General features: G+C 69.9%; 198 protein-coding genes, 34 pseudogenes and 1 riboswitch (2 of these 233 only partly in view). Of the genes and pseudogenes, 99 read left to right on the top strand and 133 right to left on the bottom strand.

Going from position 1 to position 225,509, the window contains the following annotated elements; all coding sequences use genetic code 11:
- The 3 genes and pseudogenes from AC4OXY_RS45505 to AC4OXY_RS45495 form a co-directional block, all read left to right on the top strand.
- Positions 1-903, top strand: the 3' portion of a protein-coding gene (locus AC4OXY_RS45505) for a CocE/NonD family hydrolase (protein WP_491992703.1). 723 nt of this gene lie to the left of the window's left edge; only the last 903 of its 1,626 coding nucleotides appear in the window; the start codon falls outside the window, past its left edge; it ends in the stop codon at positions 901-903.
- Positions 904-968: 65 nt separating this feature from the next.
- Positions 969-1,823 carry a helix-turn-helix transcriptional regulator gene (locus AC4OXY_RS45500; RefSeq protein ID WP_491992702.1) on the top strand — a complete coding sequence of 285 codons (855 nt, stop codon included), beginning with the start codon at positions 969-971 and terminating at the stop codon, positions 1,821-1,823.
- A 413-nt stretch (positions 1,824-2,236) separates the two neighbouring features.
- Positions 2,237-3,470: pseudogene (locus AC4OXY_RS45495) on the top strand (IS701 family transposase).
- 177 nt (positions 3,471-3,647) lie between these two features.
- On the opposite strand, the gene AC4OXY_RS45490 reads toward AC4OXY_RS45495, so the two are convergent.
- From AC4OXY_RS45490 to AC4OXY_RS45475, 4 genes are all read right to left on the bottom strand, one after another.
- Positions 3,648-5,471, bottom strand: a complete 1,824-nt coding sequence (locus AC4OXY_RS45490; protein WP_491992701.1) for a glycoside hydrolase family 15 protein — start codon at positions 5,469-5,471, stop codon at positions 3,648-3,650.
- A gap of 264 nt (positions 5,472-5,735) precedes the next feature.
- Positions 5,736-6,413 (bottom strand): class I SAM-dependent methyltransferase, encoded by a 678-nt coding sequence (locus AC4OXY_RS45485; RefSeq protein WP_491992700.1) that lies wholly within the window; start codon positions 6,411-6,413, stop codon positions 5,736-5,738.
- Positions 6,410-6,913, bottom strand: coding sequence for a hypothetical protein (locus tag AC4OXY_RS45480; protein ID WP_491994743.1), 504 nt, complete (start codon positions 6,911-6,913; stop codon positions 6,410-6,412). The genes AC4OXY_RS45485 and AC4OXY_RS45480 overlap by 4 nt, the downstream gene beginning before the upstream one ends.
- 2 nt (positions 6,914-6,915) lie before the next feature.
- The gene (locus tag AC4OXY_RS45475; RefSeq protein ID WP_491992699.1) at positions 6,916-8,199 is read right to left on the bottom strand and encodes a molybdopterin-dependent oxidoreductase; all 1,284 of its coding nucleotides are present in this window, start codon (positions 8,197-8,199) and stop codon (positions 6,916-6,918) included.
- A 526-nt stretch (positions 8,200-8,725) separates the two neighbouring features.
- Between AC4OXY_RS45475 and AC4OXY_RS45470 the strand changes: the two genes are divergently transcribed.
- The 3 genes from AC4OXY_RS45470 to AC4OXY_RS45460 all read left to right on the top strand — a co-directional run bounded on the left by AC4OXY_RS45470 (position 8,726) and on the right by AC4OXY_RS45460 (position 10,652).
- On the top strand, positions 8,726-8,947 hold the full coding sequence (locus AC4OXY_RS45470; protein ID WP_362823940.1) for a hypothetical protein: 222 nt from the start codon (positions 8,726-8,728) through the stop codon (positions 8,945-8,947).
- A 185-nt stretch (positions 8,948-9,132) separates the two neighbouring features.
- Positions 9,133-9,675, top strand: a complete 543-nt coding sequence (locus AC4OXY_RS45465; protein WP_491992698.1) for a hypothetical protein — start codon at positions 9,133-9,135, stop codon at positions 9,673-9,675.
- A 740-nt stretch (positions 9,676-10,415) separates the two neighbouring features.
- Positions 10,416-10,652 carry a hypothetical protein gene (locus tag AC4OXY_RS45460; RefSeq protein ID WP_491992697.1) on the top strand — a complete coding sequence of 79 codons (237 nt, stop codon included), beginning with the start codon at positions 10,416-10,418 and terminating at the stop codon, positions 10,650-10,652.
- Positions 10,653-11,036: 384 nt separating this feature from the next.
- Here AC4OXY_RS45460 and AC4OXY_RS45455 read toward each other — a convergent pair whose 3' ends face one another.
- The 4 genes and pseudogenes from AC4OXY_RS45455 to AC4OXY_RS45440 form a co-directional block, all read right to left on the bottom strand.
- A complete protein-coding gene (locus AC4OXY_RS45455) occupies positions 11,037-12,224 on the bottom strand; it encodes a GH25 family lysozyme (RefSeq protein WP_491992696.1) in 1,188 nt (395 codons plus the stop codon).
- A gap of 9 nt (positions 12,225-12,233) precedes the next feature.
- On the bottom strand, positions 12,234-12,425 hold the full coding sequence (locus AC4OXY_RS45450) for a hypothetical protein (RefSeq protein WP_491992695.1): 192 nt from the start codon (positions 12,423-12,425) through the stop codon (positions 12,234-12,236).
- A gap of 130 nt (positions 12,426-12,555) precedes the next feature.
- Positions 12,556-12,930 (bottom strand): phospholipase D-like domain-containing protein, encoded by a 375-nt coding sequence (locus AC4OXY_RS45445; protein WP_491992694.1) that lies wholly within the window; start codon positions 12,928-12,930, stop codon positions 12,556-12,558.
- A 308-nt stretch (positions 12,931-13,238) separates the two neighbouring features.
- Positions 13,239-14,327, bottom strand: a pseudogene (locus tag AC4OXY_RS45440) (FAD-dependent monooxygenase); the annotation flags it as partial.
- A gap of 329 nt (positions 14,328-14,656) precedes the next feature.
- Between AC4OXY_RS45440 and AC4OXY_RS45435 the strand changes: the two are divergent.
- Positions 14,657-15,238, top strand: a pseudogene (locus AC4OXY_RS45435) (helix-turn-helix domain-containing protein); the annotation flags it as partial.
- A 138-nt stretch (positions 15,239-15,376) separates the two neighbouring features.
- Here AC4OXY_RS45435 and AC4OXY_RS45430 read toward each other — a convergent pair.
- Positions 15,377-16,156: an SDR family NAD(P)-dependent oxidoreductase gene (locus AC4OXY_RS45430; protein WP_491992693.1), complete on the bottom strand. Its 780-nt coding sequence runs from the start codon at positions 16,154-16,156 to the stop codon at positions 15,377-15,379.
- Between the two features lie 516 nt (positions 16,157-16,672).
- A complete protein-coding gene (locus AC4OXY_RS45425) occupies positions 16,673-17,293 on the bottom strand; it encodes a TetR/AcrR family transcriptional regulator (RefSeq protein WP_491992692.1) in 621 nt (206 codons plus the stop codon).
- 80 nt (positions 17,294-17,373) lie between these two features.
- Here AC4OXY_RS45425 and AC4OXY_RS45420 point away from each other — a divergent pair, with 80 nt between their 5' ends.
- From AC4OXY_RS45420 to AC4OXY_RS45400, 5 genes and pseudogenes are all read left to right on the top strand, one after another.
- A complete protein-coding gene (locus tag AC4OXY_RS45420) occupies positions 17,374-18,327 on the top strand; it encodes an MBL fold metallo-hydrolase (RefSeq protein ID WP_491992691.1) in 954 nt (317 codons plus the stop codon).
- Positions 18,324-18,896, top strand: a complete 573-nt coding sequence (locus AC4OXY_RS45415) for a carboxymuconolactone decarboxylase family protein (RefSeq protein WP_491992690.1) — start codon at positions 18,324-18,326, stop codon at positions 18,894-18,896. The genes AC4OXY_RS45420 and AC4OXY_RS45415 overlap by 4 nt, the downstream gene beginning before the upstream one ends.
- A 131-nt stretch (positions 18,897-19,027) precedes the next feature.
- Positions 19,028-19,426 (top strand): annotated as a pseudogene (locus AC4OXY_RS45410) (transposase); the annotation flags it as partial.
- Positions 19,366-19,815 (top strand): annotated as a pseudogene (locus AC4OXY_RS45405) (transposase); the annotation flags it as partial. The pseudogenes AC4OXY_RS45410 and AC4OXY_RS45405, both read left to right, overlap by 61 nt.
- 8 nt (positions 19,816-19,823) lie before the next feature.
- Positions 19,824-20,039, top strand: coding sequence for an integrase core domain-containing protein (locus AC4OXY_RS45400; RefSeq protein WP_491992689.1), 216 nt, complete (start codon positions 19,824-19,826; stop codon positions 20,037-20,039).
- Between the two features lie 114 nt (positions 20,040-20,153).
- Here AC4OXY_RS45400 and AC4OXY_RS45395 read toward each other — a convergent pair whose 3' ends face one another.
- The 3 genes and pseudogenes from AC4OXY_RS45395 to AC4OXY_RS45385 form a co-directional block, all read right to left on the bottom strand.
- Entirely contained in the window at positions 20,154-20,381 is a 228-nt protein-coding gene (locus tag AC4OXY_RS45395) for a hypothetical protein (protein ID WP_491992688.1), read from the bottom strand.
- 416 nt (positions 20,382-20,797) lie between these two features.
- Complete coding sequence (locus AC4OXY_RS45390; protein ID WP_491992687.1) at positions 20,798-21,238, bottom strand: hypothetical protein; 441 nt, start codon at positions 21,236-21,238, stop codon at positions 20,798-20,800.
- A gap of 381 nt (positions 21,239-21,619) precedes the next feature.
- Positions 21,620-22,703, bottom strand: a pseudogene (locus AC4OXY_RS45385) (IS630 family transposase).
- A 795-nt stretch (positions 22,704-23,498) separates the two neighbouring features.
- On the opposite strand from AC4OXY_RS45385, the gene AC4OXY_RS45380 reads away from it, so the two are divergent.
- Entirely contained in the window at positions 23,499-23,972 is a 474-nt protein-coding gene (locus AC4OXY_RS45380; protein WP_491992686.1) for a hypothetical protein, read from the top strand.
- 185 nt (positions 23,973-24,157) lie between these two features.
- Here the strand turns inward: AC4OXY_RS45380 and AC4OXY_RS45375 are convergent, their stop codons facing one another.
- Positions 24,158-24,592 (bottom strand): hypothetical protein, encoded by a 435-nt coding sequence (locus AC4OXY_RS45375; protein ID WP_491992685.1) that lies wholly within the window; start codon positions 24,590-24,592, stop codon positions 24,158-24,160.
- 39 nt (positions 24,593-24,631) lie between these two features.
- Here AC4OXY_RS45375 and AC4OXY_RS45370 point away from each other — a divergent pair, with 39 nt between their 5' ends.
- From AC4OXY_RS45370 to AC4OXY_RS45355, 4 genes are all read left to right on the top strand, one after another.
- Complete coding sequence (locus AC4OXY_RS45370) at positions 24,632-24,805, top strand: DUF8636 domain-containing protein (RefSeq protein ID WP_491992684.1); 174 nt, start codon at positions 24,632-24,634, stop codon at positions 24,803-24,805.
- 976 nt (positions 24,806-25,781) lie between these two features.
- Positions 25,782-26,186, top strand: a complete 405-nt coding sequence (locus AC4OXY_RS45365) for an effector-associated constant component EACC1 (protein ID WP_491992683.1) — start codon at positions 25,782-25,784, stop codon at positions 26,184-26,186.
- On the top strand, positions 26,179-30,702 hold the full coding sequence (locus AC4OXY_RS45360) for a caspase, EACC1-associated type (RefSeq protein ID WP_491992682.1): 4,524 nt from the start codon (positions 26,179-26,181) through the stop codon (positions 30,700-30,702). The genes AC4OXY_RS45365 and AC4OXY_RS45360 overlap by 8 nt, the downstream gene beginning before the upstream one ends.
- 687 nt (positions 30,703-31,389) lie before the next feature.
- Positions 31,390-31,869: a hypothetical protein gene (locus tag AC4OXY_RS45355; protein WP_491992681.1), complete on the top strand. Its 480-nt coding sequence runs from the start codon at positions 31,390-31,392 to the stop codon at positions 31,867-31,869.
- Positions 31,870-31,918: 49 nt separating this feature from the next.
- Here AC4OXY_RS45355 and AC4OXY_RS45350 read toward each other — a convergent pair whose 3' ends face one another.
- The 3 genes from AC4OXY_RS45350 to AC4OXY_RS45340 form a co-directional block, all read right to left on the bottom strand.
- On the bottom strand, positions 31,919-32,419 hold the full coding sequence (locus AC4OXY_RS45350; RefSeq protein WP_491992680.1) for a hypothetical protein: 501 nt from the start codon (positions 32,417-32,419) through the stop codon (positions 31,919-31,921).
- Positions 32,420-32,766: 347 nt separating this feature from the next.
- A complete protein-coding gene (locus tag AC4OXY_RS45345; protein ID WP_491992679.1) occupies positions 32,767-33,837 on the bottom strand; it encodes an AAA family ATPase in 1,071 nt (356 codons plus the stop codon).
- Complete coding sequence (locus tag AC4OXY_RS45340) at positions 33,831-34,667, bottom strand: Mu transposase C-terminal domain-containing protein (RefSeq protein ID WP_491992678.1); 837 nt, start codon at positions 34,665-34,667, stop codon at positions 33,831-33,833. Before AC4OXY_RS45340 ends, AC4OXY_RS45345 begins: the two co-directional genes overlap by 7 nt.
- A gap of 131 nt (positions 34,668-34,798) precedes the next feature.
- Between AC4OXY_RS45340 and AC4OXY_RS45335 the strand changes: the two genes are divergently transcribed.
- Complete coding sequence (locus AC4OXY_RS45335; RefSeq protein WP_491992677.1) at positions 34,799-35,149, top strand: hypothetical protein; 351 nt, start codon at positions 34,799-34,801, stop codon at positions 35,147-35,149.
- 774 nt (positions 35,150-35,923) lie between these two features.
- On the opposite strand, the gene AC4OXY_RS45330 is transcribed toward AC4OXY_RS45335, so the two are convergent.
- On the bottom strand, positions 35,924-36,622 hold the full coding sequence (locus AC4OXY_RS45330) for a TnsA-like heteromeric transposase endonuclease subunit (protein ID WP_491994742.1): 699 nt from the start codon (positions 36,620-36,622) through the stop codon (positions 35,924-35,926).
- Positions 36,623-36,945: 323 nt separating this feature from the next.
- Complete coding sequence (locus tag AC4OXY_RS45325; RefSeq protein WP_491992676.1) at positions 36,946-39,522, bottom strand: DUF6185 family protein; 2,577 nt, start codon at positions 39,520-39,522, stop codon at positions 36,946-36,948.
- 175 nt (positions 39,523-39,697) lie between these two features.
- Between AC4OXY_RS45325 and AC4OXY_RS45320 the strand changes: the two genes are divergently transcribed.
- The 4 genes and pseudogenes from AC4OXY_RS45320 to AC4OXY_RS45305 all read left to right on the top strand — a co-directional run bounded on the left by AC4OXY_RS45320 (position 39,698) and on the right by AC4OXY_RS45305 (position 43,090).
- Positions 39,698-40,096, top strand: coding sequence for a hypothetical protein (locus AC4OXY_RS45320; protein ID WP_491992675.1), 399 nt, complete (start codon positions 39,698-39,700; stop codon positions 40,094-40,096).
- A gap of 98 nt (positions 40,097-40,194) precedes the next feature.
- Positions 40,195-40,412, top strand: a pseudogene (locus tag AC4OXY_RS45315) (transposase); the annotation flags it as partial.
- 110 nt (positions 40,413-40,522) lie between these two features.
- Positions 40,523-41,299, top strand: coding sequence for a GlxA family transcriptional regulator (locus tag AC4OXY_RS45310; protein ID WP_491992674.1), 777 nt, complete (start codon positions 40,523-40,525; stop codon positions 41,297-41,299).
- 831 nt (positions 41,300-42,130) lie between these two features.
- The gene (locus AC4OXY_RS45305) at positions 42,131-43,090 is read left to right on the top strand and encodes an NAD-dependent epimerase/dehydratase family protein (protein ID WP_491992673.1); all 960 of its coding nucleotides are present in this window, start codon (positions 42,131-42,133) and stop codon (positions 43,088-43,090) included.
- A 31-nt stretch (positions 43,091-43,121) separates the two neighbouring features.
- Here AC4OXY_RS45305 and AC4OXY_RS45300 read toward each other — a convergent pair whose 3' ends face one another.
- Genes AC4OXY_RS45300 through AC4OXY_RS45285 form a run of 4 tightly spaced genes read right to left on the bottom strand, consistent with a single transcriptional unit; the run spans position 43,122 to position 48,542 of the window.
- Positions 43,122-43,775: a class I SAM-dependent methyltransferase gene (locus AC4OXY_RS45300; protein ID WP_491992672.1), complete on the bottom strand. Its 654-nt coding sequence runs from the start codon at positions 43,773-43,775 to the stop codon at positions 43,122-43,124.
- Entirely contained in the window at positions 43,772-45,475 is a 1,704-nt protein-coding gene (locus tag AC4OXY_RS45295; RefSeq protein ID WP_491992671.1) for a hypothetical protein, read from the bottom strand. The genes AC4OXY_RS45300 and AC4OXY_RS45295 overlap by 4 nt, the downstream gene beginning before the upstream one ends.
- A complete protein-coding gene (locus AC4OXY_RS45290) occupies positions 45,472-46,437 on the bottom strand; it encodes a hypothetical protein (protein ID WP_491992670.1) in 966 nt (321 codons plus the stop codon). Before AC4OXY_RS45290 ends, AC4OXY_RS45295 begins: the two co-directional genes overlap by 4 nt.
- 17 nt (positions 46,438-46,454) lie before the next feature.
- On the bottom strand, positions 46,455-48,542 hold the full coding sequence (locus tag AC4OXY_RS45285; protein WP_491992669.1) for a glycosyltransferase: 2,088 nt from the start codon (positions 48,540-48,542) through the stop codon (positions 46,455-46,457).
- Positions 48,543-49,059: 517 nt separating this feature from the next.
- Between AC4OXY_RS45285 and AC4OXY_RS45280 the strand changes: the two genes are divergently transcribed.
- The 5 genes and pseudogenes from AC4OXY_RS45280 to AC4OXY_RS45260 form a co-directional block, all read left to right on the top strand.
- On the top strand, positions 49,060-50,352 hold the full coding sequence (locus AC4OXY_RS45280) for a UDP-glucose dehydrogenase family protein (RefSeq protein ID WP_491992668.1): 1,293 nt from the start codon (positions 49,060-49,062) through the stop codon (positions 50,350-50,352).
- A gap of 131 nt (positions 50,353-50,483) precedes the next feature.
- Positions 50,484-50,877, top strand: a pseudogene (locus tag AC4OXY_RS45275) (transposase family protein); the annotation flags it as partial.
- Between the two features lie 756 nt (positions 50,878-51,633).
- Positions 51,634-54,660: an NACHT domain-containing protein gene (locus AC4OXY_RS45270; protein ID WP_491992667.1), complete on the top strand. Its 3,027-nt coding sequence runs from the start codon at positions 51,634-51,636 to the stop codon at positions 54,658-54,660.
- 646 nt (positions 54,661-55,306) lie between these two features.
- Positions 55,307-56,035, top strand: coding sequence for a hypothetical protein (locus AC4OXY_RS45265; RefSeq protein WP_491992666.1), 729 nt, complete (start codon positions 55,307-55,309; stop codon positions 56,033-56,035).
- Between the two features lie 455 nt (positions 56,036-56,490).
- A pseudogene (locus AC4OXY_RS45260) lies at positions 56,491-57,051 on the top strand (site-specific integrase); the annotation flags it as partial.
- A gap of 153 nt (positions 57,052-57,204) precedes the next feature.
- Here AC4OXY_RS45260 and AC4OXY_RS45255 read toward each other — a convergent pair.
- Positions 57,205-57,648 (bottom strand): SUKH-3 domain-containing protein, encoded by a 444-nt coding sequence (locus AC4OXY_RS45255; protein ID WP_352357987.1) that lies wholly within the window; start codon positions 57,646-57,648, stop codon positions 57,205-57,207.
- On the bottom strand, positions 57,648-62,477 hold the full coding sequence (locus AC4OXY_RS45250) for a ricin-type beta-trefoil lectin domain protein (RefSeq protein ID WP_491992665.1): 4,830 nt from the start codon (positions 62,475-62,477) through the stop codon (positions 57,648-57,650). The genes AC4OXY_RS45255 and AC4OXY_RS45250 overlap by 1 nt, the downstream gene beginning before the upstream one ends.
- On the opposite strand from AC4OXY_RS45250, the gene AC4OXY_RS45245 reads away from it, so the two are divergent.
- Positions 62,449-62,847, top strand: a complete 399-nt coding sequence (locus AC4OXY_RS45245) for an avidin/streptavidin family protein (RefSeq protein WP_491992664.1) — start codon at positions 62,449-62,451, stop codon at positions 62,845-62,847. The two genes, AC4OXY_RS45250 and AC4OXY_RS45245, sit on opposite strands and share 29 nt — an antisense overlap.
- A 445-nt stretch (positions 62,848-63,292) precedes the next feature.
- On the opposite strand, the gene AC4OXY_RS45240 is transcribed toward AC4OXY_RS45245, so the two are convergent.
- Positions 63,293-63,838, bottom strand: coding sequence for an AAA family ATPase (locus tag AC4OXY_RS45240; RefSeq protein ID WP_491992663.1), 546 nt, complete (start codon positions 63,836-63,838; stop codon positions 63,293-63,295).
- Positions 63,839-63,941: 103 nt separating this feature from the next.
- Between AC4OXY_RS45240 and AC4OXY_RS45235 the strand changes: the two genes are divergently transcribed.
- Positions 63,942-64,751, top strand: coding sequence for a transposase family protein (locus tag AC4OXY_RS45235; protein ID WP_491994741.1), 810 nt, complete (start codon positions 63,942-63,944; stop codon positions 64,749-64,751).
- A gap of 18 nt (positions 64,752-64,769) precedes the next feature.
- On the opposite strand, the pseudogene AC4OXY_RS45230 reads toward AC4OXY_RS45235, so the two are convergent.
- The 9 genes and pseudogenes from AC4OXY_RS45230 to AC4OXY_RS45190 form a co-directional block, all read right to left on the bottom strand.
- A pseudogene (locus AC4OXY_RS45230) lies at positions 64,770-65,615 on the bottom strand (transposase family protein); the annotation flags it as partial.
- A gap of 298 nt (positions 65,616-65,913) precedes the next feature.
- On the bottom strand, positions 65,914-66,729 hold the full coding sequence (locus AC4OXY_RS45225; protein ID WP_491992662.1) for a DUF427 domain-containing protein: 816 nt from the start codon (positions 66,727-66,729) through the stop codon (positions 65,914-65,916).
- Positions 66,730-66,751: 22 nt separating this feature from the next.
- The gene (locus AC4OXY_RS45220; RefSeq protein WP_491992661.1) at positions 66,752-67,765 is read right to left on the bottom strand and encodes a 2-oxoglutarate and iron-dependent oxygenase domain-containing protein; all 1,014 of its coding nucleotides are present in this window, start codon (positions 67,763-67,765) and stop codon (positions 66,752-66,754) included.
- 20 nt (positions 67,766-67,785) lie between these two features.
- Positions 67,786-68,652, bottom strand: coding sequence for an alpha/beta fold hydrolase (locus AC4OXY_RS45215; RefSeq protein ID WP_491992660.1), 867 nt, complete (start codon positions 68,650-68,652; stop codon positions 67,786-67,788).
- Positions 68,653-68,684: 32 nt separating this feature from the next.
- A complete protein-coding gene (locus AC4OXY_RS45210; protein WP_491992659.1) occupies positions 68,685-70,667 on the bottom strand; it encodes a dipeptide ABC transporter ATP-binding protein in 1,983 nt (660 codons plus the stop codon).
- The gene (locus tag AC4OXY_RS45205; RefSeq protein ID WP_491992658.1) at positions 70,664-71,461 is read right to left on the bottom strand and encodes an ABC transporter permease; all 798 of its coding nucleotides are present in this window, start codon (positions 71,459-71,461) and stop codon (positions 70,664-70,666) included. The genes AC4OXY_RS45210 and AC4OXY_RS45205 overlap by 4 nt, the downstream gene beginning before the upstream one ends.
- Before the next feature lie 44 nt (positions 71,462-71,505).
- Positions 71,506-72,462 (bottom strand): ABC transporter permease, encoded by a 957-nt coding sequence (locus AC4OXY_RS45200; RefSeq protein WP_491992657.1) that lies wholly within the window; start codon positions 72,460-72,462, stop codon positions 71,506-71,508.
- A gap of 3 nt (positions 72,463-72,465) precedes the next feature.
- Entirely contained in the window at positions 72,466-74,100 is a 1,635-nt protein-coding gene (locus AC4OXY_RS45195; protein ID WP_491992656.1) for an ABC transporter substrate-binding protein, read from the bottom strand.
- Between the two features lie 164 nt (positions 74,101-74,264).
- Positions 74,265-74,345, bottom strand: coding sequence for a putative leader peptide (locus AC4OXY_RS45190; protein WP_361696469.1), 81 nt, complete (start codon positions 74,343-74,345; stop codon positions 74,265-74,267).
- 204 nt (positions 74,346-74,549) lie between these two features.
- On the opposite strand from AC4OXY_RS45190, the gene AC4OXY_RS45185 reads away from it, so the two are divergent.
- From AC4OXY_RS45185 to AC4OXY_RS45155, 7 genes and pseudogenes are all read left to right on the top strand, one after another.
- Positions 74,550-75,323 (top strand): winged helix-turn-helix domain-containing protein, encoded by a 774-nt coding sequence (locus tag AC4OXY_RS45185; RefSeq protein ID WP_491992655.1) that lies wholly within the window; start codon positions 74,550-74,552, stop codon positions 75,321-75,323.
- A gap of 793 nt (positions 75,324-76,116) precedes the next feature.
- Positions 76,117-76,863, top strand: a pseudogene (locus AC4OXY_RS45180) (zinc-binding dehydrogenase); the annotation flags it as partial.
- Positions 76,864-77,025: 162 nt separating this feature from the next.
- Positions 77,026-77,568, top strand: coding sequence for a TetR/AcrR family transcriptional regulator (locus AC4OXY_RS45175; protein WP_055703595.1), 543 nt, complete (start codon positions 77,026-77,028; stop codon positions 77,566-77,568).
- Positions 77,569-77,626: 58 nt separating this feature from the next.
- Positions 77,627-78,124: a DUF6463 family protein gene (locus tag AC4OXY_RS45170; protein WP_491992654.1), complete on the top strand. Its 498-nt coding sequence runs from the start codon at positions 77,627-77,629 to the stop codon at positions 78,122-78,124.
- A gap of 124 nt (positions 78,125-78,248) precedes the next feature.
- Positions 78,249-79,676: pseudogene (locus AC4OXY_RS45165) on the top strand (IS1182 family transposase).
- 189 nt (positions 79,677-79,865) lie between these two features.
- Positions 79,866-80,105 (top strand): hypothetical protein, encoded by a 240-nt coding sequence (locus AC4OXY_RS45160; RefSeq protein ID WP_491992653.1) that lies wholly within the window; start codon positions 79,866-79,868, stop codon positions 80,103-80,105.
- A 22-nt stretch (positions 80,106-80,127) separates the two neighbouring features.
- Entirely contained in the window at positions 80,128-80,496 is a 369-nt protein-coding gene (locus AC4OXY_RS45155) for a MerR family transcriptional regulator (RefSeq protein WP_491992652.1), read from the top strand.
- Between the two features lie 40 nt (positions 80,497-80,536).
- Here AC4OXY_RS45155 and AC4OXY_RS45150 read toward each other — a convergent pair whose 3' ends face one another.
- The 6 genes and pseudogenes from AC4OXY_RS45150 to AC4OXY_RS45125 all read right to left on the bottom strand — a co-directional run bounded on the left by AC4OXY_RS45150 (position 80,537) and on the right by AC4OXY_RS45125 (position 87,171).
- Positions 80,537-81,181: a ribonuclease FAU-1 family protein gene (locus tag AC4OXY_RS45150; RefSeq protein ID WP_491992651.1), complete on the bottom strand. Its 645-nt coding sequence runs from the start codon at positions 81,179-81,181 to the stop codon at positions 80,537-80,539.
- A gap of 125 nt (positions 81,182-81,306) precedes the next feature.
- Entirely contained in the window at positions 81,307-82,548 is a 1,242-nt protein-coding gene (locus tag AC4OXY_RS45145) for a vanadium-dependent haloperoxidase (RefSeq protein ID WP_491992650.1), read from the bottom strand.
- A gap of 67 nt (positions 82,549-82,615) precedes the next feature.
- Positions 82,616-84,085, bottom strand: a complete 1,470-nt coding sequence (locus tag AC4OXY_RS45140) for an MFS transporter (protein ID WP_491992649.1) — start codon at positions 84,083-84,085, stop codon at positions 82,616-82,618.
- The gene (locus AC4OXY_RS45135) at positions 84,086-85,012 is read right to left on the bottom strand and encodes an NtaA/DmoA family FMN-dependent monooxygenase (protein WP_491994740.1); all 927 of its coding nucleotides are present in this window, start codon (positions 85,010-85,012) and stop codon (positions 84,086-84,088) included.
- Positions 85,013-85,057: 45 nt separating this feature from the next.
- Positions 85,058-86,149: pseudogene (locus AC4OXY_RS45130) on the bottom strand (O-acetylhomoserine aminocarboxypropyltransferase/cysteine synthase family protein); the annotation flags it as partial.
- Complete coding sequence (locus AC4OXY_RS45125) at positions 86,146-87,171, bottom strand: isopenicillin N synthase family dioxygenase (RefSeq protein ID WP_491992648.1); 1,026 nt, start codon at positions 87,169-87,171, stop codon at positions 86,146-86,148. The gene AC4OXY_RS45125 and the pseudogene AC4OXY_RS45130, both read right to left, overlap by 4 nt.
- A 538-nt stretch (positions 87,172-87,709) precedes the next feature.
- Here AC4OXY_RS45125 and AC4OXY_RS45120 point away from each other — a divergent pair.
- Positions 87,710-89,071: a bifunctional o-acetylhomoserine/o-acetylserine sulfhydrylase gene (locus AC4OXY_RS45120; RefSeq protein WP_491992647.1), complete on the top strand. Its 1,362-nt coding sequence runs from the start codon at positions 87,710-87,712 to the stop codon at positions 89,069-89,071.
- Complete coding sequence (gene metX / locus AC4OXY_RS45115) at positions 89,068-90,213, top strand: homoserine O-acetyltransferase MetX (protein WP_491994739.1); 1,146 nt, start codon at positions 89,068-89,070, stop codon at positions 90,211-90,213. Before AC4OXY_RS45120 ends, metX begins: the two co-directional genes overlap by 4 nt.
- Before the next feature lie 33 nt (positions 90,214-90,246).
- On the opposite strand, the gene AC4OXY_RS45110 is transcribed toward metX, so the two are convergent.
- Positions 90,247-91,140 carry a sulfurtransferase gene (locus tag AC4OXY_RS45110; protein WP_491992646.1) on the bottom strand — a complete coding sequence of 298 codons (894 nt, stop codon included), beginning with the start codon at positions 91,138-91,140 and terminating at the stop codon, positions 90,247-90,249.
- 374 nt (positions 91,141-91,514) lie between these two features.
- Here AC4OXY_RS45110 and AC4OXY_RS45105 point away from each other — a divergent pair, with 374 nt between their 5' ends.
- Together AC4OXY_RS45105 and AC4OXY_RS45100 are read left to right on the top strand one after the other, a co-directional pair.
- Complete coding sequence (locus AC4OXY_RS45105) at positions 91,515-92,435, top strand: ABC transporter substrate-binding protein (protein ID WP_491992645.1); 921 nt, start codon at positions 91,515-91,517, stop codon at positions 92,433-92,435.
- A 108-nt stretch (positions 92,436-92,543) separates the two neighbouring features.
- Positions 92,544-92,753 (top strand): annotated as a pseudogene (locus AC4OXY_RS45100) (ABC transporter substrate-binding protein); the annotation flags it as partial.
- Positions 92,754-93,165: 412 nt separating this feature from the next.
- Here the strand turns inward: AC4OXY_RS45100 and AC4OXY_RS45095 are convergent.
- The 23 genes and pseudogenes from AC4OXY_RS45095 to AC4OXY_RS44985 all read right to left on the bottom strand — a co-directional run.
- A pseudogene (locus tag AC4OXY_RS45095) lies at positions 93,166-93,968 on the bottom strand (acyl-CoA dehydrogenase family protein); the annotation flags it as partial.
- Positions 93,965-94,522, bottom strand: a pseudogene (gene ssuE / locus AC4OXY_RS45090) (NADPH-dependent FMN reductase). The pseudogenes AC4OXY_RS45095 and ssuE, both read right to left, overlap by 4 nt.
- A gap of 42 nt (positions 94,523-94,564) precedes the next feature.
- Positions 94,565-94,771, bottom strand: a pseudogene (locus AC4OXY_RS45085) (dimethylsulfone monooxygenase SfnG); the annotation flags it as partial.
- 28 nt (positions 94,772-94,799) lie between these two features.
- Positions 94,800-95,948 carry an LLM class flavin-dependent oxidoreductase gene (locus tag AC4OXY_RS45080; RefSeq protein ID WP_491992644.1) on the bottom strand — a complete coding sequence of 383 codons (1,149 nt, stop codon included), beginning with the start codon at positions 95,946-95,948 and terminating at the stop codon, positions 94,800-94,802.
- Positions 95,941-97,032, bottom strand: coding sequence for an LLM class flavin-dependent oxidoreductase (locus tag AC4OXY_RS45075; protein ID WP_491992643.1), 1,092 nt, complete (start codon positions 97,030-97,032; stop codon positions 95,941-95,943). The genes AC4OXY_RS45080 and AC4OXY_RS45075 overlap by 8 nt, the downstream gene beginning before the upstream one ends.
- The gene (locus AC4OXY_RS45070; RefSeq protein ID WP_491992642.1) at positions 97,029-98,441 is read right to left on the bottom strand and encodes an NtaA/DmoA family FMN-dependent monooxygenase; all 1,413 of its coding nucleotides are present in this window, start codon (positions 98,439-98,441) and stop codon (positions 97,029-97,031) included. Before AC4OXY_RS45070 ends, AC4OXY_RS45075 begins: the two co-directional genes overlap by 4 nt.
- 20 nt (positions 98,442-98,461) lie before the next feature.
- Positions 98,462-99,679 carry an LLM class flavin-dependent oxidoreductase gene (locus AC4OXY_RS45065; RefSeq protein WP_491992641.1) on the bottom strand — a complete coding sequence of 406 codons (1,218 nt, stop codon included), beginning with the start codon at positions 99,677-99,679 and terminating at the stop codon, positions 98,462-98,464.
- 76 nt (positions 99,680-99,755) lie between these two features.
- Positions 99,756-99,863: a putative leader peptide gene (locus AC4OXY_RS45060; RefSeq protein ID WP_491992640.1), complete on the bottom strand. Its 108-nt coding sequence runs from the start codon at positions 99,861-99,863 to the stop codon at positions 99,756-99,758.
- A 26-nt stretch (positions 99,864-99,889) separates the two neighbouring features.
- Positions 99,890-100,615: a GNAT family N-acetyltransferase gene (locus tag AC4OXY_RS45055; protein WP_491992639.1), complete on the bottom strand. Its 726-nt coding sequence runs from the start codon at positions 100,613-100,615 to the stop codon at positions 99,890-99,892.
- Between the two features lie 86 nt (positions 100,616-100,701).
- Positions 100,702-101,730, bottom strand: coding sequence for an ABC transporter substrate-binding protein (locus tag AC4OXY_RS45050; protein ID WP_491992638.1), 1,029 nt, complete (start codon positions 101,728-101,730; stop codon positions 100,702-100,704).
- Positions 101,731-101,794: 64 nt separating this feature from the next.
- The gene (locus AC4OXY_RS45045; RefSeq protein ID WP_491992637.1) at positions 101,795-102,592 is read right to left on the bottom strand and encodes an amino acid ABC transporter ATP-binding protein; all 798 of its coding nucleotides are present in this window, start codon (positions 102,590-102,592) and stop codon (positions 101,795-101,797) included.
- Positions 102,589-103,569 carry an amino acid ABC transporter permease gene (locus AC4OXY_RS45040; RefSeq protein ID WP_491992636.1) on the bottom strand — a complete coding sequence of 327 codons (981 nt, stop codon included), beginning with the start codon at positions 103,567-103,569 and terminating at the stop codon, positions 102,589-102,591. Before AC4OXY_RS45040 ends, AC4OXY_RS45045 begins: the two co-directional genes overlap by 4 nt.
- Positions 103,570-103,716: 147 nt before the next feature.
- The gene (locus AC4OXY_RS45035; protein ID WP_491992635.1) at positions 103,717-103,866 is read right to left on the bottom strand and encodes a hypothetical protein; all 150 of its coding nucleotides are present in this window, start codon (positions 103,864-103,866) and stop codon (positions 103,717-103,719) included.
- Between the two features lie 29 nt (positions 103,867-103,895).
- Positions 103,896-104,004: riboswitch (SAM riboswitch) on the bottom strand.
- A gap of 257 nt (positions 104,005-104,261) precedes the next feature.
- A complete protein-coding gene (locus AC4OXY_RS45030) occupies positions 104,262-104,459 on the bottom strand; it encodes a hypothetical protein (protein WP_491992634.1) in 198 nt (65 codons plus the stop codon).
- Positions 104,460-104,591: 132 nt separating this feature from the next.
- The gene (locus AC4OXY_RS45025; RefSeq protein WP_491992633.1) at positions 104,592-105,401 is read right to left on the bottom strand and encodes an ABC transporter permease; all 810 of its coding nucleotides are present in this window, start codon (positions 105,399-105,401) and stop codon (positions 104,592-104,594) included.
- A complete protein-coding gene (locus AC4OXY_RS45020; RefSeq protein ID WP_491992632.1) occupies positions 105,398-105,577 on the bottom strand; it encodes a hypothetical protein in 180 nt (59 codons plus the stop codon). The genes AC4OXY_RS45025 and AC4OXY_RS45020 overlap by 4 nt, the downstream gene beginning before the upstream one ends.
- Positions 105,568-105,984 carry an ATP-binding cassette domain-containing protein gene (locus AC4OXY_RS45015; protein ID WP_491992631.1) on the bottom strand — a complete coding sequence of 139 codons (417 nt, stop codon included), beginning with the start codon at positions 105,982-105,984 and terminating at the stop codon, positions 105,568-105,570. Before AC4OXY_RS45015 ends, AC4OXY_RS45020 begins: the two co-directional genes overlap by 10 nt.
- A gap of 8 nt (positions 105,985-105,992) precedes the next feature.
- Positions 105,993-106,181, bottom strand: a complete 189-nt coding sequence (locus tag AC4OXY_RS45010) for a hypothetical protein (RefSeq protein WP_491992630.1) — start codon at positions 106,179-106,181, stop codon at positions 105,993-105,995.
- The gene (locus AC4OXY_RS45005; RefSeq protein ID WP_491992629.1) at positions 106,174-107,502 is read right to left on the bottom strand and encodes an LLM class flavin-dependent oxidoreductase; all 1,329 of its coding nucleotides are present in this window, start codon (positions 107,500-107,502) and stop codon (positions 106,174-106,176) included. Before AC4OXY_RS45005 ends, AC4OXY_RS45010 begins: the two co-directional genes overlap by 8 nt.
- Positions 107,499-108,557 carry an aliphatic sulfonate ABC transporter substrate-binding protein gene (locus AC4OXY_RS45000; protein ID WP_491992628.1) on the bottom strand — a complete coding sequence of 353 codons (1,059 nt, stop codon included), beginning with the start codon at positions 108,555-108,557 and terminating at the stop codon, positions 107,499-107,501. The genes AC4OXY_RS45005 and AC4OXY_RS45000 overlap by 4 nt, the downstream gene beginning before the upstream one ends.
- A 45-nt stretch (positions 108,558-108,602) precedes the next feature.
- Positions 108,603-109,334 (bottom strand): ABC transporter ATP-binding protein, encoded by a 732-nt coding sequence (locus AC4OXY_RS44995; RefSeq protein WP_491992627.1) that lies wholly within the window; start codon positions 109,332-109,334, stop codon positions 108,603-108,605.
- On the bottom strand, positions 109,331-110,224 hold the full coding sequence (locus AC4OXY_RS44990; protein ID WP_491992626.1) for an ABC transporter permease: 894 nt from the start codon (positions 110,222-110,224) through the stop codon (positions 109,331-109,333). Before AC4OXY_RS44990 ends, AC4OXY_RS44995 begins: the two co-directional genes overlap by 4 nt.
- The gene (locus tag AC4OXY_RS44985) at positions 110,221-111,117 is read right to left on the bottom strand and encodes a TauD/TfdA dioxygenase family protein (RefSeq protein WP_491992625.1); all 897 of its coding nucleotides are present in this window, start codon (positions 111,115-111,117) and stop codon (positions 110,221-110,223) included. The genes AC4OXY_RS44990 and AC4OXY_RS44985 overlap by 4 nt, the downstream gene beginning before the upstream one ends.
- An 881-nt stretch (positions 111,118-111,998) precedes the next feature.
- On the opposite strand from AC4OXY_RS44985, the gene AC4OXY_RS44980 reads away from it, so the two are divergent.
- The 5 genes and pseudogenes from AC4OXY_RS44980 to AC4OXY_RS44960 all read left to right on the top strand — a co-directional run bounded on the left by AC4OXY_RS44980 (position 111,999) and on the right by AC4OXY_RS44960 (position 116,678).
- Positions 111,999-113,105 (top strand): LLM class flavin-dependent oxidoreductase, encoded by a 1,107-nt coding sequence (locus AC4OXY_RS44980; protein ID WP_491992624.1) that lies wholly within the window; start codon positions 111,999-112,001, stop codon positions 113,103-113,105.
- Positions 113,102-114,502 carry an NtaA/DmoA family FMN-dependent monooxygenase gene (locus tag AC4OXY_RS44975; protein WP_491992623.1) on the top strand — a complete coding sequence of 467 codons (1,401 nt, stop codon included), beginning with the start codon at positions 113,102-113,104 and terminating at the stop codon, positions 114,500-114,502. Before AC4OXY_RS44980 ends, AC4OXY_RS44975 begins: the two co-directional genes overlap by 4 nt.
- Before the next feature lie 104 nt (positions 114,503-114,606).
- A pseudogene (locus tag AC4OXY_RS44970) lies at positions 114,607-115,538 on the top strand (TIGR03564 family F420-dependent LLM class oxidoreductase).
- Positions 115,539-115,599: 61 nt separating this feature from the next.
- Positions 115,600-116,319: a DUF1684 domain-containing protein gene (locus AC4OXY_RS44965; protein WP_491992622.1), complete on the top strand. Its 720-nt coding sequence runs from the start codon at positions 115,600-115,602 to the stop codon at positions 116,317-116,319.
- Positions 116,244-116,678: a LysR substrate-binding domain-containing protein gene (locus AC4OXY_RS44960; protein ID WP_491992621.1), complete on the top strand. Its 435-nt coding sequence runs from the start codon at positions 116,244-116,246 to the stop codon at positions 116,676-116,678. The genes AC4OXY_RS44965 and AC4OXY_RS44960 overlap by 76 nt, the downstream gene beginning before the upstream one ends.
- Before the next feature lie 36 nt (positions 116,679-116,714).
- Here AC4OXY_RS44960 and AC4OXY_RS44955 read toward each other — a convergent pair.
- Positions 116,715-116,945, bottom strand: a pseudogene (locus AC4OXY_RS44955) (transposase); the annotation flags it as partial.
- 172 nt (positions 116,946-117,117) lie between these two features.
- On the opposite strand from AC4OXY_RS44955, the gene AC4OXY_RS44950 reads away from it, so the two are divergent.
- Positions 117,118-117,405: a hypothetical protein gene (locus AC4OXY_RS44950; protein ID WP_491992620.1), complete on the top strand. Its 288-nt coding sequence runs from the start codon at positions 117,118-117,120 to the stop codon at positions 117,403-117,405.
- A 15-nt stretch (positions 117,406-117,420) separates the two neighbouring features.
- On the opposite strand, the gene AC4OXY_RS44945 is transcribed toward AC4OXY_RS44950, so the two are convergent.
- Complete coding sequence (locus AC4OXY_RS44945; protein WP_491992619.1) at positions 117,421-117,828, bottom strand: hypothetical protein; 408 nt, start codon at positions 117,826-117,828, stop codon at positions 117,421-117,423.
- Between AC4OXY_RS44945 and AC4OXY_RS44940 the strand changes: the two are divergent.
- The 3 genes and pseudogenes from AC4OXY_RS44940 to zapE form a co-directional block, all read left to right on the top strand.
- A pseudogene (locus AC4OXY_RS44940) lies at positions 117,815-117,925 on the top strand (IS21-like element helper ATPase IstB); the annotation flags it as partial. The gene AC4OXY_RS44945 and the pseudogene AC4OXY_RS44940 overlap by 14 nt on opposite strands.
- Positions 117,926-118,012: 87 nt before the next feature.
- On the top strand, positions 118,013-118,597 hold the full coding sequence (locus AC4OXY_RS44935; protein ID WP_491992618.1) for an SMI1/KNR4 family protein: 585 nt from the start codon (positions 118,013-118,015) through the stop codon (positions 118,595-118,597).
- Between the two features lie 241 nt (positions 118,598-118,838).
- Positions 118,839-119,357: pseudogene (gene zapE / locus AC4OXY_RS44930) on the top strand (AFG1/ZapE family ATPase); the annotation flags it as partial.
- A 78-nt stretch (positions 119,358-119,435) separates the two neighbouring features.
- Here the strand turns inward: zapE and AC4OXY_RS44925 are convergent.
- Complete coding sequence (locus AC4OXY_RS44925; protein ID WP_491992617.1) at positions 119,436-119,885, bottom strand: DUF6882 domain-containing protein; 450 nt, start codon at positions 119,883-119,885, stop codon at positions 119,436-119,438.
- Positions 119,886-119,999: 114 nt separating this feature from the next.
- Between AC4OXY_RS44925 and AC4OXY_RS44920 the strand changes: the two are divergent.
- Both AC4OXY_RS44920 and AC4OXY_RS44915 read left to right on the top strand, forming a co-directional pair.
- Positions 120,000-120,359, top strand: a pseudogene (locus tag AC4OXY_RS44920) (transposase family protein); the annotation flags it as partial.
- Positions 120,356-120,778 (top strand): hypothetical protein, encoded by a 423-nt coding sequence (locus AC4OXY_RS44915; RefSeq protein ID WP_491992616.1) that lies wholly within the window; start codon positions 120,356-120,358, stop codon positions 120,776-120,778. The pseudogene AC4OXY_RS44920 and the gene AC4OXY_RS44915, both read left to right, overlap by 4 nt.
- A gap of 331 nt (positions 120,779-121,109) precedes the next feature.
- On the opposite strand, the gene AC4OXY_RS44910 is transcribed toward AC4OXY_RS44915, so the two are convergent.
- Complete coding sequence (locus tag AC4OXY_RS44910; protein WP_491992615.1) at positions 121,110-121,742, bottom strand: TetR/AcrR family transcriptional regulator; 633 nt, start codon at positions 121,740-121,742, stop codon at positions 121,110-121,112.
- Positions 121,743-121,828: 86 nt separating this feature from the next.
- Here AC4OXY_RS44910 and AC4OXY_RS44905 point away from each other — a divergent pair, with 86 nt between their 5' ends.
- The 4 genes and pseudogenes from AC4OXY_RS44905 (at position 121,829) to AC4OXY_RS44890 (ending at position 125,017) form a co-directional block, all read left to right on the top strand.
- Entirely contained in the window at positions 121,829-122,545 is a 717-nt protein-coding gene (locus tag AC4OXY_RS44905; RefSeq protein WP_491992614.1) for an SDR family NAD(P)-dependent oxidoreductase, read from the top strand.
- A 62-nt stretch (positions 122,546-122,607) separates the two neighbouring features.
- On the top strand, positions 122,608-123,459 hold the full coding sequence (locus AC4OXY_RS44900) for an NmrA family NAD(P)-binding protein (RefSeq protein ID WP_491992613.1): 852 nt from the start codon (positions 122,608-122,610) through the stop codon (positions 123,457-123,459).
- A gap of 42 nt (positions 123,460-123,501) precedes the next feature.
- Positions 123,502-124,358 (top strand): annotated as a pseudogene (locus AC4OXY_RS44895) (SDR family NAD(P)-dependent oxidoreductase).
- Positions 124,359-124,552: 194 nt separating this feature from the next.
- Entirely contained in the window at positions 124,553-125,017 is a 465-nt protein-coding gene (locus AC4OXY_RS44890) for a hypothetical protein (protein ID WP_491992612.1), read from the top strand.
- 194 nt (positions 125,018-125,211) lie between these two features.
- On the opposite strand, the gene AC4OXY_RS44885 is transcribed toward AC4OXY_RS44890, so the two are convergent.
- The 4 genes from AC4OXY_RS44885 to AC4OXY_RS44870 form a co-directional block, all read right to left on the bottom strand.
- Complete coding sequence (locus AC4OXY_RS44885) at positions 125,212-125,607, bottom strand: hypothetical protein (RefSeq protein ID WP_491992611.1); 396 nt, start codon at positions 125,605-125,607, stop codon at positions 125,212-125,214.
- A 38-nt stretch (positions 125,608-125,645) separates the two neighbouring features.
- Entirely contained in the window at positions 125,646-125,948 is a 303-nt protein-coding gene (locus AC4OXY_RS44880; protein WP_491994738.1) for a hypothetical protein, read from the bottom strand.
- Between the two features lie 559 nt (positions 125,949-126,507).
- The gene (locus AC4OXY_RS44875) at positions 126,508-127,329 is read right to left on the bottom strand and encodes a M48 family metallopeptidase (RefSeq protein WP_491992610.1); all 822 of its coding nucleotides are present in this window, start codon (positions 127,327-127,329) and stop codon (positions 126,508-126,510) included.
- Positions 127,330-127,568: 239 nt separating this feature from the next.
- A complete protein-coding gene (locus tag AC4OXY_RS44870; RefSeq protein ID WP_491992609.1) occupies positions 127,569-128,213 on the bottom strand; it encodes a hypothetical protein in 645 nt (214 codons plus the stop codon).
- 237 nt (positions 128,214-128,450) lie between these two features.
- On the opposite strand from AC4OXY_RS44870, the gene AC4OXY_RS44865 reads away from it, so the two are divergent.
- Positions 128,451-129,125 carry a DUF2461 family protein gene (locus AC4OXY_RS44865; protein WP_491992608.1) on the top strand — a complete coding sequence of 225 codons (675 nt, stop codon included), beginning with the start codon at positions 128,451-128,453 and terminating at the stop codon, positions 129,123-129,125.
- A gap of 240 nt (positions 129,126-129,365) precedes the next feature.
- On the opposite strand, the gene AC4OXY_RS44860 is transcribed toward AC4OXY_RS44865, so the two are convergent.
- Both AC4OXY_RS44860 and AC4OXY_RS44855 read right to left on the bottom strand, forming a co-directional pair.
- The gene (locus AC4OXY_RS44860; RefSeq protein WP_356036246.1) at positions 129,366-129,782 is read right to left on the bottom strand and encodes a YeeE/YedE thiosulfate transporter family protein; all 417 of its coding nucleotides are present in this window, start codon (positions 129,780-129,782) and stop codon (positions 129,366-129,368) included.
- The gene (locus AC4OXY_RS44855; protein ID WP_491992607.1) at positions 129,782-130,438 is read right to left on the bottom strand and encodes a YeeE/YedE family protein; all 657 of its coding nucleotides are present in this window, start codon (positions 130,436-130,438) and stop codon (positions 129,782-129,784) included. Before AC4OXY_RS44855 ends, AC4OXY_RS44860 begins: the two co-directional genes overlap by 1 nt.
- Before the next feature lie 956 nt (positions 130,439-131,394).
- On the opposite strand from AC4OXY_RS44855, the gene AC4OXY_RS44850 reads away from it, so the two are divergent.
- The 5 genes and pseudogenes from AC4OXY_RS44850 (at position 131,395) to AC4OXY_RS44830 (ending at position 134,957) form a co-directional block, all read left to right on the top strand.
- Positions 131,395-131,679 carry a DUF8730 family Cys-rich protein gene (locus AC4OXY_RS44850; protein ID WP_491992606.1) on the top strand — a complete coding sequence of 95 codons (285 nt, stop codon included), beginning with the start codon at positions 131,395-131,397 and terminating at the stop codon, positions 131,677-131,679.
- A gap of 1,066 nt (positions 131,680-132,745) precedes the next feature.
- Positions 132,746-133,876 (top strand): 3-methyl-L-tyrosine peroxygenase-related protein, encoded by a 1,131-nt coding sequence (locus tag AC4OXY_RS44845; protein WP_491992605.1) that lies wholly within the window; start codon positions 132,746-132,748, stop codon positions 133,874-133,876.
- 40 nt (positions 133,877-133,916) lie between these two features.
- Positions 133,917-134,099, top strand: a complete 183-nt coding sequence (locus tag AC4OXY_RS44840) for a hypothetical protein (protein ID WP_491992604.1) — start codon at positions 133,917-133,919, stop codon at positions 134,097-134,099.
- Between the two features lie 65 nt (positions 134,100-134,164).
- Positions 134,165-134,690, top strand: a pseudogene (locus AC4OXY_RS44835) (response regulator); the annotation flags it as partial.
- Positions 134,691-134,756: 66 nt separating this feature from the next.
- Positions 134,757-134,957 (top strand): SCO3870 family protein, encoded by a 201-nt coding sequence (locus AC4OXY_RS44830; protein ID WP_491994737.1) that lies wholly within the window; start codon positions 134,757-134,759, stop codon positions 134,955-134,957.
- 693 nt (positions 134,958-135,650) lie between these two features.
- Here AC4OXY_RS44830 and AC4OXY_RS44825 read toward each other — a convergent pair.
- From AC4OXY_RS44825 to AC4OXY_RS44770, 12 genes and pseudogenes are all read right to left on the bottom strand, one after another.
- On the bottom strand, positions 135,651-136,805 hold the full coding sequence (locus AC4OXY_RS44825) for an alpha/beta hydrolase family protein (protein WP_491994736.1): 1,155 nt from the start codon (positions 136,803-136,805) through the stop codon (positions 135,651-135,653).
- A 127-nt stretch (positions 136,806-136,932) separates the two neighbouring features.
- A complete protein-coding gene (locus tag AC4OXY_RS44820; RefSeq protein WP_356036260.1) occupies positions 136,933-137,139 on the bottom strand; it encodes a DUF6191 domain-containing protein in 207 nt (68 codons plus the stop codon).
- Between the two features lie 182 nt (positions 137,140-137,321).
- A complete protein-coding gene (locus AC4OXY_RS44815) occupies positions 137,322-139,574 on the bottom strand; it encodes an ABC transporter permease (protein WP_491992603.1) in 2,253 nt (750 codons plus the stop codon).
- On the bottom strand, positions 139,571-140,257 hold the full coding sequence (locus AC4OXY_RS44810) for an ABC transporter ATP-binding protein (protein WP_356036265.1): 687 nt from the start codon (positions 140,255-140,257) through the stop codon (positions 139,571-139,573). The genes AC4OXY_RS44815 and AC4OXY_RS44810 overlap by 4 nt, the downstream gene beginning before the upstream one ends.
- A complete protein-coding gene (locus tag AC4OXY_RS44805; RefSeq protein WP_356036268.1) occupies positions 140,254-140,778 on the bottom strand; it encodes a PadR family transcriptional regulator in 525 nt (174 codons plus the stop codon). Before AC4OXY_RS44805 ends, AC4OXY_RS44810 begins: the two co-directional genes overlap by 4 nt.
- 198 nt (positions 140,779-140,976) lie before the next feature.
- Positions 140,977-141,117: pseudogene (locus AC4OXY_RS44800) on the bottom strand (NF041680 family putative transposase); the annotation flags it as partial.
- Positions 141,118-141,262: 145 nt separating this feature from the next.
- Positions 141,263-142,045: a phosphotransferase enzyme family protein gene (locus AC4OXY_RS44795; RefSeq protein ID WP_491992602.1), complete on the bottom strand. Its 783-nt coding sequence runs from the start codon at positions 142,043-142,045 to the stop codon at positions 141,263-141,265.
- 93 nt (positions 142,046-142,138) lie between these two features.
- Positions 142,139-142,291 (bottom strand): annotated as a pseudogene (locus AC4OXY_RS44790) (IS110 family transposase); the annotation flags it as partial.
- Positions 142,292-142,771: 480 nt separating this feature from the next.
- Positions 142,772-143,023: pseudogene (locus AC4OXY_RS44785) on the bottom strand (aldo/keto reductase); the annotation flags it as partial.
- A gap of 77 nt (positions 143,024-143,100) precedes the next feature.
- Positions 143,101-143,427, bottom strand: a complete 327-nt coding sequence (locus AC4OXY_RS44780) for a carboxymuconolactone decarboxylase family protein (protein ID WP_491992601.1) — start codon at positions 143,425-143,427, stop codon at positions 143,101-143,103.
- Positions 143,424-144,401, bottom strand: coding sequence for an aldo/keto reductase (locus tag AC4OXY_RS44775; RefSeq protein WP_491992600.1), 978 nt, complete (start codon positions 144,399-144,401; stop codon positions 143,424-143,426). The genes AC4OXY_RS44780 and AC4OXY_RS44775 overlap by 4 nt, the downstream gene beginning before the upstream one ends.
- Before the next feature lie 152 nt (positions 144,402-144,553).
- Positions 144,554-145,288, bottom strand: coding sequence for an SDR family oxidoreductase (locus AC4OXY_RS44770; protein WP_491992599.1), 735 nt, complete (start codon positions 145,286-145,288; stop codon positions 144,554-144,556).
- 192 nt (positions 145,289-145,480) lie between these two features.
- Here AC4OXY_RS44770 and AC4OXY_RS44765 point away from each other — a divergent pair, with 192 nt between their 5' ends.
- On the top strand, positions 145,481-146,371 hold the full coding sequence (locus tag AC4OXY_RS44765) for a helix-turn-helix transcriptional regulator (protein ID WP_491992598.1): 891 nt from the start codon (positions 145,481-145,483) through the stop codon (positions 146,369-146,371).
- Between the two features lie 74 nt (positions 146,372-146,445).
- Here AC4OXY_RS44765 and AC4OXY_RS44760 read toward each other — a convergent pair.
- Positions 146,446-147,433, bottom strand: a pseudogene (locus AC4OXY_RS44760) (site-specific integrase).
- A 386-nt stretch (positions 147,434-147,819) separates the two neighbouring features.
- Here AC4OXY_RS44760 and AC4OXY_RS44755 point away from each other — a divergent pair.
- The 3 genes from AC4OXY_RS44755 to AC4OXY_RS44745 all read left to right on the top strand — a co-directional run bounded on the left by AC4OXY_RS44755 (position 147,820) and on the right by AC4OXY_RS44745 (position 150,219).
- Positions 147,820-148,584 (top strand): enoyl-CoA hydratase/isomerase family protein, encoded by a 765-nt coding sequence (locus AC4OXY_RS44755; RefSeq protein ID WP_491992597.1) that lies wholly within the window; start codon positions 147,820-147,822, stop codon positions 148,582-148,584.
- A 10-nt stretch (positions 148,585-148,594) separates the two neighbouring features.
- The gene (locus tag AC4OXY_RS44750) at positions 148,595-149,404 is read left to right on the top strand and encodes a maleylpyruvate isomerase family mycothiol-dependent enzyme (protein WP_491992596.1); all 810 of its coding nucleotides are present in this window, start codon (positions 148,595-148,597) and stop codon (positions 149,402-149,404) included.
- Positions 149,405-149,511: 107 nt separating this feature from the next.
- Positions 149,512-150,219 carry an SDR family oxidoreductase gene (locus AC4OXY_RS44745; protein ID WP_356039915.1) on the top strand — a complete coding sequence of 236 codons (708 nt, stop codon included), beginning with the start codon at positions 149,512-149,514 and terminating at the stop codon, positions 150,217-150,219.
- A 65-nt stretch (positions 150,220-150,284) separates the two neighbouring features.
- On the opposite strand, the gene AC4OXY_RS44740 is transcribed toward AC4OXY_RS44745, so the two are convergent.
- Positions 150,285-151,049 carry an SDR family NAD(P)-dependent oxidoreductase gene (locus tag AC4OXY_RS44740; RefSeq protein ID WP_356039913.1) on the bottom strand — a complete coding sequence of 255 codons (765 nt, stop codon included), beginning with the start codon at positions 151,047-151,049 and terminating at the stop codon, positions 150,285-150,287.
- Positions 151,050-151,497: 448 nt separating this feature from the next.
- Between AC4OXY_RS44740 and AC4OXY_RS44735 the strand changes: the two genes are divergently transcribed.
- The gene (locus AC4OXY_RS44735; protein WP_356039910.1) at positions 151,498-152,253 is read left to right on the top strand and encodes an SDR family NAD(P)-dependent oxidoreductase; all 756 of its coding nucleotides are present in this window, start codon (positions 151,498-151,500) and stop codon (positions 152,251-152,253) included.
- Between the two features lie 38 nt (positions 152,254-152,291).
- Here the strand turns inward: AC4OXY_RS44735 and AC4OXY_RS44730 are convergent, their stop codons facing one another.
- Both AC4OXY_RS44730 and AC4OXY_RS44725 read right to left on the bottom strand, forming a co-directional pair.
- Positions 152,292-153,191: a LysR family transcriptional regulator gene (locus AC4OXY_RS44730; protein ID WP_356039907.1), complete on the bottom strand. Its 900-nt coding sequence runs from the start codon at positions 153,189-153,191 to the stop codon at positions 152,292-152,294.
- Positions 153,192-153,426: 235 nt separating this feature from the next.
- Positions 153,427-154,176, bottom strand: coding sequence for an SDR family NAD(P)-dependent oxidoreductase (locus tag AC4OXY_RS44725; RefSeq protein WP_491992595.1), 750 nt, complete (start codon positions 154,174-154,176; stop codon positions 153,427-153,429).
- Between the two features lie 748 nt (positions 154,177-154,924).
- Between AC4OXY_RS44725 and AC4OXY_RS44720 the strand changes: the two genes are divergently transcribed.
- On the top strand, positions 154,925-155,194 hold the full coding sequence (locus tag AC4OXY_RS44720; RefSeq protein WP_491992594.1) for a hypothetical protein: 270 nt from the start codon (positions 154,925-154,927) through the stop codon (positions 155,192-155,194).
- Positions 155,195-155,498: 304 nt separating this feature from the next.
- Here the strand turns inward: AC4OXY_RS44720 and AC4OXY_RS44715 are convergent.
- Both AC4OXY_RS44715 and AC4OXY_RS44710 read right to left on the bottom strand, forming a co-directional pair.
- A pseudogene (locus tag AC4OXY_RS44715) lies at positions 155,499-155,674 on the bottom strand (helix-turn-helix domain-containing protein); the annotation flags it as partial.
- 5 nt (positions 155,675-155,679) lie between these two features.
- A complete protein-coding gene (locus AC4OXY_RS44710; protein WP_356039898.1) occupies positions 155,680-156,207 on the bottom strand; it encodes a Rossmann-fold NAD(P)-binding domain-containing protein in 528 nt (175 codons plus the stop codon).
- Between the two features lie 165 nt (positions 156,208-156,372).
- Here AC4OXY_RS44710 and AC4OXY_RS44705 point away from each other — a divergent pair, with 165 nt between their 5' ends.
- On the top strand, positions 156,373-156,870 hold the full coding sequence (locus tag AC4OXY_RS44705; protein ID WP_491992593.1) for a DinB family protein: 498 nt from the start codon (positions 156,373-156,375) through the stop codon (positions 156,868-156,870).
- Positions 156,871-157,206: 336 nt separating this feature from the next.
- Here AC4OXY_RS44705 and AC4OXY_RS44700 read toward each other — a convergent pair.
- From AC4OXY_RS44700 to pdxR, 10 genes and pseudogenes are all read right to left on the bottom strand, one after another.
- Positions 157,207-157,620: pseudogene (locus AC4OXY_RS44700) on the bottom strand (transposase); the annotation flags it as partial.
- On the bottom strand, positions 157,569-158,189 hold the full coding sequence (locus AC4OXY_RS44695; RefSeq protein ID WP_491992592.1) for an SGNH/GDSL hydrolase family protein: 621 nt from the start codon (positions 158,187-158,189) through the stop codon (positions 157,569-157,571). The pseudogene AC4OXY_RS44700 and the gene AC4OXY_RS44695, both read right to left, overlap by 52 nt.
- Positions 158,190-158,490: 301 nt before the next feature.
- Positions 158,491-158,622 (bottom strand): annotated as a pseudogene (locus AC4OXY_RS44690) (Tn3 family transposase); the annotation flags it as partial.
- Positions 158,623-158,973: 351 nt separating this feature from the next.
- Positions 158,974-159,195: a hypothetical protein gene (locus AC4OXY_RS44685; protein ID WP_356040605.1), complete on the bottom strand. Its 222-nt coding sequence runs from the start codon at positions 159,193-159,195 to the stop codon at positions 158,974-158,976.
- A gap of 70 nt (positions 159,196-159,265) precedes the next feature.
- Complete coding sequence (locus tag AC4OXY_RS44680; RefSeq protein ID WP_491992591.1) at positions 159,266-159,619, bottom strand: hypothetical protein; 354 nt, start codon at positions 159,617-159,619, stop codon at positions 159,266-159,268.
- A gap of 77 nt (positions 159,620-159,696) precedes the next feature.
- On the bottom strand, positions 159,697-161,241 hold the full coding sequence (locus AC4OXY_RS44675; protein ID WP_491992590.1) for an FMN-binding glutamate synthase family protein: 1,545 nt from the start codon (positions 161,239-161,241) through the stop codon (positions 159,697-159,699).
- A 128-nt stretch (positions 161,242-161,369) separates the two neighbouring features.
- Positions 161,370-162,899, bottom strand: a complete 1,530-nt coding sequence (locus AC4OXY_RS44670) for an FAD-dependent monooxygenase (protein ID WP_491992589.1) — start codon at positions 162,897-162,899, stop codon at positions 161,370-161,372.
- Between the two features lies 1 nt (position 162,900).
- Positions 162,901-164,037, bottom strand: a complete 1,137-nt coding sequence (locus AC4OXY_RS44665) for a glycosyltransferase (protein ID WP_491992588.1) — start codon at positions 164,035-164,037, stop codon at positions 162,901-162,903.
- Between the two features lie 282 nt (positions 164,038-164,319).
- The gene (locus tag AC4OXY_RS44660; protein WP_362818005.1) at positions 164,320-165,876 is read right to left on the bottom strand and encodes an FAD-dependent monooxygenase; all 1,557 of its coding nucleotides are present in this window, start codon (positions 165,874-165,876) and stop codon (positions 164,320-164,322) included.
- Positions 165,877-166,397: 521 nt separating this feature from the next.
- On the bottom strand, positions 166,398-168,011 hold the full coding sequence (pdxR, locus tag AC4OXY_RS44655; protein WP_491992587.1) for a MocR-like pyridoxine biosynthesis transcription factor PdxR: 1,614 nt from the start codon (positions 168,009-168,011) through the stop codon (positions 166,398-166,400).
- Positions 168,012-168,032: 21 nt separating this feature from the next.
- On the opposite strand from pdxR, the gene AC4OXY_RS44650 reads away from it, so the two are divergent.
- On the top strand, positions 168,033-169,001 hold the full coding sequence (locus AC4OXY_RS44650; RefSeq protein ID WP_402065464.1) for a DMT family transporter: 969 nt from the start codon (positions 168,033-168,035) through the stop codon (positions 168,999-169,001).
- 391 nt (positions 169,002-169,392) lie between these two features.
- On the opposite strand, the gene AC4OXY_RS44645 is transcribed toward AC4OXY_RS44650, so the two are convergent.
- From AC4OXY_RS44645 to AC4OXY_RS44615, 7 genes are all read right to left on the bottom strand, one after another.
- The gene (locus AC4OXY_RS44645) at positions 169,393-169,563 is read right to left on the bottom strand and encodes a hypothetical protein (protein ID WP_356031619.1); all 171 of its coding nucleotides are present in this window, start codon (positions 169,561-169,563) and stop codon (positions 169,393-169,395) included.
- Between the two features lie 114 nt (positions 169,564-169,677).
- A complete protein-coding gene (locus AC4OXY_RS44640) occupies positions 169,678-170,022 on the bottom strand; it encodes a hypothetical protein (protein WP_491992586.1) in 345 nt (114 codons plus the stop codon).
- Positions 170,023-170,362: 340 nt separating this feature from the next.
- Positions 170,363-171,646 carry a phosphatase PAP2 family protein gene (locus tag AC4OXY_RS44635; RefSeq protein ID WP_491992585.1) on the bottom strand — a complete coding sequence of 428 codons (1,284 nt, stop codon included), beginning with the start codon at positions 171,644-171,646 and terminating at the stop codon, positions 170,363-170,365.
- 186 nt (positions 171,647-171,832) lie between these two features.
- On the bottom strand, positions 171,833-171,955 hold the full coding sequence (locus AC4OXY_RS44630) for a hypothetical protein (protein ID WP_491994735.1): 123 nt from the start codon (positions 171,953-171,955) through the stop codon (positions 171,833-171,835).
- A 48-nt stretch (positions 171,956-172,003) separates the two neighbouring features.
- Positions 172,004-172,192, bottom strand: a complete 189-nt coding sequence (locus tag AC4OXY_RS44625) for an FAD-dependent monooxygenase (RefSeq protein ID WP_491992584.1) — start codon at positions 172,190-172,192, stop codon at positions 172,004-172,006.
- A gap of 70 nt (positions 172,193-172,262) precedes the next feature.
- Complete coding sequence (locus AC4OXY_RS44620) at positions 172,263-172,604, bottom strand: acyl-CoA-like ligand-binding transcription factor (protein ID WP_491992583.1); 342 nt, start codon at positions 172,602-172,604, stop codon at positions 172,263-172,265.
- On the bottom strand, positions 172,520-172,777 hold the full coding sequence (locus AC4OXY_RS44615; RefSeq protein WP_376291985.1) for a TetR/AcrR family transcriptional regulator: 258 nt from the start codon (positions 172,775-172,777) through the stop codon (positions 172,520-172,522). The genes AC4OXY_RS44620 and AC4OXY_RS44615 overlap by 85 nt, the downstream gene beginning before the upstream one ends.
- A gap of 294 nt (positions 172,778-173,071) precedes the next feature.
- Between AC4OXY_RS44615 and AC4OXY_RS44610 the strand changes: the two genes are divergently transcribed.
- From AC4OXY_RS44610 to AC4OXY_RS44590, 5 genes are all read left to right on the top strand, one after another.
- Positions 173,072-173,863: a VOC family protein gene (locus AC4OXY_RS44610; protein WP_356031586.1), complete on the top strand. Its 792-nt coding sequence runs from the start codon at positions 173,072-173,074 to the stop codon at positions 173,861-173,863.
- Between the two features lie 185 nt (positions 173,864-174,048).
- Positions 174,049-176,589, top strand: a complete 2,541-nt coding sequence (locus tag AC4OXY_RS44605; RefSeq protein ID WP_491992582.1) for a helicase associated domain-containing protein — start codon at positions 174,049-174,051, stop codon at positions 176,587-176,589.
- Between the two features lie 196 nt (positions 176,590-176,785).
- Positions 176,786-178,522, top strand: coding sequence for an aa3-type cytochrome oxidase subunit I (gene ctaD / locus AC4OXY_RS44600; protein ID WP_491994734.1), 1,737 nt, complete (start codon positions 176,786-176,788; stop codon positions 178,520-178,522).
- 3 nt (positions 178,523-178,525) lie between these two features.
- Entirely contained in the window at positions 178,526-178,954 is a 429-nt protein-coding gene (locus AC4OXY_RS44595; protein WP_376291979.1) for a hypothetical protein, read from the top strand.
- 32 nt (positions 178,955-178,986) lie between these two features.
- Positions 178,987-179,577 (top strand): YdeI/OmpD-associated family protein, encoded by a 591-nt coding sequence (locus tag AC4OXY_RS44590; protein WP_376291977.1) that lies wholly within the window; start codon positions 178,987-178,989, stop codon positions 179,575-179,577.
- A 35-nt stretch (positions 179,578-179,612) separates the two neighbouring features.
- Here AC4OXY_RS44590 and AC4OXY_RS44585 read toward each other — a convergent pair whose 3' ends face one another.
- On the bottom strand, positions 179,613-180,779 hold the full coding sequence (locus tag AC4OXY_RS44585) for an FAD-dependent oxidoreductase (protein WP_356031578.1): 1,167 nt from the start codon (positions 180,777-180,779) through the stop codon (positions 179,613-179,615).
- A 1-nt stretch (position 180,780) separates the two neighbouring features.
- The gene (locus AC4OXY_RS44580; protein ID WP_376291974.1) at positions 180,781-181,251 is read right to left on the bottom strand and encodes a hypothetical protein; all 471 of its coding nucleotides are present in this window, start codon (positions 181,249-181,251) and stop codon (positions 180,781-180,783) included.
- Between the two features lie 73 nt (positions 181,252-181,324).
- On the opposite strand from AC4OXY_RS44580, the gene AC4OXY_RS44575 reads away from it, so the two are divergent.
- The gene (locus AC4OXY_RS44575) at positions 181,325-181,918 is read left to right on the top strand and encodes a PadR family transcriptional regulator (RefSeq protein WP_356031575.1); all 594 of its coding nucleotides are present in this window, start codon (positions 181,325-181,327) and stop codon (positions 181,916-181,918) included.
- A gap of 256 nt (positions 181,919-182,174) precedes the next feature.
- Positions 182,175-184,025 (top strand): gamma-glutamyltransferase, encoded by a 1,851-nt coding sequence (ggt, locus tag AC4OXY_RS44570; RefSeq protein ID WP_491992581.1) that lies wholly within the window; start codon positions 182,175-182,177, stop codon positions 184,023-184,025.
- 55 nt (positions 184,026-184,080) lie between these two features.
- On the opposite strand, the gene AC4OXY_RS44565 is transcribed toward ggt, so the two are convergent.
- The gene (locus AC4OXY_RS44565; protein WP_491992580.1) at positions 184,081-185,187 is read right to left on the bottom strand and encodes an NAD(P)-dependent alcohol dehydrogenase; all 1,107 of its coding nucleotides are present in this window, start codon (positions 185,185-185,187) and stop codon (positions 184,081-184,083) included.
- 25 nt (positions 185,188-185,212) lie between these two features.
- Complete coding sequence (locus AC4OXY_RS44560) at positions 185,213-186,670, bottom strand: aldehyde dehydrogenase family protein (RefSeq protein WP_491992579.1); 1,458 nt, start codon at positions 186,668-186,670, stop codon at positions 185,213-185,215.
- 220 nt (positions 186,671-186,890) lie between these two features.
- Between AC4OXY_RS44560 and grpE the strand changes: the two genes are divergently transcribed.
- Positions 186,891-187,442, top strand: coding sequence for a nucleotide exchange factor GrpE (gene grpE / locus AC4OXY_RS44555; RefSeq protein ID WP_356031569.1), 552 nt, complete (start codon positions 186,891-186,893; stop codon positions 187,440-187,442).
- Positions 187,443-187,951: 509 nt separating this feature from the next.
- Here the strand turns inward: grpE and AC4OXY_RS44550 are convergent.
- Positions 187,952-188,908, bottom strand: a complete 957-nt coding sequence (locus AC4OXY_RS44550; RefSeq protein WP_491992578.1) for a DUF998 domain-containing protein — start codon at positions 188,906-188,908, stop codon at positions 187,952-187,954.
- A 339-nt stretch (positions 188,909-189,247) separates the two neighbouring features.
- On the opposite strand from AC4OXY_RS44550, the gene AC4OXY_RS44545 reads away from it, so the two are divergent.
- Entirely contained in the window at positions 189,248-189,769 is a 522-nt protein-coding gene (locus AC4OXY_RS44545) for a GNAT family N-acetyltransferase (RefSeq protein WP_376291957.1), read from the top strand.
- Between the two features lie 516 nt (positions 189,770-190,285).
- Here the strand turns inward: AC4OXY_RS44545 and AC4OXY_RS44540 are convergent.
- Positions 190,286-190,528, bottom strand: coding sequence for a Smr/MutS family protein (locus AC4OXY_RS44540; RefSeq protein WP_356031563.1), 243 nt, complete (start codon positions 190,526-190,528; stop codon positions 190,286-190,288).
- A gap of 152 nt (positions 190,529-190,680) precedes the next feature.
- Complete coding sequence (locus tag AC4OXY_RS44535) at positions 190,681-190,827, bottom strand: hypothetical protein (RefSeq protein ID WP_362817975.1); 147 nt, start codon at positions 190,825-190,827, stop codon at positions 190,681-190,683.
- A gap of 474 nt (positions 190,828-191,301) precedes the next feature.
- Between AC4OXY_RS44535 and AC4OXY_RS44530 the strand changes: the two genes are divergently transcribed.
- Positions 191,302-191,499 (top strand): hypothetical protein, encoded by a 198-nt coding sequence (locus AC4OXY_RS44530; protein WP_356031559.1) that lies wholly within the window; start codon positions 191,302-191,304, stop codon positions 191,497-191,499.
- A gap of 38 nt (positions 191,500-191,537) precedes the next feature.
- On the opposite strand, the gene AC4OXY_RS44525 is transcribed toward AC4OXY_RS44530, so the two are convergent.
- Together AC4OXY_RS44525 and AC4OXY_RS44520 are read right to left on the bottom strand one after the other, a co-directional pair.
- The gene (locus AC4OXY_RS44525) at positions 191,538-191,957 is read right to left on the bottom strand and encodes a hypothetical protein (protein ID WP_491992577.1); all 420 of its coding nucleotides are present in this window, start codon (positions 191,955-191,957) and stop codon (positions 191,538-191,540) included.
- An 89-nt stretch (positions 191,958-192,046) separates the two neighbouring features.
- Positions 192,047-192,352 (bottom strand): protein kinase domain-containing protein, encoded by a 306-nt coding sequence (locus AC4OXY_RS44520; protein WP_491992576.1) that lies wholly within the window; start codon positions 192,350-192,352, stop codon positions 192,047-192,049.
- Positions 192,353-192,434: 82 nt separating this feature from the next.
- On the opposite strand from AC4OXY_RS44520, the pseudogene AC4OXY_RS44515 reads away from it, so the two are divergent.
- Positions 192,435-193,158: pseudogene (locus AC4OXY_RS44515) on the top strand (alpha-L-rhamnosidase-related protein); the annotation flags it as partial.
- Between the two features lie 277 nt (positions 193,159-193,435).
- Positions 193,436-194,710 (top strand): alpha/beta hydrolase family protein, encoded by a 1,275-nt coding sequence (locus AC4OXY_RS44510; RefSeq protein WP_376291949.1) that lies wholly within the window; start codon positions 193,436-193,438, stop codon positions 194,708-194,710.
- 11 nt (positions 194,711-194,721) lie between these two features.
- Here AC4OXY_RS44510 and AC4OXY_RS44505 read toward each other — a convergent pair whose 3' ends face one another.
- Positions 194,722-196,332 carry a purple acid phosphatase family protein gene (locus AC4OXY_RS44505; RefSeq protein WP_491992575.1) on the bottom strand — a complete coding sequence of 537 codons (1,611 nt, stop codon included), beginning with the start codon at positions 196,330-196,332 and terminating at the stop codon, positions 194,722-194,724.
- 631 nt (positions 196,333-196,963) lie between these two features.
- Here AC4OXY_RS44505 and AC4OXY_RS44500 point away from each other — a divergent pair.
- On the top strand, positions 196,964-198,724 hold the full coding sequence (locus AC4OXY_RS44500; RefSeq protein ID WP_491992574.1) for an ABC transporter ATP-binding protein: 1,761 nt from the start codon (positions 196,964-196,966) through the stop codon (positions 198,722-198,724).
- Positions 198,725-198,803: 79 nt separating this feature from the next.
- Here the strand turns inward: AC4OXY_RS44500 and AC4OXY_RS44495 are convergent, their stop codons facing one another.
- Positions 198,804-199,469, bottom strand: coding sequence for a nitroreductase (locus tag AC4OXY_RS44495; RefSeq protein ID WP_376292023.1), 666 nt, complete (start codon positions 199,467-199,469; stop codon positions 198,804-198,806).
- 296 nt (positions 199,470-199,765) lie between these two features.
- Here AC4OXY_RS44495 and AC4OXY_RS44490 point away from each other — a divergent pair, with 296 nt between their 5' ends.
- Positions 199,766-201,190, top strand: a complete 1,425-nt coding sequence (locus AC4OXY_RS44490; protein ID WP_491992573.1) for an alkaline phosphatase family protein — start codon at positions 199,766-199,768, stop codon at positions 201,188-201,190.
- Positions 201,191-201,246: 56 nt separating this feature from the next.
- Here AC4OXY_RS44490 and AC4OXY_RS44485 read toward each other — a convergent pair whose 3' ends face one another.
- Positions 201,247-201,867 (bottom strand): dihydrofolate reductase family protein, encoded by a 621-nt coding sequence (locus tag AC4OXY_RS44485; protein WP_491992572.1) that lies wholly within the window; start codon positions 201,865-201,867, stop codon positions 201,247-201,249.
- A 76-nt stretch (positions 201,868-201,943) separates the two neighbouring features.
- The gene (locus AC4OXY_RS44480) at positions 201,944-202,657 is read right to left on the bottom strand and encodes an SDR family NAD(P)-dependent oxidoreductase (RefSeq protein WP_491992571.1); all 714 of its coding nucleotides are present in this window, start codon (positions 202,655-202,657) and stop codon (positions 201,944-201,946) included.
- Positions 202,658-202,731: 74 nt separating this feature from the next.
- Here AC4OXY_RS44480 and AC4OXY_RS44475 point away from each other — a divergent pair, with 74 nt between their 5' ends.
- Positions 202,732-203,562, top strand: a complete 831-nt coding sequence (locus tag AC4OXY_RS44475; protein WP_376291938.1) for a helix-turn-helix transcriptional regulator — start codon at positions 202,732-202,734, stop codon at positions 203,560-203,562.
- Between the two features lie 72 nt (positions 203,563-203,634).
- Here AC4OXY_RS44475 and AC4OXY_RS44470 read toward each other — a convergent pair whose 3' ends face one another.
- Together AC4OXY_RS44470 and AC4OXY_RS44465 are read right to left on the bottom strand one after the other, a co-directional pair.
- Positions 203,635-203,907, bottom strand: a complete 273-nt coding sequence (locus AC4OXY_RS44470) for a hypothetical protein (RefSeq protein ID WP_356031536.1) — start codon at positions 203,905-203,907, stop codon at positions 203,635-203,637.
- 186 nt (positions 203,908-204,093) lie between these two features.
- Positions 204,094-204,621 (bottom strand): NUDIX hydrolase, encoded by a 528-nt coding sequence (locus AC4OXY_RS44465; RefSeq protein WP_356031534.1) that lies wholly within the window; start codon positions 204,619-204,621, stop codon positions 204,094-204,096.
- Between the two features lie 96 nt (positions 204,622-204,717).
- Between AC4OXY_RS44465 and AC4OXY_RS44460 the strand changes: the two are divergent.
- Positions 204,718-204,993 (top strand): annotated as a pseudogene (locus AC4OXY_RS44460) (barstar family protein); the annotation flags it as partial.
- 25 nt (positions 204,994-205,018) lie between these two features.
- Here the strand turns inward: AC4OXY_RS44460 and AC4OXY_RS44455 are convergent.
- Positions 205,019-206,077, bottom strand: coding sequence for an alpha/beta hydrolase (locus tag AC4OXY_RS44455; RefSeq protein ID WP_491992570.1), 1,059 nt, complete (start codon positions 206,075-206,077; stop codon positions 205,019-205,021).
- Positions 206,078-206,411: 334 nt separating this feature from the next.
- Between AC4OXY_RS44455 and AC4OXY_RS44450 the strand changes: the two genes are divergently transcribed.
- From AC4OXY_RS44450 to AC4OXY_RS44435, 4 genes are all read left to right on the top strand, one after another.
- Complete coding sequence (locus AC4OXY_RS44450; protein ID WP_402065763.1) at positions 206,412-207,404, top strand: SpoIIE family protein phosphatase; 993 nt, start codon at positions 206,412-206,414, stop codon at positions 207,402-207,404.
- Entirely contained in the window at positions 207,401-207,523 is a 123-nt protein-coding gene (locus AC4OXY_RS44445; protein ID WP_376291931.1) for a hypothetical protein, read from the top strand. The genes AC4OXY_RS44450 and AC4OXY_RS44445 overlap by 4 nt, the downstream gene beginning before the upstream one ends.
- Before the next feature lie 209 nt (positions 207,524-207,732).
- Positions 207,733-208,500 (top strand): type I methionyl aminopeptidase, encoded by a 768-nt coding sequence (map, locus tag AC4OXY_RS44440; RefSeq protein WP_356031530.1) that lies wholly within the window; start codon positions 207,733-207,735, stop codon positions 208,498-208,500.
- 158 nt (positions 208,501-208,658) lie between these two features.
- The gene (locus tag AC4OXY_RS44435; RefSeq protein WP_356031528.1) at positions 208,659-208,901 is read left to right on the top strand and encodes a hypothetical protein; all 243 of its coding nucleotides are present in this window, start codon (positions 208,659-208,661) and stop codon (positions 208,899-208,901) included.
- Positions 208,902-209,178: 277 nt separating this feature from the next.
- On the opposite strand, the gene AC4OXY_RS44430 is transcribed toward AC4OXY_RS44435, so the two are convergent.
- From AC4OXY_RS44430 to AC4OXY_RS44420, 3 genes and pseudogenes are all read right to left on the bottom strand, one after another.
- Positions 209,179-209,637, bottom strand: coding sequence for a DoxX family protein (locus tag AC4OXY_RS44430; protein WP_376291929.1), 459 nt, complete (start codon positions 209,635-209,637; stop codon positions 209,179-209,181).
- Between the two features lie 164 nt (positions 209,638-209,801).
- On the bottom strand, positions 209,802-210,881 hold the full coding sequence (locus AC4OXY_RS44425; RefSeq protein WP_356031523.1) for a MerR family transcriptional regulator: 1,080 nt from the start codon (positions 210,879-210,881) through the stop codon (positions 209,802-209,804).
- Positions 210,882-211,022: 141 nt separating this feature from the next.
- Positions 211,023-211,873: pseudogene (locus AC4OXY_RS44420) on the bottom strand (LysR family transcriptional regulator).
- Between the two features lie 82 nt (positions 211,874-211,955).
- Here AC4OXY_RS44420 and AC4OXY_RS44415 point away from each other — a divergent pair.
- A complete protein-coding gene (locus tag AC4OXY_RS44415) occupies positions 211,956-212,972 on the top strand; it encodes an MBL fold metallo-hydrolase (RefSeq protein WP_491992569.1) in 1,017 nt (338 codons plus the stop codon).
- 398 nt (positions 212,973-213,370) lie between these two features.
- Positions 213,371-214,522: an FAD-dependent oxidoreductase gene (locus AC4OXY_RS44410; RefSeq protein ID WP_491992568.1), complete on the top strand. Its 1,152-nt coding sequence runs from the start codon at positions 213,371-213,373 to the stop codon at positions 214,520-214,522.
- Between the two features lie 66 nt (positions 214,523-214,588).
- Here the strand turns inward: AC4OXY_RS44410 and AC4OXY_RS44405 are convergent, their stop codons facing one another.
- Positions 214,589-215,065, bottom strand: a complete 477-nt coding sequence (locus AC4OXY_RS44405; protein ID WP_491992567.1) for a MarR family winged helix-turn-helix transcriptional regulator — start codon at positions 215,063-215,065, stop codon at positions 214,589-214,591.
- Between the two features lie 61 nt (positions 215,066-215,126).
- On the opposite strand from AC4OXY_RS44405, the gene AC4OXY_RS44400 reads away from it, so the two are divergent.
- The 5 genes from AC4OXY_RS44400 to AC4OXY_RS44380 all read left to right on the top strand — a co-directional run bounded on the left by AC4OXY_RS44400 (position 215,127) and on the right by AC4OXY_RS44380 (position 220,774).
- A complete protein-coding gene (locus tag AC4OXY_RS44400; protein WP_491992566.1) occupies positions 215,127-216,029 on the top strand; it encodes an alpha/beta hydrolase in 903 nt (300 codons plus the stop codon).
- Positions 216,030-216,080: 51 nt separating this feature from the next.
- Positions 216,081-216,557: an alpha/beta fold hydrolase gene (locus AC4OXY_RS44395; protein WP_491992565.1), complete on the top strand. Its 477-nt coding sequence runs from the start codon at positions 216,081-216,083 to the stop codon at positions 216,555-216,557.
- A gap of 339 nt (positions 216,558-216,896) precedes the next feature.
- On the top strand, positions 216,897-217,058 hold the full coding sequence (locus tag AC4OXY_RS44390; protein WP_491992564.1) for a hypothetical protein: 162 nt from the start codon (positions 216,897-216,899) through the stop codon (positions 217,056-217,058).
- Positions 217,059-217,542: 484 nt separating this feature from the next.
- Positions 217,543-219,309, top strand: coding sequence for an ABC transporter permease (locus AC4OXY_RS44385; protein ID WP_362817933.1), 1,767 nt, complete (start codon positions 217,543-217,545; stop codon positions 219,307-219,309).
- A gap of 34 nt (positions 219,310-219,343) precedes the next feature.
- Positions 219,344-220,774, top strand: coding sequence for an ABC transporter ATP-binding protein (locus AC4OXY_RS44380; RefSeq protein WP_491992563.1), 1,431 nt, complete (start codon positions 219,344-219,346; stop codon positions 220,772-220,774).
- Between the two features lie 52 nt (positions 220,775-220,826).
- Here the strand turns inward: AC4OXY_RS44380 and AC4OXY_RS44375 are convergent, their stop codons facing one another.
- The gene (locus AC4OXY_RS44375) at positions 220,827-221,240 is read right to left on the bottom strand and encodes an ArsR/SmtB family transcription factor (protein WP_356031497.1); all 414 of its coding nucleotides are present in this window, start codon (positions 221,238-221,240) and stop codon (positions 220,827-220,829) included.
- Positions 221,241-221,505: 265 nt separating this feature from the next.
- Here AC4OXY_RS44375 and AC4OXY_RS44370 point away from each other — a divergent pair, with 265 nt between their 5' ends.
- Both AC4OXY_RS44370 and AC4OXY_RS44365 read left to right on the top strand, forming a co-directional pair.
- A complete protein-coding gene (locus AC4OXY_RS44370) occupies positions 221,506-222,234 on the top strand; it encodes an MgtC/SapB family protein (protein ID WP_491992562.1) in 729 nt (242 codons plus the stop codon).
- The gene (locus tag AC4OXY_RS44365; RefSeq protein ID WP_356031492.1) at positions 222,231-222,509 is read left to right on the top strand and encodes a hypothetical protein; all 279 of its coding nucleotides are present in this window, start codon (positions 222,231-222,233) and stop codon (positions 222,507-222,509) included. Before AC4OXY_RS44370 ends, AC4OXY_RS44365 begins: the two co-directional genes overlap by 4 nt.
- 50 nt (positions 222,510-222,559) lie before the next feature.
- On the opposite strand, the gene AC4OXY_RS44360 is transcribed toward AC4OXY_RS44365, so the two are convergent.
- A complete protein-coding gene (locus AC4OXY_RS44360; protein ID WP_491992561.1) occupies positions 222,560-224,674 on the bottom strand; it encodes a glycosyltransferase in 2,115 nt (704 codons plus the stop codon).
- Positions 224,675-224,693: 19 nt separating this feature from the next.
- The gene (locus AC4OXY_RS44355) at positions 224,694-224,837 is read right to left on the bottom strand and encodes a hypothetical protein (protein ID WP_356031487.1); all 144 of its coding nucleotides are present in this window, start codon (positions 224,835-224,837) and stop codon (positions 224,694-224,696) included.
- A gap of 225 nt (positions 224,838-225,062) precedes the next feature.
- Here AC4OXY_RS44355 and AC4OXY_RS44350 point away from each other — a divergent pair, with 225 nt between their 5' ends.
- Positions 225,063-225,509 carry the 5' portion of a response regulator gene (locus AC4OXY_RS44350; protein WP_356031604.1) on the top strand. Its footprint extends 234 nt past the window's final position, so only the first 447 of its 681 coding nucleotides appear in the window; it begins with the start codon at positions 225,063-225,065; its stop codon lies off the right edge, out of view.

Below are 225,509 nucleotides of genomic sequence, written 5' to 3'. Positions count from 1 at the left end.
AACTTCTACGGTTTCGAGCGCGTACGGGGGCCCAAGAAGCTGCTGGTCACGCATCCTGGCAGCTTCGCCGCCGCGCAGAGGTACTACTTCGACGAGGACTTCCACCGCACCGAGTTGCTGCCCTGGTACGACCATCACCTCAAGGGCGCCGACAACGGTGTGATGGAAAAGCCCGACGTCCGCTTCTACGTCAACGGCGCGGACGCCTACCAGTCGGCGCCCTCCTGGCCGCCACCGGACGTGCGCACCAGTACCTTCTACCTCGCCGAGGAGCACAGCGGCGCCGTCGTCTCCCTCAACGACGGAACGCTCAGCGAGGCCAAGCCGGTGGCGGACGAGGCGTCCACCTCCTGGTGCTACCCGGATCCCGAGTGGATGGCCGGCGTCACCGTCTTCGACAGACACGGCGTCCCCGACCACGTCGCGCGGGTCAACACCTTCACCACCGCTCCCATGGACAAGGACCGCGAGTTCACCGGCCATGCCACGCTGACGCTGCACGCCTCCTCGGACCAGACCGACATGGACGTCTTCGTCAAGCTCTCCCTCGTCTCCGGTGACTCCGGCGCGGGGCTGCCGATCAAGGTCAGCCAGGGCTGGCTGCGTGCCTCCCACCGCGCCGAGGACCCCGAACTCACCAGTGACATGCGTCCGTTCCACCTGCACAACGGCGAGGATCCGCTGGAGCCCGGCAAGGTCTATGAACTCCACGTCGAACTGCTGCCCCTGTCGTTCCTGGCCTGCGAGGGCGACCGCATCCGCCTGGAGATCACGAACCAGGACTCGCTGATCACCGACGCGCCCATGACCCACTTCTACGGCCAGAAGGCCGGTACCGACACCTATCACCACGACCGGCTGCGCCCCTCGGCGCTGCATCTGCACGAGCGCCCGCGCCCCTGATGGTTTTGCCCAGATGTGGGAAAGGAGGACTGCTGCCGGCGGGGCACCTGAACGATGATGACCGCATGGCCATGACCAACAACTTCGGCATCGCCCTGCGAGGCTGGCGGGAGCGCTTTTCGCCCTTGGCGGGCGGGCTGGAATCAGACGCCGACCGGCGCATTCCCGGTCTGCGCCGCGAGGAACTCGCCCGCCTGGCCGGCCTGTCGGTCGACTACGTGGTGCGGCTCGAACAGGGCCGCGCCCGCAACCCCTCCGCCCAGGTCGTCACCGCCCTGGCCAGAGCCCTGCACCTGGGCACCTCCGAGCGTGACCACCTGTTCCGCTGCGCCCATCTCGCGCCGCCATCCAACGGCGACGTCTCACTGCACGTGCCGTCGAGCGTCCACCGGCTCATCCGGCAAATGGGCGGCGCGCCGGTCGCGGTCTACGCCGCCGACTGGACGCTTGTCAGCTGGAACCGGATGTGGACCGCCGCCATCGGTGACCCCCGTACCTACAGCTGGAACCAGGGAAATCTCGTCGCCGGCATGTTCCGCTCCAGCGACGGTCACCGAGTCGATTCCATCGCCGCCTGGCCAGTACGGTCCTGGGCCGGCGACGAGGACGAGGAGGAGGCCCTCGTCGCCGATCTGCGGGTCACGGCAGCGGCGTACCCCGACGACGCCCGCCTCGCCTCCCTCGTCGACCGGCTGCTCCGCACCAGCCCCCGCTTCGCCCACCTGTGGTCCAACGGCACCGCCGGCCTCCACACCGGCGACCGCAAGACAATCGAACATCCCAAGGTGGGCGACCTGACCCTCGACCTCGACGTCCTCATGGTCCCCGGCTCAGATCTCCGTATCGTCGCCTACACGGCCGTCGCCGAAACCGACGACGCCGAGAAGCTGGACGCTCTACGCGCGGACTCTCACCAGTAGTTCATCGAACTCGTCGGTAGGTGGGGATGAAGACAGGTCCACCCGTCGCAGGACGGTGGCGGGGCAACTGCCCTTCGGGCTGGGGCGGAGGATGACCGCTCGTCGCCGGTCCGCCGTCACACCAGGCGACACCCACCCCAACGGCCCCATGAGGCCAGGCCTGATGCTCGATCAGATGCCAACCCCTGCACAAACTCCCAAGTGCGAAGCGCGGATCTCCGCGCACAACGACGCATCGTTGGTACGTCATCGTCGACTAGTACTCCAGCCGTAGTTCGGTATCTGGGCTGGTCAGCGGCCTGCTGGCGTGGAGTGTAGCGGGGCGCCAGGCGGGCGGGACGGACTTCCCCATCGCGCCCCACGAACGAGTGCCCTGCCGCATGCCCGTGTGCTGGTGCGAGCAGTCCCTCGACATGCACAACGATGCGCCGGTGAGTGTGTGGGATCGGGAACTCGAAGAACTCTTCCTGCAGACCGGGAGCCGCTTCACTCGGATCGAACCCCGCAGGCGGATGCGGGACTACGTACCTGGCCTGCTCGCTCCGGTCAGCCGCAAGAACGGGTGGCAGCTCGCCGAGTGGGCCGGCCACGCCACCCCGGACGGACTGCAGTAGCTGCTCTCCCGTAGCCGCTGGGACGCCGACAGTGTCCGCGACGACCTGCAGCAGTACGTGGCCGACCAACTCGGCTGTGACGACGGCGTGTTGATCATCGACGACACCGGCTTCATCAAGAAGGGGACACCTCCGCCGGAGTACAGCGCCAATACTCCGGCACCGCCGGACGCACCGAAAATTGCCAAATCGGCGTGTTCGCCGCCTACGCCACCAGCCGGGGACACGCCCTCGTCGACCGTGACCTCTATCTGCCCAGGTCCTGGACCGACGACAGCGACCGCTGCCAGGCCGCCCACATCCCCGACGACCGTACCTTCGCCACCAAGAACGCCCTCGCCCGTGACATGATCCGCCGGGCCCATGCCTCCCTGCTGCGCTTCCGCTGGGTCGCCGCGGACGCCGCCTACGGCCAGGACAGCCGCTTCCGCCGGTTCCTCGAAGACGACCTGAAGCTCCACTACGTCGCGGCCGTCCCCAAGTCCCAGCAGGTCCACGGCCCGCGCATTGAGGACCGTATCCGCCGTGAGGCCCCGCCGGAGGCATGGCAGCGCTTGTCCGCCGGCCCCGGAGCCAAAGGCGAACGCTGCTACGACTGGGCCGGCGCCCTCCTGCCCGTCGTCGAGGAACGCGACGGCGACAAGCCCACCCGCAGGCGGTGGATGCTGGCCCGCCGCAGCATCACCGACCCCGAGGACATCGCCTACCTCCTGGCCAGCGCTCCGCTGGACGCCACCCTCGCCGACCTGGCCCGGATTGCCGGATGCCGCTGGAAGATCGAAGAATGCTTCCAGTCCGCGAAGAACGAGTGCGGCCTCGACGAGTACGAGGTCCGCCGTTACACCGGCTGGTACCGGCACATCACCCTCGCCATGCTCGCCCACACGTTCCTTGCCGCCATCGCCGCCCAGGAACGCGAAAGGGGGCCCCGGCGACGACACGCCCGATCTCGTGGACCTCACACCGGCCGAGATCCGCCGTCTCCTGGCAGCTGAACCCCCGCGCCGCCGCGCACACCACAACCACACGCTGACCTGGTCACGGTGGAGACGGCGGCACCAGGCACGCGCCCGCCAGAGCCACTACGAACGGCGCGGCTACCTATTCGCCGGGGCGCGATGGGGAAGTCCGTCCCGCCCGCCTGGCGCCCCGCTACACTCCACGCCACCAGGCCGCTGACCAGCCCAGATACCGAACTACGGCTGGAGTATTAGGCGTGCATTTCTTGACGCTCGGCATCGCGGATGGCACGAGCGGCGTTGATGAGACCGATGTGGCTGAAGGCTTGGGGGAAGTTGCCGAGGGCCTCTGCTGTGGTTGAGTCGGTCTCCTCGGCCAGCAGGCCGAGGTCGTTGGCGTGTGCGAGGGCGGTTTGGAAGGCGTGTCGTGCACGGGCGGTGTGGCCGGTGAGAGCGAGGGCTTGGGCAAGCCAGAAGGTACACAGCAGGAAGGTTCCTTCTTCCTCTTGTAGTTCGTCGGTGAGGTAGCGGCGGACCAAGCCGTTGTGGTCGGTCAGGTGTGTGGCGATGGCCAGCACGGTGGACTGGATGCGGGGGTCGTGTGGTGGCAGGAAGCCGACGATGGGCAGCATCAGTGCGGAGGCGTCGAGGTCGTCAGTGTCGAAGGCCTGGGTGAAGGCGCCCAGGTCGGGGTTCCAACCGCGCTGTTCGATGGCCTGGCGGATCTGGTCGCGCTCGTGCTGCCAGTGGGGCAGGCGTTCGTCGGCCTGGAGCGCAGGGGCCAGGCTGATGGCGCGGTCCAGGGCGACCCAGCACATCAGTTTCGAGTGGAGGAAGTGCCTGCTGGGTCCGCGTCTTTCCCAGATGCCTTGATCCGGTTGGGCCCACCGTAGGGCGGCTGTCTCGGCTGCCTGGAGCAGGAAGGTGCGGGTGGCTGGGTCGAGGGGCTCATCGGGCGGAAGGGTCTGGGCAGCGGCGTCGAGGAGTTCGCCGTAGACGTCGAGTTGGCGTTGGCGCCAGGCGTCATTGCCGATCCGGACGGGGCTGCTGTTGCGCCAGCCGGTCAGGTGGGGCAGGGGCCGCTCGCTCAGGTCACGTTCTCCGCCGATGCCGTACATGATCTGCAGGTCGGCGCCGCGGTCGAGTTGGGTTGCCGCGGCTCGGGCGAGGAAGCCGAAGAACCGGTTCTTCTCCTTCTCGCAGGCGGCCGTGGCCAGTGCCTGAATGGTAAAGCTGGCGTCGCGGACCCATGTGTAGCGGTAGTCCCAGTTGCGCGTTCCGCCCGTCTTCTCGGGCAGAGAGGTGGTGGCCGCGGCGACGATGGCCCCGGTGGGAGCGAAGGTCAGGGCCCGTAGCACGCGCCCGCTGTGGCTCACTTCGTCCTGCCAGGGGCCGACGTAGCCGCGGTGGAGCTTCGACCAGGAGCGCCAGCCTTTGACGGTGTCGGACATGCGACGCCGGATCCGTCCCGTCCGCCAGGCCACCGACTCCCTTTCCCACGCCGTCCCGACGTGCAGGGCGAATCCGAGGCGGTGTCCCGCCGAGAGCGGGATTCGGCCGTGGGCCGTGGAGCCGCTCATCCGCAGGTCGACGGGGCTCGACAGGAGCAGAACATGGGCGCCCCCGTACGCCGCAAGCCCACCTGGCACGGCTGAGAGGAGTGGGTGGACGAGTCCGAACTCCGGGCGCGGCGCGTAGGCGATCTCGATGTCCATCCGCCCTTCGGTGCAGGTGATCTGCCGCAGCAGCATTCCGGGGGAAGCGGTGCCGAGCGCGTGCCCGCGTTCGCGCCGTCCCAGGGCAAGGGCATCCCGCAGGACCGCAGTGCCGCCGGTCGTGCGGAAGACCGTCTCCAGAACGAGGGTGTCCTCGACGTAACGGCGGCTGATGTCGACCGAGCCGGTGACAGGGCGGATGGACCAGTGGCCGGCGTCCTCGTCGAGGAGTCGGGCGAAGATCGCCGGGCTGTCGAAGCGGGGCAGGCACAGCCAGTCCACCGAGCCGTCGGAGGTCACCAGCGCGGCCGAGCGGCAGTCGGACAGCAGGGCGTGGTCACCGATCGGTCGCGCACTCATGCGTCGCAGCCCGTCCACCTCGGGCCGGACGCGGCCCGGCCGGGACGACGTGAGCAGTCGCCTGCGACGCAGGTCTCTCCAGGTGCCTGACGGGTGACATGGATCCCAGCGTCCCTGAACAGCGGATTCACCTCCAGCCAATCAGCACGATCGGTGGATCGCACGTGCCGGTTGCCGACGTTTGCTCCGAGCGAGTGGCACGAGCTGGTGCCGCGCTCGGCGTGCGTCGTGTCTCCCCGCCGCGGCGTGGCCGACCCCGCGTCATCAGCGAGGTCCCGAGGCCGAATCCGGGTGGCCGAGGGCGAGGAAGCGTCGGTGACCGTATCCCCACTGGTTGGTGACGCTGAGGGCAAGGTCGGCGGCGATCCTGTGGAGCGCTGGTCGTCCGAGCCGTGCCCAGGGGAAGAACGGACCGTTCCGGCCGTGGAGGTCCTCGAACCGGGCGGTGCACTGCTGCTCGACGTCGTCGGGGTCGACCTCGACGACGAGGCGCCCGGTGGGGGCGATGAGTCCGCCGCAGCGGCGCAGCAGGCCATGAGGGTCGCCTCCGATGCCGATGTTGCCGTCGATGAGCAGCACTGTCTGCCAGCCGCTCTCGGCCGGCAGCTGGTCGAAGACCGATCGACACAGTGCGAGCCCGCCCAGAGAGGTGGTCAGTGCGACCGCCCGAGGCGCGATGTCGACCCCGAGGGCGAAGACTCCCCGGCTCAGGAGTGCCCTGCACATGCGGCCCGGGCCACAGCCGACATCGAGGACGGGGCCGACGCAGCGTTCCAGCACGGTCGTGTCGGCCGCCGTGGGCTGCTCGTGCCAGCGGTCTACCGGCATCCGGATCCGGCGCCCGTCGGCCAGCCGTAGGTACACCGGTTCTCGGCCGGGTCGCAGGGCGAGCGCGTAGGGGTCCTCGTCGGCGTCGTACAGCTCGTCCTCGTCGGTTGTCACGGTGCTGCGCCATGCCCTTTGGCGGGTCGGTTCTTGTCGCTGCGGCCGGCCCGCCTCAGGCGGCGCAGTCTCATCGCGAAGACCACGGCGGAGGCAGCGAAGAGCACACCGGTGATCGCCAGCCATCGGCCGAGGTAGACGCTGTCCGACAGACCGGTGTCGCCGGGGTAGGGGACCGCCAGACGGAAGACGAGGGGGAACCAGACCAGCAGGAGCAGACCGGACAGGAAGGCGGGAACACGCAGGTAATTGATCCACGGCACCCTCGGTCCGCCGGCGGCTCGGTGCCGCAGCACGGAAAGGGCCGACAGGTCGGCCAGCGAGTACAGGGGCAGCAGGATGAGGTCGTGGAGGATCGCCGCACCGACGAACCAGATCGCCACCTCCCAGGGCCGGACGGCGAACAGGCGCACCATGGCGTAGCCGGTCAGGGCGAACGAGGCGACCAGGACGAGCAGATGCAGCGGGCCGGAGCCGTACCAGCGTGCGAATCGTGCCATGGTCACGCCCTGAAGGTGAGCCGGTGGACCCACTTGGTGTTGTTCACGCCGGGGTTGGCCGGGACGATGATGCGGGCCGGGTAGCCGTGGTCGAGTGAGAGATGAGCGCCGTTGACGCGGAGGGCGAGCAGCGCTCGGGGGTCGTGGATCTGGTTGCCGCGCAGCACCACCCGGGTGAAGGGGCCGGGCGGCTGGATCGACTGGACCAGGACGCTTGCGGCGTCGGGCAGTCCGGCCAGAGCGGCGAGGTCGGCCAGCCGCAGGCCGCTCCAGTGCTGGTCCTCGGTGGACCATCCCTCCACGCAGGCGATCGGCAGTGCGGCGGCGTGCTGGGGCAGCGCCAGGAGCTGTTCGCGGGTGAAGACCCGTGGCGCTCCGCGTCCGTGGACCTCCAGCCGCCAGTTGGGGCCGACGAGCGCGGGGGTGATGCCCACTTTGGCCGCCGTCTTGTTGATCTGGAAGCTGTTCGGGCCGCTGTCTGGGTCGCGGTTGTGCGGTGCGAGCAGCGCGGTGGCGCGCAGCCGGCCGCCGATGCTCTGTCCGGCGGTCACGACGAACAGGAGCAGCGATCCCGCTCCCACCATGCCCACCGCGCCGCGGCGGGTCATCGTGGGCGGTGCGGGAGAGGCTGCCACCAGGCCGTCGGGATCGGGTGGTTCGGGCACGGTGTGGGCGAGGTCGGTGCGCAGTTCGGCGCCCAGGCTGCGCGAGCGCAGTGCCCGGATCATCCGGCCGATTTTGAGGCACACGTGGACGACGAAGGCGGCGATGAAGACCCAGGCGCCGTAGAAGTGCAGGCGGTAGAACGAGCCCGGGAAGACGTAGTAGAGCTGGATGTTGACGATGCCGGTGACGAACTCGAAGATGACACCGCCGACCAGCATCAGCAGGGAAAGCCGCTCCAGGCCGTGGGCGATGGAGCGTACCGGCAGCCATTCGAACAGCTTCGGGATCACCGACCACAACTTGGCCAGTAGCACCGGCACCAGCACCACGCCCAGCGTCACGTGCACGCCTTGGAGCAGCCGGTACAGCCAGTACGGATGCGTGGGCCAGCTGAAAAGGTAGAAGCCCAGGACACCCTTGTCGGCAGTCTCGTCGTTGAGGGGGCTCAGGTCAGGGTTGTAGGAGGCGTAGGAGAGCAGCCCGGTGACGAAGAGCAGCGGGATGCCGATCAGCAGCACCAGGCCGAACACGGACGTCAGCCAGGGGCCGCGGATGGGACTGCGCCAGAAGCCGGGGCGGAACGGTCCCGGGGGCGGAGGAGCCTGCTCGGCCCGGCGCACGAGGGCCCTGGTACGCGCGGCCCCCTTGGTGGCCCGCGCCGCCGCGGCAGCACGAACGCGCTCGAGGCGCCCCTGCGCGTGACCCTCGTCCGATCCCCGCCGCTGCGACCCGCCGGAGCCCGCAGCCGGCGGCCGTCCGCCACTGTCCAACGACTGCCTCCCCTATACCCAGACCGTCTCTCAACGTGGGCATCGAACCCCACCGCTCCATCAGGGCCTGTCAAATCGTCAGCCACACACCGGCGCAGATCGGGTCGACTCTCCGCGCCTGTCGTGCATGCGGGCGTCTGCCGTCAGCCGAATGGTTGACCCGGCGCTCCGCACGGCTCGACGGGTCGCACGGCGGCCCCATGATGGTGGGGTGCGACGCCTCAGCGCACGACGCAGCGCCACCACCTGGCTCGGCCGCACCGCGCTGACCAGGGAAGCGTGCTGGTTCGTCGTGATCGCGGCGAACCAGACCAGGGTGTCGGGACGGATACAGGTGCCAACGCTTCATCGTCCGTGTCGCCCGTACGATGATCGCGTGACAGCCCGCCGCGCCCTTGGCGCCGGTCCCCAGGCCCCGCAGAACATCCGCGCGGCCCAGGCCGATCTCCTCGACGTCCTCCCCGGGGTCCGCCTGCCCGACCTCGATCAGCTGCGAGCCCGTGGGGTACTCGGCTCCCACCCGGCAACACCCCCGGCGCCCCGACGGACCCTCGGCATCGGCGGCAGCGCCGACGCTGGCCCCCTTCACCTCCCCTGACGCCCCAACCGGTGCCGCGTAGTCCCGGGCTTGGAGCGTCCGGCTTCGGCGGCGCGGTTGCGCCAAGGCGTCTTCGGTACGGGCTCTTTCCAGACGTTGTCCGCACACCCCAGCAGATCACTGCCCAGTTGGGCAGACTGGGCAGGCAGAGAGAGCCGCCATCTGGCCCTGAACTGGGGGAACTTGTGATCGTCCGGCGATCCCTAGACGACGATGAACTGGCCCAGCACCTCGCCCGCCAGTTCAACATTCCACTGGACTGGCCCACGGACGGAGGGCTGAACACCGGGCAGGTCGCGAAGATTGCTTCCGCGGCAGCCTGCGACGTCTCATACAACCAAGCGGCCAACGGTCATCTGGTCGACCTCTTCGCCGCGCTCCCTCTACCGGGCGCGCCCGAAGGCAATGAGATCTGGGGTGCCCTGGGAGATGCGGGAGGCAGCGCCGCTCTGTACATCGTCCCCGACAACGCGGGCGGTCCGTTCTTCGACCGCCTGATCAGGGGGAACGAAGTGGGCATTGCCGACCGCGCGCTCAGTTTTCTCGCAGAGCTCGACGACCAGCAGCGCGACGCCGTGCCCGAGGTGATCGGCGACGCACTGGCTCACGACACGCCCGTAGCAGGTGGCCGCTACCTCGGGCAGTTGTGGCTGCGTGACGCCGAGACCACCGCCTGGCATGTTCTGCTCGCCAGGCGCCGACTGCACGAGAAAGAGGACGACCGCTAGCGATTCCTCGAAACGTGGGGCAACGCCTGAAAGGACTGATCGTCGCGGGATAGCCAGCGTGGTATGTGTTCGGGCGAGTAGGCGCCGTGCCCGGCTCGGTGCACGGCAGCCGGAACCGTCGGCGCACCGCCTGCGCGCCGTCTTCGCTCGCCACCATGCTCCCTGCTCCCTCTCCCACTGCGAACGGTTCCAGCCCCGCACCCTGACCGCAGCCGTCCAACCCTCGCACCAAGGTCCGACGGGCGCGGTCAGGCACTGCTATCCGTCCACGCGGACCTTGCCCGTCGTGTACGTGAGCCCTCTCCTCACACCCTCACAGCCTCACGGGTCAGTCAGTTGACCTGGGGAAACGGGCTGTGAGGCTTACAATCTCCACGTTTTCGGGCAGGTCCAGACGCTGCTTGCGCGGCTGTGGGAGGAACACGGCTGGGCCGCTGGACAGCAGGCCTCTGTTGTGCAGGACTTGGGCACGGCCGCGGCACCAGAGCGAGCAGAACGCCCGTTGCCGGCGCCCGGATTCGAAGGGCTGGATGCACACCGGACAGTGACCCGGAGCGGCGACGGGCGCCAGACGCGGCAGGAGCTTTTCGCCGCTTACACCCGCGCGACGCTCAGCCGGTTCGGAATGGACGTACATCAAGTGGCGCGCGATGCCGTGCGATTTCCCCGCATGGGACCGCGTGTATGCGTTCTTTCGCAGGTGGAGGAACAGGGGCCTGGCCAGGGAGCCCCACGACCGGGTGCGCGGGCAAGCCCGCGCACCCGAGGGCCGGGACGTGGAGCCGACCGCGGCGATCATCGACTCACAGTCGGTCAAGGGCTCCGCCTCGGTGCCCGCCGCGACGCGCGGCTTCGACGGCGGCAAGAAGATCAACGGAAGGCGCCGGCACGTCATCACCGACAGCCTCGGTCTGCTGCCACGCCCTGACCCTGCTGCGCACTGCGCAACCAGGTTCTACGAGTCGACTGATGTTTAGGGCCGCGACGAGGGACACGACCCATTCCCAGGGTATGCCGTCAGCTGATCCGAGCAGCGCGAGCATCACGCCTATGTGGAAGGGCAACGCATGAGAAGAAGGCCCCCACATTCACGGGGAGCCCTCTTCAGTCAAGCGCGGTCATGCGGCACCCGGTCGTGGGTGCAGCGCGGCAACGGCCACGACATCCTCCGACGCCCGCCCAGCCGGATGGGCCCTGCGTGGTCAGGGGTAGATGGGCCCGTAGGCGCCGGTGAGGTACGGCAGCTGACCCTTTTCCGGCTTACCAGCGGGAACCGGCTCCACCTGGACCTTGTCCGTCTGCATGCGTCGGACGCCGATGCCGCCTCGCCGTTCTCTTGATCTCACCGATGACGAGCGCCATCACTTCACCTCTTCGTCGAGTTGCCGCGGGTCAGCGGCAGGAGTCGGGTTCGGGCGCGGTGCGCCCCTCTGGACCCAGGCGTACAGGACGTCGCCGGGGCAGGCGGTGGGGTAGCCGTCGCGATGGCCCTTGATCTCAGGTCCCGCAGGGCCGTGAATGCGGCAGTAGTCGATCGCGTCCCGCATCCCGTTCAGCTGGGCGTCGGTCGGGTGGGTTGAGCCGGATGCGCCGAGCAAGGCGGCGACCGCGTAGTGGGCCTCGTTCAGCGGGACGTTGCCGTTCGCGCTGTTGCGGCGTACCAGGCCGCGGCCCTCGAAGACGTAGCCGTGCTCGCACACCACGAAGCTGTAGCCGATGTCGGACCAGCCGTCGACGTCCATGTGGGACGCCTGGAGCTTGCGGACGTAGGCCGGACACGTGTCGTGCTGGCCGAACGTGTACGGCGTGCCCAGGTAGTGGCACTTCGTGCCCTTGCGCGGTTCGTGGTACGGGATCGATCCGTTCGGCTCCCGCCACGGCCGGGCACCCCATTGCGCGCGCGTGACAAGCTTCATCGAACCTCCTCGTCGAGCTTGCGTCGGTCGAACTTCGGGGGCGATGAGGAGGCAGCGAACGACAGCGCCCAGGCCCGGAGTTCGGCCGTGCTGCTCAGGTGGCAGTAGTCGCGGTCCACTCCGGAGGCGCTGTACTGGTGGAACAGCCATGGAGCCTGGATCCCGGGCCGGCCGGCGGGAAGGCCGGCCCGGGATCCAGAGGAAGTCCTGGTAGAAGCCGGTGGTGTCGACGCCGCGCCAGTAGTCGGTGTTGCAGTACATGCCGACCGGGTTGTGCGGAAGCTTGGCCTTGACGTACCGAAGCCAGGATTCCTTGTACGCACGCTGGTCGTTGAGCGAGACATTCTGGTTCGCGGTGTCGTAGCCCTCCCAGTCGAGGACCACCAGATCGCCGGGCTTCCATGCCACCTGGGCGAGGAAGTAATCGGCCTCTGCCTGCACCGAGTCGCCCATGTGGGGGTAGTGGTAGCCGCCCCGCACCAGCCCGTTGGCCTTCGCGTGATTCATCTGCAACGTCCACTCGGGGTTGACGTACCCCAGGCCCTCGGTGACCTTCGTGAAGGCGAACGAGAGGCCGCTCGTGGCCGGCGTTGCTGACTGGTACGACGACCAGTCCTGACCGTAGATCCCCATCGCGCCTCCTCAGCGCCAGATCCCGAAAGCTAGATGCCCGAGCAGCCACACCAGAACCGCGGCCAGGAGCAGGTGCGCGACGCTCCACTGCCAGACCGGGACACCCTCGCGGACGCCGAACCAGGTCCACACGGTCCACGACAGGGTGTTCTTCGGGTTGGTGAACAGGGCGTAGCCCTCCGGAACGCCGAACAGGACCACCAGCCATGACAGCCAGTACCACTGCCATCCGGTCGTGCCGCACCCTGCTTCCCGGCCGCAGCCTGAAGCATGTGCTGATGGATGGCGTCGAGGCGGGCGCGGGCCCTGGCCGCGACGTAGGGGCTACGAATCACGAACAGGTGTTGTCCTGCTTCGACTCGCCGCCCTCCGACCAGTTCGTCGAGCCAGTGATGAGGTCCACGCCGTCGATGACGACCTCCTTGAGATGCATGATCGCCCCGCGCTCCGAGCGGCCCACTGCGATCGACGACGCCGGATACGCCTCCTCCGCGAGGAGGGTGCGCTCGTGTACTCCGCCGGCCTGGCTGGAGTCCAACGTCAGCTGCACGCTGATCGTCGGGTCCTGAAGCTTGGTCTTGATCAGGTCGGCAAGCTCCTCGTCGTCGAAGCCATACATGGCGATGGTCAGGCTCCGCTGGGCAGAGCTGATCAATGACGGGCCATTGACCTGCGGTGTTGCCGAGGTACGCAGCGCTACAACCACCGGGCTGTCGGCGGTTGCTGCGCAATCGGCGGCTGTGCGACGCCTTCGGGTGTCACGGACGGTGAGAACGTAACTGACCGGCCCGGGGTGCGCACGAATGCTTGGTGGAGGTCCCCGTGATCGCTGCACCGGCGTGGAGATCCGCGGCGCGATGGGCGGGGGCGTCGTCGGTTTCACTCGGCGCAATAGCGACTTGGAGGTAGTCGCCGACCGACGCCGGCTGGCTCAAGGTTGCCGTCGCCTCGCTCGAAGATGGCCCCGCGCCCTGCACCCCGCCCGCCGCCGTCCAGATCGACGCCGCATCGCGGTCAGCCCCTTGCGGGGCGAGTGCCGAACCACTGGGCGGCGGCCCGCTCGAACGTGTCGGGGGCAGGGTCGTGATCGTCCGCCCAGGCGACGATGCCGTCGGGGCGGATCAACACTGCGCCTAGCCCGAGGTCGTTTCCCGCCGGGCCGGCGGCGTAGCGGATTCGACGTCCCCAGTGCACCGCCGAACCGCGCAGCCGGCGGTCGGTGCTGAAGTCGAGAGCGACGCCGCGTCCGCCCTGCATCAGGTCGCCGAGGCGCGTGCCGTCCTGGAGACGGAGGTCGGGGGCGTTGCGGCCGACCAGCGAGTGCTCGCTGTCGAGGTCGTGGCGGATCGACGATCCCGAGAGCTTTTCGAACACGTAGGTCGTTCCGTCACGGGAGGTGAGCAGGTCGCGGATGATTCCTTGGACCGCCTGGGCATGCGGGTCGGGCTTCATGACGGCCACTTGTGCGCGTGACCAGCTGAGCACCTGGGCGCCGACGGGATGGCGCTCGTGGGTGTAGGTGTCGAGAAGCCCGTCGGGCGCGTGTCCGTGTACGGTCGCTGCGAGTTTCCAGCCCAGGTTGACGGCGTCGCCGATGCCGGTGTTGAGGCCCTGTCCGCCGAGGGGGGAGTGGCTGTGGGCGGCGTCGCCTGCGAGCAGGACGCGGCCTCGCTGGTAGGTCGTGGTCTGCATCGAGCGATCGGTGAAGCTCGAGGCGAGGTGGACCTCATCCAGCGTCACGTCGGTGCCGGACACACGGCGCAGCACGGCTTGGAGATGGTCGAGGGTCGGCTTCTGCGAGCGGTCGAAGGCGCCGCCGTCGAAGTCCATCATGCCGATGTGCCCCGGTGCGGAGATCTGGATGTACAGGCCGGTGGGGGTCAGGTTGAAGCCGGGGCGCAGCTTTTCGGGGTCGGCGATGGTGGCGAGCATGGCGTAGCCGGTGAACTGCGGCTCGGTGCCGACGAAGGTGAAGCCCGCCAGCTCACGCACCGCGCTGTGTCCGCCGTCACAGCCGACGCCCCAGCGTGCCGCGTATGCGTGCCCGCCGGCGTGCACGGCTGCGCTTTCGTCGCCCTGCGTGACGGCCGAGACCGTGACGCCGTACGTGCCCCTCGTCGAGCATCTCGGACGTCAGGTCGCCGCGCACCCGCCGAACACGCGGACGATGTCGATACCAGCCGAACTCCAACCGCAACTGATCTACCTCGATCTCCACCACGACCTCCGGTTTGACCGGCCGAAAACGCACCGGATCCGCGCCAGGCAGTCCGCCCACAAGGCGCGGCCGCCAGGGAGAGCGAGACGGCGCGTGAGAAAGCCCGGAGACGGGCGGACGGTGCCCCGCCCTCCCCACCCCTTCCACGGGCCGACAGGACCGCACAGGCAGCGCGGAGGCCCGCCGACGCGCAACAGGCTCCAAACAGCCCAAGATGCGGGATGAGCTCAGTGGGCCGGGCCGCGGCGACCGTCACGTCAGAGCGCTGATCCCCACGACAAGCAGGGCCGTGATGAGGGTGAGAGTGCCTCCGAAGGCTGCGCCGACGCGCAGTAGGGCGGCGGGCAGGGAAGCGCGATCCATGCGGGCCAACAGGCCAGCGCCGACAGCCGCCAGAAGCGCGAGGAGGGCGGAGGCGAGGACAGCAAGAGCGAGCAGAGTCAAGGCCGTTGGCGACGCAGACACAGTTCTCTTCCGTTCAGTAGCGAGCGCTTTTGTCAGAACGAATATGGCGAGACGGGCATGCGCGGACGTACAGGTGGACGAAGATAAACGGGCAGGTTCCAACGGGCCAGAGATGACCAGGAGGAGAGGTCGAGTGGGTGGGCACACACGGGACGAGCTCGCCGAACTCAAGACGACACTGCGGCAGCTGCGGGCGGAGCGCCGGTTGACGACGTCCGGGCTGGAACTGCGGGCGGGGCTGGGACACACGACCGTGAGTTGGGCGCTGAACGGCTCCACCATGCCCAGTGAAGCCACGGTTGTCACACTGACCCGCGCGTTGCGGACGGACGCTGCACCGCTGCTCGCGCTTCGTCGCAAGGCTCTGCCATCCCGCACGCCACTGCGCAGATCCGCTGGCCAACGACATCCTGGACCGGGCCCACCCGAACAGCGACGCCAACGCCCTGGTCCCTGCCCGGGTAGCGGATCACCCGCCCGTGGTCGGGCCGAGGTAGGTGCCGCCGGAGACATCGATGGTCTGGCCGGTCACCCAGCGCCCCTGCGGACCCGCCAAGAAGCCCACCACATCTGCAACGTCCCCCGGCTCACCGATCCGTCCGAGCGCGGTGATCGACTCAAGTCCAGCCATCGCCTCGGGAACGCCGGTCCACCCGGCGGTCATGTCGGTCAGCACCACCCCGGGTTCGACCGTGTTCACCGTGATCCCGCGCCAGCCCAGTTCGTTGGCGAGCGACGGGCCGAGGGCCGCCAGCGCGGCCTTGGTGACGGTGTAGCCGATCTGGAGAGGATTCGCGATCCGGGTGGCCGCCGAGCCCACGTTGACGATCCGTCCGCCGTCCCGCAGCAGCGGCAGCGCCCGCTGAACCACGAAGATCGGCGTGCTCACGTTGACCGCCAGAAGCCGCTCCCACTCCTCCTCAGTGAGCTGCCCGATCGAACCGACCGAGTGGATACCCGCATTGTTGACCAGGATGTCCAGGCCGTCCGCACCGTGGTCCGCCAATCCGGCGGTGAGCCCCTCGAACAACGAGTCCACCGCACCACTCTCGCCGAACCTGGCCTGCACCGCGAACGCCCGGCCCCCGGCCTTGCCGATCAGCGCCACCGTCTCCGCGGCGCCCGCGTCGTTGCCGCCGTAGTGGACCGCGACCAGCGCCCCCTCGACGGCGAGCCGCAGAGCGACCGCACGCCCGATCCCGCGCGAGCCGCCTGTCACCAGTGCGGTCCTGCCGTCCAGTTCCCCCACGATCGCCTCTCCCCTCGTGCTGCCCCTACCGAATCCGGGACCGATCTCGGATACATCCGAAGTTCCGCGCCGCCCAAGAAACGAAGGTGTCCAAGATCAGTGTGTGACGACCGATCTGAACACCCTCTAGACCGCTCTGTACGTGAAGACCGACGACGAGATCCGGGGAACGCAACGGCTGCTCAGCGCCTCCGAACTCGTCTGCACGGCGGTGCACAGACGATCCTCGGCTACCACTCCCATGCTCGCTGCGCTACGCGTGCAGGCACCTGTGGGGGCGCTGGGTTGAGATCAGGGGCGGGGCCGAGGTGCTGACCGTCGTTCTGCCGCCCATGGCACCCGACCGTTTCAGCCGGGACATCATCCGCGTCCGCCCGCAGAGGCTCATCACCTGGAACCTGGGGGGGCGGGGCGCCGCCGCCCGCGGCGTCAGGTGACGTGAGGCCGGAGGCGTCGCCTCAGTCCCGCAGCTGGTTGGGAGTAATCCATGGCTGAATATCATCGCCCCGACGAATCCTAGGGGGCCAGGCCGGCCAGCACTACCGAGAGTTTTCGGCGGAGCTGCCGGGCGAGTGCACCGGCCGGCTGCGGCGAGTTCAGCCAGTGGTTGAGCGTGCCGAAGTAGCAGTCGGCCAGCACCGCCGCGGCCAGCTCCGGCTCTGCGGCCGGGTCGATCTCCCCGCGCTGCCGGCCGAGTCGGATGGACGCCGCGAAGGCATCCGCGATGGGGCTGTCGTCCATCACCGAGACGAAGCGGGACGAGCCGGCGAGCACCCGCTGGGTGAGTAGGAGCTCGCGTTCGTTGAACTCGGCCAGCACGTCGAGGTAGCCGGCGAGTTGGTCGGCGATGGACCGGTTGCGGAACTCCGCCTCGTCCAGCATGTGCCGCAGCCGGTTTCGGCGCCGCTCCCCCCAGCCGTCCACGAAGTCGCTCTTCTTCGCGAAGTGGTTGAACACCGTCTGCCGGGAGACGTCGGCTCGTGCGGCGATCTGGTCAAAGGTGGTGGTCTCGAAGTCCTGCTCGGCGAAGAGCTGCAACGCGGCGTCGAGGATCTTGTCCCGGGTCCGGAGCCTGCGCTGTTCCCGTCGGCCGGGCGGGGCGCCAGCCGTCGCGCCCGCCCTCTCGTCTCTGACCATGCCGCTCCCTAAAGCACCGCGTCCTGCCGTCCCAGAAAATTATACTTCAATCCATAGTTGTACTTGAGTACAGTGTCATCATGGCAAACCCTCCCTACGCCAGGGGCCTGCACCGGATCGGTCCGCACAGCTACGCGTACCTCCAGCCCAACGGCTCCTGGGGGCTGTCCAACAGCGGGCTCGTGACCGACGGGGACGAGGCGCTCCTTGTAGACACCCTGTTCACCCCGGCCATGACCGAGGAGATGCTCCGCGCCATCACCGCGCGACTGCCCGGGATGGAGATCACCACCGTGGTCAACACCCACGACGACGGCGACCACGCCTTCGGCAACCAGCTCTTCGCCGATGCGACGATCATCAGCAGCGCGGCAACCGCCGCACACATGCGCACCGCTCCCTCGGTGGCGTACTTCCACGACCTCATCGAGCGGGCCAGGGCCGGGGAACCGGGTGCCCTGGGTGGCTACATACGCCACCACCTCGGCTCGTTCGACCTCTCGGGGATCGAGTCCACCCCGGCGAACGTCACCTTCTCGGGCCGGCGCGACGTGACGGTCGGACGGCTCCGGGTGCGCCTGACCCAGGTCGGACCGGCCCACACCGACGGAGACGTACTGGTCGAAGTGGTCGACGACGGCGTGCTGTTCACCGGCGACATCCTCTTCGTCGGCAGCCACCCCGTCATCCACTCCGGCCCAGTCCGCCGCTGGATCGAGGCCTTGGAGCTCATCGCCCACCTGAACATCGACACCATCGTCCCCGGACACGGCCCCGTCGTCGCAAAGCCCCACCTGAACCGGTTCCGCGCCTACCTCGAGCACGTCGCCGACCACGCGTCGCGCTCACACAAGGCCGGTCTGAGCGTCACCGAGGCTGCCGCCGCGTTCCCCATGGCTGACTACGCGGACTGGTCCGACGCCGAACGCCTCGTGCTCAACATCGCCGCGGTCTACCGCGAACTGGGCATTGAGGACGGCGACTTCACCTCGCTCCTGACCAAGGCGGCCGAATTCTGGGCGGCCGCGCGGTGACCGACCACAACGCGCCCCGGATCCCGCCGCTGCCGTTCCACGAGTGGAGAGAGAAGACCCGCGCCACCCTCGATGCGAACCGCGACACCCCCGTCCTCGCCCAGCTCCTCGCCGGCCGGCCCGCGCCCAATGTGCTCGCCACACTCGCCCGCCATGACTGGCTCTTCGGGATCGCCACGCCCTTCCTGGCATCGGTCACCGCGGGCGAGATGCCACCCCGTGACCGGGAACTCCTCATCCTGCGCACCGCGCACAACACCGGCTCCACCTACCAGTGGTCGCACCATCGCCGCCTCGCACGGGCAACCGGCCTCACCGAAGCGGAGATCGACCGGGTCGGCCAGGGGCCGGACGCGCCAGGCTGGTCCGCGACGGACGCCGCGCTCCTCCGCGCCACGGACGAGATCGAGCGGGACGCGACCGTCGCCGAGCCGACCTGGCAGACCCTGGCCGCCCACTACAACCGCCGCCAACTCCTCGAACTCCTCTACCTCGTCGGCGCATTCCGCATGCTCGCCTCCATGCTCAACAGCTGCCGCGTCCCGCTCGAACCATGGGCTACCTCATGACCCGTGACGACCTCACCATCGACCACAAACCGGTGCCGACGGGCCGGCAAACCCCCGCCGGAGCAGCGACCGCGGGGCACCCGCTGCCGCGCATGCCCCGCACCCTCCCGCGCATCCTCGGTCTCGACGTGAACGGCATCGGCCCGGACAGCGCGGCGGCCTTGCTCATCGCAGCCGGTGACAACCCCGAACGCCCCGACAGCGAGGCGTCCTTCGCCGCCCTGTGCGGCACCAGCCCGGTTGACGCGTCCTCCGGCAAGCCCCAGCGCCGCAGACTCAACCGAGGCGGCGACCGCCAGGCCAACGCTGCACTCTTCCGGATCGTCCTCAGCCGCCTGCGCTGGGATGGCCGCACCCAGGACTACATGCGACGGCGCCTCGCCGAACGCAGGACACGCCGCGAGATCATCCGCTGCCTCAAACGCTACGTTGCACGAGAGATCTACCGGCTCATCGTCCCAACGAGACGATCACCGAGACTGACAAGCTCATCGAGGGCCGCTTCCGCGAGCACGAACTCGCCGAAGTAATCACCTCCGTGCCCGGCATCGGCACGACCCTCGGCGCCGAGTTCCTCGCCGCCGTCGACGGCAGCCTGGACGCCTTCCCCACCCCCGACCGGCTCGCAGCCTTCGCCGGCGCGGCACCCGCTCCACGCGACTCCGGACAGGTCAGCGGCGACGACCACCGGCCGAAGAAATACCACCGAAGGCTGCAACGCGTCTTCTACACCTCCGCACTCATCAGCATCCCGAGCGATCCCAACTCCCGCCGCTTCTACGACAGGAAGCGCGCCGAAGGGAAACTCCACGTCCAGGCCGTCCTCGCCCTGGCTCGCCGCCGCGTCAAGGTGCTCTGGGCCCTCATCCGTGACCGACGGTGCTATACTGTCACACCATCAGTCACTCATGCCGCCTGACTTCCAGATTGGGAAGCATCAACGCCGCCGCGGAGAGTTTCTGGGCCCGGCTCAAAGAGGAAATCGGCACCCGAATCTGGCCCGACCGGGCCACCGCCCGCGCCGAGGTCTTGAACTTCGTCGAGACCTTCTACAACCGCCGCCGCCTGCGCAAGCACAAGACCTTCGGCTACCTCACCCCAGCCGAGACCGGACAGCGGCATCAACGCACCCTCGCGGCATAAACCATCGAGTGTCCGAGATCACGGGCAAACTTCAGGTGGATGCGTGACGGCCGGGTTCGAGGTTGTGGCGCCGATGCGGCCGTTTCGCTGGTCGCGGACTGAAAGGCCCACCGGTCAGGCGACCTTCTGACGTTGGGGCGTCTTGCGCATCTTCACACCGCCGACGATGAGCGCCAGCCCCACGGCGACGACGCCGAGGTAAGCGGTGGGCGGAAGGTCGACCAAATTGTGCATCCAGCCCCACTCCATGCCGAAGAAGGTCTGCGAAGCGAAGCTGACAAGCCCCTGGGCTCCTACGACGTAGCCGATGCTTTCGACGGTGTATCCGATGGTGGTTCGCACGAGTCAACTCTTTCGCAGCGGTGCCGCGAGATCGCCCTCCACCGGGACGAAAAACGCACTAGTCCAAAAGATGCAGTCGCGTGCGGTTCCAGTCTGACGACACCGATGGCCGGCCGTGAGTGGTACGAGGGTTCCGGCGGCACTCTGATCCGCAGAGCCGGGTCACGGCCTGGCGGCCGCGGCTCACCGGGCGACGGGCATAGGCGGTGCGCTGGTCACCGGCCTGGTCCGGTGGGCCCGGTCGGGGCGGGGGCGGGCCGGCGGGCGCCGGCCGGAGCTCACCGAGGAGGCCGCGCTCGCCCAACGCCTCCACGCGCGCGGGACAAAGATCTCGACGATCCTCATTCTGGCTGGTCAGAGGCGCCTTCTGCTGAGCTGATCACCTGCCGGACAGCCCGCTTCATGAAGGTGCGAGGCTAACACTCGCCGTCCGACAGCGCGGACAATTCATTTACGAGGCGTGCGGTGGTGAGCGGCTTGTCAGGATCGGGGTTGTCGGCCTCGTGTTCGACCAGCCAGCTGCCGTCGCTCTGCTTGACGACCCGGACGGCCTCAAGGGTCGGGCTGGGGTCGTTCGCCCTTAGCTTCTTCCACACCCATACGCCGATGCCGGCCGGGTGTGCGCAGTTCGCGGGAACGTTGACGGTGTCCCCGTCCGCCGCAACCACTGTGCTGGCGTCACCGTGGGGGTGACGGCCTGCCGCCTTCGCGCATTTGTCTGCCAGGGTGCCGGAGCCCGGATGGGGGTGGTCGACGCTGTCCACGCCCACCTCCACTTTCTGGTAGGCGGGGGTCATCAGCGCGCACTTGCCCTTACCGTCCCCGGTCGCGTCCGCCTTGTAGAAGGCGACGGCCACGTCGTTCGGTGTCTGTGCCGGCGCGTTCGAGCCGGCACAGCTGCAGGCTCCGAGCGCGATGGCTACAGCAAGTCCGGTCGTACGAGCAGCCCTGCGTGCCATGCCCATGTGAACCCTCCCCCGATCCACCGGCCACCGCGGGTACGGGCGGGAGGCGGGTGGTGTGTGCGTGATCTTTCTTGATCATTTTTAGCATGGGGGAAATGCTCAGCAGGGCCGGGGCGTTGGGAGTCCGCGGAATCGGGAGGATGTCCGGCTCACGGCTGCGCGCAACACCCTTTTCATGGCGTTTCGTTCATCTTGCGCTGCGGCCGCGGGCAGGGTGCGGCGCCCTCGGGGCACGGTGCTTACGGCTTGGGGAGCAATACTGATTTCGGCGCTTCAGGGTGATGGTGATGGGAGGTCGAGGAAGAGTCCGGTCCCGGCAACGAAACCGTCGAGGAGATCCGGGCGGTACTGGAGGCGTTTGAGTCGGTTGCGGACGAGGGCCTCGAGCCGGTCGAGAGCCACGCTCGCGAGGTTGGCGAGACTGCGTTTGACGTGGGCCCACAGGTACTCGACCGCGTTCAGTTCGGGTGCATAGGAGGGCAGGATGAACACCGTCAGCCACTCCCGTGCCTCGATCAGCTCGCGCATGGTGTGGGAGACGTGGGTGTTCAACCGGTCCCATACGAGCACGATCGGTGCCTTGACCAGCTGGTGCATCCCGTCGATCAGACGGATGTAGTCGTCCTCGGACAGGCTGCGGCGCTCGCCCTTGCGTCCGGTGTGCAGGCGCAGCCGGTTGCACAGCCAGGTCCTCGAGCCCGGACGCGTCGCGATCAGCCCGGCGACGGAGACCCTCCCCGAACGGCGGCCGGACACTCTCACGACCGGGGTGATGCCCCGCCTGCCCCAGGTGCGGCCCTTCGGCGGCCTGCGGGTGAACCCGGCTTCGTCCTCGAAGCAGATGAAGCCGTCACAGGCCGCCCGGGCGCTTCTATCTCCCCCCCCCACGTCGCCTCCTTCCACACGGCGATGGCCTGCTCGTCGCGTTCCGCGGCTCTGCGAGCAGGAACCTGCGGGGTGAACCCGAGACGGCGCATCAGCCGGGTGGCCCCCGAGACGCTGTAGGAGACGTGGAACTTCCTGCCGATCAGCGTCGCACCCGCGCACCGGTCCACACCTGGTCTTGGTCCCAGCCGTGCGCAGCCGGCCCCTCCTCCAGGTACGCGGCCAGCTTCTCCAGGCAGCGCGGGGACAGCCGGCACCGCGATCCGCTCGGGCCACGGGAGGCCAGAGCCCGAACACCGCCGTCCCGCCATAGCTGATGCCATTGATAGGCCGACTTCGGGCTCACCCGCAGGCGCCGTGCCACCTACAGCGGCTTGATCTTCTGCTCGAACAGCTCGGCCGCCTGATTCCGTACCGTCTCCCGGCGCCGCCGTCCCGCAGCAGACAGCCCGCCCCCATCCCCATATCTCACACACCACCAGATACAGCCAGCACTGCCAGCCCATCAGGGACTTCGAGCGAGTTCACCCTGACGAGCCGCAGTCAGTAACCACCGCAGCCGCGTGGCCGACCTTAACCATGAGGCCTTTGGCCGCTGACCCCCGAAGCCGAAAGAGAACGACATGCCTGGACCGGACCTGCCGCCGGCTACAGCACCCATGACGGTGGAAGCACTGCTCAGTCGGTGGCCCACCAGCGCGCGAAAAGTAGAGCTGATCGACGGGGTGCTCGTCTTCGCCGGTGACTTCGACCAACGGGACCTGGAGACGGCACAACGTACCTACCCGCACCGTCGCCCCGTACTCAATGCCGACGGCGGCCTAAAGGTTCATCCTGCAGGACCAGGTGATCCGGCGCTCCTGGTCGCCGTGGATCGCGCGGAATAGGCGATTGCGTCACGCCGCCCGAGCAGCCTTCGTGTTCTCCTCGACGCCAGAACCCGCGCACATACGGCTGCGGCCTGCGAACACATCAGGTGTTCGCAGGCCGCAGCCTTCAGGAAGATCAGCTGATTCGGATGGCGTCCGGGTTGATGCCCTGCGCGGGGGCGAGAGTGAACAGGACCGTTCGATCGTGTCCAGACGCTGGGCGATCGACCGCTCCCCCGGCGTGCCGACGGCGTTGGTGAGGGAGTCGATCTTCCCGAACGCCGTACGCAATCCTTCGCCGCGTGGCGGCGCGTCACTCACCATGTCAAGCTGTCACCCGATCGTGCAGCAGACCTGGCGGTCTGCCCAAACGAGCGACTTTCTCATACCTTGTCGATATGGACTGGACACCGCTCCTAGCCACGCTGCTCGGTGCTGTGATCGCAACAGGCTCCGCCTTGCTAGTTGAGGCCAGAAAGGAACGCCGCGAGGACCGGGCCGAGTGGAGGCGCAGCAAGAGGGAGCTGTACGGGGCCTACCTCGGTGTGCTGGCCCAGGCGCGCAGCGAACTTCAACTCATCATTCTCCAAGGCACGATGTCCGAGGCCGAACGCAAGATCGCAGCCAGGCAGAGCTTCGCAAAATGCTATGAGACCCGGTACCAGCTTGAGGTGTTTGCCCCACGCGCCGTTGTTGAGCCAGCCCTGGACTACTTCCGTAGCGTCCGTCGGGCAAGGGATGCGACCATACGCGGTGCCTCAGACGAAGCAGACGGTTACGAACACGCCTTTCATGAAGTGATGGAAGCGCTCATCGCCGTGCGCAGCGCAATGCGCCTTGACATGGATACCGACAGACTTCCTGCCGACTGAGCCTCCGACCTGGCCGATGAAGCCCACGCCGGTGACATCCCCGAGGACACAATCCGCGCCGTGGCCCCATGATGAGCCGACCAGAGTCGGCGTACGCCCGCCGCCGTTCTTCTGCGCCGCCACCTTGGCAGCGCGCAGTGCGACGCGAACCAGGTCGACTCTGTTGTACTGCGGGTTCTCAGTCATCACGCCACCTCCCCGGCCAGCTCCTGGACTCGGCGGACACCACAGACGCTGTGGGACGGCAGAGGCTTGCGGCCGCACTGCACGGATCCGTGCCGGCCCGAACAGGTCTCCTGCCCGGCCGGTGCGGCGACGGGCGTGAACACGACGACGGCGGCCAGCGCAGCGGCCTCCTCGCGGCAGAGCTTGCACAGGCCGTCCTCGAGGGCGCGGCCGACGACGATGATCCGGGCGCCGCAGTCCCCGCAGGATCCGCGCGGCGGACCCTCCAGCACGCACGGCGCCAGGACCGGGCCCGGGTTGCAGATCGCGTCGTCCAGCACGCAGCCGGCGCAGCGTCCGGCCGGGCCGGGACGGGTGCCGTGGTCGGGCCACAGGCCCTGCTTGATGCGCTGGGCACGCCGTCGGGCAGCGGCCTTGTCCCTGCAGATTGGCACTCTGGGGCGGCTGTCAGACCCACCAGCGATGATGACCCCATGACGAACTGCGCGATCCTCTGGACCGACTCCAACGGTGTCCCCCGATCCTCCGCTGTCGCCTACGACAAGAAGAGCGCCGGCCGGCGGAAGGCCGAGCTTCAGGGTGGCGGCTGCACCGAGGTGGAGATAGTGGAGACGAAGCCCGGCACACTTCCCGAACCGCGGGGTTGACACAGCAGCGGCCGCCTCGACGGGGGATGCGAGACGGCCGCTGGAGCCAGTGTGGCACGGAGGCCTCGAGTGCGGGGCAGGCCGCCGGCCTTCCTCGATCAGGGCCGCGCAGGGGCACGACGGTAGCCGTCCGACGCCGGCACGGCGTCGCGGTCGGCTCCGGGACGGCGGCTGCCGCGGCGGAGCCAACCTTCCCGAGGCGCCAAGTCAGCAGGAGGGTTCGCGCCGGTTCTGCTCGTGCTTCGCCTTGCGCGCGGCACTGACACCGCGCAGGCGCTCGGTGACTTCGGGCAAGTGCTCGAGAGCCACGGTCACCAGCGCGCCCATGACGTGGGGCGCCCAGCTTGAACTCGTCGCGTAGAGCAGCCACGGCGCGGTCCAGATCCTCTGCGGTCTCCTTCGGTAGTTCCCAACGCCGCGTGGCAACGGTCTCTGCCCTCTCGGCCAGTAGCTCGGCGCGAAGCGCAGCCACGGCCGCGTCATTTGCGCCGGTGCGCTTGGCATGCTCAAGCTCTTTGGCTGCTTTGGCCTCCGTTGCTGCCTGGGGGTCGTCCAGGCAGGTGCAGCCCAGACGTCGCGCGGCTGCGAGCCTGAGTTCCTTCCTGCCACTGTCCAGCTCGTTACGGAATGGCTGGAGCGCCCTGCTCAAGTCGGTGGGTGCCTGCGTGCTCCAACTGGGCCGGCTGAACGCGTAGAGGAGCTTCGTCCAGTCCCCTGCCGCGTAGGCCTTCATGACCGTCCGGTACGAGCCGCTCGCTCAACGACACCACGCGAAGATCATCAGTGGTACCGGTCTTCCACGCCTCGATGACCAGATCTGACGCCTGAGACCCCTCAACTCCTGTGCACCGCATGAGGTTTGTGTGATCCTTGCCCGTTGCGGGCACAGGAGTGGGAAGATCACCGCCTGACGGGAGAAACGCGTGGACACTTCGGTCTCCGACGGGGATCGAGGACCGGAAGGGAAACCGGCGTGGTGCTGGACATCGTTAGGCTGTCCGTCAGCGGCGGCGCAGCGGAGAACGCCGACCTGGCCGGCTGGCTGGACGAAGAGGACGCCCTGCGCGGGCACGTGCGACGTGTGGCCGGACCTGTCCCCGACGGGGCTCTCGGCGGGGAGCTGCAGCAGTTGGTGGTGGGCCTGACCTCCAGCGGGGTCACGACGGCCGTGGCCAGCGTGGTCGTCGCCTGGCTGAGGCGTCGTACCGGAAGCGTGTCCGTACGCGTCTCGGGGCGGGACGGTTTCGAGCTCGAAGTGCACGCGGATCAGGTCCGGAACATGGACGCCGGGCAACTGCGCGCCCAGGTCGCCCAGTTAGTGTCGGCGGCGTGGCCCGACGGTGCCGGGCGGGAGCCGGGCGAGGGCGCCGACGGTGAGTGAGGTCGACGACGCTCCCGCCGGGGCGGACTTGGGCGCGCTGGCCCGGCCGGGATCACGCGTCCTGCTCGTGGGGACCGGCTCCCACGCGCCCGGATCGCCGTTGCCCTCCGTTCCCGCGGTGGAACGGTCGCTGAGGGCGCTGGCCGCGGCTCTGCGGGAGCGCAGCGGCGTGCCGGACGAGAACCTGCGTGTCCTGGTGGATCCGTCCAGCCCGCTGGAGTTCGGGGAGGCGGTCGACCGGGCCGCGGCGGAGGCGTCGGACGCCTTGCTGGTGCACGTCGTCGGCCATGGTCTGGTGGGGGCCGACAACGGGCTGTACCTGGCGACGTGTGCCACCGACGACCTGCTGGACGGCCTCTCCTACAAGGCGCTGGCGTACCAGGCGCTGCGTCAGGCTGTCCAGCGCAGCAGCGCTCGTGCCGTCGCGGTCACCCTGGACTGCTGTTTCTCCGGCCGCGCCGAAGGCCCGCTGGGGCCGCCCGCACTGGACGCGGTCTTCGAGCAGACTCTCGTGCGCGGCGGCTTCCTGCTGGCCTCCACCGCGCGCGAGGAGCACGGACTGGCCCGCTCCGGCGAAGAGTTCACCGCGTTCACCGGTGCCCTGATCCGGCTGCTGCGCAACGGTGATCCCATCGGGCCCGAGCAACTGACACTCGATCACGCCTACCGCCACCTCAACCGGGTGCTGCCCGAGCAAGGCGCCCCGAGGCCACGCCGGCACAGCAGCGACCAGGCCGGGGAACTGGTCCTGGCCAGAAACCCCGCCTACCACCCCCGCCGCCCGGCGCTACCTGCCGAGGAACCACGCGCCTCGGGTGCCGAGAAGGTCGCGGCACCGTGTCCCTTCCGGGGTCTGCAGTCCTTCGGAGCCGAGGACGCCCGGTACTTCTTCGGCCGGGACGAGGCGGTCGCGGACGTCACCCACCTTGTTCGCGGCGGCGGTCTGATCGCGGTCGTGGGGGCATCCGGCAGCGGAAAGACGTCCCTGCTGCGCGCCGGGGTGATCCCGGCGCTGGAGGCGCGCTCCGAAGGGTGGAGAGTCGCCACCATGAAGCCCGGCACCGACACCCCGACGACACCGCTCGCGCAGTACTCCGCCGCGCTCGCCGGCCACGACCGGGCCATGCTGCTGGTCGACCAGTTCGAGGAACTCTTCACCGCGGACGCCACGGAGGACGAGCGTGAACGGTTCGTCACCGGCCTCGCGGCACTCGCCGGCGGCCCGACCACCGTCGTCATCGCCGTCCGGGCCGACTTCTACGAGGCGTGCACGCGCTACCGAGCGCTGGTCAGGGCCCTGGAGGGCCGTCAGGTGGTCGTCGGCCCCCTCACCCCTGAACAGTTGCGGGAGGTGATCGAACGGCCGGCCAAGGCCGCCGGGCTGTCCCTGGAGGAGGGGCTGGCCGACACACTGCTCCACGACGCCCGGGTGTACCACGCCGGAGAGCACACTGCCGTACTGCCGCTGCTCTCGCACGCGCTGCTGGCCACCTGGCAGCAGAGGTCGGGCACCCGGCTCACCCTGTCCGGGTACCGGGCCACCGGCGGAATCGACGAGGCGGTCGCCCGCACCGCGGAAGAGGCGTACAAAGCCCTGGACCCCGGGGACCGGACCCACGTGCGTGGCCTGCTGCTGCGGTTGGTGCGCCTGGGCGAGGGCGTGGAGGACACCCGCCGCAGACTGCTCCTGGGCGACCTGGCCGCCCCCGGCCACCTCGATGCGGCCCGGCGGGTCCTGCGGGCCCTGGCCGAGGCCCGCCTGGTCACCGTGGACGCGGACAGCGCCGAGATCACCCACGAGGCGCTGCTGTACGCCTGGCCGCGGCTGCGCGCATGGATCGAGGAGGACCGGGCCGCCCTGCTCACCCTCCAGCAGCTCTCCGACGCCGCGCGCGCCTGGGACCAGGCCGGACGGCAGGATACGGATCTGTACCGCGGGCCCCGCCTGGACGCGGCCGTCCAGGCGGCGAGCGGGCAGCAGGCGAACGACGGCACGGACGGCGTCCTGGGCCCGGTCACCCGCGACTTCCTGGACCGCAGCCTGGAAGACCGGGACAGGCAGCAGCACGCGGCGCGGCGTGCTCGGCGCACCCGCCGTGCGGTGACCGCCGTGGTCTGCGCCCTGGCCCTACTGGCCTCCGTGGTGACCTTCATCTCCGTGCGCGAACACCGGCAGGCCGCGCACCAGGCCGCCCTGATCCGCTCCACCGACCTGGCCGCCGAGGCGAGCGCGCTCAGTGCCACCGATCCGGGTCTGGCTGCCCAACTCGCCGTCGCCGCCTACCGTTCCGCACCCACCCAGGACGCCACCACCCAGCTCTACACCGCGCTCGCCACGCCACTGGACCGTGTCGTCGGCGACACCGGCCACGAGGTCCTGCGGATCGTGACCCGACCGGACAGCGATCTGGCCGCGGCCGTCAGTACCGACGGCTCCGTGCGTATCTGGGACCTGGTCACCCCCTCCACGCCGGTCCTGAAGGCCACGCTCCACACTGCGGGAGCGGCGGCGATCGCTCTCGCGCCGCGCGGCAGACTGCTGGCGGGCATCTGCCCCACCGCGCATGACCTGTGCCTGTGGAACCTGGCCAACCCTCGCCAGCCCAGCGTCGCCGGGCGCCTGCCACGACCCGCCGACATCCCGCGCGGCCATCTCCAGATCAACTCGATGGCCGTCAGCCCGGATGGGACGCTGCTGGCCGCGGCATCGCCGATCGGCACCACACTGGTCTGGTCGATCACCGAGCCCGCGCACCCCCGTCTCGTCGCCGAACTGCCGACCCCGACCAGCAGGAAGCCCGAGGACGCGCTGAGCGCGGTCGCGTTCTCCCCACGCGGCACCCTGCTCGCCACCACCATCCTGGGCGGCAAGACCCGGCTGTGGAACCTCTCCCGTCCCTCCGCACCGGCCGCCACGGCCACGATCGCCAACGGATACGACGCGGTGGCCTTCAACGCCGACGGCACGCTGCTGTCCGCGGTCGGGGACAGCGACTTCGGTCTCTGGAGAACCGACAACCCGTCCAAGCCCCGATCGGTCAAGGTCGACCAATATGCCTTCTCCGGCTCGGATCTGACGAACCTGATGGCGGTGGCCTTCAGCCCGGACGGGGCCGGCCTGGCGGTCAGCGGCCTGGGCAGCTACCACAACAATGGCCAGATGTGCCTGCTCAGCCTCTCCCCGGCGAGGCTGACGAACTCGGCGTCGCCCATATGCACCCCGACCGGCTTCGGCACCCTGGCCCTGGCCTACACGCGCGCAGGCGCTCTCCTGAGCGGAGGCCCCGACGGCGTGGTGCGGTCGTGGCGCACCGCTCTGCCTCGGGCCGAGGACGTCGGCTCCATGTATCTGTCCGCTTCATGGGACTTCAGCCGCAGCGGACACCTGATGGCGGCGCCCGTCTCCTCCTCCCCGTCCATCGGCATCTGGGACTCCTCCGTCCCGCGCCGCATCGCCACGGTCAAACTCGCGGACGAGGTCCAGCAGGCACAGTTCATCGGCCCGTCCGACACGCTGCTGAGCGTCGCGCATGGTGGCCGGGTCCAGCTGTGGGACCTGCGCGATCCACACCATCCGGTACAGGGCGCGTCCCTGGGCACGGCGAACTTCCCCGCCGACGGGGGCTTCATCGTCTCTACGGGTGTCTTCGCGGACAGAGCGGGTGATCTGGTCACGGTCCCCGGCGGCGACGGCCGCGTGCACCTGTGGCACATCACCGACGCGCGCCACGCGGCCGAGGCCGGTTCCTTCCGCCTGCCCCACCCTGACGACTGGAGCGGCATCCTGAACGACGGCCGCACCGCCCTGGTCGCCACCCGGAAGGGCATCGAGTGGTGGGACACCAGTGACCCCCGGCATCCGGTCCACGGCGACACCACACGGCTCGCGCACGCGAACGAGGAGAACCTGATCGCCCAGGGCAACGTGGTGGCCGTCGCGACCCCGCAGCAGTCCGCGTCCAGCGGCGCCGACGCCATCCGCCTGTTCCAGGTCTCGGCCGGCAAGGTGCGCGCGTCGAGCAGCGTCCCAGGGCCCATCGGCACGGTGGTGCAGATGAGCGACGACGGCCGACTGCTGGCAGCCACCGGCAGCAGCGACAGCACTGTGCGCCTCTGGGACATCAGCGACCCCCGGCAGCCGCGCCCCCGCGCCACCGTCCGCGTCCCCCAGAAGACCGAGGGCATCGCGCTGGATCCGCACAACCGCTTCATGGCCGACTGGAACGGGAACGACGGGATCCAGCTGTGGGACATCCATGACCCGGCCCGGCCGGTCCTCAAGGCAACCATCCCGACTCCGCAGTACGACGAGGGCGCCGCACAGCTCGAGTTCCTCTCGTCGGGCAGCGCACTCGCCGTCGCCCGCAGGGACGGGGTCTCCTTCTTCAGCTCGGACCTCGCCGGTCTCGCCGACAGGGTCTGCTCCTACACCGGAAAGTCCATGCCCGAGACGCAGTGGCACAAGTACGTCCCCGGCATCCCCTACCGCGACCCGTGCCCGAGCCATGAGCAATGAAGTCGGCGCCGGCGTGTGCAGTCCCGTCGTCGCCACGACTGCCGACTGCAGCGCAACAGCGCCCAGCACATCCGAGTCGGCCAGTGAGGGCAGAGCGTCCCGTTGTCCGGAGGCCGACAGTTGCGGCGTCGTCACCGACCAGCAGGGTCTGGTCCTGGCACTCGCGCGCCCACTTGCGTGATCTTCGCGTGATGTCGCTGAGCGACCGGGTACGCCCTCAGCTCGCAGGCCATTCCTGCCAGCGACATCACGCGCCGAATCTGAGTAGCTGGTGCCGCCCGCAGTCGGCAGGTCAAGGAGGCTTCGGTCGAGCGTGATCAGTTCTTGGATGGTGGGTGCGTTTCGATGCCGTAGAGGCGGTGGGTCCGTTCATGTCCGAAGGCGATCGGCATGCTTGAGGCGGACCAGTCATCGAAGATCTTCCGTGCACATCCGACAGTTCGAACGAGAACCAGTGAGGATCCGACACCTTCACTGCGACAGGACAGTTGCTGTCCTGTCGCACTGAGCATGTCTGTGGATCTTGGGTTGTGCTGCTGGATTGCCAGGTGTTGTGAGAACGCTCTGCTCGCGGTTCTCAGTGCAACTGGCTTCTGCGGAATCGTGGGTGGCCTGCGAATCGGTTGTGAGGGACTGCCAGGGGGAGGAAGGCGGAGCCGTCCCGGGGCCGACGTAGGCTCACGGGTTGTGAATCAACTGGGTGAGGTTCGAAAGACGCGCTATCTGGTCCTTCACGACTATGGGATGGGGGGCCTGTGGTGGTGGGTGTGGGCTGAGTCCGCGGAGGAGATCGTGCGTGTCTGCGCCGAGGTCGAAGTGGTCACAGACCCGGAGGCCATCGAACGCGCGCAGACATGGACGTTGGAGGAGGTCCACCTCGACGCACCGGATCCGAACCCGCTGTCCAGGTTCCGCGCCCAGCGGGATGCCCAGCGCGGCCAGCCTGGTTTCGGCGTCTTGGCGGGACGGGACCGTGTGTACTTGCGCTGGCAGGAAGGCGGCGACGAAGAGATCTTCCTGATGGAACTCGGTCCGGACGGACGGCGGTTGCGGCAAGTCGAAATCGGCTCGGACGGCGGTGCTGTCAAGACGAGCGTGGAAGACTGGCCGCTCAACCCGCCCTGTGACCTGTATGACCCGCAGTATGCGTCCCTGGAGATCATGTGACGACTTCGAGGAAGCATGGCACCGGGCTCGCCGTGAGTCGCAGGGTTGATCAGCCGGGTGCCTGGGTTCGACGCTGGCAGAAGTGCCGGTAGAGGGGGTCCTGGGTTCCGAGCGTGGTGTAGATCCGGGCGAATCGTCTGCTCAGCTCGGCGGTCGTCGCCGAGTAGAGCTCCTTGGGATCGGGGGCGGTGGTGGGCGGATCGAGGATCAGGTGCGTCAACACCACGATCTCGGGGAACGCCGCGAGGTGGCTGCGGTCCTCAGCCGAGATCTTCTTGCTGACAGCGAGTGCTTCGACCCGGTCAAGGCGATCGGTCCACTCTTTCCCGAGGTCGATCGGCATTCCGGAGGCGGACCAGTCCTCGACGATCTTCCGCGCCAGGTCGAGGGCTCGCCTCGTCTGCCGGTGGCGGCGGGCGAGCTGCTCGAGTCGTCGCTGGGCCTCGATGACTTCCGGTAGGACGCCGAGCGGGATGTCATGAGTGGAGCGGATCCAGAGCTGATGTCGCGTGCAGAGGTGGACGTGGGCGGGTGAGAGGGTGATGACCACGGAAGCGGTGGGGCTGCGTCGGGCAGTGCAGCAGCGGCAGGGGCGGCTGACCAGGTGTTCCGTTCGCCGCTCGGGCTCCTGCTGGCTGAGGAAGTCGGCGAGCGCGGGCAGGGCCCTGGCGAGGCCGGACGTTGGGCGGCCGGAGAGTGCGGCCAGGCGTTCGGGCGAGGGGGGGAGTCCAGCCGGCCGTGGTGTTGCTGAGCGGTGAGAACTCCGGCGGCAGCGGGCCCAGGAGGCGGGCAAGGAAGCCTGCTGGACGGTTGTTGGCGACGGCCAGGCGGTGGAGATAGGAACCGAGGGTCGCGTTGTGGACGGGGCCGAGAGCGATGGGCAGCTGGCGGAGTCGGTCAGGCTGCGTCGGCATCCGGCCTCCGGCGGCGGGGCCGCCGCTTGCGGCGGTGTTCCTGATGAGCGTCCTCGGCGGTCTGGTCGACTTCGATGGCCTCCAGTGTCTTGCGGGTGATGGCCTCGCTGCCGTTGATGATGGCCTCAAGGGCGGCGCCGCGGACGAGTTGGGAGAGACTGCCGATCGCGCCGTCGGTGCGTTCGTGGAGATAGCCGTCGAGTTTGAGCAGGCTGCCGGGCCTGTGCCGGTGGAGTCGCAGAGCGTTTTCGAGCGAGGCGATCAGGTTCCGCCAGTTCTGCCGCTGTGCGGTGGTGCCGTAGGCGAACGGTTCGGTGTCGGTGACGGTGTATCGGCCGGCGATCTGCTGGCCCCGGACCCCGCTGAACAGGCCGCTCGCGGCGACGTCGATGCCGGCGAGTACGAAGGTGGCAGGGATCCGCTCGGACAGGTATTTGAGCTGGTCGGAGGCTTCGGCCCCGGCCTGGGTGGCGAGGTTGAGGTTGTGGATCTCGTCGACGAGCGCGAGTTCGACGCGCATTTTGATCAGCAGGTCGCAGACGGCGTTGGTGATGGAGGTCTGCGTCTCTTGCCGGACGACCGGGAGGCCCAGGAACCGGGCGAACTCGATGGCGAGCACCTTCGGGGTGGCCCGGGGCGGGACAGTGACGTAGACGACCGGCAGCCGTCCCGCGGCGGCCGGGCCGAGCCGTTTGCGGACCAGGAGTTCATGGCTGCGGCCGAGTTGGGCGATGGCGGTCGTCTTGCCGGTCCCGGCCTGGCCGGTGACGATCAGCCCGCGCCGGCCGGAGATCTGGTGCCGGTTGAGCGGGACCAGGCGCCGTCCGGTGGTGAACACGTTGCGGACGGTGGGGGTGGCCACGATCACGAGCCGGGAGTGGTAGTCCAGCCGGGGCTCGTTGTAAGCGAGGCGCTTCTCCTCGGTCAGGGCCTTGAAGGCCCGCAGCGAGAGCATGGTCGGGCAGGCCGGGGCGTCGTCGACGAACTGTCGCCAGCCGTCCTTGGTGGTCAGCGGGTTGTGCTCGTCGTCATGGGCGTCAGGCGGAGTCACCACAGCGGTTTCCCTTCCTCTTCCAGGGGGTTGAAGTCGCCGAACGGGGTGACCGGCGCCTCCTCCGGCCCTTCGTCCTCGCTGTCGTCCGCATCGGCGGACCGGGCGGACGGGAGTGCGGGCCGTGCGGAGGCCTCAAGGGCTGCCCGGGTGCGGGCCATGACCTGCTCCGATCCGGCCGGCGGCTTCCCCGCCCTGCGCAGCAGCTCGGCCAGGACCTGGGCAATAGCGGTCTCGCTGGTGTCGTCGCGGCCCTGGTCGGTGAGAAGCTGGCGTGCGTGGCGCCAGGTGAAGTCGGCGAACGGAGCCCGGACCATGGGCAGATGGGTCCACGGGACTTCGATCCACCGGCGGCTGTCGCTTCGCCGTACCCAGATGCGGGAGACGTCGTAGGGGTCGTAGCGGACCTCCCACAAATCCTGCTTGCCCGTCACCCCGGACGGCTGCCTCCGCAGCCGGTTGAGTTCAGGGCTGTCGTAGGTGCGGTAGTTGACCTTGATGCCGTAGTCGTTGACGGCTCTCCAGACCGCGGGCAGCAGTTCGATGTAGTCCTCCGCCGACAGAGCGACGGGCAGGTATCCGGCGCGGGCGACGGCGATGGCGTACGACTCGTTCGGCGACAGCGTCCGCCCCGCCATATAGGGGTTGCGCAGCCCCTCGTGGGGACGCTGCTGCCAGCAGATGATCCACTCGTCCAGGAGGTCCTGGAGCTGGGCGCGGGTCCAGACCGCCTCGGAGGCCGGATCGCTGCCGCGGCGGGTGACCTCGGAGCCGGTGTAGCCCGCGACGTACTGGCAGAACAGCGAGTTGATCGACGCGAACGTCCTCTCCACGATCGCCCGTCGGGGTCCTGGGCCGGGCGAGCTGCACCGAGATCCCCAGCAGCGTGCAGGCGGAGGAGAACGTGTCGGAGACGAACACCTTGCCGCGGTCGATCACGATGGTGTCCGGGACGATGACAGACTTGGCCGCTGCTTTCTCCAACCGCGCGTCCACCGCCATGAGCCGCTGGTGCGGCAGGATCGAGTCCGAGATCGCCAGGGTCTGGCTCCAGCCCGGACGCATCGGCTCGGGAACCAGCATCCTCGCCAGCAGCACCGCGGCGTCGACGCCTTTCGTGCCCGCGGGCCTGAGCAGGGCCGCGCAGATCGTGCGCGTGGTGACATCGACCGCGATCGTCAGTTCCGGGCGGGCCACGACACCGTCGTCCAGCACCGCCATCACGTCCAGCCGCGTGGAGTCGATCTGCACGATCTCCCCGGGACGGGAGGCCATGGACGGGGTGAACGGCCCCAGGGGCCGAAGAGCCCGCTGACGGCGAACCGTGGCCGACCCGAAGGACTCGTTGTTCTTGGCGAGGCTGTTCACCAGCCGGTAGAAGGTCGCCCTCGTCGGCAGGAGCTTCACCGCTTCCTCGCCGTGCTTCGCAGCGAGGATCTGCTCGGCCCGCAGCACGAGCCGCTTGCGGTCGCCCGTCGAAAGGTCCGTCTGCCCGGCCAGTGCCTCGGTGACCGCCTCGACGACGCGCTCGTCCGTCCTTCCGGTGCCGGGGACCGGGGCCGGTGGTTTCCGGGACCGGCCGTCCACCAGTCCCCACAACCCCTCGGCCTCGTAGCGCTGCCGCATCCGCAGGAAGGTCCGCTTGCTGATCTGCTGCCCGCCGGCTGCCAGCTCGGCGACCTTCGCAGCTTCCCGCTCCATCAGCGTCCGCCAGGCCGGGTCGTACTCGGGCCAAGGAGACGCCCTCCGGAGCGTCCGGAGGCAGCCCAGTGAGCACTTCCACCACGTGCTGTTCCCAGAACCGGGCCTGCTCGACGGCCGACGGCGGCAACGCGTCCACCAACGCGAACGGCGGCAGGACTCGCTCCGGGACCGCCCCCGGCCCCCGGTCCAGCACCTCGAAATCGGCGGCCGCCATCACGTAGCCGGCAGCCATGACACTGGTGTCGCCCTCGTCGCTGAGCAGTCGCAAGGCCGTTCCCTCCAGCCCGATGACCTGCTGGTTCCGGCCCTCGAACCGGATCCGGTCCCCGACCCGCAGAACTCCGCGTGGCGCCAGTTCAGCCATGACTCACCGCCGCGCAGCCGATCATGGAGCCGTCTCCCAGCGGCACCGCCAGGTCAAGACGCAGGTCACACACCACAGCAGGTGGTAGAGCGTCGGCAGGACGGACAGCGGGTCCCCCACTGCCTCGGCACCGTCCATGAGCAGCCGCGGGTCGTCGAAGGCGTCCATGAGCCGTTTCGCGACGTCGCCGACCCGGTTGCGGGGATGCCGATAGCCAGACAGCCAGCGGACGTTGGCCATCTCCACCGGATCGGGCTCGTGCACCAGCGCGAAGGACCAGCAGCCCATCTCCTGGCACATCGCCTCGGTCGCCGTGAACTTCACCGCGTCCTCCGGGCCGACCCGGTCCGCCGGCCGGACATCGACGACCAGGCCCGAGCCGTCCTCCAGACGTGCGAAGTAGTCCGGCGTATGCGAGAGCCGGCGCTTCTCCCCCTGCCAGGTCACCCGGAACGGCTGCAAGGCCAGCCCAGCCACCCGCCGGTCCTGATCGAGGAGCATGGCCCGGTCCCGCTCCAGCCACGACTCGAACCCCACCAGCGACTGCGTCGTCGCAGCCCAGTACCAGCCCGTGAAGTGCCGCTGCCCGCGGTACGACGTGAACCGCCGCACCGGGAGCACCGACTCGAACCGAACCCGGGATACCGCCTCCAGCACGGACTTCCGCAGCCCGCCGCCCCCGCCGTCAGCCCACTCGACATCGACCAGCCCCAGATCCATCGCCACCCCCGGCTCCGCGTACCTGCCGAAAACGACCGTGACAGGTACAGCGAGAACCGGACCAGGAAAATGAGATCAAACCCCACGTACGGGGCAAATGCCATCGCTCAGCGCGCGACGCAATGAGAATCCGACAGCGCGAACGAGAAGCGGTGAGAATCCGACAGGCTCAGTGCGACAGGACACCAGTTGCCAAGGGAAGCGCGCAGCACACAGCATCGTCGGTGACAACAATCTTGCCGATGTGACAGCTATCGTGCTTCGGCTCAGGACACCACGAGTTCAACCTGAGTAACTACCCGGCCTTGGGTCAAGCCCATCTTCTAGCCGCCGCGGGCCAGTGCGCGCCAGATGGCCACCGCTGCCGCGAGCTGGGCGAGTAGCCAGGCGACGTGTCCCGAGAAGCCACGGGTCTGGTAGACGGACAGCAGCAGCGCGAAACGGCTGGGCCAGTACTGCCGTTCCTCCCTGAACGTCGACGTGTCCATCCAGATGCTGGTGAGCGTCAGGATGGACAGCATGAGCACGGAATAGAGAAGCAGGGTCAGATTTCCGACGCCCACGTGGGTGGCCTTGTTGAACAGAATGGCCAGGCAGGCGGGCACGGCGTAGGCGAAGGTCAGGCTCCAGGCGCGAACGGGACTGCGACGGCCGGGGAGCAGGCGCCAGAGCGCGCCCAGGACAAACCCGGAAGCGGCCCACGCCACCTGATAGGCGATGAGACTGGCGAGGACCTCGGGGATTCCGGTGGGTTGGTAGGAGAGCTGTAGCAAGGTCCAGGGATCGTACAACTGCTGAAAGAGCAGGGCTCCGGTGGCCGGAACTCCGAAACAGAAGGCCAGACGCGCGGTGCGCGTGGCATTGGTCCACCAGTGGCCCTCGGGTCCCCAGGCCAGGGCGGCTTCCAGAACGGAAATCTGCGCGGGTGGGTTTTTCCGTCCGCAGCCGTCCACCACCCACTGGCGCAGCCCGTGCAGCTGATCCTCCAACTGCTCACAGGTGACGGTCCCGGCTCGCCCTTGGTCCAGTAGTTCCAACTGGTGGTTGAGGCGACGGTACTCATGGGCCTTGGCCATCAGCTCACAACGGTGTTTCCTGGTGCTCAGCCGCTTCATGTAGAAGGCGTCGCCCAGCTGGCTCAGTACTGACCACCGCCGCCCTACCGCGAGAACCGCGAACAGCGAGCCGATGTTCAGAATGAGCCAGATGCTGTACTGAGCGCTGTTGCCCGCCAGGGTGGCACCCTGTAGACCAGCGGTGAAGGCGAACACCACCGCGGTGAGCAGCAGGTCTGGCCCTTCCGGGCCGAGGGTGCGCTTTTTCTGCTTTCGATCGGACGGGCTCCGTGGCGTTTTGGCACGAATATGCAACAGGCCAAGGAGTGCGATACCCGTCAGGACCCAACTGTAGGAGAAGATCCACGTCAGCTCGGTGAAGGGGTATTTTCCCAGGTACTTGCTGACATATGCCCCGTGGTTGGCTTCAGTGTTCTGGTCGGTGAGCCAGGTGGTCCGCCTCCATTGGTTTTCGCTTTCCCAGCCGAGGTATGCGAGCAGGCCCCCGGCGACCGTCCCGAGCAGCGCGGAGAGGACGACGACACAACGAACCGGCGAACTGTCCCATCTGGCGGTCCAGGAGGCTGGGACGAGTGCTCCCTCACGTCCGAAGCGCCAGGCCCACGCGGTCATGGCGGCCAGCCACAACCACACTGTCGCCAGGTCCATGAGGATGTAGCCGATCTCGCCGGAGACGCTCACCGCCCTCTTCGACACCAGGGTCGACGGCAGGCCGAACAACTCGGGTGCCAGGACCACGAGTAAGCCGACCGCCGCCACGGCCGAGGTCGCGCCGATGACGGCGCGGGCCAGGCGACGCCGTCGGTCTTCGAAGGCACCGGACGCGTCGGCCGTGCCGTACACGGCCGTGATCCGCACGCTGCCGCCCCAGGGACGGGCGACGAGAACGAGTGTCAGGCCAGCGGCAATGCAGACGAGGGCGTACCACTGTGGGCCGACCCGGTGCTGATGGTTGAGCAGAATCAGCATCAAGGCGACCGCAGCGCTGAGCATGGCCCACTGCAGAACGGTCTGCGTAGGGCCGTCGCCGGTCCCGCTGCTGGTACCGCCGCGCCGATACGCGCGCTGGGTGCGAAGCGCGGCCAGCGCAAGCACGACGGAAGCGGACACCCACCAAGCCGCGACTCCGGCCGTGCTCCAGAACGACTGGCCGAAACTCAGGATCCAGGAGCGTTGCCACGGCAGGTCGACTTCCAGCTCGATACTCGTGGGCGGCAGGTTTATCCATTCCAGCTTTTTCTCGGTGGAAGAAGATGCCCTGCCGGAGATGTCACTGAAATGCAAGCCGCCCAGATAGGCGTCAACCCGCTCCCAGTTGGCTTTCTGGAGAGTCTGCGGGTGGAGGAGAACCTGCCACTTCTCGCTCTTTTCCCGTTTGATATCCCAGGGGCCGAGCAGGATTTCGTTGTAATCCTGGATCAAGGCGAGAGAGTCATACTTCACCTGGACCTGTCCATTTTGGGTGCTCACGACCGGGTTCTCGATGCGCCACTCCTCCGAGTGCTGCGCATTATCCGATCCGCGCAGCAGGCAGTGCATCGCTTGCTGGTATTCTTTGGAATCTCCGTTGAAGGTGAGCCACCTTGCCCAACGCCACTCGGTCAGGGGCAACTTGATGTTTACGTCGGAATAGATCCTGACGTAGTCACCCTTGGGATTCTGGTCGAATCGAATCGTGGCATCGACGGTGCTGATCTGATCGAGTCGATTCTCCGAACAGTTGACACTATGAGTTTGCCGCGCCTCTGCGGCAGGGCATCCCCACCACAGCATGGCGGCAGTCATCAACAGCAAAAGCCACCGCCACTGGATCCCCTTCGTCACCCCAAACCTCCTCCCTGGGGAAATCGAACTTATTCGCCTGTCATATGCCATCCCCGCTGACACGCGGCAGGAGGTCCGGCAGACCACTCCATCGGCCGGTGCTCTCGAATTGCAGGGAACCGGTCAGTGGCAGATAATGAAATCTGGTTACTGTCAACTATTTGACGGAGGGGTCATGACCGACACATCGGTGTCCGTTCCGACGAGCCCTCTTCCCCGCTTCGAGGAAGCCCAGGGGCTGGGGCCTCAGGACGCGGAGTTCGTCCGGGATCTGGTGGCGGTGCTGGCCAGGCACGGGAACCTGAACCGATTCGGCCTGTGCCTTCTGCACGACCACTTCCCGATCGCCGCAGGCGAGGTCCTGGTGGAGACGAACGACTCCAGGGCCCGCACGCTTCAGGCTCACGTGGAGAAGACGGGCCGCACACGGCACACCAAGGCCTCGCAGTGGCGCTTCCTGCCGCACGGCGAGAACGGTCCGGGTGCGGAGCGTGACGGAGGGGCGTACGAGGTACTCCAGTTGTGCACCACGCTCGACCTGTGCCCGGGGAACGAACACAAGGGCGAGCATTGACCGCGATCGCGGAGAAGAACGCTGCCCTAGAACTCCCCTAGTCGCGTTTGAGATGTTGATCAAGGTCGTGAAACGATCTTGATACGGCTCGTGGAGATCTGACGGACGGACAATGGGCCCGACTGGAAGCGGTGTTGCCGCCGCTTCCGAGGATGGGCCGCAAGCCCCGGGACCGGCGGCAGCTCTTCGACGGGATCTGGTGGCGAGCCCGCACGGGCCCGCCGTGGCGGGACGACCCGAGCGGTACGGCCCGTGGAAGACGGCATACACACTGTTCCGGCGTTGGCAGATCGACGGGACCTGGGCCCGCATCCTGAAGCAGCGGCTCGGTGCGCGCGACCTCCTCGACGGTCAGCACCTCCGCTCCGCCGAACTCCGTGACGGTGACTGCCCTTGTCCTCGCTCATGTCCGTCTCACTGTTTCTTGTGCCGGGACCGCGGTCCCGGCACAAGAAGCCCAGCGAGCAGCTGCTCGCGACCGGCGCGTTCCCCGAGGAACTCGCCGCAGCGCTGGACCGGATAGGGCCGCAAACCCGCATCGTCAGCCTGCGCACCTCGGCCTTCCTGCTCGCGGCGGCCGGTCTGCTGGACGGTCAGCGGGCCACCACGCACTGGGCGCTGTGTGACGCGCTGGCGCGGCTGTTCCCCGACGTCGACGTCGATCCGGACCTCCTGTTCGTCGACAACGGACGCATCCTTACGTCCGCCGGCGGAGCGGTCGGCATCGACCTGTGCCTGCACCTGGTCCGTCTGGACCACGGGGCTGCGGTGGCCTCGGCCGCCGCGCGGCGCTGCGTCGTGGCGCCGTGGCGCGGGGGCGGGCAGGCCCAGTTCATCGAGCACCCGGTTCTGCAGGACACCGACCGTTCCACTTCGGCGACCCGGCAGTGGGCGCTGGACCGGCTGGCCGAGCCGGTCACACTGGAGGACATGGCCCGGCACGCGCACATGAGCGTGCGCACCTTCACCCGGCGGTTCCGCAGCGAGGTGGGCAGCAGCCCGCTGAAATGGCTGGCGCAGCGGCGGCTGGCGCACGCGCGCCTGCTGCTGGAGTCCACCGACCTGACCGTCGCACGGATCGCCACCGTCTGCGGCTTCGGCGACCCCGTCGCCCTGCGCAAGCACTTCCACACGTACCTGGGCCTGTCACCACTGGCCCACCGTCGCGCTCACAGCGCACCGGAGCCGATGACGCCACGGTGACCACCCAGCCGGGTCGGGGCTGCGACAACGCCCCACCCATCAGCCGGCGCGTCGAGTGGCTCCTGCTGCCCTCTACCACCACTTCAAGGGCAAAGTCGCGGACATCATGTACCGGGTTACCGAGGGCATCGTGGATGACATGGACCGTGTAGGCGGCGGTGCCTCGCCGAGTACTGCAACGGCACGCGGAAGACGGTCTGGCGATCGCGCCCACGGGCTACACCGTGGGTCTGTATGGTCTTCGGCTCTGGTCCGTAGTCGGTGGTGACGCCGAGTAGCCGCCTCGGTCATGACCTTGTGGTGGATATCACATTCACCACCGCCTGGCAGCGGGTCGCCCAGCTGCCGGCCCTCATCTGACGGTCGGCCACCGCCCCGACGACGCCGCAGAGGAGAGCATCGCACCACCCTCGGGCCCGTGGGACCCGACGACCCGCAGCGTCACGCGACGGCCAGTCCCGACACGACGCGGGACATATCGGGCAGCCAGCCGCTCACGACGCCCCCGTCAGCCCTTAGAAGAATCGAGGTCGACACCAAAATGATCACGAACCCCCGTGCCCTGCTATCCGACCCTACCGGCTGATCGCCAACTCTCCACGCAATCACGGAACTTGACGGAGCCCTGCGCACAGCTGGCTGAGCTTCGCGGTCGAGCCTCACAGCCCACGGCCGCTTCCAGCCCGAACGCCTCCGCGTGCTTGATGCTGTCTTCCCCGGTCGCCAGGTGAGGCGCCGTTCACCGATACTGGTCCTGTTACGGGAACTCATGGCCGCGGTGGCCTTTGCTGAGGACGGCACCGACACGCGTGGCAGTGCGGGAGGTCCGTGATGAGCATGGCGGGACGGCACGGCACGCATGCGGTGGTGACCGGCGGCGCCGGCTTCGTGGGATCACACTTGTGCGCGGCGTTACTGGGCCGGGGGTACCAGGTGACCTGCGTGGACGACTACTGCACGAGTTCGCCCGCCAACATCGCCCATCTGGCGCAGCATCCCGGCTTCTTCGTGCAGTGCGCCGACGTCGCCGAGGGTCTTGAGGTGGCACGGCACACGGATGTGGTGTTCCATCTGGCGTCGCCCGCGTCGCCCGCGGACTATCTACGGCTTCCGGTGCACACCCTGGAGGCGGGGAGCCTGGGGACGCGTCATGCTCTGGCCCTGGCTCAACGGGACGGCGCCCGGTTCCTGCTGGCGTCGACCTCGGAGGTGTACGGCAATCCGCAGCAGCATCCGCAGAGCGAGGGATACTGGGGCAATGTCAATCCGGTCGGTCCGCGCAGCGTCTACGACGAGGCGAAGCGGTTCGCCGAGGCGCTGACGACCGCGACGGCGAGGGCGTGCGGCGTGAACACGGCGATCGTACGGCTGTTCAACACCTATGGTCCGCGGATGCGCTCCCACGATGGGCGCGCGGTGCCGACCTTCATTCGCCAGGCGTTGGCGGGGCAGCCGTTGACGGTGACCGGGGACGGTCGACAGACGCGTGCGCTGACCTATGTCGACGACACCGTTGCGGGCATCCTGGCGGTGGCCGACTCGGAGCTGGCCGGACCGGTCAACATCGGTAGTGACGTCGAGTTCACGATGATCGAACTCGCGTATCTGGTGATCGATCTGACGGGCTCGCGGTCCGGTGTCGCGTTCGTCGACTGTCCGATCGACGACCCGGTGGTGCGCTGCCCGGACATTACCCTAGCACGCGGCAAGCTCCGCTGGGAGCCGCGGACCTACGCCCGGGAGGGACTCGCGCGGACCATCGCCTGGTTTCGGGATCACCCGGCGGCGTGAACCGCCCATCGCTCTGTGCTCGGTGGCCCGGTCACGCCTGGAAGGGCACGTAGGCGTACCAGGGGCGGGAGCACGTGCGGTGCGGACGCCGCAGGACGGCGATGCGGTGCACCTCCCCCTCAAGGGTCCAGTCCAGGTTAGCGACGAAGTAGGCGATCGCGTCGCGCACGGCCGGCAGGTTGTAGTCGTCGACCAGGACCAGACCGCTGCCGCGGATCAGCCGGTCGAGATAGTGGAGGTCCGCGAAGACTCCCTCGAAGCGGTGGTCGCCGTCGACGAAGGCAAGGTCCATGCTGCGGCCCTCGCCGACCAGGCGCGGTAGTTCCAGGCTGGAGTCGCGGGGGCGGAAGTCGACCAGGTCGGTAAGGCCGACGGTACGGACCGCGCGCAGCCCAGCGCAGTGGTAGCGGTTCGCCTGGTGGGGATCGAGGACCACGTGGCGAGTGCCGGTGAGACCGTTGCGTCGCAGGCCGTCGCACAGGTACAGGGTGGAAATGCCGTTGGCCATGCCGGTTTCGATGGTGCGTTGCGCGCCTTCGGCGAGCACGGTGCGGCGCAGCACGTCGCCCTGTTTGCGGTCGATGCTGACGGGGTGCAGCGACACGGGCACACCGTCGTCGCCCAGGACGTAGCCGCTGCGCTCGGCGGCCTGGACGTAGGCGTCGACGGTGGTGGGCCAGTTCATGGAGTGCCATCCTCCCGTCGGAGTTGGAAGTAGTCGCCCGCCCAGCGTTTGAGGTCGGCGCGGGGCCGGGCCCACTCCCAGCAGCCGTCGGCGCCCACCCGCAGGTCCCGGTCGGGGTCGAAGGACAGCTCCTGCAGCCGCAGGGTCGCCTGGGGGTAATTGCGGTCCTGCTGCCAGCCGTGCCACAGGCTCAGCAGGCTGCCGTCAAGGCTGCCGAGGGCACTACGGATGTGCGGGTAGGCCGTGTGGGCCCAGGTCTGGTAGTGGCGGCGCAGCGGGCTGTCGTGCAGCTCCGCGCAGGTGTTGTGCCAGTCGCCGACGAAAGCGTGGGCCATCAGGTGGTCGCCGATGCCCGACAGGCAGGCGTCGTACAGGCCGTGCTCCTCGATCCAGTCCCGGCGGCCCGCCCAGCCGTATCCGGTATGGCCGTGATCGACGTAGGTGGACCAGGACAGGGGGTCGGGGTCTAGGTGGAAGAGATGAGCGAAGGAGAGCAGGACGTCGCCGCGCAGGTGATAGGCCGTCTGGCCAGCGGCCAGACGGATCACCTCGGTGAAGGGCTGGACGACGGTGTACTGCGTCAGCAGGTCGGAGGTGCGGGCGAGCCAGTCGGGCTCGGAGAAGAAGACGTCACCGTCGATCCAGGCCAGCTTGCTGAAGCTGTCGGGCAGGGCGCGAACCAGGAGGTTCAGCAGCCGTTCCTTCTGCCACAGCACGCTGTTCGAGCGCACCTGAAGAACCTGCTCGCTGGCCGGCAGCTCGAAGGGCCGGTCGCCGAAGGCGCACTCGACGCACCGCCAGGCGGCGCCCGAGCGGTGCAAGGACTGGAGGAAGGACAGGATGTTGCGTCGGCGCGACTGATAGCCGCACGGGTTGAAGTACGAGGTGAGGATGCAGATGTCGGCGCGGGCGCGGTAGTGCTCGGCCGGACGCGCGGTCAGCGGGATCCGGTGGCCGGTGTGGCCGCCGGGGCCGGCTTCGCCGTGGTCGAGCAGATCGCGGGCCCAGGTGGGCACCGAGTTCTCGCCGGTCAGGTGCCGGTGCCCGGCGCGGCGGCGAAAGGTCCAGGCGGCGAGGGCATCAGCGAGGTCCGCCAGGGCGCCGACAGGCAGCTCGGACAGCCGGGCGTTCGGGTCGAGTCGCACGGACACGGCCAGGGTGTCGAAGGCTCCGTCGGGCTCTACGGGCGGCTGCTCGCGCTCGCGCACGGCCTGGAGGACCTCGCTCACCCGGGTGTCCTGGGCATCCTCGGTGCCGAGGTACGCGACGAGCGCGCGGCAGCCGGTGTCCTCGTCGGGGAAGACGGCGATGCCGTCGTCCTTCCCGACGGCGCCGTAGTCGCGGGTGAACCGGTTGCTGGGGAGCAGGCCGGGGTTGCAGGTGCGCCAGGCGCGGCTGCCGTCGACGCGAAGCTCGCCGGGCCTGAGCACGTACTGCAGCGGGCCGTGGCGGCCGGCGGCGATCGCGTCGCTGGATCGGGCCAGCTGTCGAGCGAGTCGGTCTCGCAGGGCACGTACGGTGTCCTCCGGGGCGAACAAAGCCCGGGCACTGTACTCCTCGGCGAGTTGTGCCTGCGCGGCGCGACCGGTGGCGCGCAGTCGGTCCGCGCAGCGTGACAGCTCATCGGCCTGGGCGCGGTGGCGCGGTGGCGAGCCCAGGGTGGTCGGCCAGGCGGTCGGCGGGGTGGTGGGGCCGGTCACAGTGCGCTGTCCTCTCGGCGACCGTAGAAGTAGGCGCTGACCTGCTCGTGCAGGGCGGGCTTGTCGGACGCCCAAGCGAAGACGCCCTGGCCGTCGGCCGCCAGGTCGCGTCGGGGGTCGAAGTCGGCGGCGGTGAGGATCCGCAACCGCTCGAAGTAGCGGCGCCTGGCGGCGCTGCCGTGCCACAGCGTGGTGACGGCCTGCGGTACCCAGCCGACCCGGCCCTGCACTCGATGGTGCAGTTGGAGCGCCCAGCTGCGCCATGACTCGCGCAGGGGGGCGGGGAGCAGACGGGCCAGCGGGTGCTCGAAGTATCCGTAGGCGGCCAGCGCCAGCATGGTGTCGGCGCCGCCGACGATCATCGTGTCGAACAGGCCTGATCCGGCCAGTAGTTCGCGGCGCGCGGCCCAGGCCACTCCAGGCTGGGCCAAGGACAGGTGGAAGCGGAAGGGGTCGGGCACGTCGGAGCCGACTGCGCAGGCGATGCCCGGCCCGCGTAGCTTCCCCGCCTTCGGCGTGCCGTCGGTGGCGGGGCCAGCCTGGAGGACCTCGCTGAACAGCTGGATCAGGTCGAAGGACTCCAACAGCGCGCAGGCGTGGGGATACCAGTCCCGGTCGGGGAAGAGGACGTCGGCGTCGACCCAGGCCACTTTGTCCACCGTGGGCGGCAGGGTCGCCATCGCCAAGTTGAGCAGGCGCTCCTTGTGCCACATCACGTGTCGGCCGGTCAGGCGTAGGTGCCAGGGGTCGTCGGCGGGGAGCTCGAAGTGCCCGTCGAAGCTCAGCTCGATCATCCGGTAAGGGACCCGCAGGGCGCGCATCCCAGTCAGGAAGGCGTGCAGGTTGGCGCGCCGGGTGACGTATTGGCATGGGTTGAAGTAGCAGGAGACCACGGCCAGTTCGCCATCCAGGCGGGCGAGGCGTCCGCGGACCGGTGGTGGGGGGGCGGGTCTGGGGCGCATGGTTCGCGGCGCCCCGGTCAGCACGGCACGGCGGCGAGCACGTGGTCGACGTAGCCGGGATCACCGCTTCCCTGCGGCCGCGCGGTGGCCGGCACCCGCTCCCACCTGGCGGTCCCCTTGTTGCTGCCGGCCGGCACGTCCACCACCAGTCCCCCGCCGGCGTCCAGCACGACCCGGAACTCGTGCAGCGGAAGTCCGAAGGCGTCCTGCCCGGCCCAGCCGTTAAAGCCGCGGATGGCGTCCAGTTCGAGCTGTCCGAGCTGCGCGGGAGCCACCGCGAAGCCGCTGGAGGTGAAGGCGGGCACGGTGACCTGCACAGGAGGCAGTCCGTGGGCGGTCCTGGCCGCGTTGAACGCCGTCACCAGGGCCTGGAAGCTGTGCGTCGCCTGCACCCGGGCCGGGTAGCCGCGAGCCTGGGTCAGCTTGCTGGTGAACTGTCCGATTCCCGCGGTGACGTTGGCCCGCCAGCTCCACACCTGGTCGTCGGTGGGCCTGGGGTTGGTGAGCTGCATGACGCCCACCCCGCCGGCGTTGTCAGCGCTGAACAGCGGGCAGCCGGAGGTGCCTCCGTCCGCCTGGGCGTCGAACTGCCGGCAGCCCGACTCGTGGCGGGCGATGCGCCGCAGCACGTCGTGGGGCAGCGCCGCGTGCAGGGTCGCGGCCGGCGGGTTGGTGCCCACGATGGACAGCTGCTGCGAGCGCGCGGTCAGCAGGCGGCCGCCGACCGTCGCCTGGACCTGGATGGCAAGGCGTCCGCCACGTACCAGGGGGAAGGCGATCGTCAGCGGGGTGCCGTGCGTGGTCTGCGTGATGGCCGGCGGGTTGATGGTCCGGTGCGGTCCGTGCCGGCAGGCGCTGGCGTCGAAGGAGATCTGGACCGTCCAGTGGAAGTCGGTGGCGGGGGTCGGATCGGGGGTCACTCCGGTGACCCGGGCCTCGGCTACGACGGTCGGCATCTGTGCGTTTCCGGTGATTGCGAAGGTCTGGCCCGCTGTCGGGCGCTGCAGGACCAGGGTGGGCGTCGGGTGCGGGCCGCCGGTGGGACGCGGACCGCCACTCGGCCGAGGGCCGCCGCTGGGATGCGGACCGCCACTGGGCGTGACCGCCAGTTCCAAAGGCAGCGCGCGGGCGGGAAACTCCGACACGTAGGGCCAGTCAAGGGCGAAGCGGCGGGCGTACCAGAACTCGTCCCGGCTACGGCTCCCGTGCAGGTAGGCCCGCTCTTGCTCGGCGCTGACCTTCGCCCGGTCGAAGGTAAGCCAGGCACGCGCCCACAGGCTCTCCGGTAGGTCCTCGGACACCTCCGGATGGCGTTGCGCGGTGGCTTCCAGCCACTGCCGCCAGGTGCCTTCGGTGTAGTTCTTGCGCGCCATTCTCAGCTGGTTGGCCAGGAAGTGCTCCGGCGGTACGTCGTAGTTGTCGAAGGACTGGCGGAACCGGTGTCCGATGGTGGCCTCCGGATCGTGCAGGATCGGATGACCCATGAGCCAGCACTTGAGGCCGAAATCAAGATCCTCGACTCCCCAGAACAGCATGTCCCGATCCATCCCCCACAATTTTTCGTACAGCTGACGGCTGATCGCGAACGCACATCCGATCAGGCTCGGGGACTCGTACAGCCTGCGCCGCCCCAAGGTGACGGCCGTCATGTCCGACAGGTCCAGCCAGCCGCAGTCGAGTGTGCCCAGATCCAATCGGTAGCCGTGACCGGCCTGCAGCGGGTCGTTGATCCATCGCTCGGCGTCCAGATTCAACAGGCGCGGCGTGGCCACCGCCTGCCCGTCGGTGCGCTCTACATCCTCGACCAGGCGCCGCAGCGAGCCTGGCTCTGGCTTGGTGTGACCGTCGAGGAACACCAGCACGTCTCCGCGTGCGGCGTCGGCTCCCATCGCCTTGGTCGGCGAGGCCCCGCGGCGCCGTGCGCTGTGCACGGTCCGGACGACCGGAAGACTCCGCTCGACCTCAGCCACGGAGTCGTCGTCCGACGCGTCGTTCGCCACGACGATTTCGGCGTATAGATCTTCCAGCACCTGAATACAGGATCGGACGGTGCGGAAAAGCGCGGGGCCCTCGTTGTGAGCAGAAATCACCAGGCTCGTGTGCATGATTCCCCCATGCGCCGAACTGCCGTCTTCAGTGTGCGACTACCGTCTGTGCCTGAGTCATCGAGGCAGGTGACCGCCGGCCGGTGGTACCGGGGCTAGGAACCGTCCAGGTGGACGTAACTTCAACGTACCGGCGAGGCTTGCGTTTGTCGCGCTGTACCGGGCTGCTGCGCGCACGCGAGACGACGGTGGGAATCGTCGCCGTCGGGGCGGAACGGGGAGCGGCTGCCAAGACAGTTGCGCGGGGCCAGGGTTAACCTGGTGCGGCATCACGCTTCGGTCACGTACCGCTGACCAGCACGCTCACCGAAATGCCGATCTCCGTCATTGCCTCGGCGTACTGCGCTGGCTACAGGATCGGAGCTTCTTCCTCATCCCGTTTCTAGAAGGTAACTGTTCATCAGCTTGGTGCCGGCCGCTGAAGCTTGACGCTGAGGTTTGCGATATCCGGCGCCTCGGCGGCCGGTTCTGCCGAGAGGCTGGAACCTGGCTCTGCCGAGATTGGAGCCTGCGTGAAATGGACTGTTCGACCCATCGTGTCGCCGTTTTCGGCGCGGGCTACATGGGACTGGTGACCGGGGCGTGCCTGGCGGACCTGGGCCACCGAGTGGTGGTGCGCGACATCGACCCCGATCGGATCGACCTGGTGTGTCGCGCTGCGGTCCCGTTCCACGAGCCTGGGCTGGGTGAGCTGATCACCCGCAACGCCGAACGGCTGTCGTTCACCCTGGACGCGGCCAAGGCGCTGGCCATGGCTGAGGTCGCCTACGTGTGCGTGGACACCCCACCGGGTCCGGCCGGGGACGCGGACCTGTCGCGCGTGTGGTCGGTGGTGGACGATCTCAAAACGGCCAGCCGCCTGAGGGCGGTGGCGGTCAAAAGCACCGTGCCGATCGGCACCGGCGAGCGGGTCCGGCAGGTACTGGCTACCGCCGGGCTCGCGCACGTCGGCTACGCCGCGAACCCGGAGTTCACGGCTGAGGGCCGAGCGGTCAACGACTTCCTGCACCCGGACCGGGTGGTCATCGGGGCGGACGACCAGGCCACGTTCGAGCTGATCGCCGACCTGCACCGGGGTGTCGAGGGGCCGATCGTGCGGATGGACGTGCGCTCGGCCGAGCTGGCGAAGCTCACCAGCAACGCCCTGCTGATGACAAAGATCAGCTTCGCGAACGAGATCGCGACCGTGTGCGAGTTGACCGGCGCAGACGTGCGGCTGGTGATGGAGGCGGTCGGCCTGGACCACAGGATTGGCTCGCACTTCCTGGGCGCTGGCCTGGGGTGGGGCGGCTCATGCTTCCCCAAGGACGGGCTCGCGTTGAAATCGCTCGCCAACGACAACGGCCACCACCTGCAGCTACTGAACGCGGTCATCGAGGTCAACAACCTTCAGCCGCGCCGGGCAATCCAGCGCCTGAAGGCCCTGATCGGGACCCTCAGCGGCAAGCGGATCGCGCTGCTCGGTGTGGCGTTCAAGGCGGGCACCGATGACATGCGCGAGGCCCCGAGTATCGTGATCGCCTCCCGCCTGCTGGCCGAAGGCGCCGAGGTGCACTGCTGGGATCCGCTGGCCCGCATCACCGAAGCGGAGCCCTGGCAGGCCGCCACCCGGCACGAGAGCGCTCTGGCGGCGCTGGAGGGCGCGGACGCGGCGATCATCGTCACCGAGTGGCCCGAGCTGAAGGAACTGCCCTGGCAGGAAGCCGCCCACACGATGTGCCGCCCGGTGCTCTTCGACGGCCGCAACCTGCTGGACCCGGCGCGGATGCGCGAGGCCGGTTTCACCTACCTGTCAGTCGGCCGTCCCTGACCGAGACTCAATATCGCCACACCACGTCGGCGTCCAGCTGAGCGCGCTGGGCGATGAGGCTCTCGCGCAGCGCGACCTCCTCGGCAGAGAGCGGGTCGCCGTGACGGCAGATACGCACTCGCACCAGGCGCCGCTACTCCACCAACCACCAGGTCATCATCGACGCCAACACCCGGCTGGTCGTAGCGGCCGGACGGCCCGTGCCCGGCAACCGTCACGACGCCCGCCCACGCCTACCGGGAATCCGGCGTGGACCGTGCTGTGAAGAAGGCGCTCGTACTCGGCGACGGCGGCTATCGCGGCACCCCTGCGCTCATCCCGCGCTGGCCGCGCAAAGACCGACCACCCACACCTGAGCAGCAGGCCGACAACACTGTCCAACGCCAAGCAAGGGCCGGTGTCGCAGACGCCTTCCCCCGGATGAAAACCTACAAGATCCTCCGCGACCGTCGACTACGCGGCGACGGCGTTCACCAAGCCGTCCTCGGCGTGGCCCGACTGCACAACCTGACCCTCGCCGGGTAAGCATCCATCTCGGCCCAAATCCAGCCCGGCCATGACCCAACACAGACTTACGGGATGTCGTCTATTTAGTGCTGCAAATCGTCCGGCACCGGAACGGCTCCCCGACCATCGGGCACAGTAACGATCATCATGACTTTTCCCCTGGACGGCCGACGGAAAGCAGATAAGCACCCGTCAGCTCATGTGAAAATTCACCGACTTAGGAATCCCGGCTCGGCCCTGCCCGCGATACCACGCCGATGGAGCTCTATGCCAAATTCCCTTCCGTCGCGCTCAGCCGTCTGCCCGCATTGCACATCTCCCGGACCGAGAAGCGGACCAGGGACGCAGGCGCCACAAGGGCTTACTACGCTACCGAACTCTCCCAGCAGCAGGAAATTCACAGGCCCCAATACTCGACTTACCGAATAATCCCGGCAGCGAGAGCAACTCCCCTTGGCTGGGTCTTTATTCAAGGTCGATGCCCAAACGTCCTCCTCTCGCTACCGGGTCTCGCCTTACTGTACCTTTCCCCCTCCTCCTCGAACTCCTCTTCCGCCTGATCACCCTCTGGGACTTTCCATTGACCGAAATTCACCTTCGCTCTGGGATTCATCCTGGGCCTGCCAGAAAGCGGCGAGTTCACCCTCCTGGTGGGTCATCGACAAAGTGATGCGTGGTAGAAGAAAGGGAATGGACCTTCGACTCCCGCGTAGGCTGGGCGGCGCCCTGGCATGGCTGAGGCGCGAGTATCACGCTCGGTACTTCCCACTGGTGATGCTGCAGTCCTGCCTGGCGGCGGGCTTGGCTTTGATGACCCTGGCCTGGTCGCTCTACTTCGTCTTCGCGGTCGCGCTGGCTGCGTTCAAGCCGGTCGCCTGGCTGGCGGCCCTCGAAAAGAGGTGCCAGGACAACGCGCTCTCCTGCTCCTTCGCCTCCGGGTTCCTGGCACCGATCCTCTCCCTGGCGCTGGCCTATGCGTTCTTTGTTATCTGGCGGGTGCGCACGGTCCGGCGGCCGATGATGACCAGAGCTCGGCAGTGCCCGGAGGACCTGGTGGAGACCGCTGGGCGGCTCACCCCTCCGGTGGTCGGCCGGGACGACTTGTGTCAGGTACTCGCGGACAGCCTGCACGACCCCGATTTGCGCCGGCCACACCTGCTGGTGGGCGGGGTGGGCGCGGGGAAGACCGCCGTGTTGGTTCAGCTGACCAAGCTGCTCGCGGACCGCGGCGCGGTCCCTGTGCCGCTCCGGCTGCGGGACGTCCAGGAGCCGGAAGCATTGGACTTCCGGAAGCTGGCCTACCACCGGTTCATCTCGCAGGTCCAGCCCAGGCTGTACTCGGACGGCGAGGGGGAGAAGGTGTGGCGGCGGCTGTGCCGCGACGATCTGGTGGTGGTACTTGCCGACGGTCTGGAGGAGTGCCTGCAGAGCGGTGACGTCAACAACCGCGACAACGTCATCCGGCTTGCAGTCCGCCGGGCCTGCGAAAACGACCTCCCGCTGGTCATCACCGCCCGGCCGCATGAGGCATTACGTACCGTAGCGGCCGTCACCATGGAGCTGGAACCGCTGAGTGAGCAGGCCGCGCTGGACTACCTCGCCGGCTCCGGGGCGAGCGGGGAGGACCAACGCAGGCTGGACTGGGTCGTGACCACGGCCGAGGTCACCGAGTCACCGATCTACCTGCGGATCGCCAGCACCTTGCACCGCGTCGGCCTGGACCGGACCGGTTCCCGGTGGGTGGAGCACCCGCTGGACACCCGGCACGCCGACCGGGCCCGGTTGCGGTGGCAACTGCTGGACACCTGGCGGCAGGCCCTAGTCGCCGGCCACCTGTTCCCCGAGGCGCAGCTGGACGCCCAGCAGCGCGCCCGGGCGATGGCGACGCTGTCCGCGCTGGCTTGTGTCGGGCTGCGTAAGGACACCCTGGACGTCGGCTTCAGCGACTTCCTCGGCCCAGTACCGGAGCCGCCGAGCCGTACCGCGCCGCCAAGCCCGTACCACGTGCTCAGGAAGTGGCTGGAGAAGGAACTGGGCCGCACCGTGTCGAGCTCCGACCTGCTGGCGGCTGCGGCGGTGGGCGAGCAGTTGGAGCTCGTGGAGGTGCATCCGCGTGGCATCCGCTTCCAGCACAGCATCGTTCAGGCCTTCCTGGGCTCGCTGGTGCTGCCCGAAGTGCTGGCCGATTCGGAGGACTACCTGAGCCAGGACCTCAACGATCCGCTGTGCCAGGACGACCCCGGGCGGGAGTTTCTGATCGCCGCCGTGCTGGCTTCACGGGCCGACCCGCCGCGCCGACTCGATGGCCAGGCCATGGTCCAGCGTCTGCTGGGTCGTGCTGACAGCTGCGATGAGGCTCGAGCGATCAAACTCGTCGACGCCTTCGCAGCCGCCTTCGAGATCGACTGCAGCACCGCTGACCCGAAGATCGGGCAGATCGCGGAGCGGCTCAATGAGCGATGGGACAATGTCGCGGCAGCCAGCGACCAGCGGAGCTTGGAGTCGGCCAAGTTGCGCTTGGTGGGGTGCTTCGGCGCAGCGGCCCGGGCGTTGTCCGAGCGTTCGGTCCGCGAGGGCGACCGTCGACTGGGAGAAAAGGTCCGCTCGGCCTACCGGCAGCTGTACACGATCGGCTGTAAGGAGCGGTGCTACCAGGTCCGCTTCACCATCGCCCAGGAGCTCGGCGCGGGCGGGGCGGACGCCCGCGCAGAACTCCTGCCGGAGCTCTGTGAGGCCTGGACGGCCGGGACGGAGGTGCTCACCAGCAGCACCGAGCAGCAGTGGAACGGGCTTGTCATCTGCGCATGGGTGACTCCGCTGCTGGTGGGACCGACGCCGGGGGAACCCCCGGATTCTTGGCGGCAGCTGGCGGGGTGGCTGCAGGGGTGGGGACGGTCCGACCGCGGACTGCTGTGCCGCACTGCCTCCTTCGAGATCGCCTTGGCACAGGGCTTCAAGTTCGCGGCGAACCGAGGCCCGTCGCATCCGGACGCCCCGAAGTGGGCCCGTGCGGTGCTGGCCGAGGCAGCCCTGGGGATGCTGAAGCACAGCCGGTTCTGGTTCACCCAGCTGACCCTGCTGCAGGCGCTGGCGCTGTGGACACTGTCCGAGACCGGGCGGCATCATGCGAGCCAGGGACACGGCTCGCACCCGGCGGACACCGTGCGCCAGTGGTGCGAGCTGATCAACGAACACGGTGTGCCGGGCCGCAACGAGTTGCACCCGTTCGTCGCCCGCGCCGCCAGCCTGGCAGTACGGGCGATGGACGAGGGCGCACCCGAGCAGTTCCTGTGGATCGACGAGGCCGGGGTGCTCAGTAAGGTGGGTTCCCGGGCGAACGTGCCGATCGAGCGGCGCGGACTGTGGATCCCCCGCTCGACCGGCTGGGTGGCGCTGGTCCCTGAAGCCCGGCAGTTGGTCGCCGACGTGATCCTGCTGCTTACCCTCGCAGACCGCGGCACCGCGCCGGACGAACGCGAGCGCCACCTCCAGAGGACGGCCCGCAGCGACCTGCCGCCCTGTCTGGGTGTCGACCGCAGCACGCTCAACCTGCGGCTGACGGTCGGCGGGGCCGACACCCCGCTGCCAGGGGACGCCTGCGCCGACTCCTGCGAGTTCCGCCTGTGCCCGTACCCGCCGAAGGGCACCGCCGGCATTCGAGCCGAGCTGACCGAGGCGTTCAGCCGTCAGCAGCGGGTGCACCGTCCGGGCGGCCGCCCGGCGTCCGTCGCCTACAGCGGCATCCGCGCATTCTGGCAGGAGATGATCAGCCGTGCCCGCGGCCTGCCACGCCGGGACTGACCCCCGCCACCGCAGCATGGCACCTGATTGCCTACGCCTCGAAAGCAGACATAAGCGCCGGTGACCGCGGTCATGGAGAGCTCGCCGGACACATGGGGATCCGCCTGGGTGCGCGCCAGCCGCAGCAGTGCCAACGAGCGCCTTCCAGGCTCCCCCGCACGCCCCTGTGGGCTGTTTGTTGCTTCTGTCCCACTGGACAGGTCTGGTGTCGGAGTGAAAAAATCCAGGAAAAGGGATAAAAGGGACTTCAGTAGCGGCCTCGCGGCAGGGTCAAGCTGACAGCGACCCGATGGGCGCGTTCTAGGTTCAACGCAGCGCGCCGCAGGCTTGCGCAAGGCGCGGTCCACCGGGACATGTGGTCGGCTTGGCGCGGCGGTATTCGCTGGTGCCCAAGCGACGCATGGCGACAAACAGCACGGCAGCGCGACCTGTGGCAGGGCTGAAGACTTCCCGCTTCAAGGACGACACCCGGCATCACCTGGCCCTCCCGCCCTCGACAGGCTGTCGACCTACTGAGGACTGCCGCAGTGGAGGGCGTCGCCATCTCATCAAGATCGATCCCACGTCCCGCCCGAGAGCGCGGGCCGGAGGCGCCGCCGGAAGTCAAAGATCTACCAGCAGTTCACTCACCATGTGGGGAGTAATGATGGCTCGCGTAGCAGGAAAGCTCGGAAAGCTCCTTCCTCAGTTCCCGGTTGCTCTAAAGGAACTGACGGTCTACGCAAGGACTCCGCTGCCCGATCCGCCGCCCTCTGTGGACTGGGAGGGCAAGGTCAGCAACTGGCCGATGGACGGCAACAACCAGTACGGCGACTGCACGATGGCCGCAGCAGCCCACATGATCCAGTCTTGGGAGGCCCAGACCGGGACGAACGACCTGGTGCCCACCGAGCAGCAGGTCGTGGACGAGTACTTCAAGCTCACCAGGGGCAATGACAGCGGCCTGGTCGAGGCTCACGTCCTCAAGGCCTGGCAGCGTGCCGGTCTGTGGGACAACCGGGTGGTCGCCTACGCGCCGGTCAACGTCCATGAGCTGACCGCCCTCAAGCAGGCCATCTACCTGTTCGGTGGCGCCTACGCCGGAATCCAGGTGCCCGCAAACGCGCAGCAGCAGTTCGCCGATCGCAAGCCCTGGACACTGGATGCCGGCTGGCAGGAACAGCCGATCGTGGGCGGGCACGCCATCCCGCTGCTGGGCTACGACGCCAACTGGCTCTACGCGATCACCTGGGGCGCGGTGCAGCCCGTCGCCTGGAGCTGGTGGTCCACCTATGCGGATGAGGCCTGGGCCATCATTTCCCAGGAGTTCAAAGAAGCAGGCGAGGTCAACGGCATCGACCTGGCAGCCCTCGAGGCGGACCTCCAGCTCGTCTGAATCCACTTCTTTCGCCGGAGTGCGTACGCCGTGCCGAAGGCGGCGGTCACCACATCGACATCCACATCGTCGATGCCGTCGAACACGAGCGAGTACCAGAACGTTGCGTCGGCCTGCATGACCAGCACCGTCACCGGCTACGGCCGACCGTGGCGGGGTCAACAGCAGACCTGATGGAGCGTCACTCCCGCCCGTCAGATGGTGGGGCGTACGCGGTCTCATGCGGATCCGATCCCTCGCAATCGAACACCGAGATGACTCTCCGCGACCGCTCCCCAAGATCTGTGCCAGAACCGACTTAGAAGTGCTTACAAACACAGCAGGGCCCCGGGGGGAAGGAGAACCATCCGGGGCCAGTCGTCTGCCGTGGCTAGTGCCGCATCAAGCAACGTTCGCCCTGTGGCGTATCTGAATGAGGAGTCTGGTCAGGCTCGCCTCACCGAACAAACTCTCGCCTCCTCGGGCTCCGGTGGGAAGACCTCGACCTCGGCGGCGGCACCGCCAGCATCCGCCGCACCCTCCAGCGAACGCGGAGCGGCGGCCTGGCCGGTCTACCGACCAAGACCATCAGCTCCGAGCGGCGCATCGTCCTGCCGGCCTCCTGCGTCACCTCCCTTCGCGCGCACCGCAAGCGTCAGGTCGGGGAGCGAGACCGGGCTGGCATGGGTTGGCAGGACAGCGGGTTCGTCTTCACGCGCCCGGACGGGCACCCGATCGAACCCGCCACCCTCACCCGGCACTTCAACGCGCTGTTCCACGAGGCGAACCTGCGGCCGATCCGGTTCCACGACCTCCGCCACTCGACCGCGACGCTGCTCCTAGAGCAAGGCGTCGAGCTCGCCGTCATCAAGGAGCTCCTGGGCCACGCCCACATCGGGGTGACCGCAACGGTCTATGCGCACGTCCGCCTCCGCCTCCAGCGCCAGGCCATCGACCTCCTCGGCCACCTCACCAAGCCCACCGCCGAGGGCAGCGAGGGCGACGATCCGCCGACTTGTGCAGCAGCCGTCCGCTGACGTTGCCGTCAACTACTGCCGTCAGACACTGCAGAGGCCCCACCAGAAACAAAATCCGGCGGGGCCTCTGACCGTTTCCCAGACGATTGAGTTGGCTTCTACAGTTGGGCCTCCAAGGCCGAACCAGGGAACGCAAGCCAAGCGGGATTCAATTCATCCTTCGCTGATAACCGTAGGACGCACGCCGCTGATGAGATTGTCCATAGCCTGTGGCATTCGGCCAAAACTGGCGACCCACGTTTCGATCAGATAGATCTCGCTCTGCTCGTCAATGCCGAGGAAGTATCGACCCATATCAAGGACTCCGATTGGGAAGAGCGACTTCCCAATCTCTTCGCCCCATTCGAGGAACCTGTCCTCTTCGCCGGAGCACAGAAGCGGGTCAAGTTCGAAAGGCTCACGCGCCCGATTGACTCCGGGGCCCGAGATGTCGACCACAAGGCCGCCAAATTCGGCCAAGAAGGCCCGAGCCGCATCGTGGGCGACCACCCCAGCCACCCCCAGGGCAGCCACCCACGACGACGTATCTACCTGCCTTCCTGCGTGCCATCCAGCATCGCGGAGGACTGTCCGCGACTCAGGCGAAAGATCGTTCACTACCCTATCCCCTCAAACGTGATATCGAATGCGTCTTCGAGGGCTACGCAACTATCACATGGCCCGACAGACATTCCATGCATTGGATTATCGGTCGAACTTCGCACGATAACCGCCGCAGCACGAGATCCGGCTGGGTTGAATCCATCGCCCAGAGCATCCGATACGCACACTGCCAGCCCGCATCTTCCATGACCAACGCCTCGTTCGCCCTCAGGAATATCATCCAGAATGGCTTGAACGTCGGGGTGAAGCTCGGGAGCCACACCACGAATGCTAGGACTCGAATAGATCTGACCCCCCGGCAGCTGAAGAGCCTCTGCCACTGCCGGTCTCGCCTTACCCGGCGTGATTGTCGATGCCGTATCAGCCGCCGCTCGTGCAGCTCCCAGTACCGGGCAACTATCCGGACCATTGGAATTGTGGACCAAGATCGGGATGCCGCCCGCCACCACATAGTACGTGTGGAGTTGCTGGACAGTGAGGTTCCAGCAGTTTTCCGCACCGGGGGTGGCGCGGGTAGCGGTGACGTAGACATGGCCATCGGCGGCAGTGTTGAGGGCATCCCCGTGGTGGAGCTGGCCAGCGGGGACCCAGCTGTGGGTGGTGTCGTCCCAGAAGGGGTGGTTGGCGGTGGTGTGAAGGGTGGCGGTGTGGCCGTCCTTGGTGTGGATCGTGACGTCGAGCAGGTCGTGGTCGTGGTTGATCCACACGTGCTGGACGGTGCGGGGGCCTCGGTGTTTGCCGGTTGTCGGGTCGCCGGCTTCTACCTTGTCGCCGGGTTTGACCGTAGCGATTGCCTTGGTCTTACCGTGTGCCAGCAACACGCGGGTGGACGGGCTGAAGCTGCAGCCACCCTCGCCGGTGCCGGAGGCCCCGGTGTCGGGTCGGCTGGGAGTTGCGGCGGTTGCTGTCGCTTCTTCCGTGGTCTCGCTGACGACGTTCTTGACCTCGGCCGCGGCCGCAAGGCCGTCCTGGGTGTCGCGGGCACCGGCCAGGGCGGAGACGGCTGCCTCGGGGGCATCGTCGCCTCCGCTGGCAGCAAACTCCAGCAGGACGGTCGTGGCTTCGCCGGCCCTGTACGCATCCGTGTTGGTGTGCGCGTGCACGGTGTGCGCCACCACGTTGCGTGGCTGTACGTACGTCGGCGGGCCCCCGCTGCCCGGGGCCATGCCATTCCCCACATCATGGGGGAGGTTGGCCATCGCCCAGCCGGGGTTGAGTTGCTCAATTTGGTTGATGAACTTGTCGAGCACGCCGGCAATGAAGTCGCGGAGAGTTCCCGACGTCGGCGGCCCGTTTTCCGCCATCTGCTGGGCGTCGACGACATCGCAGCCGAACTTCGACCCGACGTTGCAGGTTGGGGCAGCGGACGGAGCCGCTGTGGTGCCTCCGCTGGAGGTCGTGGTGCCGCCGCTTCCTCCCCCGCTGGTGGTTGGAGAGTCGTCCGTTCCGCCGACTGAGCCGTGTTTGGGGCAGGCCGGGTCGTCCCCCTCGCCGCAGGCCAGGCGCAGGCCGGTGGGGTCGCTGCCGGTGCTGGGGTTGTCGGCGGCGTAGGAGTAGCCGCTCATCTGGTTGGGGTCGCCGGCCTCCATCAGGGGGTCGGCGGTGAGGAAACGGCCCTGGACGGGGTCGTAGTTGCGGGCGCCGAGCAGGTCGAGGCCGGTGGTGGGGTCGGCGGGTTTGCCGAGGTAGCCGTGGTTGTCGGCCCAGGTTGTCGGCTGGGGGCCGCGGGGGTTGCCGTAGGGGTCGAAGTAGCGGCGGGTGACCGCCAGATTGGACACGGCAAGGTTTTCCGTCGCCGTTCCCTGAGCGTTGGAGACGTCGTAGGTGAGCGTGCCGTCGGAGGAGCGTACTTCGGTGATGCCGTCCGGGCCGGGGTAGTACCGCTGTCCCGTGACTGTTCCCGCGCCGGTGCTGAGGGTGAGTTGTTCGGCGCCTCCGAAGAGGTAGAGGATCTTGCTGGTGGGTGTGGTCTGCAGCAGCAGGCTGCCGCCGGCGTCGTAGAGGTAGCCGGTGGTCTGGTCCTTGCCGCCGGACGGGGTGGTCACCGAGGCCGTGCGGCCCTCGGCGTCGTAGGAGAAGGACTGCGCGGCGCCGGGCAGAACGGTGCCCGCCGTCAGGTTCGTCCAGCGCTGCGCCGACGTTCCGTTGCAGGTCCAGATCTGCAGCTGCGTGCCGTTGGTGGTCGAGGACGACGGATCGTCCAGGCACTTGCCGGAGGCGGTGTTGACCAGCGAGCCGTTCGCACCCGCCTTCCACTGCTGGCCGGCGGCGCCGTTGCAGGTGTACAGGTCGGTCTTGGTGCCGTTGGTGGTCCCGTTGCCCGATGCGTCGAGGCACTTGCCCAGTACGCGCACGGTGCCGTCGGTGCCGATCGTCCACTGCTGCGCGCCGGAGCCGTTGCAGGTCCAGAGGTCGATCTTGTTGCCGTCGGTGGTGCCGGAGGAGGAGTCGTCGACGCACAGCTTCGTGCCCGAGCGGGTCATGCCGGAGACGAGCGGGCCCGAGGTGGTGACGGTACGGGTGTGGGTGTTGCCGGCGTTGTCGTAGGCCGGCGTCATCGTCGCCGTGCCGCCCGGCCCGGTGGTGGTGATCTTGGTGGCGGCGTTCGCCAGGGTGGCCGCGGACGTGCCGTTGCCCGGGTAGGTCGCCGTCTGGGTGACGTCGTTCGCGGTGTTGCCGGAGGTGTCGTGCTGCACCTGCTGGGTGCGGTCGCCCAGCGCGTTGTAGGTGTACGACTGCCAGTACGGGGCCGGGCCGCCGACGGTCGAGGCCGCCGGGGTGGCGGTCGTACATCCTCCGGTGCTGCCGACCCCGGACGAGGTCACACCTGCCGTGTCGGTCCAGGCCGTCGTCAGCCGGTTCAGGTGGTCGTAGGTGAAGCACTGGGTGTCCGTGGTGCCGCCGGACTGGGCGTTGGAGACGGCGGTGATGTCCCCTGCCTGGTTGTAGCGGTAGTCGGTGATGTCCAGTGCGGAGGTGGCGCTGGTCTGCAGGTTGACCTTGGACTGGGTGACGCGGCCCGTGGCGCCGTCGTAGGAGAACTGCGGCTCGACCTGTTCGCCGTACAGCCCCCACCGGGTGTCGGTCACCTGGCCGAGCGGGGTGTAGTCGGTGGTGTCGAGGTAGGTGTTCTTGCCGCCGAATCCGTCGAGCAGGCCCTGCAGGTCGTAGCCGTAGCCGACGGTCTCGGAGGGAAGGCCGCCGTCCGCGCTGTAGTCGGTCTCGGAGAGCAGCCCCATGATCGGGCTGTAGTGGTACGTGACGGTGTAGGTGTTGGAGTTGCTGCCGGTGCCGTTGCTGGGGAACCCGGTTGACGTCGGGATCGTGGTGGAGGCGCCGGTGGGCCGGTAGTCGGTGGTGTAGCCGGTGACGGCCTGGGTGTAGGCGTCTCCGCTCGTGCCGCCGACGTAGCGGGTCGAGGAGGTGGGGTATCCCTTGGCCAGGGTGTCGTAGCTGAAGGACGCGAGTTCCTTGGCCGGGTCCGGGGTCGCGGACCAGGCGCCGGAGTACTCGGCGGTCTTACGGTCCAGGGCGTCGAAGGTGTACGAGAGGGTCTGGCCGCGTGCGTCGGTGGTCTGCTGCAGGTTGCCGAGATTGTCGTACTTGTCGAACGTCGAGGTGCCGGTGTCGGGGTCGGTCTGCTTGGTCTCCTGCCCCAGCAGGTCGTAGCTGTAGCTCCAGTTGTTGCCCGCGTTATCGCTCATCGTGGCGACCTGACCGGCGGGTGTGTAGGTATAGCTGGTGACCACCGCGTCGGAGGCCTTGCCGGTCGGCGTGGCCGTGTCGTTGTACGCCCAGGTTGCGGTGGTCTGGCCGATGCCGTTAGTGAAGGACGAGGTCGCCGTGCCCCCCGATGCGGGAGTGGTGTCGGTGCGCTCGACGCCCGGGTACGCGATGGTGGACTGCCACTGCTGCGCACCCATGGACCACAGCTGGGTCGCGGTCGTGCGTCCCTGACCGTCGTGGACGGTGACCTGCTGCGAGGGCACCTGGTTGTCGGCGGCGACCCACATGGTGGTCGTCGGGGAGGTGCTGCTCTCGTAGTAGGAACCGTTGGCCTTCCGTGCCCAGCCGTGGCTGTCGTAGAAGGTGTCGGAAATCAGCCGCCCGGCCTGGTTTTTGGCTGTGGTGGACTGCGTCTGGCGCAGCTGCAGCATGCCGTCGTAGATGGCGATGGCGGTGTTGTAGGTGCCGTCGTCGCGCAGGGTGTTGGTGGTGACGGTGGCGGGTGCGGTGCCGTTGACGGCGTAGGTGAAGGTTCTGCTGGCGCTGTCCGAGGTGGAGCGCCCGGGCAGCCACAGCGCGGTGCGGCGTCCGAGTGCGTCGTAGGCGATGGTGGTGGTGCGGCCGTTGGGGTCCGTGCTGGTCGTGGTCAGGCCGCGCAGCGGGTCCATGGCCGACGTCGTGGACCAGTTCCGTGGGTTGGTGGTGACGACCTGGGTAGGGAGTTGCCCGGTGGTGGGGGTGAAGGTGGTCTTGGTGGTGTTGCCGGCCGCGTCCTGGACCTGGGTGGCGCGCCCGTAGGTGTCGTAGGCGGTCGCCTGCGTCGTGCGGTAGGCGGGGGTTGCGCCGCTGTAGCCCGTGATGACCTGGGTGGCGGTCAGGTCGCCGGTGGTGCTCAGGTGGCCGAATGTTCCGGGGTTGGCGACGGTGCCGTCGCCATCGTAGAACAGCAGCTTGTCGGAGATGGTGGTGCTCGTACCCGGTGTGGTGCCGCAGGGGCCGGCGACGGCGAGGATCTCGTCCGGGTAGGAGCGCATCATCGGGTTGCCGCCGGGCGGGGTGGCGTAGCTGGTGGTGGCGCACTTCTCCTGGGAGGCCACGCTGACGTCGCCCTTGGCGGATGTCGGTGACGTGGCCGGCCAGTACCCACTTACAGGACGCCACAACGGAGCCGAGGAGTCGGCCCACGGCATCGCTCTCGGCTGGACGGTTGCCCGGCGCAACGAGCACAGCGACGCAGCCTCGGTTACCACTTGGAGCGGACAGTACCTTCCGGGTGAAGAGCAGATCTTCACCACCTGGCTACTTACCAGGTCAACGGATACTGGGGACACCTGGAAGGCCACAATGGTCGGACAGGACAACTTCACACGTCAGAGGCCCACCGCTGAGGACGGGTCTGCTGGGAGGCCGACCGCCCGGCCAGCCTCCGGCACGCTGAAGCCGCCGATCAAGGCTGTGGGCAGGTAGTGCAGTTTGGGAGCCATACGCGCCATTGGGCCCGCCCCACCGGCACCCCCGGGCCATCGGTGAAGTCCTGGAGCTAGTCCAACTCGTCGAGCCGGCGTCGCACCTCAGCTGCTTCGTGCCGCAGGTGTGACCACATGCTTCTCTCCAATTCCGTCGGCAGAGGCGGAGGAGGCGTTAGCCCGTGGGCAACCCAGTTGCGGAGGATGCGTGCTACCCCTGCCCCACCGAGCCTCCTAATCTCCCTCTCTGTCAGCGGAGGCGGGGCAGGCAGGGAGGTCAACTCTGCGGCCGTGAGCGGCTGTGGATCAAAGGACCTCAGCAAAGTGGGCCTCGCCTCAGGCAGCGACGTGCTGACGAGAACGCGAGTCTCCCACGCACACCCAGCTACACCGATGGCTGACCGGTGGTCACTGAGGTTTTCTCAGCGACCTTGTGATGGGCTCTCTCAGCCGACAATGCGAGATGTGGCGAGGTCGGCGAGGATCTGATCCACGGTTTGGTGGGGTGTCTGGTTCGACGTGTCCAGCCAGAGCCCGCGGCGCGGGGTGTCCTGGCGTAGTGCGTCGTCGAGGATGTCGACCGTCCAGGGGCCACCGTAGCCGTTCTTGTGGCGGCCGGCCTCACGCGTTGCGACTGCTTCCGGGCGGGGGGCAAGGACGACCAGATACAGGGGCCTCGTCGTCACGGCGTCAAGGTAGGCGTCCAGGTGCTCGCCGAGAACAACGTCTTGGACGACGACCGTCCATCCCGCCTGCGCGTACAGGTCTGCGACCGCAGCGGATGCCTGGTAGCGCAGTCGCAGCTGCGCCCTTGCCTCAGCGGTCGGCTGGGGCGTGAACTCCTCGCGACCGGACACGATCATCCGCCGGAAGCCGTCGCCGCGCAGGTGCACAGAGCGAGGGAGCCGCTCGGCCAGCAGCTGGGCGATGGTGGACTTTCCGGACGCCATGACGCCCGTGACGAGCACGACCGCGGAACTGAGCTCCTGCACTGTTGGCCCCTGTTGTGGTGCACCTGAGTCGGAACTGCCGTGAAGCCCCTGGTAGGACAGGTCTCACCACAAGATCATGTCCGTAACCACCGGAGGCTTCACGTTGGTCACCTATGTTGCCACGCTCGATGTCCCCCGCCAGGTCGTGGACTACCTCGCCCGGTTGCTGGCCGCGCACCGTCGCCGGATCGGCACTCCGCGGGGCTCGCGGGCGCTCGGGCCGTTCCGGCAGGCTGTGCTGGTGTTGCGCTGGTTCCGGGAGCGCGGCTGCGTGCACTGCTTGGCGCGCGACGCCGGGATCTCGCAGGCCACCGGCTACCGCTACCTGCACGAGGGCATCGACGTCCTCGCCGACCAGGCCCCCGACCTGCACGACGTCCTGACGCGCTGCCAGGAGGAGGGAATGACGCACGTGATCCTGGACGGCACCCTGATCAAGTCGGACCGCGTCCTGGGCGAGCGTGAGAACGGCAATGACCTGTGGTTCAGCCAGAAGCACAAGGCGTTCGGCGGCAACGTTCAGTTCCTGTCCGCCCCGGACGGCACCCCGCTGTGGGTCTCCGAGGTTGAGCCCGGATCGACCCCCGACATCACCGCGGCCCGGATCCACGTCCTGCCCGCCCTCTACAAAGCGGCTACCCGGGGCCTGCCGACCCTGGCCGACAAGAGCTACATCGGGGCGGGCATCGGCATACGCATCCCCGTCCGCCGCCCGAAGGGCCGCTCCGAGACAGCGCTCCACATCGACATCCGGATGACGAACGCCCTGATCAGGCACGTCCGAGCCCTGGGCGAACGTGCCGCTGCCGAGCTCAAGGAACGCTGGCGTGCGCTCAAGCGCATCACACTCAGCCCCTGCCGCATCGGCGACATCACACGCGCTGCACTTGCCCTCAACCAGCGTTGGAAGTGATCTTCATAGAGAAAACCTCACTCGCTCGCAGTGGGCGTTGGCCCTCGGCGCGCGGACCGGTGTCTTGATGATCTCGATATCCTCGTCGTGAAACACCGCGTCGAAGGCCTCGGTGTATTTGCTGTCGCGGTCTCGGATCAAGAAGCGCAGCGGGTCCATGCTCGCGCCGAGTTCTGCGGCCAGGTTGCGGGCTTGCCGGGTGGCCCAGGCAGCGGTCGGGTGTGCAGTGACGCCGGCGATGTGCAGGCGCCGAGTGTGGTGTTCGAGGAAGACCAGGGCGTACAGCCGGCGCAGGCCGATGGTGTCAATGTGGAGGAAGTCGCAGGCCATCACACCGGCTGCCTGGGCGGAGAGGAACTCGCGCCAGATGGGGCCAGCGCGGCGCGGGGCCGGATCGATGCCCGCCACGTGCAGGATCTCCCAGACGGTCGAGGCGGCGATCGGGTGTCCGAGCCGGACCGGTTCGCCCTGGATCCGGCGGTGTCCCCATCGGCTGTTGTCCCGGGCGAGGCGCAGCACGAGATTCTTCGGGGCCGCATGGGTGGGCGGCCGTCCCGGCCCACGGCGTCGCCCGGAGTAGTCCCAGCGGCGGGCGATGAGCCTGCGGTGCCAGGCCAGAAGCGTGCTGGGCGTGACCGGGAAGACCTCGGCCCAGTGGCGGCGCGAGATCAGCGAGGACAGGGCCACGAACCAGAGGCGGTCCGCAGACCCGTACCGTATTGGTCTTTGCAGCCGGCGCCGTAGCACGGCGTTCTCGTGCCGCAGGACCAGCAGTTCCGCCTCCTTCGCGCTCTGGCGCCGCAGCAGCACCGCCGGAACAGACAGAAGATGCCGAGTGACCTGGCACACGAGCGACACGATCACTTGAGCATGGCCGCAGACCAACACCCCGGGGCGTGGCGCTTTGACCAGCAGCGATGAATATCCGAGCCCGACACCACCTCGCCGAGCCTGTATGGAAGACCACGGACACCCCAGTTCCGGCGCGGTCAGGTCCACGAGCCCGCGGGGGCACTGGAGCGTCCGGGGCGACAGGGACGGCGACCGGCCGGACCGACCCCCGGCGACGGGCCTGGGCTGCCGGCTGCGCCCCAGGTCCATCATGGAGTGCAGGACGTGGACCGGCGCAGTCCGTCGGGACTGATGCGGCGGTCCCCCACCGTTATGCGTGCGGTTTCTCCGAGAGCGTCCTGGTGAAGTGTGTGACGGGGCGTTCCAGGGGTTCGCCGTCGACGCTGATGTCGACGGCCTCGTTGTAGAAGGCGAGGAGTCCCTTGATCGGGCCGACTGCGGGCAGCGGGTCCGGGTAGCTCCATACGACGTTCGCCGGGATGTCGGACTCGCCGCGCCAGGACCAGTACTCCGCCGTGCCCTTGTAGGGGCAGCCGGTGTTCTGTCCGGTGGGCTCGAGCAGGTCGAGGCGGACGTCCTCGCGCGGGATGTAGTAGCGCGTGGGCAGGCCGGTCTCGAACAGCAGCACGGGGCGGTGGGTGTCCGCGACGACCGTGCCGTCGATCTCGACCACAAGGTGGCGGCTGCTCGGGATGGCGTCCACCCGTTTGTGCGGGTCACGGGGATGGACGAAGATCTCTTCCTCCTCCTCGTACCAGTGGTCGAGGCCCCGGCCGGTGCGCCGGAACCATTCGAAGGCGATGTGGTCGGCGAGGTCGGCGGCCGGGAAGGTCCAGGCGGCGTTCTCCAGCAGGTCGCCGTCGGCTTCGAGGTCGTAGAAGATCCGTGAGCCGGTGTGCGTACCGGTCGGGGGGTTCTTTGCGGGGCGGAGCAGGTCCTCGCGGACCTCGGTGCGCGGGAAGGCGTACAGCGGGACGGGGACACCCGGCTCCCAGACCAGGACGGGGTGCCGGCTGTCGACGACCGTCACCTCGCCCTTGCGGCCGCGTACCCAGCGCTCGCTGGGCTCCCACAGAAGGCCTTCCGGGGTGGTCCGCACGGCCTGTGCGGTGGGGAACGTGGTCATGAGCGGCTCTCCTCCGGCTGGCTCACGCGGTGACTTCCGCGACATAGGGGCGGTTCTCGCGCCAGGCCGCGAGCTGCTCGGGGCGGCCGAACACGCGCAGGTACTCCTCGACGTTACCGCTGGCTCGTTCCCACACCGAGACGGGTTCGAAGTCGGAGCCGTCCGGGTCGGCGAACTCGGGCAGCGGCGCGACGAGCGTGTCCAGGCTCGGGTGGACGAAGACCGCAGAAGAGCGCCGGGTCACCGAGCCACCGGCCACCACACGGTGCCGCCCGGGGCGCAGCCGGCCCTCCGTCCAGTTGGTCAGCAGGGTGCCAGTGAACACCTGGAGGGCATCCGGCCGAATCGGTACGGGGTCCCAGGTGCCGTCGGGACGCTGGCCCTGCAGGCCCGCGTAGTCGCCCTCCTGATGGAGCACCGTGAGCACGGAACCGTCGGCGTGTTCCAGGAGGAGGAGCTTCTCCTCGTCCGACGCGCCCTCGTGCGGCCACTTGGGGTAGTTGTTGACGACCACCGTCGTGTAGACGTCCTCGCCGAGCGGGAAGGCCTGCGCGGGGACGTCCAGCACGCGCGCGTACAGGCCGAGGACGCGGCGGGCGACGTCCACGAAGGCGTCGTGATAGCGCTGGGTGGCCGCGCGCAGCCCGGGCTCCTGCGGCGGCCACACGTTCGCGTGCTCGTAGAGGGTGGCGTGTTCGGCGGACACCCCGGCGGCCCTGGCCGCGTCCGTGTCGTCGTACTGGGCGATGCTGAACCGTTCGAGCTCCAGGCGTCCGAAGTCGTCCGGCCACTGCCGCCAGCCGCGGTAGGGGTGTCCGGTCGGACTGGCCAGTCGCTCCTTCTCCGCGCGCGGCAGGTCGAGGACGCGGCGGAAGCCGTCGTCGAAGCCGGCGATCACCTCGGTGGGCACACCGTGGTTGACCACCTGGATGATGCCGATGGTCTCGGCGGCGGTGCGCACGGTGGCGAGCAGGTCCTCGGGGGCGTCGGCGGCGAGGGCGGCGGCGAGATCGATGACGGGGATGTCGTCCGGCATTGCTCAGGCTCCTTCGGGATTCAGTCGGTCAGGGGTCGCAGGGCGTCCGCGAGGGACTGGGGGCCGGCGTGGACGGTGACGATGTCTCCGTCGGGTACCTGGGCGCGGAACCGGTCGAGGGACACCGCGTCGAGCGGGCCCCCCTCGGTCCGGATGAGCAACGGGGCCTGGACGGTGGCGAGTTGCTCCCAGAGCGACTCGTCGTCGAGGGTGGTGGGCGCGTCGGCGGGCAGGCTGCCGAGGTGGTGGCGCCAGGACCAGGTGCCGTCCGCCGCCCGCTCGGTCTCCAGTTCGGCGGTGCGGGCCGGGTCGGTCGCGCCGCGCTCCTCCAGCCAGCCCGCCGCCTCGTCACGGGTGGCGAACTCCGGGCTGGGTTCGGGCCACAGCCGCAGGCCGGGTGACGACGCACCGGGCAGAACGTCGATGAGGACGAGGCGCCCGGCGCTGCGCGGGAACTTCGCCTTCAGCGCGATCGCGGCCAGCCCGCCGAACCCGGCGCCCACGACGGGCACGCCACCGGGCGCGAAGGAGCGGACGGTCTCCTCCAGCGTGGACGCCAGCCGGCGCGGGCGGTAGTCGCCCCGGCCGCGCCTGCTGGAGCGGCCGTGTCCGGGCAGGTCGAGGGCGACGGCGGGCCGGTCCAGGGCCAGCAGCATGTCGTCCCAGGAACGGGCGCTCAGTCCGGCGTCGTGGAGGAGGACGACGGTGGGCTTCTGCGTGTGCCAGAAGATGCCGCCGACGTGGCCGCCGGTGGCGACGGTCACCCAACGGCGCTGGACGACGGGGGCGTTGGCCAGCCCGGCGAACTCCTCGGCGGCGGTGCTCGCGGGCGTGTTCACGGTCGTGGGCGTATTCGCAGTCGTGGTTGCAGTCGTGGTCGTGGTCATCAGGGCTCCCGGTACTCGGGGCGGTCATGGGGTCACAGGAGGTCGGCGGCCACGCCTGGCGCGGCGGTGGCGGGAATCCCGGCGGGCAGGTCGGAGAGGTCCAGGTGGCAGCGCACGACATGGCCCCCGCCGAGGTCGTGCTCCGGGGGCGGCACGTCCTCGCACAGCCCGGTGATGCGGCGCGTACAGCGGTCGGCGAACCGGCAGCCGCCCGGTCGTGTCGAGGCGTCCGCCACGGCGGCGGGCGGGCCGGCAGCCACCGGGCGGGAGGCCGCCTCGACCAGCAGGGCGGTGTACGGGTGCGAGGGACCGCGCAGCACGTCGGTCGCGGGCCCCTGCTCGACAACCACCCCGCGGTACATGACGGCGATCCGGTCGGCGAGATGGCCGACGACCGCGAGATCGTGCGAGATGAAGAGGTACGACGTCCCTGTACGGTCCCGCTGGTCGGCCAGCACTTCGAGCACCGCCGCCTGCACGCTGACGTCCAGCGCGGACACGGGCTCGTCACAGATCACCAGATCGGGTCGGCCCGCGAAACTCCGGGCAATGGAGACGCGCTGCTTCTGCCCGCCGGACAGTTGCGCCGGGCGGCGGTCCAGGAGGTCGGCGTCGATGCTGGTGCGCTCCAGCAGGGCTTCGAGGGACGCAGCGGAGAGTTCTCCGAGCGTGGCGAGCGCTCTCCTCAGGACGGTGCGCACGGTGTGGCTGGGATTGAGGGAGGCGTCCGGGTTCTGGAAGACCATCTGGATGCGCGGGCGTACCTGGGCATCACGCCGGCTCAGGCGGGCGGGGAGCGGTTCGCCGCGTAGGCGCAGTTCGCCCTCGCCGTCGGGGCCGAGCCCGGCGACGGCCCGGGCGAGGGTGGTCTTGCCGCTGCCGGACTCCCCCACCAGACCGAGAACCTCACCCTCGCGGATCGTGAGATCGACATGGTCGACGGCGACGGTGGTCCCGAACCGCCGTACCAGGTCCCTCACTTCCACGAGGACGGCGGCGGACTCACTCGGCTGTGCGCCGCGCCCTGCCGTACGCGCCCCCGTGCCGGCCTCCCCCGGATGCAGGCAGCGCACCGCCCGACCGGGTACCGCCTCCGCGTCCAGCGCAGGTTCGGCCGTCCTGCACGCGTCCTCCGCCAACGCGCAGCGCGGCGCGAAAGCGCAGCCCGTCGCGGCCTCGCCGGGTAGCGGCAGCCGGCCGGGTACGGGCCGCAGCGGGCGTTCGGCGCGCGTCGCGCCGAGCACCGGCACGGCCGCCAGGAGGCCGGCGGTGTACGGATGTGCCGGAGCGGCGAGAACCTCGCTCACCGGCCCCGCCTCCACCAGCCGCCCCGCATACAGCACGCCCACTCGATCGCACATGCGGCCGATCAGTCCGAGGTCGTGGCTGACGAAGACCACGGCGGCGTCGAGTCGGCTCCGCAACTCCCCGAGCAGGCCCAGCACTTCGTGTTCGACGGAGGCGTCGAGGCCCGTCGTCGGTTCGTCGAGGATCAGCAGGCGGGGCTGTGCGGCGAGGGCGGCGGCGATGACGACACGCTGCTGCTGGCCGCCGGAGAGCTGGTGCGGGTAGCGGCGGGCGAGCCGCTCCGGGTCGGGCAGCCTCACCGTGCGCAGGAGGTCGACGACGCGCTCGGCGGTCTCGGCTCGCGACTGACCGCTGCCGCGCAGGACTTCGGCCAGTTGGGTGCCGATCCGCATCGTCGGGTCCAGCGAGCCCGCGGCGTCCTGGTGGACGAAGGCGAGCCGGGACGCCCGCCATTGCCTCAGCTGCCGCCCGCCGAGGCCCAGTACGTTGGTGCCGTCCAGCCGTACGGCACCGCCCAACACCGTGCCTCCCGGTGCGAAGTGCCGGGCGAGCGCGTACGCCAGGGTCGACTTGCCGCAGCCCGACTCGCCGACCAGGCCGAAGATCTCGCCGGGGGCGACCGTGAACGACACGTCGTACAGCACCTGGTCAGGACCGTAGGCGATGCTCAACTCCTTGACGACAAGCCCCTGTTCGGCCGTTCTCATGTCTCGACTCCCGTGGCTCGTCGTGAGGTGTCCGCGACCAGGGCGACCCCGACCACCAGCGAGACGATCGCGAGGGCGGGCGCGAGGACCGTCCACGGCGCGTTGCCGAGCCACACCCGGTTGTCGGCGACGGCGGCGCCCCATTCCGGTGAGCCCGGGGGCTGACCGAGGCCGAGGAAGGAGAGAGTCGCGGCGGCGAACACGGCGTCGCCGAGCCGGGAGGTGGCCTCGACGTACACGGTGCGGCGGACGTTGGGCAGGATCTCGCGGCCGAGCAGCGACCACAGCGGCTCACCGCAGAGCAACGCGGCCTCGACGTACGGCTTCTCGCGCTCGACGAGGGTCGCCGCCCGTACGCTGCGCGTGACCAGCGTCGTCAGCGCGGCCGCGACGACGAGGACCAGTACCGCCGTGGAGCGGCCGAGCAGCGCCGCGAACAGGACGGCGGCGATCACGGCGGGGAAGACGACCAGCGCGTCGACGATCCGCATCACCACCTCGTCCAGCCAGCCGCCCACACCCCCGGCGAGCAGGCCGATCACGGTGCCGGCGAGGACGGCCAGCGCGGTCGCGGCAGGCGCCACTTCCAGGACGGGGCGTGCCCCGGACAGCATGCCGGAGAAGACGTCACGACCGAACTGGTCGGTGCCCAGCAAGTGTTCACCGCTCGGTTCCAGGAACCGGTCCTGGGGGCGCTGGACGTCCGGGTCGTACGGCACCAGGTGCGGCCACAACAGCGCGACGGCGGCCCACAGCACGATCAGGGTGGCGCCGAGAACAGAGGCGAGAGGCAACCGCCCCACCCGTCCCAGTGGCCGTAGAACGACGGTCACAGTGCTCAAGCGGCACCCCCGAGGCGTATCCGCGGATCCAGCAGCCGGTAGACTACGTCGGCCAGCAGCACGACGAGCATGTACAAAACCCCGAGCACCATCGCGCTCGCCTGCAGCGTCGGCAGGTCCTTGTCTTGCGCGGACTGGAGCAACAGGGCGCCTGCTCCTGGGTAGTTGAAAAGCAGCTCCACCACGACGATGCCGCCGAGCAGGTACTGCAACTGGACCCCGAGGGCGCTCGTGGCCGGCACCGTGGCGTTGCGCAGGACGTGCCGGACGACGATCCGGGCGGATCCGGTCCCGCGCAGCCGGGCCGCGCGCACGTAGGGGCCGTCGACGACGGCGATGGTGCTGGCGCGCACGTGCCGGGCGACGTAGCCCGTGCACACCAGCACCAGCGAGATCGCCGGCAGCAGCAGGTGCCACAGGGTCTGGCCCAGGCCGTCGGCCCCGGGCTGGGTCTGTGCGGACGCGGGCAGCCAGCGCAACTGCACCGAGAACACCACCAGCAGGACGACCCCGGTGACGAACTCCGGTGTGGCGCCCAGCGCCAGGGTCGTCGCGGTGATCGTTCGGTCCAGTACCCGGCCGTGGTACAGCCCCGCGATCAGACCGAGCGTGAGCGCGACGGGTACCAGCAGCACGAACGCGAACAGCGCCAGGAACAGTGAGTGGCCCAGCCGCTCCAGGAGCAGCCCGCGGACCGGCACGTGCAGGGTGTACGACGTGCCCCAGTCGCCGGTGACGAAGTGCCCGAGCCAGCTGCCGTACTGCACGACGAGCGGCCGGTCGAGGCCGAGTTCGTGGTTGAGGGCGCGCACGGAACTGTCGGACGCCTCGCGGCCGAGGACGGTGCGGGCCACGTCGCCGGGCAGCACCTGGGTGGCGAGGAAGACCAGGAGCGAGACCCCCAGCAGCGTCAGCGGTATCGCGGCGAGCCGCCGCACCAGGAACCTGGTCATGTCTCAGACCCGGGAGACGGCGGTGAAGTCGACGTACTGGCTGGGGTGGGCCTCGACGCCCCGGAATTTGTTGCCGTTGTAGGCGCGCGCCGCGCCGCTCCAGTACGCGATGACGATCGGCACGTCCTCGTGCAGGGCCTTGGCGATGATCTCCGCCTGCTTGCGCCGTTCGGCGTCGCTGGTGGCGGCGTCATAAGCCTCGGCGGCCGCGTCGAGGGCCTTGTTGGCGTACTTCGAGCCGTTCCACACTCCGTTGCTCTTCACCATCGGGATGATGAACTGGCTGGGCACCGCTCTGCCCGCCCAGCCGACCAGGTTGGCGGTGGTGAACAGCCACGGCGTGTCCTTGGCCTGGTCACCGCCGTAGAACTCCTTCGAGGAGCGCTGGTCGAGGTCGACCGTGATGCCGACCTCCTTCAACTGGCTCTGGACGGTGACCGCGAAGTCCTTGTTGGGCGGGTCGAAGGTGAGGGTGAAACGCAGGCTCTTCAGGCCGGCCGCCCTGAGCAGTTCGGTGACCTTCGCCTTGTCCTTGGCACGCTGCTCGATGTCGGTGGGCGCAGCCGGGAACAACGGAGCGAACAGGTGATCGTTGCCGAGGTCACCGAGTCCGCTGCCGGCGGCCTGGCGGACGGCGGGCCGGTCGAGGGCGTAGGCGACGGCCTGGCGAACCTCCTTCCGGTCGAAGGGCGCCTTGTCGACGCGGAGGGTGAGGACGGTGACTCCGGTCCCCCTGACCTTGTCGACGGTGATGCCCCCGCTGTTTCCCAGGGGTTCGACCAGCGCCGGGCGGCTGAGGAACTGGGCGTCGATGTCGCCGGACTGCAGGGCGACGAGGTCGGCCTGGTCGTCGGCGTAGAACTTCACGTCCACGCCGTCGAGGTAAGGCCTGGGGTTGTCCCAGTACGTCGGGTTGCGGGCGAAGGAGGCGCCGGTGGAGACGTCGTAGGACTTGAGGGTGAAAGGCCCCGTGCCGATGCCGTGCTTGGCGAAGTCGTCGGCGTAGTCCGACTTGAGGATCACCGCGTTGTAGTTGCCGGCCGACACCAGGTACGGGAAGTCGGAGAAGGGCCGATCGAGGGTGAAGACGACGGTGGAGTCGCCCTGGGTGCTCACGCCGCCTGCCTTGAGGACGGTGTCGAACGCGGACAGGGCCGCCGACTTGTTCTTCGGATCGAGCAGCCGGTCGAACGAGTCCTTCACCGCCGCGGCGTCGAGCTTCGTGCCGTCGGAGAAGGTGACGCCCTCGCGCAGGGTGAAGGTCCACTTCCGGGCGGACGTGTCCGAAGCCCACTTTGTGGCCAGCCGCGGCACCAGCTTGAAGTCCTTGTCGAGCCAGATCAGGTATTCGGCCACTAGCTGGTAGAGGGCGATGGCGGTTCCGTCGTACGCCGTGACCGGGTCGAGGGCGGTGGGCGGCGGCGGGGCGCCCACGCGCAGGGTGCCGCCGCGCCGGGCCGGGCCCGTGGCCGACGCCGTCGCCAGGCCCGACGCGTCGTCCCCTGCGCCCGGCGCGCAGGCCGCGAGCAGGGCGGCCAGGGCGCCGCCGGTCAGGGTGAGGAAACCGCGGCGAGAGGGGCCGGCTGGCAGGACGTCCTGCCAGCGCTGGGGCAGTCCGTCGGCATCGGATGCAGACATGGGTTCTCCAGGGAACGACCGACGGCACGGCACAACCTGGGGGAGCTGTACACGGGCGTGTGCGGTACAGGCAGAAAAGTGACAGGTGAGGAAAGGCGGAACGCGAAGAACGCACGGGGCCGAGTGCCGTCAGACGGCCGGCGCGGTGCGCTCGGTCGGACGCCTCAGCGCCGCGGACAGGCGCATGTGCCGACGCGCAGCAGATCCACGTGGATCCTCCTGGTCAGCAGCGTGTTCGCGGTCACGAGTCATTAATAACAGCGCGGCTCGGCGGTAGACAATGCGGGATCTGTTTCAGAATCGAGAAACTCTGCCGCAAAACTCCGCCCATAGACTTCCCGGCATGACCGACTCCCGCCGCGCGCCCTCGCGTCTCGCCGCCGACTGTCGCCGCCACGGTTGTGACGACCACCGGCCGTCTCCGAGGCACGACAAGGGAGTTGCTCGCAATGCAGTCACCGGCGTACATACGGCCCTATGGGCCTTCGGGCGGCACGCCTGACACCGGTCACTCGTCGATCGACGAGTTGCTGGCCCGCGCCCGCACCCGCCTGCGGCGGCTGCCCCCCGGGGACGCGGCCGGCGAACTCGCGGACGGCGCCCTGCTGGTGGACGTCCGGGCGGACATGGTGCGGCGCGCCGAGGGCGAGATCCCCGGATCCCTCGTCATGGACCGGAACGTGCTGGAGTGGCGGCTGGACCCCTGCAGCACCTGGCGCATCGAGGAGGCCATCGACCATTCCCTGCGCGCGATCATCATGTGCTCGCAGGGGTACATGTCGAGCATGGCCGCCGCGGGCCTGCACGATCTCGGACTGGTGCGGGCCACGGACATCGTCGGCGGCTACGAGGCCTGGCGCGCCGCGGGCCTGCCGGTGGTGCCCGGCGGCACGCTGCCCGGCTCCTACGTCGCCGCCGCGCCGTCCTCCATCAGCCTCGACCCGGGCGGCCAGCGCATGCTGGTGGACGGCGCTCCGGTCGCTCTGACCCCGCTGGAGTTCCGGCTGCTGACCGCCCTCCTGCGCGGCAACGGCCGGGTCATCACCCGGGAGGACCTGCGCTCGGGGCTGGGCGAATGGGCGGGCAGCCGCAGCCGCTCCGTCGACCTGCACATCCACCGCATCCGACGCAAACTCGGCCCGCGTGCCGCGGCTCTGCTGACGACGGAACGAGGCGTCGGCTTCCGGCTGCGCGCGACGCCGGCACCGGCCGAGGGCGGCTGACGGCACAGGTCACGCCCGCCGCCGCGCCCTCCTCGCGGGCCCCCTTTCCCCGCGGAGACGATCGCCTTGTGCTCGTTGAGGGCGTCACGGAGCGCCGTGACCGTCGAGAGATCGGGGGTCGCCGTGACGTTCGACGCCCTCTACGACCGCGCCGATGTGGCCGGTGAGCTTACGGATGGACACAGGCATGAGGGAGTCCTTCCAGGGAGGAAGCGGGCGCACACCTGAGAGCTGGGTGCTCGGTACGGAGAGCGGAGAGCAGAGAGCGTGAGTGAACGGCCGACTCGCGAGCCGATCGACGGGAGATCGGGCAGTCGGTGCGATGGCGACGCAGGGGAGACCGAACCTCAGCCTGCGCGGACAGCGCGGAGAGGTCAGGCCGGAGGAGCAGTCGCTCAGGAGGCGGACACGGCGAACCCACAGAGCGGCGCTGCATTACGGGCGGTTTCGGACCACCTCCGCACGACACGCACCGTCGGTGCGCACCGGTTGCCGCCGGGGACCACTTGCCGGGTCAGCGACAACAAAACGCGCTGGAGACGTGCGCCAGATCGATGTGGCGCCGCCGAGTGGCCTCCACGCGCGGGTTCATGGCACGGGAGTTCTACAGACGTCCACCACGTGGGTCAACGACTTTCCGGACAGGTCTCGCATAGCGGACACGGGACCGGTGTGAACGCTGCGGGCAACCGTACTTGCCTTTGACGCGCGCGTCAGGGGCTAACGTCTGCGCGCCCGCACCGGCCGGTCATCCCGCTCGGCCCTCTTCGCTTCTCCCGAACAGGAGCCCCCCATGGCCACTCCCCTGCCGTCCGCCACCCGCGAGGTCCGGCTCGTCACTGCCCCTGAGGGGCTGCCCGGCCCTGAGTATTTCACCGTCGTCGAGCAGCCACTGCCTTTGCCCGGCCCCGGACAGGTCCTCGTCCGCAACCGGTTCTTCCTTGTGTTCCCCGGGCTGCGCACCCTGATCGGAGGCGCGCCCATGGGTGTGCCACTGCCGCCGCTCCACGCCGGTGACGTGCTTCTCGGCCCGCTGTCGGCGAAGTCGTCGGCGCGGGCCCGGGCATTCCCCTGCGGCCGGGAGACGCCGTCACGCACCTGCTCGGGTGGCGCGAGCACGCGCTGGTTGCCGCAGCCGACTGCACACCGGTCGGCGATGTGCTGCCGGACCCGGTCGCCCGCCTGTCGTCGGGGTCGGCCGCCTACGGTGCGCTCACCCGGCTCGCCGACGTCCGTCCCGGCGACACGGTCTTCGTCACCGGGGCGTCGGGCGCGGTGGGGACACTGGCCGGTCAGGTCGCCAGGCTGCTGGGTGCCGGGAAGGTCATCGGCAGCACCCGTTCCCCGGCCAAGGCCGAGCGGCTGCGCACCGAGCTGGGCTACGACTCGGTGGTGGTGTCCGGCGACCAATCCCCCACGCTCGCCCTGCAGTTGGGCACTGCGGCGCCCGAAGGCATCGACGTCCTGGTGGACACCGTGGGCGGCGAGCAGCTGACAGCGGCGCGGCGCCCGCGTCGCGCTCGTCGGCGCGCTGTCCGGCTAGGAGCGTGTCTCAGTAACCAGCCACCAGTGCGCCTTGGGGCGTGAATCTCGTGGCATGGGTGGGGCGCCGGATAATCCGGCGCCCCACCCATGCCACTTCCTCGGCCACGCCTGTTAGCCTCCTCCATACCAAACCTTTTGGTATGGAGGAGAGGTCAAGGTGGGTGCGGAGAGGTCGGCGTGGCTGGACCAGGGCTTGACGTTGCTGGCGGAGCAGGGTGCGCCCGCGGTGACGCTGGATCGGCTGTGTGAGCGCATGGGCATGTCGAAGGGCGCCTTCTATCACCACTTCGGATCGATGCCGAAGTATCGGATCCGATTGCTCGACCACTTCGAGGCCAAGTGCACCACGGCGATCATCAATGGAGTTGAAGCGTCCGACACGCTTCCGGCCCGGGAGCGGCTGGCCAGGCTCCTGGCTGAAGTGACCAAGGACGCCGGCCCGCCACTGGAGATCGCGATGCGGGCCTGGGCGAAACAGGATCCCGAGGCGGCGCGTGTGCAGGAGCGTGTCGACGCAACCCGCATTGGATATCTGCGGGATCTGTGCGAACAGGCCGGCCATGGCAGACCGGATCAAGTGGCCAAGATGCTCTATCTGATGTTGGTCGGGGCGGAGCACCTCACGCCCCCGCTCCCGAAGCCGGAGCTGCGCGGCATGTACGAGCTGCTGATGCCGCTCCTGGACCGGTCGGCCTCCTGACTTCGTCGGCGATCGAGATGGATCCCTCACCCGACGTTCCCGGAAGGAACACAGCGTCATGAATGCCTCCGCCCGCCCTGAATCCCGTACATCCAACGCCAGAGGTCTCCGTCTGTGGGTTCCCCGCCTGATGCTCACTGCCGCAGCGGCGCACATGATGGTGGGCGTCATCGCCTCGTACGCGTACTGGAGCGGCATCGTCTCCGACGGACTGTGGAACACCGTCCGCAACGACAACTACACCCGCATGATGGCCCTTTGGTTCATGATCAGCGGAGTTGCCTTCTTCGGCCTTGGGCTCCTTTCCAGAAGAGTCGTGATCGCCGTAGGCGCGATGCCCGTGGAGACCGGATGGATCCTGCTGGCACTCGGAATCCCGGTGGCCGTACTGGAACCGGTCTCAGGTGGCTGGTCACTGATTGCCATCGGCGTGCTGGCGGTGGTGGCGTCGCGGCGCGACAGTGGCATGACGGACTCCGACCGATCGGGCGGTCGACGAGCGGGAGGAACGCTCGCTCCAGGCGCGGCCCCACTCAATACCGCGCCCTCTGAATAGGTGCTCTGCACCAGTGTGCGGTTCGTGATCATTCATGCGGGATGATCTCGGCATGAGTAGTGGCGATGGGCTGTTCGAGGTCGAACCGGTCGAGAAGAAGCAGCCGCAGGGTCGTCCGGCATCCGTGGACAAGACGTTCCGGGACTTCGACCCGCACCAGGTCCTGCTGCTGCCCCCGTCGCTGGACGACTGGCTGCCTGAGGATCATCTCGCCCGGTTCGTTGCCGACCTGGTCGACGAGGTGCTTGACCTTTCCCCGATCCTGGCGGACTACACCGAGAAGCGCGGCTACCCGCCCTACGATCCACGGTTGATGGTGCGGCTGCTGATCTACGGATACAGCACCGCTATTCGTTCTTCGCGGGCGATCGAGCGTCGTTGCGTCGATGATGTCGCGCTCCGGTTCCTGGCTGCCGACCAGGCCCCGAACTTCCGCTCGATCGCCCGGTTCCGCCGCCGCCACTTGGATGCGCTGGCCGACCTGTTCACCCAGTCGCTGCACCTCGCGCAGAAGCTGGGCATGGTCAAGATGGGCCGCGTCGCGCTGGACGGCACGAAGCTGGAAGCGAACGCCTCCAAACACAAGACGATGAGCTACGGCCGCCTGGTCGACAAAGAAGAGCAGATCGAGGCTGAGATCGCCGAGTTGGAGGCGAAGGCTCGACGTTTGCTGGCCGACGCCGAGGCCACCGACGACGCCGAGGGCCAGGTCTTCGGAGTCGACGGCAACGAGGCGGACCTGCCAGCCGAGCTGGACCGGCGGGAGAAGCGGCTCGCGAAGCTGCAGGCCGCCCGCGCGCAGATCGAGGCCGAGGCCGCCGACAAGGCCCGTCGCCACGCAGAGGACAAAGAACGCCGCCGCCAGCAGCGCGCCGGCACCAGCGATGAGCAGGCTGTCGCTGACGCCGGCGAGAAGGCCGCCGCGAAGGCACGGCCGAAGCCCAAGACCCAGGCGAACTTCACCGACCCTGACTCGCGGATCATGAAGAACAGCGACGGCGCCTACATCCAGGCATACAACGCCCAGGCCGTCGTCGACGAGCAGCATCAGGTCATCACAGCCGCCGACATCACCACCAACGCCTCGGACGCGCTGAACTACACCACCATGCTGGACCAGTCCACCGCCAACACCGGCATCCACCCCAAGCAAGTCTTGGTCGACGCCGGATACTGCTCCGAGACCAACCTCGAAGCCGCACCGGACCGCTAACTCGACTGCGACACCAGCACGTTCATGGCCACCGGCCGTCTCGGCCACGACGAGCAGGTCCTGCCCGCACCCCGCGGACGCATCCCCCAGAACGCCACGCTGAAAGAGCGCATGGCTCGCAAGCTGCGGACGAAACCCGGCAAGGCTGCCTACAGCCGCCGCAAGGCCATCGTCGAACCCGTATTCGGCCAAATCATGACCTGCCGCAGCGGCCGCCAACTCCTCCTCCGGGGCGAGGACGGAGCCCGCGGCGAGTGGCGACTGCTGGCCGCCTGCCACAACCTTCGCAAAGTCTTCCGGCACGCCGGAACCACCGGCCTCGCCACCCTGGCCGGCTGACCGACCGAGCCTCGCAGCTCGTCACCGGCCCCCACCCGGTCGCCCCCCCCACGACCCGCACCCCGACCGCCCTCACGGCTGTCCGCGGGGCGGCCGCGACCGACCCAATCAATCACGGCCGCCAGCCGCTCACCTGTTACCGAGACACGCTCCTAGCTGTCACCACACCGGGACGGTGACAGCGCTCCGGTGGAGATCGACACCCTCCGCGTCATCAACCAGGGGATCACGCTGCGCGATTACAGCGGCATCGACCATCCCGAGGTGACGGAGGAGTGGGCCAAGCGGTTCGGCGGCTGGTTGCGCTCCGGTGAGATCTCCTTTCCGCATGTGCGGATCCCGGGCATCGAACGGACCCCTCCTGCGTTGCAGGAACTGTTCGAGGGGCGGCATTGCGGCACCATCGTCGTGGAGCTGCGGGCCCAGTGAAACGGACCGAGGCGAGGTCGGGATGCGAATCGGAGACGCGGCGGCAGCGGCCGAGACCACTCCACGAGCCCTGCGGTTCTACGAGGAGCGCGACCTGCTGCCCCCACTGCAGCGTACGGCCACCGGCCAACGCCGATACGGGCCGGACGAGGTGGCCCGCGTCCGCGTCATCCGCGAACTGCTCGGCCTCGGCCTCACCGTCAAGGACCTGCGCGGCATCGCCGACCGGATCCAGCGCCTGGCCGGGGACCCACAACTACGCTGCACGAACACCGACTCGGCCTCCCCCGGCTCCCACGTGATCGCACACCGGCTCGCGGCCATCGACGCCGAAATCGACCGCCTGACCCGCCTGCGCACCCTCTTGGCGCAGCGGACGGGCCGGACTTGATCCTCCGCACGAGGCAGGCGCAGGCAGCAAGGGCGTCGGCTCACGCTCCGCGTACCTCGCCGCCGCTGCCGTCGAGCGGGAGAGGCGACTCGTGTTCGGCCCCGCCACCCCGGGGAAGCCGGGCACACAGGGAGGTGGTGGGCCGGGGCGGCAGTGCCGGAAGTGGCCAGGAGGGCGGTGGGGTGAAGTCGCACCAGGTTCCGTCGAACGGGAAGGCACCGGTTTCCGCCAGCCGGGCCACCCGACGCCCCTCCTCGCGGATGTCCTCGGCCTCGCGCGACGTCCAGTAGGAAGGATGCCCGGTCTTGTCCGCGAAGGACTCCTCGTCCTTCCACTTCCAAGTCCCGTCCGGTCGTACGGTGACGTCGAGCTCCAGGTCGAACACGTCGATGCCGTCCGTGTTCCGTCGGCGATGCTCCAGGTTGACGTACCAGCCGCTGAAGCCACCGTCACCGTCCGCTGACGAGAACAGCCACCAGACCGCGTGGCAGGCCTCGCTGGGCTGGTGGATGAGGGCGTTGCCCTGGTGCCAGCGCCCGGTTTCCAGGGGATACCCGGTCGCCGGCCGCTGTTCCGGTGGCACGTCTCCCAGATGCACGCCCGTCGGCAGTGCGGCCCGCCACACCGGCGAGCCCACAGCGAGCCACAACAGGAGTCCGTCCGTGCCTGAATCGACAACCCGCACGGGACACCGGGTGCTCAGGTGACCGCCGAGGAACAGGCTCAAGTGCAGTACATGTCCGGGTTTCATCTGCATGCGGATCCTGGTGTCAGTGGGAGGAACAGGCTCGCGGTCCGATGCACCGAGGGTCAACGCTGCGCAAGGAGCCCTCCGGCGTTCTGCAGGACGTACCGTGCCACGTTCGTGCCGAGCGTGATCCCTGCCTCGTCGGCCGACCGGGTGTGGATGCCGGAGAAGACCCGGGCGTCGACGTTCTCGTCCGAGAGCTGCTTCCAGGCGGTGTAGGTCCGGGTGACCCCCGGCGCGGTGGGGCTGGTCAGATCGAACGGGGCGGTGCGCGGCCCGACGAGTGCCGACAGTACGGTCCCCGCGGCGCCCGCGTAGGTGTTGTGGCCGCTGGGGTAGTCCGGATGCGCGGGGGTGGTGTGCAGCGGCGTCCAGTTGGGGTCGGAGTCGATGGTGCCGGTACGGATCGCCGTGACGGGACGCCAGCGTTCATAGGCGTACTTACTGTCGGAGGTGGCGATCTGCGTGTCCACCAGCGCCACATGGAACAGCGCGACCAGCCGCGCCTGCCCCGCGATCCCCTGATGTGTGCGGGAGAGCGCCACACGCAGCGGCTCGGTGTAGAGGGTGAGGGAGGAGCCGAGCCAGAAGGTGGCGGTCTCGGTCTGGCGGGCGCTGCGCACCGCGCTGTTCGCTGCGCCGTACGCCCGCACCTCCACGAGATCGGCGGCATAGCGCTCGGAGTCCAGGGCGGGCGGCGGGGCGAGCCGGAACTGGCTCTGCGTCTTCAGCAGGAACGGCTTGGCGAGACGGTTGCCGTACTGGGCTGCCGGCGCGTAGTCGGGTGGCGTCGGCTGCCACACACCTGGCGCCGCCGCCTTGACGGGATAGGGCGCGTTGACCGAGGCGGGGTCGAGACCGTCGCCCTGCCTCGACGCGAGGACGAGGTCCGCCTGCCGCTCTCCCGCCGCGACGCCCCGCTCCTCGGCCGGGCCGTCGGGAATCGCGTCGAGGGTCTCCTTGAACTTCGCGTCGAGCTGCTCCGTTCGGCTCGGGGCCAGCGTCACCAGCGCGCGGTGCACAGCCGCGGCGAGCGCCGCCTCCTGATACGCGCCGCGCTGGACGCCCGCAGGCACGCTTCGGGTGGCCCTGGCCGCCGCGAGCCAACTGACGGCCCAGGTACGGCTGTTGGTGATCTGAGTGGACGCCCCGGCCGTCGCTATGGTCTCGGCTGTGGCGTCGTACCAGGCGAGCGCCGTGGACGTACCGCCGGCCGCCGAGGCCTGCGGAACGGCGACGGACGCGGTCAACAGGGCTGCCGCGCCGAGGACAACGAGGGCGGGTCGGGTTCTGGTCGAACTCACGTGTACTCCTCTTGGGTTTCGGTGGGGTAAGGGAGCCGACGGGGTGCGGCACCCGCGCCACGGGTGGTCAGGTCGTCTCCTTGGAGCGGGGGACCACGACGGTGCGGTTCGCCGACGCGGGTGCTGACGGGCCGGGTGGTGTTACGGCGCGGCGCAGAAGGGACAGCAGCAGAGCCACGGCAAGCAGGCCGGCACAGACGAAGGAGGCCAGTGCGTACCCTGCCCGGGGGTGGCCGCCTCCCGGCGGACCGGACGCGGCCTGCAGGTACACCGCAGGGACGGCACTGAGGCAGACGGCCGCCGCAATGCGCTGGGCCATCTGCAGGATGCCGCCACCCACTCCCGCCGCATCTGCCGGAGCGTGCTGGAGCACCTGGGTCTGGTTGGGCGAGACGGTGAGCCCTCCGGCGACGCCGGACATCAGCTGCGTTGCGGCCAGAGCCATGGACAGCACCGCCGTCGGCATGCAGAGCACGACCGCCGCCCCCGCCAGGGCGGCCCCGATGCCCAGGGTCAGGCCGACGGTCACCGTGCGCGGTCCGATGCGCCGCACCAGCCGCCAGGCGAGGGCCGAGGAGATGCCCATCCCGACCGCCCCGGGGAGGGTGACCGCCGCCGTGAGCAGAGCGGACAGGCCGAGCCCGTCCTGTAGGAAGACGGTGAGCACGAGGACCGCGGCCAATGAGGAGCCGAACTGGGCCATCGCGACGGCCGTGCCCAGCACGTACGGCTTCGACGAGGTCAGCGCCGGGTGCACCAGCGGCTGACGGCCCCTGCGCACCCGTAGGCGTTGGTGCACGGCGAACACGGCCGCCAGTGCGCACACCGCGCTGCCCCACAGGATTGCCTCTCCCCTGCTGTCCGGAGTGCGGATGAAGGGCACCATCAGCGCCAGCGTGCAGCCGCAGAACAGAGTGAGGCCGAGGAGATCCAGTCGGGAGTCGCGGGCGGTGCGCCGCGGCGGGGGTAGCCAGCGGGCCGCGAGGGCCAGAGTGAGCACGGCGCACGGTGAGCTCAGCAACAGGCAGCACCGCCAGCCCGCCTCGGGTCCGAGCCCCGCGACGAGCGCACCACCGAGGGGCGGTCCGAGTGCCGTGGCCACACCGCCGGTGACCGCGTACATACCCAGCGCACGGCCGCGGGCCACACCGCTGAAGACGTCCTGAATGGTACCGATCACCTGCGAGTTGACGAGCCCGGCCGCCGCACCCTGGACCAGCCGGGCACCGATCAGGGTCCCCGGCCCGCCGCCGGTCGCGGCCGTCACCCCGGCCGCCAGGAAGACCGCCACTCCGGCCATGAAGAGACGCTTGCGGCCCTGCAGGTCCCCGAGGCTGCCCCCGGGGACGAGGGCCAGGCCGAAGGCCAGCGAGTACCCGGCCACGATCCACTGGACGTCCGCCCCAGTGGCCCCGATGGACTGACGCATGCTCGGCACCGCGATGTTCAGGACGGCCTGGTCGAGCAGGGTCGTGGCGCCCGCGGCCATGCACACCAGCAGCACCCGTCGTGCGGCGCGGTCGTCTCCCGGGAGCATCTACGCCCGCCGGGACGGCCGCGGCAGGCCCAGGTGGTCGCGCAGGGTGTTGCCCGTGTAATAGGTGCGGAACAAGCCACGCCGGCGCAGCTCGGGGATCACTAGCTCGGCGAAGTCGTCCAGGGTGCCCGGCAGATACGGGAAGATCACGTTGAAGCCGTCGGCGGCGTGGCCCTGGAACCACTCTTCGATGTGGTCGGCGATCTGCTGGGGCGTGCCGGTGATGGTGCGCTCGTCGTTCGCGACGCGCCGGACGAGGTCGCGGATGGTGAGGTTGTTGCGACGGGCGTCCTCGTAGATCTGCTGCTGGGCGGTGTGCGACTGGTTGGAGACGGGGAGTTCGGGCAGGGGGCCGTCGAGCGGGTGGGCGCCGAGGTCGAAGCCGCCGAGCCAGTACGACAGGTCGGCCAACGCGACCTGTGGGGGCAAGAGTTCGGTGAGGCGGGCCAGTTTGTCGCGGGCCTCGGACTCGGTGGAGGCGGTGACGACGGACAGGGCCGGGAGGACCTTGAGGTGGTCCGGGTCGCGGCCGTGGGCGGAGGCGCGCTCCTTGATCTCCGCGTAGAACTCCTGGGCCCGGCCGAGGCCGTTGATACCTGAGAAGATCACGTCGGCGATGCGGGAAGCGAGGTTCTTGCCCGACTCGGAGGCACCGGCCTGCACGATGACCGGGTGACCCTGCGGCGGCCGGGCGATGTTGAGGGGACCGGCGACCTTCAGATGTTTGCCCACGTGGTTCAGCGCGTGCAGCTTGGCAGGGTCGAAGTAAACGCCGCTCGCCTGGTCGTGGCGGAAGGCATTGTCCTCGAAGGAGTCCCACAGGCCCGTCACGACGTCGTGGAACTCCTCGGCGCGGTCGTAACGGGTGGCGTGGTCGAGATGGGCGTCGAGGCCGAAGTTCTGGCACGTGCGGGTGCGGCGCGCCATCCGCCGGGCCATCGACAACGCCGGTCTCATCAAGGCCCTCGGCGGCCCTTCGACGAACCGTCGGCCCGCCTCCAGGCCGCCCGCCAGTTCGAAGGCGAGGACCGCCCCGGCGCCGCGCGGCAGGTACCGTTTGGCCGGCACGTGCCAGGGACTGGAGGACAGCCCGGGGTAGTGCACCTGCGAGACCTGCGGCTGCTGCTCCAGCCACTCGGCGAGCGTCTGAGCGTTGGAGACGTGCCGTTCGATGCGCAGGCTGAGCGTCTCCAGGCCCTGCAGGAGCAGGAAGCTGTCGAAGGGAGAGACGGCCGGCCCCAGATCCCGGACCAGTCGGGTGCGCAGCCGCAGCGCGTAGGCGAGGCCGAGGTCGGAGAAGGAATCCCAGAACGACAGTCCGTTGTACGTCGGATCCGGGCGGGTCAGCCCCGGCCAGCGGTCGGGATCGGCGCCGAAGTCGAAGCGCCCGCTGTCCACGACGGCTCCGCCGATGCCGGTGCCGTGGCCGGACAGGAACTTGGTGGTGGAGTGCACGACGATGTCAGCGCCGTGCTCGAAGGGCCGTAGCAAATACGGCGTGAGCACGGTGTTGTCGACGACGAGCGGCACGCCGATCTCATGGGCGATGGCGGCCACCGCGTCGAGGTCGAGGACGTTGCCGCGCGGGTTGCCGAGCGTCTCCCCGAAGAACGCCTTCGTGGTGGGGCGCACGGCCGTGTACCAGGCGCCCAGGTCGTCTGGGTCGTCGACGAAGGTGACATCGATGCCGAGGTCGGCGAACGTGTGCTCCAGGAGGGTGCGGGTGCCGCCGTACAGGGACGAGGAGGCGACGATGTGGTCGCCCGCGCGCGCCAGGTTGAGCAGGGCGAGGCTCGTCGCGGCCTGGCCGCTGGCCACGGCGACCGCCGCCGAACCGCCCTCAAGGGCGGCGATCCGCTCCTCGGCCACGGCGGTGGTCGGGTTCGACAGCCTCGTATAGGCGTGGGTGGTCAGGTCGGCCAGTTCGAAGGCCGTGGCGGCGTGCGCGGTATCCCTGAAGACATAGCTGGTGGCCGGGTGGATCGGCACCGCCCGCGCGCCGGTGGCCGGGTCGGGTACCGCTCCGGCGTGCACCTGCCGGGTCTCGAAGGCCCAGTTGCTCATCGGTTCTCTCGCTTCTCCAGTACGTCGGACCACCAGCGTTCGGCGACGCGTGGATGGGAGCGAAGCCAGCCGACGACGGCGTTCTCCCCGAAGGCGGCCAGGAGCGGGTTGTCCGGGTCGTCAGTGACACCGCGACTCAACGCCGCTAGTTGCGGGGGGAGTTGGAGCGGCTTGACGACCGCGTCGAGGCGCGGGCCGAGGAAGAAGGGGATCGAGTAGCGGTGCACGCCCGACTGCGGGCTGACGACCCGGTGTTGAGTGGCTTTCAGATAGCCCTGGGTGGCGATCTCCAGCATCTCGCCGATGTTGAACACGAAGGCATCAGGCACCGGTGTCGCGTCGATCCACTCGCCGTCCTTGAGCTGCACCTGGAGCCCGCCCACCTCGTCCTGCTGGAGCAGGGCGAGATAGCCGTAGTCCTTGTGCGGGCCCACACCCTGGTCGGCATCCTCGGCAGTGCGCGGCGGATAGTGCACGATCTTTACGTGGACGGCCGCCTCGTCGTCGAACCACTGATCGAAGTAGCCCTCGTCCTGTCCGAGCGCGGCCGCGAGGGCCCGCAGCACCTCACGGCTCACCCGCAGCGCCTCCGCCTGCCAGCGCAGCACGAAGTCCCTCAACTCCGGTAGCGCGGAGGGCCATTGGTTGGGGCCGATCAGACGCAGGTAGTCGGGATCGTCCGGGCCGACATCGAGCGCTTCCCGTTCCGGACCGATGTCGATCTGCTCACGCCAGTCGGCGCTGCCCGCCGTGTACTCGGTTCCGGTGCGCGTATACCCGCGGAACTGGGGCGAGTTGAGGTTCTCGATCTCCAGTCGCCGCTTCTCGGGCAGCGCGAAGAAGGTGCGGGCCGCGCTCAGCACCTCGTCCCGCAGTGTCGCGGGGACGCCGTGCCCGGTGACGTAGAAGAAGCCGACTTCGTGGGCGGCGGAACGGAGTTCGGCGAGGAAGGCGTCGCGGTCGGCGTCCGGGGCACGGAAGCGGGAGATGTCGATGACGGGCAGGGCTGTGGGCTGGGCCATGAGGATTCCTTCGCGGCACGGCAGACCGGCTGCGCATCACAACTGCCCAGGGACGCGGGCTGGTTGAGCGACAGAAGCGGGATCAGGCGGAAAGGGAGAGGGTGCGGGTCGCGAGCCGTGGAACGGCGATCAGCAACAGACCTGGTCGAACTGCTCGGCGCGGCGGCTCACCCAGAACGGGTCGAGCAGCACCATGTGTGCCGTGCCAGTGGTCGCCATGACCGGATCAAAGCACACCCGGGAAGATGCGTCCACCACACAGCCCGCAACGTGAGACACCACCACCGCTGTCCTGGTGCATCCCGCCACCGCTGTGGTTATCTGGCTCCATGACCGTGCTCGTGACCCGCCGCCACGTGGACTACGTGCGTGTCACCACCACGGGTTGTTCCGCCGCGAGCTGATGCCGCGCTCCGGCTTCTGACCAGCATCTTTCTCACCATCTCACGCTGGCCGCTGCCCTCCGTCGGGGGCGGCTCCCAGCGCTGCGGTTCCCTCACGCCTTCCCACTCTCACCCTCCGCACAGGGAGAAGCACCATGAGCCAGCCCATCGACTCCGTGACCGCCGGCCACACCCCCGAGGAAACGTCCGCCGGGCCCGACACTTCAGCATGGTCGTTCGAGACCAAACAGATCCACGCCGGTGCCGCACCCGACCCGACGACCGGCGCGCGGGCAACGCCGATCTACCAGACGACATCGTTCGTCTTCCGCGACACCCAGCACGCCGCCGACCTGTTCTCGCTGGCCGAGCCCGGCAACATCTACACCCGCATCCACAACCCCACCCAGGACGTCTTCGAGCAGCGCATCGCCGCGCTGGAGGGCGGGGTCGCGGCGGTGGCGCTGTCCTCCGGACAGGCCGCGGAGACCCTCGCGATCCTGACGCTGGCGAGCGCGGGCGACCATATCGTCTCCAGTACCTCCCTGTACGGCGGCACCTACAACCTGTTCCGGCACACGCTGCCCAAGTTCGGCATCGAGGTGTCCTTCGTCGACGACCCGGACGACGCCGAGGCCTGGCGGACGGCGATCCGGCCGAACACCAAGGCACTGTTCGCGGAGACACTGGGCAACCCGCGCGGCAACGTGCTGGACGTGCGGGCGGTCGCGGACGTGGCGCACGCGGCGGGCGTGCCGCTGATCGTGGACAACACGGTCCCGACGCCCTACCTGCTGCGGCCCATCGAGCACGGCGCGGACATCGTCGTACACTCGGCGACCAAGTTCCTCGGCGGACACGGCACCGCGATCGCGGGTGTCGTCGTGGACGGCGGCACCTTCGACTTCGGCGCCCACGCCGAACGGTTCCCCGACTTCACCGAACCCGACCCCAGCTACCACGGTCTCCAGTACTGGCCCGCCCTCGGCCCCGGCGCCTTCGCCATCAAGCTCCGGGTGCAGTTGCTGCGCGACCTCGGCCCCGCTCTCTCGCCGCACTCCGCGTTCCTGCTGCTGCAGGGCGTGGAGACGCTGAGCCTGCGCATCGAGCGGCACTCCGCGAACGCCCAGGCCCTGGCCGAGTGGCTGGAGCAGCGCGACGAGGTCGCCGCCGTCCACTACCCGGGACTCGAATCCAGCCGCTGGTACGAGGCCGGGCAGAAGTACCTGCCGCGCGGTGCCGGTGCCATCGTCTCGTTCGAGCTGCGGGACGGCATCGAGGCGGGCAAGCGGTTCGTGGACGCCGTCGAGCTGTTCAGCCACCTCGCCAACATCGGCGACGTCCGCAGCCTCATCATCCATCCGGCGTCCACCACCCACAGCCAGTTGGACGAGGCACAGTTGACGGCCACCGGCACCTCCCCCGGGCTGGTGCGGCTGTCGGTGGGCATCGAGAGCCTAGCCGACCTCAAGGCAGACCTGGAGGCAGGGTTCCGCGCGGCCAAGGGCGCGTCCTGAACACCGTACTGACGCCCTCCGAGGTCCCCCTCCCGCCGGCCACCGGGGCCTGGCGGGAGGGGGACCCACCCGGGCGTCGTCAGTGGTACGTCCGCGAGAAGCCGCTTTCGTTGGAGGCGGGCGGCGAACTACCGGGCTTACGGCTGGCGTTCGAGACCTGGGGACGGCTCGCGGCGGACGCCTCCAACGCCGTCCTCGTCCTGCATGCCCTCACCGGGGACAGCCACGTCGTCGGCCCCGCCGGACCCGGCCACCCCACCCCCGGCTGGTGGGACGGCCTCGTCGGACCGGGCCGGGCCCTGGACACGGACCGCTGGTTCGTCGTGGCGCCGAACGTCCTCGGCGGCTGCCAGGGCAGCACCGGGCCGTCGTCGCTCACCCCTGACGGCCGCCGCTGGGGCGGCGATTTTCCCTTCCTGACCCAACGTGACCAAGTCGCTGTCGAGGCCGACTTGGCCGGCGCGCTGGGCATCGCCCGTTGGGCGCTGGTGGTCGGCGGCTCGATGGGCGGGATGCGGGCACTGGAATGGGCCGTGTCGTATCCCGAGCGCACCGGCGCCCTGCTGCTGCTCGCCTCGACGGCCGCGGCGAGCGCCGAGCAGATCGCCTGGGCCAACATCCAACTGCACGCCATCCGCGCCGACCCGCACTGGCGCGGCGGCCACTACCACGACACCGGTCAAGGACCGCACGCCGGACTCGGCCTGGCCCGACGGCTCGCCCACGTCACCTACCGCAGCGAGCCGGAACTCGCCGTCCGCTTCGGCCGTACGCCCCAGGGCACGGAGGACCCCTGGAGCGGCGGCCGGTATCAGGTCGAGTCCTATCTCGACCATCACGCCGCCAAGTTGGTGCGCCGCTTCGACGCGGGCAGCTACGTCGTCCTGTCCGAAGCCATGAACAGTCATGACGTCGGCCGGGGCCGCGGCGGCGTGCGCGCCGCCCTGCGCCGGGTGACCGCCAGAACGCTCGTGGCCGGGGTCGACTCCGACCGCCTCTATCCACCGTCCCAGCAGGCGGAACTGGCATCGGGCATCCCCACCGCCGATGACCTCCGGCTGATCGAATCACCCTGTGGCCACGACGGCTTCCTCATCGAGGTGGAGCAGGTCGCCGCGCTCGTGGGAGAACTCGTCCGCTGAGCGGGTCCGGAAGGTCCCGGCTCGCCGAGCGGCTCAGCCGCCGAGTTCCAGCGGCAGCGCCGGATCCTTGGACCACTCCTCCAGCGAGCCGTCGTAGACGGCGAGGTCGTCCCGGCCGAGGAGAGTGAGGGCGAGTGCCGTGCCCGCGGCCGAGATGCCGCCGCCGCAGTACAGGACGACCGGTGAGTCGGCGCCATGGAGGACCGCGTCGGCGCGGGCGGCGAGTTCGGGGCCGGGCAGCACACGGCCCGCGGAGTCCAGCAGATCACGGCCCGGAAGGCTGCGGCTGTCGGGGATGTGGCCGCGGCGGCTGTAGCGGGTGGGAGCGGAGCCGTCGAAGCCGCCGGCAGGCAGGGCGCACACCAGTGTGCCGGGACGGTCGCCGCGGCTGATGGCGGCCACCTCCCCGATCCCCACCCACAGTTCTGGACGCGGGAGCGGGGTCAGAGGCGGCACAGCCGGAGCCCGGTCGATGTCGTCGCTGATGTCGTCGCTGCCGACGAGCGGACGCCCGGCCGTCTGCCACGCCTCCAGGCCGCCGTCGAGGACGGCCGCCGGCACGGAGATCGCCCGAAGCATCCACCACAGCCGGGCCGCCCAGATGCCACCACCGCTGTCGTACGTCACGACCGTGTCGCCCTCCGCCACACCAAGCCGCGCGAGCGCGGCGGCCAGGGCGTCGGGGGACGGCACGGCGAAGTGGTACGGCGCGTCGTGGTCGGAGAAATCGCCGGTGAGGTCGGCGTGGCGGGAGCCGGGGAGGTGCCGTTCGGCCCAGGCGGCCCGGCCGCTCGCACACCGGTAGTCGCCGTCGTGCCTGGGCGAGGGCAGCAGGGCGGTGGCGTCGAGAACGACCACGCGGGGGTCGTCGAGACGGGCGGCGAGCCAGGTGTCGTCGACCAGGGGGCCGGGCAGCAGGGAGGTCATGGCGGCCGATCGTACGCCCGTGAACTGGGCGTCTCGCCGGTCGATCGAGGTCATCCCATATTTCGAACCGCGCTTGCGCGGCGTCCCGGGTATGCCGTTAAGGTTTCGGCCATCTACGCGGGAGCCCCTACCCGACCGGGCTGAGAGGGCGTCTGGGATCCGTTCGTTCGAACGTGGTCCCCATGGGGACGCCGACCGCACCAACCACGCCGGCCAGGCGTCCCGCGTAGGAGTTCACGTGTCAGCAGCAGTCGAGCCGAAGCGGCCGGTGCCCCACACCCCGGTGCGCTGCTCCTGTTGTTGTCGCTGACCCGCCTCACGCCCTTCTCACCATTCACCACCGCGCGCTCGCGCACCTCCTTCGGAGAACCCCCATGCCGCACATCCGGGTCATGCTCGACTATTTCCACCCTTGGCCGAATTCAGCCGGTCTGTACGTCTCCCGTGCCCGTGGCTGGTTCGCGGAGGCAGGGCTGGACGTGGAGCTGGTCGTCCAGGATCCGGGACGCGGTGACACCCTGGAGTATCTGGGGCAGGGCGAGGTGGACTTCGGGATCTTCCCGCCGAACCGGCTGCTGGCCCGCCGCGCCGCGCGCGCCCAGCCGCTGATCGCGGTGGCTGCGGTCAACCACCGTGGCCTGGAGGCGATCCAGACCACGACCTCGACCGGCATCACCCGTCCCCGCGACCTCGCGGGCCGCCGTCTTGCCCTCAACCCGACCCCGCGCGGCCGCGCCATGGTCCGGCACCTGGTCGCGGCCGACGGCGGCGACCCGGGTGCCGTGCTCCTCGTCGACGCGGGCACCCGCGAACTGACCGTGGACGACATCGAGGCGGGCGAGGCCGACGCCACCTTCGGCACCTACTGGTCCTGGGACGCCCTGCGCGGCGACCTGCCCGAGGAGCGGCGGCTGACCTGGCCGGTGGACGAAATCGGCGCACCCCGCTATCACAGCTACCTGCTGGGCACGAGCGAGTCCCTGCTCGCCGAACGGCCGTCGCTCGTACGGAACTTCCTCGCCGTCACGGCCCGGGGCTATGCCGCCGCCGCGCGTCAGCAGGACGACACCCTGACGCTGCTGGAGGGCGTGATCCCGTACTTCCCGCGCCCGCTCATCGCCCGCTCGCTCGCGCTGATCGCCCCCACCTGGACAGACCCGGACGGCCGTTGGGGCTTCATCGACGAGAGCCGGATGGGCCCCTACGCGCACTGGCTCGCGGAGAACGGCGCGATCGCGCACGATCGCGACTGGGACAGGTCCTTCACCAACGGCCTGCTGGACGTGGCCGCGTGACCTTCCTTATCCGTCGCCTGACCGTCGACTTCAAGCGGGTGGCCAGCGCGCTGTGTCGGGTGTGACCGCCTCGCACAGCCTGCCTCCCCTCCGTACGAAGGACCCGTCATGCACCGCCGCACCCTGCTGTCCGCGATAGCCGCGACCTCCCTGCTCGCCGTCACCACCGCCTGCTCGACCGACGCCGACTCCTCGGCCGCCGCGAAGGACGGCACCACGACCGTCACCCTCGCCCTGGACTGGACGCCCAACACCAACCACACCGGCATCTACGTCGCCCAGGCCAAGGGCTGGTTCAAGGACGCCGGCATCGACCTGAAGATCGTGCGCTTCCTTCAGTTTGAACAACGGAACGTCGCGGACGGTAAAGTACCTGGTCGTTCGGACCGCCGCGGGCCACACGTGCCCGTCATCCATCGGCGACTCAGCGAAGGTCTCGGCGACGGGAGGAAAAGTCAGCCGCCACGACGCGAGGGTGCGGCTCATCGTGGTCTGGGCGTCCTACCGCTGTGTCGTCCCACGCGCACGGTCCATCAGCCGAGCAGCGAAGTGCCTGACCGACGCCGGGCGGTGAGGGTGCCGCATACGTCTCGGAGGACGATGCCTGATCACAGGGACCGTATTCTGTCGGCGGCCTCACGGACGATCTCGGCGGGCTGTGCCGTGCAGAGGCGGACACTGGGCTCGGCGTCGTTGAAGACGGTCCCGGGAAGCCCGATCACACCGCGGCGCTCTCGAACCAGGGGCGGCTCTTCGTACGGACGATCTCCACCCCTCGGCCAGCGCCCCGGAGGCGATCCCGACGTCGATGGCCGCGTGCAGCAACTGAGCTACCGCGCAGTGGAGTTGGGGGCCTTGGAAGGTGAAGTGGTGCGGCACAACGCGGTCGGCGGGCACGGGCACCGACTCCAGGCGGACGGTTCCGCTGGCGGTGGTGCGCTGTCCCATGCCGTCCCAGTCGTCCACGACCGTGAGGCCGGGCGCGTCGCGCGGGACGTACGCCACGTGCAGGGCGTCGTCCTCGGTGCGGGCGAGGACGGGGATCCAGTGGGCGAACAGCGCGCCGGTGGAGTAGTGCTTGACGCCGTCGAGGACGTACGACCCGCCCGGGATCCGGGCGAGGCGGGTGCGGATGTCCTGGACGTGCTGGGTGCCCGCCTCGGACTGGGCGTTGCCGAACCGCTTGCCGGCCAGTACCTCGCCGAAGAAGAACTCCTGCTGCTCGTCGGTTCCCTGCCGGCGCAGCACGTTGACGTACACGAAGTGGCTCTGCGGGATCTGGGCCAGGCTGGCGCCGGCGGCAGCAAGCAGTCGGAAGATCTCGGCGAGCGTGTCCGCGCGGACGTCCGCGCCGCCGAACCGGGTGGGCACGGTCACGGCGAGCAGCCCGGAGGCGGACAGCCGCTCCAGCTCCGCGTGCGGGAGCCTGCGCCGCGCGTCCCGATCGGCGGCGCCCTTGCGGAATTCCCCGGCCAGCTCCGCGGCCACGGCAAGGGCCTCGGCGTCGTTACCGAATGCGTGCGCGACGCTCATCCGGCGGCCGCCAGCAGCGTCGTCCGCCCGCCCAGCGCGGCCGAGAACTGGTCCGTGACCTAGGCCAGCGCCTCGGCCGATCCCGGCGCGACGGTCAGCGTGCCGTCCTCGCTCACCGTGATGTCCTTGTCGAGCGTGAACCAGCCCGGCGTGATGTGGGCGGGGCCCATGGAGGCCAGCACCGGGCGCAGGGCGTAGTCGATGGCCAGGACGTGGGCGGTGGTGCCGCCGGTGGCCAGCGGGAGGACCGTCTTGCCCGCCAGGGCGTACTGCGGGAGCAGGTCGAGCAGGGACTTCAGCAGTCCGGAGTAGGCGGCCTTGTAGACGGGGGTACCGATCATCACCCCGTCCGCCTGCTCGAACAGGGCGGTAGCCCGGACGATCGCCGGGTGAGCGAAGTCGGCCCCGAGCAGCGCCTCGGCAGGCAGGGTACGAGCGTCCAGCGCGATCACCTCGTGTCCCTGCGCGATGAGCCGCTCGTCCAGGTGGCGCAGCAGTCGAGCGGTGCGGGAGGTGGCGGAGGGGCTTCCGGAGACGGACAGGACAGTGGCCATGGAAAGGACCTTTCGGTTCGTCGTTTCGTGTGCGGGCCGCAGTCAGGCGTGGGCGGCGGCGGGCTCGGACGCGGCTTCCTGTGCCTCCAGTTCGCGCACCAGGGGCAGCACCCGCTTGCCGAATTACTCGACCTCCTCCAGGTAGTGCAGGAAGCCGAGGAGAAAGAGGTCGACGCCGAGCCGCTTGTAGGCGACGATCCGCTCGGCGATCTACTCAGGGGGGCCGATCAGACCTGTGCGGAAGCCGTCGCCGCCGGTCGGCGGGGATTCTCGAACATCAGCTCGGCTGAAAAGCGTGACCCCGTCGGCACCATTCCTCCGCGAGCAGTTCGTATGAACGGACCCGGTCCGTGTGGTCGTGGGTGATGGTCGTGATGAGCAGCTCGTCCGCGCCCGTGGCCTCTTGGAGTTGTTCCAACTGGTCGGCCACCCGGCCCGGTGAGCCGACGAACTGGGTGTCGAGGCGGTCCTGGACGAGGACCCGGTCCTCGTCGGTCCATGTGTGGGCACGCGCTTCCTCCGGCGTCGGGTACTCGATCGCGCCCTCAGCGGTGCGGATGCTACGAACCCACAGGCCGTAGCCGGTGGCGAGTGCGCGGGCGGTGTCGTCGTTCTCGGCGACGACGACGTCCGCCGAGACGCTGATGTACGGCTTGTCGAGGAACTCGGAAGGCTGGAAGCAGGACCGGTAACCCTCCACCGCCTCCAGGACCGTGGCCGGGCTGACGTGGTAGTTCGCCGCGAACCGCAGACCGCCCCGGCCCGCGACAGCGGCGCTCTGGCCGCCGCTGCTGCCCAGGATCCACACCTCCACGTCGGCGCCCTCCCCCGGCACGATGTGTGCCTCGACGCCCTCCGGGGAGCGGTAGGTACCGGCGAGCAGGGCGAGGAGGTCGTCGATCTGCTCGGCGTAGTCCTGTGACTCGGCGCCCGGTAGCAGAAGCAGTCTGCGCTGCAGCGCGATGCGGGGTGAGCCGAGCAGATGTTCGAAGGAGAAGCGGGGCGGGATCAACAGGCCGTTCGGGGTACGGCCGTCGACGACCGGGGTCGCCGTCGACAACGGTGCGGCCGGCTGTCCTGGCGGGCGGCCGCCCGAGCGCCCCAGGCCCAGATCGAAGCGGCCCGGGTGCAGCGCGTCGAGCAGGCCGAACTCCTCCACGGTGGACAGCGCCGTGCGGTGCCCGAGCTGCACGGCCCCGGAACCGAGCCGGATGGTGGAGGTGGCGGATGCGGTCAGGGCCAGGACGACCGCCGGGGACGTACCCGCCACGCCCGGATTGAGGTGGTGCTCGGCGAACCAGTAGCGGGCATATCCGAAGCGCTCTGCCTGCTGTGCGAGGTCGATGGAGTTGCGCAGGGCGTCGGCTGCCGTCGAGCCGGAGGGAATCGGGACCAGGTCGAGGACGCCGAGGGCAATATCAGACATGGAAGGACTCCTGGGTGAGCGGTGGCGCCGGATGCACGGGGCCCCATACGAACGGCGGGTCCGGGATCTCGCGGCGCAGCACGGGGGCGACCTTGGACTGGAACAGCTCAAGGGAGGCACGATGCTGGGACTCCGTCAGCCCGCTCGCGTCGGCGTGCAGGTGGAGCACGGTGTGCCCGAACTGTTCGTGGTAGCGGTGCACCTTGTCGATGACCTGTTGCGGGCTGCCGATCAGAGCGGAGCTGCGTTCGGCGAAGTCCTCCAGGGTCTCGAAGACGACCGGCAGGCCGCCCTTCTTGAAGAACGCCAGGTTGGACTCGAAGACCGGCCGGTACGCGGCCATCGCCTCCTGCGAGGTGGGGGCGACGTAGATGCCCGCCGTGCCCGCGCCGACGGTGATCTGCGCCGGGTCGTGGCCGTAGTGCTCCCACCGCTCGCGGTAGTGGCGGATCAACTCGGCGTACGGCTCGATGGGGTTGGTGACGTTCGCCGAGAAGAGCGGGTCGCCGTAGCGGGCGGCCAGGTCGACCGACTCCTCGCTGGTCGCGCTGCCGTGCCAGACCCGGACCGGCTGCTGGTACGGCCGCGGCCACACCTCGGCGTCCGTCAGCGGGGGACGGAAGCGGGTGTCGGCGGTCACCTTGTCCTGGCGCCAGATCTTCCGGAAGACCTCGTAACTCTCGGCGTTGCGCTCCCACTGGTCCTCGGGCGTGACGTGGAACAGGTCGCGCTGGGCGGCGCCGTTGCCCTTGCCGATGATCAGGTCGAGGCGCCCGTCGGACAGGTGGTCGAGGGTGGCGTAGTCCTCGTACGCCCGGACCGGGTCCAGCAGGCTGAGCGTCGTGACGGCCGTGAACAGGCGGATCCGCTTCGTCAGGGCGGCCACATGGCTGAGTACGACGGTCGGTGAGGAGGAGATGAACGGCCGCTCGTGGCGCTCCCCCACGCCGAAGCCGTCGAAGCCCAGCTCCTCGGCGAGCAGCGCGTTGTCGAGGACCTCGCGGAAGCGGTCGTGGGTCGGCTTCTGTACCCCGGTGATGGGGTCCGGGCGGTGCACGATGAGTGTGATGGCGAGGAACTTCACGACGCCACCCGCCCCTCGCCCCGCAGGTCGTCCATGGGGGTCCCCCCGCTCGAGCGCAGCCGCACGTGGGGGAGGGCGAGGCCGAGGTGGTCGCGGAGGGTCGGGCCCTCGTAGTCGGTGCGGAAAACGCCATGTTCCTGCAGCAGCGGGACGACCTTGTCGGCGAAGTCGTCCAGGCCGGTGGGGGTGATGTGCGGGACGAGGATGAAGCCGTCACTCGCGTCCGCCTGGACGTATTCGTTGATGGTCCGGGCGACGGTCGCCGGGGAGCCGATGAAGTTCTGGCGATTGCCCGTCTCGATGACCAGGTCGCGGATGGACCAGTTGTTGTCGGCGGCCAGCTCGCGCCACTCGCGGGCGGTGGCCAGCGGGTCGCGGTACATGCGGACCTGGGCGCGGCCCTTTGAGATGTGGTCGGCCCTGACGTCCGGGTCGAGGTCGGGCAACGGGCCTTCGGGGTCGTAGGAGGACAGGTCCCGGTTCCAGACGAACTCCAGGTGCTTGAGAGCGGTGGCCCCGCTGACCTGCTGTCGGCGCACCTCCTTGGCCAGTTCCCCGGCCTCTTCGTCCGTGTCGGCGAGAACGAAGCTCGCGGCGGGCAGGATGAGCAGTTCGTCGTGGCGGCGGCCGTACTTGGCGAGGCGGTTCTTGACATCCGTGTAGAAGGCCTGGCCGCCCTCCAGGGTGGCGTACCGGCTGAAGATGGCGTCGGCTCCGGCGGCGGCGAACTCGCGGCCCTCGTCGGAGTCACCGGCCTGGAAGATGACGGGGCGGCCCTGCGGGGAGCGGGGGACGTTGAACTGCCCGTGGATGTCGAAGTGCCGGCCGCTGTGGACGAAGGAGCCGGCCTTCGCGTCGCTCAGGAAGACGCCGGTCGCCCGGTCGGCGACGATCTCGTCGCCGTGCCAGGAGTCGAAGAGCTCGTGCGCCGTGGCCAGGAACTCCTTGGCGCGGGAGTAGCGCGCCTGCTGCGGCAGGAAGCCGCCGCGCCGGAAGTTCTCGCCGGTGAAGGCGTCCCAGGAGGTGACCACGTTCCAGGCGGCGCGGCCGTCGGAGAGGTGGTCGAGGCTGGCGAACTGGCGGGCCACCTCGTAGGGCTCGTTGAAGGTGGAGTTGATGGTACCGGTCAGGCCGAGGCGCTCGGTGACGGCGGCCAGTGCGGCCAGCACGGTAAAGGTGTCGGGGCGGCCGACGACGTCCAGGTCGTAGATCTCGCCGCCCTGTTCGCGCAGCCTGAGTCCCTCGGCGAGGAACAGGAAGTCGAACTTGGCGCGTTCGGCGGTCCGCGCGAAGTGGGCGAAGGAGCTGAACTCGATGTGGCTGCCGGCGGCCGGGTCGCTCCACACGGTGGTGTTGTTGACGCCGGGGAAGTGCGCGGCCAGATGGATCTGCTTCAGCGGCTTGCTCATAGTGGGTGCGGTCCTTCGGCTCAGGCGGTGGCGGCTGCGGCGTAGCGGTTGGCGGGGCGGGGCAGGCCCAGCAGGCCGCGCAGGGTGTCGGCCTCGTAGGCGGTGCGGAAGGCGCCGCGGCGCTGGAGTTCGGGGACCAGGCCCTTGGTGATGGCGGGCAGGTCGTGGCCCGCGACCGCGGGGCGCAGTCGGACGCCACTCAGGCCCGCCTCCGCCAACTCCTGGAGCAGGTCGGCGAGTTGGACGGGCGTACCGCTGAAGATGCGCGCGTCGCTCGTGTACGGCTCGCCCGCGAGGGCGTCGAGCCGTGCGCGTCGGTCCTCGGCGGCGCCCTGGTCGTCGTCGAGGAAGACCACCAAGTCACCGAAAACATGCAGGAGTTCGGCCGAACGCCCGGCCGCCGCCTGCTCGGCACGGATCTCGGCGACGATCGCGCGGGCCTGGTCGGTGTCGTGCGGGGTGACGTAGCCGACGTCGGCCTGCCGGGCGACCAGCCGGTACGGGACGGTCTGGTGGGCGAGGGAGGTGACCAGCGGCTGGCCCTGCGGCGGGCGCGGAGTGATGGACGGGCCCTTGACGCTGAAGTGCTTGCCCTCGAAGCCGATGTAGTGCAGCTTGTCGCGGTCGACGAAGCGGCCGGTGGCGACGTCGCGGATCTCGGCGTCGTCCTCCCAGCTGTCCCAGAGCCGGCGCACCACCTCGATGTAGTCGGCGGCCTCGTCGAACAGATCGGTGAGGCGCTCCTGCCCGGCCGGCGTCTGCAACTCCTCGAGGTTGATCGGCGGGAAAGCGCGGCGGCCGAAGTGGTCGGCCTCGTGCGGGCGGGCGGAGATCTGCACCCGGAGGCCCGCACGGCCGGTGCTGACGTAGTCGAGGGTGGCGATGGCCTTGGAGATGTGGAAGGGCTCCGTGTGGGTGGCGATCACCGTCGGCACCAGACCGATGTGCCGGGTGAGGGGAGCGATGCGGGAGGCGATCAGTAGGGCGTCGAGTCGGCCGCGGACCTGGTCGGTGCGGCCGTCCAACTCGGCATAGTGCGAGGACTGCAGGCCGAGGCCGTCCTCGAGGGTGACGAAGTCGAGCAGGCCGCGCTCGGCCTCGGCGACCAGGCCGGCCCAGTATCCGGCGGTGAACAGGTCCCGGGGGCGGGCGGTTTGCTCGCGCCAGGAGGCGGGGTGCCAGCCGGTGCCCTCAAGGGCGACGGCAAGGTGCAGGTGGGATGGGGGAGTTGAGGCCACGAGGGTGCCTTCCTGGAGGTCCGTACGAGATCACCAGCACCCGGGAAGCGGGGCGCATGGCGCTGGGGAAACAGGATCAGGAGCTACAGAGGGCGCCGGCCACGCGCTGGAGGTCGATGTGGGGCCGGCTGTGGAGGCACACGGCATGCAGTACACGTGTCACCGCGGACCACCTCCAAATCATCGCCTTCGACAAGGACAACGGCACAGCTATGCCGTTTCTTCCAGGACGGCGGCTTCGGTCCGCCGTACGAGCGAGAAGTCCGTACGGCGGCGCAGGGTGAAGCCGATCGACTCGTACAGCCGGATCGCGTTCGCATTGTCGGCCCTGGCGTGCAGGAAGGGCCGCTCGCCGCGCTCCTTGATGCCGGCCGCGACGGCGCGGACCAGGCGGGTGGCCAGACCCCGGCCGCGATACGCCGGGTCGGTGCACACGGCGCTGATCTCGGTCCAGCCAGGTGGATGGAGACGTTCGCCGGCCAGGGCGATCAGGCGGCCGCGGTGGCGGATGCCCAGGTAGGTGCCCATCTCGACGGTGCGGGGCAGATAGGGACCGGGTTCGGTAAGGGCCACCAGATCGAGGATCTCGGGCACGTCGTCAGGGCCGAGCCGCACGGCCTCGGGGTCGGGCTCCGCACGCAGGCCGGTGTCCACGAGCTGGACCCCGTGTCCGGTGCCGACCACCTCCCAACCCTCCGGCGCCTCGGTGACGCCCCGCACCGAGGCGGTGCCACCAGGGCCGACGAGCGCGGCAAGGTCGACCCAGGCGCGCGGGTCGTGCTCGTCGGACACGGCGTTGAAGGGAGCCACGTCCTGGTGGTAGCGGGCGGCCTGGCCGATGCGTTCGGCGAAGTGGGCGTGGGGGCCGGTGAGTGCGGCCCAGGCGGGGTTGTCCAGGATGTGCGAGGAACTGGCGTCGAGGGTGGTGACGGACATGGTGTGGCGCTCTCCGGGGTGGGGCTCGGGGTGTCCGGCGCGCGGGGACTCCACCGCGGGGCGGTGGAGTCCCCGGCACGCGGTGGTCAGGAGTTGTCGAGCGGCAGGCCCGGCGGGTTCACCTCGGACTTGGCGACGGCCTCGTCGGAGAGGTTGTACGCCTTGAGCCACTCCGCGTACTGACCGTTCTTGATCAGGTAGTTGATAGCGTCGGCCAGCGGCTTGGCGAGTCCGCCGTCCTTCTTCGCGGTGGCCGCGATCAGGCCCTGCAGGCTCGCGCCCGCGCCGGAGTAGGTGCCCGCGGTGCGGGTGGCGTTGGGCGTGTTGGCCACCTGGCGGTTGTGGTAGGCGAAGCCGGGGTTGGGACCGAAGGAGGCGTCGATCTTGCCGCTGTTCAGCGCGAGGTAGGTGCTGGGGCTGTCCTGGAAGTACTTGACGGTGAGCTTCTTGCCCTCCTTGGCCAGCTTGTCCTTCCACTCCAGGAGGATCTTCTCCTGGTTGGTGCCGGAGCCGACGGCGATCGTCTTGCCGGCGAGGTTCTCGTAGTTGCCGTCGAAGTTCCAGGTGCTCTTCTTCGGCACGATGAAGGCGAGGTTGTCCTGCCGGTAGGAGGCGAACTCGTACTTCTTCTTGCGCTCCTCGGTGTCGGTGACGTTGGAGAAGGCCACGTCGACCTTGCCGCTGTCGATGCCGACGAAAAGGTTCTCCCAGGTGGAGTTCTTCACCTCGGCCTTGAGCCCGAACACCGCGGCGACCAGGCGGCCGAGGTCGGGCTCGGAGCCGGTGAGGGTCTTCTGGTCGTCGCCGACGTATGCCAGCGGCGGGAACCCGGCGGGCAGGGCACCGATGCCGATCTCCAGTTTGCCGCTCTTCTTGACGGCGACGGGCAGTTCGGCGCTGATGGACTTGACCTCGGAGACCTTGATGGCGGTCTGGGTGGCGGCGCCGTTGGAGACCCGTCCGATGACAACCTCGCCGGACTTGGCGGCGGTGTCGGTGGTGGTGGCCGCGTCGCTGTTGCCACCGCAGGCGGCGAGCCCGGTGGCCAGGGAGGCGACGGCCGTCGCCGCCGTGATGCCGCGTATCAGGCTGCGTCGGGTGAAGTGGGTGGGCATGGCCGTTCCTTGTCGCTGGAGGTGATGAGGGTGGCGTGGGGGGAGGTCTGGGGGGCGTGGCGGGTCAGAGGACCTTGCTGAGGAAGTCCCTGGTCCGCTCGTGTCGGGGTTTGTCGAGAACCTCGGAGGGCGGGCCCTGCTCGATGATCTTGCCGCCGTCGATGAAGACGACCCGGTCGGCGATCTCTCGGGCGAAGCCGATCTCGTGGGTGACGATGACGAGGGTGGTGCCGCTGGTCGCCAGGTCCTTGATGACGGCGAGGACCTCGCCGACCAGTTCGGGATCGAGGGCGGAGGTGGGCTCGTCGAAGAGGATGACGCCGGGACGCAGGGCGAGGGCGCGGGCGATGGCGACGCGCTGCTGCTGGCCGCCGGAGAGCTGGCGCGGGTAGGCGCCGGTCTTGTCGGCGAGACCGACCCGGACGAGCAACTCGCCGGCCAGTTCCCGAGCTTCGGACTTGGTGAGTTTCCCAGTCGCGACCGGGGCGGCGGCCACGTTGTCCAGCACGGTCAGGTGCGGGAAGAGGTTGAAGTTCTGGAAGACGAAGCCGATCCGGCCGCGCTGGGTGAGGATGGCCCGCTCGCTGAGCTCCTTCAGCCGCTCGCCCTGCCGCTTCACGCCGATCAGCTCGCCGTTGATACTGACGTAGCCGATCTCGGGCTTCTCCAGGTGGTTGATGACCCGCAGCAGGGTGGACTTGCCGGAGCCGGAGGGGCCCAGGATGACGGTGACCTCGCCGGGGCGGACGGTCAGGTCCACGCCGTCCAGTACCCGGTGGGTGCCGTACCACTTGTGCACGTCGTGGACCTCGACGGTGGCGGCCTCGACGCCGGCCAGGGCTTCGAGCGTCTCGGTGGTCATACGGCAGCCTCCCGGCGGATACGGGCCCGCAGGCCGGAAAGGCCGGTGCGGAGCTTCTGCAGCGGCGTCGGCGGCAGGCTGCGGGTGGCACCGCGGGCGTAGTGCCGCTCGACGTAGAACTGGACGACGGACACGATGCTGGTCAGGATCAGGTACCAGACGGTGACGACCAGCAGCAGCGGCACGATGTCGCCGGGGTAGGTGGAGCCCATGGTCTGCGCGGAGCCGAACAGGTCGAGCAGGGAGACGTAGAAGACCAGCGAGGTGCCCTTGATCAGGCCGATGAGCTGGTTGACGTAGTTCGGGATGATCGAGCGCAGCGCCTGCGGGAGGACGATCCTCCGGAACTGGTAGCCCTTCGGCAGGCCGAGCGCCGCGGCCGCCTCGTGCTGGCCCTGGTCGACGGAGAGGATGCCGCCGCGTACCACCTCGGCCGCGTAGGCGGCCTCGTTGAGGCTGAGGCCGACGACGGCGACGACCATGTCGGTGGCGAGTCTTGACTCGTCGAAGGAGAAGAAGGCCGGGCCGAAGGGGACGCCGACGCTCAGCGTCTTGTACAGGGCGCTGAAGTTGTAGAGGAAGATCAGCACCACGATGAGCGGGATGGAGCGCAGCGCCCAGACGTAGGTCCAGCTGACCGCGCGCAGCACCGGGCTCCTGGAGAGCCGGCCTAGTGCGAGCACGATGCCGCCGACAAGGCCCAACACCGCGCTGTAGGCGGTGACTTCGAGGGTGATCAGCAGGCCGTCGAGGATGGTGGGGCGCAGGAACCAGTAGCTCCAGCGGTCCCACTGGTAGAAGGGGTTGGTGACCAGTCCGTGCACGAACTGGGCGACCAGGACCAGCACGCCCGCGGTGAGGATCCAGCGGCCTGGCCGCCGCAGCGGAAGAACCCGCTGGGCTGTGAGGGGTTTTGACGGTTCGCCGGTGGACGGCGCCTTGGCGAGGGTGACGGTGGCACCAGGGGGTTCACTCATGGTGGGCTCCGGCTGGGTGGGAACACCCCGGAAGCACGGCGGCATGCGGCGGCGCACACGACGGCGAGGTACCGGGGGGCGGGGAGGGCAGGGGGGCACACCGCGGGCGCGGTGTTCGTCAGCAAGTGCCGGGGCTGCGGGGAGGTGTCAGCCCAGACAGCGGGCACGGCCCGGTGCGGTACACAGTGCGCTGTTCACGCGGAGCAGATCGACGGCACGATCGGCGACGAGCAGGTTCACGTACGACGGCACGCAGCCCGGGGAGCGGCGGGCGGCCGTCCTGGGAGCTGCGTACATGGTGTCACCGTCACTGTTCCGGCCCTGGGGCCTCGCGCTTACCGAAACTTCATCGGCCGGGTCGTCACCTGGGGCACCCCACCGCGGTGGGAGGGTTGCCGGTCAGCAAGCCAGGGCTTGTCGCTGACGCTCATGACCGTTCTGGGCGGTAGTTAAGGCAACGGCCCGAACATTTGTCAACGCCGGTCCACCAGGTGAACGGCCGGCGGTAAGGAGTCTGGGTATTGAACCTGTGCCGGCCCAGGCCGGTCAGTCCGGATACTCCGGTCCGACCGCGGTGCGGGCACCGAGAGCCCTTCCCCTGCCCCAGCCGAGTTCACGCCGGTACCCGCCGAGCAGACCGGATTCCTCGAGCTGTGTCACATCACGGAAGCGCAAGCCCGGAGCGACCGCGGTCACCAGCGGGGCGGCGTACCGTGCCTTCGGCCGGCAGAGTGCGGCTGCCCCTTGCGCATCGCCCGCTGCGCGTCAGTGGTGGCCCGGGCGAGCCGGGCGTAGACCGGCTCCGTGAGCAGCGTCCCCGCGATCACCGGTCGGCCGCGGGCGCTGCCCGCGCCCTTCAGTACCGAGCCGTCGGCGCGGTAGAAGGTCACCCAGGAACAGCAGGCGGTCTTGGGGCAGCGACGTGCCCTTCGGGGCGATGGCGTAGGCGTTGGAGAACTCCATTGGACCGCCGCCGAACACCAACACGTCCGTGGACAGGGTCTGTTCCGGTTCGGTGCTCGTCATGACGCTGCGTCCCTTTCGTTGCGGGGCTCAGAGCCTGAGCCGACCGGTGCCGAAATCGCGGCCGACCAGGCCGTGAGCGCCGCCGCGAGGCCCCAGACCACAGCAAGGGCCCAGCCCGCGCCGACGTCACCCGGGCCGAGGAAGCCGATCCGCTCGACCTGGACCAGCCAGAAGACGGGGTCGAGGCGGCTCAGGGCGTCCCAGAACGCCGAGAAAGCCCAGCGGCAGCAGAATGACCGACTCCATGGAGTAGACGTGATCGAGGGAGCTCGCGTGGCCACCCGCGAACACACCGACCTGCGCGGCGACCAGAAGCACCCGAGCGTGCCGGGCAACAGGGCGCGGGGGCGGGCCGGTGCACCGCCGTGAGTGAGCGCAAGTGCCACCGCCAGGACGCCCGCGCCCACGACGATGCCTCGGGCGACGCCGCCGCCCATCGGTGCCGCGTTGAACTCCCGCCACCTGAGCGGGCTGGCGAACACGTCGTCGACGTACTGGTCGTGGCGGGCCTCGAACAGGCTGGTCGTCCCGTTGAAGAAGCCGACGTTGGCGATGGCCTGGGTGAAGAGGCCGGGCACGATGAAGCTGCCGTAGCCGATGCCGTCGATCGTGTCGGCGTGCCGGCCGAGGGCCGACCCGAAGACGACGACGAACAGCACGGTCGACAGCACCAGGCCGACGACGCTGTAGCGCCAGATCGTGAGGAAGCGCAGGACCTCGGGCTCCAGGAGCCAGAGGAACGGCGACCGCTCCGCCCTGAACGGTTCGTCGAACGCCGGGAAGGCCGGGGTCTCGGTGCCGCTCACAGGGCGACCTCCGCCGCCGTGATCACCCGGTCGTAGACCTCCGACATGTCCCAGGCCGCGCACCGCTCCCGCAGCGGGACGGCGGAGCCGCGGTCGACGATCCGGCCCGCGCGCAGCAGCGCGATCTCGTCACACAAGGTCTCCGCCTCCTCCAGGTAGTGCGTCGTCAACAGCACAGTGGCACCTGCGGCGTTGTCACCATTGACGATCCGTCAGATCCCGGAGTGCAGCTCGACGTCGACGCCGGCCGTCGGCTCGTCGAGGATGAGCAGGCGGGTCGGAGCATGAGAGCCCGCGCGAGGACGAGACGCCGTAGCATGCCGCCGGAGAGTTCGTAGGCGCGTACGCCGGCCTTGTCGTCAGGGTGGAACGGGGCGAGCAGTTCGTCGGCGCGCCGGGCGGCCGCCTTCCGGCCGATGCCGTGGTGTCCGGCGTGGTAGATCAGGATCTGCCGGATGGACAGGAACCGGTCGATGTTGATCTCCTGCGCGCCCAGGCCGAGGAGCCGACGGGCCTGACGGCTGCGGTGGTCGTGGCCGAAGGCGGAGAAGGTGCCGGCGGTGGGTCGGGCGATGTTGCACACCCAGCCGATCAGCGTGATCTTCCCGGCGCGCCGTTCGGGCGGAGCAGGCCGAAGAAGGCGCCGTCGGGTATCACCAGGTCGAGCCCGGCCGGCGCTGTGAAGCCGTCTTCGTACGTCTTGCGAAGGCCCTCGACCCGCAGTGCGGGCGGACTCCCGCCGCTCCGGGAAGCGGCGGGAGTCGCGAGCGGGTCAGCCATGGAACTGGTTCGCCGGGACCGGGAGCCCGTAGTGCTCACGCAGGGTCGTGCCCTCGTACTCCTCGCGGAACAGCCCCTTGCCGCGCAGGATCGGCAACACATGCTCCACGAAGGCCGCCAGGCCCGACGGCAGGGCCGGAGCCATGATGTTGAACCCGTCCGCGGCACCGCCCTCGGACCAGGCGATGATCGTGTCCGCGATCTGCTCGGGCGTGCCGACGAACTCGAAGTGACCGCGTCCGCCGCCGAGCCGGGAGATGATCTGCCGGACCGTAAGCCGTTCGCGCACCGCGAGGTCGATGATCAGGTCGGACCGGCTCTGCGAGCCTTCCAGCGTCGGCCTGGCCAGGATGAAGTCCGGCAGAGGCTTGTCGAGTTCGAAGACCGACGGCTCGGTCTCGAACACGGCGCCCAGCTGACGCAGCCCGTACTCTGGGACACGCAGCTCGTCGAACTGCCGCGCAGTCGCCCGGGCCTCCTCCTCGGTCGACCCGATGTACGGGACGATGCCGGGCAGCACGATCACACCGTCCGGGTCGCGGCCAGCGGCCCTGGTCCGCGCCTTGATGTCGGCGTAGAAGGCGGCCGCGCGCTCGTACGTCGTGTGCGCCGTGAAGATCGCCTCGGCGTGGCGGGCCGCGAAGTCCTTGCCGTCCTCGGAGGAGCCGGCCTGGACGAGCAGCGGGTAGCCCTGCGGTGGCCGCTCGACGTTGAGCGGGCCGGCCACCTTGAAGTACCGGCCCCGGTGGTCGAGGCGGTGCAGCCGTGCGGGGTCGGCGTAGCGTCCGGTGGTCCTGTCCGTGAGGACGGCCTCGGACTCCCAGCTGTCCCACAGCGCCTTGGCGACCTTCAGGAACTCGTCGGCGCGGGCATAGCGTTCGGCGTGGCCGGGGCGGTCGGCGAGGCCGAAGTTGGCCGCCTCGTCCGCCCCCGCCGAGGTGACGATGTTCCAGCCGGCCCGGCCGCCGCTGACGTGATCGACCGACGCGAGTCGGCGGGCTAGGTTGTACGGCTCGTTGTAGGTCGACGACACGGTCGCGATGAGGCCGATCCTGCTGGTCACCTGGGACAGCGCGGTCAGCAGCGTCAGCGGTTCAAGCTGGCCCGGCGGCCGGAACTCGCCGGTGCCGATGAGGGCTGGGCCGTCCGCGAGGAACAGCGCGTCGAACTTGGCGCTCTCGGCCAGGTGCGCCAGCTCGATCCAGTGCCGCAGGTCGAAGTCCGCACGGGGATTGCTGTGCGGGAGCCGCCACGCCGCCTCGTGGTGACCCGCCTCCATGAGGAAGGCGTTGAGATGGAGCCGACGCCGTCTCGCGCTCATGAGGTGACCTTGAGCTTGGAGCTGTCGTAGCCGGCCGGCAGGAGATTGTCGGTGATCGACTTGACGTCGACTTCCTTGGTGATCTGACCCGCCTCCAGGAAGGCGTCGGCAAGCCTCTGCTCCAGCTCGATGTCCGGCTGCTCCACCGGGGTCACCCGGTTCGAGTAGGCGGCCAGGGACGCCTTGGCGTCGGCAAGCGGAATGCCCTGCTCCTTCGAGAGCGCCTGCGCGTACTGGTCGGGGTTCTTGACGGCCCAGGCGAACTCCCGCGAGAGCCTCTTCAGTACGTCCGTGAGCGCAGCACGCTTGGTCTTGTCCTTCAGCGACGTGTCACTGGCGACGTAGTAGCTGCTCGTCTGGTCGATCGGCGGGAGACCCTTCACCAGGATCCGCGCGCCGTTCTTGACCGCGATCGCGGACTGCGGGTTCCAGATCGACCAGGCGTCCACCTTGCCGGTGTTGAACGCCGTAGCGCCGGCCGCCGGGTCGAGGAAGGCCAGCTTCACGTCCTTGGGGGTGAGGCCGACGCTCTTCAGCGCGTTCAGGGCCAGGCCGTGGGCCGAACTGCCCTGTGGAACGGCGATCTTCTTGCCCTTGAGGTCGGCGGCCGTCTTCAGCGTCGAGCCCTTCGGCACGATGATGTTCTCGTTCGACTGGGTCGGCGTGAGCGAGCGGTTGACGGCGACGACCTTGAAGCCGTACTCCTTCGCGGCTCCGGTGATCGGCGGCACGTCGCCGACGCTGCCGAGGTCGATGTCGCCCGAGGCGGCGGCCTGCACGAGGGGCGGGCCGTAGGTGAACCGGGCGAACTTCACCTTGTACGGCGCGTTGTCGAACACGCCGGTGATCTTCGCCAGCTCCTGGCTGCCGTCACCGCCGTTGTCGCCGATGGTGAAGGTGTACTTGCTCCACTCGGGGTGCTTCGCGTCGCTCGCTGCGACGGCGTTGCTCAGCGGCGCGGCGCTGTCCGAAGACGACGATCCGCAGGCGACGAGGGTGCCCGCCAGGGCGAGCGAGCCGACGGCGCCGATGAGTCTGGTGGTCCTCTTTCGCATGGGTTGTCGTGCTTTCTGTGCTTGGGGGAAGAGTGTTCGGGCAGGTCAGTGCTGGCCGGCGAGGCCGAGATCTTCCAGGAGCCGGGCGCGGAGTTCCTCGCGTGCGACGCTCGCTTCGCGTTCCGCGGCGGAGAGGTGAACCTCGTGCGAGGTGCCGATGCGTCCGTTGCTCATGACGACGATGCGGTCCGCCAGGGCGATCGCCTCGTCGACGTCGTGGGTGACGAGCAGCATGGCGGCGTGGTGCTTGGTCCGCAGCGCCCGTACCAGGTCGTGCATGCGCAGCCGGGTGATGGCGTCGAGGGCCGCGAACGGCTCGTCGAGCAATACGAGTTCGGGCTCCGAGACCAGGGCCCGTGCGAGCGACACCCGCTGGGCCTCGCCGCCGGACAGCTCCTTGGGCCACGCCCTCTCACGGCCTGCGAGGCCGACCTCGGCCAGCACCTTGCGGGCCCGCTGTTCCGCGTCGGGTCCGTGCAGGCCGAGCGTGACGTTGCGCAGGACCCGCTGCCACGGCAGCAGCCGGTCGGCCTGGAAGACGATCGCACGCAGTGCCGGGACCTCGACGCGCCCTCCGTCGGGCTGGTCCAGTCCGGCGAGCAGCCGCAGAAGGGTGCTCTTGCCGCAGCCCGAGGGGCCGAGCAGAATCACCAACTCCTCGTCGGCGACGGTGAGGTCGAGGTGGTCGAGCACCACCCGGTCACCGAACCGACGGACCACCTGCTCGACGACGACTCCGGTCTGCCGACGGGGCTCCGTCGCGATCGTGCTGCTCATGACGCCTCATAACTGGGTCGCCACCGCAGCAGCACCCGCTCGAGAGCCCGGACGAACTGGTCGGCGAGCAGACCGAGGAGCGAGTAGATCACCAGCCCCACGAAGACCTGGTTGGTCTGCAGATAGGTCTGCCCCTGAGTGATGAGGAAGCCAAGTCCCTGGTCCGCGTTGACCGTTTCGGCTGCGACCAGACCCAGGACGCTGTACGCGAGGGAGAACCGGAGACCGACGAGGAACCCCGGCAGAGCCCCGGGCACCAGAACCCGCGTCACCAGGCGCCAGGTGCCCGCGCCCGTCGTCCGCGCCATCTCGATCAGCCGCTGGTCCACGCCCCGGATCGCGGCGAACAAATTGAGATACATCGGCACGCCGGCACCGAAGGAGATCAGCAGCACCTTCGTGAGTTCGTCGATGCCGAACCACACGATCATCAGCGGAAGCACGGCCAGGAGGGGGATCGTGTTGAGTACCTGCACGAGGCCGTTGAACAGATACTCACCGCTGCGCAGCAGCCCGCCGAGCACCCCGGTGACGATCCCCACCGTCAGTCCGATCGCCAGACCGATGCCGGCCCGCTGCAGCGAAATGGCCACGTCGGGTCCGAGGACGCCTTGTTGCCACAGATCGGCGGCTGACCTCACGATCGAGGTCGGCGCCGGGGCGTAGGTCTTCGACACCAGTCCGGCCCGGGCGAGCGCCTCCCAGGCGATGAGGATCGCGACCGGAGTCGTGTAGATGCCCAGCGGCCAGCGCAGGCGCTCGCGGAGTGTGCGCAGCAGCGTCCTTCGGCGGGCGTCGCGCGGGAGGAACACCTCGCGTTCCCGCGCGTTCGTCGTCCCGGGGTCCGGGCCCTTCACGACGGCCGGTGCCGCGATGCGGACCTCGGTCATGCCGCCACCGCCAACACACTGCTGTAGTGCGAGGCGTCGCCGCGGAGTTGCTCACTGCGGCGGCCGTCGACACCGGTCGGCACCTCACCCGCGACCGTCACCCGGTTGAGGCGGCGCGGGTGGTCGTCGTAGTTGTCCACCCCGTAGTGCTGGGTGATCCGGTTATCGAAGATCAGCAGCTGGTCTCGGGACCAGCTCCAGCGCAGGATGTTCTCCGGACGCGTTACGTACGACTGGAAGATGCGCAGCAGATCGGCTGAGTCGCTGCCCGACAGGCCGACGATCCGCTTGGCGAACCCGCCGATGAACAAACCGCGTTCGCCCGTCAGCGGATGCACCCGCACGACCGGGTGCTCGGCCTCGTAGGGCGTCGAGACGAAGATGCGGTCGTACTCCTGCTGTTCGGCGGTCGCGGCTGCGGGACGCGCGTAGTCGTACTGGTTGGTGTGTACGACGCGCAGCGTGTCGGCGAGGGCGCGCAGCGGTTCGGGGAGGTCGCGGTAGGCCGCGGCGGCGTTGGCGATGAGGGTCTCGCCGCCGTAGGGCGGGATCACGACGGACCGGAGCGTGGTCAGCTGCGGCGGGTTGACAACGAAGGTGACGTCCGTGTGCCATGCGTTGGCCTTGGAGGTCTCGTTGTCGACGGCGAGCACGTTCGTCGTGCCGTCTGCCGCCGGCACGTTCGGATGAGCGGTCGTCAGCTCGCCGAACCACCCGGCCACACGCTCCTGGTCGGCGTTGTCGAGCCGCACGTCGTCGAACACGATCGCCTTGTGCTCGTTGAGAGCGTCTCGGAGCGTGGTGATCGTCGAGAAGTCCGGCGGCGCCGCGAGGTCGACGCCCTCGACGACTGCGCCGATACGGCCGGTGAGCTTACGGATGGACGGAGGCATGAGGGGGTCCCTCCCGGACGGATGGGCACACCAAGGCGTGCTGGGCAGCTGGATGAAGGCGCTGATAGCGCGCAGGACTGATCGGCCCGGCACGCGGAACGCCGAATCGGCCGGGCCGGCGAGAAAAAGCATGGTCGCAGGACCGCTACGGCCGCGTTCTCAGCGACCGAGTCGGCGTACGCGAAGAGGCTCCCGGCTCATACGAAGCGGAGAGCTCACAGGAGGTGGATACGACGATCCGGTGGGAAGCATCGCAGTGCGGGCGGTTTCCGCCTCAGCCCGGCACGCGCCGACTACGTACACCGGCCAATGCCGGCGACCACTTGCCGGGTCAGCGACAACAAAACGCGCTGGAGACGTGCGCCAGATCAATGTGGCGCCGCCGGGTCAGGTCCACGCGCGGGTTCATGGGACGGGAGTTCAGCAGACGGCCACCACGTTGGTCAATGCTTTCCCGGGCAGGTCTTGCATTGCGGACACACAGAACCTCTGCGCTTGTCGACGGCCGCCGCTCGGTACTGCTCGCCCACCGTCGCCGACAGCCGCACGGGATCCGCTGAGTCGAGGCGCAAGAAGGCACGCAGGCGTCCCAGTGGTACGACGCCCCTCCGCTATGTTCGACCTTGACACTCGCGGGGGCGGACGGCGTACGTTGAAATGGAGGTTCCTGACAGCCGGAGGCTTTGATGCACGTACTGGGCGCGGCACCGCGCGGTGCGTGCACCGGTGCACGGCTCATCACCCGGCGGCATGTCGACTACTGCCGAACCTCCTCCGCCGTCTGTCCTTCCGTACACGCCTGACCCCTGGCGGCCGTCCCGTCGGCTGTCTCGTCGTGGCCCTGTGGCCGCGAGTCCTCGTGTTTCCCGGAAGGAACCCCATTGACCGGCCCCGTCCTGCACGTCGCCGTCGAGATCGACGGCGACGGCGCCCACCCCGCGGCCTGGCGCCGCGCCTCCCACTCCCCCGATCAGTTGCTCACCCGGCGCCGCGTGGCGCAGGTCGCCGCCATCGCCGAGAACGCCGGGTTCACCCTGATCACCCTGGATGACGGCGCGCTGCCGCCCGGCGCCTCACCGGATCCGGTGGGCCGTATCGGCGCGGTGGAGCGGGCGGCCTTCGTCGCAGCGTCCACGAGCACCATCGGGATCGCGCCCGTCGCCCCGGTCACGTATGCCGAACCCTTCCATGTCTCCAGCCAGTTGGCGTCCCTGGACCACATCTCCGCCGGTCGCGCCCGATGGGTGGTGACGGAGGAGGAGCGTCCGGAGGCGGCCCGTGTCTGGGGACGGCCCCTGATCGCCGACGCCGCCGCGCGGGTCCGGGAGTCCCGCGACGGCGTGGAGGTGGTCCGCGCCCTGTGGGACTCGTGGGAGGACGACGCGGTCATCCGGTCCGTGGCCACCAGCCGCTACCTCGACCGCGAGCGGCTGCACTACATCGACTTCACGGGCGAGACGTATGCCGTCAAGGGTCCGTCGATCGTGCCGCGCCCGCCTCAGGGGCAGCTGGTCGTCCTGGGCCGGCCGGATCGGGTTCCCGCCGCACAGCTCGACGTCGCTCTTGTCGAGGGACGCGACCTCGCGTCGGTCGCCACGGCCGCTGCCGCCGCCGGTACGCCCCGCGTCTTCGCCGAGGTCGACGTGGCGCTGGACACCCCTCAGGCCACGGCCGCCGAGCGCGTCGCCGACCTGGAACGGCACGCGGCGTGGAGCGACCGGGGAAGGCTGCGACACATCGGTCCCGCAGATCAACTCGTCGCTCTCCTGGGTGAATTGAGCCGTCACGTCGACGGCGTACGGCTGCATCCGCTGGTGCTGGACGAGGACCTGCGCGTCCTCTCCCGCCTCGTGCTGCCGGCCCTGTCCGAGCGGCGCCTTGTCACCCGTCCGCTGCCCGGTACGTCCCTGCGCTCGGCCCTGGGTCTGGAGCGCCCCGCCAATCGCTTCGCCGCCGCGGCCGTGGCCGCCCAGGAGGACGCCCGATGACCCGCACCGATCCCCTCGACGTCCCCCGGCCGCACGCCCAGCTCCACTTCGGGGTGTTCTTCCAGGGCGTCAACCACTGGACCATCTGGTCCGCCCCCGACAGCGGCTCGCAGATCGACCCCGCTTCCTTCCAACGAGTCGCCCAGACCGCCGAACGCGGCTTGTTCGACGCGTTCTTCCTCGGCGAGGGGCTGCGGCTGCGCGAGGTCGACGGCAGGATCCACGATCTCGACGTGGCCGGACGGCCGGACGCCATCACCCAGCTCGCGGCACTGGCCGCGGTCACCCGCCGTATCGGCCTGGTCTCCACCTCCAACTCCACCTTCAACGAACCCGCCGATCTGGCCCGCCGCCTGTCCGGCCTCGACTTGCTCTCCGAAGGCCGCGCCGGCTGGAACGTGGTGACCACGGACAACGCCTGGACCGGTGCCAACTTCCGCCGCGGCGGCTACCTCGACCACGCCGACCGCTACCACCGCGCCGAGGAGTTCCTCACCGTGGCCCGCGCGCTCTGGGACGGCTGGGCGGACGGAGCCGTCGCCGACTCCCCAGACGCGCCCGCCTGGTCGGCGCCCGGTGCCGTACACCAAGTACGCCATCGCGGGCCGCAGTTCGATGTCGACCTCGCCCCGACGCTGCCGCGCAGCGCCCAGGGCCACCCCGTGATCTTCCAGGCCGGGGACTCCGGCGAGGGACGCGATTTCGCCGCCCGTAACGCCGACGTCATCTTCTCCGCGCACGGCAACGACTTCGACGACGCACTGGCCTTCGCCGACGACATCCGGCGCCGACTGCGGGCGGTCGGCCGGCCCGACGACGACCTGCGGATCCTGCCGGGCACCGAGATCATCCTCGGCGCCACCGAGGAGGAGGCCCAGGAGAAGAAGCGCTGGATCCGGCTCCAACAGGTCACCCCGGCCACGGCGTTGGGGATCGCCGGGCTGCTGTGGGGCATCGACCTCTCGGACCGCGACGCCGACGGGCCACTGCCGAAGGAGGAGCCGGTCGTCACGGAGAACGACGGCTCCTTCGGCGCCCGGCGCATCGCCGACCCGCGGGTGGTCGTGGCCGAATGGCGGGCGCAGGCGGAGGCACACGGTTGGTCGCTGCGCGAGACCGTCATCGCGCTCGGCCCGCAGCGCGGGCACGTCGGCACCCCGTCCGGTCTTGCCGACAAGTTCGCCCGTTTCGTGCGGAACGGCGCGGTTGACGGCTTCAACGTCACGCCGTATCTCATCCCCGACGGCCTCGACGACATCGTCGACCTGCTCGTCCCGGAACTGCAGGAACGCGGGGTCTACCGCACCGAGTACGCTGGCACCACCCTGCGCGAGAACCTCGGCCTGCGCGAACCCCTCACGCACCGGTCCGTGCCGGACCGACGGCAGGCGGGCTGAGCACCGGGACAGCCCTTCCACTCAGGACTGAGTACACATGACTGACAAGAAGCTGTCACACACGGACCGGAATGCGGGTCCGGCCGACGCCCGTTCCGACTGACATGACTGTTGGAGTAGCGCTCAACGCTTCCGACGCGCCGAGCCAGGTCGATGCCACCGTACAACTGGCCCAGGAAGCAGCGGAGTTCGCTCTCACGTCGGCCTGGTTCGGGCAGACCTTCGGCGCGGACTCATCCCAGCTCGCGGCGATCGTCGGGCGGGAAGTGCCCGGACTGCAGGTCGGCACCTCCGCGATCGCCGTCTTCGGCCGCCACCCGCTGCTGGTCTCCAGCCAGGCCCAGACCGCCCAGGCCGCCCAGGCCGCGACCCACGGCCGCTACCACCTCGGCCTGGCCCTGGGCACGAAACTGCTGACGGAGACCGGCTTCGGCCTGCTCTTCAAACGCTCCATCGCCCGGCTGCGTGAATTCCTCACTGCCCTACGGCAGTTGACCGAGACCGGCACGGCCGACTTCCACGGCGAGCTGCTCACCGCGACCACCCCGTTCCCGGCGCGGGTACCGGGCGCCGAGCACGGCGTCCCCCTGCTGGTCGCCGCGATGGGGCCGCAGGCTCTGCGGGTCAGCGGTGAGCTGGCGGACGGGATCCTGCCCTACCTGGCGGGACCGCGCGCCCTGGCGGACCGCATCGTGCCCGCCCTGACCGCCGCGGGCGAGGCCGCCGGCCGCCCCGCGCGCAGGATCGTGGCCCTGGTGCCGGCGTGGTCACCGACGACGTGGACGCGGTGCGGGCCAAGGCCACCGAGAACCTCGCGTTCTACGAACAGATCCCGTCCTACGCCCGGGTCATCGAACTCTCCGGCGGCCGGCGGGCCGCCGACCTGGCCGTGATCGGCGACGAGAAGACCGTCGAGGCCGAGGTACGACGTTACCGCGACGCCGGCGCAACCGAGGTCGTGTTCTCGGGCACCGAGATCGCGGGAGAAGCCGACCGCCGACGCACCTGGCGGCTCCTCGGCGAACTGGCCCGCTGAGCACGCCGGTCGAACCGACGGCCCGACCGGCCCCCTGCACCCCCGTGACGAAGGAGAACCCATGACCACCGAGGCCACCACAACAGACCTCCACGCCTTCACCGAGAACTGGCTGGAGTGGCACCGCGCCCAGGAGGCCCGACTCGCCGACCCGCACGGGTTCCTGGCGATCACCGGCCAGCACTGGCTCGACGACCGGCCCCAGCGCTTCCCGGACGCGCCCGGCGCATGGGACACCGGCACCGACGGGGTCGTCGTGGACCTCGACGACGGCGAGGAACTGGTCGTCGACGGAACGCCGGTGCACGGTGAACACCGCTTCGGCTTGCTTCCCGAACACGGTGGCGTCAACGCCGTCTGGGGAGACGCCGTCATCGAGGTCGCCCGGCGCGGCGGGCATGACATCGTGCGCCCGCGGCACCCGGACGCGCCGCTGCGCACGGCCTTCACCGGAACGCCCTCCTACGCCCCCGACCCACGCTGGGCGGTGACGGGCCGCTACATCCCTTTCGACACGCCACGACCGACCACCGTGGGCGCCGCGGTCGAGGGCCTTGAGCATGTCTACGACGCTCCGGGCCGGGTCGAGTTCGAACTGGACGAGCGCCGGCTGTCACTCACTGCGTTCCCGGGACACGGCCCGGGTCGGCTGATGGTGCTGTTCACCGACGCGACCGGTATCCGCAGTGGGAGCTGCAGATCCGCGTGCTCCCCTTCAACAACCCCTTCGGACAGTTGCGCAGAGGCGAGGTCGACGCCATCGTCGCGTGGCTGCCTGTAGAGGAAGCAGATCTGACGGTCGGCCCGACCCTTCTCACCGACCACAGGATCCTCGCCACGGCCGAGGGCCACTGGCTGGCCACCCGCAGCCGAGTCACCCTCGAAGCACTCGCCGACTTCCCCTCCGCCTCAGCCGATCTCCACCTGGACTACTGGGAGGACAGTTACCGGCCCTTCCACACCCGCCGCGGCCGACCCATCGAACGATTGCACCACACCACCCAGGTCGACGACTTCATCACCCTGGTGGGAACCGGAGACATCATCTTCCCCTTCCCCAGCCACGTCACCCAGTACTCGCACCTGCCCGACATCCACTGGCAGCCCCTCACCGACCTCCCCCGCTGCATTACGCCATGATCTGGCCCACCGAATCGGACAACGAACTTATCCGCGCGCTCGCAGCCACCGTGCGCGACCTCGGTCCACTGCTCCTTTGAAGCACAGCGGCAGCGCGCGCCACGCACACCCGCTGACCAGCACGTAGATGATGGCCGCGAACAGCGTCTCATCAGGCGTGTTCGGCGTCCCGCCGCCCTGCGGCCGCACCCGGTCCGGCGGGATCAACTGCTCCGCCAGCTCCCACAACCCGTCCGGAACAATCCAACTCCACGTACCCCGCCCCATGACCAACCCAACGAGCCGCCACCACATAGGACACGGTCTTAGACCCCGGCCGCCCGACAGGAGCCACTCCCGTGACGGGACGCGGGCGGCGAAAACGCGGCGGCACCCACGTCGCCGCGCCGGGCCCGCGTGCGCGGGCGCGGCTCAGCTGGCGCTGCTGGCCAGGCGGCACATGATCGTCATGAGTTCGTCGGGCGGGGAGATCCTCATCGAGGAGGGCGACTTCCCCTGGCTGTCCGGGCGCTTCGTGCCGGCTGAGGGCTTTGTCGAGGTGAAGTCGCTGTTCGACCGCGAACTGGAACTGGTCGAAGAGGAGGACCTCGACGAGTGGGACGAGGTGGTCCGGGAGATCGGCGAGAAGCTCCAACTGGTCGCTCCCGCAGGCCCGGTTGCGGAGTTCTTACTGCATATCGACGGCGAGCGGGCCTGGTTCCGTTGGAGCGACGAGCCGTTCGACTGAGTGGCGGCCCTGCGGTCATGGAGCCTGCCGCAGTGGAACGACGTCGTTCCGGTGCTGGGGCGTGCTGGGCCGGGCGGCTTCTGGGGTGGCCAGCAGCGCGACGATGGTGACTGGCTGCTGGCAGTGTGGGCACTTCCGGGTCGCGGTCGGTTCCAGCGGGTCGCGGACCGTGGTGGGCTGCTGCCGCGAGGTCGTGCGGGCTGGTGGTGGAGGGGGAAGCTCGGTCCGGGTCGGAGGTGCGAGTGGTGGTGTCTGCCCGAGCCGTCGGGCCCGTTCCGCGTCGAGGGCCTGGCCGCGGCGTGCTCGGCCTTGCGGCGGCAAACCATCGGCGTGGTTCTGGTGGTGGCGAAGCCGGTGGGAGGGGCCGTCGATGCCGACCACGGTGGCCCGGTGCAGGAGCCGGTCCAGCGTCGCGGTTGCCATCGTCGACCGGCTCACGTTCAACGGAGCAATCATCCAGACCGGAACCGAGTCCTACCGTCTCACGCACACCCGCGCGCAAGCCGAACGGGCCAGCTGAGGTATCACCGACTCGGGGCGGTCCTACTCGGTGGTCGAAAGGCGTGCCTCACCGTTAGGCTTCGGGGCCGAACGAGAGAAGATCCGTATGGACCCCCGCCTGCCTCATCTGCGTCGGAAGCTCGCACAGATACCCTTCAGCCCTCTTCGCAGCCATTCCTTCGGCGAGGAGAAGCACCGCTTCCAGCTCGGGCCAACCGTCAGCCCGGCGAGGCTTGATGCTTTCGAGACTGACCGCGGAGTCGTGCTTCCCGCCCCCTACCGCGACTTCCTGACGTTCCTCGGCGCAACGGGAGCTGCGCCGTTCTACGGGCTTCTGCCCTTGAGCCGGTGCGAACTGTTCGCGATGGACCCGAAAGGGCCAGATGATGGGGCCCCGCGCGGCTTCATCACGGTCGAGGACCGTGCACGTCCAGGCGACAGGTTCCTGCACATCATCGAAGCAGGATGCAGCGACGTGGTTCTGATGGGACTCACGGGACCGCTGACCGGGCGCATCCTCACGGGCAACTCCGATGGTTTCTGGGGCCCCGACCTCTCTCCGGCACCGGACTTCATCGCCTGGTATGAACTCTGGCTGGACGAGATGGCGGCAGGCCACGACAACCGGGAACTCGAACTGACCTCTCCTGTCAGCCGCAGCGCTGAAAGGCGCGGGCGTCCCACCTCATAGCCGCTCCGGACGCCTCGGCCCTGGAGCCCTAGCTCAGACACCAACCGCAAAGTAGCGATCAGGCAACATGGCCGCAAGCGGTGTGGCGGCGGTGTTCTCCGACCACGGCCCCTCCCCCGCCGACGGCGCTTCGTCGCCCCCCCCACCGTCCAACCGGCGTCGGTGCCTCGCGCCCGTGCCGCCGCACCGGGGTCAGCGTCCCACACCCGGCCAGCCAGCACCTGATACACCAACCACCACCCCCTCCAGCGTCATCCGCGACCTGGCCGCCCTGCGCCAGCTCCACGCCGGCGAGTCGGTCATCCTCTTCGGACCGGTCGGGGTTGGCAAGACACACGTCGCCCAGGCTCTCGGTCACCTCGCGGTCCGGCAGGGTGCGAACGTCCGGTTCGCCAAGACCAGCCGGATCCTGGCCGAGCTTGCCGGCGGCCATGCCGACCGCACTTGGGACAAACGCATGCGGGAGCTGATCCGCCCCGACGTCCTGATCCTCGACGACTTCGCCATGCGCCAGCTGACCGCCGCCCAGGCCGACGACCTCTACGAACTCGTCTCTGAACGGCAAGGACGCTCGCTGATCATCACCAGCAACCGGGCGCCCAGCGACTGGTATCCCCTCTTCCCCAACCCTGTCGTCGCCGAATCGCTCCTGGACCGTCTGATCAACACCAGCCACCAGGTCATCATGAACGGACCCAGCTACCGCCCGAACAAGCGCCCTCGGAACCCCGCCGACAAGAACGGAACGGCAACCTCATAGGCCGGCTGACCGCAGGAGTCTTCGGACCGGCGCCTGAGCAATGAAGCCTCAGGCGCCCCTCGGCCCGGTCCGCCGACGCTAGTTGATATTGATGTTGAAAGTGGAGACCTTGCCGTCCGCAGCGGTCAGGGTGACCGGCCCAAAGGTGATGATCACGAAGGAGTTGCCTCCCGGCCCCTTGTAATAGCCGGTCGCCCCGGTGATCCGGACAGCCAAAGCCACGAGCGTCGACGCAGCCTGCTCATCAGCGTCGATCTTCGGCTGGGCAAGGGCGGGATGCCCGTTGCCTTCAGCCCAGTCCCGGAAGCGGCGGGCGTCACGGCTCATGTCGGGGAGGATGCTCTTGTTGGCCCAGGCCCACAGCCATGAGCCCGAGCCGGGGCTGAAGCTGCCGAGGATCTGCGCGGGTGCCGTCGCCGTCTTGTCGGGGAAGGTCCAGGTAATGATGCCGGTCGTCTGGTCCAGATCCCAGCGGTCCGCTGAACCCAGCCCCCAGGACATGTGGGCACGACCCAACTGTTCGATCATGTCTTCGCCCTGCAGCAGCAGGATGCTCAGGTCGGCTCGCTCCCCAGCCTGACCAGCACTCTCCACCTCATTGGCCCGCTTGAACATTCCCATGCCGCGGAGTCTGCCAGAGAGGCCTCCGCGCACGAGAACACCGCCGGCATCGCCCTGCTGGACGGGGTTGCCGAGCAGACCGACACGATCAAGAAAGCCCTGGTCGATCAGGGCTTCAAGCAGCGCGTCGTCGACCACGGCCGACAGCACGGCATCGACGTCGAGATCGTCGAACGCAACCCGGTCGACAAGGGCTTCGTCCCGCAGGCCAAGCGGTGGATCGTGGAGCAGACGAATGGGATCCTGATGTTCTACCGCCGCCTCGCACGCGACTACGAGCACCGGCTGGCCACCTCCCGCTCACGGGTCTTCTGGGCGATGACCTCCGTCATGGCCCGCCGCCTCACCGGCGCCACCCTCCTGTCCTGGAGGGCCGCATGAGCGAGAACCCACAGGTCAAAGCCGTCCTGGAGTACGTCGAGACGCACGAGCGCGAACTGGCGAAACAGGCCGCGCAACTCCGCGCCCGCATCGAGGAACTCACCGCACAACTGGGCGAACTCGACGCGGAGAGCGAGAACCTGCGCGTCACCCACAAGACCGCCCTCGCACTCCCCGCACCCACGCCCGCCGACGAGCCGGACCGCCCCGACGTCCCCGACCACCCCGCCTACCAGCAGATTCTCACCGCCTTCGCCGACACCCGGCAGCCGATGCGGGCCCGCGACCTGTGCCAGGCACTCGACCTGCCGATCGTCCCGAAGAACACCGAAGGCATCCGCTCCAAGCTGAAACGCCTGGTCGCCAGGGGCATCCTCACCGAACCCGAACCCGGCCTGTTCGCCCCGCCCGGCGCTTGACCCCCATCACGCACCGGCGACCAGCAGCCCTCAATCAAGCTCAACCGCGAAACGCCCACCCTGTCCCGCGCGGCCGGCAGGTACAGCCGCTCACCGATCAGCGCAGGCAGGCCCCGCCGTTCGGCTAGGCGGACCAGCGGCTCCAGGCCGCCGTAGGCGATCAGCGTCGGTTCGCACCTCTCTGTTTCAGGCCGCTGCCTGCGGCGATCACCGACCGGTGAATCCAGGTTCAGCGGGTTGCCTGGCACGTCGACCGGCGGCGGGGTTCGACATGGCCCAGCCTGCGGCGGATGGTGTTTCTGGGTGAATCGGGTAGAGCCGAACTGCATGTTCAGGCTGGCGGCACGGCGTGGTCGTGGATATGGGCGATCGCGGCGTCCAGGGCGGCTTCGAGGGCGTCGGTGGTGTGCTGGGCTTGCGCGAGGACGAGTCCGCCCTGCACTGCCGCCAGCAGGGCGAGGGACAGTGTGGTGGCGTCGGTCTCCGGCCGCAGTGTGCCGTTGTCGACCATGGCGGCCAGGCCGGCGCGAATCGCCTCGGACCACGCGGTGAAGCTGGCGGCCAGGGCGTCGCGCGCCCATGGATGGTCGTCGGACAGCTCGCTGGACAGGCTGCCCAGCGGACAGCCTCCGGCTCCGTTCTGCCGGCGGGCGGCGTCGACCACCACCTCGCGCCAGGACCGCAGCGCCTCGACGCTGTCGAGCCTGGCCAGCAGCGGTGCCTGGTGGGACAGGATCGCCTCGGACTGGAACGCGATGACCGCGCGGGTGAGGTCGTCCTTGTCGGCGAAGTAGTGGTAGATCTGCGACGAGCTGACCCCGGCGGCATCGCGGACCGCGGGGGTGCTGGTGCCCGCCACGCCGCGGCGGTACATGAGGTCGGCCGCGGCCGCGACGATCCGCTCGCGCGTGGCGCGGCCCTTCCGTGTGCTGGGCGCCTCCTGCGGTGCTGCGCGTGGCGGCATCGAACCCCCTCCAAGACTGGACTTGACTATCCAATCCTACTGGCCTTGGATTGGATAGGTCGATCCAATTCATGGAGGAGCAGCGAGTGAGTACTGAGCTGACAACGGTGCTGATCACGGGTGGAACCTCGGGCGTCGGCCGGGCGACCGCGCGACTGTTCAGCCAGCGCGGTGCCACGGTGATCGTCACCGGCCGCGACGAGGACCGGGGCAAGGAGGTCGCCGCCGAGACCGGCGGGCGCTTCATCCGCGCCGATCTCGCCGCACCCGAGGATGTGCGTCGCCTGGCCGCCGAGGCCGGCGAGGTGGACGTGCTGGTCAACAACGCCGGCTACTGGGAGTTGGGCCCGACCGCCGAGACCACCGACGCGGCCTTCGACGCGATGAGCGCGGTGAACGTCCGGGCCCCGTTCTTCCTCACCGCGGCACTGGCCCCGCCGATGGCCGCACGTGGTCGCGGGGCGATCGTGAACGTCTCCACCATGGTCGCCGCCCGGGGCGCCGCGGGTATGGCCGCCTACGGGGCGAGCAAGGCGGCCCTGGAGGCGTTGACCCGCTCATGGGCGGCCGAATTCGGCCCGGCCGGCGTGCGCGTCAACGCCGTCGCGCTCGGACCCAGCCGGACCGAGATCACCCAGAGCATGGGCGACATGCTCGACACCCTCGCGGCCGCCAGCCCGCTGGGCCGGGCGAACGAACCCGACGAGGTCGCCCGCGTCATCGCCTACCTCGCCGGCGAGGATGCCCGGCCGATCACCGGAGTCGTTCTCGCCGTTGACGCGGGCCGGGTCGCCACGCTGTGACCGTCCGCTGCTGACCGTTTGTCACTGTCCGTCCATAGTCGACCGCATTCGAGGGAGACATCATGATTCTGGTTACCGGCGCGACCGGCACGGTCGGGTCAGAAGCCGTGCGGCTGCTGTCCGCACGGCACCAGCCGGCCCGGGCGTTGGTCCGCGACCCGTCCCGTGTGGCGAACCGCACCGATCTCGCCGACGAGATCGAGATCGTCACCGGCGACTTCGACCGCCCGGACACGCTGGACGCGGCCCTGTACGGCATCGACACCGTCGTGCTGGTCAGCCCGGCCGTGCCGGCCCAGGAGATCGCGGTCATCGACAGCGCGGTCCGGCAGGGCGTATCGCACATCGTCAAGATCACCAGCAAGGCGTCAGCCGATTCCCCGGTCGACCGGCGCCGTGGACAGGCGCGGATCGAGGCGCACCTGGAGGCCACCGGCGTGGCGCACACGCTGCTGCGCTCCAACGCGTACCTGCAGAACCTGCTTGCGCTGGCCCCGGTGATCCGCCAGACGCGGGGCTTTGTGATGTCGGCGGGCGACGGACAGGTCGGGATGATCGACGCCCGCGACGTCGCCGCCGCCGCGACCGCCATCGCCACCGCGCCCAGCGGGCACGCGGGCCGCACCTACTGGCTCACCGGCCCTGACCTGATCACCTACACCGACATCGCCAAAGAACTCTCCGCGACACTGGGACACGACGTCGAGTACCGCCAGATCCGTCCGGACGAACACCGGGCGGCGATGATCAAGGCGGGCGTCCCCGAGCCCGTCGCGACCTCCAATGCCCAGGCGTTCGGGCTGATCGCCGATGGCGACGCGGCCTGGCTGACGGGCGACGTGGCGGCCCTCACCGGCACCGCCCCGCGCAGCCTGCACACCTTCGTCTCCGAGCACGCCGTGGCCTTCGCCTGAGCCGGGAGAGCAGCAGCGAGATCCGCGAATCCTGGGAGTGACATGACATCCTGGCTTCTCACCGGCCCGTCGCAGGCGTTCGGGCCTGAGCTGATCAGGCAACTGCTGGCTCGCGGTGACCGAGTCGCGGCCATCACCGACCAACCCGAGGACGTGGCGGCCGTGAACCGAGAGTACGGCGGCGCGGTGTGGGTCCGGGCCGTCACGGGAAACGACATCGACCAGCTTCGTGACATCGTGTCGGCAGCGTTCACCGACCTGGGCCGCATCGAGGTCGTCGTCTCCAACGCCACGTACGGGCTGGTGGGGGCCGCGGAGGAGTTCACCGACGCCGACGTGGTCGCACTGATCACGACCAATCTGACCGGGCGATTCGGCTCGCCCGCACCGTCGTGCCGCACCTGCGCGCGCAAGGTGGCGGGCACCTCATGCAGGTGTCGAGCATGGCGGGCCAGACCGCGATTCCGGGACTGTCGCAGTATCACGCCACCAAGTGGGGAATCGAGGGCTTCTTCGAGGCATTCGGGCCCGAGGTCGAGCCGTTCGGCATCCCCACGACACTCGTGGAGCCCGGAATGGTGCGCGCCCTGTTTCCCACCGCCATCCGCTCCGCCCCTCTGGGTGTCTACGCCGACAACCCCGCCATCATGCGCGGCAATGTTCCGGTCGAGGCGATGGCCGGAGACCACGTCAAGGTCGTAGAAGCGATGATCGAAACCATGCGGCTGGCCCACCCGCCGCGTCGGCTGCTGCTCGGCACGGATGCCTACGAGATGGTGCACGCGTCAGTCCGGTCCCGCTTGGAGGAAGTGGAACGACAGCAGCAGTCCGCGTCCCGGTCGGACTTCGCCGGATGGGTGCCCGAGAGCCGGACGCGCAGTACCGCCCGGCGTGAGTAGTCGGTGGCTGGCGGTCGACCTGCCCGACTTGGCGGCCATCATGACAACGCGGATTCACCGATCCTCGACAATCCACGCATGCCAAGTAGCGCCCTCCCAGCCTGTGAGTCGGGTCGCTCCCAGTCAGCTCGGCCGCCGGGAGCGACCCGACTCGCCTATTGGGCAGTTCTGATCACAGGCATGCCGAGGTCACCTTGCCGAGTAATTCTCGTCAGCCGCAACGCGCCGGCGCGTTTGTCTCGCAGGCACGACAATGCCCGGTCGATCCCTTCGATCTCGCCCAGCCATCCCTCGGCCGTGGCACGTGTCCGCTGCTGCTCCCCATCGGTTCCGAGTTCATCCAGGCGTACACGGCGCAACAAGCCACCGAGGACTACGGCCGCCAGGTGGCCGCCGAGCGGCAGGAGATGTTCCCGGGCGAGGACCAGCGGCGCGAGCGACCGGTGTGGCCCGAAGACGGCCCGAAACGGGCGGAACTCGCACGGCTGCGCGCCGAGCGCCACGCGCTGATGGACCGGATCCGAGCGCACCCGGTCATGGAGAAGGCCCGGACCGAGGGCTGCGCGAAGGAGACCGGCTACGCGCTGCAGAAGGCCACCCGCCAAGCCATGGCCACCCAGGACAGGACGAAGAACACGAAGGTATCCGCTCCAAGCTGAAACGCCTGGCCGCCAGGGGCATACTCACCGAACCCGAACCCGGCCTGTTCGCCCCGCCCGGCGCTTGACCCCCATCACGCACCGGCGACCAGCAGCCCTCACCCAAGCTCAACTGCGAAACGGACAACAGCTCACATCCCGCACTCTCAGATCGGTGTCATTTCCTCAGGCTGTCCAGCAAGCTGCGCCGGGCCTCATGACCCTGCATCGGCGGCCATCCGTTCCATCCACTCCCGCACCTTCACTGCTCGGTCGATGCGGCTGACGATGTCCTTCTTGGACGCCGTGTCCAAGGTCTCCGGGATCTTGTCGAAAGTGTCGGGAAGGACGTCGAGCAGACCCCAGATCTGTTCGCCGGTGCTGACGGTGAGCAGTTGCTGGCACCTCCACTGCAGCGGCGTCTCGGGACGGTGCGTGAGCCGCTGCACGAGTGTCGGGAACAGATAGTGCGTCGCCTCTGCAGCGAGGTGCTCTCGGAGCCAGTCGACCGGGAGTCGCTGGCTGAAGCCGTGCATGGCGGCCTCCTCGGCCAGGTCCAGGAGCTGAGCTGTGTCGACGGCTCGGACAGTGCGGGGAAGGGTCGGGGTCATGTTGAGATGATGGCAAGAAGCCCCGCGGCGCCGAGAGGTCAGCGGGGCCGGGATGCGATCTGCTGACGGGCAGGACCCCAGACATCCTCGAACTCCTCGGAGCTGAGTTGTTCGGGGTTGTGGCCTTCCCATTCCGAGACGGGCAGCTCGGCTGTGATCCCGAACTTGCTGCCGTACTCATCGAGGCAGCCGGCGTCGCGGGCCCGCTGCCACTCGGCGAGGGAGGCAGCTGCGATCGGGATCAGCTCAGGCCCTTCGAGTTCGACCTGCCGGACCACCCAGCCTTCGGCGTCGACCTCGAAGTAGAACCAGGTGTCTTCCTCGTCCCAGTAGCAGCGCATCCATGTGGTCACCAGGCCATGATGCCGTGCCAGATGCGCCGTGCTAATCCGCTTTGTCTCATGGTTGAGCGATGAATCCTGCGGATCGGTCGAGCTGGAAAGGAGAACCGACCCGGGTCGGATCCCAGCCTTGATCCCGTGCCTCTCGAATGCTGGCAGCAACGTGAGCCGGGCGAATGGGCTCCGTCTCGATGCCCAGCCCCTACATGCCCATCACCGGCACAACTGCAACAGGCCCAAACACGCGAGATTTCCGGACCGCATGATCTCGGAACCGAACCATCCGACCGGCCGTTTCACACACAAAGATCAGCAGCCAGGACCCCTCGCGTCCCCAGCCAACGCGGCAAGACCAGACAGGCAACCGCAGACGCGCGCAGAAAGTGGACCTGCGTGTCATCGGCCGGCGCGCGGATCCGTGGCGGGCGCTGCAGAGTGCATGCCCGAGGAGACCGTGTCTGGTATGTCCCGTGCCGGTGAACTGGGAGCTCGGAGGCGGCAGGGGCGGCCCGCGAGGGCTCAGTCCGTGAGACCGTCGCGCAGCAGGCGCCGGGCCACCTCAGTGCGGGCCGCGGCAAGTTCCGTGGCGATCCGCTCGGTCCGGCGGGCCTGCGGCACCACTGCCTGCCGCCACGGGCTCCCCGACGAGCAGGCAGGCGCGCCGCAGATGGGTCGGCGGGTGGGTGACGTCGACCTGGTGCCCGCGCAAGGCTCCGGCGCGTCGCTGCCGTTCGTACTCGTGCTCCGGGACGGACGCCGCGAACGCGGTGAGCAGCCCCCACAACTCGTCGGCTCGGGCCGTGGCCTCCCGGGCGGACCTCGACCCGCCGAGGGCGGCACGGTTGGCCTCGTTGCGCAACAGGACGCCGAGCGATCCGGAGATGAGCAACCGGTCCATGAGGCCCACCGCCGCCTGCGTGGAAGCGGTGCGGGCGGCCAGCCGGTCGGCGAGGTACTCGGCCCGCATCCCGGCCCGCGACGTCAGCCGAACGAGCAGCACCAGCACCCCACGAACCAGCAGGCGTGGCACCACGTAGAGGGCATTGACGGCCATCTCGATCGCGGACGGGTGCGGAAGCGGCCGGAGGGTGTGGTGCCAGAGAGACAGGGTCCGCACCGCCGTGCCCACCACCAGGCCGTTGCGCGTGTCGCCGTTGGCGTAGTGGGCCAGCTCGTGGCCGAGCAGCGCGATCCGCTCCTCAGGCGTAAGGACCTCCCACAGCGGCATGCCCAGCACCAGCAGCCGCCGGCCGCGCACACCGTACGTCCTGACGCCGGCGTTGATGCTCCCGTCCACGGCGATCGCGTGCACCCCCCGGGTGCCGACCGCCTGCGCCACCTCGTCTACCAGGGCGAAGAGTTCAGGCGCGTCGGCCCGCAACAGCACACCTGCCCGCCCCGGCGCGCGCCGCTTGATCTGCTGCGGCGCGCAAACACACGGGCTGAGTTCCGCAGCCGCCGGTAGGCCGTGCACTGATTGCGCTGGACGCGCATGCCGCTGCCCCGGCATGGGACAAGGTTGGCACAGCGTCTGACAGATCGTCTGGCGACCGGAGACCCCGGCACGTATGGCTGCCCGACCCGCGTGGAGGGGCCTCGCCGGTCTTCGTCCGATCGCTCTCAGTAGATCGTGACGGACACCCCGCACAGGCCGCGTGCGTCTGCCGAGGCTTGCCGCCACATCCGCAGTGGTCCGTCCAGGACGCTCTCCTCATCGTCGCCGTAGTCCAGCCAGTCCTGGTCCTCGGCCTCCGCGCGTTCTTGCGGGGTGAAGCCCAGTGCCCGCTCGACAGCAGGCAGCGTCTCGCGCACTTCGGCGGAGGTGAGCAGGAAGTTGCCGCACCAGCCGGGTAGGAGGACGGCCCTGTCGGGGCCTATGGCGTGGAAGAAGGATCTCAGCGCGAATTCCTTGCTCTGGACTGAGATGAAGAGGTCCTCCGCGCCGGTGACCAGGTCCCACACGTCCGTGAGCAGTGAGAAGTCGTCGTCGGGTGACAGACCGTCGTACATCTTCTGCACGTGCTCTCCGGAAGCGGTCAGCTCGTGGAAGGAGTTCAGTGCGTCCTCCTCCCTTCGGCAGGACTGGCCGAAGGGCTGCCACCAGGTCCGGAAGTCCGGCAGAGGCTCCCGGCGCCAGCTGTCCCAGCGTTCTCGTGCGGACGGCTCATCCCGCTCCGCGGCGATCAACGGGAGCAGCCGGGGAGCCAGAGCGCTGATGAAGTTGTCGTTGTGGGCGCTGATGGACCAGGCCGTGGTGATACCCATGTGCAGGACCGTACGAGGCGTCACTGACAAGCTGGGTTCCAGCGCCGCCGATCGGTGCGGGTAGGCGGGGCGCGGCCGATGCCGCTGACGGCGACCAGATCGACGGCGGCGAGGGTGAGGCCGGCCGCGCGCCGCCCGGTCGGTGCGCCGCAACGGGCGTGGACTCGAACCTGGCACGTTCTGCCGGTTGCCGTAGCATCGCATCCTGCGTGCGCCGCGAGTCCTGGTGGCCGCCCCATGGAGACTTGGCGGCATGCAAAGATCAGAGGGCTGGAAATGACGGATAGGCCAAGGCAGTTCGCCGGTTGGGACGAGTCAGCGTTCGACGTGTTGTTGCGTCTTGAAGGTGAGCCGTCACAAGAGGCGATGCGCGAGATCCGCAAGGATCGCGAACGTCTCGTGCGGCAACCGATGATCTCACTTCTCCATGACTTGGCATGGGCCGATCCCGCGTTCGAGGACCATTCTGTGTGGCGGTACGGGAAGACACCGTGGTGGTGGCAGAACCAGTCCGCTGTGGCACGCATCGCCCGGAACGTCGAGATCGGGCTGCGCTTCAATCTGGACGGCCTGCAAGTGCAGGGTGCGTGGTGGTACGCCGACTCCGATCAGATCAGCAGGTTCAGGGCGGCGGTCGCCGCTGAGACGAGCGGTTCCGTATTGGGCGATGTGGTAGCGGAACTACGTGGCAAGGGGTTTGAGATCACCGGGGACCTTCTGAAGCGCGCGCCCCGGGAGTACCCCACCGACCATCCTCGAGCAGCGTTGTTGCGCCATCGATCGCTACTCGCCGTGCGGTACCTCGGCTGTGACGAATGGCTGCAGACACCGAAGGTCGTCGACCACGTGCTGGCCACGCACGAGGAACTCAGACCACTGCTCAGCTGGCTGACCGACCACGTCGCCGCATGAGGCCCACCACCGGTCTCGGGTTGGCAGGGTTCATCGAGGGCCAGCGGCGACCGAAGTCGGGAAGATCAGGTCAGCAGCTCACCTTGATCGACGCCGAGGGGCCCGACGCGCCCGCTCCAGGTCCCGCTCCGTGCGCAACACCATCTCCAGGTCGCCCGTGCCACGGTGGCCGAACCCCGTCACGTCCCCGGTGAATCCAGGCCGATGTCTCCATCAAACCCGGGGCGATTCAGTTCCTGGTTACAGGCCGCAGGATCCGCGGTCTAGGTGGAAGTAGCGGGCGTTGGCCCAGCGGCACAGCCGGATGCCGACGGTGACGCCGAGGATGGTGACCAGGGCGGGCAGGTATCCGCTGGCGACCTGGACGATCGGGATTGCCGGGCACCCTCCGGAGATCGCCCAGCCCGTACCGAACAGCACTGCGCCGGGTATCACGCCGGCGTGGATGCGGCCCGGGGTGCGGCGGACTCGCAGCAGAGCGAATGCGCAGACGATGATCACGACGGCGCCGGCGAAGGAGAGGAGCATGCGCAGGTCCTGGAAGGTGAACATGCGGTTCAGCTCGGTGTAGTCGCCGAATCCGATGTTGGAGACGGTATAGCCGAGAGTGAGGCCAGTGACGATGTTGGCCAGGAGAATCGCGCCCCGAGTGCGCATCAGATCACCTTCCACAGCAGGAACGACACCGCGACGGCGGTGGAGAAGAACACAGCGGTCGCAACCAGGCTGACCGGGCGTAGTCGGCCGCAGCCGCTGAGTCCGTGGCCGGAGCTGCAGCCACCGGACAGGCGCGTGCCGAAGCCGACCAGCACGCCTCCGACGAACAGCAGGACGGTCATCGTGGTCGGATTGGCGGTGACCACGTTCCGGAATCCTGGGCCCATGTCGAAGCGGAGGTGGAACCGCCCGGAGGTGACCGCGGCGATCAATCCGCCGAAGAAGATCGATACCAGCAGGGCAGACTGGGTGACCAGTGGGGCGGGGCCCGGGCTCGTGGCCGAGGTGTCCTCGCTCGCCGTTAGTTCGGCCTCTGTTTCCGGCGGTTGTGACGTCCCGTGCGGATCCGACTGGGCGGTGGGCGCGGCGGGGCTGGTGCCGAAGTGCTCCGCCGTGGCTGCGGCGAGAGCGTCAGCCAGAGCACGCTCGTCGGTGAACTCTTCGTCCATCCGTTCCAGGCGGCGCTCCCTGCGCCAGTGCAACACGCGATCCCATGCAGACGACACCCCGAACGACCGGTCAGTGGCGAGGGTGTAGTTGATGGTGATCAGTGCGAGCCCGGCAGCGCCGGCCCACCAGGGCCAGTAGCCACTCATGCGGGGCCTCCCATCCATTCGGTGAACCGAGCCCACCAGCCGCGATTCGAGCTGGTCCCTTGCCGCGTGTGTCGAGATGGGCGGTCTGAAGGCTGAGGCAACGGTGGGGATGATGACGGTCGGTAATGCGAGACCGGTATCGTCGGAGATGCTGGCCCGAACTGGGCCGGTGCCGGCCTGAACTGAGCCATGGCCTCCGGTGCCGCGTTCACCGGTTCTGAGGGCTGTGGCGTACGAGCAGCCGGTGCCGAATGCGACCAGGTCGCGTTCTCCGGCGGCCAGGGATGGTGTTGTGGTGGAGGGGCCTGCTCTGGGCCGGCGGCTCCGGACCGGTCCTGGCCGGTGGCCGCGTCTTCAAGGTGTCGCGCGCGGGCTCCGTTGGGCAGCAGGCTGATCGGCACACGCTCGCCGGTGAGTGACACCTGGTAGCGCGCACAGCCGAGCCACTGATCCTCACTGTCGCAGTAGTAGTCGCGCCAACCTTGCAAGCTCGCCCTGAGCAAGGGGAAAAGGGGGCATCCTGCGGCGTGCGAGCAACTCACGTTGCTCCCTTCTGACCGGCGCACACCGCCCGTTTCGTGAGGGCGGTTGCCGTTCTCGGTCTCTCGCCCTCGTCGCGCCCGGGTCGACGATCTCAAAGGGCGCGGTGATGGCCTGTCATGATGCGGGGCGGTGCCTTCCTTTCTCGACCGGGCGAGATGGAACCATTGTTTTGGTGTCCCGAGCAACCTCAGGGGGACTCCCGGCCGCTACCGCTTGTCATCGCTGAGTGAGGGCGTGCCATGCGATATCGGGGCGTGACGCACCCTCAAGGCCGTCCCTGCCGCCGACGGGCGTCCGTTGTTCGTGGAGACAGTGCGCGTATGGGGGTTGTTTGTAGCGAAAATGTGAATCCACCTGTGACGAAACTGTTGATATTACTGGGTCCTTAATGAGGGCACCAAGGAAGGGGACTCATGTGCCGACGTACCGTCTGCCAGTCATGCCGGAAGGCGACCTACGAGGGCTGCGGGAGACACGTGGAGCAAGTGCTCGCCGGCGTGCCGACACCTCAGCGGTGCACGTGCCGGTCCGCGGAGAGCAAGCCTGTACATGCAGGGGAGCCAACGACTCGAACGGGGCCGGAACCGGGCGGGACGGTGCGGCGCACACACGTTCCTCGACGCATGGACGGTTCACCGGACCGATCGAAGGATGGCTGGTGGACCCGGCTCATCGCGTGGATGAAGAGACCGGCATGAAGTAAGCAAAGGCAGAGCGTGCACCCGCTGGACGGATGACGAGGATCGATGATTGCCCATACAGGCACTTATCTGCACGTTCGTGTGCCAGGGCAGTTTTCCGGACTGAATGCAGGAGTGTGATTCGGATGCCGCCGCAGTCCCCGTCCGCCGACATTCGCGTAATTCGTGGCCACTATGTGAAGGAGGTCAGGGTATTCCTTCACAGGGTTGTCGGTCTCGCAACCGTTCCCGTTCCCCCGTGACACTCCTGCCCTGCGGCGCGCTGTTGGAAGTGACCCCGAGCGGGTCATGGCGCCCATCCTCCGGGGGGAGGTTCGCAGGCGCCGACAGGCTGGGGCAGGCCCGGTTCCCCCCGTGCCGGGCCTGCCCCTGCTCCCCCAGCTCGGAGAGCCATGCGGCGCTGGGCGCCCCAGGGGTGTGACGGCCCGGCACTTTGGTGCGCTGTAGAAGTGGACCCAGAGACCCAGGGGCCCCGTGGCACCTGCTCGCGCCCTATTGCGAGCAGGTGGCCGCGCATGGGGGGGCAGGCAGGTGAATCCCCCGTCGCCTGCCTGCCCCATGCGCACCCCGGCGCCCGGTCCGAGAGGAAGTGTGCGTCGGCCAGGGCAACCGGGACCCGAGCGCCCGCAAACCGCCGGGCCTGGGGGAACGAGGTGCAACGCGATGATCGGGGTGGGTGTGCAGGGTCTGCTGGCGGACCGCTACGAGTTGCAGGAGCTGCTGGGATGCGGCGCGATGGGCGAGGCGTGGCGGGCCTGCGACCAACGCCTCGGGCGGCCCGTGGCCGTCAAACTGCTGCATGCCGAAGAGGCAGCGGATGCCGGCCTCAGCGGCGCCGCGGGCAGGGTCGGCACTGCGAAGTCCTGGGCGACCGAGGTAAGTTCCTGCTGCCCGGCGGGAAGCGCGAGACGTGCCCGGGCGGCGTGTGGCGAGCCGCGGAGATCGGGGTGCCAGTACTGCGGGGCCACAGAACGGCGTTGACTGCCAACTTCGCTGCCTCGCACGGGAACGGTGCGGCGAACCAACGTTTCACGTGACGTGTTCCTGGCGAAACACTCTAACCATGGGCTTATTTCCGATTATCGGTCATCCTGCTGTCGCTGTTTTCCGTGAGCCCCGGGGCGGGCGCCCCGTCCCGGGGCTGGGCCCGCGGGTCAATGCCGAGGCGCAGCGGGCCGCGCGCGTACTGGCCGGGGTGGCGACTCATGCCCGACCGGTCGAGCGGACCGCCGCGCTGCGACAGGCCGCTGCGGGAGCCGGTGAGCTGGTGGCCGCGCTCGCGGCTCTGGCCCCGGCCGTAGCCGGGGAGGACATCCCGGCGGAGTCGGCCAGCCAGTCGTACTTCCGGGTCCGTGAGGTGGAGCTGTCGGACCAGCAGGCAGCCCTGCACGGGGCCCTGGTCATCCACCGGGGTCTGGAAGACCTCTGCGAGGCTCCGCTGTCGGGTGCCGACCTGGCATTGGAGGTGGCCGGGATGCGGCAGTCGCTGCTCGACCTCACCGGCGCAGCGCCAGGCGCCGCCCACGAACGCGTTCCCGACACCCTCCTGCCGGTGGCCGACCCCGATCCCGGCACGGGACCGTCGTTGGAGAGCGCGTGGAGTGCTCGGTGGCTCATCGGGCACCAGGTCCACGTCCTGTTCAACCTCTGCGCCGCAGTCGCCGTCACCGACGCCACCGACCACCTGCGGCACGGCGACGACGAAGCCGCACTGGGGCGGCTGGCAGATGCGAGCGTGTACGTGAGCGGCTTCCCGGCGGCCATGAACCACGCCAGTACGATCCCGGCCGACTACTACATGACGGCGATCCGCCAGACCATGGCACCCCCGTCGACGGACATCCCGCTCAGCGGGCGCCAGCACCGCGGCTACAAGCTGTTCCGGGCCGCGATGAAGAACCTCCTGACGGTGCTGCCCGACCCCTACGAGCAGTTGGCGGCCCGCGCCCCCGAGCTGGCCGGGGTACGGGGCGCTCTCCTGGAAGCCGACATCGTGGATGCCGAACGGAACGTCACCCTCGCGTACTCGATGGTGCATCTGCGTCGCTCCATCGCCCAGCGCCCCGAAGGTCCCGACAACGCCGTCGCCGAACTACGACTCATGCGCCACCGCCGCGCGGCCCAGTACGCCCCCCTGATCCGATTCGGGGACCACTACATCGCCGACGCCGTGGCCTCCCTGCGCCACTCCTGAGCCCGCGCGCCCACCGTCCGCACACCCGGCAGGAGACCCGATGCCCGGCATCAGCGCCACCTCCCAGGCCCAGCGCGCTTTTATCCTCCCCTTCACCGACCCCGACGCCGCGGCCGTCGACATCGACCTTGCCCACCACCAGTCACCACTGACATGTGTCACAAAGTCTCGTGACGATGTGCCCTATCTGACGTCCAACTCGCCGGAAAAGCTGGATACATGAAGGTAGAAGCGGCTGGCGGCGGGGGTACCGCTGACGCCGGCGGTGATGGACGAGGTGATGCCGTGATGGCGCCGGTGCAAGTGTTGTTGGCCGACCATGAGCACCTCGTCCGGGGAGCCCTTGTCTTGCTGCTGTCCTTGGAGGACGACCTGACTGTTGTCGCCGAGGCCGCGACCGGACCGGAGGCGCTGGCGATGGCACGGGCGCACGAACCTGACGTCGCTGTCCTCGAGCTCGAGATGCCTGGTGCGGACGGGGTGAGGGTCGCCACGTCCCTCCAGGCCGAACAGCCAGGCTGCCGGGTGCTGATCGTAACCAGTCACGGACGGCCCGGGCACCTGGAACGGGCACTCGCGGGGGGTGTACGCGGATTCGTCCCGAAGACCGTCAGCGCGCAGCGCCTCGCCGAGATCATCCGTACTGTGCATGCCGGAAAACGCTACGTCGAGCTTGAGTTGGTCACCGACGCCATTTCCGCGGGGACTCACCGATGACCGGGCGGGAGACACAGTCACCTTTCGTCGGCCAGCCGTCAGGGTTGGAGCAGAGAACCGCCATGCGGCGGTGCTGCTCGCTCGAGACAAGGACTGGGCGCCGGAGCGTGGCTCAATTCGTCAAGGCAGCTCAGCCGCAAATCACAATTTGGAGGAAGTACCCATGAAGAAGGTCCCGTTCGGCCCTCTGGCCGCATCGATCGCGGCGCTTGGGACGGTGCTCGGTCTCTTCGCACTCCAGCTTCGCACGGACGGCTTCGAGCAGTACGTCGACTCTGTGGCCAGTGCCAGCGTCGTGATGTACGTCACCTCGTCCCTGATCGTGGTGACGTGGGTCCGCGCCCGTCGGCCGCACTCGGACTGAGCCCTGCCGCTTTCCATATCGCGCGGAGACGACTCGGCACCAGACGCTGGCCACCGTACTGGCCAGCTTCACCGTCCGGTACTGCGTCAGCGACGACCGCACCCACATGGTCTTGTCTCGACCGGCTGCCAGCGCTGGCTGCATTCATGGTCAGCCGCGTCCGGTCCGGCGCAACTTGGCTGATCGGTACTCAGATGGTGGCCGACGCGGGCCCGGCAGCGGCGGCACTCCAGTGAGCTGGGCCATCGCTGATCTCCTCGGTCCGTTGTGTGCCCGGTGGACATGGTGCCCCTCGGTCTGTCCGAGGGGCACCATGCTCGTTCACGCCCGGGAGAGGCGTCAGCTGGCGGATCCGATCCGCTGGGCGCCTTCCGGCGCTCTCGCCGTTCGCAACAGGCATGAGCGTGGATCCGTCCTGGTCGGCGAGCCGGTGGACGACGCTGGTCGCCGCATCGAGATGCGGCGTGTGGGTAAGAAGGCCGCGGGTCGGCTGCTGGACGGACGGGTGTGGGACGAGTTCCCGCGTCCGCGTGTCGAGGCTGGTGCTGTCGGCGCCTGACCGGGGAGAGCTGCTGGAAAGGATTCCGGATGGTGTTCTGCTCGGCGGGGACAGCAAGAGGCTCTCACCGCGGCTCTTCGCCACCGAGGGCGGGTGGACCGCGGCGCGGGACGTGAGCGCAGCGGTCCACCGCTTCATGGGAGGAATTTCGCCTCGGGGAAGGCCGCGCTCGGACCGTCGAGCAGATGCCCTCGGCGGTGTCGCAGGTTCAGGTCGAAGAAGGCGAGCGGGTAGGCCTGTTGGATCCGTACCGACCGGGCCGGGTCGAGGGTGCCGATCCAGTCCTGGATCTGCTGGTCGGTCATGCCGAGGATCTTGCCTGCCTGCGGGATCAGCGTCGCGTTGTCGCCGTATGAGTTGTGGATGGCCCCGTCGGCCTGGATGTTCAGCCGCCAGCCGCGAAGGTGCGTCCAGAACTCGGCGACGTCCGGCATGGCGGCCCGGGTGAACACGGCGGTCATCATCATGAACGGCCGGTCCAGGTCGGCGGTGATGGTCGGCTGCATCGGGCCGTCGATGCTGAGCCCGGCGCTAACGCGCCGGTCGGCGAGCATGGTGAGCGCGGTGGCGGTGCCGCCCTTCGACCACCCGAAGGCGCCGATGCACCGCGGGTCGAGGGCGCCGACCAGGCCCTGGGGCAATGGTTTGCCGTCGACGTCGGGGTTGCGACCGGCGGCGAGCTCCTCCACGCAGTCGAGCAGGAACCGGAGGTCCGCGGCGAAGTCCCTCGGGAACATCGGGACGTCGCCCGGGGTGATCACCCGGCCGTCGGGGAACTCCGTGAACGTGTCATAGGTGTGGTCGACGGTGATCACGGCGTATCCATGGCTGGCGAGTTCCTGGACCATGACGGTGTGGTCGCCGCGGTGACTGCCCGCGCCGTGCGAGTACACGATGACGGGCAGGCGGTGGCCCGTACGGTGCACGGGCGCGCCCACCTGCCCGGCCGTGAGCGGGCCGAGGGCGGGGTCGAGGGGAAAGCCAGCGTCCATCAGGAACGCCCGCAACGCTCCCTCGGTCATCCAGGGGGCACGCGGCAGGCCCTCCGCCCCGCGGGCGGGATACCAGACGCTGGCCATCAACTCGCGGTGATGCCCCGGGCCGGCCGCCGGATCCGGGCGTGAGGTGTCGACGAGGTGGAGCGGCACCGTGCCCACCGGGTGCGGTCCGGTGGGCGCAGGCAGTGTGAGTTGCGCCGGGCTGGAGGCCGTCGGAGCCGCCCACGCGCGGGATGCGACACCGAGCGGCACGGCAGTCCCGATTCCAGCGGTCAGCGCTGCCCCGAGCATGCGACGGCGCGTCATTGGTATTTGGCTGTTGGACGCCGTGACGGTCATGAATCCTCCCGAGTCTGGGTTTCTTGGACGGAAAAAGACCGGGCTCGCAGCCCGTGGCACTGGGTGTGGGGCGGCATCGTCATGGCCTCGCATCAGGTCCTCGACGTCGCTCCGCCGAGGCGGCTGCTTTCGGGCCGATCCTGATGTGGACGATGCCGCTGTCGAGGTTGATCGGCCCGCGGTAGGGGTCGCCCTCGCCTTCGTCGTCGCGCATCCACTCCAGACGCTGTCGCTCCTCCTGAACGTGGCGGGCGCTCGGAAGGAAGACCTCTTCGAGGATGTTCACCGCAGGACACTGCCTTGATCGGGCCGAGGTTCCCGACGCCGAGACGGATGGTCTGAAGAGATGTACATCGTCAAGGTTTCTGGCTATGGATGCAGAGACAACCGTTGTCGTGTTGCGAAGAGCTCCATCAGCCCCGGACGCCCATTGGAGGATGTCCGGGGCCGTAACGGGGAGTTGGCGTGTCAGCCGTTGCGGGCGGCCTCTGGGCCGGTGATGCGTTTGAGCAGGGGGAGAGTCGAGGCGATGATGCCCAGCGAGGCGACGAGGCCGAGGGCGACGAGCGCGTAGTACGCCGCGCCCGGCGACACCAGGTCGTAGTGCATCTGCGATTTCAGGAACAGGGCGGAGGCGGTGAAGGCCGTACCGATCGAGATCGCGGCCACTGCCAGCAGCGGCAGTGTGCTCTCCAGGCCGATGACCCGCTGCAGCAACCGCAGCGGCGCGCCGGTGAGCCGCAGCAACGCGAACGGGCGACGGCGATCCGACAGGCCCGCAACCACGCTCACCGCCAGGCTGCAGCCTGCGATCGGCAGGGTAGTCAGCAGCACCACGTTGGCCAATTGCCGCCAACCGGCCAGCTCTTGCTGCAAGTCGGTGCCCCAGTCGCCCACCGTGCGGGCCTGTTGCTGCGGGTAGGCGGTGGTGAGCAGGGTCCGTACGCGTTCCATGGCGGCTGTCGACCCGTCGGTGGCCACGTAGAGCATCTTCACGGGCAGCTTGGCGACGGCTGCGGTGCTGATCGCGGCGGCGGGCCACGGCAATCTCGGGTGCGATTGCAGGCTGACGAACGCGTAGAAGTCGACGGCCGTGACGTTCGCCCCGGCCGGGCAGCGGCCCACCATGGGAGTCTGCGCCAGGTCGGAGCAGGTCACCAGTGCCGGCGCGTCCGGGGGCGGATCACCCGGGTGGACTCTACGGTGCACCACCTTGCCGACGCCGTCGGGGTTGGTGTGGACGACTGCCACGCCCCGCACGCCCGGGATCGCCCGCACCTCGGCGAGCAGCCGTGTCGGGATGGCCCCGGCCAGCGGCGCCTCGCGGTCGCCGCCGTCCTCCACCACGGTTCGGGTCTGCCGGTCGCCGCCCAGCGTGCCGCGGTGGTCGTTGATGGTGCCGATGATGCTGACTGTCGCGGTGGTCACGAACAGGGCCAGGACGAGGCCACTGACAGCGCGGAAGCCGGCCTTCGGGTCGTCGGCGAGCCGCCGCACCGCGATCAGGGCGGCCGGGCGTCGGATGCGCTGGGCCACCGCCCGGGCGACGATCATGGTCAGCCACGGCCCGGCGATCACCAGGCCCAGCATCACCACCACGAAGCCCGGCAGGTAGGCCGCCGTCTGGCCGTTCCCGGTCGCCGGACGGCGACCGACGAAGACGAAGTAGGCCAGTTCGGCCAGGCCCGCCAGCAGCGGGATCAGCCGCCAGGCGCGCGGCGGGCGCGGGGTCACCCGGCGGGTCACGCCGAGCGGGGAGATGGTGACCCGGCGCAGTGCAAGGCGCGCCGCGATCGCCGCCGCCACCGGCACGCCGACGACAACGCCGAGGGACTGCGGGGCGCTGAGCGTCAGATTCGAAAGGAAGAACCGCTGCTGCCCGGTGAGCGGAATGGTGGCGACCAGCGGGCGCAGCGCGGCGTAGAGCCCGAAGCCGACCACCGTCCCGGCGGCCGCCGCCAGCGCGGACTCCACCGCCGAGATCACCGACACCTGCCGGGGAGTGGCACCGACCAGCCGCATCGCCGCGTACCGTTGTTCGCGCGTGGCGGCGGACAGGCGGGTCGCGGTGGCGATGAAGATCAGCACCGGGAAGATCAGTGCCCCGGCCACCACGGAGGAGATGAGCGTCAGCGCGTCGCCGCGCACGGCGTTGTCCCAGCACCCGTTGTCGCAGGGGGATGGCCGGCTGGTGGCGATGGTGGTGACCGCTCTCGCCCCTGGTGCGCCCTTGATCTGGGCGGGGCTACGGCCGATGACGGCGATCAGTGAGTCGGGGGAGGCCAGGGCGGCGTCGCCGATCGTGCCGGTGAGCCGCCCGGGGAAGCGGTCGCCCAGCTGGTCGGCCGGGGTGTCACGGATCAGCTTGGCCAGCGCGGGAGAGGCGTAATACTCGCCCGGCGCAGGCAGGTGCGTCAGGCCGGGCGGGACGGGCGCGGTCGGGCCGGTCGCGGCGACGTCGACCTCGGTGAGGGACTTGCCGTCGTAATAGTCGCCGTGCGGCCACCACCACAGCGGGTCCGCCGAGGCCTGCTCGGTACGGCCCGCGGCGCCGGTGTCGAGCCACACCTGCTGCTGGTTCGTCCGCTCGACAGCGTTCATGCTGGCGAACGTCGACAGCAGCAGCCCGACCCCGATGGCGACCGCGGCGGCGATCATGACCAGCCGGGCCAGGACCTCCCGGCCGCCGCTGACCGCGAGGCGGAACGCGAAGGCGATCACGAGGCGATCCGTCCGGTCGTGAGCAGGCTGGCCTTGCCGTCCCGCACGATGGCCTCCCGGTCGGCGTGCGCGGCGACCCGGGGCTCGTGGGTCACCAAGACGATGGTGGTGCCCTCCTTTTGGGCCGCGTCCACCATCAGGTCCATCACCTGCTCGCCGGTCAGCGAGTCCAGCGCCCCGGTCGGCTCGTCGGCGAACAAAACCTTGGGCCGGGCCACCAGACCGCGGGCCAGCGCCACCCGCTGCGCCTGACCGCCCGACAACTCCCCGGAACGGCGCCGCTCCAAGCCGTCCAGGCCCAGCCGGGCGAACCAGGGCCGGGCCTCGGCGAGCGCGGCCGCCCGGCGCATGCCGGAGAACAGCAGCGGCAGGGCGACGTTCTCCTCGGCGGTCAACTCGGGGACGAGCTGGCCGAACTGGAAGACGAAGCCGAAGGTGTCGCGGCGCAGGGCGCTGCGCTCGGCCTCGTTCAGGGTGTCGATGCGGTGTCCGTCGAAGTGCACCTCGCCCGAGTCGGGGGTGAGGATGCCGGCCAGGCAGTGCAGCATGGTGGACTTGCCCGAGCCGCTCGGTCCCATCACGGCGAACACCTCGCCGGCCTCGATGGCCAGGCTGGCGCCGCGCAGGGCGGGGGTCTCGCCGAAGGAGAGGGTGAGGTTGCGGGCCTCGATCAGGGCGGTCATGTGCGCACCGCCGCTGCGAGCGTGTCCATCCGGGCCGTGGTCAGCTCGATCCATCGTAGGTCGGCCTCCAGGTGGAACAGGCCGTGGTCGGCGAGCAGGGCGTCGATGATCGGGCCGGTGCGGCGCAGCTGGTGCAGCTCGTGCATCCGCTGCAGGTGGGCGGCCCGCTGGGTGTCGAGGTACTGCTGGGCGTCGCGGCCAAGCATCAAGGCCAGCACGACTTTGGTGAACAGCACGGTCTGCAGGTTGGGCTCGGGGGCCACCGGCTCGGTGAGCCAGGTCTCGAACTCCGTCGCCCCCGCCTCGGTGATCACGTAGCGCTTGCGCTCGGGGCCGACTCCGGGCTCCGCCTCGCCAGCAATGACCTTCCCGTCCCGCGCCAACCGACCAAGAGTTGTGTAGACCTGCCCGTACGGCAGCGGTTTGCCGCGGTTGAAGAAGGCGTCGTAGTCGCGCTTGAGGTCGTAGCCGTGACTCGGCTCCCGCTCCAACAGCCCCAACAGGGTGAGAGGAACACTCATGCGAGGACCATACACCGGAGATATACTTCGAGTGTATATCTGCTGAGAGTGCGTTCTGGTCCTGGAGCCTCGCGTCCGGTTGCCTGTCTCTCCGGCGACCAGCGTGTCGCCCTGAGTCGACTGTCAGAGACGCCGGGTTAGAGCTTTGGTCGGCTCCCGGTCGGCGGCTCGCGCGGCGCGGGTGCCGGCTTTGTGATCCGGACCGTCCGCGCACAACAACGCGTCCACGAGGTCGAACAGTTCGTCCCCGCGCGCGGTCAGGCAGTCGAATAAGTCCTCCCGGAAGCGTGACGCTTGCGCGAACGCCTCCCCGGGACCGGTGGCAGGCAGCAGACTCACCCTCACGGCCTTCGTTTCGATCGGTGCACCTTGGTCGGAGCACATGATCAGGCGAAGGCCGCTTCAATGTCCGGCAAATGCCCAGGTGAGTGATCCCGTTCGAGATGTCGTTCGATGCCAGGAGCCAGGCACGGGCGCTGATGCCTCAGCCAGCGAGCAGGGCCTGCATCCACTGGTCTTCGCGTTGCTCGATGTATTCGGCGTCGTTTCGCCAAGCGTCGCCGTGGCCTTCAGCCCACAGCCTTGCCCAGGGCTGGGCTCCTTGGGCCGCCTGGTCGCGCAGGAAGTCGTGCATGGAACGCGTACGGCACCCCAGTAGAGGCACCAACCGACGGCGTTCGGACTCAGCCAGACCGTAGGCGTCGGCGAAGACTCGCAGTCGGTCCGCCGCGTCCGGGCTCTGCCAGTCCGGATGCGCGGACAGCGGGATGAACCCGTGAATGGCGTATGCGACATCCCACAGGCGCGAGCCGGGACCTGCAGCGTCCCAGTCGATGAAGGCCCACCGCGCCTCGTCTGCGACCACGAGGTTCCAGGGGGCCAGGTCGTTATGGGCGATGATGTCACTGCCCTCAGCGGGGATCAGCGTCTGCCACCGCGCATCGGAGGGCGCCGTGAAGTCCTGCACGGCGTCGTGGAAGTCCCGGATCAGCCGTGCCACGCGAGCCAGTTGTCGAGCGGGTTCCATCAGCGAGAACCGGTCGGGCCAGACCACATCTCCCGGCATGAAGGTCAGGACCTCACGCCCCTGATCGTCAATGCCGAGCGGACGAGGCGCCGCGCCGAATCCCACCTCGTGCAGGTGGGCAAGCAGGGCATGCACAGCGGGTGTCCATGGTCCGGTCGGACGGCGAACGGTGTCCCCGACGCGAACGACACCATCACTGACGTTGCCACCGGACAAAGGCTGTTCATCATCGTGCCGCATCGATCCAGTGTGTCGGATCAGCTCGTCATGATCACCCCATTAAGGGGAGCGTCGGAGTAGAGACGGAGGTTAAAGAACTTCCCAATGACGATGTCAGGCCGCTGCTGTGACGGTTGGTAGGGGCTCGTAGCACTCTCCGTCGCGGAGCATGGCCCACAAGACGTTGGCTCGTCGACGGGCCAGGGCGAGCAGGGCCTGCTTGTGTCCCTTGCCCTCGTTCCGCTTGCGTCCGTAGTAGGCCTGGGAGGCGGCGCGCGCGACTGCCGGTCTACTCGAATCCGCAGGCCGCTTGGACGAGGCGCTCACACGGTTGGAACAAGCGTTCAACGCCGGAGATGCGGACGCGCAGAACCAAGCGGTCAGCCTCCTGCTCCGCATGAACCGCATGCAAGAGGTCAACGCGTGGGTCGAACGCTCGCTCGCTTCCGGCCGCACTGGGGTACTGAGGCAGGTCGCGGACCATCTGGCACTCTGCGGCCGCAGACGGGAAGCCCTGGAGTGGCTCAACCGTGCGGTGTCCTTCGGGGACACCGAAGCCTTTCGCGACATAGCCAGTCAGCTCGCGTACACCGGCCGGTTGGACGAGGCCCTCACTTGGTTTGACCGCGCTGCCGGCATCGGCGACGTCCAGGCGCTGCGCCTGGCCAGCGGGTCGCTGGCGAAAGCGAAGCGGTGGAGTGAGGCACTCACCTGGCTGCAGCGCGCGGCAGCGGCAGGACTCGACGACCGAGCCCTCGCGGTCCGTGCACTCACGCAGCTCCGCGCCTGGGCGGGGGCGTCCTGGACCCATAGCTTGGTGGTGACGAACAGTTCCTCGCGCGGGATGCCGCTGTTCTTGATGGCGTGGCCAACGGCTTCCTCGTTGTCGTAGGCGGCGGCGGTGTCCAGCAGCCGGTAGCCGGCCTCCAGGGCCTGGGTGACGGCGCGCTCGGTCTTGTCCGCGTCGACCTGGAAGACGCCGAAGCCGAGGATCGGCATCTGGACGCCGTTGTTCAAGGTGACGTGCTGCGCGGAATTCTCCTGGAAGGGACGGGTGGCCGGCCGATGGTGCCGGCTCAGCGAGTGGGTTCGGTGACCTGGGCCAGGACGCCGGTGGCGCCCATCGCGGCAGGCCAGCCGGCGTAGAAGGCGAGGTGGGTGATCGCCTCGGCGAGTTCGCCGGGGGTGAGGCCGTTGTCGAGGGCGCGGTTCAGGTGGCCGGTCAGCTGGGCGTCGCGGCCCAGCACCACCAGGGCGGCGACGGTGACCAGGCTGCGCTCGCGCGGGGACAGCTCCGGGCGCTGCCAGAGGTCGGCGAACAGGACGTCGTCGGTGAGGTCGGCGAGTTTCGGGGCGGTGCGGCGGACGAGGTCCGGCGCGATGCTCGGGTTGGTGCCGGTCATCCGCGTTCCATCATGCGCATCTGGGCCTCGTTGTGGGTGTCGCCGGCGGCCGGGGGCAAGCTGCTGAGCGCGGTGAGCTGGTCGTCGGTGAGGCGGACGGCGTCGGCGCCGGCGTTCTCCTCGACGCGGGCCACCCGGCGGGTGCCGGGGATCGGCGCGATGAAGTCGCCCTGCGCGAGCACCCAGGCCAGGGCGACCTGCGCCGGGGTGGCGCCGATCTCGGTGGCGATGGCGGCGACCTGGTCGGCCAGGCGCAGGTTGTGCTCGAAGTTCTCGCCGGTGAAGCGGGGGTTGTCGGCACGGAAGTCACTGGCGTCGAACTGCCCCGGATCGCGGATCGCGCCGGTCAGGAAGCCGCGGCCGAGCGGGGAGAACGGGACGAAGCCGATGTTCAGCTCCCGCAGCACGGGCAGCACACTGGCCTCGGGGTCGCGGGTGAACAGCGAGTACTCGGACTGCACCGCGGTGATCGGGTGGACGGCATGGGCGCGGCGGATGGTGTCGGGCCCGGCCTCCGAGAGACCGATGTGCCCGATCTTGCCCTCGGCGACCAGTTCGGCCAGCGCGCCGACGGTCTCCTCGATCTGGATGCCGGGGTCGACGCGGTGCTGGTAGTACAGGTCGATGCGGTCGGTACCCAGGCGCTTGAGAGAGCCCTCGACGGCGGCGCGGACGTTGGCCGGACTGCTGTCGGTGCCGCCCTCGCGGCCAGTGTGAGAGATCAGGCCGAACTTGGTGGCCAGCACCACCTGGTCGCGGCGGCCCTTGAGGGCCCGCCCCACCAGTTCCTCGTTGGTGTAGGGGCCGTAGACCTCGGCGGTGTCGATGAGGGTGACGCCGAGGTCCAGGGCGCGGTGGATGGTGCGGATGGACTGGCCGTCGTCGGTGCCGGCACCGGTGTAGCCGTGGGACATGCCCATGGCTCCCAGGCCGATGCGGGAGACGTCCAGATCGCGCAGTTTGGTGTGCTTCACGAGTGATCCTGTTCGTTCGCTGGTCAATGCCGGTTCGCCGAGCACCGGCTGCGCGCCGGCCGCGGCGCGGCGGCCGGTACGGGAAGTCCTGGGGTCTGCCGCGCCGCGGTGTTTCGTTCCGTGCGGACGGCGCTCGCGGGCGAGAGGGAAAGTCAGAGCGCCTGGCCGGCGGGGCGGAGCAGGATCTCGTTGATGGCCAGGTGCCGGGGGCGCTGGAGGGCAAAGGTGACGACCTCGGCGACGTCCTCGGCGGTGACCTCGGCGACGTCGTACAGCTCCTTGGCGCCCTGGCGGGTCGCTTCGTGGGTGATGTGGGTGGGCAGCTCGGTGGCGACGACGCCCGGCTCGATCACGGTGACACGGACGTCGGGCAGCAGCTCCTTGCGCAGCGACTCCGACCAGCCGTTGATGCCGAACTTGGTGGCCGCGTACACGCCGCTGCCGACGTTGGCGACCCGGCCCGCGACGGAGGAGACGTTCACGATGTCACCACCGCCGTCCTTGAGCTGGCCGAGGAACACCTCGGTAGCCGTGATCGCCCCGAGCAGGTTGACCTCGATCATCTTGCGGTAGTCCTCACGCTGCTCGGCCGAGAACGGACCCAGCAGCATGACCCCGGCGTTGTTCACCAGCACGTCCGTGCCGCCGAACTCCCGCTTCACCTGTTCGGCCGCCGCGACCAGGGCACCGCGGTCGGTGACATCGGCGGAGACGGCGATCGCACCGTCGCCGAGCTCGTCGGCGAGGGCCTTGATGCGGTCCGTGCGACGGGCGAGAAGCGCGACCCGGTAGCCGGCGGCGTGCAGGGACCGGGCGGTCGCGGCACCGATCCCGGAGGAAGCACCGGTGATGACGGCGACGCGCCCCTGCTTCTGGTCCTGGCTCATCGTATTTCCTGTCCTTCATTGTCACGTTGCGTGGCCGACCGCCCGATGGAGGTCACAGCCCCGAGGTCCGAAAGGTCCGGATCACCCCGACACGGCCATTCCAGCACCGCCCCGCAGACGGCGCGAGGAACCGCTTATACGTGTACTGGCAGTCACTCCTACACATCCCCGCACGGCCGTACCGTGGAGGCCATGGACAACCAGGCCGAGGTACGGGACTTCCTGCGCACCCGACGCGACCGCATCACCCCCGAGCAGGCAGGCATCGTCACCGGAGGCCGACGCCGCCTGCCCGGCCTGCGCCGCGAGGAAGTCGCCATGCTCGCCGGAATGAGCAGCGACTACTACGCCAAGATGGAGCGCGGCAACCTCGCCGGCGTCTCCCCCGAAGTACTCGACGCCCTCGCCCGCGCCCTGCGCCTGGACGACGCGGAGACCGAGCATCTGCACGACCTCGCCCGCGCCGCGAACCCTTCACCAAGCCGCCGCCGGGCCCGTCCCGCCCAGTCGACGGTCCGCCCCTCCCTCCAGCGGTTCCTCGACGCGATCACCGGCGCACCCGCATGGATCGTCAACCAGCGGGCCGACATCCTCGCCACCAACCCACTCGCCCGGGCCCTGCTCGCCCCGATGCTCGACGACCCGGACACCCGGAACAACACCGCACGGTTCATCTTCCTCAGCCCCGCCGCGCGCACCTTCTACCCGCAGTGGGAGCACGCAGCGGAAGCCTCCGCCGCGAACCTGCGCACCGCCGCAGGACGCAGTCCGCGCGACAAGGCCCTTTCCGACCTCATCGGGGAACTCGCGACCCGCAGCGACGCGTTCAGCCGCCGCTGGTCGGCCCACGACGTCCGCCTGCACCGCACCGGCACCAAGCACATCCACCACCCCGCCGTCGGCGACCTCGAATTCGTCTACGAAGGCGTCGAACTGCCCGACCATCCCGGCTGGATGATGTTCGCCTACACCAGCGCCGCCGGCTCACCGACCGAGGACCGGGTCAAGCTCCTCGGCAGCCTCGCCGCCACGCAAGCCGACGCGCAGGACCCCGCACCCGTCTCCCAGCCTGGGGAGACATGAGCCACTCCGGCGGCAGGGGTCAGTGAAACAGCCCTGTCGACAAGAACGCTCGGCGAAACCACCCCCTCGGCGGCTCAGCGCCGCGCGTCGCCCGGCGCCAACAGGCTGGTGAGATCCGCAATGGCCTCTGCCGAAGGCTTGAAGTAGCGGCGGACGTTCTCGACCTTCTTGTGTCGAGACTTGGCCATCAGCATCAGCTCGGATGCCCCCTGCTCGCCGAGGTGGGTCAGGGAGGAGTGCCGGTACTCGTGCAGGTCCCAGCCGGTGCCCGGACCCGCGTGCGCGGTGTGCTGGTCGAGCAGCACGCGGGCCTGGCCGTAGGACAGCCGGGCCAGGCCGGTGTCCGGACAGACGTCCCGGGCAGAGAGCACCTTCCCCGGGCCGGCGCGGCGGTGGGTGACGAACACCGGGCCGCGAGTGCGGCCCTTGAGCAGCCGCGACAGCAGCCGGGCGGTTCCCGCGTCCCAGAACACCGTCTCCAGCACATAGTCGGCGCGACTCGCACCGCGCCGGCGCACCTTCGGCTGGGCACCCTTCGACTTCACCGGCCACCGGCGCCCGGCCAGGTCCAGCTCCTCGATGTTGACGTCCAGGATCTCCTCGCAGCGGGCGCACGCCACGTAGAGCATCCGCCACAGGGTCTTCTCCAGCAGGTGGACGGCGCGGCGGGCCATCAGCCGGTCGATCGCCGTCTTCGAGCGCACCGGGGTGTCGGAGTCCGGCGGCGGCATCCGCTTGGCCCAGGCCGGGACGGCCGGCCCGTCGTAGCCGCGCTCGGCGCACCAGCCGGTCCAGGACAGCACCGCGGCGAGCGTTCCAGCTGTTCACCGCCGAGCTGCCCCAGAGCAGTTCCAACGCGCCGCCGATCTCGTCGTCCGCGACCGCGGCGAGCGGCCGGGCCTCGCCCAGGTGCTCGGCGATCTTCCCGACCGCGATGCCGTAGTTCCGGATCGTGTCCGGATTGATGAGCGAATCGAGGAAGGCGTCGGCTGCCGTCCGGACGGTCAGCGCCTTCCCGGGCGGCAACAGCAGGACGGGCACCGGCTTCCCCTTGACACAGATAACAGGGTCGCTTCGCGCAGCGGCCCGTCGGCGTCGCCGCAGGTCGTGATCGGCGATGCCGCAGTTAATAGGGCGTTATCTGTAGAACGACTCACGACCGGCCCAACACCGACGACCCGTCAGGTGCCCACCAGCGGCGATCCGGGCTTAGCGCACGATCTGGCGCGGATGTTCCTCAAGCCCCAGATCGCTCGCGCTGGTCACCCAGTCCACCACCGTGTACGAGCCAGCGTCGCCTGATCGAAGTCCGGCCCCACCAGAAAAGTCACTTATGGCCGTCCTCAGCAGGGGGTCTGGCCGGCGGGTACAGATCGGGCAGGTAGGGAGGTTGTCTGGGCACAAGGACGCAACGCCCACGGACGCGTCCACGGACCAAGGAGTAGACCGTGACGAGCGGAACCCCTGCCTATTTCACCGCCTTCCCCGACCTGGCGATGAGCCGGACCCCCTCCGGGGTGCTCACCCTGCGATTCCATACCCATCAGGGCCCCGCGACCTTCACCGGCCGGCTGCACACCGACTTCCCCCGCGCGCTGTACGAGATCGGTGAGGACCGGGACAACCGGGTGCTGGTGCTCACCGGTACCGGGGACCGCTTCATGACCGACATCGACGGCGCGAGCCTGGGTGACATCACCAAGCCCGCCCAGTGGGACCGTACCCTCAGTGAGGGCCGCCGCGTCATGCAGCGGCTGGCGGACCTGGAGCTGCCGATCGTCGCCGCCGTGAACGGCCCGGCCTCGGTACACAGCGAGTACGCCCTGCTCGCCGACATCGTCGTGGCCGCCGACTCCACCGTCTTCAGCGATTTCCCGCACCTGACCTTCGGGATCGTTCCCGGCGACGGCATCCACATCGTCTGGGAGGAGGCGCTGGGTCTGAACCGCGCCCGCCATCTCGCCCTCACTCAGGGCTCCTTCACCGCCGAACAGGCCGAACGCTGGGGCGCGGTGGCCGAGGTGCTGCCTTTGGACAAGGTCCTTCCCCGCGCCCAGGAGCTGGCCGAGACCCTGGCCGGCAGGCCGCAGCTGCTGACTCGCTACCTGGCTGTCACCCTGCGTCAGCGCATCAGCCGCCGGATCGCGGAAGGTACCCAGCTCGGCATGGCCCTGGAGGGCCTGACCGCGGCCGATCTCGCCCACCAGGGCTGAGAGGCCGGCCATGACGACTGGAGCGACCATGCAGCACACGACTCCCCTAGAACACTGGCTGGCGGCACTGCACGCCAGCTCGGACCGGCTCAACACCGCTGTCGGGAACCTGTCCGACGAGGACCTGTCCCGACCGTCCTTCGCCGACGGATGGAGCATCGCCCAGGTCCTGTCCCACCTGGGCAGCGCCGCCGAGATCTGCACCACCCTGGTGGAACGCGGACTCAAGGGCGACACGAGGGGCCCGCAGCGCGAAGACCTCCTGCCCGTGTGGGAACGCTGGGACGCCCTGCCCGGGCCGACCCAGCGTGCCGCCTGGCAGGAAGCCGACGTGCGCCATCTGCACCTGCTGGACGGGCTCACCACCGACCAACGCGAGAGTCTTCGCGTGCCGTACTTCAGCGGACTGCTCGGCCTCGCCGACTACGCCGGATACCGGCTCTCCGAACAGTCCGTGCACGCCTGGGACACCGCGGTGGCCCTGGACCCGGCCTCGACGATTCCTGCGCAGGAGGTGGAACTCCTGTGGCATCGCGTCGACCTGGTGGCCACCCGCTTCCGGGACGCGGAAAGCCTGTCCCGGCTCGGCCCCCGCCAGTTTGCGGTGGAACTCACCGATCCGCAGCGCATGTTGCTGCTCGATCTGGACACTGAACTGCACGTCTACCCGTGCGAGCCCGCCGAACCGGCCGGAACCGTGTCGGGGACCGCCGAGGCGGTGCTGCGGCTGGTCTACGGCCGCAACAGGCCACAAGACGGTGTCACGGTCACCGGCGCCGCCACGCTCGACGATCTCCGATCGCTGTTCCCCGGCTACTGAACCGACCCGCGCAGCCCCGCCAAGGCGCCGCCGGGAAGCAGATCCCCGGCGGCGCCGACCGGCGTGAGGCCATGCGTCCCGCAGACGCCTTGAGGAGACCCGAAGCCGTGATTTCCAGAAGAGTGCTGATCTCCGGCGCTTCACGAGGCATCGGCCGCGCGCTGGCCGACCGCCTGGACGCCGCCGGCCACCGCCCCGTCGGGCTGGCCCGCTCGGCCCCACCGGACTTCCCCGGAGAGTTCCACACCGTCGACCTCGCCGACCGCGCCGCCACCGCGCGCACCCTCGACGCCGTCCTGCGCGGCGGGGCCGTCGATGCCGTGGTCAACAACGTCGGAATCGTCCGCCCCGCCCCACTGCCCGCCGTCGGCCTGGACGACCTGCAGGCCGTCTACGACCTGACGGTCCGCACCGCCGTACAGCTGACCCAGGCGGTGCTGCCCGGTATGACCGCTCAACGCTGGGGACGGATCATCAACGTCACCAGCCTGGTCACCGTCGGCCTGCCCGAGCGCACCTCGTACGGCGCCGCCAAGGCCGCACTGGACTTCTGCACGCGTGCCTGGGCGGGCGAGCTCGCCGATGCGGGGATCACCGTCAATTCGGTTGCTCCCGGGCCGACCGAAACCGAGCTGTTCCGTGAGAACAACCCGCCGGGATCGCCCGGTGAGGCCCGCTACCTCGCCGGAGTTCCGGCTGGTCGGCTGGCCCAGCCCCGGGAACTCGCCGCCGCCGTCTGCTTCCTGCTCTCCGAGGACGCCGGGTTCATCACCGGCCAGACCCTGCGCGTCGACGGCGGCGCGAGCGTGGGATGACTGATCCGACGGCAAAGCGCCCCGTGTCCTGATCATCCGGGACACGGGGCGCTCGGCTGTCGGGATCAGTTGACGCTCTGTCCGCCGTCCACCATGACCGACTGTCCGGTGACGAAGGAGGCCCGGTCGGACAGGAGGAAGAGAACCACCTGGGCGACCTCGTGCGCCTCGCCGACGCGGCCGAGGGGGATGTTCTCTCCGTGCGGGTGGTACTCGGAGCCGTCCTCCTTCTTCGTGATGCCGCCCTCGGTCAGCGGTGTGCGGATGATGGTCGGGTTCACGGTGTTGACCCGGATCGCGTCGGGCCCGAGCTCCACCGCCGCCGCGCGGGCGAGTGCGGCGACACCACCCTTGCTGGCGCTGTAGATGGAGATGCCCGGGGTGCCGAGTTCGGCGAACACCGATCCGTTGACGACGATCGCCCCGCCCTCGCCCTGTCGCTTCATCTGATCGGCCTCGGCCTGCAGGTAGAAGAACGTGCCCTTCAGATTGCCGTCCATCAGCTGGTCCCAAGCCTTCTCGTCCAGCTCGGTCAACGGGCCGACCGCTGCGGTGCCGGCATTGTTGAAGGCCACGTCGAGGCGGCCGAAGCAGTCGACGACCTGCTGCACCACTGCCCGCGCGCCGCCGAAGTCCGTGGCGTCAGCCTTGACGAACAGCGCCTCGCCACCGTCCCTCGTGATCTCCTCGACCACGTCCCGGCCCGCATCCTCCCGGCGCCCGGTGATCGCCACCTTCGCACCCTCCTGTGCGAACAGGCGCGCGCTGACCCGGCCGATCCCGGACGTTCCCCCGGTGACCAGAGCAACCTTGCCGTCCAACATTCCCATGGTTCTGTTCCACTCCGTTTAGGAATTCGCTACATGCCAGATGCGGACCCGGCTTCGAAATCGGTGCCGACTTTTCCGGCCAGGTGCCAGGCCCCCGCATTGGGTGCCGAGCGGTTACAGCGTTCGCTTCTCCGACGGGATTCCATGAAAGCCATAGGCCGTCGCGATAACCGGTATAAGCTCGCCGTCTGCCGTCTGGAGAATCCGTCGGCAGATACTCCATTCAGCTGACTGCACAACAGCCCCGGCGTTCCCGGCCGATGCCCTGGCCCGGAACGGTTGCGGGGCCCCGTTACTGGTGATGCTGTGGATGTGCGACGGCGGTGCCTACTGCGCCGCTCTGAGCAGGCGGCGCGTTCCCGAGGGTGTGGCGTGATTACCGACGCAGCGGCCGTGTTCCCGTCCGTACGCCGATCACGTATCTCGTCATCAACGGAAGGAATCGGCCATGACGTCTGCATCCATGGAGGGGAAGGTCGCGCTCGTGACCGGGGCGACCAGCGGCATTGGCGCTGCCACAGCACAGGCGCTGGCCGAGCGCGGCGCGTACGTGCTGGTGGCCGGCCGTGATCCCGCCCGTGGCGAGAGCGTCGTGGGGGCGATCCGGGAGCAGGGCGGTAAGGCGGACTTCGTGAGCGCCGATCTGCGCGACGCCGAGGCGGTGCGACGGCTTGCGCACGACGCTCTGGGGCTGGGCGGCGGCCGGGTCGACGTCCTGGTCAACAACGCGGGCGTCTACCCCTTCGGCCTGACCAAGGACACGGAAGAAAGCCTCTTCGACTCGGTGTACGCGCTCAACGTCAAGGCCCCGTTCTACCTCGTGGCCGAACTCGCCCCGGCCATGGCCGACCGGGGCGGCGGAGCGATCGTGAACGTCAGCACCATCGCGGCCGCGCTCGGGTTCTCGGGCATGGCGCTCTATGGGTCGAGCAAGGCAGCAGTGAACCTCCTGACGAAGGCATGGGCAGCCGAGTACGGCCCACAGGGAGTGCGGGTCAACGCCGTACAGGTCGGCCCCACACGGACCGAGACCACCGCTGAGGCCGAGGAGGACCTGCAGAGCCTGGCCGCTCAGGCGCCCGCCGGACGGCCGGCGTCCGCCGCAGAGATCGCGGCCGCGATCGTGTACCTCGCCGACGACGCGGCGAGCAGCTTTGTGCAGGGTGCGGTGCTGCCCGTCGACGGCGGGCGCACCGCCGTCTGACCTCAACGTATCGCCCGGCCGCCTGGCCGCTGCGGGGATCAGTCGGTGGTGGGCTGCTCGAACGCGGCGATCAGGCGTCCCAGATCCTGCCGCCGCGAATCCGCCGGCCACACCGCCCACGTCCGGCGGATGAGAGGGTGCCCGACCAGCGGCTGCCACGTCACACCGTCGGGAATGGGCTGCGACCAGTCCGGCGGGGCCAGCGCGAAGGCCCGCCCGGCGCTGACGGCCGCCAGTTTCACCTCGGCGATCAGCCGCTGTCCCTCCGGCGCCTGAGTACCAAGGTCGAGGCCGTGGGTGCGCAGGATCGCCGTCAGCTCGTCGTACCAGGCGGGGCTGTCCGAGCGCGGGAAAGCCACCCATTCCAGCCGGGCCAGCGCGTCCAGCGCGATCCCTTCCGGCCCGGACAGCTCCGCCGCCTGGTCCGCGGCCAGCAGGACGCCCAGCCGTTCCCTGTTGACCAGCATCGCGTCGAACTCCTGCCCGGTGGGGCGCTCCCGCAGCAGTCCCAGGTCCAGCTCGCCGGCGTGCAGCGCGGCCAACTGCCCGGATGTGGACAGATGGCGGGCCTGTACCCGGGTGTCGGGGCAGGCCTCGGCCAGCTCGGTGAGCGCGGGGCTCAGCAGCCGCGAGGGGAACTCCAGCGGAATGCCGATCCGCAGCACGCCGCCGCCCCCACCGGTGTACCGGGCCATCGTCCGCACCACCTGATCGCGCCGGGCCAGCAGCGCACGTGCCTCCCCGAGCAGGGTGACGCCCGCGTCCGTGGGCCGCACACCGGTGCTGCTGCGCACCAGCAGCTTCACCCGCAGCTCCCGCTCCAGACCACCGACCGTCTGGGACAGCGCCGGCTGGCTGACGTGCAACCGTCGGGCCGCGGCCGAGAAGCCGCCCTCCTCGACCACTGCCACAAAGGCATGCAACTCCCGCAACTCCATGCCCCCATCGCATCACGCCGAAAACGCCGGATCCACCGTCGGCCACAGCCTTGGCCTATAGCGCCCATAACGTCCGGTAGCGGAGGCTACGGCCGCTGCCGTACCGGCGACGGTGAGATCGGCAGACCGCCCCGCGTCGTGCGCGGGGCGGGGCAGGAGCTACGCAATGCTGCCGAGGCGTGCCACAAGGCTGCAAGTAGGGGACCGCGTCGCGGCCTGGGGGCCCGTACGTCGCTTACTGGTCGGTGGGCCCCAGGGCCATGAAGCCGCCGTCTACGGGGAGGGTGACGCCGGTGATGTAGGCGGCGCGGGGCGAGGCGAGGAAGACGATGGCTTCGGCGATCTCGCGTGCCGTGCCAAGGCGTCCCAATGGCACCTTCGCCCCCAACGCCTCGAAGTCCTCCTGGCCGACCATGTCCGCCACGTTGTCGGTGTTCGTGTGGCCAGGGGCGACGGCGTTGAAGCGCACTCCACGCTTACCGAACTCGACAGCCCAGGCGCGGGTGAAGGAGTCCACGGCCGCCTTCGAGGCGCCGTAGACAGATGTGCCGGCCATGCCGGTCAGACCGGCGACCGTGGTGACGCTGACGACGCTGCCGGACCCCTTGGCCGCCATCTTCGCCGCCAGAGACTGGGTGAGGAAGTACGTGCCGCGTACGTTGGTGTCGAGCAGGGTCTCGAAGGTGTCCAGGCCCTGCTCAAGGGTGGGGGCGAAGGGGTAGGCACCGGCATTGTTGACCAGGATGTCCACCTCACCGGCCTCGTCGGCCAGGTGTCGGACCGAATCCAGATCGCTCAGGTCTGCGGCGATGAACCTGGCCTTGCCGCCCGCGGTCTCGATGGCCGCGACGGTCTTGGCGCCCTTGTCGGCATTGCGGCCGGAGACGATGACGGACGCGCCCTCCTGGGCCAGGAGGAGAGCCGTCTCCCGACCGATGCCGGACGTGCTGCCGGTGACGAGAGCAGTCTGATTCTCGAACTGCATGAGAAGCACCTTTCCGCAGGACCGGTACGGCCCCGCAGCCATTGGGTACGAAATATGTCGTGCCTACTCTCAGGCGCCTTCCGGATTCCGGCAAGCTGACCCGCAGAGCAGTCCAGCATTTCTAATTACTGACCTCTTCGCAGAATTTCCGGCCGCGATCGCCCCTACTTTTGACCGCCATAAGCAGTACCTTCATTCAGCGCGGAACGTGTCGAATTCTCCGCCCGCTCGGCATCTGGAACATGAGGGTTGACCGGGAGCACGGGTGGTCCGTGTTCTGGTGCCCCGCCTCCTCCGTGAAGTGACGCGAGTCCCAAAGCCTGCGCCGTGCGGAGATCGCGGCGGGGCCGCATCCGTATCCGACGCCCCGCATCTCCTCCGGAGCCCGCTGCGCCGATCACAGCGCCGCACACTCTCCCGTGGCCGGCCTGCCGGTCAGAAGCGGTGCTTATGGCAGCTCTTCGTGAGGCATAGGGCCGCAGGAGAGGAACTGTGCGCACCTCGCGGTTACATGATCCGTACAGCGCGCGGCTCCCCTTCCGGCTTGTGCAGGCGGCGGAATGGGCCGCCCGCCTGCGATCCGTTCAAGCCCGGGAAACCACCTGGATGTCCCACCCCATGGAGGTACCCCACGTCACTCCACAAATCTCAGTACAGCTCAGGCCTGGATGGCGAACTCCGAGGGAAGTTCATCAGTTGCGCAATCAAGAAAGCATCATCTGAACGGAGCCAGGGGGAAGGCCGGACCATGCGAGGCACGTCCGCTACAAAGCGCCCACTGGAAGAACTGGCGCAGGCATACCCGCCGCCTCCCCCGGACGCCCAAGTCCAGCTCACCTACCGGCCAGTGGCCGTGAACGGGCAAGCCGGATGGCCGCGGCCGGGCAGCGTCACCGCCTGGTGGACAGCCCTGGACAGCGCCACCCTGTCCCATGTGCGCCTGTCCGGAGCCCCGACGCCGCGCTGGGTGGTCTACGACCCCGACCGGATCGCTCTGCCGGTCGAAGACGGCACATAACGGTCCCGGCCGGCAAGAAGGTTGCCGGATGGCACAACAGTCGAAGTCAGCCTGGGCGACACACCCTCGGGGGAGGACGACCATCCATGGTGCATGGCGACGTTCAGCGGCGCGACGAAAATCTCCGGCTGGGAGCCACCGTGGCCGAGATCGAGGGGCTCCATACGGCCCTGCTGAAGACCACCTCCCCTGGACGGCGCCGGCGGCTACGAGCCGTGCTGTCGCGCGCCGCCGAGCGGCTCGCCGGTTGGCAGCCGCTCCCTGACCGGGGCGGGTAGCTCTGCCTGCGACTCCGAGACGTTCACGAGGATCGGTCGACCAATCCGGGGTCCCCGTGTTGGCGATGGCGGTTAGCCCACTTGAGGCGCACGCCCGGGAGATACCCATCTCGGCGGCGACGTGCGCGATCGGCCGGGTGCGGCAGCGTTCGATCAGGCGACGGCGACCTTCGATGGACAGTGGCGCATAGCGGCGAACCATCCGTGTCAGCTGGCGTCGAGGCGCATCGCGGCCGCGGTGTCCGTGGCGACGGTGAGCGGTCGGCCGAGTAGTTGGGCGAGGTCGGGGCTGGTGGTGCTGAGGAACCCGTGGCGGACGCTGGTCGCGATCGAGGCGAGCATCGGCGGCTGGAACGGCAGTAGCGTGTCGTCAGCGAGGAGTTGGGCCCGGTACTCCCCGAGCCCGATGGTCCGGTGCGCGACTCCGAGGGATTCGGCGATGCCGACGGCGGTGATCGGTTCGCCGACCAGGTCATAGGTCCTGCCGGCGTGCGCGGTCGGATTGCCGGCCACGACGGCTGCGGCCGCGGCCAGGTCCGCCCGCGCCACAGCGGCGAGCGCTCCGTCGCCGAACGCCGATTCCACGCCGTCAGCGGTCCAGGTCAGGAGCGCCCCGAAGAGTTCGGCGTAGAGCCCGTTGCGCAGGACCGTCCACCCAAGCCCACTGGACTTGATCAGCTGCTCGGTGGCCCGATGGGCGAGGGCGAAGCCAAGGTGGTCACAGCACCACGGCATCGGCCGACGGCGGGGCGGGGCGGAGCCACCACCGGACGCGTGCCAAGGCCGGAGCCCACACTCCGAAGGCTCGAGGCGAACTGCGGAGCGGCAGCCGGTCATCGGCGGCGCAGGTCAGCCGCAGAGATCCCACTGCCGTGCGCCCCTCGCTGTCATGATGGTCCGATGGACAACCAGGAGAGGACCGAACCTCCGCGGGTGGCCGATGAGCGCGCCACGCTGACCGGCTTCCTGCAGCGCCAGCGGGACACGCTGGCCATGGCATGTGCGGGGCTCACAGCCGAGCAGCTCAGGGAAAAGGCCGTGCGGCCCTCCGGCTTGTCGCTGCTCGGCCTCGTCCGGCACATGGCTGACGTCGAGCGGACCTGGTTCCGCAACGTGTTGAACGGCGAGCACAGTAACGTGCACTGGCCCCGAAGCACCGGCGGCGCTTTCGACGTCGACACCGCAGACCCGTCCGAGGCGTTCGCGATCTGGCACGAGGAGTGCGCCCGATCCCGCGACATCGTGGATGCCGCCCAGTCCCCCGACGCCACCGGGCGGTACCGAGACGACGTCTTCTCCCTCCGCTACATCCTCACCCACATGATCGAGGAGTACGCGCGGCACAACGGCCACGCTGATCTCCTCCGCGAGCGCATCGGCGGAATCGCCGAACAGTAGTGGACGGCGGGGGCCGGTCCCCTGACGGGCCCCGGGACGGCCAGGCGCAGCACGGTCGTCCCGGGCAAACGAAAAGGCGGGCCATCGGCCCGCTCGGGGAAGCCCCCCGCCAGGGCCTCTGCACAGGCGCGGGCCGGGGGTCGAGCGGCACCGGCGAAACAGCCCGGGGCCCGGATCCGAACAGGGCGTTGGCCGGGCCCCGCTGGGCCCTGCACGGCAGGGGTACAAACCCGGGACGGCCGGCCACAGGACCGGGACCGCCGACCTGGTGCGGGTAGACGCGGAGCGGGACCATGGCGCGGTCTCAGAGCCCCTGACGCGGTGAGCCTTGCAGCCCTTCTCCCGTTTGAAGGACGGCCGGAGTAGCTCAGCGCCTCGCATCGCGAGGTCGTTCTCGAATTCCTTGGAGGCGAAGCCCTTGTCTGCGATGACCAGCAGCCCCGGCCGGTCGGTGGCCAGATGCGGCTCGCGGTCCAGCATCGCGGCCAGCACTTCCCGCTCATCAATCTTCGGGTTCGCGAGTGCCCAGGTGATGGGCATGCCACTAGGAGTACAGACCAGGTACAGGCGCAGACCCGAGAAGAACCGCAAGTGAGAGGCGCAGTACCCGTATCCGGCCCAGCCGGCCATATCCGAGACCTGCTGGCCGCAGACCTGAAACGGTGACCGCGAAGTCCGGGGCCAGGTCCCATCAGCGCTTACGGGTACAACAGTCGCGAGAGTTCGGGGCGAATCTGCTCGGCGAGGTATGCGTGTCCGGCGTCCGTGGGGTGCACACCATCGCTTCCGATGAACTGGTGCGCGGATCCGGTAAACCACCCGCGGCGCACCGCGGACAGGTAAGGCAGGCCCAGTTTCATTGCTGCGGCCGCGACCGCTTCGTCGACCGGGTGCGAGCCGACTGGCTGCGGGTCTGAGTAGATCGGCCCGATGACAAGGATGCGCGTGTGGGGCAGTCCGGCATGGAGACGGCGCAATGTGTCTACCGCGGCGGTCTGGGTTTGTGTCGGGCCGACGTCGTTACGTGATCCCTCGACAACCACCAAGTCTGGCGCTGCCGCAACGGCGTCGTTGACCCGCTGCGTGTAGGGCCGTCCGCCCGGTTGCGTGCCGCCGGTGGTGTAGCCCGTGCCGCCCTGCCCGTCCAGACGTAGCGTGAGCCCCAGCCGATTGGCGACCAGCGCGGGCCAGCCTTGCGATCCGATCCCGCCCTGGTCACTTCCGCCGGCAATGCTGTCGCCCAGGACGAACAAGCGCAACTGTGCTGTGGTGGCGCCGACCGGGATATTGCCGATCATGATCAAGAGGGTGCCCAGCATGATCATTAGCACCGGTACGCGGCGCCGCGACCGACTCAAACGCTGGGACTTCGCAGATATGCCCATGGCGCTGAAGCTAATGCGCTAACCGGAATGTCACCAATGCACTACGCCGACGGGATGGCCGCGATGTGCCCGGGTGCGCGGACGGACCGGTGAGCGCATCACGCCGGAGCACCGCAACGACGGCCTCAGCCAGATGCCGCGGCTGACCGCCACACTCGTGGTGCGCCGCAGCGTCCGGCATCCGGATCGCGGGTACCCCATTCCGGTCCTTGGCGCAGTCCGTCCGGAGGGTCTGGTCAGTGTCGCGGATGTCGAAGCCGTCCGCCCGCAGCTGGTTCACCGCGGCGTCCATGTAGCGCGTGGTGAACAGCTCGAGGGCGTTGAGGACCAGGCCCAGGGCGCCGATCTGGTCTTCCATGCCGTCCTGTGCGTGCCGCGATGATCCCCGACAGCGGGCACTCAATCAGCCAGCAGCTCACCACGCCCATCCGACCCGCATACCGCGTGTGCTACACACCGGAGGTGTCTGTCCCCGACCATCCGGGACAGACACCTCCCGGGCGTTTGAAGTCGGTGGCCACCGCTTCCCCGGCTCATGTGCCCGGCACGTGCTCTCGCGGCTCGCGTGATTCCGGTACCCGCGTGGGTGCCAGGGCGAGGAGGGCCACGTCGTCGTCGATGGTGGGGCGTACGCGGAGAGGTCCTGCCAGAGCGCGGTGACGAGGTGTGCGCGGACGTGCCGTTCGGGCGCACGGCGGTCCGGGCGGGGACGGTGATGTCAGTCGGGGTCCGAGCCCGACCCCTCGTCCCACAGCGCGAGCGGTGTCGCACCGGTCCGGTAGCCGTTCTCGTCCAGCAGATGGCCGCTCAGTTTCATGGGCCACAAGGCGACCGTGCGGTCGGTGACGGTGAGGTCCGGGGCCCGGTCGGCGAGGCGGGTCTCGAAGCGCTGGGCGTCGTCGAGGGAGCGTACCCAGGCGACGAGGTGCAGTCCGCGCACCGGCCCTACTGGGCGATGCCGTCCACGAAGTCGAGGGGGAGTGGTCCCCACAGCGTGTGTTGCCCGCAGGTCAGCGAGCGTCACCGGATTCGGTCACCAGGCCGCGGCGTCGGGCCATCTCCAGCCCGGCCGCGCCCGGCCTCGACGGCGCCACCGTCCGCGTTGGGGCGCGCCCTGCCAGGGCCCCGGCAGGAGCCGCCGGCACCGGAGGAGTACGCACCTCGCCGAACAGCTCCGGGCGCCGGGCCCGCAGCGCCTCGGCCGCCGCCTGGATCTGCGTCTCGTCCGCGTCCACGTCAGAGATCAGCAGACGCTCCGCGTCCGTCAGGTCCTCACCCGACGCACCCAGCGCCACCAGTGCCCCGCGGCGCAGCGCCGACCGCTCCCGCTCAGCCGCCGCCTCCTCACGCCGGACGGCCTGCAACTCCCGGTCAGCGGCTGCCTGTTCGCGTCGCTCCGCGCACGAGAGGCCCGAGCGTGGTGCCTGTCACTGTCGGTGCGTCAGACGGCCGGTTCCCGGACGGCGGTGGGCTTGGTGGTGAGCAGGGCCGTGATCTCATCGGCGAGGTGCGGGCCGAGCTCGCCCCAGCCGTCCTTGTAGCCGTAGACGCCGGCCAGGGTGCGGGCCTCGTAGTCACCGTTCATGATCTCGATGTCGTTGGCGGTGATGAGTGCCGGGTGGGCGACCCCGAGGGCTGCCGAGACCTTGGTCAGCTCCCTGCGCAGGGTGCGCAGGTAGACGGCGGCCCGGGTGGCCTTCGAGGCCGGGTCGAGGCCGCGGGCCAGCCACTGGTTCTGGGTGGCGATGCCGGTGGGGCACTTGTCGGTGTGGCACTTCTGCGACTGGATGCAGCCGATGGACAGCATCGCCTCACGGGCCACGTTGACCATGTCGGCCCCCAGAGCGAAGGCGACCGCGGCGTTCTCGGGCAGGCCGAGCTTGCCGGAGCCGATGAAGGTCAGGTCGTCGGTCAGACCCAGCTCGGCGAAGGCGCCGTAGACCCGGGAGAAGCCCATCCGGAAGGGCAGCGACACCGAGTCGGTGAAGATCAGCGGCGCCGCCCCGGTGCCGCCCTCGCCGCCGTCGACGGTCACGAAGTCGACACCGCGGTCGCCACGCGCCATCAGCGCGGCCAGCTCCCGCCAGAAGCCCATCTCCCCGACCGCGCTCTTGACCCCGACCGGCAGACCGGTCTCGGCGGCGAGCAACTCGACGAAGTCGAGCATCGAGTCGACGTCGCTGAACGCGGTGTGCCGCGACGGGGAGGCGCAGTCCTTGCCGACCGGTATGCCGCGGATCCGGGCGATCTCCGGGGTCACCTTCGCGCCCGGCAGCATCCCGCCCAGCCCTGGCTTGGCCCCCTGCGAGAGCTTGATCTCGATCGCCCTGACCGGGGCGCCGGCGACCACGTCCTTGAGCTTGTCGAGGTTGAAGCTGCCGTCCTCGTTGCGGCAGCCGAAGTACGCCGTACCGATCTGGAGGACGAGGTCGCCGCCGTTGCGGTGGTACGGCGACAGGCCGCCCTCGCCCGTGTTGTGCATCGTGCCCGCCAGCGCCGCCCCCTTGTTGAGCGCCGTGACGGCCGCGCCGGAGAGCGATCCGAAGCTCATCGCCGAGATGTTCACCACGCTCGCCGGCCGGAACGCCTTGGCACGCCCGCGCGGCCCGCCCAGCACCTTGGCCGAGGGCAGCGGCGCCTGCGGGTCGTGCGCGTCGGGCAGAGTGCCGGCGAACGTGCGCTGCTTGAGGTAGGCGTGCCCCTGCACATGCTCGACGTCGACGTCGGTCCCGAAGCCGAAGTAGTTGTTCTCCTCCTTCGCCGACGCGTAGATCCAGGAACGCTGGTCACGGCTGAACGGCCGCTCCTCCTCGTTGGAGGTCACGATGTACTGCCGCAGCTCCGGCCCGATCGTCTCCAACAGGTACCGGGCGTGCCCGATCACCGGGAAGTTCCGGAGCAGCGCATGCCTCTTCTGGACAAGGTCGCGGGCAGCCAGAAGCGCCACTGCTGTCGCGGCGGCCGCGCCGATCCTCCGAGCGTGCATGACCGTTCCTCCTCGATGCACGACTCCATCGCCGTTCGGTGAAGTCGTTGTGTGATGTTAAGAGGGCGCATGGCCAGGCATGCGGTCAGGGGGTTGGTTCACGCTCGGGTCCACGTACTCCCGGTCGGTCACTGCCCGGAGGCGGTCCCTGGGTGGGTGCACCATCGTCCCAGGTAAGCCGTCACCTCCTCGGGACTTCGGGTCTGAAGGCCGATGTGCAGGTCGGGACGGACAAGTACCAGTGAATTGTCGGGCAGTTGGCGTGAGGGGTGTGTCGGGGACACCGCGCGGACGGTGACCGGCATGGGGCAGGAGGCCAGTGCCGGGGCGGGTGCGGGGCGTTCGCCGACCGAGAGCAGGGTCCAGTGCCGGTAGGAGAGCAGGGCGTGCAGGCTGTGTTCGCCACCGTCCGCCCAGACCTGCTGGTCGGGCATCCGGTCGCCGCCTCCGGGTGCCGAGAGCGGGCTTCCCCGGTGGTCCAGGTCCAGGTCGGCGAGTCGCCCGCGGATCCGGTCGGTCGCCCATCGGGTGCCCAGTACGTGACGGCCGACCAGGCGCATCGCCAGCAAGACCCGCCATGTGCCCGGCGATTCCAGCACGTCACGCCTGGTGCGGCGCATCACCCGCAGGGCGGTGCGCCGTTGCTCGGCGGAGTAGGTGTCCAGCAGCTCGGGCGGGGCCCAGCCGCGTACCACACTGGCCAGTTTCCAGGCCAGGTTGTGCGCACCGCGCAGGCCGGTGTTCAGGCCGCGTCCGCCGATCGGCGCCCACAGGTGCGCGCTGTCCCCGGCCAGCAGGGCCCGTCCGGAGCGCAGCGTGCGGGCGAACCTGTCCTGGAACCGGGCCCGGTTGGTCCACTCCGGCAGTGTCGGTGTGAGCCATACGTCGGAGTCGTGAGCGGCCCGCATCAAGAGCTGCCGCATCTCCTCGACGGTCACCGGGGTGAGTGGTGTCGCGTCCGGTTCGCGGGTGAAGGCGAAGCAGCGGTAGCCGCCTCCGGGGCGGGGCGCGCAGCCGAGCGACAGGTCCTTGTCCAACAGGAGGTAGGTGCGGTCCCCGTGGTACGGCAGCCGCCAGTCCACCTTCGCGTTGATCTGCGCGACCTGGAGGTGGCGCCGCGGGCCGCCGTCGAACGGCACGCCGACGGCCTTGCGCACCAGGCTGTGCGAGCCCTCGCAGCCGACCACCCAGGCACAGCGCAGCGTCCGCGGCCGGCCGTCCGCACAGCGGACCTCGACCTCGGCCGCGTCCTCGGCCACCCGGACCGCCGTCGCCTCGGTCGACCAGTCGATCGAGCCGCCCACCTCTCCGAGCCGCTCCGCCAGCAGCCTCTCCACCGCGTCCTGCTCGATCGAGAGCGGGTTGGGCCAGCGGGTGCCGCTCGCGGTCAGGTCGAGGACTCCGACCGTCCGCCCCTGGACGATCAGCTCCGTCGAGTTGAGCGGCACTCCTTCCTCGACGAACCGCTCGGCGCAGCCGAGGTCGGCCAGCACTTCCATGGCCCGGTGCCAGACGATGCCGGCGCGGGCCTCGCGTTTGCCGCTGTCCTGCTTCTCCAGGACCCGTACCCGCAGCCCGTACAGACGCAGTCCGACCGCGAGGGCCAGGCCGGTCGGTCCGGCGCCGACGATCACGACGTCGCAGTCGTTCCGTTCCATCTCACGCTCCCCCGCTCGCGACCTTCTCCAGGTCGCTCACCGCCGCCTGGATCGGTGGGAGGCCGAGCATCCGCCGCTGGGCGTGCCGGGAGCGTGCGGCCACCTCGGGGTCGTTCAGCACCTGCCGGCACACCGCGGCCACCTCGTCCGGCGAGGCGACACGGCGGCCCAGACCCAGTTCCTGCACCCGGTCGGCGTTGGCGGGCTGGTCACCGAAGCCGGGCAGCACGGCCATCGGCACCCCCGCCCCGACCGCCTCCCTGACGCTGTTGTACCCGCCGTGGGTGACGAGGAGTTGGGCGCAGCGCAGCAGCATCGGCTGCGGTACGCGGTCCACGAGGTGCACGTGGCCCGCCGTCTGCGGGCGCTCCACAGGAATGCCGCCGGTCGCCACCACCGCCTGGCAGTCGAGCTCGGCCAGACCGTCGACGACGGCGTCGAGCAGGGCCGGCACGTCCAGCACGTGGGGCGGGACGCTGGGCAGTACGGTCCCGATGGAAGCGAGCACCAGTGGCCGGTCGGCGGGGAGTTCGGCCACCCATGGCGGCAGTACGGCGCCGGGATCGATCTCGGCGGGTTGTCGGTAGCGGTACGACCTGCCGGTCGGGTGGCGGGCGAAGGAGAACTCCGGCGGCATGCAGTCCAGCCGGCCGTACCGGTGGATGGCGTCGGGGTCGTCCTCGGCCGGTAGTCCGAGTGCGGCTCGCCGCTGGTTGAGCTGCGGTTGCAGGGCCTCGGGGTTCAGGTGGTTGGCCGCTCCCGAGGGTGCGGCCAGGTGCGGCAGCCCGAGTGTCTCCGCCACCAGGTATCCGGTGAACTCGCCGCCGTCCCGCACGACCAGGTCGGGTGCGAACGCGCGGGCCACGGGCAGCAGCGCACGGTAACTGTCGATGAGGTGGGGTCCGGCGAACAGGTCGAACGCGCGGCGTTCGGGCGGTCCTTCGGCCTGCGGCGCGAAGGTGGTGTGCGGATCGGTCAGCAGTGGTTCCCGCCGCACCGGCAGGCTGTCGAACGGCCCGAGCAGATGGGCCGGGGCCGCGACGAGCACCTGGTGGCGCGCTGCCGCGAGCGCCGCGACCAGGGGCAGCACGGCATTCACGTGGGAGGACGATCCGGTGACGGTGACGAGGGCACGCATGGCGACAACTCCTGCCGGTGATCGGTCGGTTCGGTGCGTGGCGGACCGGACTGGCGGACCGGACCGGGGGCACGCGGATGGGAGCGGGGGAACGGCGGCCGGGCCCGCTCACGGATGCGCCCCTTCAGCGGATGGCGGTGGCGGTGGCACGGCGCGGCAGCCCGTGGAGAACGTGCGGTTACGTTCCGGGTATTCGGGCGGGCAGCGCGGCTGCGGCACGGCTGCCGAGGGCGCCTGTGCCGCCGGGCCGACTCGGGCCGGCGATGCGGGCCGGGCCGAACGTCATCGCCGCTCCCCGCGCACGGTGTCCACCAGGGCACCGGGGTCGGCCGGCAACTCGGCGCCGTGCCAGGCGACATGGCCGTCGGGCCGGACCAGGGCGTACGGGCTGGCGTAGAGCGGGGCCCGGGTCAGCGCGAACGGGACCCGGCGAGCGCCGAAGGCGCGTGCCAGTGCGTCGAGTGCGGGCAGGTCGGGGCGGGGGTCGGAGGCGACCAGGTGGAAGCCGTGACCGAACAGGTCCAGGCTGGAGGCCCCGTACCCCAGCCGGACGTGCGGGGCCCGGCCGCCGGCCACGAGGTCTGCGCACCAGTCGTACGCGGTGCGGCCGTCCGGGACGATCACCGGGGAGGCGTAGCGGTAGCCGAAGTGCATGTCCGGGGCCTCGAACTCGCGCCGTACACCGCTGCGTTCGATGGCCCGGGCGAGGCGTGTCCGCGCCGTGGCGCCCTGGGCGGTGTCGAGCAGGATCTCCGTGGGCAGGCGGCGGTCGAGGGTGCGGCGTAGGTTGCCGTCGGCCTCGGTCAGGCTGAGTTCGGCCACGGGGCGGCGCTCCTGCTCGTAGGAGTCGAGCAGCGCGGGACCCGCCCAGCCGGTGAGTTCGGCGGCCAGCTTCCAGCCGAGGTCGGCCGCGTCCGCGATGCCGGTGTTCATCCCGAAGCCGCCGGAGGGCGACAGTGTGTGGGCGGCGTCCCCGGCCAGCAGCACCCGGCCGTGGCGGTAGCGTTCGGCGACCCGGTGGGTCAGGTGCCAGACGTTGTCCGAGAGCACCTCGACGGGCGTCTTCAGGGCGATCGCCGACCGGATGGCCCGGATGGGGTCGGCCGAGGTGTGGTGGCCGACGGTCAGCCGGTACAGGTCCCTGCCGTTCATCGCCCGCAGCGGGTAGCGCAGGTCCGGGGGCTGGGTCAGGAAGTACACCAGGGCGCCGTCGGGGCCGAGTTGCTCGCGGAGCCGAGGAGCCCGGAAGAGTATGTTGCGGAAGACCCGTGTCGGGCGCCGCGGCGGTGCCGCGATCCGCAGGGCGGTGCGCACACGGGAGGCGGCACCGTCACAGCCGACGAGGTATCGGGCCCCGACGTCGAGGCGGCTGCCGTCGGCCAGGTCGGTGACGGTGGCCAGGACCTGGTCGTCGTCCTGGACGAAGGACTCCAGTCGGCACTCGCGCCGCAGTACCTCGGGTCCCACCGCCTCGGCGAGGAGCGGGAGCAGCCAGTGCTGCGGGCAGACCTGCTCGGGCTCCGGGGTGTAGGGCAGGGCCGGACGGGTGTCGGTGGTGCCGAAGCCGAGACGATGGATCTCGTGCCCGCCGACCGCTGTCACCCAGGCGATGTCGAGCGAGTGGTCACCGGGCCAGCCGGTCTTGCGAATCCGCTCCGCCAGGCCCCAGCGGCGCATCAGCTCCATGGACCGGGGGCCGACGGTGCCGACTCTGGGATGGCGTACCCGGCCGTCGGTGGTTTCGAGGACCAGGCAGGACACCCCCCGGGAGCGCAGGTCCAGGGCGAGTGCCAGCCCGACCGGCCCGCCACCGATGATCAGTACTTCGGTCTCGTTCACAGTGCCTCCGCGTCCCCGGGGAACCAGTCAGCATGAAGGGCCGTGGACTCCGCTGTGTTCAGGGGCAGTTGCTCACAGTTCGTGGTGCGCGCAAGAGCGGTCACCACATCGCGTCGATCGCGGCGTTCATCGGTCGGGGGGCGGCACAGCCAGCTGTCCGGACTCTCGCAAAAGTACTGCACCACAGGCTGATCCAAGGGCGGACCGGCCTGCCGAACAGTTGCAGGAAGGTGCGACCGGCGCAGTCACCTGATCGTTCACGCCGTCCGCGGCGGCCGAGCGCGCGGGCGCACCGTACCGGGACGCCTGGCTGCCCCGGCGGCGGCGAACCGGCCGGAATCGGCGCGGCCGAGCCGGGGACCGGCTGGGCCGTCTTCGGCCGCACCCGCCCGCCGCCCGGGGCTTCTGCGGGCCCACCGACTCCGGCGAGTGCTCCTCCCGGCACACCGGCAGCCCGCCCGGGGCACCGTCGGCGGTGCCGGCGTGGACGTCGCCACGCACTGCCGGCGCGTGCACCGGGCTCAGCCGCGCAGAACCCTCAGCGCCGAGCCGATGACGGCGATGCCCTCGTCGAGCTCGTGCGCGGGGCCCGCCGCGTAGCCGAGGACGAGGCCCGGCGGACCAGGGGTGATCCGGTGCCAGGACAGTGGGTGCGCCTTCACCCCTTGGGCGAGAGCCGCCGCCGCGAGGTCCGTGTCCCGGAGGCCGTCACGGGCACCGCCCGGTGGGTCGCCGAAGGTGACCGTCAGGTGCAGGCCGGCGGCCGCACCGTGGACATGGGCGCCGGGCAGGTGCCTCTCGATCGCGCGCAGCATCGCGTCCCGGCGTCGGCGGTGGCGTTGCCGGACATGGCGCAGGTGCCGTTCCAGCTCACCCGAGTCCATCAGGCGGGCCAGGACGAGCTGGGTCAGGATGCCGTTGCCGAGGTCGGCGTAGCGTTTGGCCGTCACGAGCGCGTCCAGCCGGTTCTGCGGTACGAGCAGCCAGCCCACGCGGAGCGCGGGGGCGAGCAGTTTGGACACACTGCCCGCGTAACACACGCCTTCGGGCATCAGCGAGCGCAGCGCCGGCACCGGCGGCCGGTCGTAGCGGTGTTCGGCGTCGTAGTCGTCCTCGATGACCGTACCGCCGTCGGCCGCCCAGCTCAGCAGCTCGCGACGGCGTTCGCCGTCGAGGACGGCACCGGTCGGGAACTGGTGGGCCGGGGTCAGCAGCACCGCCCGCGCGCCGCCGGCACGCAGCGCCGCGACGTCGAGGCCGGCCGCGTCCACGGGAACGGGCACGATCTCGTGGCCGACGTACTCCAGCTGCTGGCGCGCGCCGAGCGAACCGGGATCCTCGACGGCGATGCGCCGGATTCCGTCCGCCGCGAGGATCTGCCCGAGCAGGCCGAGGGCCTGCGCCACGCCCGCAACCACCACGACCTCGTCGGGGTCGGCGCGGATGCCCCGGTTGCGCGCCAGCCAGCCGACGACGGCCGTGCGGAGCGCGGGGGCGCCCCGGGGGTCGCCGTAGCCGAAGTCGGCCGGGGTGGCGCCCGCGAGGACGGCGCGTTCGGCGCGCAGCCAGCTCGTGCGGGGGAATGCGGCGAGGTCGGGGACGCCCGGGGAGAGGTCGATACGGCTCGGCAGGGCGCGCAGTGCGTCGACGACGCCCTCGCGGTCACCGGAGCCGAAGAGCGCGGCCCCCGGCCCCGGCGGAACCGCGCCGCGGACGCGGTCCTGGTCGCGGGGCATGGCCGTGGCGCGGACGCGGGGTGCGGCGGGCGCCGCCACCACCACCGTGCCCAGCCGGCCGCGGCCCGCGATCTGTCCCGACTCGGCGAGCCGCCGATACGCCTCGGTGACCACACCGCGGGTGACACGCAGTTCCTCGGCGAGCACCCGGCTGGCGGGCAGCCGTGCTCCGACCGGCAGCCTGCCGTCGGCGATGGCCGACCGCAGCCGGTCGGCCAGCCAGGCCGTACGCCCTCCGGGCGGCGCCTGGCCGATGTCCAGCTGGAGGAAGTCCGAGCCGACACCCGCCCCGGCGGCCGACGCGGCGTCCGCCGACGCCTCCGCCCCAGCGTTCGTGGCCGGGTGAGAGGTTTTGGACCCCTGTACCGATGGCACTGTGGACCTGCTCATGACGTCCATTGTGGAGGCAGCCTGGACGCCATGAAGACACCTACCGCTTCCTTCGCCCAGCTCTTGCCGGGCATGGTGGGGATGGCTCTGGTCGGCAGCAGCGTGACCGTCTCGCACACGCTCGTCGACGCCCCGCTGTTCACCACCCAGGCCGTCCGGTACGCCGCCGCGACCGTGATCCTCCTGGTCATGGCCCGGCTCACCGGTGCGCGCCTGCTCCGGCCGCGCGGCCGCGAGTGGCTGTGGCTGGCCGGGATCGCCGTCACCGGGCTGGTCCTGTTCAACGTGGCCGTGGTCCGGGGCGTCGCCCATGCGGAACCCGCGGTGATCGCCGTCGCGGTCGCCTGTGTGCCGGTGGTCCTCGGTGTGGCGGGCCCGTTCCTGGAACGGCGCAGGCCGAGCCGGCAGGTCCTGTGGGCGGCGCCCGTCGTCATGGCGGGCGCGGTGCTGGTCGAGGGCACCGGCCGCACCGATGCCGTCGGAGTGGCCTGGGCGGTCCTGGCCCTGGGCTGCGAGGCCGCGTTCACGCTGTGCGCCGTGCCTGTGCTCCGTCGGCACTCGCCGTGGGGTGTGTCCGTGCACGCGGTATGGCTGGCGGCCGTGATGCTGGCCGCCCTCGGCGCGATGCGGGAAGGGCCGTCGGCCGTGGGCGAGTTGACCGGGTCCCAGTGGGCGGCGGTCGGATATCTGGCGTTGCTGGTGACGGCGGTCGCCTTCGTCCTGTGGTACTCGACGGTCCGCGCCGCGGGTTCCGGGCGAGCCGGGCTGCTCACCGGCATCGCACCGCTCGCCGCGGCCGCCGTCGGCGCCGTCACGGGCAGCGGCACGCCGAGTCCGTCGGTATGGCTGGGCATCGCCGTCCTGATCCTCGGCCTGATCGGCGGCCTGCGCCCACGCGACGTCCCCGCCGAAGAGGCCACTGACCCGAGCCGTTCGGCCACGGCCGGTCCCCCTCCCCCGTCGGCTCGCCGCCGACGGTCAACTTCCGCACGCCGGTGACGACTTCCCGCGCATACGCCGCCGACGGCCGGGGCGCCCACGCGTCGCGTCACGTGGCCGGCCGCGGCGGACAGCCTCAAGCAGGTGACGAACGGTGACGAACGAGGACGTGTGCCGCCGACGACACCCACCGACAGGTCGTACCGATCGGCGACACCGTTACGCCGCCCTGTCCAGCCCTGGACCACGACGGCGCACGACGGTACAGGCCGGGTTCGTCCGCCGACTCGGGACCCGGTGCAGGGCTGACGGCGGACCGGAGGGAGTGGTGGAAGGAGGCGGAGGAGGTCGTCGTGAGCGGTCGGCCGGGTCACTCCCCCGGGCGCCCCCAGCAACTCATCCGGGGCCGGGCCCTCAGGGCATGCTCAGGAGCGCGGCAGGCAGAGGCCGGTCATGCCGCCCAGCCGCGCAGCGCGCTGAAGTCGACGGCCCGGTCCGCCTCCCGGTGAATCTGTACGCTCACGCGGTTGACCTCGGTGGGGACGTCACCCAACTCCTCCACGAGGCGGGCGTAGATGGGGGTCTCGCTCAGCATCCAGTTGGCGCCGTCGTGATGGTTCACTGCTGCAACACTCTCCCCGTTGGCTGACAAGGGCAGTCAGTGTACGGGGTGCTCCGAGGCACGTTCCGCGGTGGTGTGTGTCGAGGAGTCGACTCCCCCGGCTCCTGCGGCAGGTCAGTCACCCGGCCGGAATCGGAGCGCCGACCAGGTGTCGTCGATGGCGACCTGTCGCACGGGGCGCACGCCTTGCTCGGACAGGGCGGCCGCCAGGGTGTCGCGGTTCAGATCCGTTCCGAGCCTGCCGCCCTTCGGGTAGGCCACCCAGGCGAGGGCATCGCGCCGGGCGGCGCCGAGCGCGGCCTGCGCCCCCGCCCCGGGAAGGTCGCCGGCGGTGGTGACGAAGGCGAGCACGGCATCGGCGGAGGCCGCGTCACCCGTGGACTCGAACTCCAGCTGGACGTCGTCGGGCTTGCCCAGCACGACGACGCTCTGACCCGGCTTGATTTGCAGCTTGCTCATGACGGACACCCTCCGATCCTGCCATCCGGGGTACGGCGTCGCGCGGCAGGGGTTGGCGTGACACCGGATTCTGGCAGCTGCGCGCGGAGGGCTCCCCGGCATCGGCCGCTCGCGAGCAGGCACGGCTCCGGTCCCCCGGCTCCACAGACGGCTGCGGCCGGGGCGCACTCCGACTTCGCCCCCCCGAGTCGACCCGTCCACCGCTGAGCCTCGCGGCGCTGTCGCGGTGACCACTCGGAAGCGAAGGCGGAAGGGGAACTCCGGACGCGCTGCTGACGTACCGGCTGAAGCCCCTGTGGACGCGGGAAGGAGCGGCACCACCGTGCGGGGGCGGCCGGTGTCAGACCGGTTCGGGTTGCGGTTCCGGTGTGCGCACCGGGGCGGTCTCCGGCTCCCACTGTCTGGTGGTCCGCAGGTAACCGACGATCACAGAACTCATCGCCGCGATGAGCAGCGGTCCGAACAGCCACGGGTGCTCGGCCATCTTCGTGGGCAGATAGCGGTAAGACGCCAGGAGCGCGGCGAAGACGGTCGCCCCGTAGGCGACGAGCCTGCTGCCCGTCCGGTCCCAGCCGCGTGCGAACGCGCGCAGGGCCGCCTCGACCGTGAGCGCGAACACCGCGCCGGCGACGAGATCCACGCCGTAGTGGTAGCCGAATCCCAGCGTCGCGCCGAGCGTGGCGACGAGCCAGAAGGTGCCCGCGTATCGCAGAATTCGCGGGCCCTTGCGGGAATGCACGAAAATCGTGGTGGCCCATGCCGTGTGCAGGCTGGGCATGCAGTTGCGCGGGGTGATCTCGTCGAACGGTATGGGGTGCGGGGCGTTGATCGGCGGCGGTGTGTCGGGCCACAGGTTGGCCACCGCCCAGTTCCCGCCCTCGGCGCCGTACGCGAAGACCGGCCCGACCACCGGGAAGAGCATGTAGACGGCCGGCCCGAGGAGACCGATGACCAGAAAGGTCCGCACGAGATGATGGCGCGGGAATCGGCGCTCGGCGGCCACATTCCGCAGCTGGTACATCGCGACGACGACCGCGGCCACCGCGAGCTGGATGTAGACGTAGTCGAGAACGTGGGCACCGATCGGACCGGTGGCCCTGACGATCCGGCCCGCCACCCACGACGGGTTGCCCAGCGCGTGATCGGCGGTCGCCGCGTACTGGTCGAACACCGCCGGGCGGGTCTTCGAGGTGACGAGGAGCCAGGCGTCACCGGTCTTGCGGCCGGCCACCAGCAGCAGTCCCAGGCCGACGCCCTTCAGCAGCAGGACGCGTTCGCGCCCGGAACGGCGTGTGACGGCGATGACCGCATGACCCAGAATCACCCACAACGCCCCGTTTCCGAAGGGATGTCCGTCGGTGATCCTGACATCGGCCGCCCAGCGCACCACCAGGAGCACGACGTCGATACCGACCGCGACACCGAGCGCGACGAACCGCTGCCGCCAGGTGAGCACCACCATCGTCAACGCCAGACTGGCGTAGAGCAGAAACCCTGATTTCGGCGGGAATATCACCTCTTCCGCCTGGTTGGTGATCGGTCCCGGCAGGCCGTAATGACGCGCGGCGATCTCCAACGAGACGAGGAACCCGAGGGCCACCGCACCCGCCACGGCCCACAGCATCCCCCGTGGTCGGCGCCGATCAACGAACCTTGTTCTGCTGACTATTCGCGAAAGCACTCGCGATGTTCTGGATATCAATTATCTGGCCGATGTGTGAGTTGTCGATCAATAGGGCACTCGTCGTCCGGGGCGGCATGGCTTTCCGACGAGCGGCCGGCGAAGAGGTCACCTTCGCCGTGAGTTCGATCATGTTATCCGAGCGGTGCGGGTGGATTCCGTGAGCACCGGTTCGCACCACGTTTCCAGCGCTTCGTGCAGGCCGTCGCCCGTGGTGCCCGGCCAGGCGACGTAGCAGTCGGGGCGGAGCAGCAGAGCCGTTTCGAGGTGCGGGAGGGTCGCCGTGCCGACGTGCGGCGCTCAGCGGCCCGCGTCGAGGGTGCCGGTGGGGTCCAGGAGGACCACCTGTCCGGCGAGGCCGTTCGCGCGGTGCTCGCCGGACGATTCGGTGCGGCGTTCCAGGACCAGGGGGCGTGCGCCGGCCAGGGACAGCTCGCAGGCGAGCATCAGACCGGTCGGCCCGGCGCCCGCGGCAACGACGCCGATCACGGACAAGCTCCTTGACGGGCAGGGGACATCGGCCCGAGCACCTGCCGGGCTCTCCATCCGCAGTGGCTTGTCAGGGGGTGGGCAGGCCCGCCGTGAGCTGTGCGAGGGCGTCCGCGAGCAACGGCCCGACGGGGACCGGCGGATCGGTGCGGAGATGATGGGCCATGGCGGCGTTCGTCGCGGCCATGACCGCGGACGCGACGAGGTGCGGGTACAGGTCCCGCTTCGGGTCGGTGCCGGTGCGGTCGGCGACCGCCGCGGCGATCCCGGCTTCGGCGACGGCCCCGGCGCGCAGCATCTCGCCTCGCAGTGCCGGCTCCGCGAGCATCATGCGCACGCCCGCCGTCCACTGCACGGCGCCGGCGACGGGGTGCTCGGCGGCAGCCGTGTCGGGCGCGAACTGCGCCAGCACCGCGCTGGTGAGGGCGTCCCACAGCGGTTGTCGAACGTGCGAGGCGAGACCCCGGCGGCCTCGGCGATGTCCTCGACCTCGACGTTGTCGAGCCCACGCTCGACGGTCAGCCGCAGCGCAGCCCGACTGAGCGCGGCGCGCGTCTCGGCCTTCTTCCGCTCTCGCAACCCCATGGAACGACGGCAGCGAAAGATGCGCACCACGCAAAGATGCGGGAAGCGCAGGAGCTGGGCGCGGGAGAACGTCCGCATCGTGCGACGGACCGGCGCGTCAACGCCCGCGCGCATCGTTGCCGCGAACGGGCGACGTAGCCCTGCCGTCGGACGGGAAGTCATTTCGCGCGACTGTTCCACGGCCGGACATCAGCAGCGGACCTCCGGTCGCGGGCGGTGTCTCAGGCGGCGGGTCGCGGTCCGACGTACGGGTGTCCGACCAGGCACCCCAGCAGAGAGAGTGGGGAGTGGCACATGCCCGAAGTCACCATTGCCTACCCGACCGGAGCCCCGTGCTGGGTCGATCTGATGGCGAAGGACCAGTTGGCCGCGCTGGACTTCTACTGCGACCTGTTCGGCTGGCAGGGACAGGCGGGGCTGGCCGAGTCCGGCGGATACGCGGTCTGCGAGCTGGGCGGCAAGGCCGTGGCCGGCATCGCCCCGGCCCCTCCCCCGGCCTCGGCCACTGAGGGGGCCTCGGCTCAACGCGCCATGTGGATCAGCTACTTGGCCACCGCCGACGCGGAGGCCACCCAGGACGCGATCACCGCCGCCGGCGGCACCCTGCTCATCCCGGTGATGGACGGCGGCGCGCTCGGCCGGATGCTGCTCGCCCGTGACCCGCAGGGCGCGGTGTTCGGGGTCTGGCAGCCCGGCGAGTTCTCGGGCGCACAGGTGGTCGACGAGTCCGGCGCGCTCGTCTGGAACGAACTGCACACCGACGACGTCCACGCTGCCACGCGCTTCTACCAAGAGGTGTTCGGCACCGGCGTCGAACGGACGCCGGGGACCGACTCGCGCTGGGCCCTCCAGGCCGGCGGGCGGACCGTCGGCGGCGTCACCCTGCTCGCCGACGCCCCGCCGGACACCCCGGCACACTGGCTGACCTACTTCGCCGTCGGCGACGTCGACTCCACCGTGGATGCCCTGGTCAAGCGCGACGGCACCGTCCGCACCGCGCCCTTCGACACGGCCGCCGGCCGGATGAGCGTGGTCCGCGACCCGCAGGGCGCCCTGCTGGCCCTGCTCAAGCCGCCCACGCCGTAGCCGACCCGGCGCCGCCCTTATGCCATGTACCGCCCATCGGCTCCGCGGCGGCCGGCACCGTCTCGTCGCACACGGCCGGTACGACCGTTGGATTAGGCTGCCTGGCATCGGACGGCACCTGTCGTCACGGAGTGTCCGGGCATCCGGTAGCGCCGGCAGTCGCGTCGAGCGGAGGGCCCAGGGAGATGGCTGTACGCGAGCTTCGTCCGCACCAGCGTGAGGCGGTGGACGCGGTGCTGCGCGCGCTGGAGGTGCCGGCCGGGGCCACGGTGCCGGAGCGCGGGCTCAGGACGCAGGTGGTCATGGCGACCGGGTCCGGCAAGACGCTGGTCGCGGTGCGCGGTGCGGAGGAACTGCGGGCGGGCCGGGTGCTGGTCCTCGTCCCCTCGCTGGACCTGCTGGCGCAGACCGAGGCCGCGTGGCGCGAGGGCGGGCGCAGGGGCCCGGTGATCGGGGTGTCCTCTCTGCGCGGGGACCAGGCGTCCTTCCCCAACACGACGGACGTGGGCGAACTGGTCGCCTGGGTGCGGCCCTTCGAGCATGTGACGGTGTTCGCGACGTACGCCTCGCTGGGGCTGGGCACGCTGGAGCGCGCGCACGCCGCCGGTCTGCCCGGGTGGGACCTCATCGTGGTGGACGAGGCGCACCGTACGTCGGGGCGGCTCGGCAAGCCGTGGGCGGTGGTGCACGACAACACACGCATTCCGGCGTCGCGACGGCTGTACATGACGGCCACTCCCCGGCTGTGGCAGCCCGACGACGAGGGCGAGGCCGTGGGGCAGGGTGTGCCGGGCGAACTGGTGGCCTCGATGGACGACGATCCCGACGGCCCGTTCGGCAGCCGGTGCTTCACCCTGACCCTGTCGACCGCCATCGACCGGGGCATCTGCGCCCCCTACCAGGTGGTGTGCGTCGACGTCACCGACACCCAGCTGCAGGCGGCCCAACTCCTCGGGATGGAGGGCCGTTCCGACGCCGTGCGCGGAGCCCGCCTCGCGGCACTGCAGACCGCGCTGGTGAAGGCCTGCGCCGAGGAGGATTTCCACCGCACCCTCGTCTTCCACCACCTGGTCAAGGAGGCCGAGGCGTTCGCCGCCGGCCTTCCGGACGTCGCCCGCAGACTGCACGCGTCGGAACCGGCGCGGTATCCGGAGCGGGTATGGGCCGAGTGGCTGTGCGGCGACCACACGCCGCAGCACCGCCGCCGTGTCCTGAGCCGGTTCGCCCACGGCGGGCGTGACGACGGCACGCCCGTCGGCAAGAGCTTTCTGGGGTCGGTGAAGGTGCTGGGCGAGGGCGTCGACACCCGCACCTGCGACAGCGTCTACTTCGCCGACGTCCGCGGTTCCCTGCCCGACCTCGTCCAGGCCGTCGGCCGTGCCCTGCGCATGCAGCCGGGGCAGGGCAAGCTCGCCTCCCTCGTCGTCCCCGTCCTCCTCGGCCCCGGGGAGACACCGGACTCCATGCTCACCTCCCGTGCGTACGACGGGCTGGCCAAACTGCTCACCGCGCTGCGGGCCCACGACACCCGCATCGTGGAGCGACTCGCCGAACCACAGGCGCAGAGCCAGGCCCAGGGCGTCCAGAGCCGCACCGCCGCGCAGGACGGCGAGGCCGGCGAGGACGACGGCCCGCTGTCGGCGCCGGCGCGAGCGCTGCTGAGGTTCAGCACGCCTCGCGATCCCGCGCAGCTGTCCGCGTTCATCGACCTGCGGGTCCTCAACCCCGAACACACCCACTGGCGGCGCGGCGTGGAGGCCTCCGTCGTCTACACCCGGCTCCACGGCGATCTGCGCGTGCCGTTCACCTATCGCGTCCCCGACAGCGACGGCCGGGAGGCCGAAGCGGAGTCGGAGCGGTGGCCGGCCCCGCTCGCGCGCTTTCCGCTGGGACAGTGGATCGCCGACGCCCGGCGCTCGCACGCGCGGGGCAACCTGGCCGCCGAACGCGTCCGGCAGCTGGACAAGCTGGGCATGGTCTGGTCGCACTTCGACACCGCGTGGGAGGAAGGCCTGGCAGCGGCCCGGGGGTGGGCCGCCGACAACGGGCACCTCCTGGCTCCGCGGGACGCCACCCACCAGGGCTACAAGGTCGGCATCTGGCTGAAGAACCAGCGGGCCGCCGCACGCAGGGCACGGCAGGACGAGCAACTCGGCGCCGGCGGAGCCCTATTGACATCGACGGCCGGCGCGCTGTCGACGGCACGTCGCGAGCAGCTCGATGACATCGACCCCTCCTGGTGCCCCGCCTGGCCGGTGGAATGGCAACGCTGCTTCCATCTCACCCGCCGGCATCTCGAAGCCGGCGGGGAACTGCCGACCGCTCCCGGCCTGGTCCTGGTGCAGGGCGAAGACCTCGGGCGATGGGTGCGCGCGCAGCGGCTCGGCTTCGACAGGCTGAGCACCGTACAGCAGTGGATGTGCGCACACGTCCTCGGCATCGAGCCCGCCGCCGAGGACGAGAAGCCCGCGCCGCGCCGCACCCACGCCGACCGATGGACCGTCAACTACACCGCCGCCCAGCAGTATTACCGGCGTGAGGGCCACCTCCGCGTACCCAGAAAGCACGAAGAACGCATCGTCCTCGGCTCCGGCCACGCGAGCGAGGACCGGCAGGAGCGTCTCGTCAAACTCGGGGCGTGGATCAGCAACCAACGCAGCAGGGCCGGAACTCTCTCCCCCGAGCAGGTCGATCGGCTGTCCGCCATCGGCATGCGCTGGACGTAGCCGAGGCGTCCGCACGCCCCCCAGCCCCCGTCGGCCGCGCCGGACCGGAAGACGGGCCGTTGGGCCCCACCCGGCGGCCGGGGCCGGGTCGTTCGGCCCTATCGGGGCCGGGGGGCGGTGTGGCGATCATGTGGCGGCAGCCGGGAAGGGCTCGTCCATGTCCCCCGTCGAAGGCACTTCCCGGCTCGCCGCCGACATGAGCACAGGGGAAGGACGCCGTCCGGTGGACGAGGCACAGATACAGCAGGTGGGAACCGGGAGCCCGAAGGCCGGGGTACCCGTGGCCGGGAAGGCGGCCGGACGGACGGCACGAGCGGCGGGCAGACCGGCGTGGGCGCAGTGGCTGACGACCACCGACCACAAGAGGATCGGGACGATGTACCTGGTCACGGCCTTCGCGTTCTTCATCGTCGGCGGCGTGATGGCCCTGCTGATGCGCGCCGAACTGGCCCGGCCGGGTCTGCAGATCATGTCGAACGAGCAGTTCGACCAGGCGTTCACCATGCACGGCTCGATCATGCTGCTGATGTTCGCGATGCCGCTGTTCACCGGCTTCGCCAACTGGATCATGCCGCTGCAGATCGGCGCCCCGGACGTGGCCTTCCCGCGCCTGAACATGCTCGCCTACTGGCTGTTCCTGTTCGGCTCGTCGATCGCCGCCTTCGGCTTCCTGACGCCCGGCGGGGCCGCGGACTTCGGGTGGTTCCTGTACGCCCCGCTGTCGGACGCCATCCACTCGCCGGGCCTCGGCGCCGACCTGTGGATCATGGGCGTGGCCCTGTCCGGCTTCGGCTCGATCCTCGGTGCGGTCAACTTCATCACCACGATCGTCTGCATGCGGGCGCCGGGCCTCACGATGTTCCGGATGCCGATCTTCACCTGGAACGTGCTGCTGACCGCCGTGCTGGTCCTGATCGTCTTCCCGGTCCTGGCCGCCGCCCTGTTCGCGCTGGAGATGGACCGCAAGTTCGGCGCCCATGTCTTTGACGCCGCCAACGGTGGAGCCCTGCTGTGGCAGCACCTGTTCTGGTTCTTCGGGCATCCCGAGGTGTACATCCTGGCCCTGCCGTTCTTCGGCATCGTCTCCGAGGTGATCCCGGTCTTCGCCCGCAAGCCGATGTTCGGCTACATGGGCCTCATCGGCGCGACCATCGCCATCGCCGGCCTGAGCGTGACCGTATGGGCGCATCACATGTACGTCACCGGCGGCGTTCTCCTCCCGTTCTTCTCCTTCATGACGTTCCTGATCGCCGTGCCGACGGGTGTGAAGTTCTTCAACTGGATCGGCACGATGTGGAAGGGCTCGCTGTCGTTCGAGACACCGATGCTGTGGACCACCGGCTTCCTGATCACGTTCCTCTTCGGCGGCCTGACCGGCGTGATCCTCGCGTCCCCGCCGATGGACTTCCACCTGTCCGACTCGTACTTCGTCGTCGCCCACTTCCACTACACGGTCTTCGGTACGGTCGTGTACGCGATGTTCGCCGGATTCCACTTCTGGTGGCCGAAGATGACCGGCAGGATGCTCGACGAGCGCCTCGGCAGGATCACCTTCTGGACGCTCACGGTCGGCTTCCACACCACCTTCCTGGTCCAGCACTGGCTGGGCGCCGAGGGCATGCCCCGCCGTTACGCCGACTACCTGGCCGCCGACGGCTTCACCGCCCTCAACACCGTCTCCACCATCGGGTCGTTCCTGCTCGGTCTGTCGATCCTGCCGTTCTTCTACAACGTCTGGAAGACAGCGAAGTACGGCAAGCCGGTGGACGTCGACGACCCCTGGGGCTACGGGCGTTCCCTGGAGTGGGCCACCTCCTGTCCTCCCCCGCGGCACAACTTCGTCTCCCTCCCCCGTATCCGCTCCGAGTCCCCGGCCTTCGACCTGCACCACCCGGAGATCGCCGCACTCGAACTCGACGGGTCGGCGAGGTAGACCATGCCGCAGACCGTTCTCGCCCTGGGCGCCACGACCGTGACCGCCTCCGGCTGCGTCTGGTACCTGCCGGCCCTCGCCGACCTGCGTGCGGGGCCCGACCGGCCCGTGTCCCGGCGCAGGGCGGCTGCGGCCTGCGTCAGCGGCTGGAGCACCGGCGGCGTGATCGCCGTCCTGCTGCTCCTGGCCGAGGCGTGGTGGATCCCCTGCGCCGCGGCCGCCGCGGGCATGCTGCTCACGGCCGGCCTGCGGATCGGTGCGGCGGTGGCACGGCGGACCGAGTCGCGCGAATCCGCCCGCCACTGGGGCGAGTTGGGCCCCGTCCGCCCCTCGCCCCCGCCCGACCGCTCCCGGTACGTCGTGGCCGTCCTCTTCGGCACCGGCCTGGTGGCCGCCACCGTGGCCGCGGTCCTCAGGGTGCCGGGTGGTTGACCCGGTCCCGGCCGTGGCCTTTCATGGCGGACATGGCTGAGGGATCACGCAAAGCGGCGGATCCGGTCCTCTTCTTCGCCACACAGGAGGAGTGGGAGCGGTGGCTGGAGGAGCACCACGCGGATGTGCCGGGCATCTGGTTCAAGATTCCCAGGAGCGGCTCCGGGGCCGACGGCGTCGACTACGCGACGGCGCTGGAGTCGGCGCTCTGCTTCGGCTGGATCGACGGGCAGAAGAGGAAGCTGGACGAGCGGCACTGGCTCCAGCGCTTCACTCCGCGGCGCCAGGGCAGTAGGTGGTCGCAGATCAACCGTGCCAAGGCGACCGCTCTGATCGAGCGGGGCCGGATGCGGCCCGCCGGTCTGCGCGAGGTGGAGCGGGCCAGGGCGGACGGCCGCTGGGAGGCCGCGTACGCGGCGCAGAGCAGTGCGACGGTGCCCGACGACCTCCGGGCCGCCCTGGACGCGGTGCCGGCGGCCCGCGCCTTCTTCGCCACTCTGGACAGCCACAACCGGTACGCGATCCTGCACCGGGTCGAGGCCGCCAGGAAGCCGGAGACCAGGGCCGCGCGCATCGCGAAGTTCGTCGCCATGCTGGCCGAGGAGAAGAAGCTCCACCCCTGAGCCTGCCGAGGGCACCGCGCTCGCCGGACGTGTCCTCACCCGGCGACGGGGTCGTCCCAGCGGATCCGGTGGTCGTACTGCCAGGCGGTCCTCTCGGGAGTGGCGAGGCGGGCGAACAGGGGCAGGAGCGCGTCCCGCAACACCCGGCCCACGGGTCCGGCCGCCTTGCCGCTGTTGGTGCGGGCGGCCTGGGCGATGACCCGTTCGACCCGGGCACGGCGGCAGCGCTCGTAGGCGGCGAAGGCCTCGGGGTGGGGCAGGTCCCGCAGCGCACGGGCGAGTTCGACGGCGCTCTCCGCGGCGAGGGAGACACCCTGGCCGGAGCTGGGCGAGGTGGCGTGGGCGGAGTCGCCCACGAGCACCATGCGGCCGCGGTGCCACTGCGGGACGTGCGGGAGATCCTCCATGGGGCCGGAGGTGATCAGGTCCTCGGGCCGGGTGCGCCGCAGCAGGTCCAGCGCGGGGACGGTGTCGTGGGCGAAGGCCTCACCCAGCCGGCGCAGCCACTCCTCGTTCGAGGTCTGTCCGGTCTCCTGCCACGTCAGGTAGGGGTGGGGCAGGTTGGCGAACCAGACACCGGTGCCGTCGGCGAAGGTCTGGTAACCGAAGAAAGCCCGTCGGCCGAAGGCCATGTACATGCGGTCGCCGGTGGGTGGCAGCCCGGCGCCGTCGACGCGGGCGCCGAAGCCGAGGAGTCCCGAGTAGCGTGGCCGGGGAGCCGCCGGGTCGATCAGCCGCCGCACGGTGGAGCGCAGGCCGTCCGCACCGATCAGGATGTCGGCCTCCTCACTGGTGGTGCCGTCGGCGAAGACGGCCCGGATGCCGGTGCCGCTCTCGCGGACGTCGACCAGTCGGTGTCCGTGGTGGATCTGGACATCGTGTTCCCGGGCGAGGTCGTAGAGCCGCCGGTACAGGTCGGCGCGCCAGCTGAACTGCATGGGCTGACGGATCTCGGTGATCACCCGGCCCTTGTGGTTCTGGAGCACGATGGCGTTCATCGGGGCGCCTATCCGGTCGAGTCCGACCAGCCCGAGGGCGGCCCGGCCGTTGGGGGCGACGCCCAGGGCGCCGCCGACGCCGTCGGCGGTGCCGGTGTGGGACTCGTGCACGGTGGCCTCGATCCCGGCCCGGCGCAGCGCGAGGGCTGCGACCGGGCCGGCGATGCCGCCGCCCACGACGATCGCGGTGCGGGTGCGGGACATGTCAGCGGGTCCTCTCGCGGGTCGGGTCGTCGACGGTGGGCAGGCCGCCGTCGCGGTGGGCGCGGCGCAGGTCGTTCAGGTAGGTCCGGGAGCACATGGCGGTGAGCTGGGCGGTGCCGCCGCGGCGGATGCGGATCTCGCCGTCGCCGACCGCTCCGGTCAGCAGCAGCCGGGCCGGACCGGTGCCGGCTTCCGCGTCCTTGACCCGGCCGCGGCCCGAGAAGGCGAGGTCCCAGCTGTCCACGGCGACGGCGTCGGGCAGCAGCAGGGTGAGGGCGGCGGAGCTGAGGTCGAGCCGCACGGTGACCGGCTCGTCCCAGCCGATCCGGGGGGAGCGGAGGTCCAGGACGACGGTGGCGCGGCGGGCGCGTACGTCGAACTCGGTGGCCTCGGTCCAGTGTCCGAGGTGCTTCACGGTGGCGTGGTCCGCGTGGATGCGCTCGGCGGACGCGAGCGGGGTCGCTGTCGTCATGCATTGATAGTTGCAGTGAAACTAGTATCACGTCAACTAGTTCATCTGAGATTGGCTCGGGTAGGCTCCGGGCATGCGCAGCTCCCCTCTCGGTCTCACCGTCCTCTCGCTCCTGCACATGCGACCGCTGCACCCGTACGGCATCCAGCGGCTGATCAAGCAGTGGGGGAAGGACCAGGTCGTCAACGTCAGCCAGCGGGCGAGCCTGTACCGGACCATCGACCGGCTGCTCGACGCGGGGCTGATCGCCGTGCGCGAGACCAGCCGGGACCAGCAGTACCCGGAGCGCACGGTCTACGAGGTGACCGACGCGGGCCGCACCGCGACGCGGGAGTGGCTGCGGGAGATGCTGGTCGCATCGCGGGCGGAGTACCCGGAGTTCCCCGCCGCGCTCTCCTTCACCATGATGCTGCTGCCCCAGGAGGTCGAGGCCGACCTGTCCGCGCGCGCCGCCCAAGTACGGGCACATCTGGCCGAGTTGGAATCCGCGGCCGAGGGCGCGCGCGGACTGTCGCTGCCGCGGGTCACGATGCTGGAGGACGAGTACCGCCGGGCCGTCCTGACCGCGGAGCTCGACTGGCTCGACGCGGTCACGGCCGACCTCCGCTCGGGCGCGCTGACCTGGGACTTCGAAACGCTGGCGGCACTGGCCCAGGCCTCGTCCTGAACCGTTCGGCCCGGCCGGCGCCGACGCGTCGCCACACCGGGACCGCACGGGCGTCACGGCGGTCCAGCGTCCGGCGCGAGCCCAACTGCCCGGCACCAGTTGACCCGTGCCGCGCCCCTTACCCCGGGAAACCTCAGATCTACCGCAAACCTTGATCGACACGGTTGCCCGGCCCGCAGCTGTTTGCCAGGGTTTCGCGCACCCCCCACCTCCCCGCCATCGACCCCCTCGCAGGAGGGGCGAATCCGGAGGACCCGTGACGACCCGTCGTACCCTGGTGACCGCCGCGTCAGCGGCTCTGTTCACCCTCCCCCTGCTCCCCCGCACCGCCGCCGCCTCGTCCTCCACCGCGCGGCGGGAGCCGTCGCCCGGTCTTCGGTCACCCGCGAAGCAGGCCGTCGCCGTCGGCAGCGGAGGTGCCGTCTCCAGCGTCAACGCGTATGCCACGCAGGTCGGTATCGACGTGCTGCGGCGTGGCGGCAACGCCGTCGACGCGGCCGTCGCCACCGCCGCCGCGCTCGGTGTCGTCGAGCCCTACTCGGCAGGTGTCGGAGGCGGCGGCTACTTCGTCTACCACAACGCCCGCACCGGTGCGGTCCACACCATCGACGGCCGGGAAACCGGCCCGGCCCGCATGCGGTCCGACTCGTTCACCGACCCCGCCACCGGCAAAGCGATCCCCTTCGACGAGGCCGTCAACTCCGGTCTGTCCGTGGGTATCCCGGGCACCCCGGCGACCTGGCAGCAGGCCCTCGACGCATGGGGCACCCTCTCCCTGGCCCAGGCGCTGCGCCCGGCGACCCGGATCGCGGACGACGGCTTCGTCGTCAACGACCAGTTCCGAGCCCAGACCCAGATGAACGAGGCCCGGTTCCGCGACTTCACCCCGACCGCCCAGCTGTTCCTGCCGAACGGCCAACTGCCCGTGGTCGGCACCCTCTTCCGCAACCCGGACCTGGCCCGCACCTACCGGGAGCTGGCCCGGTCCGGCGTGGCCGCGATGTACCACGGCGCCATCGGGCGCGACGTGGTGCGCACCGTCCAGCACCCGCCGGTGGCGCAGGGCTCCACGCGCACCGTGCGCCCCGGACTGATGGAGCGCTCGGACCTCGCCGCCTACCGGGCGATCCTGCGGGAGCCGACCCACACGACCTACCACGGCCTGGACGTGTACTCCATGGCACCGTCCTCTTCCGGCGGCACCACGGTCGGCGAGGCGCTGAACATCCTGGAGAACCTCCACCTGTCGCCGGCCGACACGGTGCAGGCGCTGCACGACTACCTGGAGGCCAGCCGCATCGCGTTCGCGGACCGCAACCGCTGGGTGGGCGACCCGGCGTTCTCCGACGTCCCGGCGAGGGAGCTGCTGGCCAAGGAGTTCGCCAAGGACCGCGCCTGTCTGATCCGCCCCACCACGTCGCTGACCAGCCCCATCGCCCCGGGCGACCCGCGCAACCCGACGGGCTGCACCGCACCGGGCAGGGGCAGCCAGGAGCCGTACGAGGGGCCGTCGACCACCCACCTGGTGGCCTCCGACCGCTGGGGCAACGTCGTCTCCTACACGCTCACGATCGAGCAGACCGGCGGTTCGGCCATCACCGTTCCCGGCCGCGGGTTCCTGCTCAACAACGAGCTGACGGACTTCGACTTCACCCCCCTCCAGGAGGGCGTGCCGGACCCGAACCTGCCGGGCTCGGGCAAGCGGCCGCGCAGCAGCATGTCACCGACGATCGTGATGCGCGACGGCAGGCCCGTGATCGCCGTGGGCTCGCCCGGCGGCGCCACCATCATCACCACCGTCCTCCAGACCCTCGTCAACCGCCTCGACCTCGGCATGAGCCTGCCGGAAGCGGTCGCCGCGCCGCGCATCTCGCAGCGCAACCGCACCACGACCGAGGCCGAACCCGCCTTCCTCGACTCCCCCGAGCGCTCCGCCCTGGAAGCCCTCGGTGAACAGTTCGTGCTCGCCCCGCCGGCCTTCACCCCGTCACCCGAGATCGGCGCGGTCGCCGCGCTGGAGTTCGGAGCCCGCGGGAAGGTCACGGCGGTGGCCGAGCCGAAGCGGCGCGGCGGCGGCGCGGCGATGGTGGTCCACCCGACCTCCTGAGTCCTCGTCGGGCCCCCGGTCGGCGTGGCGTCTCGGCTTCGGCGTGCGCGGGCGTTCAGAAGGTGAGGACGGGCTTGATCGTCCTGCCCGCGCTCATGTCCCGCACCGCCTCGTTGATGTCCGTGAACGGATAGGTACTGATGAGACGGTGCAGCGGGAGCCGCCCCTCCTTCACGAGCCGGACGAGGGCGGGGATGAGGGTCTGGGTCTCGCTGTCGCCCAGGGTGAGGCCCACGATCCGCTTGCCCGGCAGCAACCCGTTGACGTCCAAGGCGACTTCGGTGCCGAAGGGCGGAGCGCCGACGACGACCAGGGTGCCGCGGGCCGCGAGCGCGTCGGCTCCCTGGCGCAGTACGGCGACGTTGCCCGTGGTCTCGACGACACCGTCGGCCCCCTGCCCGTCGGTCAGCAGCGCGAGTGCGTCGCCGAGGTCGGTCTCGGCCGCGTTGACGGTGTGGGTGGCGCCCAACTCCTCGGCGAGTTTGAGGCGTTCGGCGAAACGGTCGACGGCGATGATCCGGGTCGCGGGGGTGAGGGCGGCGGCCATCACCGCGGACAGCCCCACGGCTCCGGCGCCGAGCACGACGAGTGTGCTGCCGGCGCGGGGGGTGAGCACGTTCCACACGGCGCCGACCCCGGTCTGCACACCGCAGCCCAGCGGGGCGACGGAGCTGAGCGGCACGTCGGGGTCGACCTTCACCAGGCTGCGCCGGTCCGCCAACGCGCGTTCGGCGAAGGAGGACTGGCCGAAGAAGTGCCCGCCGAGCGGGATGCCGGCGCGGCTGACGGTGCTGGTGCCGTCGGCGCGCCGGCCGCCGACGAGGTTCAGCGGGAGCCAGGTGGCACAGTACGCGGGGTGCCCCTCGCGGCAGTTGCGGCAGCCCCCGCAGGAGGTGAAGGACAGCAGCACGTGGTCGCCGGGCCCGACGTCGCTCACACCCGGGCCTACGGCCTCGACGACACCGGCTCCCTCGTGGCCGAGGACACCGGGCAGCGGGAACGGCAGGCCGCCGCTCGCCACGCCGAGATCGGTGTGGCACAGTCCGGCGGCGACCATGCGGACGAGGGCCTCGCCGGGCGCCGGGGTGTCGAGTTCGACGTCCGCGAGGGTGAAGGGCGCTCCCCCGGCCTCGACCACGGCGGCACGCGTGGTGGTGGTCATGCGGTGAACTCCTTTGCTCGGGCGCTCAGTCGAGCGAGACGACGACGGACTTGACCTTGCTGTAGGAAGCGAGGGCCTCGGGGCCGTACTCGCGGCCGAATCCGGAGTCCTTGACCCCGCCGAAGGGGACGGCGGGGTCGAGCACGGCCCAGTCGTTGATCCAGACGATGCCGGCGTGCAGTTGCTCGGCGACGCGGTGGGCTCGGGCCAGCCGGCTGGTCTGGACACCCGAGGCGAGGCCGTACGGCGTGGAGTTGGCGAGCGCCACCGCCTCGCCCTCGGAGTCGAACGGCTGGACCGTGAGGACGGGGCCGAAGAGCTCCTCCTGGACGACACGGGAGTCGTTGGAGAGGCCGGTGATCACCGTGGGCCGGTAGTAGTAGCCGCCGTTCAGGTCGAGGCGCTCGCCGCCGACGACCACCCTGGCGCCCTCCTTGCGGGCCAGCTCGACGTACTCCTCGACCTTCTTGAGGTGTTTCTCCCCCGCCATCGGTCCGACGACGGTCCTCGGATCGCGCGGGTCCCCGACGGGGACCTGCGCGACCGCCTCGGCGAGGATGCCGACCAGGGTGTCGTGCACCGGCCGGGCGACCAGCAGCCGGGGGCCGGCCATGCAGAACTGGCCGGTGTTGAAGACGAACCCCTTGATGATCGCGCCGACCGCCTTCTCCAGGTCGGCGTCCTCGAAGACGAGGTGGGCCGCGTTGCCGCCGAGTTCCATCATGACGGTCTTGAGTCCCTCGCCCGCGACGCTCGCCACATGTCGGCCGACCGCGGTGGAGCCGGTGAAGGCGACCTTGTCGATGCCGGAGTGGCGCAGCAGGGCCTCGCCCGCCACCGGGCCCGTGCCGGTGACGACGTTGACCACCCCGTCGGGAACGCCGGCCTCCTGCAGCAGGCGGGCCATGCGGAGGGCGCTGAGCGGGGTCTCCTCGGCGGGCTTGTGCACCACGGTGTTGCCCGCCGCGAGGGCCGGGGCCAGTTTCGAACCGGCCAGGATCAGCGGGAAGTTGAAGGGCGTGATGGCGGCGACGACGCCGAGCGGCTCCCGGCGGGTGTAGGCGAGGGCGCTCAGGGGCGTGTCGCGGGTGGCGCCGTCCTGGCTCTGGGCGAGGGAGGCGTAGTACTCGTAGTCGTCGGCCGCGTTCGTCACGTCGACGGCGCCGCACAGGGAGATCGGCTTGCCGACGTCGAGGCTCTCCAGGGCCGTGATCTCCTCGGCGTGTTCCCGGATCAGCTCGGCGACGCGGTGCAGCACGCGACCGCGTTCGCGGCCGCTCATCCGCGGCCACGGTCCGCGGTCGAAGGCGTCCCTGGCCGCGCGTACGGCGGCGTCGACGTCACCGGCACCGGCGTGCGCGACGGTCGTGACGACCTGTCCGGTGGACGGGTCGACGACCTCCATGCGAGCGCCGTCCGTGGCCTCGCGCCACTGGCCGTCGATGAACAGGTGCCCGGGGTCGATGTCGAAGGTGGTCGTCATGGCCTGCTCCCCAGCGTTGATCGCCCGATCGCTGAAATTTCAACCAACAGGATTCCTGTTGGTCTGGAGTCTGGTGAGCGACAGGTTTCCTGTCAATGGTTCGGGGCTCGCCTTCGGTGGCTCGCTACCGTTCGAGGGCCCTTGACATGAAACGGCCCACGTTCTATCCAGGCTGTGAGGAACGTGATCCGGAGGTGAGCCGACGATGGAGCGGGGCCGGTTGCCGGACCCGGATTCCGCCCGGCTGCACGGCCTGCTGGAGGAGCGCACGGCCGACCTGCAACGGGTGAAGGCCGAGTACGACAACTACCGCAAGCGGGTGCACCGGGACCGGCTGGCCTTGGGCGAGGCCGCCGTGGCCAACGTCCTGCGCACCCTGCTGCCCGCCCTGGACGCCGTCGACCGCGCCTGCGCGCACGAGGCCATGACACCGGGGTTGCGGGACATCGCCGACACCCTGCGAACACAGCTGGGATCCCTGGGAGTCGAGGCCTTCGGCGAGGAGGGCGACGCCTTCGATCCGGCGTGCCACGACGCCCTCACCCATCACGCCTCCCCGGACGCGGACCGGCCGATCTGCACGAAGATCCTGCGCACCGGCTACCGCCACGGCGCCCGACTGCTCCGTCCGGCCACCGTCGAGGTCACCGGGCCGCAGCCACCCGCGGCCAACCCGCTCGGGCCCGATCCAGGGCACCGGCCATTCGGCGCGACAGCGCACGCAGCCTGCCCGAGCCTCACGTGTGCAGGGCGTGATCATCGACGTCAGTGACGGCCTCGGCTGGCGCCAGGGTGTGGAGGCATCGAGCATCGGCGCGGCCCGGCGCAGCCTCACGCCACGGCCTCGCCCTCCCGACCGTCCGTCCGTCCTTCGCGGATACGGCGAGCAGGCAGAACGGAGCGGACGGCCCCAGCTCGACGCACGCCACGTGGTTGCCGGGCCGCCACCGCCACGAGGTCCCGCCCGCCGTGACCGCGCGTGCGGAGGCACAGGACGCCGGGGACACGGAGGCCGCCGCGCCGCACCCCGCGCAGGGCCCACCACCCGTCCCCTTCGACCGCCCCCCGTTCCCTTCAACCGTCACCCGCCGCACCGCGGCCAGCGGCACACACACGTCCCCGTGACGCATGGCCACCCGCTCCCACCGGACCTGCCGGACGACCAGCTCATCACCGTCGGCCAGGATGCGTGCCCGGAGTTCGCCGAGACACGGCGCCTCACCCTCCGGTGCGGCGCCCATGAGACCGTCCGTGGCGACCACACCGCCGAGCCATGGACGGCTACTGCCCGTCCTGGAGGTCCGAAGAGGCCCGGGGCCGGTGGGACGGACCAGACGGGCGGCCGGGAGTCACATAGCCGTGGACACGCGTGGACGGCGTATCGGGGAGCTGCGGGGCGAGAGGCCCGGCGGCGGCGAGGGCGGCCTGCGCACCATCCGGGTCACCGCGGCCGGAATCCCCCTCCCGGTGCCCCGGCGGCGAGCCCGCACGGCGGGCCTCGACGGCGAGGAGGACGAACCAGACGGCGACGCTCACGAGGTGGATGCGCTGGGCGATGCCCTGGCCGCCGGGGTGTCCCAGATAAGGGCCTACGGTGGCGATCGCCGATGCCATCGACACCGGCATCAGGTACGGCGCCCACCGGCCCGCGACCTGTCCCGGACGGCCGGGGGCAGCACTGGCCGTGACAGCGCGGTCCGGGACAGGGCGGTCCTGATCAGGACGGCGCACCGCAAGGCCGAACAGCGCCATGGACATGAACAGCGCGCATTCGACCAGACCGCTGGTGGTGGTGTGCTGGAAGTTGTCGGGCGGGCAGCCGTGCTCCACCGACGGCGCGCATCCCATCGGCAGCAGCACGTCCAGGACGGAGCAGCCGCCGAACACCCCGACGGCGCTCCAGCCTGCCAGTGTCAGGCCCCATGGCGCGGAGCGCGCGGCCAGCGCCGCGGCGGCGATCAGTATGGCTGCGCAGGAAAGTTCCACGGTGCCGAACAGCACCCGGTGCGGCTGATCGGCCGCGAAGGTCTCGCTGACATAGGAGCTGGCCTGCGGCAGACCGGTGGTCACAAAGAACTGGAGCAGCCAGTCGTTGTAGAGAACGGCAGCGACGCACAGCAGCGCCGACGCGGCCGTCGAAGCCGCGCCCCGCGCCGGACCCCATGTCACATGAACCAATTCCGTCGAGCTCGCACCGGTGCCGTTGCCGTCCGAAAGTCGTACGGTCATTTCCGTCATTACCGCCCATACGGTACGCGACGGCGCTGCGGACACGAGGGATCGACGTGCGTGGTGAATTCCCGGCACGACCGCCGGTCCGGTCGCCCTCGGCTGGAAGGCGACCGACGACAAGGCCCTGCGCTCGGCGCGACTGCTGCCCCCGGCAGCTCCCGCACGTCCTCGCCGGCCTTCACTCCCGTACTCCTCCCGGAGACCTCCGCCACCGGAACCGGCACCTGGATGTCTCCATCAAGTAGCCGGAACCAGAGCCGAGTTCATCATGCGCGGTCGCCCCGGCAGTCCCAAGTCCGTGGCTGCCGGGGCGATCTCATGAGGAGGTCGGAGTAGGGTCGCGGCATGAGCGACCTCACGGCCCGGGCCATCAGCACCGCGCGACTGGACCTGTTGCCGCTGCGCGTCGAGCACGCCGACGAGATGGCCGAGGTGCTGTCCGATCCGGCCCTGCACACCTTCATCGGCGGTACGCCGGACACCCCGCAGGCCCTGCGCTCGCGCTACCGGCGCCTGACCGCGGGCTCCCCCGACCCGGCCGTCTCCTGGCTGAACTGGGTGATCCTGCTCCGCGACGAGTCCTGTCTCACGGGCACCGTGCAGGCGACGGTCTCCCCCTCCGAGCACGGCCTCACCGCGGAGATCGCCTGGGTGGTGGGCACACTGTGGCAGGGCCGGGGCATCGCCTCCGAAGCGGCCCGGGGACTCGTCGACCTGCTCGGCCGACTGCCGGTGCACACCGTCGTCGCACACATCCACCCCGAACACCGGGCTTCCGCGACGGTGGCCACGACAGCCGGACTCACCCGCACCGACACCTGGCACGACGGCGAGATCCGATGGCAGCGGGACATGCACAGGGCTTGACTCGGCGGACGGCGGACTGCAGGCGAGAGGCGGCCGCCGAAAATCCTCTCGAAACACCGTTCGAGGACATGACATGATGCGCGGCATGACGATCAACCGAAAGGTCCATGCCGCGTAGCCGGCCGGGACAGCTCCGGGCCGGCAACTCCGGCCGCCGGACGCGGAATACGACACCCGTCATCGACGGCTTGTCCTCACGCGCGCTCTCGGAGATCTCTTGTCTTGAGCGCACCCGCAATTATCTGCGCCCAGGAGACGTCAGCTCAGCCGTGCGCCTGTGGCAGGGATACGTCCATCGTCCCGCACGTGAACTGTGGCGGGACCAGGAAGGGGGAAACACGCACTGGGACTGCTGCGACAGTCCTCTCGAAGCCCGCGCTCTGCTCGACACCGTGATGCGGGCCCTGTCACCTCGAAGCGCTCGCGAACTGCGCCGCGTCATCGGCCGGTTCGACGCCGTCTGGAGCCGGGCGTCACCGCCGTACGACGCAGGGGGAGGGTAGAGCCGGAACCGGATCACCGGAAGTAGAGGAGAATGCGCCCGGTGTTGCCCGCGTCGACCTCGCGCCGGATGTACAGCTTCCGGATGTGCTTCTGGTCCAGGAACGCCAGCACGCGGGCCCTGAGCCGCCCGGAACCCTTGCCCGGGATGATCTCCGCGACGGGCTCGCCCGCGTGGTTCGCCTTGAAGAGGAACTGACGCAGCGCCAGTTCGATGTCGCGGTTGTTCCGGAAGATGGGGTGGAGATCGAGCGACATCACAGGGAGCCTCCTGGTGCTGCGGGGCTTGCGCCGACCGCGGGGCGGACCGGACCGCCCTCGCGGTCCCCGGGAAGCCTCCCATGGGCACGTTCGATCCGACCTCCCCCGGCACCCACGGGCCGCCCCCGGAGCACCGCGGACGTCTGTGATCAGTGCCCGGAATCTCGCGTCGGGTCGAGCGTCTCCTGATCCGGCCGGGGTTTCGTCTGCGGCGGGAACAACAGATCCTCGTACGCGTCCAGGGCGAACACGACGAGCATGACCATCACCGGCACAAGCAAGGCCACCACGATCATGACGCCTCCCGGCACAACAGTGATCACGGGATGGGCAACGGATCCGCCTCCAGCTTGCCCCAAACGGGCGAACACGGCATATCGGACCGACGGCGGCGTGAGCCGTTCGGGTGACCCCGCCCCCGGGCGGTTCGACCGCCGGGCTGGTCACCGGCATGTCCCGCGCGCCCTGCGACCGCGCCGTACCAGCTGTTCGCAAAGATCAATGCCGGGCGCACGGAGTCACCGCGCGGGCGGGAAAGATCGTTAAACATCGCCCGCGGCGCATCCGCCGTATCCGCCGACGCGCAGTCGGTGCGAAGCCGGCGCCACGTCGGTGCGAAGTCCACGGGCGATACACCGACGGCCTGCTACCGAAGTCGCGGGGGGAGCGACTTTCGGCTGTCCGCCCCGATCGGAGCGCGCACTTTCGGCGCAGCCGTGCCGACGCCCGGCCGATGCGCGCGGCCACCTCCGCGGGCCACCATCGTGGGCATGAAGAAGGTGCTGGAAGTCGCCGGGTTCATCGCTCTCGTGCAAGGGGTGCTGGGCCTGGTGCAGGAGTTCACCCACTGGCACGTCGGCGTGGTGGGGCGACTGTCGTTCCTCCACGGCTACGAGGCCGTGGTGAGCTTCCTGCTGATCGTGCTGGCCTGCGCGCTCTTCGCCACGGCCGAGCGGCTTCGGCACTGACGGCGCGCGGGGCCGGAACGCCGGCCCGGCCCGGGGCGTCAGGGAGCACCGCCCGGCCTCGGGCCGCGGTAGCCGGGCCGGTAGGAGGCGTCGATGCCGACGTCGTAGCGGACCCGCGGGTTGGTCCTGTTGCCGCGTACGTGGGCGCCCGTGGAGTGGATGGCCGGGCCGATGGGGTGGTCGGTGGCGGCGGCGAAGGTGTTGCCGACGACGGTGACATGGTGTACGTCCTCGAACATCAGGGCCTGCGACGCCTTCAGGGTCTCGCAGTAGTTGCCCCTGATGACGAAGTCGAACGTGTGGCCGTGGCCGTCGCCCTCCCCGTCGTTGGGACCCTCGGCCATCGCGTCCGGCGCCCTGCCCTCGGCCACCTCGGGCGCAAGATAGCGGGGCTTGCCGCGCACCGTGACCGTCGTGGTGTGCGTGCCGGTCCGGGTGACCTCGCTCCACAGGGCCACGCGCGATCCCGAAGTCCGTCAGCCGGGCCACTCCGTCCTTCGTGACCAGGATGTTCTCCGGTGTCACATCGCCGTGCACCAGGCCCTCGTCATGGGACTTCGCCGGCGCGCCGCGATCTGCCGTCGATCGAGCCGGCCTCCTGCGGGGTCAACGGTCCCCGCTCGGACGTCAGTTGGGCCAGGCTGCGCGAGGGGACGTACTCCATGACGATCCAGCAGGCGTCGCCCTCGGCGGCGTAGTCGAACACGGCCACGACGTTGGGGTGGTGCAGCCGTGTGGCGTACCGCGTCTCCTTCATCAGGCGCTGGGCCGCTCTGGAGTCGTCCGGGCGGGCGCACTTGACCGCCACGCGCCGGTCCAGCAGTTCGTTCCGGGCCTGCCAGACGACGCCCATCCCGCCCCGGCCGATGGGTTCATGCAGCCGATACCGGCCTCCGACCCTGTACCCGGCCTCCGGCGTCACCGGCACCGCCCCGCTCCGTGTCCCCACCGACTGCCCGCAGCGCGACGAGCGTCTCGGCTGGACGGGCGACACCCAGCTGTTCTCCCACACCGGCCTGTACAACGTGGACGCCGTCGCGTTCCTCAGCCACTTCGAGGACATCCTCGTCGACTCCCAGCGGACCTACGGCGCGGACCACGCCCAGTTCACCCATGTCGCGCCCGGCAACCGGTACAACTCGCCGGAACCGGCGAGCGGTTGGTCGGACTGCGGCGTCGTCGTCCCCTGGACGGTGTGGCAGATGTCCGGCGACACCACCGTCATCGACCGCGGCTGGACGGCGATGACGGCGTACACGGACTGGATCCGCGCACTCACCGGGGACGGTTGCACCGGGCAGGGCGCGATCTACGGCGACTGGCTCGCCTTCCAGCAGACCAGCACCCAGCTGATGAGCGACGTCTACTGCGGTTACAGCGCCCGGCTGATGGCGGACATGGCGGCCGCCACCGGCCGTACCGCCGAGGCCCGCGCCTACCAGGACCTCTTCTCGCACATCAAACGGGCCTTCATCACCACGTACCTGAGCACCGAGGGCGGCGTCCTCGGTGCTCTCCGGTCTCGGCGACGCCTCGCCCGTGACCCCGGGCGGCACCACCAGGACGGAGGACAACTCCCGGACGGCGCTGCGGTGGGTGCTCAAGCTCGGCTTCTACGACACCGAGGCCCAGCGCCGCCAACTGGTCACGCTGCTCGCCCCTCCCCACCTCCGACCCGTCCGGTGTCCGTGAGGGCAGGACTCCCGTGTCCCGTGTCCGGGGCGTCCAGTACCTGGGCTTCACGGACGGCACCGCCTCCTACCGGCTGCCCTCCGGACACTACGAGCTGACGGCATCGCACGAATGATCACTCGCGCGCCCGAAGACCGGTCTCGGTCCGCAGGCCTTGTCCGTCAGGGAAAAGTCAGTGGGACCCCGAGCGGTGATCCGGGGCTTCCCCGATGTACGGCGCTCGGCGCGGGACCATGCTGGCTGTATGACGAAGCGTCACCCGTACACACGTCGCCCGGCCCTATGGCTCCGCGCCTTTACCGCCTGCACCGTCGCCGCCCTCTGCGCCCTGACGGCCGCCCTGCCCGCGCAGGCGGCCGTCCCCGCCGGCTCCTCTCCGCCCCCCGTGCGGAAGCCGACGCTGCCGGTCCCCTCCGGCCGGTACGGCGTGGGCGCGGTTCCCCTGCACCTCGTGGACCGCTCACGCCCGGACCCGTGGAAGGCCGGCCGCAAGCACCGGGAACTGATGATCACCGTCTACTACCCCGCGGCCCGGACCAACCACCATCCGCAGGCCCCGTACATGCTGCCCGCGGCCGCCGCGCACTTCGACAGCGTCACCGCGGACGGCCTCCTCGGGCTGCACACCACGGTCGGCCGCACCGACTGGGCCGGCACCGTCACCCATGTGGCGGCGGACGCACCCGTGGCCACCGGACACGGCGGGCGTCTGCCGGTGGTGCTCTACTCCCCCGGTCTCGGCGAACCCCGCACCTGGGGCACCACGTTGGCGGCCGATCTGGCGAGCCACGGCTACGTCGTCGTCTCCATCGACAACACCTACGAGTCACCCGAGGTCCAGTTCCCCGACGGCAGCCTGGCGACGATGTCGCCGCCCCCCGTTTCCCAGGCCGACCCCTTCATCCGCAAGTCGCTGGCCGTCCGTGTCACCGACACCGGCTTCGTCCTGGACCAGCTGCGCCTGCTGGACAGCGGCCGGAACCCCGACGCGGACGGCCGGCGGCTGCCCGCCGGTCTGACCGGGGCACTCGACCTCTCCGAGGTGGGCATGTTCGGCCACTCGCTGGGCGGCACCGCCGCCGCCCAGTCGATGGACTCCGACCACCGGATCTCCGCGGGCATCGACATGGACGGCAACCTCACCAACTACGACGGCACGCTCATGCCGGTCGCCCGGCACGGTCTCGACAGGCCCCTCCTGCTGCTGGGCAAGGACGGCAGGACCGACACCGGGCCTGGCTGGCGGGCGTTTCGCGAACACACTCCGGGCTGGACCCGTCAGCTGACCCTGCTCGGCTCGGAACACGCCTCGTTCACCGACGCGGAGGCGCTCGTACCCCAGCTGCATCTGCGGCGCGCCGACCGGATCGACGACATCGGCACGATCGACCCGGGCACCGCGATACGCACCAACGACGCCTACATCACGGCGTACTTCGACCACTGGCTGCGCGGCCGCTGCGGGAAGCTGCTGGAGGGGCCGTCGGCGCGGTACCCCGACATGATGTTCGTGCGCTGAGGGACGCGTGGCTACCCGGCGTGGCCGTCGGAGCGCCTGCGGTGGAGGGTGAAGTTCTCGAAGACCGACAGCTCGCCGTGCGGCTTGTTCACGTTGTAGTACGTCACATGCATCCGGGTGGTGTCGCCTGCGTGCCGGCCCGGGTCGACGGTGAAGGCCGCGAAGCCGTAGGGGTGTTCCACGTCCCGGACACCCATCCAGACGGCCTGCTCCTTGGTGTAGGCAGAGGTGCGCTTGCCGTTCGCGCCGGCTGTCGCCGACACCGCGGTGATCACTTTGGCGGTCCCGTCGGTGAAGAACTTCTGGTTCGTGGTCCCCGAGACCCCTCCGCCGCCGAGGATCATGTGTACGGTGCCCAGCCCCGTGTCGATGGAGTCGGTGCTCCCGGAGACCGGGCGGGGCGTGAGTGTCTCACTGCCCGTGACGACTCCGCGGACGGCCAGCGAACGCTCGTAGTTGTGTTCGTGACCGCACAGGACCAGGTCCACGCCGTACCGGTCGAACAGGGGACCGTACTTCTGGCGCAGGCCCAGGTCCGCGCCGTTCGCGTCCGAGGAGCTGATCATCACCTGGTGCATGGCGACGACCACCCAGTCGATGTCGCGGGAAGAGCGCGCCGCCTTCAGTTCCCTCTCCAGGAAGGCGAGCTGGCGTCCGCCGGAGTAGCCGCTGATGTAGACGTCGCCGCCGTCCTGGAGGCAGTTGTCGTCGTTCTGGAGCACGATCACCCGCACCGAGCCGACCGTGAACGCATACCAGAGACCCGCGAGTTCCTCGTCGGTCTCGGTGGAAGGGAGGGAGAAGTAGGTCTGGTACGCGCCCAGGCCGAGCGGGCCGTTGGCCTTCTCGATCTCATGGTTTCCGGCGGCCGGCATCCAGGGGCGGAAGCGCGCCGAGCGGGTGTTGTTGGTGAAGAAGTTGTTCCAGGTGCGCACCCGGTCGACATCGAGGTTGGCGTAGCACAGGTCGCCGTTGAGCAGATGGAAGAGCGGTGCGACCTGCTCGATGCCGGTGACGATGTCCTTGGTCGCGGGCGTCGAGTTCGCGTCGAGGGCCGCCGTGCCGTTGGCCGCCCAGGTCACCTGCGGAGCGGACTGGTCGCCGAAACTGGTGAAGGTGAACGGCATGCGTCCGCGAGGCGAGGTGCGGAACGTACCGCTGTCGGGCGTCGTCCCCTCGTGGGTGGCGAGGTAAAGGTAGTCGGTGCCGGGGGTGAGCCGGTTCAGCGAGGCGTGGTGGACGTAGACCGTGCGGCTGGATGTGCCGTCGACGTAACTGACCGTGCGGGCCGCCGCGCTGGACCCGAAGCCGTGTTCCAGCGTGCCGTAGTGGACCACCGGTCTGGTCACCGGCCGGTCGGTGATCCACGACACCGTCATCTGGGTCCGCGGGTCGGCCCCGAACGTCAGGTGGAGTCCCTGGACCGGAGACGCGCCGGACGAGTCCGCGGTGCGGTGCAGAGCCGGGGCGGTGACCGGGGCGGCCTGCGCCGTGCCGGCTCCGAGCAAGGGAGTGACGGCCGCGCCGGCCCCCGCGGTGCCGAGGAGGCTCAGCGCGTGGCGCCGGCTGACCCCCTCGGATGCCTTCGGCGTCCCGTCCGGTGTTTCGGCCTGTGTGGTCATGGAGCCCTCCCTGACGCGCAGTTGAGCTGACGACCACCGCACACTGACGCTCCTCTACGGCGCCCGGGTGAACACCGCATGGCCACCTGGTCATGACGTCCGCCAGGCGGATTCGGATATTCGGATTCAGTAAGGGAATATAGGCCAACGCTCACCTTCCTTCTTGAGCGAGGCACCGGGCGTCCCCGTACTCACAGGTGCGACACAAGGCGAAGCCGGCCGCGATCAGCGTCGGTCGACTGCCCGTCATGAAGGGATACCAACGATGTCCTTCGCGAAGATCACACTGGCCAAGAAGGCCAAGAAGAAGGAATCCGGTGCCGCCAAGGCCAAGCACCACAAGAAGCACCACCACCGCAAGCACAAGAAGGCCGCTGCCAAGTAGCCGCGCATCGCGGAACACGACCCACACAGGCAGACCGTGCCGGGGTCCGCACGCACAGCACATGTGCACGGCGGACCCCGGCACGCCGTCGGACCGGGCAGCGCCCAGGAAGTGTCGGCCATGCACATCGCTGCACCCAGCACCACGCCCGTGGCCGGTCCCGGGGCGGGAGCCACGGCCGATGCCCCGTCACCGTCATCGTCTCCAGCGTCTTCATCGCCCTCACCGTCGTCGTGGCCTTCTTCCGTGTCTTCGGCCCCCTCGCGGATGCGCCACGCCCGAATCTCCCCGCTGGCCGCGTTCCGCACGTTCTGGCCGCTGGTCAGCGTCAACCGTGCGGCCGTACTGGTGTCGGCCGTGCTGCTGGTGGTCGCCGCCGGGTGCGACGCGGGCGCGATCGGCATCGTCGGGGTCCTCACCGACGACGTGCTCACCCCCGGCGACCTCGCCGCCTTCTGGGGGCCCGCCACTCTCTGGCTGGGGCTCGCCGTGGCCGGTGCGGTCGCCTCCGCGGCGGGCGGCTATCTCGCGGGCTGGACCAGCGAGCACTTCCTGCTCGGCCTGCGCGACCGGGTCTTCCAGCATCTCCAAGCGGTCCCACCGGACGCCCTGGACCGCTTCGGCACCGGCGATCTGGTCGCCCGGCTGACCGGCGACATCGAGACCGTCGAGTCGTTGGTGGCCTCCGCGCCGGTCGAGCTGATCACCTCCGCCGCCGGGGCCCTGGTGTTCGCGGTGGCGGCCTTCTGGACAAGCTGGCAGCTGGCTCTGATCACCTTGTCCGCCGCCCCGTTGATCTGGTTCGGCGCCCGGTGGTTCGGCACGTTGATGCGCTCCGCCACCCGCGCCGAACGCGACAGCAACGGCCGCCTGGCCACCCTGCTGGAGGAGAGCCTCGCCAACATGCCCCTGGTGCAGGCCTATGGCCGCCAGCAGGCCGAGCGCGGCAAGGTGCACCGCGAGGGGCGCAACTGGATGCGGGCCGGACTGCGGCAGATCCTGCTGTCGTCGGTGTACGGCCCGATGGGTGAACTGGTCGAGACCGTCAGCGTGCTGGCCGTGATCGGCGCCGGAGCCTGGCAGATCTCCGAACACCACCTGAGCGTCGGAGGCCTGCTCACCTTCGCCGCCTTCCTCGGCTATCTCCACCCCAAGCTCCAGGAACTCGGCGAAATAGTCGTCAGCGCCTCCTCCGCGACCGCCGCCTGCGAACGCCTCATCGAGGTGCTGCGCACCGGAACGGTCCGCGACGACCCCCCTCGGCCGGAGGCCCCGCCGCTCGCCGAACCGGTGCGCGGCGCCGTCACCTTCGAGGACGTCGGCTTCTCCTACCCGGGCAGCGGCCGTCCCGTGCTCAACGGAGTGCGCCTCGACATCGCCCCCGGCCTGCTCGTCGCGGTCACGGGACCGAGCGGCACCGGCAAGTCCACCCTCGGCAAACTGCTGCTGCGCTTCCACGAGCCGTCTCGCGGCCGCATCCTGCTCGACGGCCGGGACATCGCCGGGCTCCCGGTCGACGAGGTGCGCCGACAGATCACCCTGCTTCCGCAGGACAGCATGCTCTTCGACGGCACGGTCCGCGAGAACATCCTCTACGGCCGCCCCGACGCCACCGAGGCCGACATGATCGCCGCGGCCGTCGCGGCCGACGCGCACGGTTTCGTCAGCACGCTGCCAGAGGGTTACGACAGCCCCGCCGGCAAACGCGGCAACAACCTCTCCGGCGGCCAGCGCCGCAGGATCGCCCTCGCTCGGGCCATGCTGCGCACGGCGCCCGTGCTGATCCTCGACGAGCCCACGGCCGGACTCGACGACGACTCCACGGCCCGGATCATGGCGCCGCTGCGCCGCCTCACGGCCGGACGTACGACCTTCCTCATCACCCACGACCTGCGCCTGACGGCCCAGGCCGACCTCGTCCTCCACCTCACGGACGGCACCGTGGCCATGACGACCCCGGGCCTGTCGGCGAGAACGAGCCCGGAGCCAGAGCCCGAGGCCGCCTGAGAACGAGGGGACCGCGGGGGCATCAGGACTCGACCGCCCGCGGAGCCCGGCGAACACCGTGTGTCCGGGCGCCTCTCGGTCACACTCCGATGAAGCTCACGGTTTCCGCCATGTCCGCCCGTCCGGTACGCAGCCGTGGCACGCCTTCCTTCTCGAACCCCACCGAGACACCGCAGAACAGTACGAGCCCGTCGTCGGCTCCGACGGTCCGGTCGACCGTCTTGCGATACATGGTCCACATGACCTGGGGACAGCTGTGCAGCCCTTCCGCCCTCAGCAACAGCATGACCGTCTGCAGGAACATGCCCGCGTCACCCCATTGTCCGGGCCCCATCGTCCGGTCGAGGTAGCAGAACAGCACGACCGGCGCCCCGAACGCCTCCGAGTTCAGCGCAGCGATCTTCTTGGGTCTGTCGGGGTCGTCGCGCTCGATTCCGAGGGCCTTGTACCGCTGGGCGGCGGCAGCGGTGAAACGGTCCAGATAGGGCGAGGTCAGTTCGGCCGGGTACATCGGATACTCCCGCTCGTCACCGGGGTCTCCCGCCAGCGCCCTGGCCGTCGCACGCCTCTTCAGTTCGGCCAGGGGCTCGCCGGCCACGACGTACACATGCCACGGCTGGAGGTTCCCGCTCGACGGAGCCCGCGTCGCCGCGGCCAGCACACGTTCGAGTACCTCTTTGGGCACCGGCTCATCGCTGAACGCCCGCACGGCCCGTCGACTGTCGACGGCCTCATACACATCCACGTCTTCCCGTCCTTCCGCTCGACCGCAACCCGCCCCCACCGTATTCAGCGGCGTCTTCGGCGAATTCGCGGGCACGGCGTCTGTCCACTCGCCCGAGAACGGACGACGACAACGGGGCGACGGGCGGGTGTGGGCGGTAACAGCTTGGCCAACCCCTTTCCGCGCGTTGGCCGCGAGTTCACCATTCACCCCTGATGTGCTCCTCTGTCCTGGGCAGAGAGTAATGGGCGGCCTCGCCCTTTGCCGGGGCCGGGGCCGTCCCTACGGAATCCGCTCTCGCTCAAGAAAGGGCATTCATGCCCGAGTTGACACGCCGTAGACTGCTCGGGTCAGCGGGCGCGCTGGGCGGCGCCGCGGCCCTCTCCCTCCTCCCGCCGAGCGTCCAGAAGGCCGTCGCCTCCGGACCCCCCGCACACGGCTCGCTGCACGACGTCGAACACGTCGTCATGCTGATGCAGGAGAACCGCTCCTTCGACCACTACTTCGGCACGCTCTCGGGTGTCCGCGGCTTCAGCGACCCGCACGCCCTCAGGCTCGGCACCGGCCGCAGCGTCTTCTACCAGCCCGACGCCAAGAACCCGAAGGGCTATCTGCTGCCCTTCCACCTCGACACCCACAAGTCGAGCGCGCAGGCCATCCCGTCCACCAGTCACGCCTGGTCCGTCCAGCACGAGGCGTGGAACAACGGCAAGATGGACCGCTGGCTGCCCGCGCACCGCAAGGCCGACGGCGTCAACGGCCCTTACGTGATGGGCTACTACACGCGCGAGGACATCCCCTTCCAGTTCGCGCTCGCCGAGACCTTCACCATCTGCGACAACTACTACAGCTCGGTGTTCGGCCCCACCTGGCCCAACCGCCTGATGTGGATGACCGGCTCGATCGACCCCGACGGCACCCACGGCGGTCCGGTCATCAGCAACGACGCGCCGACGCCGTACCGCTGGAAGACGTACGCCGAGCGCCTCCAGGCCGCCGGTGTCAGCTGGAAGGTGTACCAGCAGGACGACAACTACGGCTGCAACATGCTCGAACAGTTCGCGGCCTTCCAGAACGCACGGCCCGGCTCGGAGCTGTACGAGCGCGGCGTGCGCAAGCGGCCCGCGGGTACCTTCGAGGACGATGCCCGACACGACCGGCTGCCGGCCGTGTCGTGGATCATGCCCACCAGCTACCAGTCGGAGCACCCCGACTACCTCCCCGCGGCCGGCGCGGACTTCGTCGCCTCGAAGATCGAGGCGATCGCGTCGAACCCGAAGGTGTGGCGCAAGACCGTCTTCATCCTCAACTACGACGAGAACGACGGTCTGTTCGACCACGTGGCCCCGCCGACCCCACCTCGCGGGACCCCGGACGAGTACGTCCACGGCCTGCCGATCGGTGGCGGGTTCCGCGTGCCGGCCATCATCATCTCGCCGTGGACCGTGGGCGGCTGGGTCGCCTCCGAGGCCTTCGACCACACCTCCGCCCTGCGTTTCCTGGAGCGGTTCACCGGGGTGGCGGAGCCGAACATCAGCGCCTGGCGGCGCGCCGCCTTCGGGGACCTCACCACCGCCTTCCGCTTCCGCGACGCCCGCCCCCGCCCGCCCCGGCTCCCCCACGACACCGCCGAGCAGTTGCACAAGGCGAAGGAAGAGGTGGCCACGCTGCCGAGACCGAAGCTTCCCGGAGCCGCCCAGTCCTTCCCCCGCCAGGAGAAGGGCCACCGTCCGCACATCTGAGAACGGCCGGAACACTCAGCCCCTGCCGCCGACAACGGCAGGGGCTGTCCCGCGTTTCACGACGAGGCCGGTGTGCGGACCGCCTGGCGGCGGGTGAGGTGGGTGAGGGTGTTGCCGCCGGGGAAGGCGGTGCGCGCGACGACGTCGAAGACTGTCGGGTCGAAGGCACCGTCGAACGCCGGAACCCCGGCGCCCGCGACGACGGGGTAGCTCTTGATCACCAGTTCGTCGATCTCGGGCAGAACGGCGCCGGCGAGCTTGCCGCCGCCGCAGAGCCAGATGTCCAGTCCGGCGCCGTCCTCCCTCTTGAGGTCGCGCACGAGGGCGAGCGGGTCGCCCGGTACGACGGTGACCGCCGGGTCGATGTCGGGCTTGAGGGTGCTCGACACCACGTACTGCCGCAGGTGCGCGTACGGACTGGTGACCCCCGCGTCGAGGGCGGGGCGATAGGCGCCGAGGCCCATGACGATGGTGTCGAAGTGCCGGTTCGGCACGTCGGCGAGGCCGAGCGGGGCGCGAAAGGCGGACGGGACCGTATCGGGGTACAGCGCGTTGGTCCAGGCCGAGTACGCGGCGGACTGCTGTTCGTCACCTGCGGGGAAGAAGTCGTACTCGCCGCCGGGGCCGGCGATGCGGCCGTCGAGCGAGACGCCCACGTAGTACACGAGCTTTCGCATCTTCGGTAACTCCATTCATGGCACTTCTGATGTAGTGCTTTGAATGTAGTACTACACTTGAAGTGGTGTCAAGAGTTCACCAGGGCACCCGCGTGCCGTCCCAGGAGAAGAAGCCGCCGGTCGGCCCGTCGTCCGGCAACAGCGCCAGCCGTACGGCACCCCGTGCGCCCTCCTCCGGATCGCCGCCCCGAGCCCTGGCCCGCGGATTGAGATCGGTGGCCCGGGCGCCGGGGGCGAGCGCGTTGACCTTGAAGGGCTCGCCGAGTGTCTGCGCGTAGAAGACGGTGAGCGCGTTCAGCGCGGCCTTGGAGGAGCGGTATGCGGCGCCGTAGCCGTTGCCCGGGGTGAACTGGGGGTTGGGGCCGGTGCTCCAGGACAGCGATGCGGTGCCGCTGGTGATGTTCACGATGCGCGGCCGGGCCGAGCGGCGCAGGGCGGGAAGGAAGGCGTTGGTGACGGCGACGACGCCGAAGACGTTCGTCTCGTAGGTCTGTCGGAGGTCCGCGAGGCGGGCCTCGGCGGGCGGGTCGAGCGTGACGGCGACACCGGCGTTGTTGACCAGTACGTCCAGCCGGTCGACGCGGGCCGCGGCGCGTGCGATGCCGTCCGCATCGGTGACGTCGAGGACGAGCGGCCGGGCGCCGGAGCCGATCGACGCGGCCGCGGCCTCCCCGCGCCCCGCATCACGGGAGCCGACGTACACGGTGCAGCCCTCGGCGGCGAGCAGGCGGGCGATGTGGTGGCCGATGCCCTTGTTGGCACCGGTGACGAGTGCTGTGCGATCGTTCATGTCAGCCACGGTTCCCCGGCCGGCACCGTCCTGCCAGGGATCACCTGTACCAGGCAGGACGAGGAGGCAGCGGCATGGCGAGGCAGGAACTGGCCCGCTTCCTGCGGGAACGCCGGGCGGCCCTGAGCGCGCGGGAGGTCGGTCTCCCGGAGGGCGCCCCGCGCCGTACGCCCGGACTGCGCCGGGAGGAGGTCGCGGAACTGGCGCACATGTCGGTCGACTACTACGTCCGGCTCGAACAGGCTCGTGGCCCCCGCCCCTCACCCCGCGTCCTGGACGCGCTCTCCGGCGCACTGCGGCTCGAACCGGCCGAGCGCAGTCATCTGTTCCAGCTCGCGGGCGCGGCCGCACCGCCTGCCGCACGCCTCGTACGTCAGGCGCGGCCGCAGGTGGCACGGCTGCTCGAACGGCTGCCCGCGACCGCGGCGATCGTCACCGACGCCGCCTACGGTGTGGTCGCCTGGAATCCTGCGGCCCGGGCTCTGCTGGGCGACGACCTGGCCCGGCACACGACCAACCTGGCCCGGCGGCGCTTCCTCGGCACGGGGCAGACGTACGAGACCTCCAGCACACGGGAGTTCGGGGCCGTCGCGGTGGCCCGGCTGCGCCGGGCGGCCGAGCGCTACCCGCAGGATCCCCAACTCACCCTTCTGTTGGAGGAGTTGCACGCGCAGAGCACGGAGTTCCGCAGGATCTGGCAGACCCACCCGGTGCATGCGCCGGGCCACCGGGCCAAGACCCTGGACCATCCGGAGCTGGGCAGGCTACAGCTCAACTGCGATGTGCTGCTGGTGCCGGAGGACGACCAGGAGGTGGTCCTGATCACCGGCGCCCCCGGCTCACGCTCGGCCCGCGTCCTGGAGTCCCTGGTACCGCACAACGAGGGTTCCACGTCCGCGCGGTAGGCCTGGACGACGCGCTCGTCCACCCGCTGGCTGTGACGCGGGTACAGGAGCCACCTCTCGCCCCCGACAGGGTCAGGGGGCGTCGCCGACCCAGTCGAAGCGGCACCGGTCGCCGGGGCGCGGGGCGTATATCGCACGCCCGCCCGCGCCGAACCGCCCCAGTTCGGTGGCGAGGGCGACACTGGCGCCCAGGTCGTCCGGCGTCCGGCCGGTGATGTCGAGCAGCAGCCCGTCCAGCGGGCCGCCGACCAGCTCGACGTAGCGCTGTCCCGGCCGTGGGCCCGGGTCGTCGTGGTCCTGGCCGTAGACCCGGCCGCGCAGCAGCTGCTCATCCTCGCTGTCCATACCGGCCAGCCTCGCAGCCACCACTGACAATGCGGGTGCCGTCGTGGCCGATCCACCCGCCGTCGTCGGCCGTCGTCGGCCTGACGAGTGGTCCGTGGCCTGTCGTGGCACGGCTCGGCGGAGTTCCTCGGGGCATCGTCCGGGCCCGACATGCAGGCGAGGCACCTCGGTGAGCGACGCGGGGGCTCACGCCGGGGCGAGGCCCTCGCGCAGGCAGACGACCGTGTCCCGGACGGCTGCGGCACACAGGGCTCTGAGCGTTGCCGCGTGATCGGCGGTCATCAGCCGCTCCAGGCCGTCGAGATCGGTGAAGGTGTGGTCGTCGTGCTCGGGGCTCAGCCGGATCGGGGTGCCCTCGTCGAGGACCCCAGCATGGAAGTAGCAGTCGAGGACCGGTCCCGTGCCGCCGACGTCGGCACGGTGGTCGATACCGATGAGCCTCGGCACGACGTCCAGTTCGACACCCGTTTCCTCGCGCATCTCCCGGTGTGCCGCCGTGCAGGGATCTTCCCCGTGATCGAGCATTCCGCCCGGCAGCCACCACGTACCGGCACGCGGCTCATCCGGTCCGTAGCGGAGCAGGAGGACCCGGCCTCCGCTGTCGCACACGAGGACGCACGAGGCGATGAGCGCCCGGGGCTGTGTCCTGACCCATTCCTCTCGTGGCAACCACGCCCCGGCGGTCGCGTCCACGGATACGTCACGTGCGGTCATCGGCACCCTCCAAGATCACTCTGCCCCGTCCCACCCGCCCGCACGCCCCGACTCACGGGTGACACACAGAACGTCTGTCGCACCGACCGCAGCCGGCTCGCCGGACCGCCGGACGCCCCGCGTGCCTGGGCCGGTCACGCCTACACACTCGACGGACCGGGCGGCTACTCCGGCCGCTGCCTGGCCGCGCTGGTCGACTGCTTGCGCGGCAGGTTCGGCTGCACCGCCCCGACGACCCTGCTCCGGCGGAACGCCGCGACGGCCCGCGCGCACCTGTCCCGGACGCCGACGCCGCACGGCGAGCACCGCGACCGCTCAGCCGACGGGCTCGATGCCCTGGCCGAGGGCGGCATGCACGTCACGCTGGCCTGAACGGCAGCCCTCACGGGGTCCGTGTTCAGGCCTTCGGTGCGGTGGTGTGGCGGCTCAGGAAGGTGAAGGCCGCCGGGTACAGGCGCGTCCAGGTGTTGTAGTTGTGGCCGCCGCTCGGCAGCACCATGGTCTGTGTCCGGACCATCGTCGGCGCGGCCTCCTTCACGAACTGCTCGATGTAGTGCGGGGGGCTGAGCCGGTCCTCGGCCGACGTGGCCAGGAACAGGTTCACCACCGCCTTGCTGCGCTTCACCATGTACGTGGGGCTGGTGCGTTCGCGGGAGACCGGGTCCGAGATCACGCTCGTGTCGCCGGTGAGCGGATCGGGATCCAGTGCGGCACCGGAGCCGAAGACCTTCGGGTACGCCAGCGGGAGGCGCGTGGCGCAGAAGCCGCCCGTGGAGAAGCCCATGAGACCCCACCCCTTGGGTCCGGCGACGGTACGGAACTGCTTGCTGATCAGCTCCGGCACGTCACGCGCCATCCACGTGGCGACCTTCCGGTTGGGCTGGTCGGTGCAGTCGGTGTCGACGCCGCCCGGGTCGACCACCGGCATGGCCAGGATGAAGGGGTGCGCGGCGCCCGACTTGACCACGTTCTCGAAGTCCCCCGGCATGCCGCCGTGCTCCAGCCAGGACGCCGGGCTGCCCGGCACGCCGTGCAGCAGCATCACGACCGGGAAGCGCGTGTGACGGTACTGCGGCTGGTTGTACTGGGGCGGCGTCCAGACGATCACCTGTCCGGACAGCTGCGAGTGCTTGCCACGGAAGTAGGTGTCCAGCACTCCCGTGGCACTGTGGGTGAACTTCGCACGGTCGGCCGGCGGGCCGGGCATGGCGACGGCGGCTCCGTTGTCGTTGCCCAGCAGGTCGTCCCAGGAGGCGTACAGACCGTAGTCGTTGTTGATCCAGGTGGCCATCACCGAGATCGCGGTGAGCTGGCACAGACCGATCATCACCAGCCGTAGTACCCACCGCACCGTGTGGGGCCCTCTGAGCCGTGCCCAGAGCACCATGGTGCCGGCCACGCACACGATGGTGGCCACGATCAGCAGGACGAAGAACGACGTCCCGGTCAGGCTCATGGACAATCCCCCCAGCAGGTGAATCTCGGACGGTTGTAGCCGCGCCACGGAATCACAGGTGAGCGCCGTTGATGAAACCGTGACCCGGGCACGGTCGGACGCCGTGGACCAGCATGAAGACCGATTCGCGATCAACTGGTGAGACGTCTGCGGCCGCCCGTGCGTTCCACGCCCGAGCCGGTCTATGGGGCTGTCGCCTGCTTATGAGAGGCAATGGGTACGTCTGCGATGATGTGCCACACCGTGCCGGTCGGACGTTGAGGGGGAGGGGGCGGGGGACGTGTCCGCACAGCGTCGTCGATCGAGGGTGCTGTCCGTGTTGCCCTTCGCGGTCATGGGCGCCGTGGCGCTGGCCGACGTCGCGACCGGACCGTCGCTGGGTTTCCTGCCGCTGGTGGCCGTGGGGCCCGCGTTCGCCCCGCTGGTGGGCGGCTGGCGGCGTACCGCCTGTGTCGGCGTGATCGCGCTGCTGCTGTGCTTCGCGCTGGGCTGGTACGACGACATGACCACGCCACGCCGTGGCTGGATGGTCGTCGGCTCCGTCATCGGCGTCACCCTCGCCGGTCTGGTGGCCGTGTTCCTGCGCCGCGAGCGGGAGGCCGAACTGGACAGCGTCCGGTCGATCGCCGAGGCCGCGCAGCGGGTGCTGCTCAAGCCCGTGCCGAAGCTCGCCGGCCGGCTGCGGGCGGCCGTCTCCTACACGTCGGCCGTGGCCGAGGCCCGTATCGGCGGGGATCTGTACGAGGTCGTCGCCGCACCGCAGGGTGTACGGGTGATCGTCGGGGACGTGCAGGGCAAGGGGCTGGAGGCGGTGGAGACCGCGGCGCTGGTCCTCGGCGCGTTCCGCGAGGCGGCCCTCGACGAGGCGGACCTGGTGGAGGTCGGCGGCAGACTGGCCCGCTCCGTCGACCGGCAACTGGACGGCGAGCGGTTCGTCACCGCCATCCTCGCCGAGGTGAGCGCCCACCAGGTCACGTTCCTCAACTTCGGCCATCCGGCCCCGATGCTGGTCCGCGACGACGGCACCCTGGATCTGCCCGAACCGGAGTCCTACGCGCTGCCCCTCGGCCTGGGCGCGCACGGCACCGCCGACCCGCAGCCGTACCACGCGGCCTTCCTGCCCGGCGACCAACTGCTGCTGTACACCGACGGCATCATCGAGGCCCGCGACCGCGGCGGCCGTTTCTACCCGCTCGCCGAACGCGCCCATCTGCTCAAGGACCACGATCCCGAGACCGCTCTGGAGACCCTCCGCCAGGATCTGCTCCAGCACGTCAGCGGACCTCTCCAGGACGACGCCGCGATGTTGCTGCTGCGCTACCGGTGAACGCCGTCGAGCACCGGCCGACGGCCGTGGCGGCGACCGGTCCGTCCCCCCACATGAGCCAGGTCGGCATCGCCGGGGTGACCGCGCCGTCGGTGATCAGCAGGGCCGCGCAGCCGTAGCGCGAGACGTTCACCACCACGGCGGCATTGCTCGGCGCCGGCAGACACCAGATACAGGGAGCGGCGCCCCCCGCCCCGCGCTCGACGCAGCAGTGCGCCGACCCGCTCGCCGTGTTCCCGTTCCCGCGATGTCAGAGGAGTTCTCACCACGACCGTGATACTAATACCGGTATAAGTATTGGAACGACGTGCTGCGGGGAGTCACGCACATGGTGGAGATCAAGACCGATGCCGCATTGGACGCGATGCGGGAAGCCGGGCGCGTGGTGGCCCGCGCCCTGGCCGCAGCCCGGGAGGCGGCCGGGGTGGGGGTGTCCCTGCGAGAACTGGACGAAGCGGCCCGGTCGGTCCTGGACGAGGCCGGGGCCGGCTCCCCGTTCCTCGGATACCGGCCGTCCTTCGCCCCCGTGCCCTTCCCTGCCGTGATCTGCACATCCGTCAACGACGCCGTGTCACACGGCATCCCCACCGGCTACCGGCTGCGCGACGGCGACCTGCTGAGCATCGACTGCGGCGCCGAGCTCGACGGCTGGACGGGCGACGCGGCCATCACCTTCACCGTCGGAACGCCACGCCCCGGTGACCTCGATCTGATCGACGCCACCCAGCAGGCCCTCGACGCCGGCATCGCCGCCGCCCAGGTGGGCAGTCGCATCGGCGACATCTCCCACGCCATCGACACCGTCGCCCGCAAGGCGGGCTGCGGCATGCCCGCCGACTTCGGCGGGCACGGCATCGGCCGCCGCATGCACGAAGACCCTCATGTCCCCAACCGCGGCCGCCCCGGCCGGGGCTTCCCCCTCCGCCACGGGCTGGTCCTCGCCATCGAGCCCATGCTCATGGCCGGCGGGCAGAACACCTACCGGACCGACATCGACGGCTGGACCCTGCGGACCACCGACGGCAGCAGGGCCGCCCACATCGAGCACACCGTGGCCATCACCGACCAGGGACCCCGCGTCCTGACCCTGCCCTGACGCCGCCGTACCTGACTCAAGTGACGGCAGCCGAGGGTGTGTTGTACGTCCTGGCCGTGTCGCGACGAGCCGAGGCCGATGTACGGGTTTCTGACCACCCGATCGGCCGGTGCGTCCGGCGCTCCTCGCCGTGCTCGCGGCGTCTACGATCCGTGCCCGTGGCAGAGGTACCCGATGAGTTGATCAAACTGGAACGATCCGCCGAGGAAGAGCGCGCGAAGCTCGCCGGGCTCGACGGCGAGGAGTACGAAGCGCAGCTGCGTCGCTGGCGGGAGGCGGCCGAGGCGGTGCAGGCGGCCGTCACCGCGCATGCCGCGGCGACCGGAACCAGCCGGTTCGAGCTGGAGAAGTCCGTGAAGGAGGCTTTGCGGCACGCCCAGGAGGATCCGGCCGTCGAATAGCGGGCACAGCGCCGCTGCCGGGGTTCGTCGCCCTCGGCGCGCGGCCCGAGTGTGGCGACCGCCGCCGGTCAGCGGTCGGCGTATGCGGGAGGGGGCGGGCTGCGCATCGTTGCGGAATCTGACCGCCGCCCGCGTCCACCGCCCCCCGTTCACCGTCCGCCGATCCAACGGCATCGGCCCCTCGGCCTGCTGTCGGCACGCGAGAGCCCTCGGCCTCGCCGAAGGGCTCTCGCGCCGTATGTGGGGTGGATGGCACGGTACGTTCCGGTCGGACGGGCTACGCGGTGGGCACCGGTGCCGGGCTCTCGTCCGCCGTGGTGATCGCCTCCCTCTTCACGAGCGCGTCGAGCGCGTAGGCGCCGGGGCCGAGGCAGGCGATCAGCAGGAACGTCCAGCAGAACAGGACGGCCGGCTCACCCCCGTTGACCATCGGGAACAGCGCGTGCGGCTGATGGACGCTGAAGTAGGCGTAGGCCATGGAGCCGGAGCAGACGACGGCCGCCACCCGGGTGAACAGGCCCAGGGACACCAGGACGCCACCCACCAGCTCGATGACCGCTGCCCACCATCCGGGCCACTGGAGGGTGGGCACGGTGCCGCCGCCGTGGGAGCCGCCCAGGACTCCGAACAGGGACGCCGCGCCGTGGCAGGCGAAGAGGAATCCGGTCACCAGCCGAAACACGGCCTGCACGACCGGGCGCGCGGTGCGTAACGTCGTTGCGAGCGAGAAGTTCATGGGGGTCACTCCTCAGTTCGGGGAAACCTGGCGGCGGACTCAAGTTCCCGCATGGACATGACACTCCACATCTAGCGCGGTGTGCAGGTCCGCACCAGCAGCGGGAAGCTCTGGGTTTCCTCTGAGCCGGGCGTGCCTTCCCGGAACGTACGCGCGCCGCGCCGCTACCGCCGGCGCTCCATGACGTCCGCCACCACGCAGCTGACGTTGTCGGGACCGCCGGAACCGTTGGCGAGGGCGATGAGGTCGCGGACGGCCTGGTCGGGCTCCGCCGACTCGGTGAGCACCTGGCGGATCTCGTCGGCCGGTACGACGCTGGACAGACCGTCGGAGCAGAGCAGGTACCGGTCGTCCGGCCGGGCGTCGTGCAGACGCATGTCCGGGGTGCCGTCGGCTCCCTGGCCCAGCGCGCGGACCAACAACGACCGCTGGGGGTGGCAGGCGGCCTCCTCCGGGGTGAGACGCCCTTCGTCCACCATCGACTGCACCAGGGTGTGATCGTGGGTGATCTGGAACAGCTGCCCGTCGCGCAGCAGGTAGACCCGCGAGTCGCCGATGTGGACGAGAGCCATCTGCGCTCCGGTCCAGAGCATCGCGGTGAGGGTCGTCCCGGCCGCTTCGACGGAGGAGCCGGTGCCGGCGACCCCCTGCACGGCCTGCCGGGCCCGGTCGACGGCGTCTTCGAGGACGTTGAGGAGGTCGCCGGCCGGAATGCCCTCGGCCTCCAGGCCCTTGAGTGCGTCGACGGCGGCCCTGCTCGCGGGTGCGCCTGTGCGGCCGCAGCCGTCGGCGACGGCGAGCAGGTGTGCGTCGGCGTAGACGGTGTCCTGGTTGCCGTCGCGGACGAGGCCGGCGTCGGAGTGTGCGGCGTACCGGATCTCCAGGGGGTTGGCGGTCACGGCCATGGTGGGCTCCTTCCAGGTCAGATGGTCGATGAGGAACGTGGCAAGGTCCCGTCGTGCGGCGGTGTCGGCCTCCACCCGAGCCCAGAACGCCCGGATCTCCTGGGCCGCCTGGTCCGCCTCCAGCGTGCAGACGCGCTGGATCCGCGCCAGGGGCATGCCCAGCCGCCGGAGCCAGGCGACCAGCCGGGCCCGGCCCAACTGGTCCGGTGCGTACAGGCGGTAGCCGGTCACCGGGTCGACGCGAGCGGGTGCGAGCAGGCCGAGTTCGTCGTAGAGACGCAATGCCTTCGGGGAGAGCCGGGACGCCTTCGCGAACGCCCCGATGGTCAGCCACTCCATGCCCCGCCCCTCCTCGTGCCGGGCACGTCGCCCGGCCCCACCGATGCTGTGGCCTCCCCCAGGGTGAAGGTCAACCGGCCCGCTCCGAACGGACCGCGGCGCACGCACCGATGACGTCGTCGCGCGTGCGGATGACGTCGTTCACGTCCGGTAGGCGGCCTGCGCAAGCCCGACGAACGAGTGGGTCAGCGGGTTCGTGTCGCCCTCGTTCGTCGCCACCACGACGCGGCTCGGCGGCATGTCGGCCAGCGGGACCACGGTCAGCTCCGCGGGGAGTCCGTGGCCGAGCGGGGCCATGCCGACCGTGCCGTTCCAGAGCACGGCGTGCAGGCACTCCTGGACGGCGCGCACCACCGGCCCCTGGCGGGATCGGCCACCGTTCCAGTACGTCCGCCACGCCTCGTCCGCGTCCTCCGGGAACCGGAACCAGTGCCGGGCCGCCAGGTCGGCGAGGAACAGCTTCTCGCGTCGGGCCAGTGGGTCGTCGGCGCGGAGCACCGCTCCCACCGGGTCGGCCCGCAGGTCGTGCACGGTCAGACCGGTCTCGTCGAACGGTGCGCGGGTCAGGGCGACGTCTACCAGTCCCGCGCGCAGCCCGCACGTCGGATCGGTCAGGTCGGTCTCGCGGACCCGGATGCCGATGCCCGGGTGCCGGCGCCGGTACGCGGCGGCGAGCCGGGCGGCTCCTCTGTCGGTGCCGTCGCCAGGATGCCGACGGTGAGCGTCACGACGCCCGCCGCCGCGGCCACGCGCATGCGTACCTGGTCGGCGTGGCCGAGAAGGGCGCGCGCCTCCTTCAACAGGGTCGTCCCGGCGGGGGTGAGCGCGACTCCTGTCGCGGAGCGGTGCAGCAACGGCGTGCCCAGGCCGGTCTCCAGCTGTCTGATCGCCCTGCTCAGGGGTGGCTGGCTCATGTGCAGCCGGGCGGCGGCCCGGCCGAAGTGGAGTTCCTCGGCGACGGCCACGAAATATCGCAGCGTGCGTAGCTCCATGACCGGTGACGATACCCGTGCGGTATGGCGTGCACCCAGTCGGTCTTGGACGGCCGCGACGCCACGGCGGTGGAATCGCCGTATGACACAGGACAGGGCACAGGACATGGCACAGCACATGACGCGGAACACGGCACAGGGCTCGGCGCGGGACACCGGGCAGGACACGGACCGGAGCCTGCCGGGAGACCTGGCGGGCGTGCCCGTCCCCGACCCCGCCGTGCGGGTCGCCGGTGCCCGGGAGATCGCCCCCGACCTGCTGGTGATCCCGAACCAGCGGGCCCAGCTGGTGCCCAACGTCGGTGTCATCGGCGGCACTCGGGCCGTGCTCGTCGTCGAGACCGGTCTGGGCACCGCCAACGCCGAGCGGGTCCTCGCGTTCGCGTCCGAGGTCGCCCGGGGCCGTCGGCTGTACCTGACCACGACGCACTTCCACCCGGAGCACGCGTTCGGCGCGCAGGCCTTCGCCGACCGGGCCACGTATCTCGTCAACCGCGCCCAGGCGGACGACCTCGCGGCGAAGGGACCGGCGTATCTGGAGATGTTCCGGGACTTCGGCGGGCCGGTCGCCCACCGGCTGGCAGGCATCGGAGTGCCTACTCCGGACGAGGTGTTCGACGGCACGTACGACCTCGACCTCGGTGACCGTGTCGTACGGCTGCGGCCCGCCGGCCGGGGGCACACCAAGGGCGACCAGGTGGTCGAAGTGCCGGACGCCGATGTGCTGTTCACCGGGGATCTCGCCGAGACCGGGCAGTTCGCGATCTTCCCGTGGTTCCCGCCGTACGACACGGACGTCTCCGGTGTCCGCTGGCTGGAGGTGCTGGAGCGGCTGGGCGCCCGCGGAGTCCGGACGGTGGTTCCCGGGCACGGTGAACCCGGCGGCCCGGAGGTCCTGACCGCGGTCCGCGACTATCTGCGCGAGCTGCGTGACGAGACCTGGCGCAGGCGTGACTCGGCGATGGGCGAGGACGAGATCGTCGCCGAGGTGCGGGCGCTGCTCGTCGAACGGCATCCGGAGTGGGCCGGCCAGGAGTGGATCGAACGGGGCGTCGGGTGTCTGTGCGCCGAGCACCCGTCGCACGAGGTGTCGCACTGACCCTCGACTCACGGCGTGTGAGCGGTACTTGAGCGTGGAGGGCGTGGTCACGTCGGCCGCGCCCCGGCGGGGTGGCGGTGTTCACGGCCGCACGCGGCACCCCCCCCGTGCGCGGCGGCCGGCGCCGGTACGCCGCACGAGGCCGACCCGGTCGGTGGGTGTGGTGGCGGCGTCGGTCAGCCCGGCGACGGTGGCGCGCCGTCCACGACGTCACGGTTGCCGACGACCGCGGCCGGTGAGCAGGACGCCGTTCCATGGAGGCGTCGGGACCGGTGTGCCGTGTCGGTGACCTGTCGGAGGCTGTCGGTCCGATGTCGGGGGTGCGTCGGCGGCGGCTGACACCTTCAGGGAGACGGCCGGCCGGAACTCACCGGGCGGCGCGATCCCAAGGAGCCATCATGCGGACTCACGTCACGATCATCGGTGCCGGACTCGGCGGCCTCACGCTCGCCCGCGTCCTGCACCTCCACGACATCCCCGCCACGGTCTACGAGGCGGAGCCCTCCCCGGCGGCGCGTGCGCAGGGCGGTCTGCTCGACATCCACGACTACAACGGTCAACTCGCCCTTGAGGAGGCGGACTTGATGGCCGAGTTCCGTGGTCTCATCCTGGCGGGCCGGCAGGCGCTACGGATCCTCGACCCGGACGGGACCGTACTGCTCGACAAAGCCGACGACGGCACGGGCGGACGCCCCGAGGTGCAGCGCGGCGAGCTGCGACAGATCCTGCTCGACTCCCTCCCGGCCGGCACCGTCCGGTGGGGGCACAAGGTCAGCGCCACCCGGACCCTCGGTGCGGGCCGCCACGAGGTGACCTTCGCCGACGGCACCAGCGTCGTCGCCAGCCTGCTGGTCGGCGCGGACGGCGCGTGGTCACGCGTCCGTCCTCTGCTCTCCGCCGCCACACCCCGGTACATCGGCAAGTCGGTCGTCGAGACCTATCTGTTCGACGCCGCCACCCGGCACCCGGCCGCCGCGAAGGCGGTCGGCGGCGGGTCGATGATCGCGGCCACGCAGGGCAGGGACATCTTCGCGCACCGGGAGAAGGACGACACCCTGCACGCCTACGTGGGGCTGTCCGAGCCGCAGGACTGGTTCGCCGCCATCGATTTCGGCGATGCCGACGCGGCCACCGCGCGGATCGTGGCGGAATTCGACGGCTGGGCACCCGAGCTCACCGCGCTCATCACCGAGGCCGACAGCGGGCCGGTCCTGCGCCCCCTCTACGCTCTGCCGACCGGGCACCGGTGGGACCGGGTGCCGGGCGTGACGCTGCTCGGTGACGCGGCCCATCTCGCGCCCCCGAACGGCGAAGGCGCCAACCTGGCCATGCTCGACGGCGCCGAACTCGGCAAGGCCCTCGCCGCGCACCCCGACGACATCGAGGCCGCACTCACGGAGTACGAGCAGGCCCTGTTCCCCCGCAGCGTCGAGGCCGCCACCTTCGAAGGCGCCGACGCGCACGGGACCGACTCCGACGACAACAACAACGACAACCCGGGCCACGACCTGATCAAGATAATCAACATGCTCACCGAAAAGGGTCGATGAACAAGTTGAGACCGAAGTGTCGCTCTCCTGACCATCAACTCCCGTAACTCCCGGTCCACCACGGCGTCAGCCTGTCGGTAGGCCGACGCCCTCGCGCTCCAACGCGGTGCGCAGCACCGACAGGACCTGCGCGGCTGCCGCCGTCTGAGACTGGCCGAGAGCGCCCCCCAGCAGTTCGGTCAGGCGCTCGGTGAAGGTCTGCTCGGCGGCGTCGGTCAGGCGTGCGCCGTCGTCGGTGAGTGTCAGCAGCGACGAGCGGCGGTCGGCCGGATTCGGCTGCCGGGCGACCCAGCCGTGTCGTTCCAGGCGGTCGATCCCCTTGCTCGTCGCCCCGATTCCGATGGCGAACTCGGCGGCGAGGTCGGCCACCCGCGATCCGGGATGCTCCCGCAGGTAGCGCAGGAACTCGAACTGCGAGGTGACGATCCCGTGTCGCTCGCGCAGCCGGTCGTTGAGCGCGTTGTACAGACGCGTCTCGCAGCGGACCAGGTCGGCGAAGAAGGTCCGGGGGTCGGCGGTGGAGCCGTTTGATTTACATGCCACGGCATATACTGTAGCGGCATCTACTTGTGGCGCGGGAGATCCACCGACGGAAGGGACACCGATGAGCAGGGAACAACGCGCGAGGATCGACGCGATGCTGCGCACACCACGGCCCGAGGGCCCGCAGCCGGTCGAGGAGATCCGGTCGGGGTTCGCGGCGATGATGGCCACGATGATCGTGCCGGACGGCATCCGGACCACGGACCTCACCCTCGGGTCCCGACGCACCCTGCTGGTCGAGCCCCGGGACGCGGGCCCGCGCGCGAGCACGGGCACGATCCTCTACTTCCACGGCGGCGGCCATGTGTACGGTTCACCCGAGACCGCGCTGTCGCTGACGGGGAACCTCGTCGCCAGAACCGGCGTCAGGGCCTTCTCGCCGGACTACCGGCTCGCCCCCGAGCACCCGTTCCCGGCCGCGATCGACGATGCGCTCGCCGCCTACCGCGCGCTTCTCGACGCCGGTGAGGACCCTGCGTCCCTCGCGTTCGCCGGGGACTCCGCCGGCGGCGGCCTCACCGTCACGACATGCCTCGCGGCCCGCGCCGCCGGACTGCCGCTGCCCGCGGCGATCGTGGCCTTCTCCCCCGGGCTCGACGGCACCCGGAGCGGCGAGAGCATGGACACGAAGGCCGGCCTCGACCCGTTCTTCACACGCGAGGGCCTGGCACACACGGGTGCCATGTACCTCGCGGGTCAGGACCCGCACCAGGAGCTCATCAGCCCCGTGCTCCACGCCGACCTGACAGGTTTCCCGCCGATGCTGCTCCAGGTGGGCACCAACGAGGTGCTGCTGGACGACTCCACGCGCATGGCCGCACGCGCGAGGGAGGCGGGGGTGGACGTGATCCTGGACGTCACCGCCGAAGTGCCGCACGTGTTCCAGGCGTTCGCCGGTGTGCTGGACGAGGCGGACCAGGCACTCGATCGCGCGGCGCTCTTCCTCACCCAGCACCTGGCATAGATCCGTTATGTGCCGAACGGCCCCCGGTTCGCTTCCTTCTCTCTGGTGATCATGTCGACGTCGACGGGCCCTACGGTGGGTGCCTTCGTCGCCGTCCCGCACGCCGTTCCGGTCGGCCACTCGCTCGGCGGGATGGTCGCCGTCCGGTACGCGCTGGACCACCCGGAGACCCCCGCCGCCGTCAACCTTGACGGTGACGGATGCGGCCGGCCCGAGCAGTACGTCGGGCTGGACCCCGAGTACGTCACGCAACGACTCGCCGAGGTCCAGGGATTCGCCGCCCAGGCGGCGGGGCGGGTCCTCCCTGCGCGGGACATGGCGGCCGTGCTCGGCGCGCAGAGGGCCATGGCGGAGGGCCTGGACATCCCCCGCGACCTGTTCGACGAGGGACTGTGCAGGTCGCTCGCCCAACGCGCGGACAGCATGCGGTGGTTGCGACCCGAGGGCGAGTCAGCGCACCAGATGCCGGCGGCCATGGACGAGCTCGACCTGTCCTCCCTCTACCGACGCGCGCGCAGCCCCGACTGACCCGGGATCTGCGCGAGTTGGCGCGGAAAGGTGGCGGCACTGATCCTCTCGTTCACCGAGCAACGCCATCGGCGCTGATCGGAGCCGTGACCACCGGAAACGAGACGGAACAGGGCGGGCGTGGCGGATGGGTCGGGATCGCGCGGGCCGCGCTCCCGCTGTTCACGACGATGGTGGCATCGGCTGGGGCTCCGGTCGACACGGCCCTGCTCAGGAGTCACGCCACCGCCACGCTCGCCGCCTTCGCGGTCGCCGTCGCCGTCGCCGTCTTCAGCCCGGCCACCGGCACGGTGGCGGGTGCGCTGCGCGGCGTGGCGCCGTTCGTCACGCGGCGCCACGGTGCCGGCCGGCCGCTCCCTGCGCCCCGGCAGGCCCGACGTCCGACATGTGTGGACGCTGGGCATCGTCGGTATCCCGCTCGCCGGCACCGTCCTCGCCAAGGTCGCGGTCCGGGCCGTGCATACCTTCGCGGCAGCCCGGCCCGGGATGGGACGGGACTGACAGCGCACCACGCCGCGCAGCGCGGGTCGTACCGCTGTTCACCGAGGACGCCCGCGTGCGGTCGCACATAGCGGATCCGCTCGGGCTCAGGCGCACCGTGCCGAGTTTCGGGGCGACGTTCGCCTGCTACGGCGCCCTCGCCGCCGTCGCCGTCCCGGTCGCGACGCCGGCCTGCATATTTGCGTATCGATGCAACAAGGGGCACACTCATGGAGTCGGGCCCTGTGCGCGTGCCGAGCACGGGCGGGGCACAGCCACATCACGGAACGGAGGCAGCCATGGGTGCAGACCCTCCCAGTCCGCGCTGCCTCCGGGGCATGCGCTGACTTTCTGACGTTCACCGGCCGGGGCCATGACCGCCCCGACGGTTCCACTTACTTACCTGTATTTCCCATGCTGCCTGGGTGACCCCTGTCCTGCCGTCGGTGCGTTGGCCGCGGCCGGGCGTGCCGGCGTGCCCAGAGTGGGGGCGGAGGTCTTCGTGATGTCGATCCGTACGGACAACAGGCCCGCCGAGAGGGCGGAGCGCACACCGCTGGTGGCGCGCCTGCCCGGGCGGCTGTCCCGTCTTTCCTGGGTGGACGCGGCCGTGGCGGCGGCCGTGCTGGTGCTCCTGTACGTGGTGCTGCGCGTGGGGCACGGCACCACCGTCGCCTTCAACACCCACCAGAACGTCCATGTCGACACCGATCCGGCACAGCTGCCGTACGACGCGGCCCGCTCGCTGCTGCGGATGTTCGCCGCGCTCGCGGTGTCGATCGTGTTCACCTTCGGCTACGCCTGTGCCGCCGCCAAGAGCAGGCGGCTGGAGCGGATCCTCGTCCCGGCCCTGGACATCCTCCAGTCGGTGCCGGTGCTGGGCTTCCTGACCGTGGCGGTGACCGGGTTCATCGCCCTGTTCCCCGGCTCGATGCTGGGGCTGGAGTGCGCGTCGATCTTCGCGATCTTCACCTCGCAGGCGTGGAACATGACGTTCGCCTTCTACTCCTCCCTCACCTCCCTGCCGCGTGAACTCGACGAGCTGTCACGGTCGTTCGGGTTCACCCGCTGGATGCGGTTCTGGAAGGTGGAGGTGCCGGCCGGGATGATCGGCCTGGTCTGGAACGGCATGATGAGCTTCGGCGGCGGCTGGTTCTTCCTGGTGGCCTCGGAGGCGATCAGCGTCAACAACCAGCAGTACGCGCTGCCCGGCGTCGGCTCCTACGCCGGTGCCGCCATCACCGACGGCGACCTCGGCAAGGTCGGCTGGGCCATCCTCACCATGGCTGTGATGGTGATCGGCGTGAACTTCCTGTTCTGGCGGCCGCTGACCGCGTGGGCGGAGAAGTTCAAGAACGAGCAGTCCGAGGCGAGCGAGGTGCAGCGGTCCGTCGTACTGGACCTCCTGCGCCGCTCGCACTGGCCGCGGTTGCTCGGCCGGGTGCTGCGCCCGGTGGGACGCGCGCTGAGCACGGCGGGCCGCGTCCTCGGCCGCGACGACCGACCGCTCGTCGTCGGCCGGACCCGGCAGCGCACCGGCGACGTCGTCTTCACACTCGTCGCCGGCGGGCTGATCGTGTGGGGTCTGCTCGACCTCGGCCACTACCTCCACGACCGCACCGGCCTCGGCGTGTTCGGCGAGCCGCTGCTGCTCGGCCTCGCCACCCTCGCCCGCGTCGTGGTGCTGGTCGCGCTCGCCACCGTCGTCTGGGTGCCGATCGGCGTGAAGATCGGGTTCTCGCCCCGGCTGACCCGGATCGCCCAGCCGGTCGTGCAGATCCTGGCGTCCTTCCCGGCCAACTTCCTCTTCCCGCTCGCCGTCTGGTTCTTCCTGCGGACCGGCCTGTCCATCAACATCGGCGGCACGCTGCTGATGGCGCTCGGCGCCCAGTGGTACATCCTGTTCAACACCATCGCCGGCGCCATGGCCATCCCCAGCGATCTGCGCGAGGCCATGGACGACCTGGGCGTCACCGGCCGGCAGCGGTGGCGGCGACTGATCATCCCGGGGATCTTCCCGTCCTACGTCACCGGCGGGATCACGGCGTCCGGCGGCGCCTGGAACGCCTCGATCGTCTCCGAGGTCGTCACCTTCGGCGGCACCACCCTCACGGCGACGGGCCTCGGCGCGTACATCGCGCAGGCCACGGAGAGTGGCGACTATCCGCATCTGCTCGCCGGTGTCGCGGTGATGAGCCTGTACGTCGTCGGGCTGAACCGACTGGTGTGGCGCCGCCTGTACCGGCTGGCCGAGACCCGCTACTCCCTCTGAACTTCCCTTCTTTCACAAGCATTTGGAGCACGTCATGGTGCTGAACGTACTGCGCGGCCTGCGCGCCGACCGCCGGGCCCGGGCGGGCCTCGCCCACCTGACCGCCGACACGCCCCGCCGGCCCGCCGACGGCGAGCTGCTGCTGGAGACCTCCGGCCTGACCAAGTCGTACGCGGGTGCCGACGGCGAGCTGCCGGTCCTGTCCGGCATCGACCTCCAGGTCCGCGCGGGCGAGGTCGTCGCCCTGCTCGGCAAGTCGGGCTCCGGCAAGTCCACCCTGCTGCGCTGCCTGGCCGGGCTCGTGCCGGCCAGTTCCGGCACCGTCGCCTACCGGGGCACCCCGCTCACCGGCGCCAATCCGGGTACGGCCATGGTGTTCCAGACCTTCGCGCTGCTGCCCTGGCTGACCGTCCAGCAGAACGTCGAACTGGGCCTGGAGGCCAAGGGAGTTCCGGCCGCCGAGCGTGCCGACGCCGCCCGGCAGGCCATCGACCTGATCGGCCTCGACGGTTTCGAGTCGGCGTACCCCAAAGAGCTTTCCGGCGGTATGCGCCAGCGCGTCGGCTTCGCGCGCGCCCTCGTCGTGGAGCCGGACGTGCTGATGATGGACGAGCCGTTCTCCGCCCTCGACGTGCTGACCGCCGAGAACCTGCGCGGCGAGCTGATGGAGCTGTGGGAGTCCGGCCAGTTCCCGACCCGCGCCATCGTGCTGGTCACCCACAACATCGAGGAGGCCGTGCTGATGGCCGACCGGATCGTCGTCCTGGGCGCCCGCCCGTACGGCACGATCCGCGAGGTCTTCGACGTCGGCCTGGAGCGGCCCCGGGACCGTAACTCGGCCGCCTTCGACGACCTTGTCGACCGCGTCTACCGGACCATGACCGGCCGCCAGAAGGAAGGCCGCGTCCCCGGCCGGCAGGAGGCGGTGGAGCTGGAGAAGCGCACCCCCGCGAACGCCCCGCTGCCGTCGGCCAGTGTCGACGGGCTGTCCGGGCTCGCGGAGCTGGTGCTCGACCGCGGCGGCCGCTGCGACCTCGCCGACCTCGCCGACGAGCTCGGCCTGGCGGTGGATGACTTGCTGCCCCAGGTCGACGCGCTCGACCTGCTCGGCTTCACCACGCTCAGCGGGGACGACCTGCTGCTGACCGACACCGGTACGGCGTTCGCGGGCGCCGACGTACAGGAGTCGAAGAAGATCTTCGCCGAGGCCGTGCAGCGCGCCCCACTGGTCACGCTGATCACGCAGAGCCTGCGGAACAACTCGGGCGGCACCCTGCGCGCCGGGTTCTTCCGCGATCTGCTCGCCCACCATTTCACCGCCGAGCAGGTCACCCGCCAGCTGGAGACGGCCACGGACTGGGGCCGCTACGCCGAGCTGTACTCCTACGACGCCGAGCCGCAGGAGTACCACCTCGACGAGAGCGACGACTCACGCCTGGCCGCGACCGGTACGCGGCGGGACTGAGCACGCGCCGCAACCGGCGGCACCGGCGTTCCGTGCGTGAGCGTTCCGTGGGTCAGTGTTCCGTGGCCGTGCGCCGGACCCCGGCCGCGCGTGCGGGGGCACCGCGCTCCTGCGCGACGACCGCCTCCCCAGCGCCGGCCGGCCCGGCCTCCCCGGCGGCCACCGCCTCGTCCGTGACCAGCACCGCGCTCTCCAGCAGCGCCCGCACCTGCGGACCCGTGGCCCGGTAGAAGATGCGCGTGCCCTCGCGCCGCGAGGTCACCAGTCCGGCCGAGCGCAGTTTCGCCAGGTGCTGGGAGGTGGCCGCGACATGCGCCTCGATCAGCTCGGCGAGCCTGCTGACCGGCAGTTCCCGCTCGCTCAGCGCCCAGAGCAGCCGGTAGCGCGAGGGGTCGGCAACCGCCTTGAGCACGGCCACCGATCGCCCGGCCCGCTCCTCGTCCCACGACGCTACTTGCGCTTCCATGCAAGTATGGTAGCCGGTCATGCGCAGGACGTCCGGTGGCGTTCCGGAGCGACACTAGTTGCACATATGTGCAAATATAGAGAAAGCGTCGAGGAGGAGGTGAGCGGCATGGATCCCAGCAGCAGTCCGGGCCCCGACCGGCCCCCCAGTCCCATGTCCCCCGACTCCTCGGGCATCCGGTAGCCCACCCCCCGGCGGTACGGCCGGGCGGACGGCCGCCATGCCCTCGACCTGTCCCGCCGCGGCGGGGCGAGGGGAGGTTCCCATGGCGAACCTGACCACTTTCGACTTCGTTCTCCGGCTCGCCGTCGGCGTCGCCTGTGGTGCTCTGATCGGCGTGGAGCGCCAGTGGCGCGCCCGGATGGCCGGGCTGCGCACCAACGCCCTGGTGGCCGTCGGCGCCACGCTGTTCGTCCTCTACAGCGAGGCCGTCGGCGACCCCGGCAGCCCCACCCGGGTCGCCTCCTACGTCGTCTCCGGCATCGGATTCCTCGGCGGCGGCGTCATCCTGCGCGAGGGCGGTGGCGTGCGCGGCCTCAACACCGCCGCCACGCTGTGGTGTTCGGCGGCGGTCGGCGTGCTCGCCGCCTCCGGCCGGCTGGCGCTGTGCGCGATCGCGACGGCCACCGTCCTCGGCGTGCACGCGTTCCTGCGTCCCGCGGGCCGGCTGATCGACCGCGTGCCGCAGCGCGACCCCGACAACGAGGGCGTACGCGCCACCGTCCACCTGGTCTGCGAGCGCGCCGACGAGACACATGTGCGCGCGCTGCTGTCCCAGGCTCTCGCGGGCGACGGCCTCGCACCCACCGGGCTGCGGGTACGGCGCGACGTCGAGGGCGGCACCAGCCTGCGGGCGGCCGTCGCCCTGAACGGCGACCCCGCCCGGGCGCTGGAACAGCTCATCGCCCGGCTCTCCCTGGAACCAGGCGTACGTGACCTGCACTGGCACCTGGACGACACCTCGCTCGACGCGGAGCGGGAGGCGGTGGCATGAGCGACCTCGACGCCCGGCGCGCCCGCCACGCCGTCCGCCGGGCCGCCCGCCAACTGGCCGAGGACGCCCCGCGGTTGACCGCCGGCTCCGCGAGCGCTCTACGGGCGGGCCTCGCCACCCGCACCGCCCGTCTGCGCCGAGCCGCCCTCGCCGCGTGGCTGACGGGCGTACCCGAGCACGTGATCGCCGCCGACGGACATGTGCCCGTGACGGTCGTGCACGCATGGGTGGCGGCGGGACACGCGCCGCGGCACGCTGACGACGGACGGGGGTGACCAGGACGACGCCAGGGGACACGTCTCAGGCCCGTGCGCGCACGCACGGCCTACTCCGGTGCGGAACTTCCGCCCGGGGCGAGGGAGCTGACGAGGGCGAGTTCGTGGTCCTGTGTCAGACAGGGCTCGACGGTCACGCGGCCTTCGGGCCCCGCGTACGAGGCCGTCGGGAACGAGGTGACGTCGCGGCGGTCCGCGAGGTCTCCGGTCAGCATGCCGAGCCGGACCTCGGGGCCGCCGTACGCGCTCAGGCGCAGCTCCCACCGTGCCTGACCGCCGGGATGGTGCTCGGCCACGGCGGCGAGGGGGATGCCGATCTCGAAGTCGCCGTACGGATCGACGTAGCACCGCCCGTCGAAGGCCCATGCGTGCCGGCCCCGGAGCCGGGCCCGGAACCGGTAGTGGTGGGCGCGGGCGACGCTGCCGTGGAGCGAGCCGGTCAGCCGGATCGCCGTGTCGCCGGCGGCGATCGACGACACCTCCGCATGGGCCGGTCGGTGCCAGGTGCGCAGGGCCAGGCCGCCGTCCGGTGCCCGGTACGGGATCCACGCGGTGCATCCCGCGTCGGCCGGGCGGCGCGCGGCGGGGTCCAGGAGCCGTGCCGTTTCGACCGGCCCCGCGAGGACCGGGCGCGACTTGTTGCCGCTGACGTGCTGGACGAAGGCGTCCCAGTGTCCTTCGGTGAGGGCACACGATCCCTTGTCCAGCTTCGCCTCCAAGGACGTTCCGGCCTCCGCCGCCCGGGACTCCAGGCGCACTCTCACCGCCTCGCCCGCCGCCGCTGTGTCCCGCAGGCGCAGGACGAGTTGCCAGGCGTCGGGTGCGAGGGCGGGGTCGGCGGTGTGGAAGGCGAGCGAGCCGTCGGGCAGGACCCGGCAGCCGACCCGGACCGGCGAGCCGAATCCGGCCAGGCCGACCAGTTCCAGCGCACGGCGCCACAGGGGGCGGCCGCCGTCGGTGTCACGGTGTGCCGCGCGCGGCCGTCGGCCGTGCCCGCCGCGGGAGGCGAGTTCCGGCGCGAGGTCGAGGAAGAGGGCGTCGTACTGCGCGGCGATGTGCCGGGGACGGAAGCGTACGGAGGTCCGGCGGGCCGCGGCGGCCATCCGCCGGCGCTCGGCGTCGTTCTCGATCAGGCGGCACACCGCGTCGGCGAGGGCGTCCTCGACGGCTCCCTGCGCCGGGACGAGCAGGCCGTCCTCGCCGTGCGTGATGATCTCGCGGGGCGCGTGGTCGCGGTCGGTGCTCACCACGGGCACCCCGCAGCTCATCGCCGTCAGGAGGGTCGTGCCGGAGGCTTCGGTGCGGTGCGGCACGACGGCGATGGCGCCCTTGGCCCACTCCGGTTCCATGGGCGTGCGCGCGCCCATCAGCAGGACGTTGTCGTGCAGGGCGAGTTCGTCGATACGACGGCGCAGGCGGCCGCGCTCGCGACCGTGGCCGTAGACGCGCAGGGTCCAGTCCGGGTGTACGGCCACGACCTTGGCGAAGGCGTCGAGGAGCCGGTCGTACTGTCCGGCCGGCGTGAGCCGTCCCGCTGCCACCACGGTCCGCGACATCCCGGTCGAGGGTTCCGCACAGGGCTCGGGGATGCAGACGGGGATGGCGGTGAGGCGCGTCGGCGCGGAGGGCAGCGCCCGGCGGTGGGCGCGCGCGTCCGCGGCGGACACGGTCACGTAGGCGTCGAGCAGGGGTACGGCCGCGTCGAGGTCGTCCCTGAGCGCGTCCGGGCGGAGGTCGCGGGCGGCGTGTTCCTGGCCGATGCGCAGCTGGTCGGGGCGGCCGTGCTCGGCCAGGAAGCAGGTCAGGTACGGGCCGGTCGCGATCACCACGTCGGCGTCGCTGTCCTTCAGGTGGGCCGCGAGCCTCGCCTCGCCGAGTCCGCTGGGCGGCGTCGGGCCGTCGTGCACCGTGTCGTGGGGGCACACGGTGCCCGGGGTCCGCTGCTCGGCGGCGGTGCCCGCGTAGTGCCGGGAGGCGGGCCGCAGGTCCACCAGGGCGCGTATCCGCACGCGGGGCGGCGGTGCCGGGCGGGGGTGGTCGGCGGTGCGGTGGCAGGAGACGATCTCCACGTCGTGCCGGTCGGCGAGGGCGCCGGCGAGGTTGATCGTGGCGCGGACCGTGCCACTGGTGCGGTAGGCGTCGTAGAGCAGGAAAGTGATCTTCATGGGTCTCTTCGTGGCGGGTTCAGCCGAACATTCCGGCGATCGCTGTCGCGGCGCGGTGGGTGAGGGCGGCGTACAGGTCGGGCCGGAGCACTCCCAGGACCGCGGCCGACGCCACGATGATCAGGAAGACGGCCTCCTTTCCGCCGCCGAGCTGTCCCCTCACCGGGCGTCCGCCGCCGGCGCCTCTGTGCTGTGCGTCATGCGTCCAGCCTGGGACCGGACCCGGCCCGTGCGGTATCCGTCGCCCGGCCGGGCCGCCCCCGCCGGGCGGCGGGAGGACACCCCCCGATCGGCTGGTTCCGCCCACCGGGGCAACCCTGGTGGCGGCCGGGCCCTCTTAAGGTCGTAGGCGTACGGACAGGTCGGACAGGAGCGGGACGGGGTGCATGTGATCCGGGTCGTGGTGGTGGACGACGAGGCCCTCGTCCGCTCCGGCTTCCAGCTCATCCTGAACGCCGCCGACGACATCGAGGTGGTCGCGACGGCCGGCGGCGCCGACGCCGTGGCCCGGGTCCGCGACGCGCGTCCGGACGTCGTCCTGCTGGACATCCGCATGCCGGACGTCGACGGACTCACCGTGCTGCGTGAGGTGCGGGGGCTCCCGGACGGGCCCGTGGTGGCGATGCTGACGACGTTCGACACCGACGAGTATGTGCTCGCGGCGCTGCGTCACGGGGCGGCCGGCTTCCTGCTCAAGGACACCGAGCCGGAACAGCTGGCCCAGATGGTGCGCACGCTCGCCGCGGGCGGCATCGTCATGTCCCCCAAGGCGTCCCGTGCCCTGCTGCTCGGCCACCCCGGTGCCGAGGCGGTGAACGCCGAGGAGGCCGAGGAG

It is taken from the genome of Streptomyces sp. HUAS MG56, assembly GCF_058673395.1.
Note: the sequence above shows the minus strand (reverse complement) of the source record. Positions and strands in the feature narration are given on the sequence as shown.

Excerpts from the sequence above, each read along its gene's own strand:
- AC4OXY_RS45500 (WP_491992702.1), top strand. The coding sequence starts at position 969 with ATGGCCATGACCAACAACTTCGGCATCGCCCTGCGAGGCTGGCGGGAG.
- AC4OXY_RS45490 (WP_491992701.1), bottom strand. The coding sequence starts at position 5,471 with ATGAGTGCGCGACCGATCGGTGACCACGCCCTGCTGTCCGACTGCCGC.
- AC4OXY_RS45480 (WP_491994743.1), bottom strand. The coding sequence starts at position 6,913 with ATGGCACGATTCGCACGCTGGTACGGCTCCGGCCCGCTGCATCTGCTC.
- AC4OXY_RS45455 (WP_491992696.1), bottom strand. The coding sequence starts at position 12,224 with ATGGGGATCTACGGTCAGGACTGGTCGTCGTACCAGTCAGCAACGCCG.
- AC4OXY_RS45425 (WP_491992692.1), bottom strand. The coding sequence starts at position 17,293 with ATGGTCAGAGACGAGAGGGCGGGCGCGACGGCTGGCGCCCCGCCCGGC.
- AC4OXY_RS45420 (WP_491992691.1), top strand. The coding sequence starts at position 17,374 with ATGGCAAACCCTCCCTACGCCAGGGGCCTGCACCGGATCGGTCCGCAC.
- AC4OXY_RS45380 (WP_491992686.1), top strand. The coding sequence starts at position 23,499 with ATGGACTGGACACCGCTCCTAGCCACGCTGCTCGGTGCTGTGATCGCA.
- AC4OXY_RS45370 (WP_491992684.1), top strand. The coding sequence starts at position 24,632 with ATGACGAACTGCGCGATCCTCTGGACCGACTCCAACGGTGTCCCCCGA.
- AC4OXY_RS45330 (WP_491994742.1), bottom strand. The coding sequence starts at position 36,622 with ATGGATCTGGGGCTGGTCGATGTCGAGTGGGCTGACGGCGGGGGCGGC.
- AC4OXY_RS45320 (WP_491992675.1), top strand. The coding sequence starts at position 39,698 with ATGACCGACACATCGGTGTCCGTTCCGACGAGCCCTCTTCCCCGCTTC.
- AC4OXY_RS45305 (WP_491992673.1), top strand. The coding sequence starts at position 42,131 with ATGAGCATGGCGGGACGGCACGGCACGCATGCGGTGGTGACCGGCGGC.
- AC4OXY_RS45300 (WP_491992672.1), bottom strand. The coding sequence starts at position 43,775 with ATGAACTGGCCCACCACCGTCGACGCCTACGTCCAGGCCGCCGAGCGC.
- AC4OXY_RS45290 (WP_491992670.1), bottom strand. The coding sequence starts at position 46,437 with ATGCGCCCCAGACCCGCCCCCCCACCACCGGTCCGCGGACGCCTCGCC.
- AC4OXY_RS45285 (WP_491992669.1), bottom strand. The coding sequence starts at position 48,542 with ATGCACACGAGCCTGGTGATTTCTGCTCACAACGAGGGCCCCGCGCTT.
- AC4OXY_RS45280 (WP_491992668.1), top strand. The coding sequence starts at position 49,060 with ATGGACTGTTCGACCCATCGTGTCGCCGTTTTCGGCGCGGGCTACATG.
- AC4OXY_RS45270 (WP_491992667.1), top strand. The coding sequence starts at position 51,634 with ATGCTGCAGTCCTGCCTGGCGGCGGGCTTGGCTTTGATGACCCTGGCC.
- AC4OXY_RS45265 (WP_491992666.1), top strand. The coding sequence starts at position 55,307 with ATGGCTCGCGTAGCAGGAAAGCTCGGAAAGCTCCTTCCTCAGTTCCCG.
- AC4OXY_RS45225 (WP_491992662.1), bottom strand. The coding sequence starts at position 66,729 with ATGACCACGTTCCCCACCGCACAGGCCGTGCGGACCACCCCGGAAGGC.
- AC4OXY_RS45220 (WP_491992661.1), bottom strand. The coding sequence starts at position 67,765 with ATGCCGGACGACATCCCCGTCATCGATCTCGCCGCCGCCCTCGCCGCC.
- AC4OXY_RS45215 (WP_491992660.1), bottom strand. The coding sequence starts at position 68,652 with ATGACCACGACCACGACTGCAACCACGACTGCGAATACGCCCACGACC.
- AC4OXY_RS45210 (WP_491992659.1), bottom strand. The coding sequence starts at position 70,667 with ATGAGAACGGCCGAACAGGGGCTTGTCGTCAAGGAGTTGAGCATCGCC.
- AC4OXY_RS45200 (WP_491992657.1), bottom strand. The coding sequence starts at position 72,462 with ATGACCAGGTTCCTGGTGCGGCGGCTCGCCGCGATACCGCTGACGCTG.
- AC4OXY_RS45195 (WP_491992656.1), bottom strand. The coding sequence starts at position 74,100 with ATGTCTGCATCCGATGCCGACGGACTGCCCCAGCGCTGGCAGGACGTC.
- AC4OXY_RS45185 (WP_491992655.1), top strand. The coding sequence starts at position 74,550 with ATGCAGTCACCGGCGTACATACGGCCCTATGGGCCTTCGGGCGGCACG.
- AC4OXY_RS45170 (WP_491992654.1), top strand. The coding sequence starts at position 77,627 with ATGAATGCCTCCGCCCGCCCTGAATCCCGTACATCCAACGCCAGAGGT.
- AC4OXY_RS45155 (WP_491992652.1), top strand. The coding sequence starts at position 80,128 with ATGCGAATCGGAGACGCGGCGGCAGCGGCCGAGACCACTCCACGAGCC.
- AC4OXY_RS45140 (WP_491992649.1), bottom strand. The coding sequence starts at position 84,085 with ATGCTCCCGGGAGACGACCGCGCCGCACGACGGGTGCTGCTGGTGTGC.
- AC4OXY_RS45135 (WP_491994740.1), bottom strand. The coding sequence starts at position 85,012 with ATGGCGCGCCGCACCCGCACGTGCCAGAACTTCGGCCTCGACGCCCAT.
- AC4OXY_RS45125 (WP_491992648.1), bottom strand. The coding sequence starts at position 87,171 with ATGGCCCAGCCCACAGCCCTGCCCGTCATCGACATCTCCCGCTTCCGT.
- AC4OXY_RS45120 (WP_491992647.1), top strand. The coding sequence starts at position 87,710 with ATGAGCCAGCCCATCGACTCCGTGACCGCCGGCCACACCCCCGAGGAA.
- AC4OXY_RS45110 (WP_491992646.1), bottom strand. The coding sequence starts at position 91,140 with ATGACCTCCCTGCTGCCCGGCCCCCTGGTCGACGACACCTGGCTCGCC.
- AC4OXY_RS45105 (WP_491992645.1), top strand. The coding sequence starts at position 91,515 with ATGCCGCACATCCGGGTCATGCTCGACTATTTCCACCCTTGGCCGAAT.
- AC4OXY_RS45080 (WP_491992644.1), bottom strand. The coding sequence starts at position 95,948 with ATGTCTGATATTGCCCTCGGCGTCCTCGACCTGGTCCCGATTCCCTCC.
- AC4OXY_RS45070 (WP_491992642.1), bottom strand. The coding sequence starts at position 98,441 with ATGAGCAAGCCGCTGAAGCAGATCCATCTGGCCGCGCACTTCCCCGGC.
- AC4OXY_RS45060 (WP_491992640.1), bottom strand. The coding sequence starts at position 99,863 with ATGATTTGGAGGTGGTCCGCGGTGACACGTGTACTGCATGCCGTGTGC.
- AC4OXY_RS45055 (WP_491992639.1), bottom strand. The coding sequence starts at position 100,615 with ATGTCCGTCACCACCCTCGACGCCAGTTCCTCGCACATCCTGGACAAC.
- AC4OXY_RS45050 (WP_491992638.1), bottom strand. The coding sequence starts at position 101,730 with ATGCCCACCCACTTCACCCGACGCAGCCTGATACGCGGCATCACGGCG.
- AC4OXY_RS45045 (WP_491992637.1), bottom strand. The coding sequence starts at position 102,592 with ATGACCACCGAGACGCTCGAAGCCCTGGCCGGCGTCGAGGCCGCCACC.
- AC4OXY_RS45040 (WP_491992636.1), bottom strand. The coding sequence starts at position 103,569 with ATGAGTGAACCCCCTGGTGCCACCGTCACCCTCGCCAAGGCGCCGTCC.
- AC4OXY_RS45035 (WP_491992635.1), bottom strand. The coding sequence starts at position 103,866 with ATGTACGCAGCTCCCAGGACGGCCGCCCGCCGCTCCCCGGGCTGCGTG.
- AC4OXY_RS45010 (WP_491992630.1), bottom strand. The coding sequence starts at position 106,181 with ATGGCTGACCCGCTCGCGACTCCCGCCGCTTCCCGGAGCGGCGGGAGT.
- AC4OXY_RS45005 (WP_491992629.1), bottom strand. The coding sequence starts at position 107,502 with ATGAGCGCGAGACGGCGTCGGCTCCATCTCAACGCCTTCCTCATGGAG.
- AC4OXY_RS45000 (WP_491992628.1), bottom strand. The coding sequence starts at position 108,557 with ATGCGAAAGAGGACCACCAGACTCATCGGCGCCGTCGGCTCGCTCGCC.
- AC4OXY_RS44995 (WP_491992627.1), bottom strand. The coding sequence starts at position 109,334 with ATGAGCAGCACGATCGCGACGGAGCCCCGTCGGCAGACCGGAGTCGTC.
- AC4OXY_RS44990 (WP_491992626.1), bottom strand. The coding sequence starts at position 110,224 with ATGACCGAGGTCCGCATCGCGGCACCGGCCGTCGTGAAGGGCCCGGAC.
- AC4OXY_RS44985 (WP_491992625.1), bottom strand. The coding sequence starts at position 111,117 with ATGCCTCCGTCCATCCGTAAGCTCACCGGCCGTATCGGCGCAGTCGTC.
- AC4OXY_RS44975 (WP_491992623.1), top strand. The coding sequence starts at position 113,102 with ATGACCCGCACCGATCCCCTCGACGTCCCCCGGCCGCACGCCCAGCTC.
- AC4OXY_RS44965 (WP_491992622.1), top strand. The coding sequence starts at position 115,600 with ATGACCACCGAGGCCACCACAACAGACCTCCACGCCTTCACCGAGAAC.
- AC4OXY_RS44950 (WP_491992620.1), top strand. The coding sequence starts at position 117,118 with ATGATCGTCATGAGTTCGTCGGGCGGGGAGATCCTCATCGAGGAGGGC.
- AC4OXY_RS44945 (WP_491992619.1), bottom strand. The coding sequence starts at position 117,828 with ATGGCAACCGCGACGCTGGACCGGCTCCTGCACCGGGCCACCGTGGTC.
- AC4OXY_RS44935 (WP_491992618.1), top strand. The coding sequence starts at position 118,013 with ATGGACCCCCGCCTGCCTCATCTGCGTCGGAAGCTCGCACAGATACCC.
- AC4OXY_RS44925 (WP_491992617.1), bottom strand. The coding sequence starts at position 119,885 with ATGATCGAACAGTTGGGTCGTGCCCACATGTCCTGGGGGCTGGGTTCA.
- AC4OXY_RS44915 (WP_491992616.1), top strand. The coding sequence starts at position 120,356 with ATGAGCGAGAACCCACAGGTCAAAGCCGTCCTGGAGTACGTCGAGACG.
- AC4OXY_RS44910 (WP_491992615.1), bottom strand. The coding sequence starts at position 121,742 with ATGCCGCCACGCGCAGCACCGCAGGAGGCGCCCAGCACACGGAAGGGC.
- AC4OXY_RS44900 (WP_491992613.1), top strand. The coding sequence starts at position 122,608 with ATGATTCTGGTTACCGGCGCGACCGGCACGGTCGGGTCAGAAGCCGTG.
- AC4OXY_RS44885 (WP_491992611.1), bottom strand. The coding sequence starts at position 125,607 with ATGACCCCGACCCTTCCCCGCACTGTCCGAGCCGTCGACACAGCTCAG.
- AC4OXY_RS44880 (WP_491994738.1), bottom strand. The coding sequence starts at position 125,948 with ATGCGCTGCTACTGGGACGAGGAAGACACCTGGTTCTACTTCGAGGTC.
- AC4OXY_RS44870 (WP_491992609.1), bottom strand. The coding sequence starts at position 128,213 with ATGGGTATCACCACGGCCTGGTCCATCAGCGCCCACAACGACAACTTC.
- AC4OXY_RS44865 (WP_491992608.1), top strand. The coding sequence starts at position 128,451 with ATGGAGACTTGGCGGCATGCAAAGATCAGAGGGCTGGAAATGACGGAT.
- AC4OXY_RS44860 (WP_356036246.1), bottom strand. The coding sequence starts at position 129,782 with ATGCGCACTCGGGGCGCGATTCTCCTGGCCAACATCGTCACTGGCCTC.
- AC4OXY_RS44855 (WP_491992607.1), bottom strand. The coding sequence starts at position 130,438 with ATGAGTGGCTACTGGCCCTGGTGGGCCGGCGCTGCCGGGCTCGCACTG.
- AC4OXY_RS44850 (WP_491992606.1), top strand. The coding sequence starts at position 131,395 with ATGTGCCGACGTACCGTCTGCCAGTCATGCCGGAAGGCGACCTACGAG.
- AC4OXY_RS44845 (WP_491992605.1), top strand. The coding sequence starts at position 132,746 with ATGGGCTTATTTCCGATTATCGGTCATCCTGCTGTCGCTGTTTTCCGT.
- AC4OXY_RS44840 (WP_491992604.1), top strand. The coding sequence starts at position 133,917 with ATGCCCGGCATCAGCGCCACCTCCCAGGCCCAGCGCGCTTTTATCCTC.
- AC4OXY_RS44830 (WP_491994737.1), top strand. The coding sequence starts at position 134,757 with ATGAAGAAGGTCCCGTTCGGCCCTCTGGCCGCATCGATCGCGGCGCTT.
- AC4OXY_RS44825 (WP_491994736.1), bottom strand. The coding sequence starts at position 136,805 with ATGCTCGGGGCAGCGCTGACCGCTGGAATCGGGACTGCCGTGCCGCTC.
- AC4OXY_RS44810 (WP_356036265.1), bottom strand. The coding sequence starts at position 140,257 with ATGACCGCCCTGATCGAGGCCCGCAACCTCACCCTCTCCTTCGGCGAG.
- AC4OXY_RS44805 (WP_356036268.1), bottom strand. The coding sequence starts at position 140,778 with ATGAGTGTTCCTCTCACCCTGTTGGGGCTGTTGGAGCGGGAGCCGAGT.
- AC4OXY_RS44795 (WP_491992602.1), bottom strand. The coding sequence starts at position 142,045 with ATGCGGCACGATGATGAACAGCCTTTGTCCGGTGGCAACGTCAGTGAT.
- AC4OXY_RS44780 (WP_491992601.1), bottom strand. The coding sequence starts at position 143,427 with ATGACCGGCACCAACCCGAGCATCGCGCCGGACCTCGTCCGCCGCACC.
- AC4OXY_RS44770 (WP_491992599.1), bottom strand. The coding sequence starts at position 145,288 with ATGAGCCAGGACCAGAAGCAGGGGCGCGTCGCCGTCATCACCGGTGCT.
- AC4OXY_RS44765 (WP_491992598.1), top strand. The coding sequence starts at position 145,481 with ATGGACAACCAGGCCGAGGTACGGGACTTCCTGCGCACCCGACGCGAC.
- AC4OXY_RS44750 (WP_491992596.1), top strand. The coding sequence starts at position 148,595 with ATGACGACTGGAGCGACCATGCAGCACACGACTCCCCTAGAACACTGG.
- AC4OXY_RS44740 (WP_356039913.1), bottom strand. The coding sequence starts at position 151,049 with ATGGGAATGTTGGACGGCAAGGTTGCTCTGGTCACCGGGGGAACGTCC.
- AC4OXY_RS44735 (WP_356039910.1), top strand. The coding sequence starts at position 151,498 with ATGACGTCTGCATCCATGGAGGGGAAGGTCGCGCTCGTGACCGGGGCG.
- AC4OXY_RS44730 (WP_356039907.1), bottom strand. The coding sequence starts at position 153,191 with ATGGAGTTGCGGGAGTTGCATGCCTTTGTGGCAGTGGTCGAGGAGGGC.
- AC4OXY_RS44725 (WP_491992595.1), bottom strand. The coding sequence starts at position 154,176 with ATGCAGTTCGAGAATCAGACTGCTCTCGTCACCGGCAGCACGTCCGGC.
- AC4OXY_RS44720 (WP_491992594.1), top strand. The coding sequence starts at position 154,925 with ATGCGAGGCACGTCCGCTACAAAGCGCCCACTGGAAGAACTGGCGCAG.
- AC4OXY_RS44710 (WP_356039898.1), bottom strand. The coding sequence starts at position 156,207 with ATGCCGTGGTGCTGTGACCACCTTGGCTTCGCCCTCGCCCATCGGGCC.
- AC4OXY_RS44705 (WP_491992593.1), top strand. The coding sequence starts at position 156,373 with ATGGACAACCAGGAGAGGACCGAACCTCCGCGGGTGGCCGATGAGCGC.
- AC4OXY_RS44695 (WP_491992592.1), bottom strand. The coding sequence starts at position 158,189 with ATGCTGGGCACCCTCTTGATCATGATCGGCAATATCCCGGTCGGCGCC.
- AC4OXY_RS44675 (WP_491992590.1), bottom strand. The coding sequence starts at position 161,241 with ATGCACGCTCGGAGGATCGGCGCGGCCGCCGCGACAGCAGTGGCGCTT.
- AC4OXY_RS44670 (WP_491992589.1), bottom strand. The coding sequence starts at position 162,899 with ATGGAACGGAACGACTGCGACGTCGTGATCGTCGGCGCCGGACCGACC.
- AC4OXY_RS44665 (WP_491992588.1), bottom strand. The coding sequence starts at position 164,037 with ATGCGTGCCCTCGTCACCGTCACCGGATCGTCCTCCCACGTGAATGCC.
- pdxR (WP_491992587.1), bottom strand. The coding sequence starts at position 168,011 with ATGGACGTCATGAGCAGGTCCACAGTGCCATCGGTACAGGGGTCCAAA.
- AC4OXY_RS44650 (WP_402065464.1), top strand. The coding sequence starts at position 168,033 with ATGAAGACACCTACCGCTTCCTTCGCCCAGCTCTTGCCGGGCATGGTG.
- AC4OXY_RS44640 (WP_491992586.1), bottom strand. The coding sequence starts at position 170,022 with ATGAGCAAGCTGCAAATCAAGCCGGGTCAGAGCGTCGTCGTGCTGGGC.
- AC4OXY_RS44635 (WP_491992585.1), bottom strand. The coding sequence starts at position 171,646 with ATGCTGTGGGCCGTGGCGGGTGCGGTGGCCCTCGGGTTCCTCGTCTCG.
- AC4OXY_RS44615 (WP_376291985.1), bottom strand. The coding sequence starts at position 172,777 with ATGGGGTTGCGAGAGCGGAAGAAGGCCGAGACGCGCGCCGCGCTCAGT.
- AC4OXY_RS44610 (WP_356031586.1), top strand. The coding sequence starts at position 173,072 with ATGCCCGAAGTCACCATTGCCTACCCGACCGGAGCCCCGTGCTGGGTC.
- AC4OXY_RS44605 (WP_491992582.1), top strand. The coding sequence starts at position 174,049 with ATGGCTGTACGCGAGCTTCGTCCGCACCAGCGTGAGGCGGTGGACGCG.
- ctaD (WP_491994734.1), top strand. The coding sequence starts at position 176,786 with ATGAGCACAGGGGAAGGACGCCGTCCGGTGGACGAGGCACAGATACAG.
- AC4OXY_RS44595 (WP_376291979.1), top strand. The coding sequence starts at position 178,526 with ATGCCGCAGACCGTTCTCGCCCTGGGCGCCACGACCGTGACCGCCTCC.
- AC4OXY_RS44590 (WP_376291977.1), top strand. The coding sequence starts at position 178,987 with ATGGCTGAGGGATCACGCAAAGCGGCGGATCCGGTCCTCTTCTTCGCC.
- AC4OXY_RS44585 (WP_356031578.1), bottom strand. The coding sequence starts at position 180,779 with ATGTCCCGCACCCGCACCGCGATCGTCGTGGGCGGCGGCATCGCCGGC.
- AC4OXY_RS44580 (WP_376291974.1), bottom strand. The coding sequence starts at position 181,251 with ATGACGACAGCGACCCCGCTCGCGTCCGCCGAGCGCATCCACGCGGAC.
- AC4OXY_RS44575 (WP_356031575.1), top strand. The coding sequence starts at position 181,325 with ATGCGCAGCTCCCCTCTCGGTCTCACCGTCCTCTCGCTCCTGCACATG.
- AC4OXY_RS44565 (WP_491992580.1), bottom strand. The coding sequence starts at position 185,187 with ATGACCACCACCACGCGTGCCGCCGTGGTCGAGGCCGGGGGAGCGCCC.
- AC4OXY_RS44560 (WP_491992579.1), bottom strand. The coding sequence starts at position 186,670 with ATGACGACCACCTTCGACATCGACCCCGGGCACCTGTTCATCGACGGC.
- AC4OXY_RS44550 (WP_491992578.1), bottom strand. The coding sequence starts at position 188,908 with ATGACGGAAATGACCGTACGACTTTCGGACGGCAACGGCACCGGTGCG.
- AC4OXY_RS44545 (WP_376291957.1), top strand. The coding sequence starts at position 189,248 with ATGAGCGACCTCACGGCCCGGGCCATCAGCACCGCGCGACTGGACCTG.
- AC4OXY_RS44540 (WP_356031563.1), bottom strand. The coding sequence starts at position 190,528 with ATGTCGCTCGATCTCCACCCCATCTTCCGGAACAACCGCGACATCGAA.
- AC4OXY_RS44535 (WP_362817975.1), bottom strand. The coding sequence starts at position 190,827 with ATGATCGTGGTGGCCTTGCTTGTGCCGGTGATGGTCATGCTCGTCGTG.
- AC4OXY_RS44530 (WP_356031559.1), top strand. The coding sequence starts at position 191,302 with ATGAAGAAGGTGCTGGAAGTCGCCGGGTTCATCGCTCTCGTGCAAGGG.
- AC4OXY_RS44520 (WP_491992576.1), bottom strand. The coding sequence starts at position 192,352 with ATGGGCGTCGTCTGGCAGGCCCGGAACGAACTGCTGGACCGGCGCGTG.
- AC4OXY_RS44510 (WP_376291949.1), top strand. The coding sequence starts at position 193,436 with ATGACGAAGCGTCACCCGTACACACGTCGCCCGGCCCTATGGCTCCGC.
- AC4OXY_RS44505 (WP_491992575.1), bottom strand. The coding sequence starts at position 196,332 with ATGACCACACAGGCCGAAACACCGGACGGGACGCCGAAGGCATCCGAG.
- AC4OXY_RS44490 (WP_491992573.1), top strand. The coding sequence starts at position 199,766 with ATGCCCGAGTTGACACGCCGTAGACTGCTCGGGTCAGCGGGCGCGCTG.
- AC4OXY_RS44485 (WP_491992572.1), bottom strand. The coding sequence starts at position 201,867 with ATGCGAAAGCTCGTGTACTACGTGGGCGTCTCGCTCGACGGCCGCATC.
- AC4OXY_RS44480 (WP_491992571.1), bottom strand. The coding sequence starts at position 202,657 with ATGAACGATCGCACAGCACTCGTCACCGGTGCCAACAAGGGCATCGGC.
- AC4OXY_RS44475 (WP_376291938.1), top strand. The coding sequence starts at position 202,732 with ATGGCGAGGCAGGAACTGGCCCGCTTCCTGCGGGAACGCCGGGCGGCC.
- AC4OXY_RS44470 (WP_356031536.1), bottom strand. The coding sequence starts at position 203,907 with ATGGACAGCGAGGATGAGCAGCTGCTGCGCGGCCGGGTCTACGGCCAG.
- AC4OXY_RS44465 (WP_356031534.1), bottom strand. The coding sequence starts at position 204,621 with ATGACCGCACGTGACGTATCCGTGGACGCGACCGCCGGGGCGTGGTTG.
- AC4OXY_RS44455 (WP_491992570.1), bottom strand. The coding sequence starts at position 206,077 with ATGAGCCTGACCGGGACGTCGTTCTTCGTCCTGCTGATCGTGGCCACC.
- AC4OXY_RS44450 (WP_402065763.1), top strand. The coding sequence starts at position 206,412 with ATGGGCGCCGTGGCGCTGGCCGACGTCGCGACCGGACCGTCGCTGGGT.
- map (WP_356031530.1), top strand. The coding sequence starts at position 207,733 with ATGGTGGAGATCAAGACCGATGCCGCATTGGACGCGATGCGGGAAGCC.
- AC4OXY_RS44430 (WP_376291929.1), bottom strand. The coding sequence starts at position 209,637 with ATGAACTTCTCGCTCGCAACGACGTTACGCACCGCGCGCCCGGTCGTG.
- AC4OXY_RS44425 (WP_356031523.1), bottom strand. The coding sequence starts at position 210,881 with ATGGAGTGGCTGACCATCGGGGCGTTCGCGAAGGCGTCCCGGCTCTCC.
- AC4OXY_RS44415 (WP_491992569.1), top strand. The coding sequence starts at position 211,956 with ATGACACAGGACAGGGCACAGGACATGGCACAGCACATGACGCGGAAC.
- AC4OXY_RS44410 (WP_491992568.1), top strand. The coding sequence starts at position 213,371 with ATGCGGACTCACGTCACGATCATCGGTGCCGGACTCGGCGGCCTCACG.
- AC4OXY_RS44400 (WP_491992566.1), top strand. The coding sequence starts at position 215,127 with ATGAGCAGGGAACAACGCGCGAGGATCGACGCGATGCTGCGCACACCA.
- AC4OXY_RS44395 (WP_491992565.1), top strand. The coding sequence starts at position 216,081 with ATGTCGACGTCGACGGGCCCTACGGTGGGTGCCTTCGTCGCCGTCCCG.
- AC4OXY_RS44385 (WP_362817933.1), top strand. The coding sequence starts at position 217,543 with ATGTCGATCCGTACGGACAACAGGCCCGCCGAGAGGGCGGAGCGCACA.
- AC4OXY_RS44380 (WP_491992563.1), top strand. The coding sequence starts at position 219,344 with ATGGTGCTGAACGTACTGCGCGGCCTGCGCGCCGACCGCCGGGCCCGG.
- AC4OXY_RS44375 (WP_356031497.1), bottom strand. The coding sequence starts at position 221,240 with ATGGAAGCGCAAGTAGCGTCGTGGGACGAGGAGCGGGCCGGGCGATCG.
- AC4OXY_RS44370 (WP_491992562.1), top strand. The coding sequence starts at position 221,506 with ATGGCGAACCTGACCACTTTCGACTTCGTTCTCCGGCTCGCCGTCGGC.
- AC4OXY_RS44365 (WP_356031492.1), top strand. The coding sequence starts at position 222,231 with ATGAGCGACCTCGACGCCCGGCGCGCCCGCCACGCCGTCCGCCGGGCC.
- AC4OXY_RS44360 (WP_491992561.1), bottom strand. The coding sequence starts at position 224,674 with ATGAAGATCACTTTCCTGCTCTACGACGCCTACCGCACCAGTGGCACG.